A 227,798-nucleotide genomic window follows, 5' to 3' on the forward strand; every position below is an offset into this window, starting at 1 on the left:
CCTCATACGAGGGATACGTTCAGTGTGAACTTAGGTGACACTAAGTTCAATCTCACCCGAGCAGCGAAACGTTCGCCGTTTGTAACCTGTGTGACTCATAAGAAGCCGACCAGCGGGTCGTTATGCCCGATAAGCTGGTTAAGTGGCGTCGAAAGTAGATGGAACCGTCCGTCACGAACGAAACGTGCCGAACGCTGTGAACTTCGTCACGATGTGTAACGAGTCGATCTGTGCCTATGCGGTCACCTGCGCGAAGTCCGTGCCATTCTGCCCGGATCGGACGTCGTCCAGACGATCGTGCGACGACACGAAAAAGGGCGGGTCTTCACGTCGACGACGTGAAGACCCGCCCTTCGGGTCGGGGACGATCAGCTCAGGCGCTCGAGGACCATCGCCATGCCCTGGCCGCCGCCGACGCACATCGACTCGATGCCGAACTGCTTGTCGGACGTCTGCAGGTTGTTGAGCAGCGTCGTGGTGATGCGGGCGCCGGTCATGCCGAACGGGTGGCCCAGCGCGATCGCGCCGCCCGAGACGTTCAGCTTGTCGTGGTCGATGCCCAGCTCGTTGGCCGAACCCAGCACCTGAACCGCGAAGGCCTCGTTGATCTCGAACAGGTCGATGTCGCCGATGCCCATGTTCGCCACGCGAAGGGCCTTCTTGATCGCCTCGATCGGGCCGAGGCCCATGATCTCCGGCGACAGGCCCGTCGCCGCGGTCGACACGATGCGGGCCAGCGGCGTGAGGCCGAGTTCCTTGGCCTTGGTGTCGCTCATGATGACGAGAGCAGCCGCGCCGTCGTTCAGCGGGCAGGCGTTGCCCGCGGTGATGGTGCCGTCGGGGCGGAACACCGGATTCAGCTGCGAGATCTTCTCGTACGTGGTGCCCGCGCGCGGACCGTCGTCGGTCGAGACTGTGCTGCCGTCGGGAAGCGTCACCGGGTCGATCTCGCGGGCGAAGAAGCCGCTGTTGATCGCGGCCTCGGCGCGGTTCTGCGACAGGACGCCCCAGCGGTCCTGATCCTCGCGCGAGATGCCGGTGTACGTCGCGACGTTCTCCGCCGTCTGACCCATCGCGATGTAGACGTCGGGGATCAGGCCGTCCTCGCGGGGATCGTGCCATGCGCCCTGGCCGCCCTCGGCGGTCTTAGCGGTGCGGGCCTGCGCGTCGTCGAAGAGCGGGTTCTTCGAGTTCGGAGCGCCATCCGCGCCACCCGAGACGCCGAAGCTGGAGACGCTCTCGACACCGGCCGAGATGAAGACGTCGCCCTCGCCGGCCTTGATCGCGTGCAGCGCCATGCGCGTCGTCTGCAGCGACGACGAGCAGTAGCGGTTCACGGTGACGCCGGGAACGTGGTCGAGGCCCAGCTGGACGGCGACCGAACGGGCGATGTTGTAGCCGCCCTGGCCGCCGGGCTGGCCGATGCCGAGGTGGATGTCCTCGATCAGTGCGGTGTCGAGCGCGGGCACCTTCGCCAGCGCTGCGGCGATCATCTGCCGCGAGAGTTCGTCGGGTCGTACGTCCTTGAGGGATCCCTTGCCGGCGCGCCCGATCGGCGAACGTGCATGGGCCACAATCACTGCTTCTGCCATGCGCGTCAGGATACGTGAACGTGTTCTCATTCTGAAGACTTAGGTGCATGTAGCGGCCCGGTCCGGTGGAATCGCACGCGAGGTGGGACCATGGACGCATGCGCATCGCCAATCATGTCGTGGACCTGGTCGGAAACACTCCGCTCGTCAAGCTCAACTCGGTCGTCAAGCCGGGATCGGGCCTCGTCGCCGCGAAGATCGAATACCTGAACCCCGGCGGCAGCTCCAAGGACCGCATCGCCACCCGGATGATCGACGCCGCCGAGAAGTCGGGCGAGCTGAAGCCCGGCGGCACCATCGTCGAACCGACGTCCGGCAACACCGGCGTTGGCCTGGCGCTCGTCGCCCAGCAGCGCGGGTACAAGTGCGTCTTCGTGTGCCCCGACAAGGTGGCCGAGGACAAGCGGAACGTGCTGCGCGCGTACGGAGCCGAGGTCGTCGTGTGCCCGACCGCCGTCCCGCCGGAGCACCCGGACAGCTACTACAACGTCTCCGATCGCCTCACGCGTGAGATCCCGGGGGCCTGGAAGCCGAACCAGTACGCCAACCCGGCCGGTCCGCAGAGCCACTACGAGACCACCGGTCCGGAGATCTGGCGCGACACCGACGGCACCGTGACGCACTTCGTCGCGGGCGTCGGGACCGGCGGCACCATCACCGGCACCGGCCGCTACCTCAAGGAGGTGTCCGACGGTGGCGTCAAGGTCGTCGGAGTCGACCCCGAGGGGTCGGTGTACTCCGGCGGATCGGGCCGCCCGTACCTCGTCGAAGGCGTCGGCGAGGACTTCTGGCCCGCCGCGTACGACCCGACCGTCCCCGACGAGATCATCGCCGTCTCCGACTCCGACTCGTTCGAGATGACCCGCCGCCTCGCCCGCGAGGAAGGCCTCCTCGTCGGCGGATCGTGCGGCATGGTGATCGTCGCCGCCCTCGAAGTGGCCGAGCGTGAGGGCCCGGACGCCGTCGTCGTCGCACTGCTGCCCGACGGTGGACGCGGCTACCTGTCCAAGATCTTCAACGACGACTGGATGAGCAGCTACGGCTTCCTCCGCACTCCGCTCAGCGGCGGCGACGTCCCGCAGTCGAACGTCGGCGATGTGCTGCGCGGAAAGTCGGGCGCCCTGCCCGACCTCGTCCACACGCACCCACAGGAGACGCTGCGCGACGCGATCGAGATCCTCCGGGAGTACGGAGTGTCGCAGATGCCCGTCGTCGGAGCCGAGCCGCCCATCATGGCCGGTGAGATCAACGGTGCCGTCACCGAACGGGACCTGCTGTCGGCCGTGTTCGAGGGCCGCGCCAACCTGGCCGACCCGGTGTCGGCGCACATGGGCGAGGCGTTCCCGCTCATCGGCTCCGGCGAGCCCGTGTCGGCCGCCATGAAGGCGCTCGGCGAGTCCGACGCGCTGATGGTCGTCGAAGAGGGCAAGCCCGTCGGCGTCATCACCCGCCACGATCTCCTCGCATTCGCGAGCACCCACCCGATCGCCGCTGTTCAGGAGGACTGAGAACATGACCGACCAGGGATTCTCCACCAAGGCCATCCACGCGGGCTGGGATCCGGACCCGCAGACCGGCGCCGTCAACGTTCCGATCTACGCGTCGTCGACCTTCGCGCAGGACGGTGTCGGCGGCATGCGCGACGGCTTCGAGTACGCGCGCACCGGCAACCCGACACGCCGCGTCCTCGAGGCCAACATGGCGGCCATCGAGGCGGGAACGTACGGCCGCGGGTTCTCGTCCGGCATGGCCGCGACCGACGCGCTGCTGCGCGCATCGCTGCGCCCCGGCGATCACCTCGTGATCCCCAATGACGCGTACGGCGGCACGTTCCGCCTGATCGACAAGGTGTTCAGCCAGTGGGGGATCACCTACTCGGTGGCGCCCGTCGTCGACGCCGATGCCGTCGCCGCGGCGATCACGCCGAACACCAAGCTCGTGTGGATCGAGACGCCGACCAACCCGCTCCTCAACGTAGGCGACATCGCGGCCCTGGCCGACGTCGCGCACGCGGCGGGCACCAAGCTCGTCGTCGACAACACCTTCGCGACGCCGTACCTGCAGCAGCCGCTGACGCTCGGCGCTGACGTCGTCCTGCATTCGACCACCAAGTACCTCGGCGGGCACTCCGACGTGGTCGGCGGAGCGATCGTCACCGACGACGAGCAACTCGACGCCGACATCGCCTTCCTGCAGAACGGCGCGGGCGGCGTCCCCGGCCCGTTCGACGCCTACCTGACCATGCGCGGCATCAAGACGCTCGCCGTGCGCATGGACCGCCACTGCGACAACGCCGAGAAGATCGTCGACTTCTTCCAGGGTCACGACAAGATCGAGAAGGTCCTCTACCCGGGTCTCGCCGATCATCCGGGCCACGACGCCGCGGCCAAGCAGATGTCGCGGTTCGGCGGGATGATCTCCGTCCTGGTCAAGGGCGGGCAGGACGCGGCGCAGGAGTTCTGCGCGCGGACCAAGGTGTTCACCCTCGCCGAATCGCTCGGCGGCATCGAATCGCTGATCGAGCATCCCGGTGCGATGACCCACGCCTCCACCGCGGGGTCGCTTCTGGAGGTTCCGGACAACCTCGTCCGCCTCTCCGTCGGCATCGAAGACGTCGAGGATCTTCTCGCCGACGTCGACCAGGCCCTCGCCTGACAGTTCTGTCTCAACTTCGGCACTCGAACCGGGCTCTGCTCCCGGTCCGAGTGCCGAAGTGGTTTCAGGCCGCGATTTGCCGTTGGTCAATCGCGGTGGTGAGTTCGCGGAAGACGTCGTCGGGCGAGTAGGTGAGGCGTTTCCAGGTGAAGATGAGCGGGAGCCACCGCAGCCCGATGAGCATGTTGGTCGTCTCCTGGTCTCGTTCCCAGCGGTCGTGGCTTCGGTGGAAGGCCCAGCCGTGCAGGGACACGGCGACCTGTTCGGCCGGCCACACGAAGTCCATCCGACGATCGCCGACCCACTCCTGCTGCTTCCAGCCGCTGATGCGGCGCCGCTGCAGGAATCGGACGAACTTCCGTTCCAGCTCCGACTCGGACAGGTCTTCCGCCGAGGTGAGGATCTCGCGTGCCTGCGCCATTCCGTACGCGCCGGAGTTCCGGTTCAGAGCGGCCCGCAATTCGCCGAGTGTCACGACCTTCTTCTGCAGAGCCCGGTCCATCATGGCGATGCCGTCCTTCATCGCTGAAGAGGCGGCGAGAACTGTCAGCGCGAGGCCCGTGGTCGGCACACCGCGCACTCGGGTCAGGTCCTCAGCCGGAAACGATCGTCGGCGCACCGTCGTCTCGACGGCGCAGTACGCGCTGCCGTGGCCTGAGCGGGGCACCGACAGAGTTACCGGGCTCGACACGTCGCGCGTCAGGCCGTGCAACCATGCGGCCGACGTGCGATCGACCACGCCGTGGTGTGCGGCAGTCGCCACTCGCAAGCTTCCGATCGGGGTCATGTGGTGTTCGGCGGAAAGGAACACCGATCTCGCGTGTGGAATCCACAGACCTTCCGACGTCTTGTATCGGATTTGGTCGTCGGTGAGTCCGAGTTCTCGTGCCTGAGCGGTGGTGATGACACCGTCGTGGTCGGCGAGGAACTGTGCGGTACGAACGGCAGTCGATGGTGTGGCCCCCATATTCAGTTAGACGCGCGAAAGACATGAACGGTTCCACCTACGCGGACTTCGGCACTCGAACCGGGACCAGAGCCCGGTTCGAGCGCCGAAGTCGAATCAGAAGGTCGCGAAGTGCTTCACCGTGTCCGTTCGGACGGTACCGAACGCGCCGGACGCGATGGGGCCGGAGAGGAAGGGCGGGAGACCTGCGCCCGCGAGTTCCATGGCGAACTTCCAGACCAGCCGCGCGCCGTGAGCGGCGGGGGACACCTCGGTGTACTCGCCGAACTTCTTCAGACCGGGAATGTTGGCCCGGACGCCGTGGAACGCGTGCCGATACGTCGACGACTCAGCGTCCTCGTCCCAGAGGAAGAAGACCTCGTCCATCCTCACCCAGCCCGGTGAGAGAGCGACGGACCGCGTGGTGCCGACGTGGTGGGGCTCCGGCGACGTGTAGGTGACCGACCGCAGGGCGCGGCACCAGTCGAGGGTGTTCTGGCGGGTGAACTCCGCCCAGGCGGTCTCCGGCGCGACCGGCAGTGTCACGTCGATCACGTATGTCATGGGAGCGGAGTCGAAGAAGGATTCGTCGAAAGGTGCGAGGTCGAAGGCCATTCGCGAAGTCTAGTGCCCCGACCGTCGAGCACTGCACAACTCGGTGGGCAGACAATTCGTTGTGCGTCCACCAGGGTTGATCGGGTGAATGCGGCGCGGTGGGGATCCCTCGAATGGGGCACCTACGCGTACTCGTTCGGGCATCGCCTCGTGGTGATCCGGAAGGAGCGCGGCTACTCGCAGGAGCAGCTCGCCGAACGCAGCGGCCTGCACCGCAATCAGATCTCCAACCTCGAGCGGGGAACCAGCAATCGGGACCCGTTCGTCTCCGATCCGCAGATGTCGACCGTGTACCGGCTCGCCCGCGCACTCGACGTGCCGCCGTCCTATCTGCTGCCCGACCTCGAGTCGCAGGTGCGTGGACGTTCGTCGGAGCAGATGTCGTCCGAGGCGTTGTCGATCATCGAGACCCGGCTGCGCGACGACCTCGAATTCCTCCGCACCGACCGCTGAAACGACTCAGCGGCACCGGTCGCCGAGGCGTCCGATGCCGCTGAGGGCACTCGATCAGGAGTGGTACGGCTCCGCGCTGACCAGTGTGACGGTGATCTTCGCACCGCTGGGCACCGTGTACTCGCGCGACTCGCCGACGGTGGCGTCGAGGATCGCGGCGCCGAGCGGTGAGCTCGGCGAGTAGATCTCGATCTCGCCCGAACCCTCTTCGCGCGTCGCGATGAGGAAGGTCTCCTTGTCCGACTCGTCGCCGTCGTAGTAGACGGTCACAACCGAACCGGGGAGTGCCACACCCGACTGAGTGGGGGCCTCGCCGACCTTCGCGTTGTTCAGCAGGTCCTGCAGCTGGCGGATACGCGCCTCCTGCTGACCCTGCTCCTCGCGGGCCGCATGGTAACCGCCGTTCTCCTTGAGGTCGCCTTCTTCACGACGCTCGTTGATCTCGGCGGCAATGACCGGACGATTCGCGATGAGCGAATCCAGCTCGCCGTTCAGTCGGTCGAACGACTCCTGCGTCAACCACGTAACGCGGGTATCAGTCATTGTGATCTCCTTTGCTGTCCGCGATTGGACTGCGCTAAATGCAGCAACACGACCCCTTGCGAGGCCGTGCGCCAATCATCCTATCATTCGTGTGTTTTATGGCACACGCGACGCGTCGTCTTGTTGACGTGCGAGCCCTTCCCGGTATGACGGTTCGGCGCGCTTCAGGTATCCGACGACGGCGTACGTCACCGGCATGACGACCACCTCGACCAGGGTCTTCCAGACGAATCCGATGACGACGTAGTTGATGAAGTCCGACCAGGTGGAGATTCCGATCGCGGTGGCCGCAATGGAGCAGAAGACGAGTGTGTCGAAGAACTCGCCGACGACCGTCGATCCGATGAGACGCGCCCACAGGCGACGTTCGCCCGCGCGTTCCTTCATCTTGACGAGGACGAGCGAGTTCAGGAGTTCGCCTACGACATATCCGGCCAGGCCCGCGGCGACGATCTGCGGCACCGATCCGAGCACGCCTTCGAAGCCGGCCTGATTGTCGTAGAAGCCGGCGGCGGGCAGCTTGATCGCGATCCAGAAACAGGCCGACGCGAGGAGGATCACCGCGAAGCCCGCCGCGATCGTCCGTCGCATCGCGCGGAAGCCGTACACCTCGCTGATGACGTCGCCGATCACGTAGCTCATCGGGAAGAGGAAGAACGCGCCGTCGGTGACGAGCCCGTTCACGTGCAGGGGACCGAGGTCGAAGTGCAGCCAGTCGTCGAACAGCACGACGGCCTTGGTGGCGGCGATGTTGCTGATCAACATGATCCCGACGAAGAGCGCCGTCAGGAACGGGAAGTACGGACTCGACAGTCTGGCGAAGACCGCCTTGTTCACGGTGCTCACGCGGCCGGCTTCAGGTACGGCGGGACGTCGGCCGTGCAGCCGAAGACCTCGCCGATGACGGCCGGCGACGACGTCATGACCTCCGTGCGGGCCCCGACCTGCGTCTGCGTGCCCGCGGGGATGAGGACTTCGCGTCGTCCCACCTCGGAGCCGTCCTGCGCGCGGGCCCGGACGACGCAGGCGACGGCCTGGCCCGGGTCGCTGCGGTTGACCGTGTACTGGACGGCGACGTTGTCTGAGGAGAGGATCTCGAACGCGGTGGCCTCACCGGAGACGTCCGGATCGGCGAACTGCTTGTATCCCGCATACGCGAGACCGAGCCCGGCGACGACGACGAGCGCAGACAGCACGTAGAACCACCGTTTCCGGTTGGACGCGGTCTGTTCCGTCGGGTATGTCGCACGTGGGCCGCTGCGGGGGATCGCGGGCTTCTCGTCGGATCCGTCGGGCTCCACACCGCCCCCGTCTGAACTGCTCACGTGTCAATACCTACCATGAGTAGGAACAGCGAGCGAAGGTGAGGAAGCGTGAGCGAACACGCGAACGGTCTGCGTCTGATGGCCGTGCACGCCCATCCCGACGACGAGTCGAGCAAGGCGGCCGCGACGCTGGCCAAGTACGTCGCGGCCGGTCACGACGTGATGGTGGTGACGCTCACCGGCGGTGAGCGCGGCGATGTGCTGAACCCGGCGATGGACCGGCCCGGGGTGTTGGAGAACCTGCCCGAGGTGCGCCGGGAGGAGATGGCGGCCGCGGCGAAGGTCCTCGGTGTGCAGCATCACTGGCTCGGTTTCGAGGACTCGGGTCTGCCCGAGGGCGATCCGCTGCCCCCGCTGCCCGAGGGCTGCTTCGCGCTGGTGCCGAACGAGGAGTCGACCGGCAGGCTCGTCGAGGTGATCCGCGAGTTCCGTCCGCACGTGATCATCACGTACGACGAGAACGGCGGCTATCCGCATCCCGACCACATCAAGTGCCACGAGATCTCGGTCGAGGCGTTCGACGCGGCGGGCGATCCCGCCGCGTATCCCGAGGCAGGCGAACCGTGGACGCCGCTGAAGCTGTACTACACGCACGGCTTCATCCGGGCGCGGATCCTGCGGTTCGCCGACGAGTTCGGCAAGAACGGGCAGGACAATCCGTTCGAGGAGTGGCTCAGCAAGTGGAAGACCGATCAGGGCGACATGATGGCCCGCGTCACCACGCAGGTCACCTGCGGCGACTACTTCCCGCAGCGTGACGACGCGCTCCGCGCTCACGCGACCCAGGTCGACCCGAACGGGTTCTTCTTCGCGGTGCCGCTGGAGTGGCAGCAGCGACTCTGGCCGACGGAGGAGTTCGAGCTCGCTCAGACGCGCGTGAAGACGGCCATCCCGGAGACGGATCTCTTCGCCGGAATCGAGCAGGCATGAGCATCACGGCGTGGGCGAGCACCGCTGTGGTGCTGGCGGCCGATCAGGAGCCGCGCGGTCCGGAGTTCGGCAAGGCGTCGCCGTTGGGCCTGCTGATCATCGTCCTCCTGCTCGTCGCGACATTCCTGCTGATCCGGTCGATGAACCGGCAGCTCCGCAAACTGCCGGAGAGCTTCGACACCGAGCATCCCGAGGCCGATCAGCAGTTCGACGAGGGCACCGACACGGTCGTCTCCGACGACGGCGAACCCGCCGAGAGCCCGGTCCCGCCGAAGGACGACTCGTAGCAACGGTCGGTCCCGCGCGTGGCACGGTAGAGGCATGACGAACCGTCTCGGAGAGAGCAGTTCCCCGTACCTGCGGCAGCACGCCCAGAATCCGGTGCACTGGCAGGAGTGGGGTGACGACGCGTTCGCGCAGGCCCGCGAACGGGATGTCCCGGTCCTGCTGAGCATCGGGTACGCGGCCTGTCACTGGTGCCATGTGATGGCGCACGAGACGTTCGAGGACGCCGACCTGGCGGCACAGATGAACGACGGATTCGTCTGCATCAAGGTGGACCGGGAAGAACGTCCCGACATCGACTCGGTGTACATGGCCGCGACGGTCGCGATGACCGGTCAGGGCGGTTGGCCGATGACGTGCTTCCTCATTCCGGACGGCGATCCCTTCTACTGCGGAACGTATTTCCCGCCGCGGCCGCGCAACGGTCAACCGGGATTCGGCGATGTCCTCGACGCGATCAGCCGGACGTGGACCGAGCGCCGCGACGAGGTGGATCTCGCGGGCTCCAAGATCACCGAGCACCTCCGGTCGACGGCGTCGGGCCTGCCCGACGGGCCCCGGCTGGACCGTCAACTGCTCGCCGACGCCGTCACACAGATCGTCGCGGACGAGGACCCGGTGTCGTCGGGTTTCGGCGGAGCCCCGAAGTTCCCGCCGTCGGCGATGATCGAGGGTCTCCTCCGGGCCGCGGAGCACACCGGTGACGACACGGCCTTGGCCGCCGCGTCGCGCACCCTGGAGGCGATGGCGCGCGGCGGCATCTACGACCAGCTCGCGGGCGGGTTCGCCCGGTACGCCGTCGACGCGGCGTGGGTGGTCCCGCACTTCGAGAAGATGCTGTACGACAACGCCCTGCTCCTGCGCGCCTACGCCCACCAGGCCCGACGCGGCGACGCCCTCGTGGCCCGGATCACCGCCGAGACGGTGGCCTTCCTCGACGGCGCGCTGTGGACCGGCTCGGGGTACGCGTCGTCGTTGGACGCGGACACCGAAGGCGTCGAAGGCCTCACCTACGTCTGGACGCCCGCCGAGCTCGCTGAGGTCCTCGGTGACGACGCGGAGTGGGCCGCCGAACTGTTCACGGTCACGGCCGGCGGCACTTTCGAGAACGGTACGTCCACTCTGCAGCTGCCGCGCGACCCCGACGACACCGAGCGGTACGAGTCCGTCCGGGCACGACTGTCGGCGGTGCGCGCCGAGCGTCCCCAGCCGGACCGTGACGACAAGGTCGTCACCGCGTGGAACGCGTTCGCGGTGACGGCGCTCGTCGAGGCCGGTGTTGGACTCGGTCGTCCCGAATGGGTGGCGCGGGCGGCGGAGTGCGCGTCCGGGCTCGTCGACACGCACATCGTCGACGGTGACGTGCGCCGCTCGTCGCTCGACGGCCGGGTCGGTGCGCCGCTCGGCGCACTCGAGGACTCGGCGGCGCTGGTCACCGCGGTTCTGACCCTGTACGCCGCGACGGGGGACGAGCGGTGGCGCGGCGACGGGCTCGCGGTCCTCGACCGTGCGATCGAGGTGTTCGCGGTGCCCGATGAGCCGGGCGCCTGGTTCGACGCTCATCCGACGGGACTGCTCGTACGTCCGCGCGACCCGGTGGACGGCGCGACTCCGGCCGGCGCGTCCTTGACGGCCGAGGCGCTGCTGCTCGCATCGGTGCTCGCCGACGCCGATCGCGCGCCGAGATACGCCGAACTCGCCGACGCGACCCTGTCCAGGGCCGGGATCGTCCTCGCTCGTGCCGCGCGGTCCGCGGGTCACTGGCTGGCTGTGGCGCATTCGTACGTCGCCGGACCGGTGCAGGTCGCCGTCGCCGAGGCCCCGGACAGCGACGGTTCGTTCGCCGCGCGGATCAGGCGCGCCGCTCCCGGCGGCGTGGTCGTCGTCGCGGGAGGCGAAGGGAGCGCGCCGCTCCTGGTCGGACGTCGGCCGGTGGCGACCGGCGGACGCCTGCGCGACGCCGCGTACGTCTGCCGCGGCGAGGTGTGCGGGCTGCCCGTCACCGATCTGGACGAGATCGTCTTCTCGGTCTGATCGGCCCGATTCGCGTCTCCGGCGCCTTCCGAGTGGATCAATCGATCCATTGTCGGCTATGGTGTCGTCGACATCACACCGCAGGACGACGTTCGCGTCGTCTCACACCGATCGGGGAACGCGCCTCATGGGCCTGGACGAGCAGACGATCAACCGCCGGAGCGTCCTGGTCGGCGGCGGTGTCGCCGCGGCCGGACTGATGGCCGCATCCCTCGCCGGACAGGCGGGCGCGGCGCCGCGGCAGGACGCCGACGTGATCGTGGTCGGACACGGCCTGTCGGGCCTCGTCGCGGCCACCGAACTCGCGTCCGCGGGCAAGTCGGTGATCGTCGTCGACCAGGAGTCGCGCGCCAATCTCGGTGGTCAGGCGCACTGGTCGCTCGGCGGACTGTTCTTCGTCGACTCGCCCGAGCAGCGTCAGTGCCAGATCCACGACTCGTACGAACTCGCCCGCGCCGACTGGTTCGGCTCGGCCGGATTCGATCGTGATCCTCACGATCGTCTCGGCGAGGACTACTGGGCGCGGCAGTGGGCGGAGGCCTACCTGCGGTTCGCGGCGGGCGAGAAGCGCAGCTGGCTCGAACGCAAGGGCGTCCGCTGGGTGCCGATCGTCGGGTGGGCCGAGCGCGGCGGAACCTCGGCGAGCAGACACGGCAATTCCGTGCCGCGTTTCCACATGACGCTCGGCACCGGGCCCGGCGTCGTCGAACCGTTCCGCAACGCCGTCCTCGAGGACGAACGCCGCAGGCGGGTGTCGTTCCGGTTCCGTCACCGCGTCGACGAGGTGATGACGGACGGCGGACGGGTCACCGGCGTCCGCGGCAAGAAGCTCGCACCGACCAACTCGCCGCGCGGCGTGAAGTCGAACCGCACGGAGATCGGCGACTTCGAACTCCGGGCGCCCATCACGATCGTGGCGTCGGGCGGCATCGGCGCCAACCACGAGCTGATCCGTGCCAACTGGCCGTCGCGCCTGGGCGCCCCGCCGAAGACGATGGTGACGGGCGTGCCCGCGCACGTCGACGGTCGGATGCTCGCCATCACCGAGGCCGCGGGCGGGCGCATCGTCAACCGCGACCGCATGTGGCACTACACCGAGGGACTCAAGAACCACACGCCGATCTGGCCCGATCACGGCATCCGCGTGCTCGGCGCGCCGTCGTCGATGTGGTTCGACGCCGAGGGCAACCGTTTCGACAGCCCCGCGATCCCCAGCTACGACACGCTCGAGACGCTGGCGATGATCAAGCGCACCGGGTACGACTACTCGTGGTTCGTGCTGAACAAGACGATCATCGGCAAGGAGTTCATCCTGTCCGGGTCGGAGCAGAATCCCGAGCTGACCCGCAAGGATCTCGCGGCCTATCTGGCGAGCCGCGCGATCGACGACGTGCCGAAGGCCGTGCAGAAGTTCGTCGACAAGGGCGCCGACTTCGTCGCGGCCCGCAACGTCGAGGATCTCGCCCGCAAGATGAACCGGCTCGCGGGCAGCGACCTGATCGACGCGGGCAGGCTGCGCGGCCAGATCGTGCAGCGTGACCGCCAGGTGCGCAATCCGTTCACCAAGGACGCCCAGATCATGGGCATCCACAACTCGCGGAACTATCTGGGCGACAACATCGTCCGCACCGTCGACCCGCACCCGATCCTCGATCCGGCGCACGGTCCGCTGATCGCCATCCGGATGAACATCCTGACGCGCAAGACCCTCGGCGGGCTGCAGACCAATCTGTCGGGCCAGGTCATGAACGATTCCGGGACCCCGGTGCCGGGCCTGTACGCGGCGGGCGAGGCGTCGGGCTTCGGCGGCGGCGGAGTCCACGGCTACAACGCGCTCGAGGGCACGTTCCTCGGTGGCTGCCTCTTCTCCGGTCGGACGGCGGGGCGGGCCGCGGCGCGGGCGCTGTAGGTCGTCCGTCCGACTGACAATGACCGGCCGGAGGCGATATCGTTCTGTCCTCTGGTCGTTCTACGAAGGACAGGCATGCAACTCGTCTCGAAGACGAAGCGGGTGATCGAAGCTCACCTGAACAACAGCTCCATTCGCGCGCTCAGCGGTTCGATGATCGCGTTCGAAGGTCAGGTGACGTTCAAGTCGGCCGGTTTCGGTGGCGGTGACGGGCTCGTCGCGGGCATCAAGAAGAAGGCGACGGGCGAGGGTCTGTCGCTGATGGAAGCCAGCGGGACGGGCGTCGTCTACCTGGCGCAGGACGCGGCGAACACCACCGTCATCGACCTCAACGGGGAGACCTTGCAGGTGGAGGCGTCGCAGTTGCTGGCGTTGACGCAGAACCTGCAGACCAATGTGACGTTCGCGGGTGTGCGCGGCGGCGTGTCCGGGCAGGGTCTGTTCACGACGACGGTGACCGGCGTCGGCCAGGTCGCGCTCCTGTCGCAGGGCGGCCCGCTGATCCACCTGGAGGTGTCGCCGCAGTTCCCGCTCGTCGTCGACCCGGACGCGTTCGTCTGCGCCAAGGGCGCGCTCACACAGTCGTTCGTGACGGACGTGTCGTGGCGGAGCGTCGTCGGTCAGGGCAACGGGGAGGCGTTCTCACTGCGGTGGGACGGTTCCGGCGTCGTGTCCATCCAGCCGGCCGAGCGATAGGGGACCGACGTGTTCACCAAGGTCAACAACAAGGTCGTGTCCGTGAACCTCGCGCAGAGCGGGCCGATCGCGGCCCGCCGCGGCGCGATGCTGTTCTACACCGGAGCCGTGTTCTTCCAGCCGCATCAGATCCCCGGGTCCGGCGGCATGGGAGCGATGGGCGGCATGGTCGGAATGGCGGGCCGCATGATGCAGGGCGAGCACGAGCGGACGATGCTCGCTCAGGGCGACGGCGTCGTCCACTACGGTTTCCGCGGTCTCGAAGTGGAGATCGTCGACCTCGCAGGCGGCGGCGAACTGCGGGTCGAGGCGTCTCGTCTCCTCGCCCACACGCAGGGTCTGCAGGCCTCGATCGTGTCGACGTCGTCGCAGTCGGCGGGCGGCGGAGGCGGCCTGCGCGGCGCGCTGCGGTCGGCGGCGGGCGGCATGGCGACCGGTCAGGGCATGTTCACCACGCAGCTGATCGGCGTCGGACAAGCGGTCATCCTCGGCCACGGCGGGTTCATCCAACTGCCTGTCCAGCCGAACCGGCCGATCACCGTCGACCCGCAGTCGTTCGCGGCGTCCGTCGGCCAGGTCCAGACCAGCCTCCGGTCGACAGTCAGCTTCCGGAACATGGGACGCACCGGCGGCGAGGCCTTCCAACTCGACTGCACCGGCTCGGGTGTGGTCTTCGTCCAAGCATCGGAGCAGCGACTGTGACTCAGGTGAACACGGTGTGGAATCCGCACACCCTGCCGTCCGACGACAACGTCCCGGACAACAAGTACTCGTTCTGCATCGAGCTGAACAAGCCGTGGTTCATGTCGAAGGGCGCGATGATCGCGTACTACGGCCAGGCGCAGTTCACGGCGCTCAGCCACGGCCTGCAGGCGGGCCTGCTGAACATGGTGGCCCAACAGTTCTCGGCCCCGCTCTACCTCGGCGACTTCGTCGTCGCCGAGGGTCAGGGCAAGGTGATCATCGGCGACCGCGGGTACGAGATCAACTCGTACGACCTCGAAGACGACGGCAACTTGACGATCCGCGCCGCCAACCTGCTCGCCTTCGAGCCGTCGCTCGCGCTCAAGCAGTCGATCGTGCCCGGCTTCCTCACGCTCATCGGGACCGGCCGGTTCCTGGCGTCGTCGAACGGCGCCGTCATGTTCGTCGAACCGCCCGTTCGCGTGGACCCGGAGGCGCTGGTCGGGTGGGCCGACTGCCCGTCGCCCAGTCACCACTACGACCAGTCGTGGGTCACCGACATGCTCGCGGCCGCGGCGTCCCGCATGGGCATCCGGTCGGGTGAGGAGCAGCAGTTCGACTTCACCGGAGCCGGCACGGTCCTCGTGCAGTCGAGCGAGAAGGTGATCGACGACTCCGCGATCGTCCGTTCCATCACCGGCCAGCTGCCGGGTGTCTCGAGCCCCGGACTGCAGCAGATCAACGCGCACATCCAAGCTCAGATGCAGCAGGGGCAGTAGACCCGCGTTTGCGGGTGTCCGCGGCCGGTGTTACGGTCGGGGCATGTCGACGAACCGCTATTGGCGTTTCTTTATGCAGGCTCCGGGAGAGCCTGCGATGAAGCGTCGATAACGCACGTCGTACATCCCGGAGCCTGAAGCAGTGACCGTCTCGGTCGCTGCTTCTTCTCGTTCCGGGAGTAGACGCGCGGCGCAGGGCGTCACCGGGACGGCAACCCTCACCTGCGGACCGCATCCGAAAGGCACATCGTGACCATCACGACAGGCACCCCGTCCACCTCCGACCGTCGGGTCACCGCGTTCTCACCGATCCCGTCGCCGGAGACGCTGCGCAGCGAACTGCCGCTGACCGCGCGGCGCGCGGAGACTGTCGCCCGCGACCGCGATGAGATCGCGGCGATCCTCGCCGGACGCGACGACCGGCTGATCGTCGTCGTCGGACCGTGCTCGGTGCACGACCCGGTCGCCGCCCTCGACTACGCCCGACGCCTCGCGCCGCTGGCCGTCGAATACGCGGACACCCTGAAGATCGTGATGCGCGTGTACTTCGAGAAGCCGCGCACCACCGTCGGCTGGAAGGGTCTCATCAACGATCCGGGCATGGACTCCTCGTACGACGTGGAACGCGGCCTGCGGACGGCTCGCGCCCTGCTTCTCGACGTCATCGACCTCGGGCTGCCGGTGGGCTGCGAGTTCCTGGAACCGACGAGCCCGCAGTACATCGCCGACACCGTGGCGTGGGGTGCGATCGGCGCCCGAACCACCGAGAGCCAGGTGCACCGGCAGTTGGCGTCGGGCCTGTCGATGCCGATCGGTTTCAAGAACGGGACCGACGGCAACGTGCAGGTCGCGATCGACGGCGTCCAGGCCGCGGCGTCCGAGCACGTGTTCTTCGGGGTCGACGATTTCGGTCGTGGAGCCGTCGTCCAGACCGCGGGCAATGAGGACTGCCACATCATCCTGCGCGGCGGAACTCCCGGGCCGAACTACGACGCCGACTCGGTGATCTCGGCCGTCGCGGCCCTGGAGAAGGCCGGACAGTCGCCGAAGGTGATGGTCGACTGCTCGCACGCCAACTCCGGCAAGGACCACGAGCGTCAGGCCGTCGTCGCCGTCGAGGTGGCAGAGTCCTTCGCGGCACGACGACGCGCCGGGGAATCGGTGCAGCTGTCCGGCGTGATGCTGGAGAGCTTCCTAGTCCCCGGCGCGCAGTCGCTCGGCGGCGACCTCGTCTACGGTCAGTCGGTCACGGACAAGTGCATGGGCTGGGAGGCGTCCGTGGACGTCTTGGCCGCTTTGGCGCGTGCCGCCCGCTGAATCATCAGGTCGAGCACGACGAACGCCAGCAGCGGCCAGCCGAGCAGCGGGACGAACCAGCCGACGGTCACGGCGACGGCGATGAGCCCGATGCTCACCGGCCACGGCACCGCCCGCAGACCGCCCGCAGCGGGTGCGCGTCGGCCCCGGCGCTGCCACCACGCGCGGTAGCCGAGGACGATCACCACGATCAACGCGATCATCACCGCGAACAGCAGGATCTGGTTGGCGACGCCGAACAGGAGTCCCATGTGCAGGGCGATGCCGAGGTTCGCCAGCTGTGCCGCGACCGGCCAGTCGGCGAAACGGTTCACCGAGACGACGGTGTCGGTCGCCGGGTCGACGGCGGCCGTGTCGGGGGAGAACTGCCACGCTCGACGAGTCTCGGCGACCGTGTAGGCGGTGCCGGGATCCGACGGCAGGGTCACCTCGACACCGTCGCCGAGGCCGGCTGAACGGGCGAGCGCAACGGCGGCGTCGACCTGCGCGATGGCGCCCGACGTGTCTCCGACGGGGCCTGCGGCGCCGTGACCGGCGTGTTCGCCGCCAGCGGGCGCCTTCGCGGCGGATCCGGGGAGGGCCGTGTCGGTGGACGGGGCGTTCCAGTTCAGGGCCGCGCGCAGGTTCGTCACATTCTCGCCCGCGTAGGTCGACCAGGTGAGGCCGGTCGCGGACAGGAAGAGCAGGACGACCGAGATCCACACGCCGATCAGTGCGTGCCTGCGCACCGTCCGCCCACGGCCGCGGCGTCCCGGAGCCCTGCGCGAACGGAGGAACCACAATCCGAGGCCCGCCAGGACGATCACCCACAGCCAGGACGCGGCGAACTCGCTGTAGAGCCTGCCCGGTTCGCCGAGGTGCAGGTCGCGGTGCAGCCTGTCGAGCCATTGGCGCATGGGGAGCGCGTTGGCGCTGCCGTAGACGGGCAGATCGCCCCTGGTCTCCAGGGTCACCGGGTCGACGAACACCGCGCGGCGTTCGGAGTCGCCGAGGGTCGGATCGGAGAACATGACCGCCGTCGTGTCACCGGACGAGGCTGGCGGTCGGACCGCGACGACGGGGAGTTCGGGGCGGACCTTGCGTGCCGCGTCGATCTGGTCGGCGAGCGAGTGGGCCTGCCCGGTCGAATCGGTGTGGAGCTCGTGTCGGTACACGAGGCTCTCGACGGAGGGCGCGAGGGCGTAGAGGGCGCCGGTCACGGCGGCGATCAGCAGGAACGGTGCGACGACCACTCCGGCGTAGAAGTGGAGTCGGTGCAGCATGCGGATGGTCGCGGTCCGTGTGGACGGCGGCAGGGACGTGGTGGGTGGTGCGGGTGTGGACACGACTGTGTCGGACATGGACGGCCTTTTCGGTCGGCGGGATCGTCGCAGCGCAGAACCGACACGTATGACGCTCGATGACGCCACAGGGGCGGTGTCGGCTTCGTATACGTGGTGGTTGTGTGTGCGTCGGTATGACGTCTGGAATTCAGGCCGAGACCGGCGGCCCGCGGAGACCGACCGAGCCGAGGATGACGAGCCGGGAACGTCGAACACGATGGTGACGCGGCGCGGGGATCACGGGCTCCCGCGTGATCGTGCGCGAACGCATCGGGACGATGACGCGGCGCACCACACGCACGAGTGCGTCGAGCGCGGCGATCAGTGCGAGCGCGGCGAGGGTGCCGACGCCGTGTGAGACGGCCATCGACGGGCGGAACATGTCGTGCTGGTGGCCCGCGAGGACGGCGAGCAACAGGTGGACGATGCCTTGTCCGGCGAGCAGGGCGGGGAGGCCGGGCAGTCGTGGTGCGGCGGCGATCGCCGCACCGATCGCGGCGGCCGCCGCGGTGACGACCATCAGCGTCGATGTGGTCGGCAAGGTGCCCTGCGCCGCGGCGTGCGCGGCGATCGCAGTCACCGCGGAGGTCGCACCGACGACGCCGCCGCGCATGCGGGACGCGGAGACGGTGGACACAGCCGGTGAGCCTACCCGGTGTTCAGCGCAGGACCACCAGCCAGACCGCGATGTAGTGCAGGGCCGCGGCGATCGCGGTGCACGCGTGGAACACCTCGTGATGACCGAACACACCAGGCCAGGGATCCGGCCAACGCAACGCGAACAACACGGCTCCGAGGCTGTACAGCACGCCGCCGACGGCGAGCAGGACGAGTACGGCGGCTCCCGCCGCGGAGACCAGGGAGGGCGCGACGAACACGATGACCCAGCCGAGAGCGATGTAGAGGATCACGCCGAGCCACCGCGGGGAACCGGGCCAGGCCATCTTCATCGTCACTCCGGCGATTGCGCCCGCCCACACCCCGCCGAGCACCCACCACCGCGTGGCCCCGGACAGGGCCATCATGCAGAACGGCGTGTACGTGCCCGCGATGAACACGAAGATCATCGAGTGGTCGGCGCGTTTCATCGCGATCCGCGCGTGCGGCGACGTCCAGTGCACACGGTGGTACACGGTGCTGACGGTGAAGAGCCCGCAGATCGTGACGACATACACGACGACGGAGAGGACGTCGACCGCGCTGCGGTGCATGGCGGTGCCGACGATCAGGATCACCCCGACCGCTGCGGCGACGACGGCCGAGTACTTGTGGATCACGCCGCGCAGCGTCGGCTTGGCCGCGTGCTCCAGTGTGGGGGTCTCCGTCATGCAATCTACGATACCGTAAGTTTCGCGCCGGTAACTTGTTCGGCGAGTAACATCGCGGCTGTGAAACTGATCCCCGACGCCCTCCGCGGCGGCATGTACCGCGTCTACGAACGACGCCTGGTGCAGCTCATGGATCCGACCCGCGTGCCGCGGCATGTCGCCATCATCTGTGACGGCAACCGACGGTGGGCGCGGGAGGCGGGGTTCGAGGACGTCAGCCACGGCCACCGGGTCGGTGCGCGCCGCATCGCCGACATGCTCGGCTGGTGTCACGAACTCGGCATCGAAGCGGTCACCATCTACCTGCTGTCCACGGAGAACCTGTCGCGCGAGTCCGACGAGCTCGACGCCCTGATGGAGATCGTCCCGGACATCGTCGACGAGATCTCCGACGGAGACTGGCGGGTCCGCATCGTCGGCAACCTCGACAGTCTTCCCGCGCCGGTCGCCACCCGACTGCGCGAGGCGTCGGCCCGCACCGACGGACTGTCGGGGATGAACGTCAACGTCGCCGTCGGATACGGCGGACGACAGGAGATCGTCGACGCCGTCAAGGCGCTGCTCTCGGACGCGGCGGCATCGGGCGCCACGCCGACCGAGATGGTCGACGCGGTGTCCGTGGAGGGCATCGACGCGAACCTGTACACGTCCGGACAACCCGACCCCGACCTCGTGATCCGGACATCCGGCGAACAGCGGCTGAGCGGTTTCCTGCTGTGGCAGAGCGCGTACTCGGAGATCTGGTTCACCGACGCCTACTGGCCGGAGTTCCGGCGCGTCGACTTCCTCCGGGCCCTCCGCGACTACGCGGCGCGCAGCAGGCGGTTCGGCAAGTAGTGGCCGCCACCCCGGCGATCGCCGCGCTGGAGAGGGCGGGCGTCGCCCACACCGTCCGCAGCTATCACCACGATCGACGCAGCACCGACTACGGTGCGGAGGCAGTCGACGCGATGGCCGAACACGGCGTCGAAGCCGAACAGATCTTCAAGACGCTCGTCGTCGACCTCGGTGGGACGCTGGCGGTGGCCGTCGTCCCGGTTCCGGAGAAGCTGTCCCTCAAGGCCGCGGCGAAGGCTCTCGGCGCGTCGAAGGCCGAGATGGCCGACGCCGGGAAGGTCACGCGGGCCACCGGATACGTGCTCGGGGGAGTGTCGCCCGTCGGTCAGAAGACGATGCTGCCGACGGTGATCGACGAGACCGCGCTGATGTGGGACGTCGTCCTGTGCAGTGCGGGCAAGCGGGGACTGGAGATCGAACTGTCACCCGACGACCTCGTCTCGGTGACGAACGCCGTCGTCGCGGACATCCTGGCGTGACGGGCCTTTCGACTCGCAAGCTCGCTCAAGGAACGGGTGGGCAGCGTGCCTCCCCGTTCGTTGAGCGAGCGAAGCGAGTCGAAGCGCCTACAGCTTGCGCAGTCGGACTTTGTTGATCGAGTGGTCGAAGTCTTTGCGCAGCACCAGGGTCGCGCGGGGCCGCGTGGGGAGCACGTTCTCGATGAGGTTGGGGCGGTTGATCGACGTCCAGATGTCGCGGGCCGCGATCTTCGCCTGCTGATCGGTCAGGGACGCGTAGTGGTGGAAGTGCGAGTCCGGATTCTGGAACGCGGTGGTCCGCATCTGGAGGAAGCGGGAGATGTACCAGCGCTCGATGTCGGACGTCTTGGCGTCCACGTAGATCGAGAAGTCGAACAGGTCTGACACCGTCAGCGTCGGGCCGGTCTGGAGTACGTTCAGACCCTCGACGATCAGGATGTCGGGCTGACGCACCTCGATGAACGCGTCGGGCACGATGTCGTAACTCACGTGCGAGTACACGGGGGCGGTGACGAGCGACGCCCCCGACTTCACCTCGGTGACGAAACGCAGGAGGCCGCGGCGGTCGTACGACTCCGGGAAGCCCTTGCGGTGCATGATGCCGCGTCGTTCCAATTCCGCTGTGGGATAGAGGAATCCGTCGGTGGTGACGAGGTCGACCTTCGGGTGCGTGTCCCAGCGCGACAGCAGTTTCGCGAGCACGCGGGCCGTCGTCGACTTGCCGACGGCGACGCTGCCCGCGATGCCGATCACGAACGGCACCTGACGGTTGCGTTGATGCTCGCCGAGGAAGGTCGACGTCGCCGCGAAGAGTCTGCGCCTGGCCTCCACCTGCATGTGGATCAGACGGGAGATCGGCAGATACACCTCGGCGACTTCGGTGAGGTCGACCTGCTCGCCGAGACCGACGAGGTCTTCGAGCTCCGATTCGGTCAGGACCATCGGCATCGACTGCCGCAGTTCACGCCACTGCTTGCGGTCGAGTTCGAGGTACAGGCCGGGATCGCGGTCGCTGGAAAGGCGCGCCATGCCCGGTAACGGTACTCCCATACTCTGGGGGTCATGACCGCAGAGCGCCCGTCGAACGATCCGGTGACCGAGTACCTGTCGATCGGCCTGCTGTTCGACCGGTTGGAGGAGGGATTCGTCGACGCCTACACCGGCGACCCGGCACTGCGGGCCGCCGCGCAGAACGCGCCCCGCCCGGATCCCGCAGCCCTGGCCGCGCGTTGCCGGGCGCTGCTGGAGAGGCTGCCCGACGGGCTGCCCGCCGACCGCGCCGAGTTCGTCGCGTCCCACGTCCGGGCGCTCGAGTGCTCGGCGCGCACGTTCGCCGGCGAGCACGTCGGGTTCGTCGACGAGGTCCGGGCCTACTTCGACGTCGACATCGCCCCCGCCGATCCCGAGGCCTATCGGCTTGCGCACGAGCGGTTGGCGCAGGCGCTCGGCGTGCCCGGTGCGACGGGCGCCGCGCTCCGCGACGAGTATCAGCGGTACCGGCGGGCAGACGAGATCCCCGCCGAACTCACCGAACCGCTGATCACCGCGTTCGCGAGCAGCCTCCGCGACCGGGTGCGCTCGGAGTTCCCCCTGCCGTCGGACGAGGTGATCGACTTCCAGGTGGTCTCGGACAAGCCGTGGTCGGGTTTCAACTACTACCTGGGCGACTACCGCTCCACCGTCGCCGTCAACACCGATCTGCCGCAGCACCTGTCGGGCCTGCCGGGGCTGATCGCGCACGAGGCGTACCCGGGGCACCACACCGAGCACTGCCGCAAGGAGCAGGGGCTCGTCGCCACGGAGCAGCTCGAGCACACGATCTTCCTCGTCAACACTCCGCAGTGTCTGATGGCGGAGGGGCTCGCCGACCACGCATTGGCCGCCGCGATGGGGCCGGAGTGGCACGAGTGGGCCGCCGAGATCTACGCCGACTTCGGGCTCCGGTTCGACGCGGAGAAGGCCCGCGCCGTCGCGCAGGCCACAGCCGGACTCCTGACCGTCCGCCAGGACGCGGCGCTCATGCTCCACGACCGGCACGACGACGCCGACACGGTCGCCGCATTCCTGCAGCGCTGGCTGCTGGTGAACCCGGACCGCTCGCGCCAGATGCTGCGTTTCCTCACGTCGCCGCTGTGGCGCGCGTACATCTCGACCTATGTCGAGGGCTACCGATTGCTCGGCGACTGGCTCGACGACGCACCCGGAGAACAACGGCTGGGCAGGTTCGGCAGGCTCCTCGACGAACCCCTCACCCCGGCAGTTCTCCGCGGCGAACTGTCCCACTAGAATGCACGGCATGAGCCTGTTCACGCAGTCCTTGGCCGAACTCGACCCCGATGTGGCCGCCGCCATGAACGGCGAGCTGTCCCGTCAGCGCGACACCCTCGAGATGATCGCATCGGAGAACTTCGTTCCCCGCGCCGTGCTTCAGGCGCAGGGCAGCGTCCTGACGAACAAGTACGCCGAGGGCTACCCCGGCCGTCGCTACTACGGGGGCTGCGAATACGTCGACGTCGTCGAGGACATCGCCCGCGACCGCGCCAAGAAGCTGTTCGGCGCCGATTTCGCGAACGTCCAGCCGCACGCGGGCGCGCAGGCGAACGCCGCCGTGCTGCAGGCCTTGATGGAGCCCGGTGAGACACTCCTCGGCCTCGACCTCGCGCACGGCGGTCACCTCACCCACGGCATGCGGCTGAACTTCTCGGGCAAGCTGTACGAGAACGCCTTCTACGGAGTCAGCAAGGAAGACTTCCGCATCGACATGGACGAGGTGCGCAAGATCGCCCTCGACACCAAGCCGAAGGTGATCGTCGCGGGCTGGTCGGCCTACCCTCGCACCCTCGATTTCGCGGCGTTCCGCTCGATCGCCGACGAGGTCGGAGCCCACCTGTGGGTCGACATGGCGCACTTCGCCGGCCTCGTCGCCGCCGGACTGCACCCGAATCCCGTCGAGCACGCCGACGTCGTCTCGACCACCGTCCACAAGACTCTCGGCGGCCCCCGCTCGGGCATGATCCTCGCCAAGCAGGAGTGGGCCAAGAAGCTCAACTCGGCGGTCTTCCCCGGTCAGCAGGGCGGACCGCTCATGCACGCCGTCGCAGCGAAGGCTGTCGCGCTCAAGGTGGCAGGCACCGAGGAGTTCGCCGAGCGTCAGCGTCGCACCCTGTCGGGCGCGTCGATCCTCGCCGACCGTCTTCTCGGCGACGACGTTGCGAAGTCGGGCGTCACGGTCCTGACCGGCGGCACCGACGTCCATCTCGTCCTCGTCGACCTGCGGAACTCCGACCTCGACGGCCAGCAGGCCGAGGACCTCCTCCACGAGGTCGGCATCACCGTCAACCGCAACGCCGTGCCGTTCGACCCGCGCCCGCCGATGGTCACCTCGGGTCTGCGCATCGGCACCCCGGCGCTCGCCACGCGCGGCTTCGGGGACACCGAGTTCGCCGAGGTCGCCGACGTCATCGCCACCGCGCTCGCCGCGGGCAAGTCCGCCGACGTCGCGTCGCTGCGCGCCCGCGTCAGCGCCCTGGCCCTCGACTTCCCGCTGTACGAGGGACTCGAGGACTGGGGCCTGATGAGTGGTGTGAAGTAAGGTGACCGGCGTGTCAGTACTGAGCGAAGACGAGTTGATCACCGCGCTGGAGAAGGCTCTCCCCGAGATCGCCGAAGAGCACGCGAGTGCCGCGCTGTCGTGGAACCCGGGCGATTGGGTGCCGTGGGACAAGGGCCGCAACTTCGCGTTCCTCGGCGGCGAGGACTTCAAGCCCGGCGACGAGACTCTGAACGAGACCGCCGCCGCGGGCCTGCTCGCACTGCTGCTGCTGAAGGACAATCTCCCGTCCTTCCACCGCGTGATCTCGATGTTCTTCCCGCCGTTCTCCGACTGGCGTCAGCTCGTCGGCACGTGGACCGCGGAGGACAACCGTCATGCGATCGTGCTGCGCGACTACCTCGTCGTCACGCGTGCGATGGACCCGGTCGACGCCGAGAACCGTCGCCGAATCCACGTCGTCGCGGGCTGGCGTCAGACGCCGGAGGAGATCAGCGACATCGGGCCGCTCGACGTCCTCGCCCTGCTCGCCGTCCACGAGAACCAGTGCGTCCACTACATCGGCAGGCTCATCGAGCACGCCGACGACCCGGACCTGGTGAACATCCTGGAGAAGATCCGGCACGACGACGCCGCGCAGGCCTCGTTCTTCCAGGCCTTCCTCATCGCCGGAGCCGTCGCCGACCAGGAGGCCACCGTCCTCGCCGTCGATCGTGCGCTCGCCTCGATCGAGCACATCGGCGACGACGTCGCGGACTTCGACGCCCAGCGCGAGTTCATCTCCGACTTCGAGGACGTCGCGTCCGACGCCGCCATCGCCCGCACCTTGGCCGACGAGCTCAAGATCGAGAGCCTGCAGAGCCTCTCCGACGAGGCACAGGCCGCGCGCACCCGCATCCTGGAGCGCGCCGCCGGTCACTGAGGCGTCGATCATCTGACATACCCGACGAAGCCCACAGGCTAGGCTCCCTTCGAGAAGGGGGTTCCACCTGTGGGTTTTCTCATTGTTCTCGGCGTCATCGCGGTCGGCCTGTTCCTCTGGCAGGTGATCGATCCGCGTGGCGCCTGGCGGGCGACGGAGTCGTGGAAGTTCCGCAATCCCGATGCCAACGAGCCGAGCGACACGGCTTTTGCGATGGCCCGTGTGGGAGGGGTTGTCGGAATCGTCGGTCTGGCCGTGGCCGGGGCGATGATGTACGGCGCGACGCGATCCGCCGACGATCCGAGCGACGGGCGCCCGGCGCGCCCCGCGTACTCCGTGCCGACGTACTCGCCGCCTACGTATCGGTCTTTCGACCTCGGTCCCGGCACGGTGGTCGGCTACCGGTATCCGAGCGAGCTGACAGTCGAGTTGGTGGTCCTCGACGCCGACTCGCAACCGCGGATCGTCTGCAGCACCGACGTCGACGTGTACGAGCACACCAACGCCGTCGTCGTTCGGGTCGCGCGTTCCCTCGCCGACTTTCGTGGTCGGACCGAGCCGGACCCGGACGATTGCACCGAGAGCTCGCCGACCACCGTGACGCGAGCGCTCGCCCACCCGATCGGAGACCGCCCGATCCTGACCGCGGCACCCGTCGTCGACGCCGCGTCCGTCGGCCTGCGTCCGGGCCCTCGGGTCCGGCCGACACCGCTCGTCGAAGTGCCCGCGCCCGGCGTCGTGCAGCCGCAGCATCCGGTGCGGATCGACCCGTCGTGGAGGCCCGTTCCGCTGCTCGCCGCCGAGTGAGTCAGCCTGCGATGAGGCGTTCGAGGGCCCGTTTGTGATTCTCGAACGCATTCCTGCCCGCCCGGGTGATCTTGTAGGTCGTCGAGCCGCCGCGGCCGCGCGACTTGGTCGCGGTGACGTATTCGGCGTCGATCAGCACCGCCATCTGCTTCGACAGGTCGGAGTCGCTGACGGCGAGGTGATCGCGGAGGAACGTGAAGTCGGTTGTCGTCGCGTTGCTCAGCACGGCCAGGGCCGCGAGGCGTTTCGGCGGGGTGAGGACGGGATCGAGGTCGCCGAGCGGTCCGCTCATGCGAGACGTTCCTTGACTGCCTGAGCCGCGCGGAAGTACGCGCGTTCGTACGCGGCGATACCGATGGTGACCAGTACGAACGTCGCGATGACGGCTGCGATCGGCGGGGCGAACAGTCCGACGGGGACGACGACGGCCACGATCACGACCACGCCTGCCGCATAGCCGTACATCGGGCGGTGAAGCTCCTTCGGCGCCCCGGTCAGTGTCGGCAGGGTGCCGCGGACGCGCGAGTGCCAGGCCATGAAGGCTCCGACGAGCGCGATGAGCACCACGAGCAGCGGGACCGACACCGCGGGGCCGGGGCGGTACACCATGATCGCGGACAGGATCGCGAACCATCCACCCAGGGCGGGCGGGTACCAGACGGGCGTCGGCGGGTAGTCGACGAAGGGCGCGGCCGCGGCGCGTTCGGCTGCTCGGAGTGTATCGCGTGCGGCGTTCGGATCCGGTGTAGTTTCCATATTGGAAACCATAGGGAATGCTTTCCAATCTGGCAAGTGCTGATCTCGGCGGTTACCCAACGTTCACCGACACGCATCCCACGCGTCCCCGGACCGCGGCGCCACGCGGCGTACGTTGAGCCTTGACGGGCCGTGGGGAAGCGGTTCGTTCGGGAGGTTCGATTCGTGAACGATCACGTCACGAGAGGACCGGCCCCGGTCCTCGCCGACGTCGGCTGACGCCGACTGCAGGCACGGACCGACCGGCCGGAGATACTCGGACCGCGCGGGAGCCGCGCGGCGCCAAGGAGCCATGACGTGACCGCACGCACCTACGTCCTCGACACCTCCGTACTGCTCTCCGACCCGTGGGCGGTGACTCGCTTCGCCGAGCATCACGTCGTCCTCCCACTCGTCGTGATCAGCGAACTCGAGGGCAAACGTCACCACAGCGAACTCGGCTGGTTCGCCCGCCAGGCCCTCCGTCTCCTCGACGACATGCGCGTCGAACACGGTCGACTCGACGAGCCCCTCCCGGTCGGCGACGCGGGCGGCACCGTCCAAGTGGAGCTCAATCACACCGACCCGTCGGTCCTGCCCGCCGGTTTCCGCAACGACACCAACGACTCCCGCATCCTCGCGTGCGCATTGAATCTGCGCGCGGAGGGCCGCGATGTCACGCTCGTCTCCAAGGACACCCCGCTGCGCGTGAAGGCTGGCGCCGTCGGTCTCGCCGCCGACGAATACCACGCGCAGGACGTCGTCGTCTCCGGGTGGACGGGCATGGACGAGCTCGACGTCCTCGATTCGGAGATAGACACCCTGTTCGCGGACGGCGTCGTCGACCTCGACGACGCCCGCGACCTGCCATGCCACACCGGAGTCCGGATGGTCGGCGCGTCGAACAGCGCGCTCGGACGGGTCACCGACGCCAAACAGGTCCGGCTCGTACGCGGCGAACGCGAGGCGTTCGGTCTGCGCGGACGCTCCGCCGAACAGCGCGTCGCCCTCGACCTGCTGCTCGACGACTCCGTCGGCATCGTCTCCCTCGGCGGCAAGGCAGGCACCGGCAAGTCGGCCCTCGCCCTCTGCGCGGGCCTCGAAGCGGTGCTGGAACGGCGCACCCAACGCAAGGTCGTCGTGTTCCGCCCCCTGTACGCGGTCGGCGGTCAGAACCTCGGTTACCTGCCCGGAAGCGAGGCCGACAAGATGGGCCCGTGGGCGCAGGCCGTGTTCGACACCCTCGAGGGCCTCGTCTCCACCGAGGTGATCGATGAGGTCCTCTCCCGGGGAATGCTCGAGGTGCTTCCCCTCACGCACATCCGCGGTCGTTCCCTGCACGACTCGTTCGTCATCGTCGACGAGGCGCAGTCGTTGGAACGGAACGTCCTGCTCACGGTGCTCTCTCGGCTCGGCTCGGGCTCGCGTGTGGTGCTCACGCACGACGTCGCTCAGCGTGACAACCTCCGCGTCGGACGTCACGACGGCGTCGCCGCCGTCATCGAGAAGCTCAAGGGCCACCCGCTGTTCGCGCACATCACCCTCACCCGCAGCGAGCGTTCCCCGATCGCCGCTCTCGTCACCGACATGCTCGAGGAGTTCGCGCCCGGCGCACCCTGATCATGTTTAAGGTTCCCCGGATCTGGCGAATCGTGAGCTTCCAGCGCCGAACGCGCAGTTTCCGGGGAACCTTAGGCGAGCCGGCGGTTCGGCCTTGTGTGCAGGCCCGCGGCGACGGCGCTCTGAATGTCGCCGAGGCTGCGGGCCCAGTCGAAGACGATGTCGTCATAGGTGTACCGCAGTGTGTGATAGCCGATCTGGAATGTTCTTCGGTCTCGAGTTCGGTCGTGCTGGAACGACTTCCGGTCGCCGTGGTACTCCCACCCGTCGATCTCGATGATCAGCCAGTCGCCGATCACGATGTCGACCCGGTCGTCGTCGGTGACCTGGACCTGAATCCGCACCGGCATGCGTAGGTCGATCAGACGGAGGCGAGCCATGGTCTCCGGGCCGGACTCGGCCTCCCCGTTGCATCGGCCGAGGGCTCGAGTGATGGCGGTCGGTGCGGCCCGGAACTGGTACTCGAGTTGGTCCCACGTCATCAGTCCGCGGTTCAGGATCGAGTCGCAGGCGACAACGAAGCCCTCGGTATCCAGGCATCGCGCTGCATGCCGTATCGCCGTGGGCAGGTCGTCGATCGATTCCAGAGTCGGTGCGGGGCGCCCGAACTGGCGGCAGAACGGTCCTTTTCTGTGGCGGGTTGCCCATGAGTCGGCGCGAACGTGCACGTCGGGGTGTTTGGGTACCCAGACTCCGTGATGTTCCAATGCGCTGACGCAGCTGAGAACTCCTCCTCGTCGTATCGCCGTGACGAGGTCGTGTGAGACGTTGCCGATCTGGTACCAACCGCGGCGAAGCCGGCGAGCATATTGGAGTCTGATGAGTTCGGCGAGACCTTCCCCGCCGACCATCGAGATCAGCTGGGCTGTGGTGTAGATGCCGTGGCGGATGGGCTCCATGCCGCCACTCTGCGCCCGTTTTTGGGGGATTCGGGCGGTGGCCGGAATCTGTGGATACCCGATGCCCAGTGTCCACAGGTTTGACATTCCCCGGAAACGGGCATCGCGATCTGGTATGGCCCCTTCTCGCCGAAATCGGGGAACGTTAGACGGCGCGGAGGATCGACACCGCAAAATCGGCATCGTCGTGCCAGGGCTTCACGTCCCAGGTCGACAGGCGCAGGTCGAGTCGCAGGCCCGCGTCGGCGACGGCGGCGTCGAACACGTCCAGTGCCAGCTTGTCGATGTGGAAACCGACGATGATGAAGCCGCCCTCTGCGAGATGCGCCTTCAGGCGGCCGAGGACGAGGGACTCGGTGTTCGGGGCGACGAACGCCAGTAAGTTGCCCGCGCAGACGATCGCGTCGAACGTCGTGTCGAGGTCGAGGACGGCGAGGTCGCCGACTCGCCAGTCGGGCCCGGGGTGATCGGCGATCGCCGCGTCGATGAGGATCGGGTCGACGTCCACGCCGATCACGTCGTGCCCGACCTCATGCAGGTGGCCGCCGACGCGGCCGGGTCCGCATCCGGCGTCGAGGATGCGGGAGTTCCGTCCGACCATCGCATCGACGAGGCGGGCCTCGCCGACCAGGTCGACGCCGTCCGCGGCCATCGTGCGGAATCGATCGACGTACCACTGGCTGTGTCCGGGCTCGGTGTCGGTGATCCAGCGGGGTGCGGAGGGAGTGGGCATGACCTCGACGATAGCCGTGAGCGGCGGGTGTTGCGGAAAGGTGACGATGCTCTCCCGGGGTGGCGAATGCTGGGAGGTCGCTGGCACACTTGGGTGATGCTGAAGTTACTGGTGAGGCGAGTGTGGCAATTGGGACTGCTGGCGATGGCGGCTGTCCTCACGATGGCGATCGGGACGGGACAGGCCTCGGCCGCGCCGACGACGACCCCCGGACCTGCGCAGACGTCCGACGTGACGGCGCTGATCGAGAACCTGCTCAAGTCGTTCACCGTCCCCGGGGCTCCGGCGCCGCAGGCCGTCGACGCGACCAAGCAGATGATCGTGGTGACCGCGCCGGTCGCGACGTCGCAGACCGCGACGCTGACGGCCTTCGAGAAGGATGAGGCCGGCGTGTGGAAGCCCGTCATCGGTCCGACGAAGGCATGGCTCGGCGAGAAGGGAATGGGGAAGGCGCAGGACAACGTGTACCGCACGCCGCAGGGCACGTTCGCGCTCGACCAGGCCTTCGGTCGGCAGGCCAACCCAGGGACCAAGATGCCGTACTTCCAGACCGACACGCAGGACTGGTGGGACTCGAACCCGCAGTCGCCGACGTACAACACGCACGTCCGGCAGCAGGCGAGCCCCGGCGGCGACAGCGAGAACCTCTACAACTCGGGTCCCGTGTACGACTACGCCGTGAACATCGCACACAACCCGAACCGCGTCCCCGGCGACGCGTCGGCGATCTTCCTGCACGTCACCGACGAGAAGCCGACGTGGGGCTGTGTCGCGATCGACCGTCAGAAGATGATCGACGTGCTGAAGTGGCTCGATCCGTCGAAGAGCCCGAAGATCACCATCGGCGTCAACGTCGACGCCCCGAAGGACGCACCCGCGACCGAGGCGAGCCCGAACGGCGACCTGATCGGCGGCGTCCTCGGCAATCTGGCCGCGCTCATCCCGGACGCGTTGAAGGGACTGATCCCGGCCAGCTGACGGGCGGGTGAACCCACACGAACCTTTCAGCGAGCCGAGGCCGTACGCGATGCACGCGTGCGGCCTCGGCCATATGGTGGGAAATGTGATCACGAACGTATCTCTGACAAGCATCTGGGTCCGCGACATCGACGAGTCGAAGGCCTTCTACACCGACGTCCTCGGCTTCGACCTCGGCGAGGACATCACGATGGGCGACTTCCGGTGGTGCACTGTGTCGCACCCGACGCAGCCGGAACTCAGCATCCACCTGACGACGCCGAGCGCGCCGCTGCCCGACTACCTGATCGAGGCGATGCGTCGGGCGCAGGACGAGGGTGGTCTGCCCGCGGTCGGCCTGAACGTCGACGACTGCCGGGCCACCGTCGAGGAGCTCAAGGGCAAGGGCGTCGAGTTCCTGCAGGATCCGGAGGACCGTCCGTACGGCGTCGAAGCGATCCTCCGCGACAACTCGGGGAACTGGCTGGTCCTCGTCGAGCCTCGCGAGTACACCGACGCCGACTTCGAGGGCGTCGACCTCGGCTAACGAGCCGCGCGCAGCAGGTGGAACCCGGTCGCGCGAGCGGCCGGGAATCCGTCGATCGGCCCCGTCGTCATCTCGACCTGCGCGGTGGCCTGCTGTCGGACCGGTGTCGACGGGTCGAGCACCTCCAGGTAGACGCGGTGGCATTCGAGGGCGTCGATCGCCGCGTCGGTGAATCCGTCGACGTCCACGGCGTGCGTCACGTCGGGGCCGTTGCAGAACAGCGGACCTGCGGCGTCGTACGCGTCGACGACGGCCTGCGCGAACTCCATGTGGTCGCGCTGATTCGGCATCCCCGGAGCCCATTCGGCTCCGCCGTACAGACTGAGTGTCACATCGGGACAGACGCGTGCGACGGTCTCGGCGACCTTCGCCCGGAGTTCTGCGGTGTTGACGATCTCGCTGTCCTCGAATCCCCAGAACTCGACCTCGGACACGCCGACCGCCGCGGCGGACGCGATCTGCTCGCCTTCGCGCAACGGTCCGGCCTCATCGGGCGCCATGCCCTCGATCCCGGCCTCGCCGCTGGTCGCGAGGGCGTAGACGACCCTCTTCCCCTCCGATGTCCACCGGGCGACGGCTGCAGCCAGCCCGTACTCCGGATCGTCGGGATGCGCGACGAGCACCAGCGCCGTGGACCAGTCTTCGGGGAATGTCTCGACCATGTGGACACGTTACTGGAAACTGTGAGTCCGCTGAATTTTGTTCGGCGTGAATGAAGGGGAACCGTAGTCGGATTTACGGTGTTCGGGTGACTGATGTAGAAGTGCCCGTGCAAAATCATTCGTTGAAGTATGTGGGGGCTGCGGCGTGTGTAGTTCTTGCAATTGCCGCATTCGCGGCCCCGTGGGTTGCCTTCAGTGAAGCTGGAGTTCACGCAGTCTCCGTGTCGCTTTCTGGTCGGCTTCTCGATGTCGATTCGGGATTCGATTCGTTCGAGGCGGGTGAAGCAGGGTGGGCGCTCGGATATGTGGGTGTGGTCGGCAGTCTGCTGATCCGGATCGTCGGGTCGAAGACCGACGATGCACTGACGGGAAATGTCTTCCTTGCCGGTGTTGTTCTGGCGATGATGGTCGTCGCTGTGTGGCTCGGTCGATCGGTGTGGTTGGACTTGGATGTAGTCGATGACGCTGGCCTGTCACCGTCGATGGCGTGGGGCTACTGGATGAGTCTCGGCGCCGCGGTGTCGTTGATCGTCGTGCCTTTCGTTGTAGAACTCGCCGAAGGTGGTGCGAGATTGGCAGTCGGAATTGGCATAGTCGCAGTGCTCGTTGGCGGCGGAGCGCTGATCGGTCGGCCGGATATCGGTGCTGTTCATGCCGGAGCACCGAATGTGCGTGAATCGGAGATCTCGTCATCCGCTGAGAACGACTTCCCCGTCGACGAGGTGCCGCGTGAGATCGAGTCGTCGGTCGAACCACCCTCGGTTGTCGAGGAGCCTGCAGTCGAGGAGATTCCGGATTCCAACGACGACGTCGAGGCCCCAGCTCCAGAGCCGATTCCGATGCCGGGGCCACCGACAGATGTGACAGTGCCCGCAGGCTTCGAGTGGCGGGTGCAGGGTCCGTTCGCATCGTCGTGGACGTGTGATCAGACGTTGAGTCGGTGGCCGATAGCCGCATCTGTATGTTTCACGCACAACGGCTATGCCTACTTTTGGGGTCTGGCTCAGTCGTAGCGACGATCGACGGACTGACAATCAGCCGATCAATCCCCGCTCGCGGGCGGCCGCGATCACCTTGGTGCGACTGTTGACGCCGAGCTTGTCGAAGACGTGGACGAGATGCGATTTGACGGTCGCCTCGGAGATGACGAGTCGCCTGGCGATCTCCCGGTTGGTGCCGCCCGCGGCGAGCTGTTGGACGATCTCGAGTTCGCGGCCGGTCAACGCGGTGTCGGGCGACGTGACGCGCGACAGCAGCCGCGCGGCGACCGCCGGGCCCAGCACGGTCTCGCCCGCCGCTGCGGAGCGGATCGCGCCGACGAGGACGTCGGGCGCCGCGTCTTTCAGCAGGTAGCCGACGGCTCCGGCGTCGACGGCGCGGACGATGTCGACGTCCGACTGGTAGGTCGTCAGGATAAGCACGTTCGGCGGGTCGGCGAGGGCGCGGATCGCCTGCGTCGCGTACACGCCGTCGGCGGTCGGGTCGGCGCCGTGCAGTCGCAGATCCATCAGGACCACGTCGAGTGCGGTGCCGGTCGCGGTGTCGACGGCGTCGGCGGCCGATCCGGCCTCGGCGATCACCTCGACGTCGGCGACGGCGCCGAGCACGGCGCGCAGACCGGCGCGGACGACGGGATGGTCGTCGACGATCATCACGCGGATCATGCGTCGCCCCCGACCGGGACGCGGGCGTGGACGGTGGTGCCGCCGCCGGGAGTGTCGTCGACGATCACCTCTCCGCCGCACCGAGCCACCCGCGATCGCATGGCGCGGAGCCCGAAGCCGGTGCCGGACCCGAGGCCGACGCCGTCGTCGACGATGTCGAGGTGGACCTCGCCGGGCAGCCGCGTCAACGTGACCGTGACCTGCGACGCGCCCGCGTGCTTGCGGACGTTGAGCAGCGCTTCCTGGGCGGTCCGCAGCAGCGCGAGGTGGACGTCGTCGGGCAGGTCGACGGGGTCGCCGTGGTCGGCGAACACCGCCCGGACGCCGTCCGCGGACAGCTCGGCGGCCTGCCGGGCGAGGGCGCCGGGCAGGTCGGAGTCGCGGACGGGGCCGTCGAGCCCGGACAGGAACCGGCGCGACTCGGCGAGCGCGGCCTGAGCGGTCTCCAACGCCGCGTCCGGCTGGTCGGCGCGCAGCAGCATGATGATGCTCGCGAGGTACTGGCCGACGCCGTCGTGGATCTCGCCGCCGAGCCGGTCGCGTTCGGCGAGCACACCCGCCTCGCGTTGTCTGGCCGCGAGCTCGTCCCGGGTGACGACGAGCTCATCGAGCAGCCTGTCCCGTTCCCGGACGGTCAGGGTGATCCGCTCGAACGCCTCGGTGACAGCGACGGCGGTCGCGATGCCGATGATCGGGCCGATCACTCCCCCGACCGTGAAGCCCTGACGCGCCCACACCGCCGCCACCGACACGATGGCGATCACCACCGCGGCACCCGCGGCCGCACTGCGTGGAAGGAACCGGCGGCACAGGATCGCCAACACGAACGCCAGCCAGACGAAGTCCTCCGAGACGCCGACCAACCCGATCCATCCGGCCGTGAGGACCAGGACCCACGCGCTCGCCCGGTCTCGGCGTCCGCGTGAGGACGCCACCGCTCCGACCACATACCAGGCCGCGAACACCAAGGCGGCCACGACCGTCATGGCGGGCCGCGGGTCGCCGAGCGACTTGATCACGCCGACCGTCAGCAGAGTCGCGAACAGGACGTGCCCGCCCCATTCGGCGTAGCGGTCGGTGATTCGGTCGTCGGTCACGGGTCCATTGTCGCCGCCGGCCGCGGCCTGTCGCGCCGAGTGCACCTTTCGATGGATGCGAAGACGACCCGTGCGGTCGATGCGCCGACCCCGACGCCGGCGAGAGGGTGGAGTGGTCGGACTACGAGAAGGAGACACGGTGTACATCGGATGGCGCGAGATACGGGACGCCAAGGGACGGTTCGTGCTGATCACCGGGGTGATCGCACTGCTGTCACTGATGGTGGTGATGTTGTCCTCGCTCGCGGCGGGTCTCGGCGAGGAGTCGACGTCCGCGGTCCGCGCGCTGCCCGGCGGCGTCCGCACCCAGACCGCGGCGGACGGGTCCGCGTCGTCGTTCACCGACAGCAGGGTCGCCCCGGTGCCGGGGGTGACGTCGCTCGGAGTCGCGACCACCCGGATCACCGTAGGGGAGCGGGCCGCGGCCGTCACCGCGTTCGGGTTCTCCGATGTCGAGACGGTGGCCGTCGACCCGGTGACCGCGTCGTCGCTCGGCCTGCGCATCGGGTCGATGGCGCAGGTGGGGGCCGCGACTGTCACCGTCGACGTGGTCGCCGACGTCGGCGAGTACGCGCACACGCCGGTCGTGCGGATGCCGTTGTCGGTGTGGCGGCAGGCCACCGGACGCGACGCCGTGTCGGCGCTCCTCACCGACGCTGACGTGCCCGGAACCGTGCACACCGCGCACGCGGACCTGCCGTCGCTGGTGCCCGGCTACTCGTCCGAGCACATGTCCCTGCTCTTCATCCAGGTGCTGTTGGTCGTGGTGTCGGCCGTCGTCGTCGGCGGGTTCTTCGCGGTGTGGACCGGTCAGCGGGTCCGTCCGCTCGCCGTTGTCCGCGCGATGGGTGCGAGCCGCGGATACCTGCTGCGCGATGGACTAGGCCAGGCCGCGATGGTGCTCGCCGTCGGTGTCGTCGCAGGTCTCCTGGGTGGCGGGTTCGGTGCGTGGGTGGCGTCGGCGGCGGTCCCCATCGCGTTCGATCCGACCACCACCGCGGCACTCGTGGCGGGAATCGTCGTGCTGGGGCTCGCCGGGGCCGGACTGGCCTTGCGCTCGCTCGTCGCCGTCGACCCGCTCATCGCCCTCAACCGTTAGGACCCGCTATGTCTCTCGAACTCAGCGATGTGACCCTCACGTACCCGGACGGCGACGGCGCCAGCCTGACCGCGGTCGACGACGTCTCGTTCACCATCCCCGCCGGCAGTCTCGTCGGCCTGACCGGGCCGTCCGGCTGCGGCAAGTCGAGTGTGCTGTCGGTGGCGGGCACACTCGTCGCGCCCGACCGGGGTCGGGTCGTCGTCGACGGCGTCGACGTGTCCGGGATGACGAACGAGCAGCGCGCCCACGTGCGCCGGACGAAGATCGGGTTCGTCTTTCAGCACGACAATCTGTTGCCGAGCCTCACCGCGCTCGAACAGGTGCTGCTGCCGGTGCACATCGCGGGCCGAAAACCCAAGGCACACCGTCAGCGCGCGCTCGACCTGCTCGCCGACGTCGGACTCGGCGATGCGGTGAACCGCCGACCGCATCAGTTGTCCGGCGGCATGCGCCAGCGGGTGAACATCGCCCGTGCGCTCATCGGCGACCCGGCCGTCCTGCTGGCGGACGAGCCGACGTCGGCCCTCGACTCCCACCGGGCCGCCGAGACGATGGAACTGCTCACCAGGCTCGTCCGGGAACGTGACGTCGCCGCGCTCCTCGTGACCCACGACGTCCGCTCCCTCGCCGACGCCGACCACGTCCTGACGATGCTCGACGGCGCGGTGGAGTAGGCGACGAAGCCCCGGCCGACGGCCGGGGCTTCGCAGTGGATCGTCTCGGGAACGTCAGACGTCGATGCGCGCGAACTCGCGGAGCTTGCTGGTCTGGTGGACGGCCTCGACGGTGCGGACGGTGCCCGACTTGCTGCGCATGACGAGCGAGCGGGTGGTCGCGCCGTTGGGGCGGTAGGTGACGCCGCGGAGCATGTCGCCATTGGTGACGCCGGTGGCGCAGAAGAACGAGTTCTCGCCGCTGACCAGGATGTCGTTGGTGAGCACACGGTCGAGGTCGTGGCCCGCGTCGAGTGCCTTCTGACGCTCGGCCTCGTCCTTCGGCCACAGCTTGCCCTGGATCTCGCCGCCCATGCACTTCATGGCGACGGCGCTGATGATGCCCTCCGGGGTTCCGCCGATTCCCATCAGCATGTCGACGGTGCTGTAGTCGCCCGCGGCGGCGATGGCGCCCGCGACGTCGCCGTCGGAGATCAGACGGATCTTGGCGCCGGCCTCGCGGATCTCGGAGATCAGCTCGGCGTGGCGGGGACGGTCCAGGACGACGACGGTCAGGTCGGCGACGTCGATGCCCTTCGCCGCGGCGACCGAGTTGATGTTCCACTCGACCGACTGGTCGATGTCGATGGCGCCCTTCGCGGCGGGGCCGACGGCGATCTTGTTCATGTAGAAGACGGCCGACGGGTCGAACATGGTGCCGCGCTCGGAGACCGCGATGACCGCGATCGAGTTCGGGCGTCCCTCGGCCATCAGCGTGGTGCCGTCGATCGGGTCGACGGCGACGTCCACCTCAGGGCCTTCGCCGTTGCCGACGACCTCGCCGTTGTACAGCATCGGGGCCTCGTCCTTCTCGCCCTCGCCGATGACGACGGTGCCGCGCATCGAGACGGTCGAGAGGAGTTCACGCATCGCGTCGACGGCCGCGCCGTCTCCGCTGTTCTTGTCGCCGCGTCCCACCCAACGGCCTGCGGCGAGGGCCGCAGCCTCGGTGACTCGCACGAGTTCCATCGCGAGATTACGGTCGGGTGCTTCCTTCGACGACATGTGACTCCACTCCTAGTGCACAACACAGACCGTCCAATTGTTTCATGACCTCGACGGACCCGGGTCGGCCGGGGGCGTTCGAGCCCGTGGATAATGGCTGTCATGGCCGAGAAACCCCGAATCCTGCAGGACGGCAGGGACATGATGTGGTCCCTGATCCCCCTCGCCGTGCTCATCCTGATCGTGGCGGGTGTCGCGGGCAGCTGCAGTTGGGGATTCGGCAAGGATGCGACCGCGCAGAACGTCCCGCACTTCGACGTGTCTGGCGGATTGCACGCCGACGCCGCGACCTTGAAGTTCCCGATCCGCGACCCGAAGGTGCCGGCCGACTGGCAGCCGAACTCCGGTTCCACGCAGAACGTCGAGGCGTCGCTGTCGAGCAACGTCGGCTGGATCACCGGTGACGGTGCGTACGTGCAGCTCACGCAGACGGACGGTGCCGAAGAGGCGCTGATGAACCAGTTGCTCGGTGACGACACGTCGGCCACGGGGACCCGCCAGATCGGCGGGCGCACCTGGGTGACGTACGAGAACCCCGATCACAAGAAGGCCTGGATCGCCGACTTCGGCGACGTCCGCATCGCGGTCAAGACCTCGGGCAAGGACTCGACCATGCAGACGCTGGCCGAGGCGGTCTCGGCCGCTGCGCCGATCGTCTCAACCCTGCCCAAGCCGACAGGATAGTTTCGATCCTGTCGGCATTTTCGGGTGTCGTTCTTGGTAGCCATAGCGTCACGAACTACACCTGAAAGCTGACAGGCGCTCAGTCGTCCGCCTCGTTGAGGGCTTCTTCGATCCGCGCGCGGGCGCCTTCCAGGTGGGCGGTGCAGCGGGTGGCGAGAGCCTCGCCGCGTTCCCAGAGGGCGAGGGATTCGTCCAGGCCGAGTCCGCCGTGCTCCAGCGCCGCGACGACGCGGGACAGCTCATCTCGCGCGTCCTCGTACGACAACTGGTCGACGGGGGTCGGGGCGTCGGTCATGACTCGTCTCCTTCGATGATCGCGTGGACGGACCCGTCGGCCACCCGGATGCGAACGGGCGCACCGGCGGGCAGATCGTCGACGGTCGCCGCGGCGTGCGGGGTGTCGGTGTCGGTGCGTTGGACGACGGCGTAGCCGCGGGCCAACGTCTGTGCAGGTCCCAGCGTGGAGAGCCGGGCGGCGAGCTGTGCGTGCCGATGCTCTTCGACGGTCACCAGGTGGCGGACGCTGCGCCTGAGGTGGACGACGGCGTCGTCGACCTTGTCCTGGCGGCCGTCGATCATGCTGAGCGGTCGGGCGAGGGCCGGTCGCGCTCGGAGTCCGTCGAGGACGCGCTGCTCGCGGTGCACCCAGTTGCGGAGTGCGCGGGCGTTTCGTTCGCGGAGCACCGCGATCGCCCGCAGTTCGGCCGTCACATCGGGGACGACGCGTTTGGCGGCGTCGGTCGGCGTCGCGGCCCGGACGTCGGCGACGAGGTCGAGCAGGGGAGTGTCCGGTTCGTGGCCGATCGCGCTGACCACCGGCGTCCGGCAGTCGGCGACGGCGCGCAGGAGGGTCTCGTCGGAGAACGGCAGGAGGTCTTCGACGCTGCCGCCGCCGCGGGCGATGACGATCACCTGCACGCGCGGGTCGGCGTCGAGTTCGGCGAGTCGGGCGATGATCGCGGGTACGGCGGTCGGTCCCTGGACGGGAGCGTCGCGGATGTCGAACCGGACAGCGGACCACCGATCCTCCGCGACCGTCACCACATCGCGCTGGGCCGCGCTCGCCCGACCGCTGATCAGGCCGATCGTGTGCGGAAGGAACGGCAACGACCGCTTGCGTCGCGCGTCGAACAGGCCCTCGGCGGCGAGCAGGCCCTTGATGCGTTCGATCCGGGCGAGCAGTTCACCGATCCCGACCGGCCGGATGTCGGTGATCCGCAGCGAGAGAGTGCCGCGTCCGGCGTAGAAGTTGGGTCGCCCGCACACCACGACGCGCGCGCCGTCCGACAGCGGGACGGGGCTTCGACGCAGCAGGTCGGGGTCGCAGGTGACCGAGATCGACATGTCCGCGGCCGGATCGCGCAACGTCAGGAACGCGGTGCGGGTGCCCGGCCGGGCGTTGATCTGGGTCAGCTGACCCTCGACCCACACCTGCCCGAGTTTGTGGACCCACTCGCCGATCTTGAAGCTGAGGGTGCGTACCGGCCACGGCTCCTCCGGCGACGTCACTGGTCGGCGTCGGCCTTCTTCTGCTGGCTGGCGATGCGATTGTCGATCATCGTCACGAACGGCGAGCGGTTCTTGTGGGCGCGCTCGTAGTCGGCGAGTCCCTGCAGCGAGTCGGCATCGAGGGTGCGGACCTTGGCCCGCAGCTGGGCCAGCGTGAGCGCGTCGTAGTCGAGGTCGACGACGATCTGCGGCGCCGGACCGCTCGACGCCGGTGCGGCCTCGGTCGTGCCGGGGGTGAGGTCGGCGGGCGGGGCGCTGTACAGGGCGAAGCGTCCGGTGGCCGGTTCGGCGGGTTCGGCGGCGACGACGGGTGCCGGTTCCGGCTCGGGGACGGATTCGACGACGGTCTCGATCGGCTCGTCGTCATCGTCGAAGTGTGCCCAGGCGGGCTGCTCTTCGGGCTTGTCGAAGATCGGGGAGAGGACCTCGTCGCCCTTGATGGCGAGTTCGGCGATGTTCTGCTGCAGACGCATGCCCGCCTGCAGCGCGCTGCTGACCGCGGACATGGGCAGGGTGATGACGCGGGTCGGAAGCTTCCGAGTCTCCTCGACGGTCGTGACCAGCAGTCCTGCCATCACGCGGGCAGGGTACGGAGGACGATTCATGTAAACACCTTCTCACAGCCGTACTCTTGATGTTATGGCTGAATCCAAGCGAGTCCTCCTGGCGTCGCCCCGCGGGTACTGCGCGGGTGTCGACCGCGCTGTCGAGACCGTCGAGCGGGCCCTCGACAAGCACGGCGCTCCCGTCTACGTCCGCAAGGAGATCGTCCACAACCGTCACGTCGTCGACACTCTCACCGACCGCGGCGCCGTGTTCGTCGGCGAGACCGACGAGGTGCCGGAGGGCGCGATCGTGGTGTTCTCGGCGCACGGTGTCTCGCCGGAGGTGCACCGGACGGCGGCGCAGCGCAGCCTGAAGACGATCGACGCGACGTGCCCGCTGGTCACGAAGGTCCATCAGGAGGCCAAACGGTTCGCGCGCGACGACTACGACATCGTCCTGATCGGTCACGAGGGGCACGAGGAGGTGGAGGGCACCGCGGGTGAGGCTCCCGAGCACATTCAGCTCGTCGACGGTCCCGACGCCGTCGACCAGGTGCAGGTCCGCGACCCCGAGCGTGTGGTCTGGTTGTCGCAGACCACGCTGTCGGTGGACGAGACCATGCAGACCGTCCACCGTCTCCGCGAGAAGTTCCCGCTGCTCAACGACCCGCCGTCGGACGACATCTGCTACGCCACCCAGAACCGTCAGGTGGCGGTGAAGGCGATGGCTCCACGGTGCGATCTGGTGATCGTCGTCGGCTCGCAGAACTCGTCGAACTCGGTCCGTCTCGTCGAGGTGGCGCTGCAGAACGGGGCGAAGGCGTCCCACCTCGTCGACTACGCGCGCGAGATCGACCTCGCCTGGCTCGACGGCGTGACCACCGTCGGTCTCACCTCGGGCGCCTCGGTGCCGGAGGTGCTGGTCCGCGGCGTCATCGATCTGTTGGCCGAACACGGCTTCAACGATGTCGAGACCGTCACCACCGCGGAGGAGACGCTGACGTTCGCGCTGCCCCGCGAACTGCGTCCCGCCCGCAACTGACTCTTCACTTCACGCCCTGGGCGTCGATTCCCGCTCGAGAATTGTTCGTGAGCGGGAATCGACGCTCAGGGCGTGAGTCGTTCCGGTGGCGAGGTCACGGCGAGGTCGACGGCCTCGCGGATGAGGGCGTCGAGCTCTCGCGGGTCGCCGTCGAACCACGTCCGGTAGGCATACGCGGCCGCGGCCAGCACGGTGTGCACACGCACACCGGGTTCCAGCGACGGTTCCGAGATGCCCATCCGTTCGGCCGCGGCCTGCACGAGTTCGCGGGCGTCGTCGTCGCGGATGAGGGTGATCCGATCACGCAGGTCGGGGGCCGACGCGAGCGCTGTGCGCCAGAGGTCGAGCTCCACACGCGATGACGCCGAGGTCCGCTCGACGATGGAGTCGGCGAGCGCACGTTGCACCGAGACGGTGACGGGCTGGGATCGAAACGTCGCGACAATGGCCGCACTGCTGGCTTCCAACGGGTAGAGCAGCAGGTCGTCCTTGCTGGTCACGTGCCGGAAGTAGGTGCTCTCGGAGACGCCGGCGGCGTCGGCGATCTGTCGTGTGGTGACGGCCGCGTAACCGGATTCGGCGAACAGTCGCCATGCCGCCGACTGGATCTCGTGTCGCACTCGGGTGCGCTGGCGGGTCCGCAGGGGGCGACTCATGGGGTCAACCGTGCACTCTTGAAGGCCCACCCGCAAGATGATAGAAACTCTCACTATGAGAGAAACTGTCAGAACGGTGTCGGTGGTCGGTGCGGAGCGTCTGCCCGCGGAGGTGGACGTGCTCGTCGTCGGCTCCGGCGCGGCGGGGATGTCGGCGGCCATCACCGCCGCGGCCTCGGGGCTGACGACGGTGATCGTCGAGAAGTCCGAGCGGTGGGGCGGGACCACGGCGAGGTCCGGTGGCGGCGTATGGATTCCGGGCAATGAGGTGGTGAGCGCGAAGGCCCCCGCCGACTCGATCCGGGACGCCCGCACCTATCTGCACGCCTTGATCGGCGACGACGTCCCGCCCGAACTCATCGACGCCTACCTCGACCGGGGACCCGAGACCATCTCGTTCCTGAACCGCAACAGCGGGCTCGATCTCGAATGGGTGCGCGGGTACAGCGACTACTTCCCCGAGCTGCCCGGCGGGCGGGCGTCGGGACGGTCGTGTGAGCCGAAGCCGTTCGACGTCCGCGCCATCGGCGACGACTTCGCCACGATGGAGCCCTTCTACACGCCGACACCGCTCAACGTGGTCGTGAAACAGTCCGACTACCGCTGGCTCAGCACCGGGCTGCGCCGGTGGCGCGGACCGGTCCGCATGCTGGCGGTCGGGGCGCGGACGTTCACCGCGAAGGCGCGTGGTCGAAAGCTCGTCGGCCTGGGAAACGCACTGGTCGCGTCGTTGATGGTCGGGCTGCAACGGCACGGTGTGCCCGTGCACCTCGGGGCGGCCCTCGACGGGTTGATCGCCGAGGGCGGCGTCGTCACCGGGGCCAGGGTGCGCGACGGCGACGGTGTCCGAGACATCGTCGTCACGCGCGGTGTGATCCTCGCGAGCGGCGGTTTCGACCACGATCGTGCGCTGCGCGCCGAGCATCATCGCCCACCCGCCGGGCCCGACTTGTCGCTCGGTGTGGTCACCAACACCGGCGACGGTCTTCGGGCGGCTATGTCGATCGGCGCGGACGCCGCCGTGCTCGACGACGCCTGGTGGGCTCCGTCGATTCCGCTGCCGCGCGGCCCGTGGTTCGCGCTGGCCGAACGGTCCCTGCCGCGCAGCATCATGGTCAACGCGCGAGGGGAGCGGTTCATGAACGAATCGCTTCCGTACGTCGAGGCGACGCACGCCATGTTCGGCGAGGGCTCGGGCGTCGCCGAGAACCTGCCCGCGTGGTTGGTGTTCGATCAGACCTACCGCAACCGTTACCTGTTCGCGGGCAAGCCCGCGCGCAGTCCGCTGCCGAAACGCTGGTTCGCCGAGGGTGCGCTGGTCAAGGCGGACACGATCACCGGTCTGGCAGTCGAGCTCGGTGTCCCCGAGGGGTCGCTCGAGGCGACGATCGATCGGTTCAACGGGTTCGCGCGCGCCGGCGTGGACGACGACTTCCACCGCGGCGAGTCGGCGTACGACCACTACTACGGCGACACCTCGAACAGTCCGAATCCGAGCCTCGGCGAGATCTCCACGGGCCCGTTCTACGCGGCGTCGATGGTTCCCGCGGACCTCGGCACCAAGGGCGGCGTGCGAATCGACGTGAACGCACGCGTGCTGCGGGCCGACGGAACGGTGATCGAGGGCCTGTACGCGGCGGGCAACGTCGCGGCCCCGGTCATGGGTCGCACGTATGCGGGCCCGGGCGCGACTATCGGTCCGGCGATGGTGTTCGGCCACGTCGCCGCGCTGGACGCAGCAGCACGCTCAGTGTGACGGCGGCGCACGCCAGGCCCGCGACCAGCAGGATTCGAGCGAGTCCGTCGTCCGCGGTGGTCGGTTGCGGGGGAGCGGCGACGCGTGTCGACCCGGGTTCGCGGGTTGCGGGGAGTTCGGCCGTGAGCGCGGCGACGGGATCGACGATGCCGCGTCCGACCGCGGCGTCGGACCCGCCGCCGTGCGCGGTCGCGATGATCCGGTCGACCACCTGCGCCGCCGTCAGTCCGGGGAACCGGGACCGGATCAGCGCGGCGGTCCCCGCGACGTAGGGTGCGGCGTAGCTGGTGCCCGCCAGAGCGACGTCGCCGTCCGGTCCGGTGAGCGCGGTGATCGGGCCGGAGGGCGACAGGCCGACGACGTCGGTTCCGGGTGCGGCGACCGACACCCACGGCCCGCGGAGGGTGAACGGCGCGGCCGTCCCGTCCGACGACTGCGTCGCGCCGACCGCCAGGACCAGCGGGGACAGTCGTGCCGGGGTGGCGACGGTCGACACGGGCTCGGTGACGACGTCGGGATTCTGCTCGCGGCACTCGGTGCCGTCGGACAGGTTGCCCGCCGCGACGACGACTACGACGTCGCGTGCGGCGGCGACGCGGAGGGCGTCCCGGACCGCGTCGTCGCCGACCGTGGAGCCGGCGGGCAGACACGCCGTCTCGGACACGTTGATCACATCGGCGCCGAGGTCGACGGCCTTCCGGAGGGCCGAGGCCAACGTGGCGAGCGGGCCGTATCCGGCGCCGACCGCGGCCGTGTCCCGGTCGGACGACTTCGCGCGGAACGCCCCGCTCGACTGCCGGATCGAGATGATCGTCGACTCGGGCGCCACGCCGACGTACGAATCGGCGGGTGACGGGCGGGCCGCGATGATCCCGGCGACGAGTGTCCCGTGCATGTCGCAGTCGGTGAGGCCGTCGCCCGAGGCCACGTAGTCGCCGCCGCCGGTCAGGCCGGGCAGGCGCGGGTGCGGGGTGACACCGGTGTCGATGACGGCGACTCGTACTCCCGCTCCGCGACTGAATCGGTGCGCGCCGGTCAGGTCGAGGAGGTCGCTGCCCGGCGGCATGCCCGTGAACCTGGACGCCGCCGGGCGCGCGCACCGCGCGAACTGTTCGGTGGCGGACGGTGGCTCGGCCGTCGCGGCGCCCGGATGGCACGCGATGAGGGCGATCGTCGCCGCGATCGTCGCCGCTCGCATGTCACAGTTCGCGGACGAGGCGGTACGCGTCGAGCACCCACAGCAGCAGCGGGAGCATCGAGGCGAGGACGAGGTAGTGGCCGATCTCCGCGGCCCTGACGTGCAGCGGCGAGAACTCGTGGTGCGCGGCGACGGTTCCCGCGACGAGCGCCGCCGCACCGACCACGAGCGCGGTGATCATCGCGGTGACGGCCGACGCCGCGTCGTCGGCGACGAGAGCGACCGCGAGCGGAGCGGCGATCGCGCAGGACGCGCCGCCCGCGATCAGCGTGGCCGACTGGATGCGGTCGGCGTGGACGCGGCCGCGCGCGAGGAGTGTCATCGCGACGACGGCGCAGAACACGACCACGACGCGAGTCGGATCGGCCGTCGCGGCGACGACGGTGCAGGTCGCGGTGGTGACTGTCGCTCCGGCGACCATGCCCGTCAGGTACGACGACGCGGCCGCCGAGCGTGCCGCGAGCGAGTCGAGGTCGCCGAGCGCCAGATCGGCGATGGCGCCAAGCGGGTCGTCGCGTTCGGGTCCGAGGGCGTCGACGCCGTCGACGGTCGACCGCTGCGAGCCGACGTCGCCGATCGGTGGCGGCGAGGCGGGGACCGGCGGCAACGGGAGTCGTGCCGCCGCGATCGCGACCCGTGCGGCGACCATCAGGACGCCGACTCCGAGCGCCGCGCCGATCGCCGCGACCGATACGAGCGGCATGCTCCACCGTGCGTCGACGACGCCGACCGCGGCCGCGGTGAGCCCCGTGGTCGCGATCGCGGTGTGGGCGGCGAGCAGTGTCCCGGTGCCGCGGCAGCCGATCACGGCGACGGTCGCCGCGGCGATGCCCGCGAGCGCGAGGCGTGAGCCTCCGCTCGTCCCGAACGTGAACCCGGCCGCGGCGGCGAACACCGAAGCCGCCATCGAGAACGTAGCCGAGGTGCGGGGATCCGATCCGAGACGGTCGCCGACCAGCGCCGCGACGAGCAGGACCGCGGCCGCCACGCCCGCGATCAGGGTCGGAGTCGAATCGCCGCGGATCGCGGCCACCGCACCGGCCGTCGACGACGCGCACGCCGCGACGACCGCGACGCCGTACGCCGTCCACCGCGCCGACATCGCGGTCCACGGCGAGCGCGTATCGGCCGTCAACGCGGCGACACCGGCGACCACGTCGTCGACCGTCGGACGCGGAACCGCGGGCGGATCGTCCGTCAGGATGAGCAGGTCGCCGTCGTGTACATCGTTGTCGCGCAACGACTCCGACGGCGAGAGGACGTCGCCGCCGATCCGGGCGAGAGTCCAGCACGCCGCCGCCGTCCCCGGCGCTTCGCGAGGCGCCTCGTCCACCCGCAGGAGGGCGAGCACATCCGGCATCAGCGACGTGAGCGGCATGCTCGCGGGCACCGCCAGATCGACCTGCGTGCGTCCCCCGACGACCGAAATTCGGACCGATCCCGTTGCAACGGTCATTTTACGTAATCCTCCCCCGAGGTTCTGATACAACCGATCCCATCGCCGCGAGGCGAGGTGACGTCGACATAACCACGCCGACGTGACCGCAGTGGGGGATTCGGGGGAATCATGAGAACTGCGAATATCGGGGACTGGTCCGCGACGATCGGGCATCGACGGCGTCCGCGCGCGTCGCGGCCGGCGGTCGGGCCGGGCGACCTGCAGGTGTCTGGCCCGCCCGAGCTCGCCAGGACCGTGCCGCAGAGCCTGCTGTTGAGGCTTCTGCCTGCGGTGATGGTGGTCGCTGTGGTCGGAATGATCGCCATGATGGCGGTGACGGGAGGGCGGACGGCGTTCGCGAACCCGTTGTTCCTGATGTTCCCGCTGATGATGCTGATGTCGATGGTCGGCATGGTGGCGTCGAGCGGACGCGGCGGACCGGCGCGGGCCGCGGAGGTCAACGAGGACCGCAAGGACTATCTCCGCCACCTTGGTCAGGTCCGGTCGCGTGCGGACGCCGTCGTGGCGGCCCAACGCGCGGAAGCGGAGTGGAACCATCCCGATCCGCGCGCGGTCGCGTCGTTGATCGGATCGGACCGCATGTGGGAACGACGCCCCGTCGACGACGACTTCGTCGACGTTCGCGTCGGGATCGGCGTCCACCGGCTGGAGGGCGATCTGCAGCCGCCGGAGTCGCCGCCGGCCGACGATGTGGAACCGGTGTCGGCGGTCGCGCTGCGACGGTTCGTGCAGGCGCGGTCGGCCGTGCCCGACATGCCGACGGCCGTCGCACTTCGCGGATTTCCGGCCATCGGCGTCTCCGGAGCGCACACGGAGGTCAACTCGCTGATCAGGGCGATGATCTGTCGACTCGTCGTCCAGCACGGGCCGGACCATCTCGGGCTGGCGTTCGTGGTCGACGACCCCGTCGCGCCGGAGTGGGACTGGGCCAAATGGCTGCCTCACGTCGGACATCCGACGCGCACGGACGGGCTCGGGGCGTCGCGGATGATCTACCGCTCACTCACCGACCTGGAGGACGACCTCGCCGACGTGCTCGCCGAGCGGGCCAGATTCTCGCGGACCGAGCCCGACAGCGGAGTCCGCCACTACGTGATCGTGGTCGGCGGCGGTGTCGTGACCGGCGACGAAGAACTGTCGACGGGCGCCGGGCTGGACGGGGTGAGCGTCGTCGAGCTCGGATCGGCGATCGACTCGATCGCGTCCAGGCGTGGACTGTCGCTGGTCGTGGAGGCCGGACGTCTGTGCGCCCGAACGGAGGCCGGTCTGGAGGAGTTCGCGGTCGCCGACACCTGCGACGTGGTGGTGGCAGAGTCGATCGCGCGCCGCCTCGCGCGGTTCCGGCCGGTCACGTTCGGCGCCATCGCCGACCTGGACACGCCGCTCACCGCACGCGATCCGGGACTGCCCGCGCTGCTCGGCGTGGCCGACGCGGGGATGTTCGCGCCCGGATCGGAATGGACCGGCCGTCGCGGCGCCGACCGACTGCGCGTGCCGATCGGCTACACCAGCGCGGGCGAGCCCGTCCACCTCGATCTGAAGGAGAGCGCACACGGCGGGATGGGTCCCCACGGGCTGTGCGTCGGAGCCACCGGCAGTGGGAAGTCGGAGCTGTTGAGGACGCTCGTCCTCGGGTTGATCGCGACGCATTCACCGGACGAACTGAACCTCGTCCTCGTCGACTTCAAGGGCGGCGCGACGTTCCTCGGCCTCGAATCGCGCCACGTCGCGGCCGTCATCACCAATCTCGAGGCCGAACTGGAACTCGTCGACCGGATGGCCGACGCCCTGTCCGGCGAACTGCATCGTCGCCAAGAGGTGCTGCGGGCGGCGGGCAACTTCGCGAACGTCACGGACTACGAGCGGGCCCGAAGCAACGGGGCCGACCTGCCTGCGATGCCCGCGCTGGTCGTCGTGGTCGACGAGTTCTCCGAACTGCTCGCGCAGAAGCCCGACTTCGCCGAGCTGTTCGTCGCGATCGGCAGGCTCGGCCGGTCGTTGCACATCCACCTGCTCCTGGCATCGCAACGGTTGGAGGAGGGCAGGCTCCGCGGCCTCGACAGTCATCTGTCGTATCGAATCGGCCTGAAGACGTTCTCCGCCAGTGAATCTCGCACCGTGCTCGGCGTCCCCGACGCCTATCACCTGCCGAGCGAACCGGGTGCGGCGTACCTCAAATGCGATTCGGCGACCCCGATCCGATTCCGCAGTTCGTACGTCTCCGGACCGTATCGACCGCCGGTGGACGCCGTCGGCGCGACGCCCGAGTTCGGCGGCGCGGTGACCCTCTTGCGGGCCGACACCGTCGTCGACCTGCCCGCGGTGGACGAGACAGACTCGGAGGAGACCACCGGTCCGAGCGTGCTCGACACGCTCGTCGGACGTCTCGCCGGGCACGGCTCTCACCCGCACCGCGTCTGGCTGCCGCCGTTGGCCTCGTCGGTCCTGCTCGACGACGTCCCGCCCGTAGATCCGGCCCCGCTCACGGCGGCGATCGGCGTCGTCGACCGGCCCTACGATCAGCGTCGTGACGCGCTGCGGGTGGACCTGTCGGGCAGCGGCGGGCACGTCGCGATCGTCGGCGGACCGAAGTCGGGGAAGTCGACGGCGCTGCGCACCGTGATCTGCGCGCTCGCCCGGACCCATCCGCCGTCGCGGGTGTCGTTCTACTGCCTGGACTTCGGCGGCGGCGGACTGGCGGGACTCACCGAGCTGCCGCACGTCGGCGGCGTGGCCCCGCGCAACAGACGCGACGCGGTACGGCGGACGATCGCCGAGGTCACGGCGGTGCTCGGTTCCAGGGAGGCGGCGTTCACCGATCTCGGCGTCGGATCGATGGCCGACTACCGTGCGGCCGGGCCGCACGCCGACGACCCGCACGGCGACGTGTTCCTCGTGGTCGACGGGTACGGCGTCCTCCGCAACGACTTCGAGGAACTCGACGAACAGATCGTCGATCTCGTGACGCGCGGATTGTCGTACGGGGTCCACGTCATGGTCACGGCGGGCCGGTGGGCGGAGATCCGGCCTGCCGTGAAGGACCTGATCGGCACCCGGGTCGAACTCAAACTCGGCGACGCCCTCGACTCCGAGATCGATCGCCGCGCCGCGGTCACCGTGCCGGCGGACAGGCCCGGACGCGGTATCACGGCTGACAGTCTGCACATGTTGATCGCGTTGCCGAGCACGGACGGCGTGCGCGGCGGCCGACCCGTTCCGCGGGTGCGGACATTGACCACTCGCCTGACCCCCGACGAGTTCGTCGTCGGCGACCTGGCGTCGTCGCAGGTCGCGCTCGGTCTGGCCGAATCGGATCTGAAGCCGTACGTCGTCGACTTCGCACGGGAACCTCACCTGTTGGTGGTCGGCGACGCCGAATGCGGGAAGACCTCGGCGATGCGCGTGGTGATCGACGGAATCGTCGCCCGGTCGTCGCCCGCCGAGGCGAAGGTCGTGCTCGTCGACTTCCGTCGGTCGTTGCTCGGCGTCGTCGACGACGAGCACCTCGGCGGATACGCCAGTTCCCTGCGGACCGCGGCGCCGATGATGACCGAACTCGCGCAGCATCTCGCGGGCCGACTGCCGGGGGACGACGTCACGGCCGACCAACTGCGCGAACGCAGTTGGTGGTCGGGACCCGACGTCTACCTGGTGATCGACGACTACGACCTGGTCGCCACCTCGTCCGGCAACCCGCTGACACCGTTGCTCGAACTGCTCGGGCACGCCCGCGACATCGGGTTCCGAGTGATCCTCGCCAGACGGTCGGGAGGCATCGGGCGCGCACTGTTCGACCCGTTCATCAACCGGATGCGCGACCTCTCGTGCGATGTCCTGCTGATGGCGGGCGACCCCGACGAGGGCTACATCGTCGGCAGGCACCGGATGCAGCGGTTCGGCGTCGGACGCGGAGAGTACGTCTCGCGGAGTCGTCCGGCCGACACGGTGCAGGTGGTGGCGCCGGAATGAACGGTCTGGTCGTGGTCGGGGCAGTCGACCTCGCCTACGGGGAGCACGATTCTGTCGTCGCCGATCTGCTGGAACGGATCGACAGTCCGACGCGGCCCGCGTGCCCGGTCGGGGCGGGCCGGACCGTGGTGCATCCGACGACGTGGGGCCGACGTCGGGTGGCGGCGGTGGTGCGCGCCACCGGCGCGTCCGACGGTGTGCCCCGCGCGATCGCGATCGCCCGGAGCCACGCGGACGCGACGATCACGAGGTGCGCCGTCGTCGAGACGTGCCTGCTGCCGGACACCGGCGGCCATTGGGCGGTGCACGCCGTGTGCCGGCGAGCGGGGGAGTGGACGATCGAGTCCACCCTCGTCGATCTGCCGTCCGACGCGCCGACGGCGTGGGCGTCGCTGATCGGATCGGCCGACATCGCGGTGATCGACGGCGCGGATGACGGGCGGATCGAGGCGGCGCTCACGTCGTTGCCCAGCCCGGCCGGCGGGACTGTCCGTGCCGATCGGGCCCTCGTGGCACGGTACGGCGGCGTTCGACGATCGCTCCGCGCGGACATCGACGCGGCGCTCGCGCCTCCTCCCGAACCGGCGCCGAGCGGTCGTCGACGCCTGGCGGTGGCCGCGGTCGTCGCGGGAGTGCTGGCGCTCGGCGTCGCATGGGCCGCCGTGCGGGAACACCCGGCCCTGGCGGCCGCGGTCCGCGCCGAGCGCGTCGGGGGCGTCGTCGTCGACATCCCCGGCGACTGGCGACGCAGCGAGCTCGACGACCGCCGCGTCGACGGATCCGGCACACGAGCGGTGTTCGCCGATCCCGACGACGGCAGTCGGATCGTCGTGGTCGTGACGCCGCTGCGGGCCGGGTCGAGCCGGGACTCCGTGGCAGTCAGTCTGCGCAATCGTCTCGCCCAACGCGGCGACGACGTGGTCCGCGAGTTCTCCGCCGACGCGTCGTACGCGGGTCGCAGCGTCATCGCCTACCGCGAGACGCCCGCCTCCGGCTCGTCGATCGCGTGGTACGTCCACGTCGCCGGGGATCGGCAGGTCAGCATCGGCTGCCAACGAGGCACCGGCGACGTTCCCATCGACGACGCCTGCGCAGGCGCGGTCCGCAGCCTCGATCCGGGACCAGAGCCGTCTAGTGGGGGTTGACAATGATGTCTAGTCTGGGATTGACGGACCTGTGACCACGAGGTATGAAGTGATCAGGAAGATCGCGCGTGCCGCGGCCCGCGAGGGACTCGACTGGCGTCTTGACCGAGAAGGCGGGAAGCATTCGATCTACAAACTCGATGGGCTGTCGATTCCGATCGGCCGACACAAGGGTGAGATCGGCGCTCGGTACGCCGAGATGATCTACCGAGAATGCGAAGTCAAGTTGGGGAAGGGGTGGTGGCGATGAAGATCACCGCGCGACTGAGCCTGGACGGCACGTTCTGGCTGGTCTACGTGCCCGAGGTCGGTCAGTACACACAGGGGCGAAGCGTCCCCGACGCCAAAGAGATGGCTCGTGACCTTGCCGCGACCGTGTGCGACATCCCAGTGGGTGAGGTCGACCTCGTGGCGACCGAGTTCGACTTGCCTCCCGAAGTCGTCGTCGACCTGGACCGGGCGGCGGAGTTGCGCGCGACTGCCGATCGTGCGAATTCGGAGTCGGCGATGACGATCCGACGCGCGGCTCGCCGACTCAAGGAGTCCGGATATCCGGTACGGGCCATCGGTGAAGCTCTCGGTATTTCGTTTCAGAGGGCCGGACAGCTCACGAAGACATGACCCGGTCGACGACCGGTCTCGTCGCTATCCTGGCGTCATGACGACTCTGCAATTCGGGCCCGACAACGGTGACCTGACGATCACCACCGGCGTGGCGGGCAAGGCGGCGCGCACGGGACATCGTCTGACGATCGGCTTCACCGAGTGGTCGGCGACCGTCGACGGCGAGCAGCCGACGCGAGTGCGGGTCGTCGTGAACGTGACGTCGCTGCAGGTCCGGTCCGCCGAGGGCGGCCTGACTCCGATGTCGGCTCCCGAGAAGCTCGTCGCCCGTGCGAACGCGCTGAAGTCGTTGAAGGCCGACAAGCATCCGGAGATCGTGTTCGACGGCTCCGATGTCACGGCGGACGGTGACGGCTACCGGATCGCGGGCACACTCACGATCCTCGGCTCGTCGACGCCGCACACGGTGACCGTCGCACCGTCGCAGGGTCGTGTCGTCGGGGAGACCACCGTCCGGCAGACCGATGTGGGCGTGAAGCCGTACTCGTTGATGATGGGCGCACTCAAAGTGGCCGACGACGTGACTGTCCGGCTCAGTCTCGGGCTGGGGGATTAGGGCATAGACCCTTCGACTCGCTCCGCTCGCTCGCGGAGCGGGCGGAGGTGACCCGTTCCCGGTCGTCGAGCCAGTCCTTCGGTCGTCGAGCCAGTCCTCCGGTCGTCGAGCCAGTCCTCCGGTCGTCGAGCGCAGTCGAGACGTTTTGACCTGCGGCTCGTCGCCCGCGTACCCTGGATCCTCGGTGCCTTGAGCATCGAGCACCCGGGTCCCCACTGGTCGCCGGGAGTCTGCTCGCAAGGCCCGCTGACCAGCATCGAAGCAACCCGAGTGAGGACTTACTGTGCCTACTTATAGCCCCAAGGCGGGTGACGTCACGCGCACGTGGCACGTCATCGACGCCACCGACGTGGTGCTCGGCCGTCTCGCCGTGCAGACCGCGAACCTGCTCCGCGGCAAGCACAAGCCGACCTACGCCCCCCACGTCGACGGTGGTGACTACGTCGTCATCATCAACGCAGACAAGGTCGCCGTCAGCGGCAACAAGCTGACCGACAAGAAGCTGTACCACCATTCGGGTCACCCCGGTGGTCTGAAGTCGCGCACCGTCGGCGAGGTCCTCGCGACCCGCCCGGATCGCCTGGTGGAGAAGGCCGTCAAGGGCATGCTCCCCAAGAACAAGCTCGGCGATCAGATCGCTTCCAAGCTGAAGGTCTACGCAGGCCCGAACCACCCGCACGTGGCGCAGAGCCCCGTCCCCTTCGAGATCAAGCAGGTGTCGCAGTGACGAACGAAATCGAGAACGTCGAGGTCGTCGAGGACGAGGTCGTCCTGGAAGACGGTCAGTACACCACTGAGTCGACCGAGGACGCCGCGGCTGAGGCCGCTCCGACCCGTGGCCCCGTGGTCCTGGATCGCCCGATCCAGACCGTCGGCCGCCGCAAGGAAGCCATCGTCCGCGTCCGCCTGGTCGCAGGCACCGGTGAGTTCACGCTCAACGGCCGCACCCTCGAGGACTACTTCCCGAACAAGGTTCACCAGCAGCTCATCAAGGCCCCGCTGGTGACCGTCGAGCGCACCGAGGCGTTCGACATCCACGCCAAGCTGGTCGGTGGCGGCCCGTCGGGCCAGGCTGGCGCTCTGCGTCTGGCCATCGCCCGCGGCCTCATCGAGGTCAGCCCCGAGGATCGCCCGGCCCTGAAGAAGGCAGGCTTCCTCACCCGCGACGCGCGTGCCGTCGAGCGTAAGAAGTACGGCCTCAAGAAGGCTCGTAAGGCTTCGCAGTACAGCAAGCGCTGATCGCTTCTGTGGCACGCCTTTTCGGCACCGACGGCGTCCGAGGCCGGGCCAACGACCAGCTCTCCCCAGAGTTGGCGTTGCGCCTGGCCTCGGCCGCCGTTTCCGTTCTCGGTGCAGATGCGAACTCCCGACGTGACGACGTGGCCCGTGTCCGGCCGCGCGTAGTGGTCGGTCGAGACCCCCGAGCATCCGGCGAGCTGCTGGAGGCCGCACTCTGTGCCGGTCTCGCCGCCGCCGGCGCGGACGCGATCCGGGTCGGCGTGGTGCCGACCCCGGCCGTCGCGTACCTGACTGCGGACTACTCCGCCGATTTCGGCGTCATGATCTCCGCGTCGCACAATCCCATGCCGGACAACGGCATCAAGTTCTTCGCGGCCGGTGGGCACAAGCTCGCCGACGACGTCGAGGACGCGATCGAAGCCGCGATGGATGCTCCCGCGCCGCGCCCGACCGGCGCGGGCGTCGGACGGCTCCACGACGCCCCCGACGCCGAGGAGCGCTACCTGCGCCACCTCGCAGCCTCGGCGACGGCACGACTCGACGGTCTGACGATCGTCGTCGACGGCGCGAACGGCGCGGCGTCGACCGTCGGTCCGCACGCATACGAGGCAGCGGGCGCGAACGTCATCGCGATCCACTCCGCACCCGACGGCCTCAACATCAACGACGGCTGCGGCTCCACACATCTCGACGTCCTGCAGGCCGCCGTCCTCGAGCACGGCGCGGACCTCGGTCTCGCCCACGACGGCGACGCCGACCGCTGCCTCGCGGTCGACTCGACCGGTGCGGTCGTCGACGGCGACATGATCATGGCGATCCTCGCGATCGACATGCACGAGCGCGGCGTCCTCACCGACGACGTCCTCGTCGCCACCGTCATGAGCAACCTCGGCCTGCACATCGCGATGCGCGAAGCCGGCATCGACGTGAAGGTGACCGGGGTCGGCGACCGTTACGTCCTCGAGGAACTGCGCAACGGCGGCTACGCCCTCGGCGGTGAACAGTCGGGCCACATCGTGATCCCGGCGTCCGGCACCACGGGCGACGGCGTCCTCACCGGTCTGCTGCTCGCGGGTCGAGTGGCCGCCACCGGCACGCGCCTCGCCGACCTCGCCGCGGTCGTCACCGTGCTCCCGCAAGAGTTGATCAACGTCCCGGTCAGTGACAAGCATGCCGTCGCCGTCGCCGACTCCGTGCTCTCCGCCGTGGCCGACGCCGAGCGGGAACTGGACGGCTCCGGCCGAATCCTGTTGCGGCCCTCCGGAACCGAACAGCTCGTTCGCGTGATGGTCGAAGCCGGGACCGCCGACGACGCGCGCGGCATCGCCGAACGCGTCGCCGCTGTGGTCGCCGCGGTCTAGGGCGTATTGCGAAACTCTCTGCGCCTGTCTCGACGGCCCGATGAACGCCTGGCCGCGTTGTCGTCGGTCGAGATACCTACCGGTATCCCTCCCTCCTCCGCCTTGCCAGTCGTCCATCGGATCCGCCGATCCGAGGCGGAAGAGTTTCGCAATACGCCCTAGGCGCGATAGCCCCGGATTCGGCGTGTCATGGAACCCGATGCGTGTTCCGTGCGTCTAACGGGTATGAGGGGAAATGATTCGGCAGGGGTGAGAGTCGACGTCGACGGTCTGCATCGGCGAGCGGTGAGGCAGGCCGCGTTGGCCGACGCCGCCGACGAGTGCGTCGCCGAACTGCGGGCTGGAGGTTTCGGCGAGTGGTGGCGGGACGGGCGGTCCACCGACCTGAACGCCACGGTCGCGGCGATCGCCGACCGGCTCGGAGGCGCGGCGTCCGACGTGGGGGAGTTCACCGACGGGCTCCGCAGACGTGTCGGCGAGATCGCCGATGCCGACAGCGTCGCTGAGAGGTTGGTCCGGCGATGATCGACGACTTCATCGCCGTCCTCGAAGCCGGTGCACGGCTCAACCTGATCTCCTTCGACGAAGCGACCGTGCGCGCTCCGCACCACGACGTCACCATGTTCGACGCGGACGCACTCGCGGCCGACGCCACGAGGCTGCGCGCGGTCGCCGCCCGGCTCGACGCGGGACCGGTGCGAGAGGCGGGTCGGACGTTCGGCGACGACTGGCACGGCGTCGGCGGCGACGCGGCACTGACGGTCGCTCGGAGCACCACGAGTCGCGTCGCGGACGCGATCACCGAGTTGAGCGCGTGCGCCGCCGAGCTGGATCGGACGGTGACGGCGGTCGACGACATCCTCGCCCGGTACCGCGGCGCGATGTCCACGGTGTGCGATCCGACGATCGTCGGGCAGGGGGTGTCGTCGGCGGATGACGTCCGAACCGAGCTGATCGCGCGGATGGAATACGCGGACGCGGCGGGGCGGACGGCGTCGGCGGCCCTCGTCGACGTCGCACGGGTGTCGGCGTCGTCGGGCGAACTCGTGCTGGCGGGCGACCGATGAACGACGACAGGATCGAGGCCGCCAGACGTCGAGCCGCCGACGAGTTCGACGCCGCCGAGCACCGATACCAGGAACGACGCCGATCCGCGGCGGCCAGGCGGCCACGGAGGAGAGTGGTCGTCGAACCCGACGCGCCGCTGAAGAGGCTTCGCGTACCCGCCGTCCGGCGGGACCACTAGTGTTGACCCCGTGGCCGGTAAGAAGAAGGCGGCGCCGCCGCCCGACAAGCTGATGACGGAACTCGCGCGACGCGGACCCCACAAGGTGGACCGCGGAGACCTCGGCATCGTGGGTATGAGCGGACAGATCTTCGTGCCCCGCACCGGTCGGAAACTCCCCGCCGTCGCATTCGCACACGACTGGCTCGCAGCGAGCGGTCGCTACCGCGACCTGGCGTTCCACCTCGCGTCGTGGGGCGTGGTCGTCGCCGTCCCCGACGGCCAGACCGGCGTCTTCGCGTCCGACGTCGAACTCGCCACGGACCTGCGCGCAGCGGTCACGGTCCTACAGAGCGTCCAGCTCGGTGACGGCAGCGTGAGCGTCGATCCCGATCGGATCGCCGTCGCCGGACACGGATTCGGTGCGGCGGCCGCGATCCGAGCGGCGTCCGACGCCACGCTCCTCGGCAGGCCGCCGATCCGGCTGCGCAGTCTCGTCACGGTGTTCCCGTCACCCACCACGTCCGACCTGCTGCCCGCCGCTCGGACGGTCACCGCGCCCGCGCTGGTCCTGGCTGCGGGTGGACACCTCGACTCGATGACCGGCAACGCGCTGGCCGTCGCCGAGAACCTCGGTGGAGATGTGGTGTTCCGCACCATCGCCGCCGCCGACAACCGAGGGCTCCTCGAACGACGCAGCCTGAAGTCGTTCATCGGCATCAACGGCGCGGACAAGGCCACGCACCGTCCGGTCCGTGCCCAACTGACGGGATACCTCCTGCACACGCTCGCCGGCGAGGACGCGTACGCGGCCTTCGCCGATCCCGAGACCACCATGGGCAGTGCGGCAGCGACCTCCGTCGACGACGCCGAACCGGCACAACTGGACCACCTCTCCCAACTCCTCGGTGCGAAGCCGCCACGTAAGTAGCCGGTACTCTTAGCGACTATGTGCGGAATCGTTGGATACGTGGGATCGCGTCCCGCCCTGGACATCGTCGTCGACGCCCTGAGGCGCATGGAGTACCGCGGATACGACTCCGCCGGTGTCGCCATCCTCGACGGTGACGGCGGCCTGACGGTCGAGAAGAAGGCCGGTCGCCTCGAGAACCTCGACAAGCAGATCGCCGAGGTCGGGCAGGCCTCGCTCGCCGGGTCGACGGGCATGGGCCACACGCGGTGGGCCACGCACGGACAGCCGACCGACCGGAACGCGCACCCGCACGTGAGCCTCGACGGCAAGCTGGCCGTCGTCCACAACGGCATCATCGAGAACTACGCGCCGCTGCGCGCCGAGCTCGAGAACGACGGTGTCGAGTTCTCCTCCGACACCGACACCGAGACCGCCGTCCACCTCCTCGAACGCGAATACGGCTCGGGTGAGAACAAGGGCGACTTCGTGGCGAGCGCCTACGCGATCCTGCGCCGCCTCGAAGGCGCGTTCACCCTGGTGTTCACGCATGCCGATCACCCCGACACGATCGTCGCCGCGCGTCGGTCGACGCCGCTCGTCGTCGGCGTCGGCGACGGTGAGATGTTCGTCGCGTCCGACGTCACCGCGTTCATCGAGCACACCCGTGAGGCCGTCGAACTCGGTCAGGACGAGGTCGTCGTGATCACCGCGAGCAGCTACGAGGTCACCGACTTCGACGCCAACCCGACCGGTGGCACCCCGTTCCACATCGACTGGGACCTCGCCGCCGCCGAGAAGGGCGGTTACGACTACTTCATGCTCAAGGAGATCGCCGAGCAGCCGTCGGCGATCTCGGACACCCTCCTCGGACACCTTCAGGACGGCCGGATCGTCTTGGACGAGCAGCGCCTCACCGACCAGGACCTGCGGGACGTCGACAAGGTGTTCGTCGTCGCCTGCGGCACCGCCTATCACGCCGGGCTGATCGCCAAGTACGCCATCGAACACTGGACCCGCCTGCCCGTCGAGGTGGAGTTGGCGAGCGAGTTCCGCTACCGCGACCCGGTCCTCGACCGATCGACGCTCGTCGTCGCGATCAGCCAGTCGGGCGAGACCGCCGACACGCTCGAAGCGGTGCGTCACGCCAAGGACCAGAAGGCCCGCGTCCTCGCCATCTGCAACACCAACGGGGCCCAGATCCCGCGCGAGTCCGACGCCGTGCTGTACACGCACGCCGGACCGGAGATCGGAGTCGCGTCGACGAAGTGCTTCCTCGCGCAGATCGCCGCCGCATACATGGTCGGTCTCGCGCTCGCGCAGGCCGTCGGCACCAAGTACCAGGACGAAGTGGTCCGGGAGTTCGAGGCCCTCGAACAGATCCCCGCGGCGGTCGAGACCGTCCTCGAGCAGATGGAACCGGTTCGCGATCTGGCGCGCGGCTTCGCGTCGAGCGACACCGTCCTGTTCCTCGGCCGCCACGTCGGCTACCCGGTGGCCCTCGAAGGCGCCCTCAAACTCAAGGAACTCGCGTACATCCACGCGGAGGGCTTCGCCGCGGGCGAGCTCAAGCACGGTCCGATCGCCCTCATCGAGGACGGTCTGCCGGTGATCATCGTGATGCCGTCGCCCACCGGGCGCGCGCTGCTGCACTCGAAGATGGTCAGCAACATCCGCGAGATCCAGGCGCGCGGTGCGACGACGATCGTCATCGCCGAACCCGACGACGAGGCCGCGGCCGCCGTCGCCGATCACCTGATCCCGATCCCGAAGACCCCGACGCTGCTGCAGCCGCTCGTGTCGACGGTTCCGTTGCAGGTGTTCGCGGCGACCGTCGCACAGGCCCGAGGCTACGACGTCGACAAGCCGCGCAACCTCGCCAAGTCGGTCACCGTCGAATAGGACAGTGTGATGCCCGCCTTCTACACCGCTGACGCGATCCGGGAGGCGGAGCACGCCACCGGTGAGTTGTTCACCGGCGGAACCCTCATGGCTCGCGCCGCGCACGCCGTCGCAGTGGAGGTCCTCGCCGAACTCGGGGACCGGTTCGGCGGCGTGTACGGTCGGACGGTCCTCCTGCTCGTCGGGGCCGGAGACAATGGCGGCGACGCGCTCTACGCGGCCCGCCACCTGCGACGACGCGGCGTACGCGTGGTTGCGATCCCGACCGCGACCAGGATTCACGAGGCCGCCCTCGCCGACTTCCTCGCGGCAGGCGGACGACGCCGCGACACGATCCCGGACGACGTCGACCTCGCCGTCGACGCGATCGTCGGGTTGGGCGGCCGCGGTCCGCTCCGGGAGCCCGCGGCTACGCTGATCGCGGAACTCGCGGCCCGGCGCACCCCGATCGTGGCCGTCGACCTGCCGTCCGGCGTCGACCCCGACACCGGAGTGGTCAACCGCCCGTCGGTCCGCGCCGACGTGTCCGTCACCTTCGGCCTCCGCCGACTCGCGCACCTGCTGGCGGCGCCGGTCTGCGGCCGGGTGGTCGTCGCCGACATCGGAATCCCGGCCCCACCTCGGGTCATCGAGCGCAGTCGAGATGCCGCACAGCGTACGGTTCACAGTCCCACCGATCGCGAGGTGGCCGACCTCTGGCCGGTCCCCGGCCCCTCGGACGACAAGTACACGCAGGGCGTCGTCGGGGTGATCGCCGGGTCGGCGCGGTACCCGGGCGCCGCGGTCCTGTGCACGACGGCGGCGATCGCGGCCACATCGGGTATGACGAGGTATGTGGGCCCCGCCGTGGCACAGGTGCTCGCCCACCGGCCGGAGATCGTCGCCGTGACCGATCTCGACGACGCGGGGCGCGTGCAGGCGTGGGTGATCGGGCCGGGTTTCGGAACCGACGCGAAGAGTACAGAACTGCTCGAACGTGTCCTGGATCACGAGGTCCCCGTGCTCGTGGACGCCGACGCGTTGACCGTCCTCGCCGCCAACGCAGGCCTGCGAACCGCGGTCCACGACCGGGCGGCTCCGACCCTGCTGACCCCGCACGCCGGGGAGTTCGCCCGTATCGCGAACGCCGCGGGCAGTGAGGCCGCGTCGCTCCTGTCGACCGACCGTCCGGAGGCGACACGCCGACTCGCCTCGGACCTGAACGCATCGGTGCTGCTCAAGGGGCATGTCACGCTGGTCGCCGATGCGGACGGCTCGGTCAGCGGGTCGCACGCGCGATCATCGTGGGCGGCGACCGCGGGTTCCGGCGACGTCCTCGCGGGCATCATCGGTGCGCTCCTCGCCGCCGGGCTCGACGCGCGGACCGCGGGAGTCGCCGGCGCGCGCCTGCACGCACGAGCGGCCGTGGTCGCCAGCGGAGGAGCGCCGATCGGGGCGTCCGACCTCGCGGCGGCGGTCCGGCCCGCGCTGATCGAACTCATGCGTTTGCGACAATGGAACGGATGACGACTGCCAACCTGATCGCGACCGTCGACCTCGACGCCGTCGCACACAACGTCGGAGTGCTCCGTGAGCGCTCCGGCGTCGGCGTGATCGCCGTGGTCAAGGCCGACGGCTACGGTCACGGCGCAGTGCCGGTCGCGAGCGCCGCGTTGGCCGCGGGCGCGTCGGCCATCGGCACCGCGGGCATCCGCGAAGCGCGCGACCTGCGCGCGGGCGGCATCGACGGCCATCTGATGGCGTGGCTGCATCGGCCCGACGCCGACTTCACCGGCGCAGTCGCCGACCGGATCGACATCGGCATCAGCTCGCCGCGCCAACTCGACTCGGTCGTCGCGGCGGCCCGAGACCTCGGGACGACCGCGACGGTGACCGTGAAGGTCGACACCGGGCTGGCCCGCAGCGGCGTCGCGTACGAGGAGTGGGACGCGGCGGCGTCCGCCGTCGCCCGTGCCGTCGCCGAAGGATCGATCGAACTGAGCGGCGTCATGTGCCATTTGGTGTTCGGCGACGACCCGGGCAACCCGTTCAACGACGTGCAGGCTGCACGATTGGACGCCGCCGTCGCCGACCTCACCGCGCGCGGCGCGGCGCCCCGGGTGGTCCACATGGCGAACTCGCCCGCCGCCCTGACCAGGCCGGATCTGGCACGCGACCTCGTCCGACCGGGCATCGCGCTGTACGGCTACTCGCCGATCCCGTCGATGGGCGACTTCGGCTTGATCCCCGCGATGACCCTGGAGACGCAGATCGCGCTGATCAAGCGGGTGCCGGCAGGTCAGGGCGTCTCGTACGGCCATACGTGGCACGCGCCGACCGACACGGTCCTCGGCGTGATCCCCGCCGGGTACGCCGACGGTGTGCCGCGCGGACTCTCGGGCGATTTGTCCGTGCACGTCAACGGCAGGCTGTTCCCGAACGTCGGACGGATCTGCATGGACCAGTTCGTCGTCGACCTCGGGTCCGACGGGGGCGGTGTGAGCGAAGGCGACCGTGCGGTCCTGTTCGGCCCGGCGTCGGCCGGATCGGGTGAGCGCGTGCCGACGGCGACCGACTGGGCCGACCGACTCGGCACCATCGACTACGAGATCGTCTCGCGGATCGGCTCGCGACCGGAACGCCGCTACGTCCGCGGGCGTGGACAGACTCAGGAGCACTGACATGGGCAAGCGTCGACTGTTCACACGTAAGCCCGAGGCGGTCAAGCGGACTCCGGCCTGGCGATCGGGTCTCACCCAGATCGGTTCGTTGAGCGCGGACGCCGCGGGCGGGGTGATGCGGCGCCGTCGGACCCGCAAGGAGACCGGTGGAGCCGACCCCAACGCCGGTCTCGACTTCAAGCGGATCTACCGCGACGAGGCGTCGACCGTGACCGCGGACGACGGTGTCGCACTGGCCGTGCGTTCCTTCGTCACGGGTCCCGCCGCCGACGACGCCCAATCGTGGGGCAGAGCCTCGACACCCGAGTTGACGGTGATCTTCGTCCACGGGTTCACCCTGCGGATGGCGTCGTGGCACTTCCAGCGGTACGACCTGGCACAGCGGTGGGCCGACCGCCGCATCAAGATGGTGTTCTACGACCAGCGCGGGCACGGCGCGAGCGACCTGTCGCCCGTCGAGACCTCGACGATGGCGCAGCTGGGCGACGACCTCGCCGCCGTCGTCCGGACGATGGCGACGACCGGACCCGTCGTGCTGGTGGGGCACTCGATGGGCGGCATGTCGATCATGTCGCTCGCGCGCAGGCACCCGAAGCTGTTCGGTCCCGGTGGCCGGATCGCGGGCGTCGGACTGGTGTCGACGGCCGCACGCGGGATCACCGAGGCCGGGCTCGGCGAAGGCCTCAACAATCCGATCGTCGACGCCCTCGGACTGTCGGTCCGGTACATACCGCGCGCCGTCCAGGCCGGACGCGGCATCACTCGACGAGTCGTCGAACCGGTGCTCGTGGCGGCCAGCTTCGGACCCGGCTACCACAGTCCCGCCGCGGCCCGCGCCGTCGAATCGATGATCCAGAACACCCATATCGCGACGATGGTCAACTTCCTCAAGGTCCTCGAGAGCCACGACGAGGCGACCGCGCTCCCGGTGATCGCGCAGGTCCCGACGGTCGTCATGTGCGGTGATCACGACCGCCTCACCCCGCTGCCGAACTCGGTCGGCATGTACTCCGAGCTGGGACATGACTCGCGGCTCATCGTCGCCGAAGGCTGCGGCCACATGCTGCAGATGGAGTACCCCGAACTCGTCACCGACGGCATCGAAGACCTCGTCGACAGGTCCCGTCTCGCGCTCGGCAGGCCCGTGATGCCGTGGCGGACGGCGCACCGCGACGAGATCAGGTCGCGCCGGTGAGCGCACGGACAGGCGGGCGACGGGACCTGCCCGACACCGCCGACACCGAGGCCCTCGGCCGCGAACTCGCCGCCGATCTGCAGGCAGGCGACCTGGTGATCCTCGACGGGCCGCTCGGCGCCGGGAAGACGGCCCTCACCCGCGGCATCGGCGCGGGTCTCGGCGTCAACGGACGCGTCACGTCACCGACCTTCATCATCGCCCGTCAGCATGCGCCCGGCGTCGACGGTCGCCCCGGCATGATCCACGTGGACGCGTACCGCCTCGCCGACGCAAACGGCACCGCGACCCTCGACGACCTCGACGCTCTCGACCTCGACACCGACCTCGCCGACAGTGTTGTCGTGGTCGAATGGGGTGAGGGCGTCGCCGAGCGACTGACCGACGAACATCTGCTGGTGCGACTGCGCCGCGACGACGAATCCGAGACACGGCACGCCGTGTGGGAGTGGGTGAGCACCTCATGAGCCTTGTCCTGGCGATCGACACCGCGACCGAGGCCGTCGTGACCGGAGTGGTGCGCGTCGACGACGGTCATGTCACGACCCTCGCCGAACGGTCGATCGACGACAACCGTCGCCACGCCGAGATCCTGACGACCCTCGTCCGCGAGGTCCTCGACGAGGCCGGCATCGTCGGATCGGACCTGAACCGCGTGGTGGTCGGCGTCGGACCGGGCCCGTTCACCGGCCTGCGTGTCGGCATGGCAACCGCGGCCGCCTACGGTGACGCGCTCGGCCTGCCCGTCCACGGTGTGTGCACGCTCGACGCGATCGCCATCGACGCCGATCTGGACGGGGAGTCGCTCGTCGTCACCGACGCCCGTCGCCGCGAGGTGTACTGGGCCCGCTATCGCGACGGTGAACGCGTCGACGGCCCCGGTGTCGTCGCCCCGGCGTCGTTGCAGGCGGGTGACGCCGTCGTCGTCTCGCCCGCGCGCTTCGCCGACGCCGTCGGCGGCTCCGCGCACCTCGAACGCACCGCCCCCACCGCGTCAGGTCTGGTCACAGCCTGGCTGAACGACCGAAAGGTTGCCGAGCCGCTCGAACCCCTCTACCTGCGTCGGCCGGACGCGGTGGAGCTCAAGGACCAGCGCCGGAAGTCGTTGCTGCCGGTGACGCCGGCGTGATCGTCGACGCGTTGACGCAGGCGGACCTCCCGCGGTGCGCCGAACTGGAGGCGGGGATCTTCGCGGGGGAGTCCCCGTGGCCGTTGAGCGGTTTCGTCGCCGAGCTCCGGGCCCCGCACAACCGGTACTTCGCGGTGCGGACCGCGGCGGGCGAGCCGGTCGCCGGTTACGCGGGGATCAGCGTGCTCGGGCCCGAGGGCGGTCGGGAGTGCGAGATCCACACGATCGCCGTCGACCCGGACTTCCTCGGTCGGCGCTTCGGGTGGGCCCTCCTGGAGGCCATGCTCGCCGTCGCCGACGCGGAACGGGCGCCGGTGTTCCTGGAGGTCCGAACCGACAACCGGCCCGCGATCGACCTGTACGAGCGCAGCGGATTCGTGGTCGTCGGCACGCGACGCAACTACTATCAGCCTTCCGGGGCGGACGCGTACACGATGATGCGTCCCGCCGGTGGCACGTCTGACCAGGAGGAACGCCCGTGATCGTGATGGGCATCGAGAGTTCGTGCGATGAGACGGGCGTCGGCGTCGTCTCCTGGGACGGTGAGAAGGCGACGCTGCTCGCCGATGAGGTCGCGTCGAGCGTCGACGAGCACGCCCGGTACGGCGGCGTGGTTCCGGAGGTGGCGTCGCGCGCACACCTGCAGGCGATGGTCCCGACGATGACCCGCGCCCGCGAGGCCGCGGGCATCGACCGGCCCGACGCGATCGCCGTCACCATCGGCCCGGGTTTGGCCGGTGCGCTGCTTGTCGGCGTCGCCGCGGCGAAGGCGTACGCGCTGGCGTGGGACGTCCCGCTGTTCGCCGTCAATCACCTCGGCGGGCACGTCGCCGTCGACACCCTCGAACACGGGCCGATGCCGGAGTCGGTGGCGCTGCTCGTCTCCGGTGGACACACTCACCTGCTCGGCATCGACTCGCTCGCGCGGCCGCTTCACGAGATGGGCACCACGGTCGACGACGCGGCGGGTGAGGCGTTCGACAAGGTCGCGCGCCTGTTGGACCTCGGCTATCCGGGCGGTCCCGCGCTCGACGCCGCCGCCCGCGACGGCGATCCGACCGCCATCAAGTTCCCGCGTGGACTCACCGGTCCCCGAGACGCCCCCTACGACTTCTCGTTCAGCGGACTCAAGACGGCCGTCGCCAGGTTCGTCGAGGGTGAGGTGCGGGCGGGTCGACCGGTGTCGATCCCCGACGTCGCGGCGTCGTTCCAGGAGGCCGTCGCCGACGTGCTGACGGCGAAGGCGATCCGCGCGTGTCGAGCCCGCGACGTGTCGACCCTCGTCCTCGGCGGCGGAGCCACCGCCAACTCTCGTATCCGGTCGCTCGCCGAGGAGCGGACGACCGCCACGGGCATCGACCTTCGTGTGCCTAAGCCGCGCCTGTGCACCGACAACGGTGTCATGGTCGCGACCCTCGGCGCCCACGTGATCGGCGGCGGCGCACAGCCGTCGCCGTTGACGGTGGCTACCGATCCGGGCATGAGCGTGCAGATCAGCAAGCTGTGACGATCGAGTAGTCCGCTACTCGACTCGCCTCCTTCCGGCGGTCGTAGGTTTCGGTGAGCGGCCGACCATCGACCGCGCACGTCGGAAGGACACCTCATGTCACGGTCATCGATGTCGCTGCGGCGGTTGTTCGTCGTCGCGGCCGCTCTCGTCCTCTCGGTCTGCGGGGTAGCCGCGACCGCACCGCCCGTCCAGGCAGCACCGCTGTTGCCGCGGATCAGCAACATCTGGGGTGCGTACAGATTCCGCATGCCGGTGAACCCGAAGCTCTTCGCGCCGTCGTACTGGTTCGAGGCGTGGATGCCGGGGTCGTGGGACCCGCAGGCCTACGAGTCTCACGGATACGGCGGCCGGGTCCGGGTCGGACTGCAGTTGATCAGCGAATACAGCCCCGACCCCTACTACGATGCGGGTGGTCAGGGCCCGACAGTCGACGTCGCCGGGCAGTCTCCGCTGCGGAAGTGGGTCCTCGCGCGGAACGACGCACGGAGTGTCGCGGTCAAGGTGTACGCCCAGCACGGCATCCGCTACCGGTACGGCGACGGGTGGTCCGACATCTGGTACCCGGGATGCACTCTCAAGGTCTGGGGCAAGCTGGTCGATCACCGAGATCCGTCCCCGGCGGCGTCGGCGAAACTCACCGACTACGCGTGGTGCTACGGCTACTTCTATTGAGCCGTGAGCGAAACTCCCGCCCGGCCTTGATGACTTAGCACTCGGGTGCGTAGAGTGCTAGGTGGCTCTGGTGCATCGTCCACGGCACCCGCGACGACGCGGACGTGTGCACCCTTACAAAGAGCCGCGAACGTTATTCGGTAACACGAACAGAAGGAATGACATCGTGGCGAGCGTGAACATCAAGCCGCTTGAGGACAAGATCCTCGTTCAGGCCGTAGAGGCCGAGACCACCACCGCATCCGGTCTGGTCATCCCGGACTCGGCCAAGGAGAAGCCCTCCGAGGGCAAGGTCATCGCAGTCGGACCGGGCCGCGTCACCGAGGCAGGCAACCGCGTGCCCGTCGACGTCGCCGAGGGCGACGTCGTCATCTACAGCAAGTACGGCGGCACCGAGGTCAAGTACGCCGGTCAGGACTACCTGATCCTCTCGGCGCGCGACATCCTCGCAGTGGTCGGCTGATACGGCCCCACAACGCACCGAACGCCCCGACCGTCACGGTCGGGGCGTTCGTCGTTTCGGTGGAGCCGACGTCGGCCCGCCAAGGCCGCGCGAAGCGACTAGGAGACACGCCCCAGGCGGCGCGGTGAGCGGCGGCGCATCAGATTGCGCTCCGACTCGGTCATCCCGCCCCAGATGCCGTACGGCTCGTCGACGTCGAGGGCGTGTGCGCGGCACTGCGCGAGGACGGGGCATTCGGCGCAGACCTGCTTGGCGCGGCGTTCACGTTGCGTGCGGGCTTGGCCGCGTTCACCCTCGGGGTGGAAGAAGACGGCCGAGTCGAGCCCGCGGCACGAACCCTTCATCTGCCAATCCCAGAAATCGGAATTCGGCCCGGGCAGTCGGTCGAGCGTGGTGATCAATCTTCTCTCCCTGGGGTGTTTTCCCTCGACGCTTTCTGCATCTGTCAGCAACGGTAGGACGTCTATGAAAAGTGAGTCAAACGCCGATTCGCACGGTTTTCGACGGGCCGACTCGCGCTTTCGGTGAACAGTCGGTGGATCACCCATGCCGAGCGCAACTTCGCGACGCGAGCGGCGCAGATCACAATTTGTGACAGCGAGAAGAGTTGTGACCTGCGGGTATGTGGGTCGGAGGTGGAAGGGGTGCCCGTGGTCGGTAGTCTCTGGCAAGCGCATGTGCGGGACCTTCGAGTGAGTGGAAGGTGAATTACACGCGAATACCGGGTTTCGAGAACGGGAATCTATCCATCGAGACGTCACCCGTTGTTACATGAAGTTAATTCTCACGCGGGGCGAATACATTCGCCGTGCGCACAACTCGTGAAGAAAGGCGGATCGATGCGGCAGACGGCACGCGAGTGGACGCTCGAGGCGTTCGGCGTCGACGATCTCGGCGACCAGGCTCCGCCGGGAGTCGACCGGTGGGTGCGGGCCGTGGCGCTCGGCGCTCGGGGACGCGCCGCGGCCGCGCGGACGGTGCTCGCCGACATCGACGGGCATTCGCCGATCCTGACGAGTCTCGCGTCGTGCGCTCGCGCGTCCCTGGTGCGGCAGTCGGGCAGGCATGCGCTCGCTCGCGCGGGGGACGGGCGCGCCTGCCTCGCGGTGTCGGGCGGACCGCGGGACGTGTGGGCGCGGGCCGCATGGCTCGACGCTCTGATCGGGCTCGCCGCCGACAATCTCGGCGTGGGCGCGTTCGCCGCGTCGAACGCGCTGTTGACGCGGGTCGGCGCCGAACTGGACGCGATCGGCCCCGACCGCGATGTGAGTTGGGTCACGATCCCGCGCGTCCGACTGCGACACGCGTGGGTTCGCACCGAACACGCCCTGTACTCGGGCGACACGCCCGCATCGATCGATTGGGGGACACGGGCGACACACCTCGCCGATGACGCCCCTTCGCCGCGTCACCGGATCAAGACCGACCTGATCACGGCTGCGTCCGACGCGGCGGGCGGCCGCGTCGACGCCGCGGTGCGGCGGGCGCACGACGTCGAAAACCGTTGTCGAGAAAGAGGATTGCTTCCGTTGCAGTGGGCGGCCGCGACCATGCTCGCCGGGATCGACGCGTCCGACGTCCGCGCGCAGGTCAGGGCCGACGAGGCGCTGGCGGCGATGTCGTCGCTCGGCATGTCGTTCGCGACGGGCGCATGAACGCCCCGCCCCGGTCGATACAGTGGACCGGTGAATCTCCGACGCAGCGGCGTTTTGTCGCACCCGACGCCTCGGAGGACCTTTCTTTGCCAACCCGTAACACTTCGAGACTCGACGGACGATGAAACTGACAGGTGATGCGTTGGGCCAAGCGGTCCAAGCGGCCGCTCAAGGCGACCGCGATGCGCTGAGCTCAGTCCTCGAGAGTGTGCGGGAACCAGTCCTGCGGTACTGCCGAGGGCGGATGGGTGCCGGCGAACGGCACCTGTTCTCCGCAGACGATGTGGCTCAGGAGGTGCTGATGGCCGTGATGACCGCGTTGCCCCGGTATCAAGACCAGGGCCGCCCGTTCATGGCGTTCGTCTACGGCATCGCCTCGCACAAGGTCGCCGATGCGATGCGTTCGGCGTCTCGCATCAAGGCCGACCCGGTCGACGAGCTCCCGGAGACCGTGGACTTCGCCAACGGTCCCGAACAGTCGGCTCTCGACGCCGATGCGGGCAGGCAGATGCGACTGCTCCTGGAACAACTGCCGGAGAAGCAGCGAGAGATCCTGGTCCTTCGCCTCGTCGTCGGACTGTCGGCCGAGGAGACAGCCGACATGGTCGACTCCAGCCCCGGCGCGGTCCGGGTGGCGCAGCATCGTGCGCTGTCGAAACTCAAGAAACTAGTGAATCAGGGAGGTGGGCGTCGATGAGCAGCTGGCGGGAACGTGACACCGACTCCGGCCCCATCGATGTGAGCGCGGTCAGCCACGACGACGGGTTCATCGACGACCTCGCGGCGGGACGCCCCACCGCGGTCGCCGACGAGACCGAGTACGACCTGGCTGTGATGATCACCGCGTGGCGGATGGACGCGTTGAACGATCCCATCCCCGCGGAGCCGACGCTCGAGCAGATCAACGACGCGATGAAGGTCCGCGAGGGCCGTGGCTCGCTGTCGCGTCGCCTGCGGATCGTGTCCGGTGCGGCCGCGATCCTCGCGGTGCTCGGCGCGGGCCTCATGGTCATGTCCGAAGGCGCCGAGCCGGGCGACCCGCTGTGGGCCGTCAAGCAGGTCGTGTTCTCCGAGCAGGCCGAACAGACGCAGGCGCGCGTCAACGTCGAAGACAGCCTGAGCGCCGCCGAGGACGCCTTCCGCGCGGGCGACGAGCAGAAGGCCCGCGACCTGATCAGCCGCGCCGAGTCCGAGCTCGGTCCGGTCGGCGACGCCGATATGATCGCCAAGCTCCGCCACCGGATCGACGACCTGCGCGTCGATGTGCCGGACCTGCCCGAGGTGACGCTGCCGACGGCGGTGCCGACCAAGCCGAAGCCCGTCGACCCGACCGGCACGGAAGACCCGACCACCGAGCCGTCCGACCCGACGAACCCGGACGACACCACGACGAGCACCCCGTCGAAGTCGCCGTCGAGCTCGTCGAAGTCGTCGTCGAAGGTGCCCTCGTCGCCCGCGGGCATGACGAGCTTCCCCTCGTACACGTTCACGATCCCCATCGGCTGACGCCGGAGGAGACGAGAGAGGCCACCGCAGTCGCGGTGGCCTCTCTCATCGTATGCGCGTCGCGTCAGATGCGCGGTTCGTTGTATCGGAACACGGCGTCGGCGTAACCGCGGCAGTAGTCCCAGGTCACGTAGTCCTCGGGGTGCGGGTCGACGGCCGGTTCGTGCGGCCGGATGGTCCCGTCGGCGAGCAGCTGCCGGAGGTTGGCGCGCAGCATGTCCCAGTCGTGGTAATGATCGTCGTTGCAGTCCTCGCACACGACGACCAGTCCCAGTACGCCGCGCGGCGCAAGCAGACGTTCGTACACGTCGAGATCGGCGAGGTCCTCTTCGACCGCGAGCCGTTCACCGTCGTCCAGCGGGATGCCCGGATCGAGTCCCTCGAGCGCCGCCGCGGGATCGCTCGGGTCGTCCGCGAAGGGGTCCGGCGGAAGTCCGGGAAATTGGTCATGCACACTCCCACCGTAGCCGATCACCGGGCGGAAACTCGTGCGCGTCGGATACTCGGTACGATGGCGTAATGACGCACGTTCTCACTGGTGGCGATGTTCCTGGCAAAGTCGCGATGCTCGGCCTGACTTTCGACGACGTTCTGCTGCTTCCGGCGGCGTCGGACGTGGTTCCGAACGCGGTGGACGTCTCGTCGCAGCTGACCCGCGAGATCTCCCTGCGAGTGCCGCTGGTGTCGTCGGCGATGGACACGGTCACCGAGTCGCGGATGGCGATCGCGATGGCCCGCGCGGGCGGCATGGGCGTGCTGCACCGCAACCTGTCGATCGACGATCAGGCCGCGTCGGTCGAGACGGTGAAGCGCTCCGAGGCCGGCATGGTCACCAACCCCGTGACCTGTCTGCCCACCGACACCCTCGCCGATGTCGACGCCAAGTGCGCCCGCTACCGGATCTCGGGACTGCCTGTCGTCAACGAGAACGGCGACCTCGTCGGCATCATCACGAACCGCGACATGCGATTCGAGGTGGATCAGCAGCGGCGCGTCGCCGACGTCATGACGAAGGCTCCGCTGATCACCGCGGAGGAGGGCGTGTCGGCCGAGGCCGCGCTCGGTCTCCTGCGTCGCCACAAGATCGAGAAGCTCCCGATCGTCGACGGGAACGGTCGTCTGACCGGGCTGATCACGGTGAAGGACTTCGTCAAGACCGAGAAGCACCCGAACGCGACCAAGGACGCCGACGGTCGCCTCCTCGTGGGCGCGGCGGTCGGTGCGGGCGACGAGGCGTGGGAGCGCGCGATGGCGCTCACCGACGCGGGAGTCGACGTCCTCGTCGTCGACTCCGCGCACGGCCACTCGGTCGGCGTCCTCGACATGATCGGCAAGCTCAAGGCGGAGATCGGCGACCGCGTCCAACTGATCGGCGGCAACGTCGCCACCCGTGGCGGAGCGCAGGCCCTCATCGACGCGGGCGCGGACGCCGTCAAGGTCGGTGTCGGCCCCGGCTCCATCTGCACGACCCGCGTCGTCGCGGGCGTCGGCGCACCCCAGATCACGGCGATCCTCGAGGCGACCGCCGCCGCGAAGGCCGCGGGCGTCCCCGTCATCGCCGACGGCGGCCTCCAGTACTCGGGCGACGTCGCCAAGGCTCTCGCCGCGGGCGCGTCCACCGCCATGCTCGGCTCGCTTCTCGCGGGCACCGCCGAGTCGCCGGGCGAACTGATCCTCGTCAACGGCAAGCAGTTCAAGAGCTACCGCGGCATGGGCTCGCTCGGTGCGATGCAGGGCCGAGGCCAGGGCAAGTCGTACTCGAAGGACCGCTACTTCCAGGACGACGTCCTCGCCGAAGACAAGCTCGTCCCCGAAGGCATCGAGGGCCGGGTCCCGTTCCGGGGCCCGCTGAACCAGGTGATCCACCAGCTCACCGGTGGTCTGCGCGCGGCGATGGGCTACACCGGTGCGCACACGATCGCCGAGCTGCAGGAGGCGCAGTTCGTCCAGATCACCGCGGCCGGACTCAAAGAGTCGCATCCGCACGACATCACCCTCACGGCCGAAGCGCCGAACTACTACACCCGCTGACCGCGGTTACCCCGAAGAAAGGGCGCAACGTTGCGTGACCTCGTCGAATTCGGCATGGGCCGGACAGCTCGTCGGACGTACGAACTGGAAGACATCTCGATCGTCCCGTCCCGGCGGACACGGTCGTCCAAGGACGTGTCGACGTCCTGGCAGATCGACGCCTACCGGTTCGGCGCGCCCATCCTGAACCACCCGACCGATGCGCTCGGCTCGCCCGAGGCGGCGATCGAGATGGGTCGTCTCGGTGCGCTCGGCGTCCTCGACGGCGAGGGCCTGTGGGCGCGTCACGAGAACGTCGAAGAGAAGATCGCCGAACTCGTCGACATCGCCGAGAACGACGCCGACCCGGCCGCAGCCGTCCGTCACCTGCAGAAGCTGCACGCGGCGCCGATCGATCTCGACCTGCTGTCGGCCGCGGTGCGCCGCGTCCGCGAGGCGGGCGTGACGACCGCGGTCCGCGTGAGCCCGCAGCATGCCGCCGAGCTCGCGTCCACCGTGATCGGGGCGGGCGCGGAGATCCTCGTCGTCCACGGCACGATCATCTCCGCGGAGCACGTCGTCATGGTGAACCGCGGGGACGAGGTGGTCGCCGAACCGCTCAACCTGAAGACGTTCATCTCCGACCTCGACATCCCGGTGATCGCGGGCGGCGTCCACGATCACCGCACCGCGCTGCACCTCATGCGGACAGGCGCCGCGGGCGTCATCGTCGGCTACGGCTCCACCGAGGGCGCGACGACGACGGGTGAGGTTCTCGGCATCGGCGTTCCGATGGCGACGGCCATCGCCGACGCCGCGGCCGCCCGACGCGACTACCTCGACGAGACCGGCGGACGGTACGTCCACGTGATCGCCGACGGCGACATCCACACCTCGGGCGATCTCGCCAAGGCCATCGCCTGCGGCGCGGACGCCGCCGTTCTCGGCACGCCGCTCGCCGCGGCCTCGTCGGCGCCCGGCAAGGGCTGGTACTGGCCGTCGGCCGCGGCTCACCCGGACACCCCGCGCGGCGCCCTGCTGCAGGTGGCCGAGGAGTCGGACCGCTCGTCGCTCGACGTCGTCCTCAACGGCCCGTCCGACGACCCGGACGGTCTCCTCAACTTCGTCGGCGGCCTCCGCCGTTCGATGGCGAAGGCCGGATACTCCGACCTCAAGGAGTTCCAGAAGGTGGGACTGTCTGTCCGAGGCTGATTCTCACGTTCTTCTGCTCGTTCTACCGTCCTGCTCGTTGAGCCGGATCCGGAGCGATAGCGGAGGAACCGTGTCGAAACGACTTTCGCCGACACCGATCAGTTTCGGCGCTGGGGTTGGTCTACACCTGTGAACGCACACCGACCCCAGGAGAAACCATCATGTCCTTCCAGGCGTACCTCGACGCAGTCGAGACCAAGACCGGACTCACCCCGCGGCAGCTGATCGAGAAGGCCGCGGAGCAGGGATTCGGCCCCGGGACCAAGGCTGGCCCGATCCTCGAATGGTTGAAGAACGACTACGAACTGGGTCGTGGGCACGGGATGGCGCTGGTCCACGTGATCACCAAGGGGCCGTCGATCAGCGCCAAGCATGTGGGGACCACCGGTTCGCACAGCGACGCGTCGGACATGCTGTGGCTCGACGGCGCCGCATCCAACCCGCTCGGGTAAGGCTGCACTTACTATCGGGAATGTCACAATGATCATTAGTATGTTCGCTTATGGAGCAGCAGACTGACTTCGACGTCCTCATCATCGGCTCGGGCTTCGGCGGAAGCGTCAGCGCATTGCGCCTTGTCGAGAAGGGGTACAAGGTCGGCGTCATCGAGGCCGGCCGCCGCTTCGAGGACGACCAGTTCGCGAAGACGAGTTGGCGTCTCAACAAGTTCGTATGGGCGCCGAAGTTCGGTCTGATGGGCATCCAGCGCGTCCACGTCCTCAAGGACGTCATGATCCTCGCCGGGGCCGGCGTCGGCGGCGGTTCGCTGAACTACGCGAACACGCTGTACAAGCCGCCGACGCCGTTCTTCACGGACCCCCAGTGGAACCACATCACCGATTGGGAGGCCGAGCTCACGCCGCACTACGAGCAGGCTCGTCGCATGCTCGGTGTGGTCACCAACCCGACGTTCACGAACTCCGACAAGGTGATGAAGGAGATCGCCGAGGAGATGGGTGCGGCGGACACGTTCACGTCCACTCCGGTCGGCGTGTTCTTCGGCGCGAAGACCGGCGGCGAAGGCGCACCCGGCGAGAAGGTCGCCGACCCGTACTTCGGCGGTGCGGGCCCGGAGCGGACGGCCTGCACCGAGTGCGGCGCGTGCATGACGGGCTGCCGCGTCGGAGCCAAGAACACTCTCCTCAAGAACTATCTCGGTCTCGCCGAGCGGAACGGGGCGACGATCGTCGACTGCACCACCGTCGACCGTCTCGAGCAGCAGTCGGACGGTTCGTGGATCGTGTCGACGCACGGCTCGTCGTCGTGGGGTCCGTTCGGCGCGCGGCGTCGTCAGTTCACGGCCGGTCAGGTGATCGTCGCCGCGGGCACGTTCAACACGCAGAAGATCATGCACAAGGCCAAGGGATCGACGCTGCCGAAGGTCTCGGATGCGATGGGTGTCCTGACGCGCACCAACTCGGAAGCCATCCTCGGTGCGCAGGCCAAGGTCGTCGACGAGGCCAACAACTATTCGGAGGGAGTGGCGATCACGTCGTCGTTCCACCCGACGTCGAACACGCACATCGAGCCCGTGCGTTACGGCAAGGGCAGCAATGCGATGGGTCTGCTGCAGACGGCGCTCACCGACGGCGGCAGCATCGCGAATCGGTTCGGGCAGTTGCTGAAGCAGATCGCGAAGAACCCGCTGCTGCTGGTCCGCCTGTTGATGGTCCGCAAGTGGAGTGAGCGCACCGTCATCGCGCTCGTCATGCAGAACAACAACAACTCGCTGACGACGTTCGTCCGCAAGCGCGGTCCGCTCAAGTACATCACCACCAAGCAGGGCATCGGCGAGCCGAACCCGACGTGGATCCCCGAGGGCAACGAGGCGACCCGCCGCATGGCCGACAAGATGTCCGGCGGCATCGCGGGCGGAACATGGGGCGACATCGCGAACATGCCGATGACCGCCCACTACCTCGGCGGATGTGTGATCTCCGACGATCCGGCGAAGGGCGTCATCGACCCGTACCACCGGGTGTGGAACTACCCGACGCTGCACATCACCGACGGCGCCGCGATCACCGCGAACCTCGGTGTGAATCCGTCGCTGTCGATCTCGGCTCAGGCCGAACGGGCGATCTCGCTGTGGCCCAACAAGGGCGACGCCGACACGCGTCCCGAGCAGGGTGCCGTGTACGAGCGTTTGTCGCCGGTCGCGCCGGTGAGCCCGGTTGTTCCGGCGAGCGCGCCCGGAGCGCTGCGCCTGTCGATCACCCCAGTCACGAAAGACTAGAGTCGGTCGCTATGAGCGACTGGCGGGAAGACCGCGTCCAGCACATCCGTGACCTGATCACCAAGGCCGAACCCGACGTCGTCGAAGAGGCCAAGTGGCGCAAGGCGTCGAACCCCGACGGCGTGCCCACGTTCTCCGCCGACGGACTGGTCTGCACCGTCGAGACCTACAAGGCGAAGGTGAAGGTGACGTTCGCCAAGGGCGCATCGCTGCCCGACCCGACCGGCGTGTTCAACGCCAGCATGGACGCGGGCACCCGCCGCGCCGTCGACTTCGAAGAGTCCGACGTGATCGACGACGACGCCTTCGTCGCGTTGATTCAGGCTGCGGTGTCGCTCAACCGGTCCTGACCCTGACGCGGCCGACCTCCTCGGTGATCGAGCCGACGCCGAGCCGCTAGGCGAGGAGTCGTGTCGAGATCCCACCAACTGCCAGGTCGAGCGCGCGCTGCGGAAGGATCGGGGCACGTCAACGGCCGACGATTCATCGGGAGACTAGTCCAGCCCGCGGGCGGCGAGGGTGTCGGCGAAGCCGTCGGCGGTGTTGAGGGTTGCGAGGATCGCGGGGGCGAAGAGGATCCGGGGGCCGGGGCGCAGGCCTCGGGCACGGCGGGCCTCGTCCACCTGGGTGAACACTTCGGCGATCAGCGGGATGCTGCGGATGGTCAAAGCGAAGGCCATCGCTATGAGGTCGGTGCGGACGCCGAATCGGGCGAGCGGCGACAACGCCCGGTTGAGGGCGGCGAGGATGTCGGCGGTCCGCGTCGTCAGGGTGACGACAGCGGCCAGGCAGACCGATGCGAGCAGGATCGAGCAGACGACGGCCGCGCGCTGCCAGTCACTGAGCATCCACTGGAGAGCGAACAGTAGGGCGACCATCCAGGTCGCGCCGCGGATCTGGGCCCACACCAGGCGGGGCGGCACCCACGCGAGCAGGAACGTGGCGACCGCCGACCCGACCGCCACGGCGGCCCCCACCGGAGTGCGGACCACAAGGGACATCGTGATGACCGCGGCCGCGAGCGCCACGAACTTGACGCCGGCGGGCAGCCGGTGGAGGAGCGACGAGCCGGGAACGTAGACGCCGATCACGACATCGACTTCCGGTAGTACGTGAGGGCCGAGGACGGCTCGTCGTCGGCGATCACTCGTCCGCCGTCGATGACGAGGATGCGGTCGTAGTCGGCGACGAAGTCGAGATCGTGCGAGAGGACCACGAGCTGCTCGTCGAGCCCGGCGAAGACATCACGCAGCATGAGTGAGTTGCGCAGGTCGAGCATGGTGGTCGGCTCGTCGGCCACCAGGATCGATGGGCCCAGTACCATCACCGACGCGAGCGCGAGCAGTTGCTTCTGGCCGCCAGACAACTGATGCGCAGGCTGGTCGGCGTGACCGTCCAGCCCGAAGCCGGAGAGCACCGACAGCGCTCTTGTGTGCCGTTCGGTTCTGTCCTTCACCGTCCGCGACAGGGACAGTTCGATGTCCTCGGCGACAGTCGGCATGATGATCTGCCGGTCCGGGTCGCTGAAGATGAACCCGACGTCGCGCCGCACCTTCCGCTTGTTCTTGCGGACGTCGAGCCCGTTCACGGTCACGGTCCCCGTGTCGGGCATGATCAGGCCGTTGATCATGCGGGCCAACGTCGACTTGCCCGAACCGTTCGCCCCGACGATCCCGATCCTGCGCTCGGTCAGGTCGAGGTCTATTCCGTCGAGGACGCGGCGGTCGCCGAACGAGTGTCCGACGCCGTCGAAGACGATAGTCGTGTCAGACATTCTTCGTGCGGCGCAGGGGAGCGACGAGCCCCGGCCGCCCGCGGTGCACGGGAGCGGCGATCAGCGCGGCGACCGTGGCCTTGATCGCGTCACCGATGAGGTACGGCGTGTTGAGCCCGATGAGATGTGCGAGGTCGAAGTCGGTCCGAAGCATCTGGTACGCGATACCGAAGATGTACACGACGATCGCGCCTGCGAGGAAGTTGGCGACGATTCCGATCACGATGTTGTAGCGCGGCATCATCCAGGCGGTGACCAGGCCGATCAGCAGGGCAGCGGGCAGGAATCCGATGAAGTAGCCGCCCGTCGGGGAATTCAGCGACACGAGGCCGGTGCGTCCGCCGGACAGGATGGGGAGTCCTGCGATGGCGAGGATCATGAATATCGCTACCGCGAGGGTGCCCTTCTTCGGTCCGAGGACGGCTCCTGCGAGCATGACGCCCATCGACTGCAGCGTGATCGGGACACCCGACGCGAGATTGATCTGGCCCGGCAGGCCGAGCACCGCGATGAGCGCGGCGAACACGGCCGCCTGGGCGAGGTCGGGCAGCGTCAGCGCCCACGGGCGGGAGGCGGGCGATGCGCTCTTGGAGAGGTTGGTCACGTGGTCATCGTATTCGGGAGCACAATCACGTTCGGCACCAGCCCTGTACGACGTACAGGAAGTGGCCTATGTCGTGGTCGCATCGGCGAGCGCGGAGTCGGCCGCTGCGCGTTCGGCGGCCGCGTCCGCCGTGGTCGCAGCGACGGCGGCGTCGATCTCGTCGGTCCGCTGCTGGAGCGCGACGAGTCTCGCGACGGCGGATTCGCGGACCCGCCCCTCGGAGCCTTCGTTGCGGAGGACGTCCAACTGTTTCGTGAGGCGATCCTGTTCGGCGATGTTGTGGTCGTATTCGCTCCGAAGGTCGTCGACGACGGCATCGAGTTCGGCTGCCTTGTCGTGATGCCGGAGGACGGCCTGCAGCGCGTCGAAAGTGGCGCGATCGAGGACGCTGCGGGCGAGCCAGTCGGCTAGTGCCTGATGGCGGATGTCCGTGTACGACGTCCACCGTTCGGCGACTCGGTATTCGCCCGCGGTCACGTCGGCACGAGAGTGAGCGGGCACGTCGATGCGGTACCTGCGGTACACGTCGGTCTCCTCGTAGGCCGATATGTACTCGTCAGCGGTCATCGCTGTCGTCTGATCGGTGATCGGGAGTTCGACGATCACCTCGCGGTCGGCGTCGCCCTTGTTGACGATCGCGATCGTGGTCGCCGTCTCGGACCGCACTTCTTGGAGGAGTGCGCCGTCGCCGATGCGGACGCGGGTGGTGACCGACGAGTGCCGGGGCATGCTGCGACAGGTGATCGCCGGGTCCTTCCCGAAGGCGAGTCGTACGCCTGCCCCTCGCGCGGTGAACGGCATCATCGCTTCGCCCGCGTAGCTGTTCTCGTCGTAGACGACGACGGGTCCGGCTTCGAGGACGGCGTCGGTACTGTTGTCGAACGCCGCAACGATGTCGGGTTCGGGGGACGACCCCGGGCGCCAGAAGCGTTCGCGACGCGCCCCGGTCAGACGCGCCGTGACGAGGGGAACCATCGACGCCATGCCTCGTTTCAGGCTGACCGCGCCGCGGACCCGGTACTCGAACTGTTCGCCGACCTCGGCCGCTTCCGCGGACCGGCCGTCGAACACCGCGCCGAGCGATCGGGTCTTCGGCGCCGCGCCGGTGGGAGCCGACATCGCGGCGGGTACGGCCTCGACACCGAACGACTGATAGATCGGTGGGGGACCGGTTTCGTAGTCGACGTCGTCGACCGTCGCGCGCGCGACGCGGCGGTCGCGGTACAGATCGATCTCGAACGACGACGGTCGCCCGGTGGTGAGGGTGAGGTCGATGCCGTCGAGGTCTTCGTCGATCGGGTTGTGGACGATGCCCACGGCGACGAGGTCGATGGCGTCGCCATCGCATATCAGGCGGTACGACACCCGCCACACCGGCGCCTGAACGATGTACGAGACGGCAACGTCGTGCGACGGGCCCGACAGCGCGACGGTGACGGTCCGGGTGTCGCCCGCGGTCGCCGCGCGTGACCGGTCGACGAGATAGGAGATGTCGTCACCGGTCTGGTCGTCGGCGAATCGGACTCCGGTGACCCCGGCGAGATCGACCAGCTCCACGCGACCGGACGTCCACAGCACCAGCTGACGGCGGTCGTTGTCCTCCTGCACTCCGATCACCTCGCCCGACGTGGAACCCGCTCCGGTGAACGCCTCGACCGTGCGACCCCGTGCGACGCGCAGCAGGCCGATCAGTGCGTCGCCCGTCGGCAGCGACAAGTTGCGGCGTTCCAGATCGTCGTCCGGGTCGGACGGAGCCGCGTAGTCGAGCGACTCGACAGTCACCGCACCATCGACGATACCCACCGCGAGCGACTTCAAGACGTCGTTCATCTCCGACGCGCGGAACGTCAGGTCGAACGATCCCTCCGTCGCGCCGCGCCGTTCCAGGTACGCGATGCCGTGCTTGAACAAGACCAGGCGGGTCACCTCGGGGCGAGTAGTCATAGTGCGCAGAGTATCGGCGACCTCCGACAATGTCGTCGAACCCGCCGCACGAAACCCCGGACCGCGAGGTGCGCGGTCCGGGGCTCGGCTGCCGGTCGACGTTCACTTCTGCAGGTAGAACCATCCGTCCAGGTCGAAGTCGGAGGCGACGCTGCCGTTGTCGACGAGGAACTTCTTCGTTCCGGTGATCAGCGCGACCGCGGCGGCCGGGAACGGTTCGGCCGCGAGCGTGTCGGGGTTCGCGGCCGCGCGGATCAGATCGGGCGACGCTTTCGAGTTGGCGATCTCGAAGTCGACGTACGCGTTCCAGTCGGCCTTCACCGCGGTCACAGACTCGCCGTACAGCTTCTGCCAGGCAGAGCCGAACGTCGCGAACTTGGACAGGAACGCGTCGGTCGACACGGTCACGCTCGTGCCGGCCAGGGTCGGATGATTCCGGTACGCAGAGTCGACGAGATGGAAGCCCTTCGCCTCGAACGCCTGCAACTGGACCGAGGGGAACACGCCGGGCAGTGCCGCACCCGCGATGGCTCCGGTCTGCAGTGGGCCCTCCTGATCGGCGGGGAGCAGGTGGACGATCTCCGCATCGATGTTCTCGGCTTTCAGCGCACCCCGAAGGTAACGGTCGATGTACGACCCCTTGGGCGCGCCGATCTTCTTGCCCGCCAAGTCTTTCAGCGTCTTGATCGACGGGTCCTTAGCGACGACGCCCGCGTCCATGTTGAACTCGGTGAAGTTGAGCAGACGTGTCGACAGTCCGCTGCCGCGAGCGACGAGCGCGGGAGTGTCGCCGTAGTTGGCGACGTCGAGGCGCCCGGCGATGAGCGCCTGATTCAGGTCGGGGCCGTTCGGGAACGCGGTGACCTCGATGTCGTCGACGCCGAGCGGCTTGAGCGCCTTGAGCAGGTCGCCGCGTTGATTCGCATAGCCGATGGGGCCGGTCAGTGTGTTCGACGAACCGATCACGCCGATCCGGAGGGTGCCGATCGAATCGCGCTCGGCGTCGGCGTTGCTGCTGCACGCCGCCGCGAGGAGGGTGAGGGACGCGGTGAGGAGGACTGCGACGAGTGCGGGGAGCCGTCGTCGACGGGGAATGGTGGTCATGACTGCTTTCGTGAGGGTGACGGGGACGGTCAGGTGTGGGTGCGGACGCGCTCGGGCGGCGCGCCGTGAGGGAGCTCGGGTCCGACGGCCAGGACGCTGCCGGGAGTGCGGCCCTTGCCCCAGCCGAGTTTCGCGCGGTAGCTGCCGACGAGGTCGTCGACGTCGCGCACCTCCGAATCCGGCAGCGGGCTCGACGACGGGCTGACGTAGAGGGCGTCGGTGGGGCAGTACGCTTCGCACATGAAGCACGTCTGGCAGTCGGACTGGCGGGCGATCACCGGCACGCCCGACTCGGTGGAGTCGAAGACGTTGGTGGGGCACGCGGCGACGCACTTGTCGCACCCGATGCAGGCGTCGGCGATGACGAGTTCGATCATGCGACCACCTGATCCGCGCCTGCCCACGGGTCGCGGGACGCGGTCGGCAGGACCGGCGCCGCGCGGACCGCGACGTCCGACAGTCCGCTCGACAGCAGGTGGGAGTGCTGGGCCGGGTCGATGGACGGGAAGTCGTCGCGTTTGCTCATGCCGCGCGACTCGGTCCGCGCCAACGCCGACGTGTAGATGAGCCTGCCGACGGCGGTGATCGCCGCGGCTTCGCGCGCCCGCAGGCGCCCGCCGACGTCGGACGCCCCGAAGTCGGATGCGGTGAGCTGCGACCACACGTCCTCCAGGCCGCTCAACGCCGCGGTCAGGCGGTCGCCGCTGCGCAGGAAGTTCTTCTCGAACGGCACCAGTTCGTCCTGCGCGGCGCGCACGACGTCGGCAGGCGTCAGCGCGTCGCTGTGGCCGAGGCCGACGCGGCCCGCCCCGGAGAGTCGGTCGGCGTCGGGACGGCCCGCGGAGAGGGCGTCGTCGGCGGCTCCGGTGCCGGCGAAGACGCCGGACGACATGGCCCACGCGGCGTTGTGGCTGCCGCCGCCGGTGAACCCGCCGCAGATGCGTTCGCGGGTGGCGGCGTCGCCCGCCGCGTACAGGCCGTCGACGCCGGTCCAGCAGCGGTCGTCCACCAGATTGATGCCGCCGGTCCCGCGGACGGTGCCCTCGGCGAGCAGGTCGATCTCGAAGCGCTGGGTGAACGGGTCGATGCCGCGGCGGTCGAACTGGAGGAAGAAGTTCGGCTGACCGCGTCGCATCTGCGCGGCGACGACGTCGTCGGCCCGGTCGAGCTGCGCGTACACCTTCTCGTGCAGGAGCGTCTGCGCGATCACCGACCGGCCCTTCGTCGAGCCCGCACCGTCGATCTCGCGTCCGTCCGCGTGGTAGAACGACGCGTACTGGTAGTAGGCGGTCTTGGTGATCGTCGCGCCCTTGGGGACGATGCCGTACGCGTTGCCGAACTCCATGCCCGAGAATTCGGCGCCCACTTCGGCGGCCATCAGCGCGCCGTCGCCGGTGTCGACGTTGGTGCCGAGCGCCCGCGACAGGAAGGCGCAGCCGCCGGTCGCGAGGACCGTCGTCGCAGCGGTGATCCGGTAGTCGCGCCCCTCCTGACGTTGGCGTCCGGCGGCACCGGACACGCGCCCGTCGGCGTCGACGAGCAGTTCCAGGGCCGGGGAGTGGTCGAGGATCGTGACGCCGCGCCGCTGGATCCAGGCGCGCATGCGGCGCATGTACTCGGGGCCCTGCACTCCGGTGCGGACCTCGCGGCCGGCGTCGTCGAGCGGGAACGGGTAGCGGCCCTCGGTGGAGAGCCGCGCCATGTTCGCGTAGGTCTGGTCGAGGACGCGGTCCATCCAGTCGTGGTCGGCGAGGTTGCCGCCGAGCTTCTCGCGGCTGGCCTTCGCGGCGGCGCGGGCTTCGGGGTCGGGCGAGACGTACCAGACGCCGGTGCCCGACGGGGCCGTCGCGCCGGACGTTCCGCAGTAGCCCTTGTCGATGAGGACGACGTCGGCGCCGCGATCGCGGGCCGCGATGGCCGCCCAGGTGGCGGCCGGTCCGCCGCCGACGACGAGGACGTCGGTGGACAGGTTGAGGGTGGTCATTCCGAGCCTTCCGATTCGGGAGTGGGGGAGGTGACGTCGACGCCGAGCGCGGCGAGGAGTCGACGTCGGATCGCGACGAAGTCGGGGGCGGTGACGTCGCGGGGTCGAGGGAGGTCGATGGTGATCTGTTCGGCGATGGAACCGTCGCGGATGACGAGCGCCCGGTCGGCGAGCAGGACGGCCTCTTCGACGTCGTGGGTGACGAGCAGGGTGGTCGGCCGGTGCCGCTGCCACAGGGTCTCGACGAGCTTCTGCGCGTTGATCCTCGTCAGCGCGTCGAGGGCGCCGAACGGTTCGTCGAGCAGGAGCAGGTCGGGTTCGCGGACGAGTGCCCTGGCGAGGGCGACCCGCTGCGACTCGCCACCGGAGAGAGTGCGCGGCCAGGCGTCGGCCTTGTCGGCCAGGCCCACCTCGGTCAATGCCCGCAGCGCGCGGTCCTTCGGGGCGTCGTCGCGGACACCTAGGGCGACGTTCCGCCAGACCGGCAGCCACGGGAGCACGCGGTGTTCCTGGAACGCGACGGCCAGCGACTCCGGTGCGGTGAGGTATCCGCTGTAGTCGTCGTCGAGGCCGCCGAGCGCACGCAGCAGGGTCGACTTCCCCGAGCCGCTGGCGCCGAGCAATGCGGTGAAACCGCCTGGCTCGATGTCGAACGTGACGCCGCGGAGGACTCGTCGCCCGTCGAACTCGCGACCGAAGTCGAGCACGTGGACACCGCGTCCTGCCAAGTCGGCGGGGTGATCGGTGACGGTCATCGGCCCTCGAATCCGTTGCGCCAGCGCAGGGACCGCTTCTCGGCGAGGCGGACGGCGGCATCGGTGATCAGGCCGAGGATCGCGTAGATGACCAGGACGAGGAAGATCTGGTCGACGCGCAGGTACTCCTTCGCGTCGTTCATCAGGAAGCCGAGTCCGACGGTGGTCGCCTGCATCTCGGCCACCACCAGCACCATCCAGCCGATGCCGAGCGCTTGGCGCAGTCCGACGAACGTCTGCGGCAGCGCGCCCGGGAACAGCACGAAGCGGATCGACTCCCAGCGGGTGAGTTTGAGGGTCTCCGCGGCTTCGACGAGTTTGCGGTCGACACTGCGGACGCCCGCGAACACGTTGATGTACATCGGGAAGATCGGTGCGACGGCGATCAGGATGATCTTGAACTCGTCGCCGATTCCGAACCAGATGATGAACACCGGAACCAGGGCCACCGTCGGCATCATGCGCAAGACCTGAACAGGGGCGTTGACCAGGTCTTCGCCGATCTGGAACAGACCGGCGAACAGGCCGAGGACGGCGCCTATGCCGATGCCGATCGCCAGTCCGATCGCCACGCGCTGCGTCGACGCCGCGAAGTGCTGCCAGATCTCGCCGGTCCGCACGAGCGCCCATCCGGCGTCGAGCACTTCGGTGGGCGACGGCGTCGTCGGGCCGAGCCACGACCGCGCGCCGAGCTGCCAGATCAGCAGGATCAGGATCAGGCCCGCGGACCGACGGAGGCGAGTGACCGCCTGCTTGGTCGCGGTGCTCCGAAGTCGGGTGCGAAGGGACTGTCGTGGGGGCGCCGTCGTGGTCTCGGCGAGCGGGGGAGGACCGCCCGACGCGACCTGCGTCCGATCGTGATCGAGTTGAATGACCATGTGCTGCTTCCAATTCCGGGGCTGTGTAGCGAGAGACGTTAAGTCCCTCGCGCCGGCGTCGGGAGCCTTGGAAGCAGCGTGAGTCGAAGTCGGGTAGATCGGTTCAGAAGACCCGAATTGCGTTCACCATGAGCGGATTGGGTGCTACTCGAGGTCGGTGAACTGCGCGAGGAACGCCGCTCGGCGCTTGTCGATCGACCGTTCGCGCAGACTGATCAGCAGGTTCACGGTCTGCAGTGCGATGCAGACACCGAGCAGGACCTTGAACGCGATCGACGCCTCCGTCAGGAATGCGCCGAGGAACAGCGCCAGATTGATGCCGAGGAGGACGCCGCTCGTCGTTGTTCGATTCATGTCAGGCAGCAGATCACGGCAGTACGACCTCTCCGCTCGGCGGAAACGGTTGTGTCGTCCGTTCGTAGTCATGCCGCTGGGCGGGTCGCGGTGTCGCGTGCGGCACTGGGAGACTCGACTGGTGGAGTTCACGGAGTTCGCCGGATACCGCGTCATTCGCCGGCTCGGCGCGGGTGGGATGGGCCAGGTGTTCCTGGTGGAGCATCCGCGGTTGCCGCGCCAGGACGCGCTGAAGCTGCTGGACGCCGGGGTGTCGCGGATTTCGCCGCCCGATTCCGGCGCGAGGCCGACCTGCTCGCGCAGTTGAGCCACCCGAACATCGTCACGCTGTTCGACCGCGGCGAGGTGGACGACCAGCTGTGGATCACGATGGAGTACGTCGACGGCACCGACGCTGGCGCGCTGGTGAGCGACGGTCCGCTCGAGTGCGACCTGGCTCTCGATCTCGTCGGCGGGGCGGGTGCCGCGCTCGACTACGCCTGGCGCAAGCAGGGGATCACCCACCGTGACGTGAAGCCGACGAACATCCTCGTCGGCGTTGACGAGGGTCGGGTCGAGTCGGTGAAGCTCGCCGACTTCGGCATCGCGAAGGCAGTCGGCGAGGCGACGTCGTTGACGTCCACCGGCATGACCGTCGGGACGATGCAGTACGTGTCACCGGAGGCCATCGAGGGGCGGGACCTCGACAATCGCGCCGACGTCTACTCGCTCGGGTGCACCGCGTTTCACCTGCTGACCGGGCGGCCGCCGTTCGACGGTGGTTCGCTCACCGCACTCCTGTCCGCGCACCTCACCCAGGCCCCGCCGTCGGTCGGATCCGTCGCCCCGCATCTGCCCGCCGGGTTGGACGCGGTCTTCGCGATGGCCCTCGCCAAAGACCCTGTGAACAGGTTCGGTTCGTGCGGCGAGTTCGTCAGTGCCCTGCGTGGTGTGGTGGCGGGGCCGCCGTTCGCCCACACGGTGGCCGCGGTGCCGGTTGTGGCAGAACCCAAGCGATTCACCCGCGTCCTGGCGATCACCGCTGCCGTGCTCGCAGTGCTGCTGGTCGCCGGGATAGGAGCCGGGGTGTACCTGCTCCGTGACGACGACAAGGCTGCGCCGGTGGCGGTGAGCACGTCGACGGCGACCGTGGTCCCGACGGTCACGATTACGTCGACCCCGACGGAGACGACCGTCACGCCCGTGGAGACGTACACGCCGGAGGAGACCGTCGATCTGACGACTGCCGCTCCCGAGCCGTATGAGGGGATGCCGTGCAACTACTCCGAGTTCGGGCAGGAGAACGCGTCCGGCACGCTGTACTGCAGTGCGATGGACGGCGCTTGGCGCGACAAGACTCACCAGAGCCGACCCGCGGTCGAACAAGGCTCCGCGTGCTCGGAGCCGGGTGCACGTGCGCGAGTCGCTGGCACTGACGGACTCGCGACGTGCAGCGCTGACTCGTCGGGCGGGTACTCCTGGCAGTTCTGACCTCGAGATTCGCCGCGGGTCAGCGCGTCGGCGCGGCCTCGAGGAACTCCGACCGCACATCGGCGAGTCGGCGCCCGTCGGCGACGGCCCAAAAGTACCAACCGTTGGTGGCGGTGTTCCGGAAGTGTCGACTCGCGCCCGACGGCGACGTGAAGAAATGGCCGTTGATCTCGAGGCCGCCGCGGGTCACGGTGGCCGTCGCGTCGGGGTGGTCGCGGTGCGTGGCGTGTAGGACGTCGCCTTCGGCGAGGAACGTCGCCTCGACCAGATGCTTGACCATCACCCAGTCTTGGGCCTTGGTCTGCGGGTCCGCGACCTCGCCGACGTGACCGTCGGGCACCGGCCAGACGCGGAGGATCGCCGAGATCATCTCGTCGGTGCGCTGGTCGATGAGGTCCTCATTCCACTCGGACTCCTGCGTGAGTTCGATGAGTCGGCCGGTGAGCTTGATCGTGTTGTGTCGCAGGAGGGCATCTCGTTTGGCCGCCCATGCGCCATTCGACACTTTGCTGTTCAGAGACGTCGTCAGCAGGGTGAGATTGCCGAGCCGGTGCACGTGCTCTTGGCGGTCCGCCTCGTCGGCCTCGGCGACCGGCCAGGTGTCGCGCCACTTCTGGGGAAGGATGTGTTCGATCGGGAGTTTGGTGCGTTCGACTTGCGGCTGGCGAGTCTCGGAGCGCAGGTCGTTCTCAATCGCTTCGAGGATCGCCCGCAGTCGGGCGCGCGAGTATCGGCGGTACGCGAGTTCGGTGGTCAGTGCGGCGCGGACTTCGGCGTCGCCGGGCCAGTAGGTACTCGTCACCTTCAGACGGGCGAGGTGGTTGGTGACTCGGTGAACCAATTCGTCCACGGGGGTCGTCTGATGGAGCCGGATGCTGTCGGCGACGACCCTGCCGAGGTCTGAGCTCGACAGGCGCAGCAGTTGTCGCCGCTGCACCCAGCTCTCGAAGGTACCGATCACGCCGTCGATGACGTCGCCCGGCAGCACGCGAATCGGGTCGTGCAGCCAGATCAGGACAGGTTTGAGGAGCTCGGAGGTGTTCGCGGCCATGCGGTACACAGCCATGCACGTCCGATCGAGCGAGCCCTCCACGTCGGCGGCCTTGGTGGTCCATGATTCGTACAGGTCGGCTTGCGTCTTGATGATCGGCAGGAGGTCGACGACGCGCATCGCCGGGTCGTGCTCGACGTATGCCTTGAACCGGGTGAACGTCGACTGCGGGCTCACGTCTTCCCCCAAGCGCGCCGACAGCCACTGGTTGAGGAACAGCGAACTGCGGCTCACCAAGTACCGGCCGACGCTGACTTCCTTCGCCCAGAACCTGGTCTCGAACGGCCAGACGTCGTCGTAGGTCCGCTTAGCGTCGCCGCCCTCGGCTTCGATCCGCTGGAACACGAAGTTCCGGACCAGGTCGGCCGCGGTGAGCGGAGTACCGCGCGCATTGAGCGTCTCGAAGATCTCCTGGGAGTTCTCGGCCGCCGTCAGTTCGATCGTGACCAACTGCAGTTGCGCCTGCAGCACGGTCGCGAGTGCTTCGGCTCGGTCGATGAACGCGTCGGTGTCGGCGTCACCGAGCCATTGCGTCACCTCTGTCGTGAAGTAGCGGTGCGCTTTGACGATCTGCGAGTCCGGATCGGTGGCAGCGGCGTAGTCGACGGGTGGTTCCGCGTCCATCACGTCGTCGAACGCAGTGCGATCGGTGTTCAAGTGGCGCAGCTTGAGCCGGCTCTCCCCGTCGGGGACATAGTCCGCAGAGTTGTGCGTCAGCGACTCGAGGCGCCGTGCGAATCGATCGGTGCCGGGTCGCATGATGACAGCGCCGACCGAGTCCATCATGATCTGCAGAGTCGTCAGGCGTTGCTGGCCGTCGATGACGTTCCACGTGGGCATGGTGTCGATGCGGGCCTCGCTGGCCTGCAGAACGACGGCACCGAGGAAGTGCTGGATCTCCCGCGACGGGTCAGTGATGCGGAGTTCGGCAACGCGTCGCACGTCTTTCCACAGCGGCTCCCACTGTTCGTCCTCCTTCCACACGTACGCGCGCTGGAACAGCGGAATCACGAAGTGCTGAGGCTGATTGAACAATTGCTGAGGCGTGCGCTTGTGGGTCTCCACGATGGACATGCTGCCACGAAGGTCGGACGGACGGTTGGTCCGAGCGCCCTCGCTATCGGGACTGCATCGACAATGGTGGTGGGAGTGGCAGGGATCGAACCTGCCATGCTTTCGCGCCGGATTTACAGTCCGGGTGACGCACCAGCGTCGTCACTCCCTAAACGAGTTGATTGCGGCGACGTTCCGCTCGCTCGGTCGGCCTAGTGGTTCACCTCCAGAACGGAAGTGTGAAGGCCGTCGTGGACTAGGTTAGGAGACCCGCATATTGGTCTCAATGGGTTTTACGGGTGAGTTCCGACCGCGACACCCCGACTGCGGCCTCGCTGGCGGCAGGTTTTCGCCCTGCGACGGCCGGTGCCGGACGACTAGTCCCAGGTAGAGGGGTCATCCCCGCTCGCGCGGGGAGCACACGGGCGCAAATGGCGAGGGTACGCCGGGTGTGGGACCATCCCCGCTCGCGCGGGGAGCACATGTCGATCCGGTCTCAGCTTCTTAGCCACCGGGGACCATCCCCGCTCGCGCGGGGAGCACTCGAAGTCGTCGGTGCAAGCCGTATAGCGGCTGGGGACCATCCCCGCTCGCGCGGGGAGCACGCAATCCCGATGAAGTACTGATGCTTCCCCGGCGGACCATCCCCGCTCGCGCGGGGAGCACCGGCCACCTCATTCGATGTCGATGCGGACGTGGGGACCATCCCCGCTCGCGCGGGGAGCACGTGGTGCTGGATGGCGGTTTGACCGGCCAGCACGGACCATCCCCGCTCGCGCGGGGAGCACCGCAGGCGACGGCAGTCGGACACGGCGCAAGTGGGACCATCCCCGCTCGCGCGGGGAGCACAGCTGATGGGCGGTTGTGAGCCGGTCCGGTTCGGGACCATCCCCGCTCGCGCGGGGAGCACAACGGATTCATCGATACGAGACGGCAAGCGTGGGGACCATCCCCGCTCGCGCGGGGAGCACGCCTTCCACGACGTCGCCGTCGGCGCGAGCTTGGGACCATCCCCGCTCGCGCGGGGAGCACGTAGACGCCGCTAAGGCAGCTCTTCAGCCCGAGGGACCATCCCCGCTCGCGCGGGGAGCACGGGCCGAGTCGGGTCACGAACTCGGCGGACTTGGGACCATCCCCGCTCGCGCGGGGAGCACACGTCGTCGTGCTCAATGAATCGGTCGTCCGCGGGACCATCCCCGCTCGCGCGGGGAGCACCATTCGTGACACGCGTCAAGCGGTCAGTGGATGGGACCATCCCCGCTCGCGCGGGGAGCACGACGTCCTCGAGACGCGGGCCGTGGTCCGCGAGGGACCATCCCCGCTCGCGCGGGGAGCACTACGTCACCGTGCAGACCGAATACGGCACGGAGGGACCATCCCCGCTCGCGCGGGGAGCACCTCCTCGGGACGGGCGGAACGACGCTCGCAGCGGGACCATCCCCGCTCGCGCGGGGAGCACCAGATCGTGGACCTGCAGGATTCGGCGCAGGAGGGACCATCCCCGCTCGCGCGGGGAGCACTCGCCGAGCCAGGCGTCGATCGCGGTGTCGTCGGGACCATCCCCGCTCGCGCGGGGAGCACGTCGTCGACCCGGTGGTGTATCCGCCGGGCCAGGGACCATCCCCGCTCGCGCGGGGAGCACGCCCCGTCCCAGATGTAGAGCAGCCCGTCGGCGGGACCATCCCCGCTCGCGCGGGGAGCACCCCGCCCACGCGGCGAGCGCGCCAGGGCTGTCGGGACCATCCCCGCTCGCGCGGGGAGCACGTCGGCCGTCGCGGACGATGCGCCAGTCGCCGGGGACCATCCCCGCTCGCGCGGGGAGCACTTCGCGTCGCGACCCGACCCGTGGAACCCTGCGGGACCATCCCCGCTCGCGCGGGGAGCACGCAGTGAGAACGGTCGGCGCGGTCGGATACGTGGGACCATCCCCGCTCGCGCGGGGAGCACATGAGGACGGTGTCGACGTCGTCGTGGGCGGTGGGACCATCCCCGCTCGCGCGGGGAGCACACTTCTTGACCTGGGACGTTACTCGGCAGTCTTCTGTTTCAGAATGACTTTGCACAAGCGCAGTAGGCAGGTCCGTCGAACTCGCCGTACTGATCATGCCTGAGCTGTGGCATCAGCTCGACCAACATGCGGAACGCACCGCAACGTCATTGGACCGCCACTACCTCCACCGACGCCAACTCCTCCGCTCGCAACACCGAGTCGATCGACGCGATCGCGCCGCTGGGCGAGAACGCGACGTCCATGACGAGGTAGAGCCGGGTGACAGGGTGCGGAACCACGACGCCGATACGGCCGTCGACGAGGACGGTGATCGCGGTCTTCGCGCGGAACATGAAGGCTTCGGCGATCGCGGGTGCGCCGCTGACGAGTTCGAGGGGCTTGTCGTCGGTGTAGGTGCGGAACACGGCGTCGGGGTCGAGGAGTTCGACGAGGGCGGTGAAGTCGCCGTCGCGCGACGCGGACAGGAATGCGGTGACGGCCTTGGCACGGCGAGAAGTGGCGGTCGGAGGCGGGCCGGAGACGCGTCTGCGGGCACGACTGGCGACCTGTCGGGTGGCCGCGGGCGACTTCCCGAGGATCGACGCGACGTCGTCGAACGGCACGCCGAACACATCGTGGAGGACGAAGGCGATGCGTTCGGCCGGATTGAGCGAGTCGACGACGGCCCCGAGGGCTGAGCCGACGGCGTCCGCGAGTTGCGCCTCGTCGCCGGGGCCGGCGTGGAGGTCGACTGGCTCAACCGCATCGATGGGCGCGGTGTCGCGTCGTGCCCTCAACATGTCGAGGCAGATGCGGGAGACGACGGTCGTGAGCCACGCCGTCGGATTGTCGATCTCGTCGTCCACGCCCGCGGTCCGAAGCCACGCCTCCTGCACGGCTTCCTCTGCGTCCGTTGGTGATCCGAGGATTCGAGTCGCCACTGAGAGCAATCGTGGGCGGGCGATTTCGAAGTCGTTGATCTGCATGTGTCACATCCTTGTCGGTTGATCCGTCATATGTGTGACGGAGCAAAAGCTTCGTGTGTGACACCTCGGCGACACCGTCGACCGCGATGCAAGGAGAACCACCATGAACGCTCGGATGACCAACCCCGTGATGCTGCTGCCCGGCCTGTTCAACGGGATGAACGAGATCGGGAAGGCGATCGCCGCGACCGGCTTGCCACAGGACCTGTGCGAGATGGTCAACATGCGAGCCAGCCAGATCAACGGCTGCTCGACGTGCATGGACGGGCACTGGCGGATCGCCCGCAAGCTCGGCGTCAGCGACGAGAAGCTGTTCGCAGTCGGTGCCTGGCATGACATGCCGTACTTCACCGACGCCGAGCGCATCGCTCTCGAACTGACCGACGAGCTGACCCGCCTCGCCGACAACCCGACGGCTGTCTCCGACGATCTGTGGGATCGTGCAGCCGACGAGTTCGACGAGGCTCAGCTCGCCGCGCTTGTCGTCGCGGTCGCGAACATCAACATGTACAACCGCATCAATCACGCGACCCGTCAGGTCGGGGGCTCCTGGAAGCCGTGAAGATGCTCCACCTCAGGCAGCAGGAGGGGGCGGTCGGTCAGTTCGCAGTGCGTCGTCGTCGGCGAGCGATGTAGACGAAGCGTGCAGTTCCGCTGACGATCTGCACACCGACGACACACGCCAGCAGCCACGTGATCCACGACGGCTGGCTGGTGAGAAGCGCGCCGACGAACAGTACCACGGTCACGGCGAGGTAGGCCAAGGTCTCTTTGAGATCGAACATGTCGGAATCAAATCACGGGACTCCGACAATTGTTGACCACGATTGGAGGCGTCGGGGTGTAGTGGAGGACGACGGGTTCGCGTTCCACGGCGGCACCGAGGAGATTCCCGGTGACCTGGTGCCGGCAGCCGTCGAGACCCCGGCCTCACGTCGCGATCGCGAACATCAAGATGTACAACCGCATCAATCACGCGACCCGTCAGGTCGGGGGTTCGTGGAAGCCGTGAACTTCTCCGGATGCTCCTCGGCGACGCGCATCGCTGTGTGGACCGCCTTCCGGAGCGCGATCGTCGCCTGCCGTTGACGCTCCCTGCCTGCGGTGATTGCTGCGCCGTGGGTCGGGCAGTGTTCTGTCTCGTTCCACTTCGCTTTGCACGCGATGTGCACGTCGAGCCACTCTCGTTCGTGGCGCTGGATATCGTCGAGTTCCTGATCAAAAACGAACATGTGCGGTCGGAGTCCTTGAGCTCGAACGAAGGCGAGGGCCTTGGCCGCCTTGGAGGCATCCTGCGACCATGCTCGGGCCTCGCCGAGATTCACCTCCGCAGTCTCGGGATCGGAACCGAGCTCGTCCAACGCGCTGGCGCTCCACGCTCGGTCCTGTTCCACGGCGAGGCCTGCCGCTCCGGCTAACGCCTCGGGGTCGTTTCCGAAGAGGAACGCTCGCTCGGCGACCGTCACCGGCTCGTCGAGGTTCTCCAGGTGAAGGACGCACAACTGGCCGATGCTGAGGTCTCCAACGAGACGCGTGTCCGATGATCCGCAGTCTCTCGGGGCGTTTCCCGACTGCGGGGAGTCCGAAGGAGTGTTCATGTCGGGGACAATATCGCTGGGATGCGACAAATAGCTGGTGGACGCAACGGTTCGGTCGTCCGCATTGCATCGGCGTCGAGTGGCATAGGGGACGACGGGACGCTCCTAGTCGGCATAGCGCTCGGCGTAAATGGAGTGCGCACGAATAGGCGACACGATAGTGTCCAGTCTGCCTGAATCGTGGGCCCTGAAGTAGGGCCGGTGCAGCGCAGGCTAGTCACACCCGTTACCCATTCAGAAAGGCGACCAGATGCCGTACAGCCCGTCGTCGCCAACCATCGAGTCTTTCCGCGGACGCCACTTCTTTCTGTCGAACTTCTACGACAGCGAGTTCACCGTCCCGACCCTTGGGCTCGTCGCGACATCCGAGCATGCGTTCAACGCGTTGAAGTCGACGGACGCGGATGAGCAGCAGTTCGTGCTCGCCGCTGCGACGCCGGGTGAGGCCAAACGACGTGGACGCACTGTCACGTTGCGCCCGGACTGGGACAGTGGCATGCGCGTCCGCGCGATGCAGGTGGTCTTGCAGTACAAGTTCGGCTCGCGCGACATGCGAGGTCTGCTGCTCTCGACCGGCAACTCACGCCTCGTGGAAGGCAACACATTTCACGACAATTTCTGGGGTGACTGCAGGTGCGGTGGTTCGCGCTGTTCTGCGGCAGGAGTCAACATGCTCGGCGAGCTGCTCATGGCCGAACGGGCGAAAGATGCGCGGCTCAGGTGACTGGAGGCGAGGTGGCTGCCTTGCGGTTACCCGATCGGGAAATGCCGCGCCGCGTCGTGGCTGTCGGCTGAGCATTTCGTCGCGTTGAGCCCGAGCAGGAATGTTGAGTGTACCGCCAGCTCTACGATCGTTGGCAAACCTGACAACGCGTGCGTGGTGTGCTGAACAATCCTTTCGTTCCCGGTTCTGACATTGTTCCACCGGTGGGTCGGGGGGACACGATGACGCAGGATGCCGTTACGGCGGATCGCCGAACTGTGCTGTGGCGAACCCTTGCTGTTTCAGGTCGCGGGCGAGCGTGCGTGGGAGGCCGGTACCGGTGACGTCATCACCCGTCGACGACGTTCGGGGCCCGGTGGGCAAGCGCGGTCGGCGAGGCGGAACTTCACGCCGACTGAACCCTGAACACGCTGCCGCTCCGTGAACTCGAGTTCGTCGAAGCGATGAGCGCTCTAGCTGTAGTGTGCTGCGGTCAACCACCTGCAGCGAGTGCGGTGCCGCTCGAGAGCCGCGAGTGAAGGCCGCTTCGCGTTGTTCGCTGGGAGGGAGATGGATGCTCCATGGAGGTCTGAATACATGGATCCGCGAAGCTCCTCCGACAGAATCACTCGGTAGTCATCGTCGATCGCCAGCTGATGCAGGTCGAACAGTGTGTGGATGTCAGCGCGGAGCAGCAGGCCGTTCTGGACATGGTCGGTCTCGTCTCCGTTGTAAGGGTCGATGTGGGCGCCTTCTAGTGCTCCTTCGGCATCGAAGTCAGGGATGGCACATCTCCCCTCGTATGCGGTGATCAGCGAGCGACGGAACTTCCTCCCACCGCGTCGTACGGTGATCGCACTCAAAGTCTGCTCGCGCGAGTCAACGCCGGGGGTATGCGTGTAGTCCGTGTGCGGATCCTGTGCGGTTTCGTCGTCGGACGTTGGATACTCAAAATCCCAACCTTTGAACGGCGCGTCGTCGTACATGCTTCGGAGCTTTTCGAGATCGTCTTCGTCGGTTATCCGGTGTCCCGTAGCGCGATCGAACAAGGCGGTCGCGAGCATTGCTTTCAATTCGCCAAACCTCGTCGGCGATGATGTAGGTTCCGGGGATAGTCCAGTGAATCGGAACCGGTGGGTGTATCCGCCCTCGTCTCGGTTGAGCCAATTCGCTTTGGCTCGTGATTCTGGAGTCAGTTCCTCAAGTGGCGTCGTGATGCGACCGTATCCCCGAAATCCGGTCTTGTCGTTCGACCCGTTCACCCAAAAGAAGACCTCGTCGCCGGGTTGAATCTCCTTGAAGACGCCGTAGTTTCGGATATCCCAGAGTTCGTCCTCGTAGGTCATGCCTGCGTGGACTTCGAGAGCGGGGTCGATCCGGACGATCCAGCCGGTCATTTGTGCACATGCCTGTTCCAGGTTCGCTCCGGGTGGAGGCATGTCCTGGCGGAAGCCTGTCGGGCCGTGCTCGTTGTTAAGTGGCTCTTCGGATTTCAGAGTGCGTTGATCCGTTCGGCGAGCTGACCTGAGTGCAGTAGGGACCGCAAGATGTAGTGGTCGAGGTTGCGGAAGCCTTGGGCAATTCCGCGCAGGTGTTCGAGGCGACCGTTGATCGCTTCGACGGGACCGTTGGAGACGCCGACGTCGAAGTAGGCGAGGATCTCCGCGCGTCGGTTCCAGAGTGTCCGCCCGAGTTGAGCGAGTTCTTCCAGCCCAGGCGGTAGGCCTTTCTGGATCCGTTTGAGGGCCTTCCACATCAGTTTCTTGCCCTCGCGGCGTTGCGGGTGCTCGTAGGCGGCGATGATCTGCAAGTAGATCTGGTGCGTGACCTCGACCGCGACGTGCTCATCTCGGCTGGTCAACGCCTCGAACAGCCGGACCTTCTGTTTGCCGGTCAGCAGTTCGGTCCGGGTGTGCAGGATCCGGCGCACCATGTAGAGCGGGTCACCGGCCCTGCCTCGGTGCCCGCACGTGTCCTGCTGGACTCGGGTGCGGCAGCGGTCGAGTTTCTCCCCGGCCAGACGTACAACGTGGAACGGGTCCATCACGATCCGCGCCGCCGGGAGTTCTTCGGCAGTGGCGGTCTTGTAGCCGGTGAACCCGTCCATCGCCACGACCTTCACCCGATCCCGAAACCGTTGGTCACGCCCGCCCATCCACGTCTTGAGGACCATCTTCGATCGGCCGGCGATCATATCGAGCAGACGCGCCGGCCCAGTCCCCTCAACGACGGGGGTCAGGTCGATCAGAACCGTCACCCACCCCGAATCGCCTTGCCCGCGAACGTGTTTCCACTTGTGCTCATCCACCCCGAGATGCCGTACACCGGCCAGGTGCCCGCCGTCGTAGACCAGAGCCCGAGCTGACTCGACCGCGACGGTGTTGACCGTGGCCCAGTCGATCCCGAGCTGTGCGGCGACCGCGGCGACGCTCATCTTGTCGATCGCGATGCGTTGCAGGATCCACCGCCCGGTGCGGCGGGTCATCACCGCTCGGGGCGCCGTGATCGTGGTGATGTCGGCACGAAACACCGACCTCGAACAGTCGACAGTGCTGCACACGAACCGCGGGACCGCCACATGCAGCAGCACCGGCCGCCCCGCGGCCGGGACATCAGTGAGGACCCGATCAACATGGTCACGCCGCTGACCAGCAACATCGCAGCCAGGACAGCGCGGATCAGGGTCGAGGATCTGGCAGAAGATGTGAGTCCGGTCGTCGATGTCGACGGCCGCTCCAATGATCGTGACGCCGAGTTCGACGGTTCGGCAGATCATGTCAGCAGCAGGGCACGTAGGCTCGTTCATGGGTCCTGTGGTCGTGAGGAAGATCGTTGAGGAACCTTCATTCTCACACCCAGGACCCGCCTACATGTTGTGGTCGTACGTGCTCGACCCGAACCTCATCTACGCACTCTTAGATCCGAAGAGCCTGTTAAGTGGTCTATTCAGTTGTCGCCGCGTGAGGTCAGCGAGTTCCGTCGATCAGGCGACGAAGTGCGTCGCGCGTTTCGGGATCCGTGGAATAGATGACCGTCCCGACCATTCCGCGAGTGAGGAGAACCTTGTACACGTGCCGAACGAGACGGTCGAAGCGGAGGTCGGAGACCTTCGACGTGTTCCGGAAGTCGGGATCGCGATTGGCGCCGCGGTCGGTGACGAATCGGCCGTCGCGCCACAGGATGTCGGGCCCGAGGATCACGCCGTTCCAGTCGTATTCGAAGCCTTGGGCGGTGTAGACACAGCCGACCTGGCCGAACCCGCCATCCTGAGTCGCCCACAGAGCAGACGGCGGAGCATCGCCGATTCTCCTGTCGCCCTTCACATTCCACGGCCGTGACCAGTCGTCGATCGTCACGTCGGGGATGAGTGCACCGTCCTTGGCGTCCGACCACGGCCAGCAGTAGCCCGCCGTGATGCGCGCCGAGTAGCCGTCGTCCATCTTCTCGACGAGACGCCGTTCGAGATCCCAGGGAGTATCGACGACTTCGACCGCGAACTCGGGCGCGGGTTTCCAGACGGTGGGTTCGCCGTCGGTGAGACCGAGGAGCCGCTGAACCCAGTTGAGGTATTCGGCGCTGCCGCCGCACCGGAATTGCGAGTCGAGTTCGATGTGGACGGTCTCTAGGCCAAGTGACTTCGCGTATGACGTGATCTGTTGCAAAGACCCCATCTCGCCGGGTCTCACGACTTGGTGTTCGTCGAGGAGGAACACTGGAACTCGTGCGGCTGAGATCAATTCGTCGATCTGGGGACGGTCGGTTCGCAGCGCAGCCCTCGTGTATCGGTCGACAGACGTCTCTCGGACGCGGTGTGCCTCATCCATGAGGAGGACGTCGAGATCGTTCGCGTCGGCGTCCATGAATTGGTTGAAGTACTTGAACATCTTCTGCACGCGCGGCGCACGATGGCCCGCCACTTTGCGCAGAGTTTGGGTGAATGATCGCGATCCCGTGGCGTGAAGGACGGTCCGACCCTGGCGCGCTAGTTCGCCGAGCAATTCGAGCGCGATCACACTCTTCCCGCTGCCGGGTCCGCCAGTGACGATGATGACGCGTTTCGAATTCGACTTCTTTGCGATGTCTACTTGGTGCATCACGATGTCGACGGCCAATTGCTGGTTTCCCAAAAGATGGAACTGCGACCTGTTCTTCACCTCATCTGCGGCGACCTTGAGCAATTGGCGCGATGGCGCGGCCGAGGAGTTGAGGAGCAGATCGGCGGATGCCTTTCCGCTCGTGTCCGACAGTCGTGACCGCAGGAAGTCGTGGAACTTTCCGCGGTCTGCGCCGGTGAAGAGACGGCCGGTCGTCGTCACCGGGACACCTTTCAGATCAGCGAGGAGACTGGGGTCGTTCGCGTTGTGCAGGTAGGCGGCACCCGCGAGCGCGTCGGGCTGGTCTTGCAGGACGTGAGCGAAGTCGTTGATGTAGTCGCAGTAACCACGAACCTGGAGGATCGGGTTGAGCTTCGGCCCGCCAGGCATACCAGGTACTTCGACGAGCTCTGCGCTCTCTTCGAACGAGTACGCGGCGGTCCACTGCTTCAATTCGATCACGACGTACGACGGCTGACCGGTCGTCGGATGGACGCCTGCGAGGACGACGTCGGCACGCTTCGACGTGAGTGGCATGTGGTATTCGATCAGCATCTCGACGTTGTCGAGCCCCGCCTCACGTAAGTCTGCGGCCAGCGCTGGAAGGCTCCGTCGCCACGAGTTCTGTTCGGCTTCGCCCGCGCGGTGGCCTGACGTGAACAGCATCTGGCTCAGCAACTGCTCCACCAACGAATCAGGGTCACTCAACTGCGGATCGGCGGCAGTCGTACGAAGCAGCGTCACTCAAAGTCCCCAAGGCAGCACGAAACGATTCGTGCGGGTGGGGACATGTCAGGGGACGCTGGGCGTCAGAAGTCCGTCGGGCCGCAGATGTCAGGTTAGCGGACGCGGTTCGGATGGGTGAGTGCTTGGCTGCGGCGGGTCGTGACTGAAGCATCTTCTTAGATTCGGAGGGTTGGACTCCTCCGAGTCAGGCATCTAAATTGACGAGATGCCCGATCCGAACTGTTGCGGCCTGATGTCGGATATGGGATGATGGCGAAGAGGGTGGGCGCGGGATGTTTCGCCCTGCGTGGCGTTGGTTCGATCTAGAACTACGGTGCCGTACCGGGCATTCGGGTGTGCGATTGCGGCTCCCGTAGGTCTAGCGATGAGCGCCTAACGGCATGAAAGAAGCTGGTTGCAAATTATCAGTAATGCGGCACTGTCGGAATCAAGCGGAAACGCTGGAAGGATCTAATGAGCATATCGTCGAGTTCGGTGAACAAGATGTCTGTCACCTCGAGGTCTATTGAGCGTGCCTATCGCGACTACCGAGAAGGGAAGTATGTTGTAAACCGGAGATATCAGAGGAAACTAGTTTGGACGGTGGACGAGAAGAGGGCGTTGATCGACTCAGTTATACGAAATTTCCCTCTGCCTCAGTTCTTGGTTGCGGAGTCGAGATTGGATTCGTACGAGATAATTGACGGAATGCAGAGACTGAACTCGATCTTTTCATTTCTGGAGAACGAGTTCTCTGTAGATGGCGGATACTTTGATCTGGAGTCGATCGCCTCAACTAAAGAGTTGTTGGACTCCGGAGAGCTTCAGCAAAAGATGCCGCTTCTACCTCGTACGGTGTGTGTTGCAATTGCGAGCTACGAACTCGCGCAGTCTGAGTATCTCACAGACGACTCGGCAAATATCGAAGACGTTTTTCGTCGAATTAACTCAAGCGGCAGAAAATTGTCGCGACATGATCTCCGTCAGGCTGGTACTGCTTCGCCAATCGCGGATACTGTGCGGAAGATATCGTCCGCTGTTCGGGGGATTCAACTTCGTCTGACCAGATCTCTCTTGAGAATATGAAGGCGATCTCCATCTCACTCTCAGATGAGGATAACAACGGCATTCCGGCCGAAAGTATGTTCTGGGTAAAACAAGGGGTGCTAAACCGTGCTGGCGTACGTTCTTCAGACGACGAACAATTGGTTCTAGACATCCTTGCCGATACCTTGGTTAAGCCATTGCCTAGTACTGGCACACCTACTCGTGATGGCCTGTACGAGTTTCGGGACCAGCGATCGCGGGTGGATAAGAATACGGAAGCTCTGATCCGTGGCGTCCTTGAGGATCCTCGTTGGGACTCCTCTGACTACTCTAAGCGGGTTGTGAAAGACTTCCTGGATGTCTTTTCTCGTATTCAGCGGATTGTAGATGCACTTCCTGAAGGGGTTCGATTCGTGCGACATATTGGGCTGTCGGGAAATAATCAGATACCGAGGTATTTTGAAGCATTGTTCATGGCAACGCACGCACTTGTTGTCGAAGAAGATCTGGAATTGACTGATGCACCTTTGGCTGCAGAGCAGCTTAAGGGGATAAACTTGGTTATAAAGATGCCAGGCGGAGGTGGCGAGTGGACGTCGAGGGAGAAGGTCGAAGTCATCAATGGCATACGGAGTCGAATCGAGCATGCATTCAAGGAGACTCGTTCGGATGGCGTAGGTGATTCTGTGCGGGTTCGGTATACGGACATCGAAATTCGAGGAATGTTGTCGAATCGGCTGGTTGAGGATGAATCGTATGACGTGAAACAGGGGCTAATTAGGCTCGATCCGGGTAGTTCTCCTAAAATATCCAAGGAGGCGATAAAGAGGTATGTCAAGACGGCGACTGCAATCTCAAATTCGAACCCTCGCTCCGGTGGATTCATAGTTCTTGGTGTTGCTGACTCCGATAAGGCGGCGAAGACCATATGGGAAACGGTAAATCCGGACTATATGCCGGTTAAGTATCAGACGTTGAACTTGACGGGTATTGATTGGGAGCTTGCGGAACTTAGCCTTGATATTGATGGGTACTGGGCGCAGGTTACCCGGACTATCAACGGCATGAGTGAGGTTTCGCAGGCGTATCGCAAGTCGTTGATCAAGGCTTCTTCTCCGGTTCGATTCGAGGGAGTTACGTTAGTCGTCATTGCTGCACCGCCGATAGCGGAAGCGGAGGCATACGGAGATGATTTTTACGAGCGGTCGGGGGAAACGACTGAAGCGGTGAAGGCTCCGCGTATGAAGTCTTTTCTTGCTGGATTCCCCGGGTAGTTTTCGGAGATTGATGCGGTCTGGTCGGTTTGTCCTTCCTGGTGGTGAGGTAGTCGTCGCTCTTTGTGGAGATGCTTGGGAGAGTGGTGGCGCGATAGGTGTTCTTCATGATCTAGCCAAGGCTTAGGCGGCCGTGCGGATCTGATGTCTTTCTCGGTCGTCAATTTCTCTGTTTACTGGAGGCTGATCAGTTGTTCTGTAGAGTAGATTTAGGCGTAGTTTTCTGCGCCTAGTGGGTAGCTTCGACTGTGATCGGTGTCTAGTAGTTCAGGGCACTGTGCCGGCGGCCGGTGTGGTGTCAGTGAATCCACTCAGCGGTCGCGACCTCGAGAGCGTTCGTGTTCGTCCACAGCCCTCTTGTAGATCAGCCACAGTCTCTCTTGCAGATCAGATCGTGCACAAAACGATTTCAATGCTTCGGCCATCGCGTTGTCGTACGAGTCCCAGCGTGATCTGACCGAGGCGATGGCATACTAGCTTTTTCGAGAGCTTTAGGCGTGGCGGATCGCCCGGTATTGCACACCGGGTCGTTGTGTGCGACTGGGTCAGTTACATTGTGGCTGGCGCGTCGGCCTGGATACAGATCCACGCCCACGCATCGATCGCGAGCCAACGACCCCGGCGCAGTGACTGGTTCTGGCGATTCCCGCAGCCCCCTGGATTCAGGGAGTGGCGGGGATCGTGGACTATGCAGAGTTGAAGGGGGATTCTTTCTGGCGTTTGACCGTAGAGATGGCAACGCGGCCGAAGCTGCTCGTGTGGTAGATCTCTGATCGAGTCGACCGCGAGAGTCCGTATCTCGGCACCGTGGCAGTGCGCGGATACGTCGGATGCCAGAGAACAACCGTGATGTTCGCGGAGGTCGATGACCACGCCTCGACGTCTTGACACCGGAACCGCTGGTGCTCAACGAACGTGGAGAGACTCGCTCCAACGCCCCACGTGGCGTTCATGAGTATCCTGGATCGGCCGGTACACTCCTACCCGTGACGAACTCTCCCGCGGACCATCCGCGTCCTGTCCTGGTCGTCGATTTCGGTGCTCAGTACGCGCAGCTGATCGCTCGGCGTGTGCGCGAGGCCCGGATCTACTCCGAGGTGATCGCGCACGACGCGACGCTCGAGGAGATCACCGCGAAGAATCCGGCGGCGTTGATCCTGTCGGGTGGTCCGGCGTCGGTGTACGCCGACGGCGCGCCGACGATCGACGAGAAGCTGTTCGACCTGGGCATTCCGGTGTTCGGCATCTGCTACGGCTTCCAGAAGATGACGACGGCGCTCGGCGGCGAGGTCGCCAACACAGGTGGGCGCGAGTTCGGACGCACGATGTTCACGCCTAACAGCGAGGGCTCGCTGCACCGCGGCCTTCCCGAGTCGCAACCGGTGTGGATGAGCCACAACGACGCCGTGCAGGTGGCGCCGGAGGGCTTCACCGTCACCGGTTCGACACCGGGTGCACCCGTCGCCGCCTTCGAGTGTGTCGAACGGCAGATGGCGGGCGTCCAGTACCACCCCGAGGTGCTGCACAGCCCGCACGGCCAGGAAGTGCTGACCCGCTTCCTCTACGAGATCGCCGGCCTCAAGCCCACGTGGACCGCGGCCAACATCGCGGAGGCGCTCATCGCCGACGTCAAGGCGCAGGTCGGCGACGACGGCCTCGCGATCTGCGGTTTGTCCGGCGGCGTCGACTCGGCCGTTGCGGCGGCACTCGTGCAGCGGGCGATCGGTGACCGCCTGACCTGTGTGTTCGTCGACCACGGCCTCCTCCGGGCGGGGGAGCGCGAACAGGTGCAGACCGACTTCGTCGCCGCGACCGGCGCACGCCTCGTCACGGTGGAGGCCGAGGAGACGTTCCTCGGTCACCTCGACGGCGTGTCCGACCCGGAGAGCAAGCGCAAGATCATCGGTCGCGAGTTCATCCGGTCGTTCGAAGGCGCCGTCTCCGAGGTCCTCGGCGATCAGGCCGCCGCGGGCAAGAAGGTCGACTTCCTCGTCCAAGGCACCCTGTACCCGGACGTCGTCGAGTCCGGCGGCGGCAGCGGCACCGCCAACATCAAGAGCCACCACAACGTCGGCGGCCTGCCCGAAGACCTCGAGTTCAAGCTCGTCGAACCGCTCCGACTGCTGTTCAAGGACGAGGTCCGCGCCGTCGGCCGCGAACTCGGACTCCCCGAGGAGATCGTCGCCCGACAGCCGTTCCCCGGCCCCGGCCTCGCGATCCGCATCGTCGGTTCGGTCAACAAGGAGCGCCTCGACCTCCTCCGCAAGGCGGACCTCATCGCCCGCGAAGAACTCACCGCCGCAGGCCTCGACGGCACCATCTGGCAGTGCCCGGTGGTGCTCCTCGCCGACGTCCGAAGCGTCGGCGTCCAGGGCGATGGCCGCACCTACGGCCACCCGATCGTCCTGCGCCCGGTCTCCAGTGAAGACGCCATGACCGCAGACTGGACCCGTGTGCCCTACGAGACGCTCGAGATCATCTCCACGCGTATCACCAACGAAGTGGAAGACGTCAACCGCGTCGTCCTCGACGTGACGAGCAAGCCGCCGGGGACCATCGAGTGGGAGTGACCTCCCACTGACGACGACGTCGGCCTCCGCTCACCGTGAGTGGAGGCCGACGTCGTCTCGGAACTCGTCTCAGGAGCCGAACATTCCTTGGGTTGAGTTGGCGAACTGGGTCCGCAGATCGTTCAACGGATTTCGTGGCCCGTAGATGCGGTAGGTCGGCGACTTCGTGCCGTCCGGGCATTCGATCCTGAAATACGACGACTTGGCACCAGTAATGATCTCGTGACCTGTGTCGGTGGGAATGGCTGCCGCGATGTCGCCTGAACCGATCTTGCCGATCAGGTTGCAGTTCACGTGTCCGTTGACGTTCCAGTCGGTCCGAATGTTGTCGGGCCCGTCGAAACTGATTCGGATTTCGGGGCTTCCGGCTGCGGATGCTACTCCGGCGGTCCCGACTGAGATCGCTGCGGCGACGATGCCGGTGATGGGGACGTTGTGGCGCATGACATCTCCTAGATTGCAGTGAAGTTGAGGGCGGTGCTACGAACCGAATACTCCCTCTGTCGAATTGGCGAACTGCGTTCGCAGATCGTTCAACGGGTTGCGCGGACCGTAGACGTATGCGGTTGGGCTCGATGTGCCGTCCGGGCACGCCACCCGGTACGACAGCACATTGTGACCTGGATCGGACCAGCCGCTGTCCAACGTCGGTGGGACGTCGGGATGGACCGCTGGTGTTCCGTCGATCGTGGCGTGCAGGGTGCAGCCTGTACGTCCGTGTGTGTCGACGGTGACCTTTGCCTGTCCGTTGTTGTTGAGCAGAACGTGGACTTCGGGTGCCGCGGCGGCTTCCGCGACACCGGCTGTCAAATACGTTCCGGCGATCACGGCGGCTGCCGCTGCAACGGTGGTGAGGGTGGTACGCATGATGGTGTTCTCCAGTTTCTGGCCGAACTCAGGAGCCGAATGCGCCCTGTGTCCGATCGTTGAACTGCGTCCGGAGGTCGTTGATCGGGTTCCGTGGACCGTAAACGGTGATCTTGGGACTGTGGCTGCCGTCGGGGCAGGTGATCTGAAAGCTCGTCGTCTGAACCAGGTACGTTGCCGGTCCGTCAATTTGGGTGGTCGTGCCCAACTGATCGCCGTTGTAGTGGCGGTCCGTCCACCCGTGCGCGACGCAGAATTCTCGGTCGTGCGTGTCGACGGTGAATTTGACCAGTGAGCTCCCGACAAACGCGTAGTGGACCTCGGGTGCGGCCTCGGCTGCGGCGCGCCCGGCGGTGGCCGACATTCCGGCGAGTGCTGCGACGGCGACCGCGCAGCCGACGGCGACTTTCCTGTTGTTCATGGTTCCTCCGATCGGTGGGCATTTCCGGGATGTGATGTCCAATCCAGCGACATACGCGGATTGGCTGACGAGGTTTGAATCTGTTGTGGATGACGTTGCCGTCACGATCCGTACGCGTCACCGGTGACGTCGTTGAACATGGTGCGGATGTCGTTGATCGGGTTCCGCGGTCCGTAGATGCGCGCGACTCGTGACGTCGTACCGTCCGGGCACGACACCCGGTATGTGCTCGGTCCCTTTGCGAATGTTCTGCCCGCCGGCTTCGGCAGGGGGTCGGTGAACGTCTTGCCGTTGATCACCAAGGTCGACGAGCAACCGCTCCGGCCGTGAGTGTCCCAGGACAAGCCGTAGTAGTCGACCCCCTGAATCCATGTGACGTGCAGTTCAGGCGGCGTTGCAGCGTTCGACGGTGCCGCGGCGACCACGCTGCCCGCGGCGGCGATGCCGCACACCGCGGTGATCAGGGCCGTTCTGCGGATTCTCATTGATCTCCCTCTCGTCGAATGATGTGAGGGATCGATCATCATCCCGTGCGCGACGGCCGGGTAGAGTAGCGGACTACTCGTTCCGAAGGCGAGTGCGATAGATGCTGTCGAGGTCGCGCTTGCCGGTGATCTTGACCAGCGGAATGTCGTCGATCTGCGTGAAGGCCAGTACCGCTTCCGGCCGGGACAGACGCTCGACGTCGTCCTTCGACGGCTCTGGGACCAGCGCCGCGGCATCGCAGAAATCCCACCCGTCGATCGAATCGTGAACCCACCGACGGTCGGACTCGTCGAGTTGATGGTCGTGGGACACGAACCAGTTCGCGATCAGCCGCCGCTGGGCCGGGAGAAGGGTCCAGACCTTCACTCGATCTATTCGGGCGTGCGCCGTCGGCCGGGTGACGCCGACCCATTCGAGTTCGCCGTCTGCGGTGAGGAACTGCCAGAACCGCCAAGTCTTCACATCGACCATGAGTTCATTGTGGCGAACGGGTACGACATTTAGCGTCGGCGGAATCCCGACGCCACGAGACCCAGGCCGACGATGACGCCGACGGCCAGGAGGGCCCAGGGGAGGGTGTGGGTCTGGTCGATGCTCGGCCCGTCTGCGAGGCCCCAGCCCGCGACGAGCAGGGCCAGGACGCCCATGACGGCGAGGCCGGGGCTGCGGCGGAGCGGTGTGTCGGTAGCGGACTGCTCGGTCATCGGATCATCTCCACACTGCCCAGATTCACGTGGGCGTCGACGGTCAGGGTCGGGGTCTTGGCCTCGGGGTTGATCAGGCCGTCCTTGCACGTCACATCGCCCACGGTGGTGTTGCATTCGGTCCGGACGCGGATGTCGGTCGGGAGGAACACGCGGATCTCGCCGATGCCCTGACGGATCGTGACGGTCCGATCCTTGTCGAGTTCGCGCAGGTCACGAAGGTCCAACGTCGACGAGCCGACCGTCAACGAGTAGTTGTCGTGCAGGTCGGACGACGTCGGCGGATTCCAATTCCGTTCGCCGACACCGCCGGTCGGGAAGCCGTCGTCCGTGCCCGACACGGCCGTCACGCCGATCACCACGGCGCACCCCAGCACCGTCAACGGGACCAGGCCCGACGGACTGTGCCCGGCCGGACGACGCTGCAGCGACCCGACGATCAACCCGGTCCCCAACACCGCCAGCACCAGCGACGCGATCCGACCCGGCGTGAACCAGTCGATCCCCGCGAGATTCGCGGCCGACGCCGCGGTGCCGGTCACCACCGCGAGTCCCAGGAAGACGGGAGTCACCGGTGACCGCGGAACCCGAGGCTTCTCGGGTTCAGAAGGTTCGGGCAGTTCCCACGCGAACTTCGCCGCACCCAACGGATCCCAGGTAGGGGGCTCGTCGCCCGCATCCTTTGTCAACAGGACGGTGTCGGTCGGATCGTTCGACTCGCTTCGTTCGCCTACGGCGTCTCGACTGCGCTCGACGGGCGGGGAGGTGCGCTCGACGACCGGGGACGATTGCTCGACGGTCGGGGCGGGCGAGGCGAGGTCGGCGGCGGACGTGCCCGCGGGTGCGACCGGAGTGCGCTCGTACAACAGGTACCAGCCGCCGAGCATCAGGACCGCGCCGAGGACGCCGCTGGTGCCCCACGTGTTCTGCGAGCCGATCACCGACATCACGATCACCGCGACGACGGCGATCGGAATCCACTTCCGGTGCCCGTGCCGTGCTCCCGGCCACCGGAACGAGCCGCTGCGGTACTGGTGCGGATCGTGCTCGTCCTCGGCGGGCAGTGCGATCGCGGCGGCGATGTACAGAAGGACGCCGCTGCCGCCGAAGAGGGTCGCGACGACGAAGGCCACCTTGATCAGTGTCGGGTCGACGCGGTACCGCTCGCCGACTCCGACGCACACACCGGCCACGGTGTTGCCGGAACGACGACGCACGGGCCGCGTGTTCCACATGTCCTGGACAGTCGAAGCGTTCATGTCATTCATCTTGTCGTCGATCGTGGCGCGGCCGAATCCGGCGAAACCCTGAGATGCTCCCTGATGTGCGAACCGTGCCCGACGTGCCACTATCGAATCAATGAGAAGCGAACTGCGCACTGTCACCACCGCGCCTCGACTGCACCGACGCAGCGGCGGCAAGGTGATCGCGGGCGTGTGCGGCGGCATCGCCGACCACCTCGGCGTCTCCGTGTTCCGGGTCCGCGTGATCTTCGTCGTGCTCGCGGCGCTCGCGGGTGCGGGCGTCGTCGCCTACGGTCTGCTCTGGTTCTTCTGCCCGGCAGGCGACGACACCGCCGCCGTCACACCCGCCGAGCGACGCCAGGCGTACGGACTGGCGGTGATCGGCGTGATCGCCCTGGCCGCCAACGGCATGGTCGCGACCAGCGCGCCCGCGCAGTCGATGCTCGCCATCCTGTTCGTCCTCGGCGGAGCCGCGATCGTCTGGCGGGAGGCCGACGTCACCGGCGTCTCCACCCATCAGTCGTCGCGGACAATCACGTGGATGCGCATGGCGACGGGCGCGGCGTTTGTCATCGGCGGACTCGTCGTCATGGTCACCGCCCCGGACACGGCGCTCGCCGGGATGCCGCCGATCGTCATCGCCGTCCTCGCGACCCTCGTCGGGGCGGTCCTGCTGACGGTGCCCGTGTGGATGCGGATGTTGCGGGCGCTCAACGAGGAACGATCGGCGCGGATTCGTAACGACGAACGCGAAGAGATCGCCTCTCACCTGCACGATTCCGTCCTTCAGACGTTGGCGTTGATCCAGAAGCAGGCCGCGCAACCGGAGACGGTCGCCCGGTTGGCGCGCAGTCAGGAACGTGAACTGCGGCAATGGCTCTTCGGCGACAGCGCGCGTCCCCGCGAGTCGCTCGCCGCCGCGATCAGCGCCGTCGCCGCCGAAGTCGAGGACGCGTACGGCGTCGAGATCGAGGCGATCACGGTCGGCGACGTGACGCCGGAGGAGATGCTCGACCCCGCCCGCACCCGTGCCTGGAGCGCACTCGTGTCCGCGGCCCGCGAAGCGATGGTCAACGCGTCCAAGCACTCCGGCGCCGACACCGTCGACGTGTACTGCGAAGTGGCCGACGACCAGGTGGACGTGTTCGTCCGCGACCGCGGCGCGGGCTTCGACGTCGATGCCGTGGACGCCGACAGGCAGGGAGTCAGCCGGTCGATCCGCGGGCGCATGGAACGCGCGGGCGGGACGGCCCGCGTCACGTCTACCGTTGGACGCGGCACCAACGTCGCGCTCACCCTGCCGCGCGCGGCGACCCCCGACCAGACCGATCAGGAGATCGCATGACCTACCGCCTGTTCCTCGTCGACGACCACGGTGTCTTCCGGTCCGGTGTCCGAGCCGAACTCGCAGGTGAAGACGGCATCGAGGTCGTCGGTGATGCGGGAACCGTGGTGCAGGCGATCAGCGAGATCGTCGCCACCAGGCCCGACGTGGTGCTGCTCGACGTCCACATGCCCGGCGGCGGCGGTGTCGCCGTGCTCCGCGGCGTGACCGACGCGATCGGGTCGGAGGCCCCGGTGTTCCTGGCGCTGTCGGTGTCGGACGCCGCGACCGACGTCATCGCGACCATCCGCGCGGGCGCCCGCGGCTACGTCACCAAGACGATCAGCGGAGCGGACCTGGCCGACGCGGTCCGACGGGTCGCCGAAGGGGACGCCGTGTTCAGTCCTCGACTCGCCGGGTTCGTGCTGGACTCGTTCACCGGCCGCTCGGCCGTCCCCGAACCGCACCTGGACCCCGAACTCGACTCGTTGACCAAGCGTGAACTCGAGGTGCTCCGACTCCTCGCCCGCGGGTACACCTACCGGGAGATCGCCGAGGAACTGTTCATCTCGGTGAAGACCGTCGAGACCCACGCGTCGAACGTCCTGCGGAAGACCCAGCAGTCCAACCGCAACGCGCTGACCCGGTGGGCCGTGAACCGGCAGCTCGGCTGATCAGAGCGCGAGGACGATGATGCCCGCGACGATGGCCGTGAGCAGCACGAATATCGCGAAGACTGCCGCCGCGAGCCCCACATTGCTCTCCTGGGGAGGAGGCTGCTGCGGATAGAACTGGTACTGCGGAATCGGTGCGGAATACGGCTGCTGCTGCAGCGACGGGTTCGACGGGTACTGCACGGCGGGGAGCGGCTCGGGCGTCATGCGCGGCGCGTAACGCCCGGGCGGGGGAGTCGGGGCGGCGATCCGTGTCTGGGCGTACGGCGCCTGTTTCTGCAGCGGGACCGGAGACGGATTCGACGACTGCGGGTTGGACGGCGATTGCGCGGCACCGGGGCGGAGTCGCGTATGACTCGGTTTGGTCGTGACGAGCCCGGTCAGCACCTTCTCCGACGTGCCGAGCGACGAGGCCGCGAACTGGACGAGCATGTCGCGGGCCTTCGCCATCGACGGCCGGTTGGCGGGCGACGGTTCGAGCAGCTTGAGCACGATCGGTTCGAGCGCGCCCGCGTGCGTCGGCGGATCGATCTTCGCCGCGGCGGCACGGTGCAGTGTCGCGATGTAGTTGTCGCCGCCGCCGAACGGCGGACGGCCCTCCACCATCGTGTACAGCGTCGCACCCAGGGAGAACACGTCGGACGCCTCGCCCGGCTCGTCGCCGCGGGCCACCTCCGGCGCGAAGTAGGCAGGCGTGCCGGTGACGATGCCGGTCTGCGTGATCGAGACGTCGTCCTTGGCGCGAGAGATGCCGAAGTCGGTGATCTTGACCAGACCGGACGACCGTCCGCTGTTGGCGATCAGGATGTTCGCCGGTTTGATGTCGCGGTGGATGATCCCCGACGCGTGGGCTTCGGCGATCGCGTCGGCGACCTGCGCGATGATCTGCGCCGCTTCGACCGGGGTGAGCCGCTCGTTGTCGCGCAGCACGTCGGCGACGCTGTGCGACGGCACGTACTCCATCACCAGCCAGGGGTCTTCGCCGTCGAGGGCGACGTCGTGCATGGCTACTGCGTTGCGATGCGACAGGCGTGCGGCGATCCGCCCCTCGCGCATGGCGCGCTGTCGGTTGGCCGCGGCCTCGTCGCTCGACATGTGCGCTGTCGACAAGACCTGCTTGACGGCGACGTCGCGGTCGAGCAGCTGGTCGCGCGCGAGCCACACGGCGCCCATGCCGCCCCGTCCGATGCGCTTGACCAGACGGTAGCGGCCGGCGACGAGGTACGAAGGTGCAGGCTCGGCCGATCCGGTCATGGGGTCATCCTAGCCGGGCACTGTGACAATCCCGTCCCGTGAGCCGTTCGGTCAGAGGACGCGGCTGCCCTCGAAATACGCGGCGCCCGCGAACACCGCGGTGTAGTATGTGCGGAGGTCGTAGTAGACGTCAGACTCGGGAGTGAGCCGATCGGGCAACTCCGGCTTCCAGGTCGATGCTGGGCCGAGTGACCATCGCCCGATGCGACGCGGCGATGTCGGCTTCGCGAGCGAAACGGGCGCGGAAGGCGGCGTCGGCGGCGAATTCCGAGGAAAGGAGCTTGAGCGCATCGGAGCGCGGAGGATCGCAGCGTCGGTCGATCGTCGGACCGAGGCGTGTGGCTGGTGTTAGCGTGTCGCCCGGGGTCTTCATGGCCGCCGTGCGCTAAGGGAAGGTGCCCGTTGTGGTGAGGCCATTGCAGCCGGGAGACATGTTCGTCGGATACCTCGTCGAGGACGTGCTTGCGATGGACGGGACGGGAGAGGTAGTCCTCGCCCGCCATCCGAGGTTCGCGCGCCGCGACGTGTTACGGGTCGTCTCCGATCCTGAGCTTCGTGATGCGGTACAGAGCGCTGCGGACACGATGGCCGGGCTCCGACGACCCGGAATCGTTCGCGTTCATGATCGTGGTGTCGACGGGGATCGCGTGTGGGTCGCCACCGAGTATGTGGAAGGCCCGACGCTCGGCGACGTGATCGGTCGTGGGCCGCTGCCCGCGGGCCAGGTGACTCAGGTGGCCGACGAGCTGGCTGCCGTACTCGACGAGCTCGCCGACAATGGCGTCGTGCACGGGCGACTGCGTCCCACTGGGGTCCGCGTCGACGCAGGCGGGCACGCGCGTCTCACCGGTATCGGCACCGTACTGTCCGGGACCGATGTCGGAGAGACGTTCGACGATGTCGGCTTCACCGCGCCGGAACTGCGTGCCGGGCGTCCGGTGGACGCCACGGCCGATCAATACTCGCTCGCGTGCATCGTGTTCGCGATGATCACCGGTTCGCAGCCGTTCAATGGCACGACGCCGGACATGATCGGGCAGGCTCATGTGCACGAGCCGCCGCCCGCTGTGAGCAGTCGTCTGCCCGGGGTGGGCCCGGCCGTCGACCAGGTGCTCTTCCGCGCGCTCGAGAAGAACCCGCGGGACCGGTTCCCGAGCAGTGCGGCCTTCGTCGCGGCTCTCCGACAAGCGGTCGGGGTGGGTGGTGCGCGGGTTGAGGCGGCGCACACCGTCGTCGGCGGTCCTGCGCTGCGACCGGTGCCGTCGCCCGTGCCGGCCGCGCTGCCCGCGGTCGTCGATCCTCCCGCGTTTGTTCCGTCGCGAGGGCTTATCGGCGCGTTGTGGGCGGCAGTGGCGCTGTCGGTGCTCAATCTCATCGGTGTCCTCATCGATGTGCACTTCGTCTTTCCGGCGGCAATCGTCGTCGCGGTGGTGTTCGCCGTGACAGCGGTGGCCGGTGTCGTCATGAAGCGTTCGCGGCCGATGGCGGTGACGGTCGGTGTCGTCTCGGTGATCGTCGGCCTGGTATGGGCGATTCCATCCGTCGGCTTCTACGCTCATCCCGGCTTCTCGTCCCTCTTGCATCGTCTCGGCCTTGGCATCGCCCCGTTTCAACTCATCGCCATGGTGGCAGGGCTCGTCACGTTCGCGGTCGGTGTGACGACGCTGGTGTGCGCTCGACATCGTCCCGCGGTCGGTCTCGGTTCCCCTGTCGTCTCGCCGCAGGTGTATCACGGGGCGCCGACACCGGGCGGTGGCTCCGGTTTCGTGTTGACGACCAAGTACTTCCCGCTGTCGTGGTTCTTTCTGTTCCTCACCCCGACCGTGGAGATCGACGGCACGCCGGTCCGCGCGAGGTGGGGCGACAATCGCTTCGATCTCGCACCAGGGCAGCACCGGGTCCGGATCTGGGTGCCGTACCTGGCGGGTTGGCGCGTCGGACCGGCCGAGACGGTCGTCTCCGTAGGGCCGCAGAGCGCTGTCGCGCTCGAATACCGGGCGCCGGTGTGGGCGTTCAGTGCGGGATCGTTGGGGCCGTCGCCGCAGACGTACAACGGGGCGGGCCTTGCGCTCGGCATGGTGCTGGTGCCGTTCGTCCTGTTCATCGTCGCGATCTTGTCGATGCCGTACATGCTTTGAATTCGAACACTTGACCTAGTTTCGCACATGTGTTCGTATTGATGGCATGAGTGGATTGCTCGGGTTGGTGGAGACCGACCTCGTGCGGACGCTCCGGTTGCCGGAGTATCCGCGCCTGGCGGTGCACGAGGTGGTGGCCCCGGCCATGCTGCGCTCGGTGACGGTGGATCGTGCCCATCCGTACGACTACTCGATCGAGACCATGACCGGCGACGACCGCGACATCCGGGTCAGGGTGAACGCGGCGGCCGTGCTGCGGCGGGAGCTCCGGCGGCGCTCGTGGCGTCGTTCGACGGTGGCGGTCGGCGTCACCGGGGCGGACCCGTACGGCGTGCTCGAGGAACGCTACCGGCTGATGCCCGGAGTGATCTCGGCGCTCGCCGAATCGAACACGCCGTTCGTGCTGTTCACCGGTTCGGATCTGGTGGTGCGCGACCTGTCGTTGCTGCGTGTGGTGCGGCATGCGGTGTCGACCACCGTCGTCATGACGGTGCCGTGCATCGACGACGACCTGAGCAGGCGTGCCGACCCCGACGGTTCGGCGCCGGCGGCACGCCTTGACGCCGTCCGACGTCTCGCCGACGCCGGGCTCGAACCGCATGTGCGGATCGCGCCGCTGCTGCCATGCCTCACCGACTCGTCGTCGCAGTTGGACGCGCTGCTGTCGGAGCTGGCAGAGGCCGGGGCCAGTCGTGTGTCGGTGTCGGTGCTGCAGCTCGACCCCGACGACGGGTACCTCGACTGGCTGGCGACCGAGCATCCGGCGCTGCTTCGCCGATACCGATCGCTGTACGGGCGTGGGTCGTTCGTGCCCGCAGACTACGCCGTCAGGCTCCGCGAACGCATGACACCGTTGGTGCGGGAGTACGGGCTGGCACGGCCGGACGATGCGGCTGCCGACGTGTCGCCGCCCGCGGTCATCGACGCGGTGGAGTCCGAGAGCCTGACCCTGTTCTAGTTTCCGTTCAACCGTCACCGCTGCAGGGAAGCGACCCGTCTCCTCTGGGGGTTGCCTCCCGGGAGCGGTGACGAGGAGACGAAAGTCGAGTCCGCCGGGTGCTTGGATGGTGAGGTGTCGGTACACGAAGGAGTTGCGACCCTCGCCGCAGTGATCACGCTGGCGGGCGTCACCGTGGGTGTGCTCCGGTGGTACGGCGTCCCGCAGCAGTGGGCGGCAGCCTCGGCGGTCGCGCGCGGGCTCGTCCAACTCGTGATCGTGAGTGTCGCGCTGACGGGACTGATCACGCATCCCGCGCTCGTGTTCGTCGCCGTCGCGATCATGTTCGCCATCGCGGTCGCAACCGCGGCGGGTCGCCTCGCATCACCGGGGACGTGGTGGCGCACAGCCGGATTCGTCGCGATCGCGGTGGCGTCCGGCGTGCTCGTCGCGTTGGGGACGGTGTTCGCGACGGGAGCGTTGGAGCCGACGTCGCGCTATCTGCTGGCCGTGTCGGCGATCGTCATCGGCAACACCATGAACATCACCACGCTCACGGGTCGGCGGCTCACCGAGGCGCTGATCGAGCGGTGGGACGAGGTGGAGGCGTGGCTGGCGCTCGGCGCCACGCCCAGGCAGGCGGCGACGCCGATGGCTCGGCAGGCCGTGCACAGCGCGCTGGTCCCGTCGATCGATCAGACCAAGACCACGGGTCTCGTCACGTTGCCGGGAGCGTTCGTCGGCGCGATCTTCGGCGGGCTCTCACCGGTGGAGGCCGGTCGATTCCAGGTGCTCGTGCTGGCGGCGTTGCTCGCGTCAGGGTCGATCGCCGCCGTGATCACCGCACGGGTCAGAGCGTCGTCGCCGACGCGGCCCGAGCCGCTGGATCGGGCCGCGCGGCCACGGCTGCGAATGCGCACACCACGCCGGTGATCAGTATCGCGATCGTCGTCGAGACGATGACCGGCGTGTTCAGCGGAACGAGGGGGATCTCCGACGTCGCGCCGATGGAGACGAAGAGATCGCCGTAGTACACGCTCGGCGAGATCAGTGTGATGATCGGCGCCAGCGCGGCCAGGGCGCACGAGACGGCTGCCGCGGCATTGGCGAGGGGTAGGAGCGGCCGGACCTTCGCCGACGGCATCAAACCGATGAGCGCGGCCAGAATCGCGACGACGGACGCCGCCACCACAACCCAGCCCACACCGACGACGCCGATGTCGTCCAGATACGAATCGGTCATGCCGAGGCCGTTCCACGAGATGGTGACGCCGAGCGGATCGAGCCTGATCCACGGGAGCGCGGTGAGTGCGATCGACGTCGCCGCGGCGATGATCGTCGCGAACGGGTAGAGGCGTGACGGCATGTACCGAATGTAGCCGCCCCGAGGGATCGACCGCCTGGGCCGTTGACGGTTGTCGGAGGGCGGACGTAAGATATCGAACAAGAGTTCGAACATGGGAAGGGGAGATGATGGCGCGATCAGAGGAGGTAGAAGCCCTGCGGAGGCGTCTTGCGGGCATGTCGGGCGACGTCTTCGCGGAGACCTCGGTGCTGCCCGTCCCCGAGGCCATGACCCCGCTGTTTCCGCGCGGTGGACTGTCCCGCGGCACGGTTGTCGCGTCCACCGGAGCGGTCACGGTGCCGATGGCGATCATCGCCGATGTCACCCGTGCCGGGTCGACGGTGGCGCTCGTCGGGCTCCCGCGGCTCAACCTCACGGCGGCCATGGACATGGGAGCCGACCTGAGTCGGGTCGCCGTCGTCACCGAGCCGGGCGTTGACCCGTTGGAGGTGGCGGGTGTGCTGCTCGACGGCATCGACCTGGTGGTCCTCGGGCCCGACCTCGGGCACGGTCGCACACGTGGGCCGGTCCCGCCGTCGCGGGCCCGCGTGTTGGCGGGGCGGGCGCGCAAGCAGTCGTCGACGCTGCTCGTCCTCGGCGATTGGCCGAACGCGTCGGTCCGCATCGACAGCGATGTGACCGAGTATCGGCACGTGCCGGCGCGTCGTAGCGGGTTCGGTCGGATCGGCGGATTCGGGGTGGACGTCCAGGTGACGGCGTCCGGCGCCCGACCGTCGTCGGGTCGCTTCGACCTCGTCGCACCCGACATGGGGGAGGAGTCGGTGCTTCGACTCGTCGCCGCACACGGCTCGGTGCAACGTCCGTCGCGTCCCGCGCTCGCCGTGGCGAACTGATGGAGCAGGAGAACGGCCGCCGGGTGATGGCGGTGTGGTGTCCCGACTGGCCCGCGGTCGCGGCGGCGTCGACGGCGGGAATCACCGTCGCCGAGCCGATCGCCGTCGTGTCCGCGGGGCGGGTGGAGGCGTGTTCGCGCGCGGCACGGACAGTCGGCGTCCGCCGCGGCATGCGTAAACGTCAGGCGCAGTCGTTGTGCCCAGATCTGGCGGTGTTCGACGCCGACGCCGGGCGGGACGGGCGATTGTTCGAGCCCGTCGTCGCCGCGGTGACCGACGTCGTCCCCCTCACGGAGGTGCTGCGGCCGGGGCTGCTGGTGGTGACGGCCGACCGCGCCGCCCGCTATTTCGGCGGGGAGAGCGGGCTCGCCGAGCGGATCGTCGACGCCGTCGGCGCCACCGGGGTGGTGGCGCGCGTCGGTGTGGCCGACGAACTGTTCACGGCCGTGTTGTCGGCGCGGTCGGGGCAGTCGGTGCCGCCGGGGACCGATGCCGCCTACCTGGCGACGCGGCCGATCTCCGACCTGACCGTGGAGACGTCGCTGTCGGATCCGAGCCGAGCCGACCTCGTCGACCTGTTGTGGCGGCTCGGCATGCGGACGCTCGGTGCATTCGCCGAACTGCCCGCGGCCGACGTCGCGTCGCGGTTCTCGGCCGACGCCGTCGTCGCGCACCGGCTGGCGAGCGCGTCGCCCGGCAGGCGACCGAGTCGTGCGCCGATCCCCGCGACGCTCGAGGTGGAGCACACGTGCGATCCTCCGGTCGAGCGGATCGACGCGGCGGCCTTCCTCGGTCGACGCCTCGCGGAGGAGCTGCACCGCCGTCTGTCGGCGGCATCACTCGCCTGCACCCGTCTCACTGTGCATGCGATAACCGAACGCGGACAACGGCATTCGCGCACCTGGTGGTGTGCGCAGCCGCTCGCCCCGGATGCGACAGCCGACCGTGTCCGTTGGCAGCTGGAGGGGTGGCTCACCGGAACCGCGGGCCGCGATGCGGGTGGGACGGGTGCGCCGGACTCGCCGATCGCACGACTGCACCTGGAGCCTGTCGAAGTGGTCGACGCGGGGTCGTTGCAGTACGCGTTCGTCGGGGCCGGACTGCCCGCCGCGGTCGGAGACGGACTCACCGACCGCGCCCGACGCGCGTTGGTCCGGGTCCAGGGACTGTTGGGCGGGGAGTCGGTGCGCGTCCCGATCCGCAGTGGTGGACGCGGGCCTGCCGAACAGGTCGCGTTGGTGGCGCTCGGCGACGAACACGTCGCCCCGCGCGACCCGGACGCGGCCTGGCCGGACCGGCTGGCTCGGCCCTCACCCGCACTGCTGTCGCACACCGACGCCGAGCTGCTCGACGCCGAAGGCGATCAGGTGAGCGTCACCTCGCGCGGCGGGTTCACCTCCGAACCCGCCGAGGTGTGGATCGGCCGTCGCCCCTACACGGTCTGCTGGTGGGCGGGCCCGTGGCCGTTCGGCTCCGGAACCGAACCGCCCGCCGTCTCGGCACGAGCCCAAGTGCTCCTCGAAGACTCCCGAGCGCTCCTCCTCTGCTACCGGGAACGGGCCTGGACGGTGGAGGGGGTGTACGAGTGACGTGCGTGCGGTCAGCTCTTGCCGAGGGCGGCGTCCGACTCGCCGACGAGGAGATACTCCTGATGCATGAGGCGGTTGGTGAGGCGGGGGACGGTGTTGTGACCGAGGTCGACGATGTCGCCGATCAGGGTGTTCACGCGTTTGGGCTTGTCGACGATCGCCCGAAGGACGCGGCTGGCGGCCTTGTCGACGCCCCAGACGCCGTGCTGCGACTGGTAAGCGTCGGTCGGGGCGATCATCTTGGTGCGGGTCAACGGGAGGCGGACTGTGCTGAACGTGACGTGGTCGGACAGCGTCTCCGCGGCCGTCGCATCGCTGAACGCCTCGAGCGCGGCCTTCGATGCACCGTAGGCGCCGAACCGGGGTCCGTGACTCTGCACCGCCACCGACGACACGTTCACGATGTGCCCGGACTGGCGTTCCACCATGTGGGGGAGCAGGGCCAACGTCAGGTAGACGGCGCCGAAGTAGTTCACGGCCATCGTGCGCTGGTAGTCGTGCGAACGGTCGACGGAGTTGAGCGTCGACCGGCGGATGGACCGTCCGGCGTTGTTCACCAACACGTCCACGTATCCGTGCTCGGCGATGATCGACTTCACGACCGTCTGGACGGACGGCTCGTCGGTGATGTCGGCGGGGTACGCGTAGGCGCGACCCGCGGGGAGGCCGTCCTTCGGGGTCTCGGCGTTGAGCTCGTCGACCACGTCGGCGAGGCCGTCGACGCTGCGTGCGACGAGGAAGACTGTGGCCCCACGCGTCACGCACATGCGGGCGGTCGCCTTGCCTATGCCCGACGACGCGCCCGTGATCAGCACGTTCTTGCCGACGAGCGGACCGAGCGGGTCGTCGCGACGGTGACGCGCCGGATCGAGATTGTCGTACCAGTACCGCCACAGGGCGGGCCCGTAGTCGTCGAGGTCGGGCAGGGTGACACCCAATTCGCGGAGTGTGTCGAGAGTTCGGTCGCTGCGGAAGTCGACGGGCAGGGAGACGAGGTCGAACATGAGCGGCGGCACGTCGAGCTGGGCGGCGATCGCGTCGCGTGCCGCGCGCAGCGGCCCCTTCGAGCCCGCGGCCAGCACGGGGCGCATCACCGCGTTGGGGAGCGCGTTGAAACCACGGGGCGCGTCGAACGCGGGGGCGAGGGCGTTGAACATCTCGGTGACGGTCCGACGCTTCGGATCGGACAGGTGGAACACCAGGCCGTTCTCGTCGGGCCGGTGATCGACGAGGGCGACGATCGCGTCGGCGACGAAGTCGACCGGCACCAGGTTGACCCAGCCGAAGTTCGGCATCGGCATCTTGAGGAACGACGGAAGCTGTCCGAGCAGGGACATCTGCCCGAAGAAGTAGTACGGTCCGTCGATCTTGTCCATCGTTCCGGTCGTCGAGTCGCCGACCACCGCGGACGGTCGGTACACGCGCCACCGCAGGTCGGGCGTCTCCCGGACGGCCTTCTCGGCCGCGAACTTGGTGCGGTGGTAGGGGGTGGGGAAGCTCTGTCCGAGGTCGAAGTCGCTCTCGGTGTACTCGCCGTCCCAATCGCCGGAGACGGCGATCGACGACACGTGATGCAGCATTGCGCCGAGCTCGGCGGCCAGGGCGGCCACCCGTGCGGTCCCGTCCCGATTGGCGGCGTCCTGCGACGCGGCGTCGGCGGTCATGTCGTAGATCGCGGCCAAGTGGATCACGTGGTCGGTGCCCTCGAGCAACGACCGGTCGTGGATGTCGAGGCCGTCGGCGGTGAGGTCGCCGAGGACGGTGATCACCCGTTCACCACCGTCGAGGCCCTCGATGACCTGGGCGAATCGAGGCAGGGAGCCGGGTCGGACGAGTGCGGTGACGCGGGCGTCCGCGTCCCGCGCGAGGAGTCGTTGCAGCACCCGGCGGCCGATGAAACCGCTTGCACCCGTCACGAAGTAGCTGGTCACTGACACAGGTTCTCATATGAATACCAAGTATTCCATAGTTCGAACATTTGTTCTATAGTTGGACGAATGGGTTGGAGCAACGGTCCACCGACCTGGTCGGAGATGGAGAAGGTGCTGTCGGGGCGATCCCCGGCGGCGGACGACCTGCGCAGTGAGACGCTTCCGCCCAACGTCGGAGACGGTGGGGACTCGCCGGCGTGGTCTCGCAAACGTGGCGAGTACGTGCCGTCCGACATCGCTTTCGGGGCGTCGGACGTGGCGTACGCGGAGCTTCACGCGCACAGCGCGTACAGCTTTCTCGACGGTGCGTCGATGCCGGAGGCGATGGTGGAGGAGGCACAGCGGCTCGGGCTGACCGCGTTGGCGTTGACCGATCACGACGGCTTCTACGGGGTGGTGCGCTTCGCGGAGGCGGCACGTGAGTTCGACATGCCGACGGTGTTCGGCGCCGAACTGTCACTTCACCACGACGCGCCGCGGGCCGGGGCCGTCGACCCGCCGGGCGATCATCTGCTGGTGCTGGCCCGTGGCGGAGAGGGATACCGCAGGCTGTCCCGGGTGATGGCGGACGCGCACATGACGGGAGGAGAGAAAGGGCTGCTGCGGTACGACGCCGATGCGATCACCGCGGCCGCGGCCGACGGGCATTGGCAGATCCTGACCGGCTGCCGGAAGGGCTCGGTCCGACGTGGTCTGGCCCGCGCGGGACTCGTCGGTGCGCGCGACGCGCTCGGCGACCTCGTCGAACGCTTCGGAGCCGACAACGTGGCAGTCGAACTGACCGCATCCGGCCGCTCGGACGACGACGAACGCAATGCGCTCCTCGCCGGACTGGCCGGTGAGTTCGCGTTGCCGACGGTGGCGACGACGGGCGCGCACTTCGCCGGACCGTCCAGCAGGCGTCTCGCGACGGCCGTCGCCGCGGTTCGTGCGCGAACGGACATGGCGACGATCGACGGCTGGCTGCCCGGAGTCGGCGGAGCCCACCTGCGCAGCGGCGACGAGATGATCCGGCTGATGCCCGCACACCGCGACGCGATCGACAACGCCGTCGGCATGGCGTCCGACTGCGCGTTCTCGCTCGAGCTGATCGCCCCGAATCTGCCGCCGTTCAAGGTCCCGGACGGGCACACCGAAGCCACGTGGCTGCGGCATCTCACCGAGGAAGGGGCGATGCGTCGCTACGGCACGCGCGCCGAGCGTCCCGACGCGTACCGGCAGATCGAGCACGAACTGGCGATCATCGAGGCGTTGACGTTCCCCGGCTACTTCCTCGTCGTCCACGACATCGTGTCGTTCTGCAAATACAGCGACATTCTCTGCCAGGGGCGGGGCAGCTCGGCGAACTCGGCGGTCTGTTACGCGCTCGGCATCACCAACGTCGACCCGGTCGGCAATTCGCTGCTGTTCGAGCGCTTCCTGTCGCCGGCGCGCGACGGCCCGCCCGACATCGACGTCGACATCGAGTCGGATCGCCGGGAGGAGGTGATCCAGTACGTGTATCGCAAGCACGGGCGGGCGAACAGCGCACAGGTCGCGAACGTCATCACCTATCGGGGACGGTCCGCGGTCCGTGACATGGCGCGCGCGCTCGGGTACGCGCCCGGTCAGCAGGACGCGTGGGCGAAGGTTCCCGACTCGGCGCCCGACGACGTCCGGGACCTGGCGTCGCAGATCTCGTCGATGCCGCGTCACCTGGGCATTCACTCGGGCGGCATGGTGATCTGCGACCGTCCGATCGCCGACGTGGTCCCCACCGAATGGGCTCGGATGGAGGGCCGGAGCGTCCTGCAATGGGACAAGGACGACTGCGCGGCCATCGGACTCGTCAAATTCGATCTCCTCGGCCTCGGGATGCTGTCGGCGCTGCGCTACGCGATCGACTTGGTCCGCGACCACAAGGGGATCGACGTCGACCTCGCGACGCTGGACCTCGGCGAGGAGGCCGTCTACGACATGCTGTGCCGGGCCGACTCGATCGGCGTGTTCCAGGTGGAGTCGCGCGCCCAGATGGCGACGCTCCCACGGTTGAAGCCGCGGAACTTCTACGACCTCGTCGTCGAGGTCGCGCTGATCCGGCCGGGGCCGATCCAGGGCGGGTCGGTGCACCCGTACATCCGACGCCGCGACGGCAAGGAGGAGGTGACGTTCGACCACGACTCGATGAAGGAGTCGCTCGGCCGGACCCTCGGCATTCCGCTGTTTCAGGAGCAGATGATGCAGGTGGCGGTCGACGTCGCCGGATTCGACGCGGGTGAGGCCGACCAGCTGCGGCGGGCGATGGGATCCAAACGGTCGCCCGAGAGGATGGAACGACTCAAGAGGCGGTTCTACGACGGGATGCGCGAGACGCACGGCATCGTCGGGGAGACGGCCGACCGCATCTACGAGAAGATGGCGGCGTTCGCCAACTTCGGCTTCCCTGAGAGCCATTCGCAGAGCTTCGCGTCGATCGTCTTCTACTCGTCGTGGTTCAAGCTGCATCACCCGGCGGCGTTCTGCGCGGCGCTGCTGCGGGCGCAGCCGATGGGCTTCTACTCGCCGCAGAGCCTCGTCGCCGACGCACGGCGGCATGGGGTCGACGTTCATCGACCGGATGTGAACCGGTCGCTGTCGCACGCGTCGCTGGAGAATCGGGGCCTCGATGTGCGGATCGGGTTGGCGGCGGTGAAAGGACTGTCGGACGTGCTCGCCCAGCGGATCGTCGACGTCAGGGAGCGGGGAGGGGAGTTCACGTCCGTCGCCGACCTGTCTCGCCGCACGGAGCCGACGCTCGCCCAGTTGGAAGCCCTCGCGACGGCGGGCGCGTTCGAGTGCTTCGGCCTGGACCGGCGCGGTGCGCTGTGGGAGGCCGGAGCCGCCGCCGGAATCCGCGACGATCAACTTCCCGTCGTCTCGCCCCGTGCCACGCCGACCCTGCCCGGCATGGGCGAGGTGGAGCTGACGGCTGTCGACGCCATCTCCACCGGCATCTCGCCGCGCGCCTACCCGACCCAGTACCTGCGGCCACGTCTGGACGCGATGGGCGTGGTCCCCGCGGACCGACTGCTGTCGGTGCCGGACGGGTCACGGGTGCTCGTCGGCGGCGCCGTCACTCACCGGCAACGCCCGGCGACCGCGTCGGGCGTCACCTTCGTGAACCTCGAAGACGAGACGGGCATGGTGAACGTGGTCTGCTCCGTCGGCCTGTGGGCGCGTTACCGGACCCTCGCCCAGACCGCATCCGCCCTGCTCATCCGCGGTCGAGTCCAGAATGCGGAAGGCGCAGTCACCGTCGTCGCCGACCGTCTCGGAAAACTCGACCTCAAAGTCGGCACCCGTTCGCGTGACTGGTGCTGACCGCCGTCGCTCGATCGGTCGAACGGGACCTCGCCGTGTCATGATTCGGTTGACGAACAAACGGACGTGTGAGGTGGCAGATGGTGCAGAGCGGCGCATGGATCATCGCGTCACGAGTGGACACCGCGGTATGGCAGGCCGGTATGGCATCAGATCTACTGCCCGGCGAGTCGGTAACCGCGTTCGCCCACATCTTCAGGTTCAAACCCGTGATGGAGGCGTTGGCGATCACCAATCGCCGCGTCATCGGATTCACGACGGTCCTGCAGCCGGGCAAGAAGGTCAGAATCGAAGTGCGCGGCGAAGACATTCGCAGTGTGGAGTTCGTTCGGAAGCGGGTGACGACGAAGTTGCACATCCACACCGACCGCGGGCCGGTCCTGTTCGGCGACGTCATGGACCAGGAGGAGGACTTCATTCGTGAACACATCGAGCAACTCCGCCGCGATATCGCTCAGCCGCGGCGCAGGCAGGCAGAACCCTTGCGAGTCTCGCTCGAGAAACCGCCCTCGGCGACTGCGCTACCTTCATCGCCGACTCCCCAGGACGGGAACTCGACCGTGCTCAGCGATGAGATCGCCCGTCTCGCTGACATGCATCAGAAGGGTTGGCTCGACGACGACGAGTTCCGGGCAGCGAAGAGAGCCGTGATCTCGCGGATGAGTTGAACCGGACCGCGAACGTCGGGCGCAGCACGTACCCTCGAGTCGAATCCACACACTAGGGAAGTGCAGGTAGCGCATGGAGGTCGTGATCGTCGATCGCCCGGAGTTGGTGATGGCAGACATCGTCGAGAACGCGGTTCGCGGTGGTGCGAAGACCATCGGTCTGGCGACCGGATCGTCACCGCTTGCGACGTACGACGAACTGATCCGGAGGCATCGCGACGAGGGGCTGTCGTTCGCGGGGGTCAACGCAGTCCTGCTCGACGAGTACGTGGGTCTGCCGACGACGCACCCGGAGTCGTACGCGCGGTTCATCCGGGACAAGTTCACCGACCACATCGACATCGGCGACGTCCACTTGCCCGACGGCATGGCCCCGGACAGTCGAGTGGCCGCCGACGCCTACGATGCGCTGATCGCTCGGGTCGGACCGGTGGACGTGCAGATCCTCGGCATCGGCAGCAACGGGCACATCGGTTTCAACGAGCCGTCGTCGTCGCTCGTGTCGCGTACCCGGATCAAGACGCTCACCGAGAAGACCTGCCAGGACAATGCGCGGTTCTTCGACTCGTTCGACGAGGTGCCGATGCACGTCATCACGCAGGGACTCGGGACCATCTGCGACGCGAAGCATCTGATCCTCGTCGCGACGGGTGCGGGCAAGTCGGCGGCGGTGGCCGCGGCCGTGGAGGGGCCGCTGTCGGCGGCATGCCCGGCGTCGGTGCTGCAATTGCACCGCCACGCGACGATGGTCGTCGACGAGGCGGCCGCGGCCGACCTGAAGGACGCCGACTACTACCGCTACGTCTGGGACAACAAGCCCTGACCGAGCGAATACTGCAAAGATCGCGCTTGTCATCGGTCTGCGAGGGCAATATGCCCTCGCAGACCGATGAGAAGAGCCTTTTCAGCGGGCTTTCACCGGCTCAGGTCCCACATACCGTGCGACGGGTCGGATGATCTTCCCTTCGGCGGCTTGCTCGAGGATATTGGCGGTCCAACCGACGACGCGGGCGGTGGCGAACGTCGGGGTGAACATCTCCGGCGGCAGGCCCACCTCGCTCATCAGGACGCCCGCGTAGAACTCGACGTTCGCATACAGACGGCGGCCGGGCTTCAATTCGTTGATCGCGGCCTCGATCTCGGCTTCGACCGTGGTGGCCTGGCGGACGAGCGGGGAGTCGTATCGTTGCACCACAACGCTTTTCAGTAGTTCCGCACGTGGGTCGTTGGTGCGGTAGACGGCGTGGCCGAAGCCCATGATCACCTCGCCCGACTCGATCCGCCGCCGCACCCACTCGCGTGTGTTCGCAGGGTCGCCGATGTCGTCGAGCGCGGCGAGGGCGCGGCCGGGCGCTCCGCCGTGCAACGGGCCGAGGAACGCGCCGAGTGCGCCGAGGACCGACGACGTCATGTCCGAACCGGTGGACGCGACGACACGACCCGCGAACGTCGACGCGTTGAATCCGTGGTCGATGGTCGTGATGAGGTAGGTCCGGAGCACGTCGGAGTCGCCGGCCGAGCCGGTCGCCATCCGCAGGTAGTCGGACACGTGATCGGCGGTCGGGTCGGCGTCGAGCACGTCGAGTCCGCGGGCGAGACGATGCGCCGCCGCGATGATCGTAGGAGTCGCGGCGGCCGCCCGCAGGGCCGCGTCCACCCGCTCGGACTCCGGTAGGTCGAACAGCGGACGGTCGGCGACGCCGAGCGCGGCGAGTGCCACGCGCAGGGCCGCGAGCGGTTCGGTCGACGGGGTGACGACGGACCGCAGCAGGTCGACGGTCCGTCCGTCGATCACGCGCAGCCCGCCGACGCGTCGGCGGAAGTCGTCGGGCGTCTGCGGGAAGTCGCCGAACACCATCAGGTGCCACACGTCCTCGAACGTGCGGGTGCGTGCGAGGTGCGTCGCGTCGTACTGGCGGTAGTGGTAGAAGCCCTCCTCGCCTCGGACGTCGCCTATCTCGGTGTCGGTGACGATGACGTTCTTCAGTCCCCTCGGGACGGTGATCGGTGCATTCATGTTCCGAGTCTCACGCTGTTGATCAATCTCTGCAATGTTGATTGAATCAATGCCGTGCAGGAGTGGATCACGACGTCGGAGGCCGCCGATCGCCTCGGTGTGAAGCGGGGAACCCTCTACTCGTATGTGAGTCGGGGAGTGCTGACGTCGAGGCGGATGCCGGGTCAGGCGGAGTCGTTGTTCGACCGCGCCGAGGTCGACTCGCTTGCCGCGGCGAAGCATGACGGTCGACGCGCGGGCGATCGGCTGCTGCGGTTCCGGGCGGTCTCCACCCGCGTGTCGACGATCAGCGATGACCGACTCCTGTTGCGCGGCAACGACATCGCGGACATCTGCGCGACGATGGACTTCGCGGCCGCGGCCCGATTCGTGCTCGACGTCGACCTGCCCGTCGGGTGTCCGGACGTTGATCTGTCGCCTCTCGCGGCGGTGCCGGTCGAACGCCGGATCCCGCTGGCAGTCGCGCTGATCGCGGCGCACGATCCGCTGCGCGCCGATCGGACCGATGCGGCCGCCCGGGTTCTCGGCGTCCTGCCGATCCTGGCGGCGACCGTACCCGAGATCGACCTGTCGCACCCGTGGACGGATCTGCTCGCCACCACACTCATCGACAACGGCCTGGCCGCGTCGACGACGGCCGCGCGCGTGGCGGCGTCGGCGCGCGCGGGTGTGTTCGACTCGCTGCTCGCCGGCTACGCGGCACTGTCCGGACCGCTGCACGGGGGCGCGCCGGCATCGGCGTATGCGCTGGTCGAGTCGGTGCGTGCGGGTGTCGACATGGATCGGGCGATGTCGGACGCGGTGGTCGACGGTCGGCTTCCGGGCTTCGGCCACGTCATCTACGGCGGCGACGACCCGCGCGCGATCGTCGTCCTCGACAAGATGCGGGACGACGCCCCGGACTCGGAGACGCTGGCCGCGGCCGACGCGATCATCAGCCGCGCGGGCAGGTCGGTGAACGTCGATCTGGCGAGCGCCGTCGTCTCGCTCGAACTCGGCCTCGGACCGAGGGCAGGCGAGGTGCTGTTCCAATACGGTCGGACGGTCGGCATGGCCGCGCACGTGATCGAGGAGTACGGCGAGGCTCCGCTGCGGTGGCGGGGAAGCAACACCGGGCAGGGACGACAGGCATGAGGGTCGTCGCGGTGACGGTGAAGCCGGGCAGTCGGAAGGGGCCGCTCGTCGAGGTGGCCGACGACGGGTCGGTGACGGTCTACGTGCGTGAACCGGCCGTCGAGGGGAGGGCGACACGAGCCGTCGGAGTGGTGCTGGCGAAGCACTTCGGGGTCGCGAAGTCGAGGGTCACGCTGGTCAGCGGCGCCACGTCGCGCGTGAAGCGGTTCCGGATCGAGGACTGAAAACCGCTGGACACGTGGGGCACGCTGGAAGCATGTTCACCTCCGAATCTCGAGTCGGCGGACTCGTCGAACGCGATTTTGTCCTCGGCGACGTACCCGGCATCCTGTGGACTCCGGAACGAGCCACCGGCCCGACGCCCCTGATCCTGCTCGGTCACCCGGGCGGTCTCGACCGGATGCGACCCCGACTGCGTGGGCGGGCGGCGACTGGTTTCGCGTGCGCGACCCTCGAACTCCCGGGCAGTGGCGCCCGGCCGCGCATGCCCGGTGTGGACGAGGCGCGTGCCGACGTCCGGGCGACGGTCGCCTTGGGCGGCGTCGTCGGGCGGGACATCATCGAACGGCTGGTCACTCCGCTGGTCGATGTGGCAGTCCCCGAGTGGCAGGCCGTCGTGGACGCCCTGCTCGACCTGCCCGAGATCGACGGTCCGGTCGGGTTCTCCGGCGGAGTGACGGCGATCGCCGTCCGCCTGGCGGCCATCGATCCGCGGATCGCGGCCGCGGCCCTCTTCGCCGGGAGCTTCCTGCCGACCACGACCTTCGACGATGCCCGTGATCTGCGCATTCCGATCCACGTGATGCTTCAGTGGGACGATGAGGGCAACGACAGGCAGGCCGCTCTCGACCTCTTCGAGGCGATCGCGTCACCGGAGAAGACACTGCACGCCAACATGGGCGGCCACACCGGAATCCCGGCATATGAGGGGGAAGCGGTAAAGAGGTTCTTCGAGCGACATCTGCACCGTCGTTGAGTGGCGCGCTGCGGTTCGTGGACTACACCTAGACGGCGCCGGAGAACCCGTTCTGTCGCCACGCCTCGTACAGTGCGACGCTCGTCGCGTTGGCGAGATTCATCGAGCGACGTCCCGCCAGCATCGGGATGCGGAGTTGTTCGGTGACGTGTGGATCGTTCAGCACCTCCTGCGGCAGGCCCGTCGGTTCGGGGCCGAAGAGGAGGACGTCGCCCGCGCGATAGTCGACGTCGGTGTGGAACTTGCTCGTGTGGGCGGTGAACGCGAACACCCGCTCGGGTTTCAGCACGTCCCACGCCGTCTGCAGATCGGGGTGGACCGTCACGTTCGCCATCTCGTGGTAGTCCAGGCCGGCTCGTTTGACCTGAGCGTCCGTCATCGTGAACCCGAGCGGCTCGATCAAGTGCAGTTCACACCCCGTGTTCGCCGCGATTCGGATCGCGTTGCCCGTATTCGGGGGGATGCAGGGCTGATAGTACATGATCTTCAGGGAGAAACGATTAGGAGCGTCGACCATGACACCAACGATACGGGTACTCGGCAGGGTCCGGCTGTCTCGGACTACGGAGGAATCTACCTCCGTCGAGCGACAGCGTGAGGTCGTCGAACAATGGGCGTCGATGCAAGACGCTCAGATCGTCGGATGGGCGATCGACGACGGTGTGTCGGGGTCGGTCGATCCGTTCCACACCCCGTCGCTCGGGCCGTGGCTAACCGATCCGGAGAAGATCGGGCAGTACGACGCTGTCGTTGCGTGGAAGTTGGATCGGCTAGGTAGATCCGCCGTCCTGTTGAACAAGCTGTTCGGATGGGCGAACGACAACGGGAAGACGCTCGTATCAGTCTCGGAGTCGATCGACCTGTCGACGTGGTCGGGTCGAATGCTGGCATCGGTCATAGCAGGTCTGGCAGAGGGCGAGCTAGAGGCGATCAGGGAACGTCAGGTCTCCTCTCGTGCCAAGCTCCGGGAACTCGGTAGATGGGCAGGCGGGACATTCCCGTACGGGTACGTGCCAGTACGGGTCGAGGATGGAGCGGGGTGGAGGCTCGAAGTCGACCCCGTTGGGCGCTCGGTCATTCAGTCGATTGTCGATGATGTGATCGCGGGTCGGGGAGTGCCGTACGCGATCAAGCGTCTGAACGACGCGGGGACGTTGATTCCGACGGAACACAAGAAGTCGCTTCGTGGAGGTACGCCTGACGCGTCGAAGCGCTGGTTTCAGCAGACCGTTCGACAACTCATCCGGAGTCAAGCTCTTCTCGGGTACTCGATGAAGGCGGGAGCCACCGTGCGGGATGACAACGGAGATCCGGTGATGATCGGGGAGCCGTTGATTTCGCTTGCTGAGTTCGAGCGGGTGCAGAAGATGACCGAGAAGAAGATGACGTACGACCGCCGGGAGGTCCCGTACGCGCTCACCGGGATCGTCGTCTGCCCAGGGTGTCGGCGTCCGTTGCGTCACTCGAAGACGCAGACGAAGAGGACGATGAAGTCAGGTGAACCGAAGGTCTACGAGTTCGTGTACCTCATCCACCCTGACGAATACAAGGACCGGTGTGAGTACGGGCGGTCTACTCCGATCCCGTTGGACTACGCGGAGTTGTTCGTCGAAGAGTTGTTTCTCGACGAGGTCGGAGACCTCTCGGTCGTCGAACGGGTCTGGATGCCCGGAGACTCGCGGGACGAGGAGATCAGAGCTGCTGTAGCTGCTCTCGACGAGCTACAGGCTCTTATCGGAACCATGGCCTCGGAGACAGCGAAACAGCGTCTCAGGTCTCAGATTCAAGCGAAGGACGCCGAGTTGTCGGCACTCGAAGCATCACCTCGGGTCGAAGCGCATTGGAAGTACGAGCCCGTCGGCGGGACGTACCGAGATCAGTGGGAGTCGTCGACCTCCGAAGGTCGACGTTCGCTGTTGCTCCGGTCCGGGATTACGTTCGCGCTCCGGGTCGATACCGGAGGTCAACGCCGGACGAAGTCCGCGCCGGGAGCGACCTACGGCGAGATTCTGGTTCCTGCCGACTTGCGGGAACGTCTCGGGATCTCGCAGCCATAAGTCCAGGCATCCGGCTTCGGTCGCCGGACCGAGTCGACGTGTCACAGATCCGACGTCGTCAACAAACATTGACAACGTCGAACGGTCGTGCGATACTGATCGAATCTGAAGGAATAGCGGAATCACAACCCGCGCCCGTCCTCGGGTCACCCCGAGTGAGAACGAAAGGTCTGCACCGTCCGGCGTGAAGTATCCGCCGTGGCTCGCTGCTGTCCTCGGGAGTTCGGATGCTCAATCAACACACCTAGCTGATTCCGTCGGCTACAGCTCGTCGCGATACGCGACGAGCGTCTGATCGATTCGCGCAAGGACTCCGACGGGGATCTCGACCTCCCCGTCGTGGCACGGACACCCGTCGTTCTCGCAGTCGCTCACGAACACAGACTTCGGGAGTCGTCGGAATACACGTAGTTCGGACGCTAGAAGGCACCGTAATGCCCTCTAGATTCAATGCTGACGGCCTCAATCATCAAAAGGCACCAAGGGTGTACCGCTATTCAATTCCAGCTTAGAAAGGAGGGTGAAACATGACCAACCTCGACCCCGATCAGATCGTGTGGTTACAGATCGATGACCAGATCGGCTATTGGATCACAGTTGAGCAATTTCACTCCGTCGCTCGCTCGCAGAGCGACTACGCGCTAGCCGGATAGTGGCAAGCATCGGGAAGTGACGACAACAACCAACCTCCGGCGCGTGGCACGGAGATAGAGAAACCAGGAGAAGTATTGACTACCACCACCGGAGCTGTTCGGTACAGCGAACAGACTGACCTCGGCTACAGCACCAACCCATTTGCGGACGACTTCGTACCCGTGGCGGAACGTCCGGGATACGTCAGCCCGGAACAGCAGGAACTCAAAGAACTAGAGGCGCAATTCGACGGGATGAGCATGGAGGAAGTTCTTTCCAAGTACCAAGACGGCTCGGATTGGATCGTCCCTGGTTTGATCTCGGCTACCACGACGTTGCTCTATGGAGAGGCGAAGCTCGGCAAGTCGTGGCTTGCCGCATCGCTTGTCGGATCTCTCTTGAACGGAACCGACTTCCTCGGAGTCGTGCCGGAGGAGCGTCCGTATTCGATCGGTGTATTCACCACCGATGATAGAGGGCAGAAGGAGTACGCCGACAGAATCAAGACAGTCTCTCCGGATACTGGCAATAGAGTCGGGTTCTATGCGCTCGGTGCTACGTCGCCGGGGACGTGGGACTCCGTCGAGAAGTTGTGTCGGGGTCGAGGGTTCAATGTCGTCATCATCGACAACATCACGCAGTCGCTCGAATCAGGCGGGTCGATCAACGACGATGCGACAGTGTCAGCGTTCTTTTCCGGGGTGAGGAAGCTGGTACGCGCAGGAATCGCGGTCGTCGTCATCGGCCACTCGTCGGATAAGAAAGGGCAGAACGGGTACAAGCCGACCACACCGCTCGGGAGTTCGGCGGTCTCCGCTGCGGTCCGCTGGAAGTTGTACATGTGGCGGACGCGCCGGTACAACCTCGGGTTGAAAGCAAGCGGCAATCTCGACTACGAGACCGAGTACTCGATACAATCGGAGTCCGGCGCTCGGTTCACTGTGCTTTCGGCCAAGACAGACGTGGAATCAAGAACTCCCGATCGAGCGCCGGAGACGCTGGACAAGAACGCCGACGTCGCCTCTTGGGTTGTGGCGAACTGCCAAGGGTTGAGCCGGAACAAGGCTGCCGAGAAAGTCGCAGAGCACTTCGACGGTACCGGCGGGAAGCCGATCGTATCGGAGTCATCGTTCAAGTCGCAGGTGTCCAAGAATCAGGCATACGGCGCTCTACTCATCCGAGGAGGTGGTGATTCCTGGGAAATCGTGTCACCACCTGCGGCGTAAAAGCGCTGGTCAGGAAACTATTGGGTGGTGATTTTGTCGTCACCACTTGGCACCACCTCGGAGTAAAACCGCAGGTCAGAGGGGGTGGTGAGTGGTGATGGTGACCCCCCATATAAGAGCACTCGTACCTCGCACTCTTACCCCCCACTCTGAAGAACTCTGAAGGTCGACCATCAAGGTCGACCGCATCGGAGTAGGAATTAGAAAAGGACAGGCTCTCGCTTGGTGCTTCGCCTGTCTGGTCATCAAGAGTGGTAACAGAGCTTGCCCTAGAGCAAGCGACGGAGAAGAGGCATCTGCGGAGACAGGCACTACAGCCTGTCGACGGAGACAGAGGAGAAGTAGACCAGCGAGACCACGACGGACTCCAAAGGGAGGCGTGGCCGATACTCCCTACTTAGGAGTGAACGAGGAAGATCCGGTGATCCCGGAAGGTCACCGGATTAGTAGTCCCTCTCCGAAGCCAGCGAGCATTGGCTTGCTCATCTTCCTACTCTCCGAAGAGAACTTCCAAGAGAAACCCTCGTCGCTTCGCTCCTCGGGCAAAGAGAAGGTTTCATCTCCGAGGCGGCTTCAGCCGATCGAGGGTCGTGTGTGGTGACGGTGTCGAGCTGTCATACGCTGTTAGAGGCTTCTTCTGCCACGGTCCAGAGGAATACGGTGACTACGAGTGCTGCGACGACTGCACCTACGGTCCCGAGGATCGACCATCCGGTCCGTTCGATCCAACTTGCGTCCGGGGAACTGTGGTACGACGCCCAACCCGCCCAGAAGATCGCGGCGATCCATCCGACGACGTACAGGACGAGGAGGCTCTTCCCGATGATGACGCGGTACTTGACGATCAGGATGATAAGTCCGATCGAGATCAAGATTCCGCTGATTGTCAGCCACGGAGTCATGGGTCGAGACACTAGACGTCCGGGTCTGTGCTGTGAACGGGAAGTGCGAACCTGGCACGCGATCGACCGGTTCGACGAAGTATTCAGTTGATCGAGGGACAGTCGAAGGATCACGACCTACCTCGACCTCCGCGTCGAGGTAGGTCGCTTCCCCACTGTCTAGGGCGGTTAGTGCTTCGTCGGGTCAGCAAGCCTATACAGCTGACCAGCGCCCGGCGTCGGCGGGAACGGTTCGCCCTGGGTCACGGTGCGCTCCTTCCCGGTGCCTCCGCCCCGGGGACCAACGATCTCGTACTGACCTGATCGGGGAGCGCGCTCACCCGGCTTGTACGTCATCAGCTGAACCTCACAGTCTTGGTGACGGTCTGAACCCTCACCGGGACCGAAGTCCGACGCGTGGTGTTGCCGGTCTTGATCTTGACCGGAACGCGGACGGTTCTTGTCGACCTACTGGTCGACGTCTTGCGAGAGGCCATGATATTTGGCTCCTTGGTAGCGTTCGCCACACGTGATGCACCGAATATCTGGGTGATTGCACCCTCTCGGCCCGAATGGAGTACCGTCGCAACTGCAACTCGCCGTAGGAAGTTTGTTGCAGACGAATCGGTTCCCACCCGGAGAGCACCGCTCCCGTTGGTGGGAGCCTTCGTCGTGTCTCGAACTACTCAAAACACTACACCTAGTGGGTGGCTTTTCAACTGACCACAAGAACTTGTGAATAACATTCATGAAAGTCCCAGGTCAGCCGTTCTTTATCCACAGGGGCCCCGGCGTGTCTGAGGCTGCTCGGCGTGTCGTTCCTGCCCCCTAGCGTCGCCGCATGCGCCCTAACGGCACCTCGCGAGGGTTCAAGAGGTACCCCTGCCGGTCGGGTTCGTCAGTGTGCAACTCAGGCCCGTCTACGTACCTTCTAGTACCTTCCAGTACCTTCCGGTACCTTCCAGTGGGTCTCAGGGGCCTCCCGGTACGCCGTCGTGATCACTCGTGTGCCCCCGCCGCGCACGGAGGGTGTTCTGGCGACCCCAATAGCTGACCTGGGTACAGGGAGTGTGTAGAGGGGGTGGGTATGTAGGGAGTGTGCAGGGGGTGTGGCGTACGGGGTGGGTGGGACCTGGGTGTGGGGAGCGTGTGGGGTGTGTGCCCTGGGTTGCGCAGGGGAGGGGGTGTAGAGGGGGGTGGGGTACCCCTACCTACCGGGTGGGTGTGCTGGGGAGTGCGCGGGTGTCCTGTGCCTCTCCTCCTCTGTATGGGTGTCCTCTCCGGGGTGGTGTACCCCCACGGGGGTTACCCCCTCACGGGGGCGCAGCACCCGGGGCGTAATGCGGATCTAAGGCTCTTCGGCGTTATCCCCGGTGATTTTCGAGACGTTCGACCTGGTCAGCACCGAGAAATTGGCTGCTCATATGAACGGACTACAAGTTTCGAACGACAGTTCGATACCGGGTAGGTCGACAGCTTCGCCCGCCCTGCGGACTAAGGGTCACTGCTACTCGGCAGCGCGTCAGCGTGCACGCTACGCCGCAGATTCTGGGACCAGGGGCGCGCACTTTATCATCCGACTTGACTCATGTCAACACGCCGTGTTACATTTAGTTCTGTAGGGGTCTGGCAGCAGAGCCGATCCACTGCAATTCCCTGCCAGCGATGCTGGCTCTCACGATCTCGATCATCATCCCCCGAAGGCCCGTTGAGCCGTCGGGGGATCAGTGCTGTCCACCTCCGGGCCGTGCTAACTACAACCAGGAGACCCCAACACGAATGACCACTACCACTACTGCGCTGGCTACGGCGCTTCCGACCGACGCAGAACTCGAACGTCTCACCTCGACCCCGAGGACAATCCTCGAAGATCCCACGGTCCGGCGCTCGATCAAACTCGCTGCTACCAAGGTCGTCCGCGAGTATCCGCAGACATCGAAGTCCAGGCACGGAGTCGATGCCGACGACGTCGTCTCCCACGTCTGGGAGAAGCTGTTCGCTATCGAACGACGAGGGCGGCTTTCGAAGGATCTCCGTCCGTACGGTTACCCGAAGTCCGGTGAGCCGCAGAATCTCGCAGGCATCGTTAGCAAAGCAACGCAGGCTTGGGGCCGTGGTCTCATCGCGAGCGAGACCGCGAAACTGTACGCCTCATTCGACTCCGACGCGGTGAACGAGATCAAACGAGCGATCGTCGACTTCGACCTCCTGGGTGAGGAGGAACCGGATTGGTCGCAGATCCCGGCGTACATCGCCGATATCGGTCGCCAACTCCCGTCGATCACCCTCGCGGAACTCGGTCACGTCGAACGCCTGGCACTCGGAGACACGAACCAGTCGTCGAATCAGAGTCGCGCCGTACGCGCCCTGATCACGAAGTACACCGAGGAAGAGCGTCGGAAAGACAAAGCGCTCGGAGCGCTGTCTGACGAGCCGGTTGAGGAGATCGCGGACGAGACCGACGACGAGGGAAATCCTGTCCAGCTGTACGGCCTGACTCTGGCCGACGAGAACTACGCCCGGATCTGGTAACCCGCTGTGCCCTGGTAATCAGGGATACATATTAGCGAGAGGGAACCGGGGACCGGCTTGAACTCCGGTCCTCCTACTTCGGACGTGCGACGCTCGGGTGTATTACCCGACTTCCTGGTCGTACTCCGTCGATCGCTCCGAGGACCTTATCTCGTTGAGCATCAGCCGCTCCCGTTTTCTCCACGGTCGAGCGGCCCGATCTTCCACAAACCCCCGGTCTATTCACCGGGATCAAGGTGACAATTGCTGTCTTGGAATCATGTCACCCGGAGGCGGTAGCTCCCTGGTCTACCGCTTGGAGTAGTCGCACCCTGGTCAGGTGCGACCCTCCCTCGGATTTTTCGCAGCAGAGTTGCGTCCCCAGTTTTCTACCCCGTCGTTCTTTAAGTGCGACGGGGATTTTCAGGTCCCGTATGGGACTCACACCCACTAGAGAGAGGTCAAGGTGAAATCAATTTGCACGAACGGGCACACCGAACGTTGGAAACCGCGTGCGGACGGTACAGGGAGGTACTGCGCTGAATGCTCGAAAACGAACACTCGGAGGTATCGAGAGAGGCTCGCTTACAACGATCGGGTTGTGAAAGCGATCGAGAAGCGGACTGATCTCGCGGACTTTCTCGAAGCGGTGAGCCTTGAAGTCGACCAGTGACCGTGAGTCACTTGAATCAGCCTCCGAAGCCGTCGTGAGATCAACGCTCAACGCGATCGACCAACTCGACGCTGACGAGTACCACCGATTGTTCAGGCTAGGCGATGACCATCGACCGATCGAGGATCGAGTCGAACCCCTCAGATACAGGTTCGGTGTGAACAAATGGCGCAAGGATGAGTGGACTGATCGCGTTCTCTCCGGTGAACGTCCAGAAGTCGTAGCACGAGATCTCTCTTCATGGGATCGGTTCCGACGCCCTAGTCGGTTCGAAGGATGACGCGAGAGCACTATCAGGGTGCACCCGTAAAGGCGGCTGAGAGCGATTCTAAGCGCCCTCATCACTACCCGAGGGGTTTGTATCAACTCGCGAAAATATGTGACGCACGCGCAGGTCAGTCAGGGTGAAATCCCGAGTTTCGACCGACTGCCGCAGCATCAAGTGTTCGCGGTGCGGCAAGAGCCGTTCGCCGACCGAGTTTTCCCCCAAGCAATCGAAATGCAAGCCGTGCAGAGCGGGCCAAGCGAAAAGGACCAGAAGTGAAGTGACACCGAGTAGCACCACCGACGTACCGCGAACGAAAGACGGGTACCGAACAGCTCCGGCACCGACAAACAGTTGGGCCGAGCGGATATACAGCCAGCACGAAAAGCACCTTGCTCACGCTCGGAAATGCAAGGACTCGGCGAAGCCGAGAGTGAACTACGACGCAAACACTCCGGAGTCGGCCCTACGAACTCATATCGACCAGCTTGCCCAGTTCGTTCAGCTAGCGAACGAGGCAGGACGGTACTCCGACAGACACGACATGGACCAGTTGGAGCGTCTCGGGTATCGAATCAAATGAACGAAGGAGAACAGATGAACGAGAATCTGATTCAGCGCATGGAGCGCGAGCGAACAGAACGACTCAGGAAGATCAAGAAACCAGTCGACCTCGAGGTTGCGAAGTGGGCCGACTTCATCAGAGCAAATACCCCCGCTGCTCCGGTCGAGACCTCCGTCTCTACTCAGAGTAATTCGGTTTACCAGTCCCCGGCGCAAGCACTCAGAGACGCTTTCATGGGACCAGATCCTAAGCAGTCGCCGAACGATCGACGGAACGCTCCGCTCAACGGAGATATGAAAAGTCTGATCGCCGGGTACATCGGCTCCCAACCATCGAACGCATCGCACGACCCCAGCGACAACCGCTGGCAGTAAAGGAAGAATTATGACCACTAACATCACCGCTCTCACCGCCCAGCTCGAACAGTTTGGCTACAAGCTCCCGAAGACTGTCAAGCCGTATCTCGACTCCGTCGAGGCTGTCCGCTACGCCTACGATGGTCTGCCGGTCGTACCGACCGAACCGGTCACCGAGGAGACGGCAGAGGCGGTAATGCACGCGTTCGCCGCAGAGACCGCGCTCGCGCTCGGGACCGATGGATTCACCCCGTTGGCTGTCGCTAAGCGTCGGATGGTCGAGTCGTACCAGGCGCTCGCTCTGAACGAGCTTCGCGCAGACTCGACAAAGATCTTCGAGACGCTGTCTACCGTCGTCGACTCAGCCGCTGAAAGGCTTGTCGCAGCAGTGGGCAACCTTCCCGAGACGCTGACTCCGGATGCCCTCGTGCAGGCTGGTCCGGTCGCTGTCGAAGCGCTCGCCACCGCTACGGAGGCTGGACAGGCCCTCGGAGCAATCGACCTCTTCGTGTTCCAGCACGGAAACACGCTCGGCTTCGGAGCGTCACCAGACAAGATTCTCCGACTGTTCACTCCTTCGGGAATCGGTGACTACCGGAAGCTCGAAATCGCTCAGAACACGAGCCACAACGAGACCGAGACCAGGATCGGGTACACGTTCGTCGTCGCTGCCCGAGAGGGCATTCCGATCAACCTCAACGACAGCACGACGTCCGCCGTGCTCGCTGACGAGATCGACGCAGACCGTTTGCGGGTGGCAAGCGCCAATCCGTTCAACGGTCGTGGCTGGAAGATCAATGGCTGAGTACGAGCCAGACGACCTCGGTGCGACAGGTCAACGAATCTGGGACGAGGCAACGGACGAGTTCGAACTGACCGAAGCGCAGAAGGTGATCCTCGAAGGAGCGTGTAGGCAAGCTGATCAGGCGGACATCCTGTACTCGAAGATCGCTGAACTCGGAGGAAGCTACCGAGTGAAGGGATCTATGGGGCAGTGGGTCGAAGCACCAGAACTCAAATCGGCACGAAGTGCTCAGGCTGAAATGCGCGCTGCTCTTGCATCGATCGGTCTGACGAAGCCCGACCAGGACGAGGATCAGTCGACCCCGGATCGATCCGGGGTCATTCGTCAGGTTCAGATCCGAGGCACGTAGATGCCTCCGAAGAAGTACACACCGAAGCGTCGAGACCGTCGCACCCCGACGACGGTCGAGGCGGTAGTCGAACGTCTACCAGAACGATTCATCAAACCGACGCTACTCCGGTCGGACGAGCGACCAGGCACCTACGACACCCCGAAGTCGCTCAGGTCGTTCGTCTGGGATCTCGATCAGTGGCTCGAACGAGAGAATATCAGCGGTATCGAGTCTGCCGATCTTCTCGGAGCACTTGGGATCCCCGTAGCGGACTGGTATCAGGCCGCGAACTCGTAAGCGACCTTCTACTTCGGTTCAGAGGACCATCGGAGCGTGCGGCATGACCGATATGCTCCGACCTCTTCTGGTCGGAGATTTGTCGTTGGTGGCACTAGTTGTCGCTGTCGTAGTCCGTTCCCGGAGTATCGTCGGCTCGACTCTCCTCGGGTGCCTTTTTGGGCTTGTATACTCGCCGAATCTCGGCGAAGAGGAGTACTGCAAGAATGATTTGAATTGCTGTAAGGCAGGTTCCAAATATCAGCAACTTTGTCGATGAGAGTCCGAACGGTGGTGAATCCAATGTGCGGCGAATGACGAGCGTTGTAGTTCCCAGTGCTCCGACGATGTACATTGCTGCTAGTATCCGGTTGAGGGTCCGTCGCTCTACGGCCGTAATTCCCTTATGGGCTATGATCTTTAGTCGTTCCGAGATTGAATAGTCGAGTAGGCTCTTCACCGGAGAATCTGACTTCAGTTCGTGTAGAAGTTGAATATCCTTCTCGATGTTTCGTCGAGCGAGTGGTGACCCCTCTCGGACGATCAGAACCGGAACTGATGCAACGACCGTTGCGCATGCGGCAATGATCGCTACCGTTACGCCGCTATCCATGCCGTTAGCCTATTTGTCGAACGCGGTCTCGTACTTCTTGGCCTGAGACGGTTTCAAGTCGCCGGAGACTCGGAGCAAGAACGGCCCCTCGACGTGGTTGTACTCCTGCCCGAGGATCGGCATCGATCGTTTGTACTCCTGGATCTGGTCGGATCGTCGCTGTGCTGACGCAGTGTCGGCCCACTCTTCGACCATCGCACCGCACGAGACGCCGATCTTCTGACCTTCGGAGCACTTGACCCGAGAGTCCTCGATCACGGTCGCAGCAACGTAGCCGTTCGGTCTCCCGACCAAATTGTTCGGGTCATTGTCCTCGGTGATTACGATGACCTTCGAGATCTGGGGTACTGCGGACCTCAGATCGGCTACCACGCTGTCGATCGTTGTCGACTCGGAGGTCGAGGTCGTTGTCTGGCTCGCTGCTGCGACGGTCGATGTTGGAGCGTCGGAGCTGTCATCGGACCCGCACCCGGCGAGTAGCGCCGCACAGACGACGATCGGAGCAAGTGCAACCTTGTTGTTCATGAGCCGACCATATGGTCAGACTCCGACAGAACCAGCCGTGGAGGTCCTGAAGCGGTCGAACGGATGACACAGTGAACAAACCGACCCCGGAGCATCACCGCTCCGGGGTCGATTCGGTTGGACCGAACGTCTACTCGTCGGTTCAGTCGTCTTCGATCCTGACTAGCGACGGGTGCAGGCCGGGGACGAGTGACCCGTCTTCGAGACGGAACAAGAGACCGTCGTCGACCATTTGCTCGATCAGATCCCCGGTTGAGACCCCGATGATCGAAGCCGCTACGTCGATCGGGACCGATTCGGAGTAGGGGAGAGAGTCGACCTACCGGTCGAAGGTCTCGATGATGATCCTTGCGCCGATCCAGCTTCCATCCGACGGCGCATCGACTTCGGTGGTCGATGCGAGCGTGCACCCTCGGGTGAACTGTTCGGTCCGGCGATACATATCGTGATGCCGCGCTACGAGCCATGAGCGAGCGACTGTGACCGTGGTGTCTGTCCCGGTGACCGAGATCCAACCCTGGTCGATGTACAGAAGAGCGGTCACCGAGCTTCCTTCCGTTCGACGCTGATTGTGTCCGTCGCCAAGCGGTCGACGATCATCCACGGAGTACCTTCCTCAGTCTCGCAAAGGATCTGACAGAACTCGTCGTCTTCGGGCAGGACGACGTCGAGTACGACCAACCCGCCGTAGACCACATCACCCGGTTCGAGGTCCCGTATCCGGAGGATCATCGGATGCTCCGAACGTCGACTGGGTGGAACGGCTCGATCCTCCCGCTGACCTGCTACTTGATTCGCTGTCTCGTACATCGCCTATATCTCCTAGATCGTGTTGTACGATTGGAAGTACACGATGCGGAACACCAGACAAGTCTATGTTCACGTCGATCAGATGATCCCGCGGATCCACTTGACAGCTCGATGGGACACGTGCGATAGTGATCTGTCCGCAGCAATGCGGCGTTGATCATCTCACGATCCGCCGCCACCGTCTGCGAATCTCCCGAGGACTCAGGGTCGAGAAGTTCGCGCATCGATAAAGGGTGCATGCGAGCCGACGAGTTCCTCTTCTCGACTGCGCTCGAAGGCCGGAAAGCGGCCGTCGGGGCTTCGGAGCCCGACCCACGGACATTCACGCAGTGTCCCCGCGCGGGACGCTGCGACCTACCCATGCCTAGGAGGCAACCATGCGTACGAACACCATCATCGACACCGGCACCGCCGACCTCGATCCGGCCCAGACCGTCTGGTTCCAGATCGACGACGCCACCGGCTTCTATGTGACGGTCGAGGAGTTCCTCGCCGTCGCACGGTCGCAGTTGGCAGCCGCCTGACCCGTGGAATCGCCGTCAGTGGAAGAATGGTCTTCCGTGACGGCGATTCGACTGGACGGCAAACTCACCCGAGACGAGATCTTCACCGATCTGAAGGCGCGCGTGGACACTCTCCGCGCCGCGGGCATCACCCCCGGACTGGGAACGGTGCTCGTCGGTGACGATCCCGGCTCGCAGTCGTATGTGAAGGGCAAGCACTCCGACTGCGCCAAGGTCGGCATCTCGTCGATCCGCAAGGACCTTCCGGCCGACATCACGCAGGAGCAGCTCAACGCTGCCATCGACGAGCTGAACGCCGACCCGGCGTGCACCGGCTACATCGTGCAGCTCCCGCTGCCCAAGCACCTCGACGAGAACGCGGCACTCGAGCGCATCGCGCCGGAGAAGGACGCCGACGGCCTGCACCCGATCAACCTCGGGCGGCTCGTCCTCGGCAAGGAGTCGACGCTCCCGTGCACCCCGCGCGGCGTCATTCATCTCCTGCGCCGCTACGACATCCCGCTCGACGGGGCGCACGTGACCGTCGTCGGACGCGGTGTCACCATCGGCCGCCCGATCGGCCTCCTCCTGACGCGTCGCAGCGAGAACGCGACCGTAACCCTGTGCCATACCGGCACCAAGGACCTGGCCGCCGAGACCCGCCGCGCCGACATCGTCGTCGCTGCGGCAGGCGTCGCGCACCTGATCACCGCCGACATGGTCAAGCCCGGCGCGGCCGTCGTCGACGTCGGCGTCAGCCGTACCGACGCCGGACTCCAGGGCGACGTCGCACCCGACGTCTGGGACGTCGCGGGCGCCGTGTCGCCGAACCCGGGGGGTGTCGGACCGTTGACCCGTGCGTTCCTGCTCGCCAACGTCGTCGAACGCGCCGAACAGCAGCTCGCCGCCCAGTCCTGATGACCGAGGAACGCGTCGACGCCATCCGTCGAGCCCGACGGATCCACACCGTGATCGCGAACATCCCGTTCTACGTGGTGCTCGCGATCGTGGTGGTCGCCGCCGTCCTCGTCCTCGTGGACAGGTGGCGGCGCGGCGCGTTCGTCTTCGGCTCGGCGATGCTCGTCGGCGCGACGTTCCGCGCCATCCTCCCCGCCATCCGAGTGGGCCTGCTACAAGTTCGCAGTCGCCCGTTCGACGTCGCGGTCATGACCGCGGTCGGCGTCGCCGTGCTCTGGCTCGCCACCTCCATCAGCTCGCTGGGCACCGCGTGAGAGTCGGATAGTCCCGAACAGGACGCCGCCGACCACCAGCAGCGCGCCCGCGATCTCCATCGGCCGCACCGATTGGCCGAGCACGACCCACGCCGTCGTCATCCCGACCACCGGCACCAGCATCGAGAACGGCGCGACGACACTCGCCGGATGAATCGACATCAGCCACGTCCACGCACCTGACCCGCCGATCGTCGCGACCACCGCGGTGAAGATCACGCCGACCACGGCGGGCAGCCCGTCCAGGGTGCCTGCCGCGCGCATCGACTCGCCGATCTCCGACGGTCCCTCGACGATCAGACTGACCACCAGCATCGGCAGCGGCGGGATCACCGTCATCCACATCATGAGACGGAAGGGCCTCTCGACTCCGCTCGAGGGCCGGGAGGGCGCGCTCGAGGATCGGGAGGGTCCGCTCGAGGCGCCGGGATCCTGAAGGGCTCTGCGGTTGGACACGTTGCCGATCGCCCACCCGAACGCGCCGGCGAGGGTGAGCAGGAAGGGAGCGACGGCGGCGTGCTCGGCGCGCTGCCAGCCGACAACCGCGAGGCCGGCGACGGCGATGAGGATGCCGGTCACCTGAACGCCGGTGAGGCGTTCGCGCAGGAGGATCGCACTCAGGACCACCGTGAACGGCGCCGACGCCTGCAGCACCAGCGATGCGAGCCCCGCGGGCATCCCGATCGCCATGCCCCAGTACACGAATGCGAACTGCAGCACGCCGAAGCCGACGCCGTAGCCGATGAGCCACCGCAGCGGCACGTCCGGGCGGGGGATGAACAGGACCGTCGGAATCGCGATCACCGCGAAGCGCAGGGCCACCAGGAACATCGGGGGGAACGTGTCGAGCGAGAAGTCGATGGCGACGAAGTTGACTCCCCAGGCCACTGCGACGAGCAGTGCGAGGGCGACGTGGCGAGTGGGCATGCGTCCATCGTCGACGGCCGGACGATGCAGGACAACTGAAAAGAATTGAACTGACACTGTAGGTTGGCTGCATGGATGTGCGTCATCTCGAGCTGCTTCGGGAACTGGCCGACCGGGGGAGTGTCACCGCCGTCGCGGCGGCCACACATCGAACGGTCTCGGCGGTGTCCCAGCAGCTGCGAACCGCGCAACGCGAGTTCGGGATGGCGCTCGTCGAACCGGACGGGCGCGGCGTCCGGCTCACCGACGCGGGTCGGCTCCTGGCCGACGGGGCGGTCTCCGTGCAGAGTGCTCTCGCCCAGGTCCAGGCCACGTGGGACGCCTACCGCGACAACCCGGGAGGCGAAGTGTCGATGCTCGCGTTCCCCAGCGCCGCGGCGCTCATCTTTCCGCCCGCACTCCGCGCGGCGGCCGACGCAGGCGTCCGGCTGCGCCTTCACGACCGGGACCCTGCCGAAGCCGACTTCGCCCGACTCTCCTCCGATGTCGACATCGTCATCGGGCACAGCCTCGACGGTCGCGGGCCGGTCGGAACCGACGGGCTGGACGTCGTGCATCTGACCGTCGAACCGCTCGACATCGCGATGCGCGCCGACCATCCGCTGACCGAGCCCGCGCAGCTGCGGGCGCGAGACGTCGCCGAGGCGGAGTGGATCGGCGTCCCAGACGGTTACCCGTTCGACGCCGTCCTGCGGGCCGTCGCGGCCGCGGCCGGACGCGAACTCAGTGTGCCGCAACGACTCCGCGACAACCGCGTGATGGAGGCGATGGTCCGGGCGAGCGACGCCGTGTGCGTGCTCCCACGGTTCACCACGGTCGCCGACGACGGGCTCGTTCTGCGGGAGATCGTCGACGTCCACGCCGAACGGACGCTGTCGGCGGTGATGCGGCCCGATCGCGCTCGACGCCGCGCCGTTCAGACGGTGCTCGACGCCGTCGTCGACGCGCTGGCCGAGTTCGAACGCTGAGGCGTCAGCGGCGCGCGCGGACGAGGGCGATGGTGTCGCGCAGCATCTCGGCGATCGGCTCCTTCTCGGTGAGGAATCCGTCGTGCCCGGCGTCGGAGCGGACCACTCGGAGGCCGCCGACGCAATTGCCGAGTTCGGCCGCGAGTTCTTCCTGCTGATACAGCGGGTACAGGCGATCGGAGTCGATGCCGCCGACGATCGTCGGCACGGTGCACGCGTTCAGTGCCGCCTTCACTCCGCCGCGGCCGCGCCCCACGTCGTGGTTGTTCAGCACCTCCGACAGCGCGACGTAGCTCCCCGGATCGAAGCGCGACTTCAGCTTCTCCGACTGGTACTCGAGGTAGCTGGCGATCGCATAGCGTCCGCCGGTGAGCGGATCCTCGTCGCCCTGCGGGAGATTCTCGAAGCGCTGGTCGAGCTCGCGGTCGCTGCGGTACGACAGGTGCGCGACGCGGCGGGCCACACCCATGCCCGTCATCGGCGCGCGTCCGGTGCCGTAGTAGTCGCCGTCCTGCCAGTCGGCGTCGCCCTTGATCGCGGCGATCTGCGTGGTCTGGGTGCCGATCTGGTCGGCAGATGCGCGGGCGCCGACCGCGAGGACGAGCGCTGCGTCGATCTTGTCGGGATGGGTGACGGCCCATTCGAGAGCGCGGGCACCGCCCATCGAGCCGCCCGCGACGGCGGCGAACCTGGTGATGCCCGACCGCGTGAACGCGGCGTACTCGGCGGCGACGAGGTCGCGCACCGTCAGGAGCGGAAAGCGTGAGCCCCACGCCCGCCCGTCGGGCGCCGTGGAACCGGGACCGGTGGAGCCGTAGCACCCGCCGATCGCATTGGGGGCGACGACGCACCACTCGTCGGTGTCGACGGCGCATCCCGGCCCGATGAGGCCGTCCCACCAGCCGGTCATCGAGAACCGCGCGTCGGCCGGGCCGGTGGCGTGCGAGTTGCCGGTCAGCGCATGGAGCGCCAGAACGATGTTGTCGCCCGCTTCGTTGGGGCGACCCCACTTCTGGAACGTGACCGTGACATCGGCGATCCGGGCCCCCGATTCGAGGTCCAGATCGCCGATGCGCACGGCGACATCCGACCCGTCCGGGCGGAGGGCCCAGTCCGGGTCGAATGCCGTGGCGGCCGGGTCGATGGTCACCGACACCGGGCGCCTCCTACGTTCTCAGAACTCACTTGGCGGCCTTGAAGCCTTCGGTCAGGTCGGCGAGGATGTCGTCGATGCCCTCGATGCCGACGGCCAGACGGACGAGACCGGGGGTGACGCCCGCGGCGAGCTGCTCCTCAGGGGTCAGCTGGCTGTGGGTGGTCGACGCCGGGTGGATCACCAGCGAGCGCACGTCGCCGATGTTGGCGACGTGGCTGTGCAGCGACAGCGCGTTCACGAACGCCTTGCCCGCGTCGACGCCGCCCTCGATCTCGAAGGCGACGATCGCGCCCTGGCCCTTGGGCAGGAGCTCCTGGCCGCGGTCGTAGTACGGCGACGACTTCAGGCCCGCGTACGAGACCGAGGTGACCTGGTCGTTGGCCTCGAGGAACTCGGCGACCTTCTGCGCGTTGGACACGTGGCGCTCCACGCGCAGGCTCAGGGTCTCGATGCCCTGGGCCAGCAGGAACGCGTTGAACGGTGCGATCGCCGAACCGGTGTCACGGAGCAGCTGGATGCGTGCCTTGAGGGCGTATGCGGGGGCCCCGAGGTCGGCGATGACGACGCCGCCGTAGCTGGGGTCCGGGGTGGTGAAGCCGGGGAACAGGTCCTCGCCGTCACGCTGGACACGCCAGTCGAAGTTGCCGCCGTCGATGATGACGCCGCCGATGGCGGTGCCGTGGCCGCCGATGTACTTGGTGGCCGAGTGGACGACGATGTTCGCGCCGTGCTCGATCGGGTTCAGCAGGTACGGCGTGGCGACGGTGTTGTCGACGACGAGCGGGAGGCCGTTGTCGTGAGCGACGCCCGCGACGCCCGCGATGTCGAGGATCTGGTTGTGCGGGTTGGAGATGGTCTCGGCGAACAGCGCGCGTGTGTTCGGGCGGATCGCGGCCTTCCACGACTCCAGGTCGTCGGGGTCGTCGACGAACGAGACCTCGATGCCGAACTTGGGCAGCGTGTAGTGGAAGAGGTTGTACGTGCCGCCGTAGATGCGGGGGCTCGACACGACGTGGCCGCCGGCCTCGACGATGTTCTGGATCGCGTAGGTCGTCGCGGCCTGGCCCGACGACACGAGCAGTGCCGCGACGCCGCCGCCGAGCGCGGCGAGGCGCTGTTCGACGGCGTCCTGCGTCGGATTCATGATGCGGGTGTAGATGTTGCCCGGCTCCGCCAGCGCGAACAGGTTCGCTGCGTGGTCGGTGTCGTCGAAGACGTACGACGTGGTCTGGTAGATCGGCAGAGCTCGTGCCTTGGTGGTGGAATCGACCACCTGACCGGCGTGAACCTGGTTGGTCTCGAAGCTCCAGTTGCTGGCGTCAGACATGGGACGTCATTCACTTTCTGTGGTCGGTCGGGCCGCGGCCCGGTATGTGGGTCCGACCGTCGGACCCGCGCTTGCATCACAGGGACGTGGCGTCCCCCCGTTGCCAGGTCATCACCCGGAGCACCCCACCGCGGAGGAGGGTTGCCGACCAGCGAGCCGGGGCTTGTCGCTGATGCTCATGACCTGCTGCACAGGATATATCACCGGTGCGCGGGGTCGGGTACGGCCGGAACGGCGGGGAGCAAAACTCTTCTCTTGTCGGACCCGGCTGTGTTAGGGCCGCGCGCTGCCGGGTCCGTGTCGTGCGGTCGGGCGGGGCGGTGGCCGCACAATCCGGGTATCGTCGTCCGAACGGACTAACGGAAGTAGGATAGGCGAACCTAACTCATAAGAAGAGGAAAACGTCAAGGAACGAAATCATTTCGAGTTGATGACTTACGGTTTCAACTGGGACAACTCTGTGCCATAAACCCGATCTGGCTGTGCGATCACCAGTCGGGTACCTGAGAATTTCCTGGTGATCAAGCGCTCCCTCCCCCACGTTCTCCTCTCGTTCTCGGCACTGGCCGCGATCCTCCCGCTCGCACCGGGCACGGCCAACGCCGACAGCTGCGGCAACGGCGCGGCTATCGTCGTCGCCGGGACCAACGCGCCGCGCAACGCCCACGGCATCCCCGTCGGCGGCGTCACCGGCGTCGGCTCCCGCTACAAGAGCGACGGCTACCAGGTGCAGTACGTCAACTACCCGACGTCGCTGTGGCCCCTCGGTCCCATCAGCTACGACGACGACGTCGCGCTCGGCAAGGCCGCGACCGAACACGCGATCAGCGCATACCAGCAGCGCTGCCCCGGAAAGCCGATCGTCGTGTCCGGCTACTCGCAGGGCGCCCGCGTGGCGGGCGACGTGCTGTCCGACGTCGCGAACGGCCGCCAGAAGGGCGCGCCCATCACCGCCAAGGGACTGTCCGGCGAGCTCTACTCCGATCCGCGCCGAGTCGGGCGCCCCGACAGCACCGGCGTCGAGAACGCCCTGATCGGCCTCATCCCCGGGCTGACGATGTCCGGGCCGCGCGACGGCGGCTTCGGGACCATCCCCGTCAAGCAGGTCTGCACCGAGGGCGACGGCATCTGCGACGTCCCGGACCCGCTGTACGACCCGATCGGCGCCGCCGACGCGTTCCTCGGCTACTTCCTCAAGCACGGGTACTACCCGGGTCGGATGAACCACGACCCGGCCGACAAGGCCAAGTGGGGCGACATGGACTGTGTCGACCAGGGCGACACCGCCGACTGCGTGACCCCGCTCCCGTCGTCCACGTCGATGCTCGCCCGCGCCGAGCAGGCGATCACCGGTCAGAACGTGATCTTCGGCGACGCGGCCGCGGTGGTGGACGACCGCACTCCGCTCGACCTCGCGCCGGGCGTGACCATCGCGTCGCTGCGGCCGTTCATCGGCGGCGGCCCCGACTCGTCGAGCGGCAACCTGTCGATCGGCGCCGAAGCGGTCATCGCGGGCGCGGTCGGCGTCCAGGTGGAGCGCAACTGGGGGCAGCACAACGACCTCACCGTCGGAGTGGACCTCGGGCTTGGCATGACCGACAACCCGGCGGTGCCGGACGCACTGATCCCCGACACGCGTCTGCTCCACGTCGAGGCGACGGTCCCGATGACCGACACGCGCAAGCAGCTGTACGCGGCCCTGATGGGCCAGGACGCGCCGACGAGCTCGGCCCTAGCCGCGCAGGCCCCGATCACGCCGCCGTCGCTCACCGTCCAGCTGGTGCCGAAGAAGGCCGCGGAGGACGTGCAGCCGGTCCCCGCGGACAAGCAGGTCTCCGAGGCTCGGTAGTCACATCACCCAGTCGCCGAGCAGATAGCCGAGAGCCAGGGCCGCCACTCCGATCGTCAGCGATCGGATGGCGGTCCTGAGCACGTTCGCGTACCCGCGGCGAGCGATGACGACCGATGTCGCCGCGAGAGACACGAGCGACACGGCGATCGTGGCCTCGCTGCGCCAGGGGAGAGGGACCGTCACCATCGCCACCACGGGCAACGCGGCGCCGAACAGGAACGCCAGACCCGCGGTGACCGCCTCGCGCCACGCGTCGCCGGGCGAGGTCAGCTCCCGGATGCCGTACTCGATCTCCAACTGCGCCGACAGCGCGTCGGCGTCCGACAGTTCCGTCGCCACCAGCATGGACGTCTCGGGGCTCACGCCCTTCGCTTCGAACCACGACGCGAGTTCGACGACCTCCTCGTCCGGGGTCAGCTCGAGGAGTCGCTGCTCGCGCTCGACCGTCGCCTGTTGGGCCTCGCGGTGCGACATCGCCTCGCCCAACTGGACGCCGAACACCGCGAACGCCCCCATCAGCGCCGAGATCACCAAGACGGCGAACGACGTCGGGCCGCTCATCTCGGCTCCGGCCAGACCCAGTCCGGTACCGGCCAACGCGATGATCCCGTCGTTGACGTCGGTGAGCCGATCGCGGAGATCGCCCGGATCGGCCTCCGCCCACCAGCGTGTGAGTGCATTGGGCATCAGAGCAGAATAGTCCGGTCGGACCGTCTTCCGTGACGGGATTCACCCCGCGGAACGGGAAGGCGACGGCGCCGCGCCGACGTTGTTCACCTCGTGCAGGAGACTCCGATCGACCTCGAGACCGCTGCCGTCGTCCCCAGGCAGGAGGACCGGCCTCGGCCGAATCTGCTGTGGATCGTGCTGGTCCTCGCGCTCGGCGGCTTCGGCATCGGCACCACCGAGTTCGTGGCGATGGGCCTGCTCCCGAACATCGCGGGTGATCTGGATGTCACGGAGTCGACGGCGAGCTACCTGATCTCCGCCTATGCGCTCGGTGTGGTCGTCGGAGCGCCGGTGATCGCGGTCCTCGCGGCGCGGATGTCCCGGCGGACACTGCTGATCACGCTCATGGTGGCCTTCACCGCGGGCAATGCGTTGAGTCTGGTCGCGCCGTCGTTCGGCACACTGATCGTCGCCCGCTTCGTCGCGGGTCTGCCGCACGGGGCCTACTTCGGCGTCGCCGCGCTGGTCGCGGCCCACGTCGCCGGTCCGGGGCGTCGAGCGCGAGCCGTCGGGCAGGTGATGCTCGGGCTGTCGGTCGCCAACGTCGTCGGCGTCCCGGTCGCGACCTGGCTCGGTCAGCATCTGGGCTGGCGTGCCGCGGTGGCCCTGGTCGTGGTGGTCGGCGCGGTCACCGTCGTCTCCCTGTGGCGAGTGCTGCCCGCACTCGACGACATGGTCACCACCGACCCGCGCACCGAACTCGCGGGCCTCGCCAGCCTCCAGATCTGGTTGACGCTGCTCGTCGGCATGATCGGCTTCGGCGGCTTCTTCGCCTTCTACACGTTCCTCAACTCGGCGTTGACCTCGCTCGGCGGGCTCGCCGAGTCGGCCGTGCCGATCGCGCTCATGCTGTTCGGGCTCGGGATGGTCGCGGGCAACATCGTCGGCGGACGGCTCGCCGACCGCTTCGGCGACATCGCGGTCGGCGTCGGGCTCGCGGGCGCCGCGATCACCTTGCTCGTGTTCGCCGCCGTCGTGACTAGCGGTTGGCCCGCCGTCGGCGTCGCGTTCGCGGTCGGCATGACCGGATCCAGCGCCATCCCCGGCCTCCAGACCCGACTCATGGACGTCTCGAACGACGCGCAGACCATCGCCGCCGCCCTGAATCATTCGGCGCTCAACGTCGCGAACGCGCTCGGCGCCTGGCTCGGCGGCGTCGTCGTCGCCGCCGGACTCGGCTACCGGGCGCCGTCACTGGTCGGAGCAGCGTTCGGCGTCGCGGGCGTGATCGTCCTCGTGGTCGCGGTCGTCACCGCCCGACGGACGATGTCGGACCCCGCCGATAGGCTTGCCGCGTGACTTCCGAATTCTCCATCACGACCGTCAACGTCAACGGCATCCGCGCCAGCGTCAAGCAGCGCAACGAGAACAACCCCGGCATGCTGCCGTGGCTCGCCGACCACGCCCCCGACGTGGTCCTGATGCAGGAGATCCGGGCTACCGAGGCGATCACCCGCAAGGCGCTCGGACCGGTGCTCGACGCGGGCTGGCACCTGACGATGACCGAGTCGAACGTGAAGGGCCGCGCGGGCGTGGGAGTCTTGACTCGCGTGGAGCCGTCGGCCGTCCGCATCGGATTCGGGAGCGACGAGTTCGACCCGTCCGGCCGGTACCTGGAGGCCGACGTCGACCTCGGCGGCTCGACGGTCACCGTCGCCAGCCTGTACCTGCCGTCCGGCGCGGCGCTCACGGACGACCCGAAGGACGTCGAGAAGTACGAGGAGAAGGTTCGCTTCCTCGACGAGTTCGGGCCGTACCTCGACAAGCTCGTCGGCGCCGACGACCAGGTGGTCGTCGCGGGCGACTGGAACATCGCGCACACTGAACGCGACATCAAGAACTGGAAGGGCAACCTGAAGAACTCGGGTTTCCTCCCGCACGAGCGAGCCTGGGTCGGATCACGCATCGACTCCGGCTGGGTCGACGTCGCGCGTGTCCACCACGGCGACGTCGACGGCCCGTACGCGTGGTGGTCGTGGCGCGGCAAGGCCTTCGACAACGACTCCGGGTGGCGCATCGACTATCACCTCGCGACCCCGGCGCTCGCCGCGCGGCTCACCGGCACGCACGTCCATCGTGCCGACGCGTACGACCGCCGCTGGTCCGACCACGCCCCCGTCACGGCCGAGTTCGCCTAGCTCCCGATTCCTCCGCCGATGCCGCCGAGGATGCCCTTGATGATGCTCGAGACCGTGTTCTCGATGATGCTCTCGGTGGATCCGCTGCTCGACAGGTCGGCTCCGACGCTGCCGATCGCCTCGCCGGGGGAGATGACGCGGGTCAGGAAGCACGCGGTGAGGCCGGGCAGCTTGTTGCCGACGCCGACGGTCCCCGTCACCTCGATCCCGCCGCTGGTGACGGTCTGACCGGGGATGCTGAACGTCGGCATCGGGTACGTGAACTTCACGGTCGCGGGGTTGCTGGCGTTGACGAACCAGCCCGTCGTCGACACCTGCCAGCCCGAACCGGCCGCGGTCACCGGGACCTCGACGGTCTTGCGTCCGCCGATGGCGAAATACACAGTGGCCTTCGCCGTCGGCTTGGCGAAGCCCGCGGGCGGGATGTCGGTGACCGACTGGACGTAGGGATTGCCGATGCCGGTGGTGCCGACGTCGATCGTGTAGGTGACGGTGGCGCCCGCGCCTGCGGTCTGTGTCACGGACTTCGCGTACGTGTGGGTCACGCCGAGCCCGGCGTCCTTCGTCGCGCGGCTCGACGCATCGCACGTCGCCGCGTCGGAGACACCGGCGGAATGAGCCGCGGCGCCGGTGAAACCGGCACCGACGAGTACAGCGGCCGACAGCAGTGCGGCGAGACGAGAAGCGGAAGGCGATCGGCGAGTCATGTCCGGAATCTAACGTCGATTTGTCTCATTCTGGCGGTCGACCAGGCGATCGGGCACAGATCGAGCGTCGCCTGTCACGCATCGGGAATCGGCTTGTACGCATCTGAAACAATCATGTGATGACCACCCCTGCACCCGCGCCGCGTCGCCGCGTCCTGTCCGGAATCCAGCCGACGAGCGATTCGTTCCACCTCGGCAACTACCTGGGCGCAGTGAAGCAGTGGGTTGACCTGCAGGACGAGTTCGACGCGTACTACTTCATCCCCGACATGCACGCGATCACCGCGCCGCACGATCCGAAGGAACTCCGCGCGCGGACGCGGCGCAGCGTCGCCCAGCTGCTCGCGGTCGGTGTGGATCCGGAGCGCGCGACGATCTACGTGCAGTCGCACGTGCCGGAGATCAGCCAGCTGTCGTGGGTCCTCACCTGCATCACGGGCTTCGGCGAGGCGAGCCGGATGACACAGTTCAAGGACAAGTCGGCGAAGGCCGGGCAGGACGCCGCCAGCGTCGGACTGTTCACCTACCCGATCCTGATGGCCGCCGACATCCTGGCGTTCCAGGTGGACGAGGTCCCCGTCGGCGAAGACCAGCGTCAGCACCTGGAGCTGACCCGCGACCTCGCACAGCGCTTCAACAAGCGGTTCGGGAAGGCGCTGACGGTGCCGAAGGCGCACATCGTCAAGGAGTTCGCGAAGATCTACGACCTGCAGAATCCGACGGCGAAGATGAGCAAGTCGGCCGAGTCGGATGCCGGACTGATCAACCTGCTCGACGATCCGAAGCGGTCGGCGAAGAAGATCCGATCGGCCGTCACCGACAACGACCGCGTGATCGCCTTCGACCGGGAGAACAAGCCCGGCGTCTCGAACCTCCTGACGATCCAGGCCGCATTGACCGGGCGCGCGATCGACGACATCGTCTCCTCGTACGACGGCAAGGGCTACGGTGACTTGAAGGTGGAGACTGCCGAGATCCTCTCCGACTTCGTCGCGCCGCTGCGTGGACGGGTCGACGAGATCCTGGCCGACCCGGCTCAGCTCGACGCGATCCTCGCTGACGGTTCGGCTCGCGCGCGTGAGATCGCCGCGGGCACCCTCGCCGACGTGTACGACAAGATCGGCTTCGTCCCCCGAGGCTGACCGACCCCGAGGAATGTGTGGACCGGATCAAAGCACTCGCCGCAGACCTTCCAGCCCGGCTGGAGCGACTCAAGGCGAGGTGGCCGTTCCTCGCTCACGTGATGGGCATGGTCGATCACTACACGGCTCGTCGCGGCAACACGTATGCCGCGGCCATCAGCTTCATCGGGATACTGTCGCTCGTACCGGTGCTGATGGTGTCGTTCGCCGTCGCCGCGTTCATCCTCGCCCGTCAGCCGGAGGTGATCGACCAGATAACCGATGCGGTCACGAAGAAGGCTCCCGGTCAGTTGGGCAGGCAGCTGAACGAGGTGATCGACTCGGCGATCGCGTCCCGCCGCACCGTCGGTGTCGTCGGCCTCGTCAGCGCGGCGTTCACCGGCCTCGGCTGGATGGCGCTCGTCCGCAACGCGCTCAGTGAGATGTGGGGCGGACGCCTCAAACGCAGCGCAGTCCTCGGCAAGGTGTACGACCTCGGGATGTTCGTCGGCATGGGCGTCATGTTCGTCGCGACGATCGGTCTGACGGTCGTCACGACCGGCCCGATCGGCACGACGGTCCTCGAGTTCATCGGCATCGACGACACCGCCTGGGGGCGACTCCTGCTGCGTGTGGTGTCGATCGCGGTGTCGCTGGCCGCGACATGGGTCCTGTTCATCGTCGTCCTGTCGCAGATGCCGCTCCAGTCGATTCCGGTCCGGGCGGTGGCGACGTCCGCGTTGGCGATCGCGGTCGCCTTCGAAGTGCTCAAGTCGCTCGGCGCCATCTACCTCACCGCGGTCCTCGGCAGTCCCGCGGGCGCCGCCTTCGGCCCGATCCTCGGTGTCATGGTGTTCGCGTACCTCGCGTCCCGCATCGTCCTGTACGGCGCGGCATGGGCGGCGTCCGACCCGAGGCACGCCGACCTGCTGACAGCCGACGAGATGGAGGGCGACGAAGACGTGGAGAAGGGTCCGGTGTATCTCGCGCCCGTCTACGAGGTGGCCCGCACGCCGTCCACTCGGCAACTCGTCACCGCTGCGGGGATCGGCGCGGCTGTCGCCGCCGCAGCGTCGCGGATTCGCCGGAAGTCGTAGCTTCCCCCAGTGCATGACGGTGTCCCCGTCTGACCTTGGTCAGGCGGGGTACGGCACCCCATCCGGGCCTTCCGGAACGCGGAACCGCCAACGACGAAGGCTCGCCCCGCGCACTGCGCGGGGCGAGCCTTCGTGTCGGTAGTCGGGGTGGCTACTTCTTGCCGTCGTCCTTCTTCTCGCCGCCGCCGAGGCCGCCGATCAGGCCGGGGATGATGTCGACGAGCGAACCGGTGCTCGAGAGCTGGCCTTCCTTGGAGCCGAGGCCCGCGGAGTCGAGGCTGCCGAGGACGGCCTCGCCTGCGTTGGGGGCCCGGACGGTGGTGCAGGCCGTGAGCTGGCCCATCTCGACGTAGCCGAGCGGGGGCGCCGGGGTGGCCTGGAAGGTCGCACCGCCGCTGGTGACCTGCTTGCCCGCGATGTAGCTGGCAGGCGGTGCGTAGCTGAACTCGGCGGTGAACGACTGTCCGGAGAACACGGCCCAACCGGTGTGGCTGATCTTCCAGCTGATGCCGTCCTTGAGGACCGAGTTCGGCGGGATCACGGTCTCGTTGATGAGCTTTCCGAAGGCTCCGCCGCCGCCGATGATGCCGCCGACCATGGTGAACGCCTTGACCTTGACGGTCGGCTTCACATCCCGAAGTTCCTTCGGCGGGATGTCCCAGACGCCCTGGACGTAGGGGTTGCCGATGCTGTTGGTCGTCAGTGAGAGCGAGTAGACGAGGGGCTGGCCCTGTCCGACCTCTTTCGGAATCGACTTCGTGAAGGCGTAGTCGACGATGAGCGTCTTCTTGACGGTGGTCTCGTTATTACAGGTCGCGGCGCCGGCGTCGCCGACGACTCCGGGAAGGGCCGGCACGGCGGTGAGGCCTGCGCCGACGACGGCGGCAGCGGCGGCGATCGTCGCCAGGCGGCGGCGCATGGGGGCATGGGTCATCGGGAGTGCTCCGTTTCGCGGATGACGTGGACTCTGGGAGGGAGTGGTGACGGCCGCACGGCCATGTCACGTGTGTGAAACATAGCACTCTGGATCGATTGATCGGTTTGCTGGCGCGTTCCTCGGCACGATTCGATCCATCATTTCCGACATATCGACGTCCGCCCAGCCCGCAGGGCACGGATTTGACGCGGTCAGTCGTGCGCGCGGCGGCGACGGAGTACAACCGCACCCGCGACACCGCAGATCACGAGCACGCAGGCTCCGCCGAGCAGCCACGGAGTCAGGTGCGACGACTCGTCCGCCGACGCCTGATGCGGGGCGTCGTGAGCCGTCGAACCGGCGTCGTCGTGTCGTTCCACGGTCGTGAGCGAACCGACAGTCGTACCGGCGGGTGCGGCGAAACCGTAGTCGAGCATGCGCCGAGCCTGATCGACGTACATGTTGCCCGCCACCGACAGGCCCGCCATCTGCACGATCAGGAGCCGACGGCCGTCTCGTTCGACGGCGCCCACGAACGTCTTGCACGCGTCGTCGGTGAAACCGGTCTTACCGCCGAGCATGCCGGGGTACCCGTCGCGCAGCAGCGAGTTCGACGTCGCCATCGTGTAACCGGGATGCGCTTTGTCGCCCGGGACGTCCTTGAGGGCCGGATATCCGGGGAAGTGCGCTTCCTTGAGCGAGATCATGTGCCGGAAGTCGGCGTTCTGCATGGCCTCGCGGAAGATGAGGGCGAGGTCGAACGGCGAGGTCGACATGCCGGGGGCGTCCAGCCCGGACGGGCTCGCGGCCCGGGTGTCGGTGGCCCCGATCGACGTCGCGACGGCGTTCATCTTCGTCAGCGCCTGCTCACGGCCGCCGAGCTGGCGGGCCAGCGCGTTGGCGCAGTCGTTCCCCGACACCATCAGCAGGCCGGTCAACAGTTCGCGGACCGTGTACGTGCCGTCGGGCCCGATCCCGCACGCGTCGCCCTCGATGCCGTAGTCGTCGGTGGTGCCGGTGACCACGGTGTCGAGATCGAGTTCCTTGAGAGAGGTGAGGGCCAGGAGCGTCTTGATGGTCGACGCGGGACGGTAGCGTCCGTGCGGGTCCTTCGCGGCGATCACGTCTCCGGTGTCGAGGTCGGCGATGAGCCACCCCGAACTCGTCAGATCCGTCGGCGTGGCCCCGGCCTTCGGGTCGGAGACGACGCCGCACGCCGCCAGTCTCGCCCCGCCGGCCGCCGGAGTCGGGACGGGTAGAGGAGTGGGCGTCGGGTGCCCGGGCTGCACCACTTCCGATTCGTCGATCGGCTTCGGCGTGTGTACCCGGAACGGGCAGGCGTCGGTGTCTGTGCCGTACCCGATGGCGGGCTCGGCGTGCGACGCGGCGACCGGTGAGATGAGGACGGTGGCCGCGGCGACGGCCAGGGCCGCGCCGACGCGAGAGATACGCGAGATCATGACCGCTTGAGCGTACGCGGCGTCACACCGAAACGCCTCGCCCGCGGTCGGGAAAGCGACGGTTCGGACGACACCTGTGGCCGCGGATACGAGAGAGCCCCGACCGGGACCGGTCGGGGCTCTCTCGCGGCTGCAGAGAAGGGTCTAACGGGAGAACATCAGGGCGCGCTTGACTTCCTGGATGGCCTGCGTCACCTGGATGCCGCGGGGGCATGCGTCGGTGCAGTTGAAGGTGGTGCGGCAGCGCCACACACCGTCGACGTCGTTCAGGATGTCCAGACGCTCGGCGGCGGCCTCGTCGCGGCTGTCGAAGATGAAGCGGTGAGCGTTCACGATCGCGGCCGGGCCGAAGTACGAGCCCTCGTTCCAGAACACCGGGCAGCTCGTGGTGCAGCACGCACACAGGATGCACTTGGTGGTGTCGTCGAAGCGGGCACGGTCGGCCTGGCTCTGCAGACGTTCCGCGGTCGGCTCGTTGCCGGAGGTGATCAGGAACGGCTTCACGGCGCGGTACGCGTCGAAGAACGGCTCCATGTTGACGACGAGGTCCTTCTCCACGGGAAGGCCCTTGATCGGCTCGATGGAGATGGTGATCTCCTTCGACGAGTCCTTGGGCAGCAGATCCTTCATGAGGAGCTTGCAGGCCAGACGGTTGACGCCGTTGATGCGCATCGCGTCGCTGCCGCACACGCCGTGCGCGCACGAGCGCCGGAACGTCAGCGAACCGTCCAGGTAGCCCTTCACGTAGAGGAGCAGGTTGAGCAGGCGGTCGGTCGGCAGGGCCGGGACGCGGAAGCTCTCGAAGCCCTGGGCGTCCGGGTCCTCCGGGTTGAACCGGTAGATCTTCAGCGTGACCATGGTCGCCTCGGCGGGGACCGGGGGCAGAGCGGGCTCGCTGGTCGCCGGATTCTCCAAAGTGGCAGTCATCAGTACTTACGCTCCATCGGCTCGTAGCGGGTCTGGACGACGGGCTTGTAGTCGAGCTCGATGTCGGCGAGCAGACCCTTGCCCTTCTTGTAGGCCATCGTGTGGACCAGGTAGTTCTCGTCGTCGCGCTTCGGGTAGTCCTCGCGGGCGTGTCCGCCGCGCGACTCCTTGCGGTTGAGTGCACCGGCGACGGTCACCTCGGCCATCTCGAGCAGGAACCCGAGCTCGACGGCCTCGAGGAGGTCGGTGTTGAAGCGACGTCCCTTGTCATGGACGCGGATGTGCTCGTACCGCTCCTTGAGCTCGCGGACGCCGTTCAGGGCGGTCGTCAGCGTCTCCTCGGTGCGGAACACCGATGCGTTGTTGTCCATGAGCTGCTGGAGCTCGGTGCGGATGTCGGCGACGCGCTCGTTGCCGTGCTCGGAGAGCAGGCCCTCGAGCCACTCGTCGACCATCTGGGTCGGGTTCTCCTCGAGTTCGGTGAACTCGGCGGAGTTGGCGTACTCGGCGGCCGCGATGCCCGCACGACGGCCGAAGACGTTGATGTCGAGCAGCGAGTTGGTGCCGAGACGGTTCGCGCCGTGGACCGAGACGCACGCGCACTCGCCCGCGGCGAAGAGGCCGTGGACGATCTGCTCGTTGTTGCTGAGCACCTGGCCGCGGACGTTGGTCGGGATGCCGCCCATGACGTAGTGGCACGTCGGGTACACGGGGACCAGCTCGGTGACCGGGTCGACACCGAGGTAGGTGCGCGAGAACTCGGTGATGTCCGGGAGCTTCTCGTTCAGAACGTCCTCGCCGAGGTGGCGGACGTCGATGTACACGTAGTCCTTGTTCGGACCTGCGCCGCGGCCTTCGAGCACCTCGAGAACCATCGAGCGGGCGACGATGTCGCGGGGTGCGAGGTCCTTGATGGTGGGGGCGTAGCGCTCCATGAAGCGCTCGCCGTCGGCGTTGCGGAGGATTCCGCCCTCGCCTCGGACGGCCTCCGAGATCAGGATGCCCAGGCCGGCGAGGCCTGTCGGATGGAACTGGTGGAACTCCATGTCCTCCAGCGGCAGGCCCTTGCGGAAGACGATGCCCATGCCGTCACCGGTGAGAGTGTGGGCGTTCGACGTCGTCTTGTACATGCGGCCCGAGCCGCCGGTGGCGAAGACGATCGACTTCGCGTGGAAGACGTGGATCTCGCCGGTCGACAGCTCGTAGGCGACGACGCCGTTGGCGATGGGCTCGCCGTTCTCGTCCGTCGTCATGTTGATGTCGAGCGCGTAGAACTCGTTGAAGAACTCCACGTCGTGCTTGACGCAGTTCTGGTACAGCGTCTGAAGGATCATGTGGCCGGTGCGGTCGGCTGCGTAGCAGGCGCGGCGGACCGGGGCCTTGCCGTGGTCACGGGTGTGACCGCCGAAGCGACGCTGGTCGATCTTGCCTTCGGGCGTGCGGTTGAACGGCAGGCCCATCTTCTCCAGGTCGAGCACGGCGTCGATGGCTTCCTTCGCCATGATCTCGGCCGCGTCCTGGTCGACGATGTAGTCGCCGCCCTTGACCGTGTCGAAGGTGTGCCACTCCCAGTTGTCCTCTTCGACGTTGGCGAGGGCGGCGCACATGCCGCCCTGCGCGGCGCCGGTGTGGCTGCGAGTCGGGTAGAGCTTCGTCAGCACCGCGGTGCGGGCGCGGGGCGCGGCTTCGATGGCCGCGCGCATGCCTGCGCCACCTGCACCGATGATGACGACGTCATAGCGATGTTCCTGCATGTGTAGTCAAATCTCCTTAGCCGGCGTTGCCGAAGGTGAGGATCGCGTAGGTGCCGAGCACCAGCACGAGGAGCATCGACAGGCCGAGCAGAGCGTTCAGCCAGAAGCGGGTGCTGTCCTTGCGCGAGTAGTCGGCGATGACGGTGCGGACTCCGTTCGCGCCGTGCAGCTGGGCCAGCCACAGCATCGACAGATCCCAGATCTGCCAGAAGGGCTCCTTCCAGCGGTCGGCGACGAAGCTCGCGTCGATGCGGTGCACGCCGCTGTCGACCATCAGCATGATGAACATGTGGCCGAACGTGAGGACGATGAGGGCCAGGCCCGAGAAGCGCATGAACATCCACGCGTACTTCTCGAAGTTGCCGCCCTTGCGGGCCCGCGGGCTGCGCGGGTTGTCGAGGCTGGCGGGCCGGTCGTAGTCGGTGCCGAGTGTCTTGACTTCGCTCATGGTGTCTTCTCCCCGGTCCTAGAGTGCGTGATCGATCAGGATCGCCAGCATGCGCGCGGCAGCGGCGATGAAGACGATCGCGAAGATGGTGAGGATGGCCCACAGCATCTGGCGCTGGTACTTCGGCCCCTTCGACCAGAAGTCGACGAGGATGATCCGGAGGCCGTTCAACGCGTGGTAGAGCACGCAGAACACGAGGCCGATCTCCATGAGGCCGATGATCGGAGTCTTGTACGTCTCGATGATCTCGGTGTACGCGTTGGCGTCGACGCGGATGACGGCGGTGTCCAGGACGTGGACGAACAGGAAGAAGAAGATGGACACGCCGGTGATGCGGTGCAACACCCACGACCACATTCCTGGGTCACCTCGGTAGAGAGATCGTTTGCGCACCGGTGCGGGTGCGACCTCGGTGGGGGTGCTCATCGCGGAATCTACGCCTCCAGAGTCGTCGATATTTTCTCAGGACCTTCCGGCGGCGCGGGACGTCGCGGCGGGACCCATCGCACCTGACTTTAAACCTAAGCTGAGTCCTATCGTGAATTGCCCGAACAATGTGATCAGCCTCCCGTAATAACATTAGGTATGCCTTACCTGTTATTACTCTGAGTTCAGGAAGTGACAATTGTGACTCGGATCGACTTCGACACTCTCCGAAGCGCCGCCGCGGCGGCGATGACCAGGGCATATGCACCCTACTCCGGGTTTCCGGTCGGCGCGGCCGCTATCACTGTCGACGGGCAGATCATCACCTCTGCCAATGTGGAGAATGTCTCATACGGGCTCGGAGTCTGCGCCGAAGTGGCATTGGTCTCAGTGGGCGTTTCCACGGGTGTTCTCGGTGCGGCCGGAACCGGGCTCGCCGCGGTCGCCGTCGTCGACGCGAACGGCTCGCCGTTGACCCCGTGCGGACGGTGCAGGCAGGTGCTCCTGGAGTTCGGCCCGTCCTCGATGCTGGTTGACTCCGAGGCGGGACCGCGCACGCTCGGCGACCTGTTGCCCGACGCGTTCGGGCCCTCGCACCTCGACGCGGTGCGGGACCGCTGATGGACCCGATCGCGGTGATCGCGACCAAACGCGACGGGGGAGAGCTCTCGACGACGCAGATCCGCGAGATCGTCGCCGCCTACACGGCGGGCGACGTCGCACCCGAACAGATGTCGTCGCTGCTGATGGCGATCGTGCTCAACGGGATGGGGCGGCGCGAGATCGCCGACTGGACCGCGGCGATGATCGACACCGGGGTCCGGTTGGATCTCGACGGTCTGACGACCGTCGACAAGCACTCCACCGGCGGCGTCGGCGACAAGATCACGCTGCCGCTCACCCCGCTCGTCGCGTCATACGGGCTCGCCGTTCCGCAACTGTCGGGTCGCGGACTGGGCCACACCGGTGGCACCCTCGACAAACTCGAGTCGATCCCCGGGTGGCGAGCCGATCTGACCATCGACGAGATGACGGCCCAGCTCCGCGACGTCGGCGCGGTGATCTGCGCGGCGACGTCCGACCTCGCCCCGGCCGACCGCAAGCTCTACGCGCTGCGCGACGTGACAGGCACCGTCCCCGCCGTCCCGCTGCTCGCCAGCAGCATCATGAGCAAGAAGATCGCCGAGGGCACGGCGGCGCTGGTGCTCGACGTCAAAGTGGGGTCGGGCGCCTTCCTGCCCGCCGTGGACGACGCCCGCGTCCTCGCCGCGACGATGGTCGAACTCGGCACGGACGCAGGCGTCGACACGCGCGCGCTGCTCACCGACATGTCGACGCCGCTCGGTCGCAGCGCGGGGAACGCGGTCGAGGTGGCCGAAGCCGTCGAGGTCCTCTCCGGCGGCGGGCCGTCGGACGTCGTCGAACTGACTCTCGCCTTGGCCCGCGAGATGCTCGACGCGGGCGGTCTCGGCGACGTGGACCCCGTCGAGAACGTGCGCAACGGCCGGGCGATGGACGTGTGGCGGACGATGATCGCGGCTCAGGGCGGTGACCCGGACGCCGCGCTCCCGACTCCGCGGCACGTCCATGAGGTGCGTGCGGAGAGAGACGGCGTGCTCGTATCGTTGGACGCGCTCGCCGTCGGTCACGCCGCGTGGCGCCTCGGTGCGGGTCGCTCACGTCCGGGGGAGTCGGTGTCGTCCGCCGCGGGTGTTCGGTGGCACGCGGGCCTCGGTGAGCGAGTACGGGCGGGACAGACGTTGTTCACGCTGCACGCCGACGACGCGTCCAGGTTCGACGCCGCACTCGACTCCCTCGCGGAGGCCGCGGTGATCGGGGACGTCGAGCCCACTCGCCGCCCGCTTGTCCTGGACCGCATCCTGGCTGCGGGGCTCTGACGCTAGGGGGCGAATCGGTGTCACGAGGCGACACCAATCCGCCCCTCAACCGCTGACTACGCTCCGGCGAGCGCCGACAGGGCAACGCGGATACGGTCGAGGCATGATCACCGAGGAACAGTGCCGCCGGGTCCCGAAAGTTCTCCTGCACGATCACCTCGACGGGGGACTCCGGCCCTCGACGGTGCTCGATCTGGCCCGAGAGACCGGCTACGACGCCCTGCCCGCCGACGACGCCGACACCCTCGCGACCTGGTTCGCGACGGCGGCGAACAGCGGATCGCTCGAGACGTACCTGGAGACGTTCGCGCACACCGTCGGCGTCATGCAGACGACGTCGGCGCTGCGTCGAGTGGCGCGCGAGTGCGTCGAAGACCTCGCGGCGGATGGCGTCGTGTACGCCGAGGTCCGGTTCGCCCCCGAACTGCACACCGAGCGCGGTCTGACCCTCGACGAGGTGATGGACGCCGTGCTCGCGGGCTTCGCGGAAGGCTCGCGAGACCGACCGATCGTCGTCCGCTGCCTCGTCACCGCGATGCGACACGCTGCCAGGTCACGGGAGATCGCCGACCTCGTCGTCACGTACCGGGACCGCGGCGTCGTCGGCTTCGACATCGCGGGCGCCGAAGCGGGCTTCCCGCCGAGCCGTCACCTCGCCGCGTTCGACTACCTGCGCGGTGAGTGCGCGCATTTCACCATTCACGCCGGCGAGGCGTTCGGACTGCCGTCGATCCATGAGGCGATCGCCTTCTGCGGGGCCGAAAGGCTCGGTCACGGGGTGCGAGTGATGGACGACGTGACGCTCACCGAGGCGGGAGCCGACCTCGGTCTCGTCGCGGCCTACGTCCGCGACAAGCGGATCCCGCTGGAACTGTGCCCGAGCAGCAACGTGCAGACCGGGGCCGTCTCGTCGCTCGCCGAGCATCCGTTCGACATCCTCGCCAGGCTCCGCTTCCGCGTGACCGTCAACACCGACAACCGGCTGATGAGCGACACCACGATGAGCCGCGAGTTCATGCTGCTGCACAGGCAGTTCGGGTACGGCTGGGCCGACTTCCAGCGCTTCACGGTCAACGCGATGAAGTCGGCGTTCCTGCCGTTCGACGAGCGCATCGCGCTCATCGACGACGTGATCAAGCCCGGCTACGCGGGCCTGATCTAGCCCCTCGACTGCGCTCGGGGAGCCGGGTCGGCCGCGGGAGCCCGGGTTTAGCCGCGCTTGGTGAGGCGGTCCTGGAAGTCGTTCACCAGGGCACGCCAGACCTCGGCCTCGTTGTCGAACGGGCCGGACGGCGCGAGACGCTTCGGGTCGGGGTTGATCGCGTAGTCGACGAACCAGCCGAGCGGCGTCGTCGACGCCAGTTCTTCGCCGACGGTGTCGATCCCCGCGTAGTCGGCGGCGTCGGTCAGCAGTTCGACGGCGAGGTCGAGCTGGCGCGAGTCGATCCGTCGCGGCCCGTCGAGGATGTCCTCGTCGATGCCCTCGAGGGAGTACACGTTCTCCGGCAGCACCTGGTATTCGATCTCCGCGGTCTCGGCGGCGCTGCGGACGTCGGCGAACGTCGACAGCTTCGCGAGGTCGTGATCTTTGTTGTCCGCGAGGAAACGCGTCAGTGCCCGCTCAGACCCGAAGCCGAAGATCTTGCCCTTCGCGCCGAGGAACAGCGGGTCGTCGCCGAGGTAGCAGCGCAGCGTCAGGTACTCACCGTCGTCGGTGAAGATCCGGATCGGATCGATGCCGACGTTGGCCCAGAAGTCGTCCTCGTCGACGAGGTCGTCCTCCTCATCGTCGTCTTCGTCGGCGTCGTCCTCGGCCGCCTCGTCGTCGATGGCGTCGTCGTCCTCGGGCTCGTCCTCGTCCTCGGCGGACGCGGCGGCAGCCAACTCCTCTTCGGCCTCCTCGACGGCGTCGGCGTCGACCTTCGGCCGCGACACGACGGCGTCCAGGGCGTCGATGACGTCGTCCCAACCCTTGGCGATGATGCGACCGATGCGAACCCACAGGTCGACGCCTTCGCGTCCGGCGAAGTTGTCGGTGCCGACGGTCACCGCGCCCAGGATGGGGTTGCCGGTGAAGAACTTCGTGATCGGCGACAGTTCACACACCTCGCCGATGATGCGGACGATCTCGAGCGCGTCCTCGAGTTCGGCGACGACCTCGGCGCGCGGATCCTCGGCGGCCAGCTCCGGCACGCCGATGAGGTCGTACGAGTGACGGTCGTCGGGGACCAGTTCGTCGGCCTGGAGCTGCTTGATCGTCTCCCAGGCGGGATGGTCCGCGAGGTCGTTGTCGTCGTCACCGCGCACGAAGGCGGCGAGCTCGGCGACGGTGTCGAGCGCGTAGAGGTCCTCGTCCAGACCGAGGAACGCCTCCCACTCGTCGTCGCCCTCGCGCCAGCGCGGGGCCCACAGGGTGAACAGGTTGCCTTCGGTGAGTCCGAGTTCGATGGGGACGATGTCTCCGGCCATGATCACAGAGCGTAGTCATGTTCTGTCGATCCCGCTGCACGCACCCTGGTCAGTGGCCCGAAACGGACTCTCCCACGGGTGACGACGACGTGGCCGATCAGTGGTCCATCGTCATGCCAGGCTCCATTGTGGGGCTTGTGACCTGCGGAGTCATCGCAGGTGCGGTCATCTCGGGCGACATCGTCGGAGCCGACGACATGGGCGGCGCCATCGTGGAGGACGACGGCGCCGTCATCGTGGACGACATCGGCGGTGCCATCTCGCTCGTCGGGTTCTCGTCGGACGAGGAGTCGTTCCCGCAGGCGGTGAGCAGGGCGAGGGCGACGGCTCCGGCGAGAACTGCTCCGGCGACGGTGCGGCGAGAGATCGAGCTGGTGGTCGACATGTCGGGCCTTTCGGTGTGTGGACGCGCCGATCGCGCCCCTCATCCACGGATTCGCCGCAGTCGCGGCGAAGGATTGGTTCCGATTCACGACCAATCCCCGGGCGGATCCGCGACGAATCGAGAGTGTGAGAACTGTGGAAGTTCAGGCCGATGAACTGCTCGAGGCGGTGGCGACAGGCGACCGCGACGCGTACGCGACCCTCTTCGACGCGCTCGCGCCGCGCAATCTCGCGTTGGCGCGGAGAGTGGTCGCCAGCGCGTCGTTGGCCGAAGAGGTGGTGCAGGACGCGTGGCTGCAGGTGTGGCGCGATGCGGCGTCGTTCGACAGAAGCCGCGGATCGGCGACAGCGTGGGTCACGACTCTCGTCCATCGGCGCGCCGTGGACACCGTGCGGCACGACGCTGCCGCGAACCGCAGAGACGTCGCGTACGAAGCCGCACGCCCGTCCGGACACGACACGGTCAGCGAGACCGCGGTCGACCGCGACGAGACGCGCCGCGTCCGTCGCTGTCTCGACGGACTCACCGGACGGCAGCGCGAAGCGATCGACCTCGCCTATTTCGGTGGTCGGACGTACGCCGAGGTCGCGACAGTCCTCGCCGTGAACCCGGCGACTGTCAAGACTCGTATCCGCGACGGCCTGCAACGACTCCGGACCTGCATGGGAGGCCTGTGATGACCACCGACGAACATCCGCTCGACGCGTTGAGCGCCCTGGCCGTCGACGCCGTCGACGACGTGGAACGCCGACGGCTGCTCCGTCACCTCGACGACTGCCGGAGCTGCCGCGCCGAGCTCGACGGACTGCGCGAAGCAGCGTCGATGCTGTCGACGGACGTCGAGCCGGTGCCCGAGCGCCTACGGGCGGCGGTGCTGGCCGCGACACACGCGTCGACGTCCACGCGGGATCGGCGCGCCGCACGGCTGATGGTCGCCGCGGCGGTCGGTCTCGTTGTCGTCGCAGGAGGAGTGGGGGCCGCGGTGTGGTCGTCGAATCGTGGCGCGGACTCGCCCGCGATCGTGCACGACGACACGATCGCCCAGGTCGTCGCGGCCCCCGACATGGAGAAGTCGACCGGGCAGGTCGGAGGCGGCACCGTCGCCGCGATGTACGCGCCGTCGATGCGCGCGACCGTCGTGACCGTCGCCGATCTGCCCGCGACCGAGCCCGCGATGGGCTATCAGGTGTGGATCACGGTGGGCGGCCGACGCAAGAGCGCGGGCGTCGTCCCCAGTGGCGCCGGAGACACGTCGGTGGTGATGGCCGACATGGACCGGCCCGGCGACATCGGGCTGTCGGTGGAACCGATGGCGGGATCTCGTCAGCCGTCGTCGCCGATGGTCGTGACGATCCCGATGCGATGACGACCGATCCCTGCGGGGCGCGGTGACGAATCACTGATGACGAGCGTCCGACTGCGGCGCGGTCAGTGAGGAGAGTGCCGTGTTGACGGTGATTCTGGTCGGGTTGGCGGGGGGACTGGTGACGGGAGTGTCGCCGTGTGTGCTGCCGATGCTGCCGATCGTATTCGTGACGGGCGGATCCGGGCCCACGATGTCAGACGATGCCGCCGAACCCCCGAATCGATGGCGGACGCCCGCGATCATCGCCGGGATCGTCACCAGTTTCAGCGTCATCTCGCTGCTCGGGACGCTGATCCTCAGCGCACTCGGGCTGCCGGATTCGGTGCTGCGGTGGACGGGCATCGTCCTGCTGCTCCTGATCGGCGTCGGGTTGATCGTGCCGCAGGTGTCGCACCTGTTGGAGCGGCCGTTCGCGCGGATGCCCGCGTTCACCTCGGCGGGCCGCGGTGGACGATTCGCGCCGTATCTGCTGGGCATCGGGCTCGGCACGCTGTACGTGCCGTGTGCCGGCCCCGTCCTGGCCGCGATCTCCGTGGCGGGCGCCACCGGTCAGATCGGCTGGCGCACAGTGGTGTTGACGGTGTCGTTCGCGATCGGCGCGGCGCTTCCGCTCGCGGTGTTCGCCGCTGCCGGGGCCTCGCTGTCGAGGAGGCTCGCGGCGTACCGCAGCCGTCAGCGGACATTCCGAATCGTCGGCGGAATGGTGCTCATCGGCTTGGCCGCGGCGCTGGTGGTGGACGCGCCCGCACGCCTGCAGGCGGCCCTCCCGAGTTACACGGCGGCGGCCGATCGCGCGCTCTCCGACTCCGATGCGGTGAACGATGCGCTCGGCCGCTCGAACTCCGGCGACGCGGCGTGCCGCGGGGAGGCCGACGGTCTCGCCGACTGCGGCGCGGCTCCCGGATTCGACGGCGGCGGACGATGGTTCAACACCGCGGACGGACGGCCGCTGTCCGCCGCAGACCTGCGCGGGAAGGTCGTTCTCGTCGATTTCTGGACCTACTCGTGCATCAACTGTCTGCGCGACGGCCCGCACGTCAGGCAGTGGTACGACGCGTATCGGAGCGCCGGATTGGTCGTGGTCGGCGTGCACACCCCGGAGTTCGCGTTCGAGAAGGACTCCGGCAATGTGGCGTCGGCCATCGAGTCCGAGCACATCGACTACCCGGTCGTCCAGGACAACGACTTCGCGATCTGGCAGGCCTACGGAAACCGCTACTGGCCGGCCAAGTACGTGATCGACGCGACGGGTCGGATCCGTGCCGCGAACTTCGGGGAGGGGCGCTACCGCGAGGTCGAGAACGGCATCAGGGACCTGCTGCGTGCGGCGTCGCCCGGGGTGGTGCTGCCCGCACCCGTCGACACGACCGACACCACCGGATCGAGCGGTGCGGTGTCGCCGGAGATGCACCTGTCGTCGACCCGCTCGAGCGGGGTCTATGCGGGATCGCCGGAGCTCATCGACGGGTCGCACGACTTCGTGTTCGCCGCGCGGCAGCCCGACGACACCTACGGACTGTCGGGTCGTTTCGACGTCTCGGACGAATCGGTCACGGCCCGGGCCGATGCCCGGATCCGGCTGGCCGCCACCGCGGACGATGTGAACGCAGTGCTCGGCGGTACCGGCCGGGTCGTGGTGCACCAGAGTGGGCGAGGAGATCGAGTGATCGACGTCGGCGGTGTCCCGCGCCTCTATCGCCTGACGGACGGCGGTCAGCGAAGCCGACTCCTCACCTTCGACGTCTCGCCAGGGGTCTCCTGGTTCACGTTCACATTCGGTTGACGCGACACGCCGCGCGCGGTGGAACCGGATTCCGGTTCCGTGCGTCTGACTGAGTATGAAGGCAGTCACAGTTGATCAGACATCAGTACGCACGGCGGCCGACGCGCAGGACCGTGCGGCCGACCGGGTCGGTGAGCAGGCGAGCGCCGAAGGCCTGGACACGAGCTCGCTCACGCCGGTGTTCGGGTTGATCGGCGCGGGATTCCTCGCCGCCCTCGCCGACGTCCGGCAGCAGCGTTCGACGACGCTCGCCGCGGCGGAGCAGGCACACCGGACGGCGTCGACGACGACGAAGGCGGCGTGCTGCGCGTACACGTGCTGCGATGCGACGTCGGCGGCGGGGATGACGGCATGAGCGCCGACGTCTTGATCGCCCCGCTCAAGGTGCTCATCGCAACCCTCGGCACCGGCGACCTGCCCGCGGGGGCCACCGCCGGACTCACCGGCGCGTCGACCAGGCTCGGCTCCGCGGCCGACGAATCGATGACGACGGTCGCCGCGTCCACGGCCGGATGGCGGGGGAAGGGCGGGGACGCCGCGGTCGCCGCGGCGACGTCGCTGGCCGACGCGGACACGGCGCTCGGGTCGTCGGGGACGGAGGTCGCGCAGGTCATCGCCACGGCGGCCTCGCACGTCAAGACGGCGAACACCGAGTTGAACAGGTTGGTGGAGTCGTTCGTGTCGGCGGTCGCCGCGGCCGGATCCGTCACGACGCCTGCCGGACTCGCCGTCCTGATCCCCGTCGCACTCGACCACATCGGTCGGGGAGTGGCAGTCGTGGCCCGGGCGCAGTCGGAGTTGGAGAGCGACACCGCCGCGCTCGAACGCCATCGGGCGTCGTCGGACACGACCGGCAGGACCACCACGACGGGCACGGCAGGCGGAACCGGAACGCAGGTGATCCTGCCCGACGGCACCGTGGTGCAGGCGCCGAACGAACGCGCGGCGACAGCGGTGCGTGCGGCGCTCAGCGTCCGCGGCACGCCGTACGTATGGGGCGGCACCACCACGGACGGCTTCGACTGCAGCGGATTCACCCAATGGGCGTACCGGCAGGCCGGCCTGGAACTGCCGCGGCTGGCACAGGATCAGGACCTCGCGGGCGATGCCGTCGCGCAGTCCGACCTCATGCCGGGCGATCTCGCGGTCTGGTCCGGCCACGTCGCGATGTACATCGGCAACGACCAGTTCGTCGAGACCGGCGGCGACCCGGTCGGCATCACACCGCTGCGGACGACCAACGCCGATCAGACGTTCGAAGGCTTCTACCGGCCGAGATGAGCGTCGACATGTCTTAAGATCTGCCCATGACTTCGGCCTCAGACGACGGCGTGCAGGTGCGCGTCGTCGACCATCCGCTGACCCGTGCGTGGCTGTCGATCCTCCGGGATCAGGCCACCGACAACACCGCGTTCCGCAGTGCACTCGCTCGCCTGTCGCAGATGCTCGTCTACGAGGCGTTCGCGGACGTTCCCGTCGACGACGTGGACGTGCAGACGCCGGTCGCGGTGGCCCCCGGCGTGAAGGTGACGACTCCGCCGCTGTTCGTCCCGGTGCTCCGCGCGGGGCTCGGCATGCTCGAGTCGGCGCTGTCCGTGCTGCCGGACTCCCGGATCGGGTTCGTCGGAGTGGGACGCGATGAGGAGACGGCGCGACCCGTCGAATACCTCGCATCGCTGCCCGCGGACCTGACGGGTCAGCCCGTGTACGTCCTCGATCCGATGCTCGCGACCGGCGGTTCGCTCATCCACACGCTCGACCTGCTCGCCGAACGCGGAGCGACCGACTTGACGGCCGTCTGCGTCGTCGGTGCGCCGGAAGGAGTGGCCGCCCTGCGCGCGTCGACACACCGACTGCGGCTCGTGATCGGCGCGGTCGACGAGCACCTGAATGAGGACGCGTTCATCGTGCCGGGCCTCGGCGACGCGGGCGACCGCCAGTTCGGGCCCCGCTGATCCGGTGCAGTCCGCCCGCCGCCGTGAGGTGGTTCTCGCGCTCGTGCTCGCCGCGGTGGCCGGCGCGCTCGACGCGGTCGGGTTCCTGCATTTGGGCGGGTACTTCATCTCGTTCATGAGCGGCAACACGACCCGAATGTCCGCCGAGGTGGTCGGCCTGCAATGGTCGGACGCCGGTCGGGCGTTCGGGCTCATCGGCCTGTTCTTCGCAGGCGCGGTCGTCGGTGCGGTCGTCTCGCGGATGGGTGACGGCCGCGTCACCGTCCTCGCGACGGCGACCGGCATCGTCGCGCTGTCGGCGACCGCGGCGCTGGTGGCGTCGGATGCGGCGGTCCCGCCGGTCCTGGGCGTCGCCGTGGCCATGGGCGTCATGAACGCGACGTTCCTGCGGGACGGTGAGGTGTCGATAGGTCTCACGTACATGACCGGGACGCTCGTGAAGGCCGCGCAGCAATTGGGCGCCGCCTTGCTCGGTGGCCCGAGATGGCAGTGGGTCCGATACCTCGGGATGTGGGCCGCACTGGCCGCGGGCTCGCTGCTCGGGGCGTGGGCGTACGTGGCCTGGTCGGTCGCCGCGCTGTGGCCCGTGTGCGCGGTGATGGCCGCCGCCACGGCGGCGGCATGGCGCGTCCGCCGGTCCGCGCAGCGTTGACTCCGCGGTCAGTCCACCCAGGCGCTGATCATCGACTCCTGCTGCGGTCCGCGGTCGGGAAGGTAGATCGTCAACTGCGACGGCGACACCACGTACTGGGTGCTGCCGTTGACCGCGGTGAACGTGTCGCCCGCGCGGCTCGGGTAGTCGATCGTGATGCCGCCCGCCCCGGACCAGCCCTTGTAGTACAGGCGCGACGTGTCGGACCCGACCTGGCACACCACGATGTGCGAGCGCGAGGTGTAGCCGACGAACACCGCGTCGTCGTCGGCGTTGCAGCGGGCCCCGGAGATGCCGATGAACCCCTGCCGGTCGGCGCCCGACACCGTCGGTGTGGATGCGGGCCGCGACGGCTGCGTGGAGGACGGGGACACCACCGACGTGACGGTGACCGGAGGCTGCGGGGTGCCGGAGTCGGGCGGCACCGGCTGTTGGATGGACGATTCGGGAGGCGTCGCCTGGTCCTTCGACGAATGGCCGCCCGCGAAGTAGAACGCGGCGATGACGCCGCCGATGAGCACCAGCAGGCCCGCGATGACGGCGAGCATCACCGCGGGCGACGTCCACTGCGAGCGCGGCGGACCCGGCGTGCCCGGCGGCATCGTCGGATAGCTGGGTTGGTTCGGGTACGTCATCGGTTCGGCTCCTCTGCCCGTGCCGCGTCGAGCACGTCGTCGATCGCCCGCTGCAGCTGGGTCTCCATGCGCGCCCGGACGCTTTCCACGGTATCGGGCCCCGCCGGGCGGGTCATCTGGCCGTAGAACTTCATCTTCGGCTCGGTTCCGCTCGGACGGGCGATCACCCGCAGCGTTCGGCCGTCCCCATCGGTTCCGGACAGTTCGATCGCATCGGTCCGGAGTCGGTCGCCGCGAGTCAGGTAGTCGTTCACCGTGATGGCGAAGCCCGCGATCGTCGTCGGCGGACGGTGTCGCAGGGCGCGGGTGAGGGCGTCGCCGTCGGCGGGACTGTCGAAGCGGACCGATCGCCCCGCCGTCATGTGAACGCCGTACCGGGCCATCAGCGCGTCGAGCGCGGCGCCGAGCCCGCCGCGTCCGCGCCACGACTGCGCGATCCGGGCGGCCGCGATCGCGGCGCTCACCCCGTCCTTGTCGCGGACCGCGGCCGGGTCGACGCAGTGCCCGAGCGCCTCCTCGTAGGCGTAGACGAGCGGTTCGCCCGCCCGGACCAGCCACTTGAACCCGGTGAGCGTGCGGCGGGCGTCGAACCCGCGGGCGCGGGCGATCGAGTCCATCAGCGTCCCCGACACGATGGAACTGGCGACCACGGCGTCGGGCGCGGCGGCGTCGAGGATCGCGTCGCCGAGCAGCGCACCGGTCTCGTCGCCGGTCAGCATGCGCCACGCGTCGCCGACCCGGACGCCGACGGCGCAGCGGTCGGCGTCGGGATCCAGGGCGATCGCCAGGTCGGCGTCGACGCGTCGCGCGTGGTCGAGCAGCAGGTCGGTGGCCCCGGGCTCCTCCGGGTTCGGGAACGCCACCGTCGGGAAGTCGGGGTCGGGTGCGAACTGCTCGGCGACGGGATGCACGTCCGGGAATCCGGCGCGCGCGAGCGCGTCGACGGCGAGCCGACCGCCGACGCCGTGCATCGCGGTGAGCGCGATCCGCACCGAGGGCGCCGCGACCGGCGGGAATCGATCGGCCAGACGTGCCAGGTAGTCCGCTCGGACGCCGCGTGCGCGTTCGTCGGGCGCACACGGCGTGCGGCGCACCGTCGACGGGTCGACCGCGGCGATGGCCGCCTCGATCTCCCGGTCGGCAGGCTCGACGAGCTGCGCGCCGCCGTCCAGATACACCTTGTAGCCGTTGTCGGCGGCCGGGTTGTGCGACGCGGTGATCATGACGCCCGCAGCGGCGTCGAGAGCGCGGCACGCGAACGCGACCAGGGGAGTCGGTCCCGGATCGGGCAGCGCGACGACGTCGAACCCGGCGGCGGCGAACACGTCACGGGTGGCGGCCGCGAAGCGGTCCGACCCGTGGCGGGCGTCTCGTCCGACGACGACGGTCCGTCCGGCGTGGCCGCGCGCGGTGAGCCAGGCGGCGAGGCCAGCCGTCGCGCGGGTGACGTTCTCGACGTTCATCCCGTCGGGCCCGTCCCGGACGGGCCCGCGGAGTCCGGCGGTGCCGAACGACAGCATCAGGCGATCTCGGAGATCACGTCGCGGAGCAGGCCGCCCATGCGGGTCGCCGACTCCCGGCCGACGGCCAGCACCTCGGCGTGGTCGAGGGCGTCACCGGTGATACCGGCCGCCAGATTCGTCACCAGCGACAGGCCGAGGACGTCGAGGCCTGCGGCCCTGGCGGCGATCGTCTCGTGAACGGTCGACATCCCGACCAGGTCGGCGCCCAAAGTCGCGAGCATCCGGATCTCGGCAGGCGTCTCGTACTGGGGGCCGGGGAGTCCCGCGTACACGCCGTCGGCGAGGTCGGGGTCCACGCGTCGCGCGGCGTCGCGCAATGACGGTCGGTACGCGTCGACCATGTTCACGAACTGCGCGCCACACAGCGGTGAGCGGCCGGTGAGGTTGATCTGGTCGGCGATGAGGACGGGCTGCCCGACGCGCAGACCGGGCGCGATGCCGCCCGCGGCGTTGGTGAGGACGACGGTGTGCGCTCCCGCCGCCGCGGCGGTCCGGATCGGGTGGACCACGTGGGCCAGGTCGTGACCCTCGTAGGCGTGGACGCGGCCGAGGAACACGAGGACTCGAGCGTCGCCGACCCGGACCGACCGCACGGTGCCCGCATGGCCCTGCGCCGACGGCGCCGCGAACCCGGGGAGCACGGTGGTCGCGACCTCGGCGGCGGCCGTCCCGATCGCGGCGGCGGCCGGAGCCCAACCCGAGCCGAGGACGACGGCCACATCGTGTCGGGGCGAGCCGGTCTCGGCTGCGATGGCGGCCGCCGCGGCGATCGCGGCGGCATCGGGGTCGAGGGTCGGATCCATGATCCAACCCTAAGATATGGTTTTCAGCTATGCCGTACTTGAACGTGACCGACGACGCAGCCGAGCTCTACCTGGGCGCCGAGGGCGTCGAACTGGACGAGGCGAACCCCGAGAATCGGTTCGGCGTCGACTGGATGTCCGCAGTGACCGCGCTCATCGACGAGGCGATCGCCGCGAGCAAGCCGCTGATCATCTCGGCTACCGGCAAGTTCTTCACGAACGGCCTCGACACCGACTACGTCTTCGCCAATGCGGGCGAGCTGCCCGCGTACCTGGACACCGTGCACGCGCTGTACGCGAAGGTGCTGACCGTGCCCGCGCCCGTGATCGTGGCGATCAACGGCCACGCGTTCGGTGCGGGCGCGATGCTCGCGCTGTGCGCCGATCACCGGATCATGCGCAACGACCGCGGCTTCTGGTCGCTGCCCGAGGCTGCGCTCAACATGCCGTTCACGCGTGGCATGGCGTCGCTGGTGCGCACTCGCGTTCCGGACGCCTCCGCGACCGAGGCGATGCTGACGAGCCGCCGATACGGCGGCGACGACGCGGTAGCCGCGGGCATCGTCGACGAGGCCGTCGCCGCCGACGCCCTGCTCGAACGCGCCCGCGAGGTCGCTCGCACCCGTTCGGCGCTGGTCGGCGACAACCAGGGCGTCATCAAGCGCGGCCTGCGTCTTCCGCTGCTCGAGGATCTCGCGACCCCGACCCCGGGGACTCTCCTGTAATGCTTCCCGTCATCGAGCAGTGGCTCGCCGCCAACGCCGATCGGGTGATCGCCTGGCGCCGCGAGATCCATGCGTCGCCGGAGTTGTCGATGGCCGAGACGAAGACGACCGCGACCGTGGTCCGCATCCTCTCGGACGCCGGACTGCACCCGACGGTGCTTCCCAAGGGCACGGGCGTGGTCTGTGATCTCGGGCCGTCCGACGCCCCGCGGATCGGGCTGCGCGCCGACCTGGACGGGCTGCCCGTCCCCGAGCAGACCGGGCTGCCGTTCGCGTCGCGCAACGAGGGCGTCTCCCATTCGTGCGGTCACGACGCGCACGCCGCGATCCTGCTCGGCGTCGGACTGCTGCTCGATGAGATCGACAAGGCGGGCGACCTGAAGGTCGGCGTGCGGCTGCTGTTCCAGGCGGCGGAGGAGGTGATGCCGGGCGGCGCGCTGGACGCGATCGACGCGGGTGTCACCGACGGCCTCAGCCGGATCTTCGCCCTGCACTGCGACCCGCACCTGCAGGTCGGAACCGTCGGCCTGCGGACCGGACCGCTCACGTCGGCGGCCGATCGCGTCGAGGTCCACCTGCACGGGCCGGGCGGTCACAGTTCCCGCCCGCACCTGACGAGCGACCTGGTCTACGCGATGGGCGCCATCATCACCGGTCTGCCCGGCATCCTGTCACGGCGCGTCGACCCGCGGTCGGGCACCGTCATGGCGTGGGGTTCGGTGCATTCGGGGAACGCGCCGAACGCGATCCCGCAGGAGGGCCGCATGCGCGGCACCGTCCGCACCGGCGATCACGAGACGTGGCAGTTGTTGGAGCCGCTGGTGCGGAGCGTGATCGGCGAGATCGCCGCGCCGCTCGGAGTGGCATGCGACATCACCTACTTCCGCGGGGTGCCGCCCGTCGTCAACGACGCGGACAGCGTGCAGATCCTGCGGCACGCGGTGGACGCCATCGGACCGGACGCCGACGTCGACACCCCGCAGTCGCCCGGCGGCGAGGACTTCGCGTGGTACCTGGAGAAGGTTCCCGGCGCGATGGCCCGCCTCGGCGTGTGGAGCGGCTCCGGACCGATGTGCGATCTGCATCAGCCGAACTTCGACATCGACGAGCGAGCCCTCTCCGTCGGTATCGCGACCCTCGCCGGAGCCGTCCTCGGGTCCTGAACGTCCGCCCGTCAGTCGTCGTCGAGCGGCGCCGCGGGGCCGGGACCCACGTTGCGGGCCTCGTGGAGGCGGAGCCGTTGGACGTAGTCGGCCGGCGCGCCCGCGACTTCGGCCGCGTCGGCCATCACCCCGAGGTAGCGGGCCGAGGGCAGACCGCCTTCGTATCCGTCGATGACGTACAACCAGGCCAGCACGGCGCCGTCCGCGGTGTCCACGCGTGCGCGGATCTTGCGGTGGACCCCGAGTTCGGTGCCCTCCCACTGGTCGAGGTTGCGTTCGTCCTCGTCGGGGACGTCGTAGAGGACGACGAAGACGCGGGCGTCGACGTCGTCGCGGTCCTCAGTGACGGTCGCCAGCGAGCCCTCCCAGCCGATGTCGTCGCCTGCGAATGTGAGCCGCCAACCGCACAGCCACCCGGTGGAGTGCATGGGGGAGTGCGGCGCGCGCTGCAACATCTGCGCAGGATCCATGTTCGAGGCGTACGCGGCGTAGATGGGCACGCGGTCAGCCTATTCGGTTCCGCGATGCGGCGGAACCGTGACCCGGCTAAGTTTGAGTGGTCAATCCGTCTCACATGTCCAGGAGTGTGCAACTGTGTCCAGAATCGTCATCATCGGATCGGGTCCGGCGGGGTACGAGGCGGCCCTCGCGGGCGCGGCGTACGGCGCCGACATCACGATGATCGATTCGGACGGCCCCGGCGGCGCGTGCGTCCTGTGGGACTGCGTCCCGTCGAAGACGTTCATCGCGTCCACCGGCATCCGCACGGACGTCCGACGCGCGCGCGACCTCGGCGTCCACGTGCAGGTCGACGCGTCCCAGATCGACCTTCCCCGCATTCACCAGCGTGTGAAGGACCTCGCGTTCGCCCAGTCCGCCGACATTCGCGCCCGCCTCACGAGCGAGGGCGTGAAGATCGTGTCCGGCCGGGCGCGGCTCGCCGCCACGCGGTCCGGCGTCGGAGCACACACCGTCGTCGCCACCCTGCCGGACGGTGCGGAGCAGGAGTTCGAGGCCGACGTCGTCCTGATCGCGACCGGAGCGTCGCCGCGTGTGCTCGCCTCCGCGGTCCCGGACGGGGTCCGGATCCTGAACTGGCGTCAGCTGTACGACCTCACCGAGCTGCCCGAGCATCTGATCATCGTCGGATCGGGCGTGACCGGCGCGGAGTTCGCCCACGCCTACACCGAACTCGGCGTCAAGGTGACGCTCGTGTCCAGCCGCGATCGTGTCCTGCCGCACGAGGACGAGGACGCGGCACTGGTGCTTGAAGACGCGTTCTCCGAGCGCGGCGTCACCCTCATCAAGCATGCGCGCGCCGACGAGGTGACCTCCGATGAGACGACGGCGACCGTCCACCTCGCCGACGGCACGAAGGTCGTCGGCTCGCACGTCCTGATGACGGTCGGATCGGTCCCCAACACCGAGGGCCTCGGCCTCGACGACGCGGGAGTGGCCGTCGACCGGGGTGGGTACATCACGGTGGACCGCGTGTCGCGGACCTCGGTCCCCGGCGTCTACGCCGCGGGCGACTGCACCGGCCTGCTTCCGCTCGCGTCCGTCGCGGCCATGCAGGGGCGAATCGCGATGTACCACTCGCTCGGCGAAGGCGTCAGCCCGCTGCGGCTGAAGACGGTGGCCTCGGCGATCTTCACCCGCCCCGAGATCGCCAACGTCGGCGTCTCGCAGAAGGCGATCGACGCGGGCGAGTACCCGGCGCGCACCGTGATGCTCCCGCTCAAGACCAACCCGCGCGCCAAGATGAGCGGCCTGCGCCGCGGTTTCATCAAGATCTTCTGCCGACCGGCGACCGGCGTCGTCATCGGCGGAGTCGTCGTCGCGCCGAACGCGTCGGAACTGATCCTGCCGATCGCGCTCGCCGTCGAGAACAAGCTGCAGGTGTCCGAGGTCGCGAACACGTTCTCCGTCTATCCGTCGCTGTCGGGATCGGTCGCCGAGGCCGCTCGTCAACTCGTCCGGCACGACGACCTGGACTGACGATGCGTGCCCGACGCTCCCGCCCTGCTCGTCGAGTGGAGTGTCGTTCTGTCCGAACCGAAGGGTTGAGACGCCGGACAGTACGACGGGCGGAGTGAGCGCACGACGGTGTCCCCGCCTGACCTTGTCAGGCGGGGTACCGCACCACGTCCGTCCCCGGCGGGACGGGCGGACCCGGTGGCGGGGCCGGAATCCGGCAGGACAGCCACTTTTCGACGGCCGATCCGGACTCGGTGACCCGATCGCCGTACGTGGGGAGGATCTTCTCCGGCTGCAACGCGTGGTTGACCTTCCACGGCTCGTTCGAGCCGGTGGGCCGCCATCCGACCCGGCCTGTGAAGGGCCCGGTCTGCAGGATGGTGGTCTCCCATCCACCGGGTGTGGTCGAGACCGACCTGTTGTGGCCGCCGCACGCCCCGCCGAGGTGGTCCACATCGGTCGGACCGCCGTCTTGCCAGTCCGGCATGTGATGGGCCTGGGTCCGCGACCACGGGACAGTGCATCCGGGCGCGGTGCAGCCGCGGTCACGACCGAACAGTGCGAGCCGTTGGGCCCTGGAGGCGAGGCGCTTGCCGCGGCCGAGATAGAGAATCTGTGCTGAGGCGTTGGCGAACACTTCCAACCACGGCGTCGCATCGCCGGCGATCTCGACGAGATCCTTGACCGGTAGACGCGTGCCGGTGGCGGTGGTCGCGACACCGGTACGAGCTTCGAGGTCGTCCAGCGATGCGGTCACCACGAGTTGTGACGACAGTGAGGTGCCTTCGCCGAGGCCGCCGTTGGCGATGAGGAACGTCCACATCGCCTCCAGCGCATCGTGATTGCGCTGCGACTGCGAACGAGTGTCCCGTTCGGCGGCCGCAGAGAGGGCGTCGGGGTCGACATTGGCCGATGATCCGGACGGGGACTGCTCGTCGTCGGGATTGTTCATCCCCGGTGCCGCCCACAATACGAGCAGTGCCTCAAGCTTGGCGCGGGCCGCCGGGGTCAGCTTCGCGCTGATCGCCGACATGAGTCGCCGATCCTGCGGGGCGAGGGTGACTCCGCGGGTGCGGGCTCGGTCGGTGTCGTCGGTCAACTCCCCGTCGGGATCGAGGTGAGCGAGAATCCGCTTGCCAGCGGTCCGGGTCTGTTCGGGAGTCAGCGTCCGCGCCACCCCGGCCAACTCTGCTTCGGCGCGGGCCTTCACCTCGGCGGGAACCGCCGCCGGGATCGCGTCCATAACGTCGACGATCTCCGCAACATGGTCGAGGGACAGGTCACCGTCGGAGACGGCGTCCGCGGTGGCCGGGAGTGTCGGGTCGAGTGGTTCGCCGGAGAAGGCGACCAGCGAGCTCAGGCTCAATGCGGCGTCGGTGCGCTGTTTGCGGGCCCGCGCCGACAGCCGGAGTTGACCTTCGAGGTACTTGCCGGGCATCTGTGACCCGGCAAGACGGTACGCACCGCGCTGGGAGATCTCGGCGAACAGCCGGGCATCCACACCGACACCGCGACGGTTGGACCGCTCATTGACGTCGGAGGCGGCGAGCAGTTCCCGGTCGGACAGCCCGGCCAGGGACGCCGCGGCGAGTTTCTGCGTGACCTGATCGCGCAGTTGAGCGAGTTCGAGAGGATTGTCGGGGAGCTCGATGTCCGACATGTTGTCCACCTCCTTCGCCGACTGTCTGGTTCTATCGTTGCTACCATTCTAGTTCACTATGTTTCATATCACAATGACCTAGACTATGTGTTCGATAATGTTGGGCTCCCGGTGGTCGCTCGCGTGCCTCGCCTGAAGAAGGCTGAGGCACGCCTCGGGTCTGATGTCCAGATGGTGATTCACGGTGACGACGTAGGTCCCTGCCGAATCCTCGGTCGCCCCGACCGGTACTTCGACGGCCGATTAGACCCCATCGACCTATTCCAATATTCTTTAGAATATGAGTTCTTGGGGTGAGCTGCTGGGCCGCGAGCATCGCGCATCGGTGATCGTGATGGCCGGCGGCGTGGCGCTGTACGCGACCAACGTCTATCTGACGACGAGTCTGCTGCCGAACGCGGTGTCGGACATCGGCGGCGAGGAGCTCTACTCGTGGACGATGACGGTGTTCCTCGTCGCATCGGTGATCTCGTCGATGCTCGTCAGTCGCTCGTTGGCGAGATTCGGGGCACGGGCGTCGTACTCGGCGGGATTCCTCGGATTCGCCGCGGGAACCGTCGTGGCCGCGGCGTCGCCCACGATGGTCGTGATGCTCGTGGGACGAGGACTGCAGGGCCTGGCGGCCGGACTGCTCGCCGGTCTCGGCTTCGCCGTGGTCAGAACGGTACTGCCCGCGCACCTGTGGCAGCGGGCGATCGCGCTGATGTCGGCGATGTGGGGTGTCGGCAACGTGATCGGTCCCGTCGTCGGCGGATTCTTCGCCCAGCTCGGCCTGTGGCGCGGCGCGTTCGTACTGTTGGCGGCCATCTCGCTCGCTCTCGTCGCGCTGACCTTTCGCGCATTGCCGTCGCGTGGCGGTGAGGACTCCGCCGCAGATCCGGTCCCGTGGATCTCGTTGGCGCTTCTGACGTCGACGGCCGCCGCGGTCAGCGTCGCGTCGATCGTCGACGGCGTCGCGATGGTCGTCCTGCTCGGCGTCGCCGCACTGACGGCCGCGGCGTTCATCGTCTACGAGCGGTCCGCTCCCGACAGCGTGCTGCCCGCGATGACGTACAGCGGGCGGTCGCCGCTGAGGTGGATCTACCTGTCGATCATCGTGCTGGCGGTGGTCTCGACGGTCGAGACGTTCATCCCGCTGTTCGGCCAGCGGATCGGCGGCCTGTCGCCGCTCGCCGCGGGCTTCCTCGGGGCCGCGATCTCCTGGGGATGGACCATCGCGTCGATCTGGTCGAGCGGTGTCGACACCGACAGGATGCGCCGCGTGGTGCGGGTCGCGGGGCCGATCGTCCTCGGCGGCGGCCTCGGCGTCTACGCCCTCCTGCAACTCGCCGACCCGTCCGGCCCGGTGATCGCGGGCTGGTACATCGCGCTCCTCGTCGCGGGTTGCGGCATCGGCATGGCGATGGCGCACTGGTTCACCGCGGGCATGCGCGTCAGCACCGACGACGCCGAGGCGACCCAGGCGTCGGCCGGACTCAACACGAGTCAGCTGATCGCCAACGCGTTCGGTTCGGCGCTCGCCGGGGTGCTCGTGTCCCTCGGCGGAGACGACATCGTGTCGTCGGCGCGCATCCTCGGATTCGGGTTCGCGGCGATCGCGCTGCTGGCGGTCGTCGTCGCCTTCCGCGAGTTCGCGGCCGCCCGCGCGTGGCGTTCGGAGAAGGTCGACGCATGACCGACGACGACGTCTATCGGCAGCTGGCCCGCATCGGGAAGGCGCTGTCGAACCCGCTCCGCCTCCGCCTGCTCGACCGGCTCGAACTGGGGGAGCACACGGTCGACGAACTCGCCGAGGCGACCGGGACACCGGTCAAGAACACGTCCGCGCAACTGCAGCAGCTTCGAGCGGCCCAGCTCGTGCACGCCCGCCGAGACGGGACACGTGTGCACTATCGCGTCGCCGGACCCGCGACGTCCCAGTTCCTCGGCGCTTTCGCCGACTACGCGAAGACGTCGCTGGCCGATCTGCGCGATCACCTCGCGTCGATGCACGAGCATCCTGCCGCACTCGAGCTCGTCGACGTCGACGAACTCGACGACCTGATGGAGTCCGGCGACATCGTGCTGATCGACGTCCGGTCCGCGGACGACTACGCGCGTGGGCACGTGCCGGGAGCCGTGTCGATCCCCGTCGCGGACCTCGATGAGCGCATCGGCGAGCTGCCGGCCGACGGTGACGTGATCGCCTACTGTTCGGGGCCGTACTGCGTGGCGTCGGCCGACGCCGTGACCGTCCTGATCGCGGCGGGCCGCACCGCGCGTCGAGTGGACGGGGGGATCACCTCGTGGGTGAGGTCCGGCCGCCCACTCGACACACCCTGAGTCAGGCCGCGAGGAATGCGTCGATCTGGTTGATCGACAGCGACGCGCCCTCGACGACGCCCATCTCCAGGACCTTGTCCAGGTCGGCCGCCGACGCGTAGGTCGACGTGTACACCGCGCGTGTGCCGGTGTCGATCGCCGTGAACTCGAACAGGTTCGTCGACACGGGCATGCCGTCGACGGGATTCAGATCGGCGTCGGCGAAGCCGTCGTCGAAGGCGAGCGACGACGTCGGGTCGATCGCGGTGAACTTCCACCAGCCGCCGAACTTCTCGCCCTCGGGGGACGTCATGAAGTAGCGGGCCTGGCCGCCGGGAGCGAACTCGAAGTCGACGAACGTCGCCGGGTAGGTCGGCGGGCCCCAGATCTGCTCGAGCTGACGCGGGTCGGCGTAGATCTGCCAGACGCGGTCGACCGGAGCTGCGAACTCGGCGGTGATCGTCAGCGTGAGGTTGTCGAGGTCGGGGGTGGCTGAGATGACGGGCATGATGGCTCCTCTGGAGAACGGGGTGGTCAGGGGTCGGTTGCGAGAAGATCGTCGATCCGGGAGATCCGGCCGCGCCAGATCTGTTCGATGTCGGCGAGCATGGACGCCACCGACCGCACAGCTTTCACATCGCCCGACGCCAATTGCTGGCGACCGTCGCGCCGCTTGGTCAGCAGCCCGGCCTTCTCGAGCACGGCGACGTGTTTCTGCACCGCGGCGAAGCTCATGTCGTACTTCTCCGCCAGGGCGCTGACCGAGTGCTCGCCGGCGAGGACTCGGCGGAGGATGTCCCGTCGTGTCCGGTCGGAGAGGGCGTGGAACAGTGCGTCGGCCCTGTCCTCGTCGTCCTCGGTCATGACTCAAATGTACAACCATTTGGTTGTATGTCAAGGCCCTCGACTCCGCTCGAGGGTCGGAAAGGACCGCTCGGGGGTGCCTTGAGAGGGGGTGCGAGGGTGAGGTCAGGCGAGGTCGAAGCTGTGTTCCACGGCCTTGTTCCAGCCCGCGTACAGGCGAGCGCGGTCATCGTCGGACATGGACGGCTCCCATCGGGCGCCCTCGGCCCAGTTCGCGCGGATGTCGTCGGTCGACTCCCAGTACCCGACCGCGAGACCCGCGGCGTAGGCGGCGCCGAGGGCGGTCGTCTCGTTGACGACGGGTCGGACCACGGGGACGGCGAGGATGTCGGACTGGAACTGCATCAGGAGTTCGTTCAGGACCATGCCGCCGTCGACCTTGAGGGTGTGCAGGTGGACGCCGGAGTCGGCCTCCATCGCCTCGATCACCTCGCGGGTCTGGAACGCGACGGCCTCCAGGACGGCTCGTGCGATGTGATCGCGGTTGGCGAACCGGGTGAGCCCGACGATGACACCGCGCGCATCGGCCCGCCACCGCGGTGCGAACAGTCCGGAGAACGCGGGGACGAAGTACACGCCGCCGTTGTCGTCGGCCCGGCGCGCGAGTTCCTCGACCTCGGCCGCGTTCGAGATGAGGCCGAGGTTGTCGCGGAGCCACTGGACCAGTGAGCCGGTGACGGCGATCGAGCCTTCGAGCGCGTAGCGGGCGGGTTCGCCGTCCAGGCGGTAGCAGACGGTCGTCAGCAGACCGTGGTCCGAGTAGACGGGTTCGGTACCGGTGTTGAGCAGCAGGAAGTTGCCGGTGCCGTAGGTGTTCTTCGCCTCGCCCGGTTCCAGGCAGGCCTGGCCGAACATGGCGGCCTGCTGATCGCCGAGGATGCCCGCGAGCGGAACACCGGGCAGCGCGCCCTCCTGCCGCAGGGGGGCGATCACCTCGGAGCTGCTTCGGATCTCCGGGAGCATCGACGTCGGGACGCCGATCTCCGCGCAGATCTCGTCGTCCCACTGCAGGGTGGAGAGGTTCATCAGGAGCGTTCGGGACGCGTTGGTGACGTCGGTGACGTGGAGTCCGCCGTTGGGGCCGCCGGTCATGTTCCAGGCCAGCCACGAGTCGATCGTGCCGAATGCGAGCTCACCCCGGTCCGCCCGGTCGCGGGCCCCGTCGACGTTGTCGAGGATCCACCGCACCTTCGGACCGGCGAAGTAGGCCGCCAACGGCAGCCCGGTGCGGCTCCGGTAGCGGTCGACGCCGCCGTCCTGCGCCAGCTCCTGGCAGATCGCATCGGTGCGCGTGTCCTGCCAGACGATGGCGTTGTAGACGGGCTCACCGGTCGCGCGGTCCCACACGACGGTCGTCTCCCGCTGGTTGGTGATGCCGCAGGCGACGATGTCGCCGGGCAGGAGCTCCACGGCCGCCAGCGTCGACGCCGCGACGCGCCTGGTGTTGCGCCAGATCTCCATCGGGTCGTGCTCCACCCAGCCCGCGCGCGGGAAGATCTGCTGGTGTTCGAGCTGCTCACTCGCCACGACATTGCCCGCGCGGTCGAAGACCATCGCGCGTGTGGAAGTGGTGCCCTGATCGATCGAGACGACGTACTGCCCGCGTGAACTCACGCCGTCAGTGTGCCATGTCACATACAGTTACTCTCCGGTAGGCTCTCGCTCATGGACAGCGAGTTCAACCCGGACCGGCCCGCCGATCTCAGCCCCGCGTATCGAGCCGAAGCCTGGCGACGACTCGGCGAGGAGCAGTTCGACATCGTCGTCATCGGCGGCGGAGTCGTCGGCGTCGGCGCGGCCCTCGACGCGGCCACCCGAGGGCTGCGCGTCGCACTCGTCGAAGCCCGCGACATCGCATCCGGCACGTCGAGCCGATCGTCGAAGATGTTCCACGGCGGCCTGCGATACCTGGAGCAGTTCGAGTTCGGGCTCGTCCGCGAAGCACTTCGCGAACGCGAGCTCTCGCTGCGTCTGCTCGCCCCGCACCTGGTGAAGCCGCTGCCGTTCCTCGCGCCGCTGACCAGGCGATTCTGGGAGCGTCCGTACATGGCGGCAGGGCTGTTCCTCTACGACCGGATGGGCGGAGCGAAGTCGGTCCCCGGTCAGCGTCACGTCTCACGCGCCGGTGCGCTGCGCGTGGCCCCCGGGCTCAAGCGCAGCGCCCTCATCGGCGGCATCCGCTACTACGACACCGTCGTCGACGACGCCCGGCACAGCCTGACCCTCGCCCGCACCGCGTCGAACTACGGCGCCGTGATCCGCACCTCGACCCAGGCGATCGGCTTCCTCACCGAGGCCGACCGGGTGATGGGCGTGAAGGTCCGCGACAGCGAGACCGGTGACACCACGGCGATCCGGGCACACTGCGTCATCAACGCGGCCGGAGTGTGGACCGACGAGGTGCAGGCCTTGTCCAAGCAGCGAGGACACTTCACGGTCCGCGCGTCGAAGGGCGTGCACATCGTCGTCCCGCGCGACCGCATCGTCAGTGAGACCGCGATCATCCTGCGCACGGCCAGCTCGGTGCTGTTCGTCATCCCGTGGGAGACGCACTGGATCATCGGCACCACCGACACCGACTGGAATCTCGACCTCGCGCACCCCGCGGCCACCCGCAAAGACATCGACTACATCCTCGACCGCGTCAACACCGAACTCGTCACCAAGCTGACCCACGACGACATCGAGGGCGTCTACGCCGGACTGCGCCCGCTGCTCGCGGGCGAGGACGAGGGCACGTCGACGCTGTCGCGCGAGCACGCTGTCGCCGTCGTCGCCCCCGGGCTGGTCTCCATCGCGGGCGGCAAGTACACCACCTACCGGGTGATGGGCGCCGACGCCGTCGACGCGTGCACCGACTACCTGCCGTCGCGCGTCGCGTCGTCGATCACCGAACGCGTCCCGCTGATGGGCGCCGACGGCTACTTCGCGCTGATCAACCAGTGCGAGTCGCTCGGTCAACGGTTCGAGCTGCATCCGTACCGCATCAGGCGACTGCTCAACCGGTACGGTTCGATGCTCGACGACGTCCTCCACGACGCCGACGTCGACCCGTCGCTGCTCCGGCCGCTGGAGGCCGCACCGCAGTACCTGCGGGCCGAGGTCGTCTACGCGGTGGCGGCCGAGGGCGCCCTGCATCTGGAGGACGTCCTCGCTCGTCGGACGCGGATCGCGATCGAGTACAGCCATCGAGGCGTCGACTGCGCCAGGGAGGTGGCCGACCTCATCGCCCCGATCCTCGGCTGGGACGAGGCGACCACCACCTGGGAGGTCGAGAACTACATCGCGCGCGTCGAGGCCGAGATCGCGTCGCAGCGCCAGCCCGACGATGCGTCCGCCGACGCCCTCCGGGCCGCCGCACCCGAGGCCCGGCGCGAGATCCTCGAGCCGGTCCCGGTCCCGGACTGACACGGCTCACAACGTTGGTGACGTTGTCCGGAGGAGGACCGGACAACGTCACCAACGTTCCGCGCTCAGGAGACGATTCGCTCGGGCTCGGGCCCGATGGCGAACCGTCGACCGCTGATCCGGTCGACAGTGATCTCGACGTACTGGGTTTTCAGGGTCGGGATCCACGGCTGCAGCGGCGCCTGATCGGCGCGCAGGATCTCGTCGGTTCCGACGAGCACACGGGCACGACCCTTGGCGATCACGCTCCAGCCGACACGGCTGGTGAACGCGTCGGTCTCGAACACCACGCGCTCGTTCACCGCGAGTGACGACAGCTTCGTGCCCTCCGCGGTCCGCAGGAGGATCGTGCGGGCCGAGGCGTCGACGTGCACGTTCACCGGGAAGATGTCGGGGTCGTCGTGCACCGACACCCCGAGACGACCGAACACGCAGCCGTCCAGGAGCCTCCATGCGTCGTCTGTCGTCATCACTGCCACGTCGTCGGTGCTCATGACTTCATTGTCGGACCGGACGGTCCGTCCGACGAGGGACCTTGGTCGCCTCCGCGCCGGGTCGATCGGCGGAGCGTCGTCGACTCGCGCATGAACCGAATACATGATTTCCGGCCGGAATCGGCGTGCGCGTGTGCGGGCCGTCCTACGGTCGAGCCCGTGAAGCCGATATCTGTCGCAGCCGTCCTCGTGGTGTGCCTGATGGTCGCCGGATGCTCGACGGGCACCCGGGACGGAACGGCGGTGAAGGCGGGCGAGACGTCGACAGCGGGACCGCGTCCGGTGCCGACGGTCGTCGTCCTCGACGCATCCGACTCGATGAACACCGCAGACGCACCCGGTCCACGGATCGACGCCGCCCGGAGTGCTGTGCAGACCCTCGCCGGGTCGCTGCCCTCGGGAACGCGATTCGGCGTCGTCGCCTTCGGGTCGCAGATGGATGCGAGGTCGACCAAGCGGGCCCGCGGATGCACCGATGTCACCACGCCCGTACCGCTGGCACCGTTGGACGGGGCCGCGCTGACCACGGCCCTGAACGGTCTGCACGCGCGGGGCTTCACGCCGATCGCGAACGCCCTGCGTTCGGCGGCCGATCAGATCCCGCGAGGCTCGGCGGCATCGATCGTCCTCGTGTCGGATGGACGGTCCACCTGTGCGCCCGACCCCTGCGACACCGCCCGCGACATCCACACCGACCGACCTGACCTGCTGATCAGCGCCGTCGGATTCCGCACGGACCATCCGTCGCTGCAGTGCATCGCCGACGCGGGCGGCGGGGCGTTCGTCACCGCGGACAACGCGGCACAGCTCAACGCACGACTGTCCGCGGTGCAGAATTCGCGCGACGCGGCGACCAGGCTGTCGACCACGTCGCGCGACGGCATCGAGATCGGTGCGACGCTGGCCGACGTCCGCAGCGGTCACGCCGACTTCCCGAGCCAAGGTCGTCGAGACGGCGACCGCACCGTGTACGTCTGGAAGGACTGCGAGTACGTCTTCGACGCCGCGGGAAAGCTCATCGAGATCGCTCCCGGCAGCCCGCCTGGCAGCGCGGGCGTCACCATCGACGGTGTCGCCGCGGGAACTCCGGGCTCGCGCGCGGTGGAACTGTACGGCGAACCCCGGTCCGACGAGGGCGGTGTGGCCGTGTTCGTCGCCGACGAGAAGGCCGGAACGGGCTACCGCATCGGCTACGGCGGCGGATCGGGAAAGGTGGCGGACGGGACCGTGACCACCGTCGTCCTGTGCGGATGCCTGCCGGGCGCCACCGCCGGAACCGACGAGTCGACCGGCGACACGGAAGTCGTGAAACTCATCGCGGTGAACAAGCGGGGAGAAGCGATCAACGGGTTCCGGCGTCACCCGTACCTCGTGGGTTCGTTCATCGGCAACGGCTGGTGCGAGGTCGGTGCAGGCGCGCTCACCAAAGGTGTGTACCGATGCGGGACCTCGAACGCAGACAGTTGGGCCGCATGTTGGGTTGCGGACAAGACGATAGTCCTCTGCTCCAAGGACCCGAACGATCCCGTGCTCAGCCCGTTTTCGGTCTCGCAGGACATGATCGCGACACCCGCACCCACTCAGAACCCGGGGCCGTGGAAGGTCACGCTCGCCAGCGGTGCCGAATGCACGGTGCGGAGCGGCGGATCCTGGCCGGTGCCGCCCGAGGGCTACAGCTGGACGCACTCCTGCACGAAGGGATCGGTGAACTCCTTCCTCGTCAGACGCGACGACGATGGTCTGATGTTCGACAAGTCGGGCGGCACCTGGAAGGCGTTGGAGACCGACGGGACGTCGATGCCGACGCTGACTCCGGTGAAGAAGGTCGTCTACACCGCCGCCGAGCAGTGAGTCGAGCCGGTCAGGGCTGACAGGTGGGGCAGGTGTACGTGGCGCGGCTGTCGAGATCGGATCGGACGATGGCGGTGCCGCACCGGCGGCAGGGGCGACGGTCGCGGCCGTACACCCACAGTTCCTTGCCCTTGACCATGACTCCGGTGGTGCACCGGACGGGGCGTGCGCGATTGGCCCACAGCAGAGTCCGGCACGTGTCGACCACGGCGGGGAGGTCGACGTCGCCGGTCCGCGTCGTCGGCGAGATCCGCCGGAGAAAGCACACCTCGCTCCGGTAGATGTTGCCGACGCCTGCCAACAGCCGCTGGTCCAGGAGTGCCACGCCGATCGGGACGTCCGGGTGCGCGGCGAGATTCGACACCGCCGCGGCGGGGTCCCAGTCGTCGCCGAGCAGATCCGGACCGAGGTGGGCGACGGCGGTCGACGGGTCGTCGAGCACTTCGAGTGTCCCGAGGTCGAAGCCGACGGCTTCGGTGTCGCCCGCGTGCAGCACCACCCGTGCCGCGTGTCCGGGACGTCGCCATGCGGTCCCCGTGCGATAGACGTCCCACGTCCCCTCCATCTTGAGATGGGAGTGGATCGACACGGGCGTCCCCGAAGGTCGTTCGACGTCGATGAACAGGTGTTTTCCGACCGATCGCACGGCCGTCACACGTCCGCCGGACAGGTCGGTGAGCGCCCATCGCGGTACCCGGAAATCGGTGCGGGTGAGTGTCGCACCAGTCAGCACCGTGCCGAGTCGGCGCGCTAGAGCGAAAACGGTGTCGCCTTCGGGCACTGTCATCCCATCCTTGGGTCGTAGTTCATCCGCAGTCCGCGCGGCGTCGACGCGAATCCCGCGTCGGCCAGTCCCACCCCGAAGGTCGTCGCCATGACGGGCTGCTGGTCCACCTGGTCGATGTGGATACGCGGCACCCGGCCCGCGCGGACCGCCTCCGCCACCGCGACGGCCGCCGAGTGCAACGCTTCGGCGTCGTCGGTGAACGTCAACACCGTCTTGCCGCCGCGTTCGACGAACGCCGTCAAGGCTCCGGACACGAGCACGACAACCGCGCCGGCCTTGCGGCCGGGCCGGTGGCCGTCGGGAGTCGACGGCCAGTCGAGCGCCGCGCCGTACGGGTTCGCCGGGTCGGTCGCGGCGAGCAGAACCGCCTCCGACTGCCGGTCACGAGGCACCCGGATCGCGTCGCGGAGACGGTCGACCGTCGAGCCCGCCGCGAACTGCGCCCCGCCGAGACCGTCGACGTAGTACCCGCGGCGTACCTGACCGCCGTCCTCGAACACGGTGAGAGCCTTGTAGACGCGCGAGAACCCGCCGTCGACGTCGCTGATCGTCACCGACCCCTTGGTGACGACGCCGTACCTGTCGAGCAGGATCTCGCAGGTGGCGGCGGCCTCGGCGGTCGGGTCGACGACGGGGCGTCGCAGGGCCGACCACCGCCCGCCGAGCAGTGGCGACGTGCGGGTTCCGGCGTCGACGCCGGCGAGGTACCGCGACGACAGCCGTGCCGACCGCAGACGCGGCACCCGCCCGCGCGTGCGATGGGCGGGGGCCGACGACGACCGGGACGGGCTCAGCGCGGCCCGGATCACGGTGAACGAGTCGTTGGTGACGCGTCCGGACCACACGAGTTCCCACAGCGCGGCGGTGACCGTCGGCTCGTCCGCGCCCGTCGCCTCCAGGAGCGCGGCGGCACGCAGGGCTCCGCCGTCGAGCGCGTCGAGGAGCGCGTCGTGGAGGGCCGTGGTCTCGAGATCGTCGGGCGCGCGCAGCGTGAGCGGCGCGGCGTCGGCGAGATGCAACGCCACCCATCCGTCGCTGCCGCCGATCGCTCCGTGCCCCGACCAGCAGACCTCACCCGACGAGAGGAGTTCGTCGAGCATCGCCGGCGTGTAGTCCGACACCCTGGCCGGGAGGACGAGCGTCTCCCATGCGGACGCCGGAATCGGGTGACCGGCGAGCTGTTCGATCACCTCGGCGACACCGGCCGTCCCGTGCAGCCGGGACGGCCCGGACAGATGCTGCCATTCCAGCAGGAAACGGGCGTAGACCTGCGGCGACACCGGTTCGACGTCGGCTCGGCCCGCGGCGAGTGAACCGCGCCGAAGCTGGCCGAGGACGTCGGCGTGACACCACTGCGACCGGTGCGGTCCGTCGGACTGGAGGAATTCGCCCTCGATGACGAGTCGGCGCGACGCCAGCGCCTCGAGGGCCGTGTCGACGACGGCGGGCGCCATGCCGAGCGCGTCGACGACGGCGTCCGCGGTGAACGGACCGTGGGTGCGCGCGAAGCGGTGGACCAGATCGCCGATCGGGTCGGGGACGCCCACGAGGTGATCGGCGGGCACGCCGAGCGGCAGCGGGACGCCGAGGCCGTCGCGTAGTCGGGCGGCGTCGTCGACGATCGCGACCAGATCGCGGCCGCGGTGCCGGATCTCGATGGCCCGACCCGAGTCGAGGAGCGACCGCACGGCCGACGCCGGGTCGACATCGTCCGTGCAGCGTCGGGCGATCTGGTCGGCGGTGAGCGGGCCGAGCCAACGGAGGAGGTCGCCGACGTCCTCGGTGTCCCGGGCTCGGCGCTCGGGGGCGGTTCGCTGCAGCCGTGCGACGACGTCGGCGATCACTCCGGGATCGAGCAGCTCTCGCAGGTCGACGCGGCCGAGCAGTTGGGCGAGCAGCGCCGTGTCCAGCGACAACGCGGTGGCCCGACGTTCGGCGAGCGGTGCGTCGTCGTCGTACATGAAGGCACCGACGTAGCCGAGAAGCATCGACGCCGCGAACGGCGACGGCGATGCGGTCTCGACTTCGGCCACCCTGACCTTGCGCGATGCGATGCGCGACAGCAGGTCGATCAGCGCGGGCAGGTCGTAGACGTCGGACAGGCATTCGCGGACGGTCTCGAGGATGATCGGGAAGTCGGGGAACTGCGATGCGACCGACAGCAGTTGCGCGCTGCGTTGCCGCTGCTGCCACAGGGGCGCCCGCCTGCCCGGATCGCGACGCGGCAGGAGCAGCGCCCTCGCCGCGCATTCGCGGAATCGGGACGCGAACATCGACGACTCCGCGAGAGCCCTCGTGACCAGGTCTTCGACGGCGTCCGGGTCGACGGTGAACACCTCGGCGCCGGGTGGGGCGTCGTCGGTGTCGGGGAGTCGGACGATGATCCCGTCGTCGGTCGCGGTGGTCGCGCCGTCGAGTCCGAGACGCGTGGACAGTTGGGATGCGATCGCCGACGCCCACGGGGCGTGGACCCGCAGACCGTACGGGGAGTGCAGGACGAGTCGCCAATCGCCGAGTTCGTCGCGGAACCGTTCGACGATCAGCGTCCGGTCGGTCGGGAGGGCTCCGGTCGCCTCGCGTTGCTCGGCGAGCAGCGCCGACAGATTGGCCCGGGCGCGTTCGGACAGCCCGAGGCGCTCGGCCTGCGCGGCGAGCCGTTCGTCGGACGCCTGGCCGACGAATCTGCCGATCGCCTCGCCGAGTTCGGCCGGCCTGCCCTGGGCGTCGCCGATCCAGAACGGGAGACGTCCGGGCTGTCCGAAGGCGGGGGAGACGAGCACGCGGTCGTGGGTGATCTCCTCGATCCGCCAACTCGACGCGCCGAGCGCGAAGACGTCGCCGACCCGCGACTCGTAGACCATCTCCTCGTCGAGTTCGCCGACTCGGCGGAGCTGTCCCCTCGACTGTGCCCCTCGACTGCGCTCGGGAACCGCTCGGGGATCAGAGGACGCGGCTCCGGGATCCGGGGATGACGAGCCGGCCAGGAACACCCCGAACAGACCGCGGTCGGGGATGGTCCCGCCCGACGTGACGGCCAGTCGGAGGGTGCCGCGCCGCGCGGTCAGGACGCCCGTCGAGCGGTCGTAGTCGACGCGCGGGCGCAGTTCGGCGAACTCGTCGGACGGGTAGCGGCCGGAGATCAGGTCGAGGACCGCGTCGTACACGTCGCGCGTGAGGCTCTTGTACGGCATCGCGCGGCGGACGGTGTCGAACCAGTCGTCGACGTCCACGTCGTGCGCGGCGGCCGCGGCGATCGTCTGTTGCGCCAGGATGTCGAGGGGATTGGCGGGCACCGACAGCGATTCGATCTTCCCCTGGACCATCCGGTCGACGGTGACGGTGCAGTGGATCAGGTCGGTCCGGTGCTTCGGGTAGAGCACGCCATTGCTGATCTCGCCGACCTGATGCCCGGCGCGGCCGATCCGCTGCAGCCCGGAGGCGACCGACGGCGGGGCCTCCACCTGGATCACCAGGTCGACCGCACCCATGTCGATGCCGAGTTCGAGTGAGCTCGTGGCGACCACGCACCGGAGTCGGCCCGATTTCAGGTCGTCCTCGATCGATGCGCGTTGGTCCTTGCTGACCGATCCGTGGTGCGCACGTGCCAGGACGTGCGCGGCGCCGCCCGCGGTCCCCGACGTCGACACCATCGACGGCATGCCGCCGGGGACCTGTGGGTTCATCATGTCGAGGTCGACCGCGTCGCCCGCGCGGGCGGCCGCGATCTCGTTGAGCCTGGCGGTCAGGCGTTCGGCCAACCGGCGGGAGTTGGCGAAGACGATCGTCGACCGGTTGGCCTCGATCTCGTCGACGATCGACTCCTCGATGAACGGCCACAGCGATCCGGCGGTCGGGGAGAAGGCGTCGTCGAGTCCGTCGAGGTCGGCCGACGGCGGAGCCGGGATGTTCGTCATGTCGTCGACGGGGACGTCCACGCGCAGGTCGAACGTCTTCGCCGCTCGGGGTTTGACGACCGTGCACGACGCCGAACCCGACAGGAACTCGGCGACCCGTTCCTCCGGCCGGACCGTGGCCGACAGGCCGATCCGCTGGGCCCGTTCGTCGAGGAGGTCGTCCAATCGTTCCAGCGACAGGGCGAGGTGGGTGCCGCGTTTGGTGGACGCGACGGCGTGCACCTCGTCGACGATCACCGTGTGGACCGAGGTCAGGGTCTCGCGGGCCGACGACGTCAACATCAGGTACAGCGACTCCGGTGTGGTGATCAGGATGTCCGGAGGCGTCTTCGCGAGCGCACGGCGATCGGCCGCGGACGTGTCGCCCGACCGCACGCCGACCGTCACGCGCGGCGGTTCGAGACCCATCCGAGCGGCGGTGTGCGCGATGCCGGTGAGCGGTGCGGCGAGGTTCCGCTCGACGTCGACGCCGAGCGCCTTCAACGGCGAGATGTAGAGGACGCTGACGCCCGTGCGGGTGCCCGTGTGCTGCGTCAGAGTGTCGATCGCCCACAGGAACGCGGCGAGGGTCTTACCCGATCCGGTGGGGGCGACGACCAGCGTGTCGTCGCCCTTCGAGATGGAGTCCCACGCGCCGAGCTGCACGGGGGTGGGCGCGGCGAAGGCTCCGGTGAACCATTCGCGGGTCGCCGGCTGCATGCGTCGAAGTACCGCTGCGGGTGTGGGCACGCCTCCATTGAATCCCATGCCCCCGACACATCCGTTCGTGACGGCGGGGTACGCTGCGCAGATCCCGGTGCGGGAATTCGGTGAGAGTCCGAAGCGGTCGCGCCACTGTGAGCCGATTCCCGACGGGAGCGGCGAGCCAGACATCGTCCCGGGTGTGCATATTCACTGACCGGACGCACGATCCGGAGACAGGACATGGACCCTCATGACCGCATCATCAGCAGCCGCGGCGCCGCGCGCACTCGCGCTGCCCGACGTCTCGGCGGCGTCGACCGCACTCTTCCTCACCGCCACGGTTCTCCTCGCGGCCCTCGCGTACTACTTCCTCGGCTACGACCAGGGCGCGGTGTCGCTCTTCGGGGACGACACGCACATCCACGAGTTCGTCCACGACGGGCGACACTTCCTCGGCTTCCCCTGCCACTGATCGCATCGAGCAGGGAGAACAAGAGAACATGGAACGCAAATTCGTCGGCGCAGGCCTGCTCAGCGGCCTGATCGCCGGAATCGTCAGCTTCGTCTTCGCGCGGGTCTTCATCGAACCGCTGGTGGCGAAGGCGATCGACTACGAGGACGTCCGGTCGGACGCGGAGGCCGAACTGGCAGGCTCCGGTCACGAGCACGGTGCCGAGATCTTCAGCCGCTCGATTCAAGAGAACGTGGGCGCCGGCGTCGGCGTCGTCGTGTTCGCATTGGCGATCGGTGCGCTGTTCGCCGTCGTCTTCACGGTGGCCTGGGCCTTCGTTGGGCGGCGGTGGCCCGAGTCGGACCCGAGAACCCTCGCCGCGACGCTCGCTGGAGTGTCCTTCGTCGCGGTCGTCGGTGTGCCTTTCTTCGTCTACCCGCCGAATCCGCCCGCCGTCGGCGAGGAGGACACGATCGGTGCACGGTCGGGGGCCTACCTCACGTTGACGCTGGTGTCGTTTGCGCTCGCGATCGGCGCCGTGATCCTGGCGTTCTGGTTGCGGCCGCGGATCGGTGGACTGTTCGGCGGCGTCGCCGCCGCCGTCGGCTATCTGGCGGCCGTGACTGTCACGGCCGCGCTGCTTCCGGAGTTCAAGGAGATCCCGGGGCCGGTGACGGACGGCGACAGGATCGTCGCACCCGGCTTCCCCGGCCAGGTGGTGGCCGATTTCCGCGTGTACGCGATCGCCAATCAGGTGCTGTTGTGGACGGTCTTCACCGTCGGGTTCGTCGCCCTCATCGGGGTGATGATGCGTCGTACCGCCACGGCGTCGCGACGGCTCGAGTCCGTCGGGGCCTGATGGTGCTGATCGTCGTCGCGGGCCGGACCGCTCCCAATCGAGCGGTCCGGTTCGGCGGCGAGGTCGCATGTCTCGACGAGCGGGGACGGCGCGATGTCGCGGCGCTCGTCGTACCCGACCACGGTTCGACACGGATGGGTCCGGCACGGATCGGCCCGGAGACGTCGGTGCGCGAGACCGCCGCACTCCTCGGGATCGAAGGACTCGTCGACCCGGCGCTGGAATCCCTCGACGTCGGGCGCTGGCGGGGCCTGACACCCGAGGAGGTGCCGCAGGCCGAACTCGCCGAGTGGTTCGCCGACCCCGCCTCGTGTCCGCATGGCGGGGAGTCGGTCGTGGAGTTCGTCGACCGGATCGTCGCCTCTGCACCGGAGGCCGACGGCGTCGTCGTCGTGGCGTCGCCCGTGGCGCAGGCGCTGATCGCGGGCACCGCGAGCGGGTTCTTCGCGGTGGACGTCGTTCCGGCGAGCGTGGTCACCACAGCGTCAGCGCGTCTTGGTGGGCCGATATGTCCAGGCGTCGCTGCCAGTCGCGATTGAGCCACAGTTCGACGATCTCGGCCCTGGTGCCCGCCTGTCCCGCCCAGCGGTGCAGGAGATTCGAGTAGCGCGCGTAGGTGCGAACCGAGAACTGTGACGCGCCCGCGCCCACCAGCCAGCCGTATCGCACGAGGCTGGCCGCGGAGAACGTGTCGAGCAGCTGCGGACGGTCGGGTGCGCTCCCGTGGACAGCCCACCCGTACAGCGACATCAGCGAGTGTCCGACGCCCGGCGCGTCCGGCCATCCGGACCAGTTCCGGAATGCCCCCGTGTCGACGAGGGTCGGCATGGCCTCACAGGCGTCGAGCGCCTTCGCGATCGCGTCGAACGGGTGCGCGGTGTCGTGCGGGTCGCGGACATCGGGGAATCTGCGGAGACCCCCACGCCCGGAGTGCGACCGCAGCCACGCCGCGCACAGATACAGCCGGTTGAGCCCGGGAGCGGGTCCGAGATCGAGGCGAGTGCTCGACGCCTCGAGATCGCCGCGTCGGATGTGGCCGATGCCCGACTCGATCTGCCGACCGTCCGCGTCGGTCGCGTAGACCCGTGCCGGGATGCGCCGCGCCGCGAGCCGATGATTCCATCGATCCAGATCGACTTCGGCGTAGTCGTCCAGGACCGTTTCCGCATACGGCTGGTGATGCGCCCACAGGACGCAGTCCTTCGGCACCACCAGCGCTTCGTCTCCCCGATTCATGAGCGCAGCATCGCACGTACGTACGACAATTCCGGGTTCTCGTGCGTTGTCGGGTGATTGAACGACATGTCAGAAACTGTCGGAGGCTCAAGATCTCCTTCGGGCCTGAGGCCCAGCGGGGAGGGGCGCCTGGTGAGCGCGCCCCTCAGTTCCCGAGGACGTTGGCTAGTTCGTCTTGACGACGGACAGGACGATAGTCGAGTCGGAGTCGATCGTTTCTCCGGCACCGGGTTCCACCGCGGTGACGCGCCAGTTGGTGAGCAGCACGGGCACGGACGCCGCGGGGTCAACCGATGAGGTTCGGACGTTGGTGAATCCGAGGTCGCTGAGCTTGTCGATGGCGATCTGCGCATTCTTGCCTTCGAGGTCGCCAGGGATCTGCAGCTTCTTCGTCGGCGCTGACGTCGGTGTCGACACCGTCGCGACTGTGGCTGATGTGGTGGCTGGCTCGGTCACTGTGGTCACCGACGGTGATGCAGCTGTGGTGGTGTCGTCTGTCTTCTTGTCGCCGCCTCCAGCGATTGCTGCAACGACGACGACGGCCGCGACGCCACCGCCGATGTACCACCATTTTTTGCTCTTCTTCGGCGGTTCGGGCTTGTACGGTTCGGGCTGGTGGGAGGGCGGGAGTGTCACGTGGTGTCCTTTGGGTAGTCGGGGTGTGCGGTTCTGAAGGTAACTGTCGGGTACGACGATTCTGACAAATCGGGGTGCCCATCACCTGTTTGAGGGACGTTCACCTAGATGGTTGATCCTGGCGACAACCTGGTTCTTGTCGTGTTTCCTCTGGTCAAGCGCTGGGCGGAGTGCTGTGAGACCGCCTTCGTGGTGGTCGCGCGGTTGCGGAGCCTGTGCCGAGCGGAGTCGAGGTGCGTTAGCGAAGCGGCCTCTGAAACCTCCGTCGCCTTTGTCGGAACCGATTGCGCACTCAACAGGTCGTCTTGTCGGACTACCTGCCCGGGTGACGGTGGTTTCGACAAGGACCTCCGCTAACGCTCCGGCCCAGCTCAACCGCCATGCTTAGCGTTTCCGGTCATTGAGTAGCAGCCCGGTGGATCATTGGCGGCGTCGTACTCGGATCACGGAGCGAACGACGCCGCGATCGTGTCGATGAGCGCGCGGTAGCGCCCGTCGGCGTCGCCGAGGGGTTTGCCGCTGCTGATGACGGCGACGGCGAGGTCGCGCGCGGGATCGGCCCACATGGCGATCTGGGTGAGCCCGGTGTGGCCGAACGCGTGCGGTGCACGACGGCCGAACGGCCCGAAGTAGTTGGATCCCAACATGAATCCGGTGCCCCAACGCAGTGGACTGCCGGAGGTGGCGACGTCGGGGCGCAGTACTCGGCGTTGGCGACGGGCACGGCGCAGCGTCTCGGGGCGGACGACGCCCTCGCCGCCCCGCAGCAGCATCTCGGCGAAGCGCGAGAGTTCGCGGGCCGTCGACACGCCGCTCGACGACGGGACGGCGCTCGTCAGGAACTCGGCGGTGTTGGACGCGGCGATCGTGTCGGCGAGGCTCCGACCCGTCGACAGCCCGAATGCGAGGTCGATCGGCGCCGCGACGGGCGGCCCGGTCACGTGGCTGTGCGCCACATCGATCAACTGGTCGGGGTTGACGCCGAAGTTGGTCCACGTGAGGCCGAGCGGCCCGGTGATCTCGTCGGCCACGTACTCGCGGATCGGCCGGCCGGACGCGGTCTCGACGATCTCGCGCACCAGCGGTCCCCAGGTGAGCGCGTGGTACACGTGCATCAGTCCCGGCGGGTGCACGGCCCACAGCCTGGACAGGGCGGCGCGGACGTGTTCGCGGTCGTCGGCGCGGGCCGGGTCGTCGAGCCCGGCGACGGCGAACGGCACACCGGCCCGGTGGGTCAGCACGTGATCGACCGTCGTCGACGACTTGCCTCGCGTGCCGTAGCCGGGGATGAGGTCGGCGATGCGGTCGTCGAGACGGAGCCTCCCGTGATCGATGAGCCGCCAGACGGCGACCGCTGCGATCACCTTGGACGCCGAGTACAGGCAGAACGGCGTGTCGCCGGTGACTCCGTCGACCGGCGTGCGCCCGTATCCGATCGCTCGGTCGACGACGATCCGTCCGCGATGCCGAGCACACACCTGCACGGCGGGCTGAGTGCCGCCCGAGTACCAGTGACGGGCCGCGTCCCAGACTCGTGTCGCCGCGGCCCGGTCGACGGGCTCCTCGTCGTCGCCGATCCACGTGCGGGCGGCGAGCGCGTCGGCGTCGAGTGAATCGGGCAGGTGAATCCGGCCGCGGGGTGTGGACGTCCGGCCCCGGGCGCTAGGGTCATTGTCGAAGTAGAACACGTTTCAATTCCTTGGAGGTTCCATGTTCGAGTGGTCTGACGAAGACCGGATGGTGCAGGACGCCGTCCGCGGGTTCATCGACAAAGAGGTTCGGCCTCACGTCGAGGAACTCGAGAGCGGGACGCTCCCGCCGTACGACATCATCCGCAAGCTCCTGTCGACTTTCGGCATGGATTCGATGAACGCCGAGAATCTGGAGAAAGAACTCGCGGCGCAGGAGGCGGGCGAGGTCGCCAAGGGCGGCGGAGGGTCCACGTCGCTCGCGAACTCGATGTTCCTCATCCTCAACATGGAGATGGCAGGCGTCTCGCTCGGCACCATCGCCTCGATGGGCGTCTCCCTCGGGCTCACGGTGTCGACCATCCGCAGCCGCGGCACGCTCGCGCAGAAGAAGCGCTGGCTGCCCGACCTGGTCACCATGAAGAAGGTCGGCGCGTGGGCGATCACCGAGCCCGACAGCGGCTCCGACGCCCTCGGCGGAATGAAGACCACCGTGCGGCGCGACGGCGACGACTACATCCTCAAGGGCAACAAGACCTTCATCACCAACGGTCCGTACGCCGACACGATCGTCGTCTTCGCCAAGCTGGACGAGGGCGACGGCACGCCGATGCGCGAACGCAAGGTCTTGACGTTCGTGCTCGACGCCGGAATGGAGGGTCTGACGCTCGGCAAGCCGTTCAAGAAGATGGGCATGATGAGTTCGCCGACGGGCGAGCTGTTCTTCGACGACGTGCGCGTCTCGCGCGACCGTTTGCTGGGAGAGACCGAGGACACCGGCGACCGCACCGGCGGGGCCAACGCCAAGGCCGGGTTCACCGCGGAGCGCATCGGCATCGCCGCGCTGTCGCTCGGCATCATCAACGAGGCGCAGCGGCTGTCCCTGGACTACGCGAAGACGCGCACCCTGTGGGGCCAGGAGATCTCCAAGTTCCAGCTGATCCAGTTGAAGCTCGCCGAGATGGAGATCGCACGGCTGAACGTTCAGAACATGCTCTTCGTGGCGATCGAGGCGGCGCAGGCGGGCAAGCCCCCGACGCTCGCTCAGGCGTCCGCGATGAAGCTGTACTCGTCGCGGGCGGCGACGGAAGTCGCCATGGAAGCCGTTCAGCTGTTCGGAGGAAACGGATACATGGCGGAGTACCGGGTCGAGCAGCTCGCCCGGGACGCGAAGTCCCTGATGATCTATGCCGGATCGAACGAGATCCAGGTGACGCACGTTGCGAAGGGTTTGCTGCAAGGTTGAGCGAGCGCGGGTAAATTCGTGCCAGTTTCGTTCTCGGAGGGACGGATTTCACGTTGGTGACCGTACGGTGATGTGAATCTCTCGTTCGATCGATCAACACAGGAGCAGGTGCACGTGAAGACGTCCCCGAACGCCCTCGTCCGCCGTGCGGCGACTGCGGTGGTCACCACCGCGGTCGCCGCATCGCTCGTCGGGGCGCCGCCCGCCGCTCATGCGGATGTCGTCGGCCCCGTGTCCGGACAGTCCGATGCCGCATCGTTCCAGCGGTCGGTCGACGGGCCGACCCTGGTGCGCGGCGAGGTCGAGCGAGGCGATGTCGTCACCATCACGAACAAGCTGACTCGATTCGGTGCGTGGCTCATCTACTGGGTCAAGGACACCCACCCGACCTGTCTGGAGGCGGTGCCGAACACCTCCACGTGGACGGTGAACGGCAAGACCTACACGAACAGGCTCGACGGTCCGGGCACCAAGGTTCCCGGTGAGTTCAGCTCCGGTCCGGGATGGGCGATGATCGATCCGCCCGCGGCGAATTCGTGGCAGGCCGACCCGCTCATCTGGACTCAGGACTACCTCGTGGGCAGCAGCTGCGAACTCGGACCGCTCAACTCGGGTGGCCTCGAATGGGACTCCACCTGGGTCGGCGAATCCGGCAGCACGCGGCCCTATGTCGGACCGATGCTGACCGTGATCGCGGGGCGGCCCTCGATCACGATCAACCCGACCGACGCGATGGCCGCCAACGACGTGCAGATCACGGTGAAGCACCCCGAGGGCCGACCCGGATCATCGGTCGACCTGACCATCGACGGGGCGATCGTGGACGGCTGCGCGAATCTCACTCTCGACGCGAACAGGCGAGTCACGTGCACGTGGGTGCCCAAGCGCAAGGGGGACTACACGGTCCGGGCGGTCGTCGGCGGCTCGAACCCGACGACGATCGTGCAGAAGGTGCACGTCAGCGAGAGCCCCGGCGGCAGCGTCAGCGGCCTGCCCGGTCTGGACACCGGAAGCGCGTACACGGGCAGCCTCGGCGGGCTGTCGGGAAGCTGACCTTCCACGATCTCCGTGCGGCGCCACGCGTGGCCGCCACAATCTGACGCCCGGGTCGGCGACGCCCGGTGCGCGCGGGACCGACGTGTCGCCGAACTCCCTCCCTCCCTCCCTCCCCGAAAGACGAAGAGCAACGAATCATGAACGTCCACGTAACCAGCACAGTCACCCGTAGGCTCGCCGCCGTCACCGCAACGGCCGGGATCCTGGCCGCTGCGGGCATTGCCGGAGCCGGTGCCGCGTCGGCCGAGGAGGTGGGGCCGGGCAAGGGGTCGACCAACGCGGCCACCATCAGCCGGACCGTGTCGGGCGACGACCTCGTCGGCGGCTCGATCCCGACGGGGTCGCGGATCACGATCACGAACACGGTGACCCGAACCCTCGGATGGCTCATCTACAGCGTTCGAGACAATCACCCGTCATGCCTCCAGCCCGTTGATCAGACATCGGTCTGGAAGGTGTCCGGCGGCACCTACACGAACAATCCCGACGGTGCGGGCACCAAGAAGCCGAGCGAGGTGACGACCGGGGACGGATGGGTGCAGATCAAGGCGTCGGGCGCGTCCTCGTGGCAGGCCACCCCGCTCGTGTGGAGCCAGGACTACATCGTCGCCTGTGACCCCGGTGACCTGAACACAGGTGGAGTCGAGACCACGTCGACCAATCTGATCGGCGGTACCAAGGCCAACGACATCGGCCCGGCGATCACCGTGACGAAGAAGTCCGGCGGAGGCATCGACCCCGGCGACATCGGCGACACCGGCAGCCTCAGCACCGGCAGCCTCGGCGGTCTGTTCGGTTCGTCCTGAAGCCGATCGACGACAAGCATTCTGGAGAACTCGAACATGACACACACGACAATTCACCGGTTCGGCGTCGCTGCGGGCGCCTGTGCGATCGCGGCGGCGGGCGCACTCGTCTCGGCGGGCGACGCATCCGCGGCCTCGCAGCTGACCTACTGGGAGCACGGCAACTCGAAGTTCGAGATGACCGTCAGCGACACCACCCCGCAGGTCGGCGACACCATCACCATCGGAATCAACTTCCAGCGCAAGGCGAGCGACGAGTACATCTACGAGATCAAGACCCTCGTGCCGAGCTGCCTGCGCTACATCGAGGGGAGTGCGGGATGGGGCGGTTCCCCCTCGCCCGCGGACAAGGTTGAGAATCAGACCCGGCAGCCCGTGGGGCAGCAGTCGTTCCTGAAGATCTACGCGCCGAGCAAGGTCGCCTGGGTCGTCCAGTGGAACTGGACGAGCGGATGGGGCTCCAAGAAGTCGGTGTCGTCGCAGTACTACGTCACACAGGACTGTGCGACGGGTGTGCCCGGCCAGACGTCCATGCACTACGGCGGCTCCCTCGGCGACGGCACGTACCAGGACAAGGGACCGACGATCACCGTCGCGAAGCCGCCGGTCGTCGATCCGACGACCACGCCGGGCGGCGGGAACCCCGGCGGCGGCAACCCCGACGACGGCGGAACAGGAAGCCTCGACACCGGAAGCCTCGGCGGCCTCTTCGGCTGACGAACGACCACAAGGAAGTCAGATGAACAGCACAGCACGAAAGATCATCGCCGTAGCCGGCGCCGGGGCCGGTCTCATCAGCGGACTGTCCGCGGTGCCCGGCAGTGCGTCCGCCGAGGTCGGCGCCGTCGACTGGTGGAGCGGTGACAGCTACTACTACCGCACGGTCAGCGACGCGAATCCGAAGATCGGCGACGTCATCACGGTCACGACGCAGTTCCAGCGGCGCTGGTCGTTCGAGGACATCTACAACTACAAGGACATCCAAGACGGCTGCCTGACCTACGTTCCGGGCAGCGCGAAGTGGCAGAACTCGACGAGTTCGCCCGCCAAGAACGTCACCGTCGACGACGCCGTTGCGGGATCCCTCGGCAGCGTCCGCTTCGACTCGTCCGGCACGACGGCGTGGCGGGTGCCGGGACTCGGTTCGGGGCTCGGCGAGAAGCGGACGATCTCCGTCGCCTACACCGTCGGAGCCGACTGCCCGACGGGCGTCAACCTCGCCACCGGGACCGTGCACTACGGAGGTTCGCTCGGCGACGGAATCTGGCAAGGCAAGGGCCCGGCGATCAAGGTCCAGACCCCGCCGCAGAAGGTTGCGACCACCACGTCGGTCTCCGTGACCCCCGCGCCGAAGGTGGGCGATCCGTCGACGGTGACAGCCAAGATCTCGAGTGATTCGACGGTCACCGACGGGACGGTGGAGTTCTTCAACCACAGCACGTCGATCGGTACCGCAGACGTGGTCAACGGCAAGGCATCGGTCTCGTGGACGCCTGCCAACGAAGGCGCGTACTCCCTGAAGGCCGTCTACTCGGGTACCGCGACGCTCGCGGGTTCGTCGTCGTCGATCGGTGGCACCGTGACGCCGAAGGATCCCGATCCGGAGCCCGGAGCCCCGATCATCACCCTGTCGAACGCGCCGAAGCTCGATCAGGCGACGACCATCACGATCGAGTCGGACGCAGCGGTCGGCTCGGCCGTCGCGCTGACCGCCAACGGCACGAACCTGTGCTCGAACCTCAAGCTCGGCTCCGACCACAAGGTGACCTGCTCGTGGACGCCGAACGCGTCGGGCGCTGTCGCGCTCAAGGCCGTGATCGGCAGCCAGTCGACGACGAAGAACGTCACGGTGGCACCGAAGGTCACGCCGACCGATCCGACCACGACCGATCCGACGACCACCGATCCGACGACGACCAACCCGGGAAGCGGCGGTAACGGAAGTCTCGACACGGGCAGCCTCGGCGGCCTCTTCAAGTAGCAGTACGCACCCCCACGTTTCAAGGATTGAGAAGTCATGAAGTTCACCCGATCGGCCCGGACGGCGCTCATCGCAGCGGCAGCGGCACTCGTCGCGACCACTGCTCCGGTGGCCGTCGTCTCGGCCGAGCCGGCGCCCACCGGTTCGTACATCGTCGACACCAACCCGCTGACGGACCATCGTGACGTGATCACGGTCCACTCGGCGGCGATGGACAAGGACATCCCGCTGGACGTCCTGCGGCCGACCGATCGTACGAAGCCGGCCCCCGTCCTGTACCTGCTCAACGGTGCGGGCGGCGGCGAGGACTCGGCGAGCTGGGCCAACCGCACCTACTACACGTCGTTCTTCGAGAACAAGCACGTGAACGTGGTGACGCCGCTCAAGGGTGCGTTCTCGTACTACACCGACTGGCAGAAGGCGGACCCGAAGCTCGGTGTCCAGAAGTGGCAGACGTTCCTCACCGAGGAACTCCCGCCGCTGCTCGACAAGGAGCTGAAGACCACCGGGAACAACGCCATCGCGGGCATCTCGATGGCGGGCACGTCGGTTCTCAATCTCGCGATCGCGAAGCCGGGGCTGTACAAGATGGCCGCGTCGTACAGCGGGTGCGCGCGGACCAGCGATCCGCTCGGCCAGCGCTACATCCGCATCGTCGTGGAGGACCGCGGCGGCGCCGACACCCGCAACATGTGGGGCCCGTACAACGGCCAGGGCTGGAAGGACAACGATCCGTTCCTGCAGGCCGCCAAGCTCCGCGGCACCAAGATCTACCTGTCGTCCAACTCGGGTCTGCCCGGTCAGGACGAATCGCTGGAGCCGGGCAGCAGCGCGGGCGACGGGGTGGTCCTCGCCGACCGCGTGGCGGTCGGCGGCGGCATCGAAGCCGTCACCAACGTGTGCACCCAGCAGATGGCACAGCGCCTCAAGGAGCTGAACATCCCGGCGACGGTCAAGATCCGTCCCGCGGGCACCCACTCGTGGGGCTACTGGGAGCGCGAACTGCACTACTCGTGGCCGCAGATCGCCGACGCGATCAAGTGAGCTGACACCGACAGAGGCGGTGCACCCGGATGGGGTGCACCGCCTCTGTCGTCGGCGTGGGAGGACGGTCAGACCACGGCGGTGGCGGGGGCCTTGCGGTAGTCGAGGAACTCGTCGACGATCTCACCGTTGCGGAGTTGCTTGACGTCCGACGCGACGGCCATCGTCATCGTCCACGGGCTGACCGTGCCCTGCTTGGGCAGGCGGTCGAGGGCGCGCTTGACGTATCCCGCACCGAAGTCGAGCAGCGGACGCTTCTCGAGGCCCTCCGGTTCGACGGCCCGGACCGAGGTGTAGCCGTTCGCGTCCTGGTACGACAGGACGCGGCAGAAGTACTCGCACAGCAGGCCGACCTTCAGGGTCCACGACGAGTTGGTGTAGCCGATCGCCATCGCGAAGTTCGGCAGTCCCGAGAGCATCATTCCGCGGTATGCCGTGGTGTCCGCGAAGTTCACGGGCTCACCGTCGACGGTGATCTCCATGCCGCCGAACAACTGCAGGTTGAGGCCGGTGGCGGTGACGATGATGTCGGCCGACAGCTCGCGCCCGTCCTCCAGCAGGATGCCGGTCTCGGTGAACGTGGCGATGCGGCCGGTCTCGATGGACGCGGATCCCTTCTTGATCGCCTTGAAGAGGTCTCCGTTGGGGACCACGCACAGACGCTGATCCCACGGGTTGTACGGCGGGTTGAAGTGGGTGTCGACGTCGAAGTCGCGGGGGAGGAACGCCTTGTTGATGCCGCGGATGATCGCGCGTGCCGGGCGGGGGTACTTCTGGCAGAAGTTGTAGAGCGCCTTCTGCTGCAGGATGTTCTTCTTCCGGCTGAGGGCGTAGCCGCGTCGTTCGCCGAGGACCTTCTTCATGGCGTCGGAGATCACGTCCTCGCGGGGCACGGGGATCACATACGTCGGGGTGCGCTGCAGCATCGTGACGTGGGCGGCGTCGTCCGCCATCGACGGGACCAGGGTGACGCCGGTGGCTCCGGAGCCGATCACCACGACCCTCTTGCCGCGGTAGTCGAGGTCCTCGGGCCAGTGCTGCGGGTGAACGATCCGCCCGGTGAACCGTTCGCGGCCCGGGAACTCGGGTGTGAAACCCTCGTCGTAGTTGTAGTAGCCGGTGCCCGCGAACACCCAGCGCGCCTGGACGGTGAAAGCGTCGTCGTCGCCGTCGGAGTCGGTCCGTCGGACGGTGACGTTCCACAGCTGATCGGGCTCGGACCAGTCCATGCCGACGGCGCGGCGGTTGTAGACGATCTTCTCGTCGAGGCGGTCCTCGCTAATCGCTTCGTGCAGGTAGTCGACGATGCGCGGGGCGTCGGCGATGGCCTGCGGGTCGAGCCACGGCTTGAACTCGTACCCGAAGGTGTTGAGGTCGGAGTCGGACCGGATGCCGGGGTACTTGAACAGGTCCCAGGTTCCGCCGGGCCGGGGTCGTGACTCGAGGATCGCGAAGCTCTTCGAAGGGTGTTCGGTGCGCAGGTAGTGACCCGCGCCGATACCGGAGATGCCTGCTCCGAGGATGAGGACGTCGAGCGGGGCGTCGGTCAGGATGGCGTCGCTGGGCATGTGCTGATCCGTTTCGGTTGAATCCAATGATCGTTGTTACCAATGATTGTTGTCAGAGTCGGATATTTCAAGTGTTGAAGTGATTCAGGATCTGCGACTTCGAGGTGCATAATCGACCACATGAGACCGTCGCCCGAGGTAGCGGACCTGATTCGAACCGGCGTTCAAATAGTCCTCGACGCGCCGGCCGAATGGCTGAAGCAGGTCGACTCCGCGGTCCTGGGCGGCGCGGGGATGGACGTGATCACCAGCGATCCGACGTTGCTCGAGGTCGCGCTGCGCATCAACGAGGGCAATCTCCGGCACTGGGCCACCGCGAACGCCGCCGACCCCGGCGCGCGAGTACCGGTCAACGTCGGAGCCGAGGCCGAGACCTACATCCGCGATCTGGCGCGGCGAGGGCTGGACGCCGGGTCGCTCGACTCCTTCCGCACCGCGCAGAACGTCGCGTGGCATCTGTGGATGGAGATCTGCTTCGCGCTCACCGACGACCCGGTGGTGCTGCGGGAACTGCTGCAGGTCACGTCGGCGTCGATCGCGACATTCGTCGACGACACCGTCAAACGCCTCGCCGAACTGATCGACGCCGCGCGGGCCGAACTCGCGGGCGACACGCACGCGCAACGCCGTGTCGCGGTCGCACTGGTGCTGGAGGGCGCGCCGATCAGTCGAGAGCGAGCGGAGAGTCAGCTGAGGTACCGGCTGGACGGTCCGCACACCGCCGTGATCCTCAGCGGCGACACCGGTATCGCCCATGACGAGCTGGAAGTGGCGTGTGAGGCCCTCATGGAGGCGAGCGAGGTCACCAGGCGCCTGACAGTCGTCGCCGGGGCCGCCGAACTGTGGGTGTGGCTGCCGACCGCAACGGTGGCGACCGACGCCGCGCTCGAGCGTCACCCGGGTATCCGGATGGCGGTCGGCTCGTCCGGCGTCGACCTCGACGGATTCCGCCGCAGCCACTTCGAGGCGCTGTCGGTGCGCGGCGTGATCGCCCGCGTGGGTTCGTCGAGGCGGATCGCGCACTTCGACGACCTGCGCCTGGTCACGCTGCTCGGCGAGGATCCGTCGGCCGCGGACGAGTTCGTCGAGACGACGCTCGGCGACCTGAGGAACGCAGACGACCACGTCCTGACATGTGTCAGGACGTGGTTCGCGTCTGGGTGCAATGCGGCGGAGACGGCGGTCAAGCTGTACACGCACCGCAACACGGTGGTCCGTCGGCTGGCTCGCGCGGACGCGCTCCTGCCGGTCCCGCTAAGCGTTAACGCCCTCCATGTCGCTGTCGCTCTGGACCTCCTGGAATGGCGTACGTGACTTGGCGAGGGCCTTCGCGGCGTCGAACTCGGCGTCGATCTGCGGATTCGGCTTGTAGGTCACGAGGCTGACGACGATCGCGGCGACGAAGCTGGCGGCCACGCCGGGGACGATCTCGTACATGTCGGCGCTGAGCCAGCTCTGTCCCCAGGCGTACGCGACCACCGCGCCCGTGACGATGCCCGCGAGCGCACCCCAGGTCGTGAGCTTGCGCCAGTACAGGGACAGGACGATGGCGGGGCCGAACGCCGAACCGAAGCCGGCCCAGGCGAAGGCGACGAGATCGAGGATGCTGTTCGACGGCGAGATCGCGAGCAGGGCGGCGATGACGGCGATGGCGAGGACTCCGAGGCGGCCGAGGCGGACGTAGGTGATGTCGCTGAGGTCCTTGCCGCGTCCGGTCTTCTCCGCGACCAGCTTGTACAGGTCCTCGATGAGTGCCGACGAGCAGACTACGAGCTGCGACGAGATGGTCGACATGATCGCGGCGAGCACCGCGGCCAGGACGAGCCCGGCGATGAACGGGTGGAACAGGATGCTCGACAACGACAGGAAGACGGTCTCAGAGTCCGCGGGGGCGTCGGCCTTGTGCTTGGCGAAGTAGGCGATGCCGACGAGGGCGGTGCCGACGGCGCCGAGTGCGCACGCGAACATCCACGCGATGCCGATGCGGCGTGCAGTGCCGGCTTCGCCCGGAGTGCGCAGTGCCATGAAGCGGACGATGATGTGCGGCTGCCCGAAGTAGCCGAGGCCCCATGCGGCGGCCGAGACGATGCCGACGAACGACGTGCCCGCGAAGAAGCTCAGATCGTCGGGGTTCACCGAGCGGACCCCGTCGATCGTCTCGCCGATGCCGCCGAGGTTGATGATGCCGATGATCGGAACGGCGAGGAGGGCGACGACGACGAGGATGCCCTGGGCGACGTCGGTCAGCGATGCGCCGAGGAACCCGCCGAACAGCGTGTACAGCATCGTCACGCAGGCGACGATCAGCATGCCGAGCTTGTAGTCGACGCCGAACGCGCTGTCGAAGAACTTGCCCGACGCGACCATGCCGCTCGACACGTAGAACGTGAAGAACACCAGGATGATCACGCCGCAGGTGATGCGGAGGACGCGGGTGTTGTCGCGCAGACGGGTCTCGAAGAAGCTCGGGATGGTGATCGAGTCGCCCGCGACCTCGGTGTACGCCCGCAGTCGTGGCGCGGTGAGACGCCAGTTGGCCCACGCGCCGATCAGCAGGCCGATCATGATCCACGACTGGGACAGGCCCGACACGTACATCGCGCCGGGAAGGCCCATGAGCAGCCAGCCGGACATGTCCGACGCGCCGGCGGACAGGGCCGCGATCCACGGCTTGAGGCCGCGGTCGGCGAGCATGTAGCCGTCGAGGTCGTTCTTCGTCTTCCGGTACGCGTAGTAGCCGATGCCGAGCATGGCCGCGAAGTACAGGATGATGGCGGCGTATTGGAACGTGGTTCCGCCGGTCTCCAGGGATGACGCTAGGGACATCGAGTCTGCCTCTCAGGGGTCGGTGCGAGCGTACGAGCCGGGTCACTCAACTGGAGCGTATGTGATCCACAGCATCTGCTCAGGAATTCTGCATGGTCGCCGAGGGGGAGCAAATGTGGAAATGCACGAACTGATGCTCCTCTCTTTGTTCATGCAGACGAAGCTAACGCACGACGCGGTCAGCGGGTCAGGTCGGCGGCGAGATCGTTGAAGGCTCGGTTCGGGTTGCCGAAACGGTGGAGCGTCATCGAGACGGCCTGTTCGACGAGCCAGTAGCGCAACTCGACGCGGCCGGATGCGGTGACGGCGTCGTCGAGCAGGGCGACGTCCGGGCGCTGGGCGATCGCGGCGCGGATGCGGTCGTCGACGGAGCCGACGGTGCGGACGCGGGGTTCGTCGATGCGGGCGACGGATACCGCGAACGCCTCGTCGTCCGCCTTGGTGACGGGGAACGCGGTGGCTGTGAGGGCCTCGACGACCGCGGGGGAGACGTCGGGCGAGACGCTGATCCGCACGCGGGCCGACACGCGATCGGCGGCTGCGACGACGCGGGCCACGTGGTGGGCGTCGGCGTCGGCTCCGATGCGGAGAACGCTCCGCGTCGGACGGTAGCGGAACACGTTCGCCTCGGCGGTCAGGCCCGTCTCGTCGCGACCGGTGGTGAACTCGGCGGCCGCGACGCGTGCGTCGTCGGCGATCGCCGCGTCGAGCCATTCCCGACCGGCGACGGCGGTCGTGTCGGACCACGTGCCGAGCAGCATCAGGTAGTTCGGTCCGCCGGCCTTGGACCCGAGGCCGACCGACGACCGCTTCCATCCGCCGAACGACTGTCGTCGGACGATGGCGCCGGTGATGCCGCGGTTGACGTACACGTTGCCCGCCTCGACGCGGTCGAGCCATGTCCGGACCTCGCGCGTCTCCAGCGAGTGGAGGCCCGCGGTGAGGCCGAAGTCGGTGGCGTTCTGCAGGGCGATCGCCTCATCGAGGTCCTCGGCCCGCATCAGCCCGAGGACCGGTCCGAAGCATTCGGTGAGGTGGAAGAACGAGCCGGGCTTCACGCCGTCCTTGATGCCGGGCGACCACAGCCTGCCGGTGTCGTCGAGCTGTCGTGGCTTCAGCAGCCACGTCTCGCCGGGCTCGAGAGTCGTGAGCGCGCGGAGCAGTTTGTCGCTGGGCTGTTCGGTGAGCGGACCGACGGTGGCCGACAGGTTGGTCGGCCAGTCGACGACCATCGACCGGGTGGCGTCGACGAGCTGCCTGCGGAACCGTTCCGAGGAGTAGACGCTGCCGACGAGGATGCCGAGCGAGGCTGCCGAGCACTTCTGTCCGGCGTGGCCGAACGCGCTGTGGGCGAGGTCGGCGATGGCGAGGTCGCGGTCGGCGGACGGCGTGACGATCAGGGCGTTCTTACCGGACGTCTCGGCGTTGATCTGCAGGTCGGGACGCCACGACTGGAAGAGCGCCGCGGTGTCGGACGCACCGGTCAGGATCACCCGGTCCACGTCGGGGTGGCTGATCAGCTTCTTGCCCGCGGGTCCCTCGTCGGGGAACACGCCGACGCACACGTCGCGCGGCACGCCGGCCTCCCACAGGGCTTCGAGGACGGCCATCGAGCACCGCGGTGTCGGGGCGGCGGGCTTGTGGATGACGGCGGCGCCGACGGCGAGTGCGGCGAACGTGCCGCCCGCCGGGATGGCGATCGGGAAGTTCCACGGCGGCGTCACGACCACCACGCGGTCGGGGGTGAACGCCGCGTTCGTGACCGAGTCGAGTTCGAGGGCCTGGTGGGCGTAGTACCGAGCGAAGTCGATGGCCTCGGAGATCTCCGGGTCCGACTGTGCGACCGACTTCCCGGCCTCGGCCGCCGCGATCGACACGAGGTGTCCGCGCTTGCGGGCGAGGATGTCGGCGGTCGCGTAGAGCAGCGCCGCGCGTTCGGCCGCGGGCCGGGCCGCCCATCGGGCGGCGGCGGCGCGCGCGGTGGCGACGAGTTCGTCGACGTCGGCCTCGGCGAGCGACGCGGGGACGGGCTGGGCGTCGAGCCAGCCGGGCTGCGCGCTTCGGTTGATCGCGTCGCGGGCCCAGGCCTGGTTCACCGGGAGCGACGGGTCGGTGTCGGGTTCGTTCGTGAACGGCGGCAGGGCGTCGTCGAACGTCCGGGGTTCGGCTGCGGCCTCGAGGGCGCGGTCCTGCCGGTGGTTGGGGAGCGGGGCGGTGTGTCCCTGCGCCTCGAGTCGGCGGGCGAGCGCGTCGACGGCGGTGGTGAAACGATCCGCTTCGCGACGGTAGATCGCGCTGCCGGGCGTCAAGTCGAAGATGCCGGACATGAAGTTCTCCGACGCGGCGTTCTCTTCGAGTCGGCGGACGAGGTACGAGATCGCGACGTCGAACTCGGCGGGCTTGACCGTCGGCACGTACAGCAGGAGTCGGCCCACGTCGGCGCTGACGACCTCGGCCTGCTCGGTCGCCATGCCTTGCAGCATCTCGAACTCGACGCGGTCGGCGACGCCGCGCGCGTCCGACAGCAGGTGGGCGAAGGCGATGTCGAAGAGATTGTGTCCGGCGACGCCGACGCGGAGCCCGCGCATGTTCTCGGGCGTCAGCAGCCAGTGCAGGACGAGCTTGTAGTTGGCATCGGTGGCGGCCTTCGACTCGCACGTCACCTGCGGCCAACCCGCGGTCTCGGCATGGACGGTCTCCATCGCCAGGTTCGCGCCCTTGACCAGGCGGACCTTGATGCCCGCACCGCCCGCGGCGACTCGTTCGGTGGCGAACGCCGCCAGTCGCTGCATCGCGCCGAGCGCGTCGGGCAGGTAGGCCTGCAGGACGATGCCGCCCTCGTAGTCCTTCAGCTCGGGCATGGACAGGAGCCGGGCGAACACCTCGATCGTCAGGTCGAGGTCGCGGTACTCCTCCATGTCGAGGTTGATGAACTTGGAGCCAGCCGGAGCCGCCGCGGCCTCCAGATACATCGGCGTCAGACGCTCCAGGATGTAGTCGACGGTCTCGTCGAACGCCCACATCGAGATCTGCGACGCGATCGACGACACCTTGATCGACACGTAGTCGACGTCGTCGCGACGCAACAGCGAACGCGCGTCCTCGAGATGATTGTCGGCCTCGGCGTCCCCGAGGACGGCCTCGCCGAGCGGGTTCACGTTGAGACGGTGTCCGGTGGCGCGCAACGTCTTCACGGCCTTCGCGAACGGCCTCTCGCGGGCGTCGACGACCATGTGTCCGACCATCGAGCGCATCCGCGCACGGGCCGCGGGGATCACGATGTTCGGGAAGGTTCGGGCGAGCGCGGCGCCCGAACGGATCTGCAGCTTGTCGAGCGCGCCGAGCGACGCCGGAGCGTTCTCGACGATCTCGGCCAGCGCCTCGCCTGCCGCACGGGTGTCCTCGGTGCCGATCACGCGGTCGACGAAGCCGACGGTGAAGTCGAGGCCCTTCGGGTCGGACAGGACGGCGGCCAGGCGCTGTGCGGAGGCGTGCGGCTTGGTCGCGGTGGCCTGGGCGGCGCGCAGCCAGGCGTCGACCTGATGACGTGACCGTTCGGCGAGATCGGACAGTTCAGCGGTCGCGGTGGCGGGCTTCGATTCGTGCGCTGTGGTCATGGAAGTATTACAGGCCTCCGACTGCGTGCGTTCCTCGTGCGAATTCACAAGACTGCCGACAAATTCTTGTCGGATCGTCCTATTCTTCAGGTATGGCTGGCGAACTGTCCGTGGGCGAACTGATCGACGCGTTGGACACCGCGGTCGCATGGTCGGCGATAGCCGATCGGTCGGCGACCGTCGAGAGCGTCGCCATCGTCGACAGCGACGATCTCGAGTCGGACGTTCGGGCCGACGCGGTGCTCCTGGTGGGCGTCGACGCGGCCGCGGCCCGTTCGTGGCTCTCGCGTTCGGCGGCCCTTCCCGTGGTGGTGCTGACCAAGGCGTTCGCCGCCGACGACGTCGACGGACTCGGCGTCAGCGTGGTCGGCGTGCACCGTCGAGCACGCTGGGACCGGGTGCTCGCCCTGGTCGACGGCGCCCTCGACCGCATCGGCGACGAACAGTCCGACATCGACCTCGCGGCCCTCGTCGCACTGGTGGCGCAGGGGACCGGCGGCCTCGTGTCGATCGAGGACGCGACGAGCGCGCAGGTGCTCGCGTACTCGTCGTCCAACGGGGAGGCCGACGACCTGCGCGTGCAGACGATCCTCGGGCGGGAGGGGCCACCGACGTACCTCGCCCTGCTGCGCAGGTGGGGAGTGTTCGACGCGATCCGCCGCGGCGGCGAGGTCGTCGACGTGCCCGCGCATCCGGAGGAGTCGATGCGCCGACGGCTCGTGATCGGTGTTCACGGCGGGGGCGGCCGTCATCTCGGGTCGATCTGGGTGCAGGAGGGCGCGCGAGAGCTCTCGGACGAATCGGCCGAGGTGCTGACGGGCGCGGCCGCCGTCGCGTCACGAATCCTGACGCGCGAACTCGAATCGCCGTCGGCCGAGGCCCAACTGTTGCAGCGACTGTTCGGCGAGCACGGGGGGATCGACGCGTCGTCGGCGGGCGCCTACCTGAGGTGGCCGGTCGACGAGCAGTCGGTCGTCGTGGGTCTCGGCGGCCTCGACGACGAGGGGACCGCCGCCCTCGCGGGACCGTTGCGCCTGCATGCGAGCGCGTTCGCCGCGTCGGCGCTGACCAGCGTGATCGGCGACCGAGCCTATATCCTGCTTCCCGCGTCGTCGGTCGAGCCGATCGCGCGGTGGGCCGGGACACTCGTCGGCCGGTTCGATGATCGGCTCCGGGCAGGCGTGGTGTTCCCGGTGGACGGCCTCGCCGCCGTCGCCTCGGCGCGCGTCGAGGTGGATCGGGTGGTCGCCGCGACGCTCGCGTCGCCCGACGGGGCCCGAGTGACGACGCTGGCGCAGGCCCGGACGGCGGTCCTGCTCGGCGAGATCTTGGACGTACTACGAGGCCGCGACAACCTGGTCGACCCGCGGATCGCCGACCTCGTCGCCTACGACGCCGACCACTCGTCCGCGCTGGTCGAGAGCGTCCGCGCGTTCCTCGACGCGCACGGCAACGTCCGCGACGCCGCGGCGGCTGTCGGTGTCCACGCGAACACTCTGCGCTATCGCATCGACCGTGCTCAGCAGGTGTCCGGCCTCCGTTTCGACCATCCCGCCGACCGTCTCCTGACGAGCATTCAACTGGCTTTGCTCTGAGTCCTCGACTCCGCTCGGGGATCCCGCGGGTCTCAGGGTGACGGGCGGTAGGGGACGGCGTCGGTAATCGTCTCGTCGACGGCGATGCCGTGCCCGAGCATCGGGAACGCGCGTTGCGGGCACGCCGGTCGATCGCACACCTTGCAGCCTGCGCCGATCGGCACGACAGTCCGCGCTTCGGCGAGATCGACTCCGGTGGCGTAGACGAGTTCGTCGGCGTGGGTGAGGTCGCAGCCGAGACCGACGGCGAAGTCGCCGCCGATGCTCAGATGTCCGTCGGGCGACGCGTCGGTGGTGCGCGCGAGCCAGAAGTACTTGCGCCCGTCCGGCATCTCCGAGACCTGCGTCAGGATCCGTCCGGGCGTGGTGAACGCGTCGTGGACCACCCACAGTGGGCAGCTGCCGCCGACGCGCGAGAAGTGGAACGCCGTCGCGGACTGCCGTTTGGAGATGTTTCCGGCCCGGTCGACGCGGACGAAGATGAACGGGACGCCGCGGTCGGTTGGACGCTGCAACGTCGACAGTCGGTGACAGACTGTCTCGAAGCCGACCTCGAAGCGCCGTGCGAGGAGGGCGACGTCGTAGCGGAACTCGCGGGCGGCCGCCGCGAACTCCGTGTACGGGAGGACCAGCGCGCCGGCGAAATAGTTCGCCAGGCCCACGCGCAGGACCGGTCGGGAGGCGTCCGCGAGGCCGGGGGCCTGCGCGACGAGCCTGTCGATGTCGGCCCGATGCGCCGTCAGCGCCAGCTGCGTCGCCAATTGAAACGCGCGTTGACCTGCGCTCAGGTGTCGGGCGATCGTCAGGGTCGCCGATTCGGGGTCGAACCGTCGTTTCGCCGTCGAGGCCGACGCGATCACGGTTCGGATGCCGAACCTGTCGTCGAGGAGTCGGGCCAGTTGCAGGTCGAGACCGCCGACGGTCAGTCCGGCGTCGGCGAACATCTGCTCGGCGGCGAGGTCGAGGTCGGCGACGTAGTTGCGGCGGTCGTAGAAGTAGTCGCGGACCTGCTCGAACGGCGTGACGGGCGACTCCGTGCTGATCGTCGTGTCGTGCGAATGATGGTTCTCCAACTCCGCGGTCACGGCCGACAGCCTGCGGTGCAGGCCGACGAGCGTCCGTCCGATCGACGGCATCCGGGAGACGAGTTCGGTGATCTCGGCTCGGTCGACCTCGTCCCCGTGCGACAGGAGCGCGTCGGTGAGATCCGCGGTCAGGCGTGCGTCGCCGGAATCGGCGAAGTAGTCGGCGGGCAGGTCGAACGTGGACGTCAACGACAGCAGGACGGCCACGGTGATCGGCCGGTGGTCGTTCTCGAGTTGATTGACGTACGTCGTCGACAGGTCGAGTCGACGAGCCAACGCCGCCTGGCTGATGCCCAGATCGGCGCGCAGCCGTCGGAGTCGAGCTCCCACGAAAGTCTTCGCCATGAGCTGAACACTACCGTGCCTACGCATCCGCAACATTCGCAGAACTGTCGGAAAATCTACGCACAAATACGCATTTGCCAGGCCTTTCGGAGTTCGATCGCGGATGCGTACGGTGCGAACCATGATTGATCACGAAGTCCGTACCCGCCGCAGCGCCGAAGAGTTCCCGATCGAGGAGCATCTCGCGTACAAGATCGCTCAGGTCGCCGCAGATCCCGTCGCGGTGCCCGCCGACACCGCCGAGATGATCGTCAACCGCATCATCGACAACGCCGCGGTGAGCGCCGCGTCGGTGGCTCGTCGTCCCGTCACCAGTGCCCGTCGCCAAGCGCTGACCCGTCCGCTCGACGGCGGCTCGACGGTGTTCGGCGTCGACGGCGCGTTCGCACCCGAATGGGCCGCCTGGGCCAATGGAGTCGCTGTCCGCGAACTCGACTTCCACGACACCTTCCTGGCCGCCGAGTACTCGCACCCCGGCGACAACATCCCGCCCCTGGTGGCCGTCGCACAGCGGACCGGGGCATCCGGAGCCGACCTGATCCGCGGTCTCGCCACCGCCTACGAGATCCAGATCGACCTGGTCCGCGGCATGTGCCTGCACGAGCACAAGATCGACCACGTCGCACACCTCGGACCGTCGGCGGCCGCAGGCATCGGCACCATGCTCGGACTCGACGTCGACACCATCTACCAGGCCGTGGGGCAGGCTCTGCACCTGACCACGGCGACCCGCCAGTCCCGCAAGGGCGCCATCTCCAGCTGGAAGGCGTACGCACCCGCCCATGCGGGCAAGATCGCCGTCGAGGCGGTCGACCGCGCGATGCGCGGCGAAGGCGCACCCGCCCCGATCTGGGAGGGCGAGGACGGCGTCATCGCGTGGCTGCTGGGCGGCCCGGACGCCTCGTACACGATCCCGCTGCCCGCCGCGGGCGAGGGCAAGCGCGCGATCCTGGACAGCTACACCAAGGAGCATTCGGCCGAGTACCAGAGTCAGGCGCCGATCGACCTGGCCCGACGGATGCGCGACCGCATCGGCGACCTGGACCAGATCGCGTCGATCGTCCTGCACACCAGCCATCACACGCACTACGTGATCGGCACGGGCTCGAACGATCCGCAGAAGTTCGATCCGACCGCCAGCCGCGAGACGCTCGACCACTCGGTGATGTACATCTTCGCCGTCGCACTGCAGGACGGCGAGTGGGATCACGAGCGCTCGTACGCTCCCGAGCGCGCTGCTCGCCCCGACACGGTGGAACTGTGGCACAAGATCTCGACGGTCGAGGACCCGGAGTGGACGCGTCGCTACCATTCGGCCGACCCGAACGAGAAGGCGTTCGGAGCGCGCGCCGTCGTGACCCTGAAGAGCGGCGAGGTGATCGAAGACGAACTGGCGGTCGCCGACGCGCACCCGCTCGGCGCACGTCCTTTCGCCCGCGAGCAGTACCTCGCGAAGTTCGCACGGATGGCAGACGGCGTCGTCGACCCGACCGAGCAGGCGCGATTCGTCGCAGCCGCGACCGGTCTGGAGACCGCACAGCCGGGGGACCTCGCGGGCCTCAACGTCCGCGTGCTCGACTCCGTGCTCGACTCGGCCGCCGCTACCGGCGAGGGCATCCTCTGATGAGCGACGCGACGGGCCTGTTCACGTCGAGGGCCACCGACGCCGAGAAGCGCGCGAGTCTTCGCGCGGGACTCGACTCGGGCGAACTGCAGCGATGGCCGGGTGCGTTCAGCCCGCTGGTAGCCAAGATCGTCGCCGACGCCGGTTTCGACGGGGTGTACGTCTCGGGCGCCGCGCTCTCCGCGGATCTCGGACTGCCCGACATCGGACTGACGACGCTCAGTGAGGTCGCGGCGCGGGGTGGCGCGATCGCGCGAGCCACCGAACTGCCGACCCTCATCGACGCGGACACCGGCTTCGGCGAGCCGATGAGCGCGGCGCGGACTGTCTCCGTGCTCGAAGACGCCGGCCTGGCCGGTTGTCACCTCGAAGACCAGGTGAATCCCAAGCGTTGTGGGCATCTCGACGGCAAGGACGTGGTCCCGGCCGAGGAGATGATCCGCAGGATCGCCGCGGCGGTCGGCGCCCGTCGCGATCGGAACTTCATCGTGTGCGCTCGGACAGACGCCCGCGGAGTGGAAGGGCTCGATGCCGCCGTCGAACGGGCGAAGGCGTACGTCGACGCCGGCGCGGACCTCATCTTCACCGAGGCGCTCGCCGATGCGGGCGAGTTCGCCCAGTTCCGGGCCGCCGTCGACGCGCCGCTGCTGGCGAACATGACCGAGTTCGGCAAGTCGCGACTGCTGACCACCGATCAACTGCGCAATCTCGGCTACAACGCGGTGATCTACCCGGTCACGACGCTCCGACTCGCGATGGGCGCCGTGGAGGCCGGGCTCGCCGCGATCGCCGAGGACGGCACCCAGGCCACGTTGCTCGACAAGATGCAGCACAGGTCCCGCCTCTACGAGCACCTCCGCTACGCGGACTACAACGCCTTCGACACGAACCTCTTCACCTACTCGACCGCAGGGGAGCGACCATGAGCACGACCGCCGGAGCCGAGAGCACAGCGACGATCTCCACAGGGACGATCTACAAGGGACTGGCGGGTGTCGTCGTCGACACCACGGCGGTGTCGAAGGTGGTGCCCGAGACCAACTCGCTGACCTACCGCGGCTACGCCGTGCAGGACTTGGCGGCGAACTGCTCGTTCGAGCAAGTCGCCTACCTGCTGTGGTACGGCGAGCTCCCCAACGATCTCCAGCTGGCGCAGTTCGTGCAGCGGGAGCGAGCGGCCCGACGTCTCGACCGGTCCGCCCAGGCGGTTCTCGCCCGCACGCCGGACACCTGCCATCCGATGGACGTCGTCCGGACGATGATCAGTTACCTCGGAACCGAGGACCCGGATGAGGACGCTACCGGTCCGGAGGCGCTGATGGCGAAGGCCCAGCGCATGTATGCGATCCTCCCGACGATCGTCGCCGCCGACATGCGACGTCGCCGCGGTCTGGATCCGATCGCACCCCACCATGGCCTCGGGTACGCCGAGAACTTCCTCACCATGTGCTTCGGCGAGGTCCCCGACCCGGTGATCGTGCGTGCATTCGAGAAGTCGATGGTGCTGTACGCCGAGCACAGCTTCAACGCGTCGACGTTCGCCGCTCGCGTCGTCATGTCGACAGGTTCGGACATGTACAGCGCCGTCACCGCCGCCATCGGCGCCCTCAAGGGGTCGCTGCACGGCGGCGCCAACGAGGCCGTCATGTACGACATGATCGACATCGACCGTCCCGAACGCGCCGCCGACTGGCTCAACGCCAAGCTCGATGCCAAGGAGAAGGTGATGGGCTTCGGGCACCGCGTGTACAAGAACGGCGACTCGCGCGTCCCGACGATGTACGACGCGCTGGTCGACGTCGCCGATCATCTCGACGATCACAAGTGGCTCGGCATCTACCGGGAACTCGAACAGGTGATGGTCGGGCGTACCGGCATCCGCCCGAACCTCGACTTCCCGACCGGCCCGGCCTACCACCTGATGGGCTTCGACATCGGTGCGTTCACGCCGATCTTCGTGATGAGTCGCATCACGGGGTGGACCGCTCACATCATGGAGCAGGCCGCGTCCAACGCCCTGATCAGGCCGCTGTCCGCCTACTCGGGACCGCAACAGCGCCCGCTTCCCGCCTGAGAGCGGCGTCCAGCCCACCTGCTCGAGAGAGGCAGCGAAGAGTTTCATGTTCGACAAGATCCTGGTGGCGAACCGCGGCGAGATCGCGGTCCGCGCCTTCCGAGCGGCGTACGAACTCGGTGCGAGCACCGTGGCCGTCTACCCCGCCGAGGACAGGCACTGCATCCACCGTGGCAAAGCCGACGAGGCGTATCAGATCGGCGAGCCCGGCCATCCGGTGCAGGCGTATCTGAACGTCGAGGAGATCGTGCGGGTGGCGCGCGAATGCGGTGCCGACGCGGTGTACCCCGGCTACGGGTTCATCTCCGAGAACCCGGACCTCGCGGCGGCATGTGCACGGGAGGGCATCACGTTCGTCGGTCCCAGCGCCGATGTCCTGCACCTCACCGGCGACAAGCAGCAGGCGGTGACCGCGGCCCGTGCGGCGGGACTGCCGGTCCTGGCCGGATCCGCACCGTCGTCGAATGTCGACGACCTGCTCGCCGCCGCCGTCGACATGACCTTCCCGGTGTTCGTGAAAGCCGTCGCCGGCGGCGGTGGCCGTGGCATGCGTCGAGTCGGCGAGATCGGGGAGTTGGCCGACGCCGTCGGCGCGGCGTCGCGTGAGGCCGCCGCCGCGTTCGGCAATCCGACGGTGTTCCTCGAACAGGCGGTGGTGAATCCCCGCCACATCGAGGTGCAGATCCTCGCCGACTCGTACGGCGACGTCGTCCACCTCTACGAACGCGACTGCAGCCTGCAGCGACGACACCAGAAGGTCGTCGAGATCGCGCCTGCGCCGAACCTCGACCCGGCGCTGCGGGAACGGATCTGCGCGGACGCCGTCGCGTTCGCGCGCCAGATCGGCTACTCGTGTGCGGGTACCGTCGAGTTCCTCGTCGACGAACGCGGACAGCACTTCTTCATCGAGATGAATCCGCGCATCCAAGTGGAGCACACGGTCACCGAGGAGATCACCGACGTCGACCTCGTCGCCGCGCAGTTGCGGGTGGCGGCGGGAGCGTCGCTCGCCGACCTCGGTCTGCGCCAGGACACGATCGCGATCCGCGGCGCCGCATTGCAGTGTCGCATCACCACCGAGGACCCGGCGGCGGGCTTCCGCCCGGCGACCGGGAAGGTCACCGCGTACCGTGCGCCGGGTGGCGCGGGCGTCCGGCTCGACGGCGCCGCGGCCCTCGGCAGCGAGGTGACCGGACACTTCGACTCGATGCTGGTGAAGCTGACCTGTCGCGGCGCCGACTTCGACACCGCTGTCCGACGAGAACGCCGTGCGCTCGCCGAGTTCCGGATCCGCGGCGTCACCACGAACATCAGCTTCCTGCAGGCGGTGCTCGACGACCCCGACTTCCGTGCGGGCCGGATCACGACGTCGTTCATCGAGGACCGGCCCGAACTGCTCACCGCGCGCATCGACGACGACAAGGGCACCAAGCTGCTGTCGTATCTGGCGGATGTGACAGTGCACAAGCCGTACGGCGAGTTGCCGACGCCGGTCCACCCGCACACCAAGCTGCCCGCGCTCGACCGGTCGGTCCTCGCGGCACCGCCCGCCGGTTCCAAACAGCGACTCGACGAGCTGGGCCCCGCCGGATTCGCACGCGCGCTCCGCGAGCAGAAGGCTCTGGCGGTCACCGACACCACGTTCCGCGACGCTCACCAGTCGCTGCTGGCGACACGCGTCCGGACCAGCGGACTGTCTGTCGCAGGCCCGTATGTCGCGGCGACGACACCGGAGCTGCTGTCGGTGGAGTGCTGGGGAGGCGCCACCTACGACGTGGCCCTGCGGTTCCTGAAGGAGGACCCGTGGGATCGGCTGGCGCGCCTGCGGGAGGCGATCCCGAACATCTGCCTGCAGATGCTGCTGCGCGGCAAGAACACCGTCGGCTACACCCCGTACCCCACGGATGTGACAACGGCGTTCGTGCGTGAGGCCGCCGACACCGGCATCGACGTCTTCCGCATCTTCGACGCCCTGAACAGCGTCGACGCGATGCGCCCGGCGATCGGCGCGGTCCTGGAGACCGGCACCACGGTGGCCGAGGTGGCGATGAGCTACACCGGCGACCTCGCGAACCCCGCGGAGGACGTCTACACGCTCGACTACTACCTGAGGTTGGCGGAGCAGATCGTCGACGCCGGCGCGCACGTGCTCGCGATCAAGGACATGGCAGGCCTGCTCCGTCCGGCCGCGGCTCGCACCCTGGTGTCGGCGCTGCGATCGAACTTCGATCTGCCGGTCCACCTGCACACCCACGACACGCCCGGCGGCCAGTTGGCGACGTATCTCGCGGCGTGGGAAGCCGGTGCGGATGCTGTCGACGGTGCGAGTGCCGCATTGGCGGGGACGACGAGTCAGCCGTCCCTGTCGGCGATCGTGGCGGCGGCCGCGCACACCGAGTACGACACCGGTCTCGACCTGAGCGCGGTGTGCTCGATGGAGCCGTATTGGGAGGCGGTCCGCCGCGAGTACGCGCCGTTCGAGTCGGGCATTCCCGCGCCGACCGGCAGGGTGTACACGCACGAGATCCCCGGCGGACAGCTGTCGAACCTGCGACAGCAGGCGACGTCCATCGGTGTCGGCAATCGCTTCGAGGCGGTCGAGAACGCATATGCTGCGGCCAACGAACTGCTGTTGCGTCCGGTGAAGGTGACACCGTCGTCGAAGGTGGTCGGCGACCTGGCCGTCGCATTCGTCGCGCAGGGCGTGACCGCCGAGCAGTTCGCGGCGAATCCGGCGGCGTACGACATCCCCGACTCGGTGATCGGCTTCCTCAACGGGGAACTGGGCGAGCCGGCCGCTGGTTGGCCCGAGCCGCTGCGATCACTCGTCCTCGCCGGGCGGGAACGCCGCAGTGTCGTGACCGAACTGACCGCGGACGATCTCGATGCGTTGACCACGGGCGGAACCGTCCGCAGGCAGGCGCTGAACCGCTTGCTGTTCCCCGGTCCGACGGCCGACTACCTCGACCATCTGGCGACGTTCGGCGACACGTCCAAGCTTCCGGCGCACCAGTTCTTCTTCGGACTGCAGCCCGGTCTGGAGCATCGGGTGAAGCTGCGTTCGGGCGTCGACCTGCTGATCTCACTGGAGGCGATCAGTGAGCCCGACGACACCGGCGTCCGTACCGTCCTGCTGACGGTCAACGGTCACCTGCGGTCGGTGTTCGTCCGGGACCGCGGTGTGGACGCTGTCGTCGCGGCCGCCGAGCAGGCGGACAAGAGCAACCCGAACCACATCGGAGCACCGTTCGCCGGTGTCGTGTCGGTGACGGTCAGCGTCGGTGACACCGTCGCCGCGGGCGCCGTCGTCGCGACGATCGAGGCGATGAAGATGGAGGCGTCGATCACGAGTCCGACGGCGGGAACGGTTCGGCGAGTCGTGTTCACCACCGCGACTGAGGTGTCGCCGGGCGACCTCCTGCTGGAACTCGGCTGAGCTCCGTCTGCCCGCGGTCCGGCTCACCAACGGACTGTCAAGACCCGAGTTTGTTGGAGACCGATCAGTTGTTCTGTGAGGTGAGTTCGCGGGCCCGATTCTGGGTCCAGTAGTCGGCTTCGGCCGCGGCGGGTGGTTGGTAGTCCAAGGCCGAGTGCAGGCGGGTGGTGTTGTACCAGTGGACCCATTCGGCGGTGGCGATCTCGACGGCGTTGGTGCTTGTCCACGGTCCTTTCTTGTAGATCAGCTCGTGCTTGTACAACGAGTTCAGGGCTTCGGCCATCGCGTTGTCGTAGGAGTCCCCGCGCGAGCCGACTGAGGCGATGGCGCCGGCTTCATCGAGGGCCTGGGTGTAGCGGATGGCTCGGTATTGCACCCCGCGGTCGGAGTGATGGATCAGCGCGGTTAGGTCTTGACCGGACCGCCGGCGCAGCCACAATCCCATCGCCAGGGCGTCGATCGCGAGGTCAGCGAACATGCGGGTCGAGGTCTGCCACCCGACGATCATCCGGGAGAACACGTCCAACACGAACGCTACGTACACCCATCCGACCTCGGTCCGCACGTACGTGATGTCGGCAACCCACAGCTGATTCGGCGCGTCAGCGTGAAATGTGCGGTCGACCAGATCGGCCGGACGCGCCGTTTCCGGTGCCGGGCGGGTGGTCCGTGGGAACTTGCCCCGCACGACGCCCCGGATCCCCAGGTCAGCGCATAGTCGTTCGATAGTGCACTTGGCTACGGTGATCCCCTCCATGCGCAGTGCGGCGCGGATCTTGCGTTGTCCGTAGATTCCGCCGGTGGCCTCATAGACCCGCATGATCTGGGTCTTGAGGTACTCGTCTCGCACTGCTCTGGCCGACGGTGGCCGGGTGCGGGCGGCGTAATAAGTCGATGGCGCGATCGCGCAGCCAGCCTCGGTCAGAGCGGTGCAGATCGCCTCGACGGGCCATCGATGTCGGTGCTGATCGATGAAGGCGACGATCAGCGGTGTGGCCGGTCGAGCTCGGCCGCGAAGAAAGCCGACGCCGTCTTCAAGATCTCGTTCGCCCGACGCAGCTCTCGAACTTCGTTCTCCAACAAGCGGATCCGCTCAATATCGGAAATCGTTTCAATCCCAGGCGATTCGGCTTGGCCGTCTTCGACGCGACGGACCCAGTTCCGCAGGGTTTCGGGGTTGATGTCGAGTTGCTTAGCGATCCGGGCCAGAGCTCCGGGCGCGGTCTCGGGATCCTTCCGAGCATCGATGGCCATGCGTGTGGCACGGTCCCGCAACTCGGGTGAGTACTTCGATGGGCGAGGCATGAAACAAGTGTCCCTTCCGGTCAAACCTGTCTCCATCAAACCCGGGACGATTCAGGTCGCGACGGAGAACTGCTTATGCGAGGCCATCTCACAGCCCTGATCCCACGTCAACGAACCGCGCAGGTGCTCCGGCAGGGTGCCGATCAGCGGGACGAGCACGTCACGGACCTCCTCGGCAGTGTGTCCGCCGGGCAGATACCCGAGCATCACATACCGGGTCGTGCGTTCCACGAGCGTGACGATCGCGGACTCGGACCGGGTCCCGACGATCAGATCGCCCTCCCAATGCCCGGGCACCGCCCGATCTTCGACCTCGGCTGGTCGGTCCGAGATCATGATCATGCCGTCCACGAACCGTGACGAGCGCTGATCCGGATGCGTGTGCGGTTTCCGTCGGGTGCGTCCGGTGCGCAGCGCGTCCGCGACCTCACGTCGCAGCCCGCCGCGTGCTTGGACGTAGATGGCCTGGTAGATCGTCTCCGTGCTCACCCGCATGCCCTCGTCATCGGGGAACTCCTTGATTAGAGAGTTGCGGATCTGTTCCGGCGACCACTGCAATTGCAGCTTCCCCGCAACATAGTCGCGCAGCCGCCCCCGCCGCGCGAGCTTCGACGACTTCGGGCGCGCCCGGCTGCCAGCCCACGCACGATGCGCCGCATGCGGCCGATAGACACCGTCCACGGAGCGTGCGTCGATCTCGCGTTTGATCGTCGAAGCCGGCCTGCCCAACTCCCGCCCGATGGCCCGCAACGACATCCCCTGCCTGCGCAGGTCAGCGATCGTCTCCCGCTCCACGATTGTCAGGAAACGCGGATGGAGCACCGCTTCAAGGATCGTCAGCGGCGATGACGATGCAGGAGCAACGAATGTGGTCACACCCGACTTGTAGTCGACCCGGCGCCCGTCTGGATAGGTTCGCGCGTCATGTGACTTGCGCACGCCACGATCCCAGTCCCGCGCGGTCCTCTCGTTCACGCACACCCGGCGGGCCGCTTCCCGTCGCGCAAGACCTTGCGACCTCAGCCGGTCATACTCAGCCCGCCCAGGATGAGACGGGCGACCAGCCGTGGGCCGACGTCCCGACTTCCGAACCCACCCCGCTGCCGTATGTCGGTTCACACCCACCATCCGTGCCGCGAGCGTCGTGCTGCCGACATCATCGAAAACCTCGAAGAACCTAGACTTCAACACCCCTGAAACCATGATCCCCGCAACTCCCTGAAACTCAGGGTGTTGCGGGGATCACTAGAACCCGCCAATCCTCGCGGGCCGCAGTCGTCGTGTGGGCGCCGGTCAGCGCACGGCCACCGCGGCCTGAACCATGTTGGTCAGTGCTTCGGTCACCTCGGCTGTCGTGCGGGTCTTGAGTCCGCAGTCCGGGTTCACCCACAGACGGTCGGCCGGGACCGCGTCCAATGCCTCCCTCAGGGACGCGGTGATCTCGTCGACGCCCGGCACGCGCGGTGAGTGGATGTCGTAGACGCCCGGTCCCACCTGCGTCGCGAAGCCGATCGCGTTGAGGTCGGCGAGCACCTCCATGTGCGAGCGGGCGGCCTCGATGGAGGTGACGTCGGCGTCCAACCCCCCGATCGCGCCGATGACCTCGCCGAACTCCGAGTAGCACAGGTGCGTGTGGATCTGCGTCGCGTCGGCCACGCCGGCCGTCGACAGTCGGAACGACGTGACGGCCCAGTCGAGGTACGCCTCCCGGTCCGCGGCGCGCAGCGGCAGCAGTTCACGGAGGGCCGGTTCGTCGACCTGGATGATCGCCGCACCCGAGCGTTCGAGGTCGACGGTCTCGTCGCGGATGGCGAGCGCCACCTGGTTCGCCGAATCGGCGAGCGGCTGATCGTCGCGGACGAACGACCACGCCAGAATCGTGACTGGGCCGGTCAGCATGCCCTTCACCGGCTTCGCGGTGAGCGACTGCGCGTACGAGATCCAGTCGACGGTCATCGCGGCGGGGCGCACCACGTCGCCGTACAGAATCGGCGGACGGACACAGCGTGAGCCGTACGACTGCACCCAGCCGTTCGCGGTGGCGAAGAAGCCGTCGAGCTGCTCGGCGAAGTACTGGACCATGTCGTTGCGCTCGGGCTCGCCGTGCACGAGCACATCGAGTCCGATCCGCTCCTGCAGTGCGATGACATCGGCGATCTCGGCGCGCATGCGCTCGACGTAGCCGGCCTCGTCGATCGCACCGGTACGCAACGCCTGACGCGCCTTGCGGATGTCGGTGGTCTGCGGATACGAGCCGATCGTGGTGGTCGCGAGAGTCGGCAGGCCGAGCGCGGCGTCCTGGATCACGCGGCGATCGGCGGCGGCCGTACGGGTCGAGTCGGCGGTCGTCAGAGCAGCGAGGCGGGCGCGGACGGAGTCGACGTGCAGACGCGGATCATCGGATCGGGATGCCAGCGCGGCACGTGCGGCGTCGAACTCGGCCGCCTGGTAGGCCCGGCCGTGCGCGTAGGCCCGACCCAATGCGGTGACCTCGCCGACCTTCTCCTCGGCGAACGCCAGCCAGCCGTGCAGCGCCGGGTCGAGACCGTCCTCGCCGCGCAGCGTGTAGGGGACGTGCAGCGTGGAACACGACGTGGACACCGCGAGCGTCCCGACGACTCCGCGGATCGACTCGAGGCGGCCCAGAGCCGCATCGAGGTCGGTACGCCACACATTGCGGCCGTCGACCACACCCGCGACGACGTGCTTGTCGCCGAGACCCGCGGCCAGCACGGTCTCGACCGACCCGCTCACCAGATCGACGCCGACACCTTCGACGTCGGTCCGCGCCAATGCGGCCAGGGCGTCGCCCGCATCGCCGAAGTACGTCTGCACGAGGATCGACGGCCGATCCGTCGCCGCGGCCAGTGCACCGTAGACGCGCTCGGCAAGCTCCGCGAGGCCCTCGTCGGCGTCCGTCACCAGGATCGGCTCGTCGATCTGCACCCACGACGCGCCCGCCGCGGCCAACCGCCCGAGCAGGTCGATGTACAGCGGGATCAGCTCGTCGACGCGCGACAGCGGGGCGTCGTCGTCCGCAGTAGCAGGCTTCGACAGCCCGAGGAACGTGATCGGGCCGATCACCGCCGGCCGGGCGGGGACACCCTGCGCCCGGGCTTCGGCGAGCTCGGACAGCACCTTGGTCGGATCGAGTGCGAACGTGATGTCCGCGCCTATCTCCGGCACCAGATAGTGGTAGTTCGTGTCGAACCACTTCGTCATCTCCAGCGGCGCCACGCCGTCTGCACCGCGCGCGGCCGCGAAGTACGCGTCGAGCGGGTCGTCGATCGATGCGACACGGGTCGGAAGCGCTCCGAGGAGTACCGCGGTGTCGAGGATCTGGTCGTAGTACGAGAACGTGTTGACCGGGATCGAGTCGAGTCCGGCGGTCAAGAGTTGGCGCCATCCGTCGCGGCGGAGGACGGCGGCGACCGATTCGAGGGCGGCACGGTCGGATCGACCGGCCCAGTAGGCTTCGACGGCTCGTTTGAGTTCACGGTTCGCGCCGATCCGGGCCGTGCCCGGCACGGTTGCGGTGAACGGTGACGTGGTCGGACGTGTCGTGTCGATGGACATGACTGGTTCTTCTCCTGCATGAGTGCGTACAGCTGTCGCCCTGCGGGAGATGCCACGAATCGACGAGTCCCGTCACGACATGACGGTTCCGCCGATAGGTGTCATCGCCCAGTCCACGAGGCGGACAACCATCGGGTGCGGCGCACCCGATACAACAGGCAGGTCTTCGGGCTCGTCGGCGGGCGCGTGAGCGCACCTACTGGCCGTCGCTTCCCAGACCCGGATGTACACGGGTCCAGTGCGTGTGACGGCGGTCGTTCCGACATACCGCTGCGGGACAGCTCCGGTTTCTCACCGGATTCCCTCTTCGCGCGGTCGTCGCCGACCGCGCGTCGACGTCGCACCGTCTGAGACGGAACGACGAACCGATTGCAGTTGAGAGCCTAGGCCGTCGTCGACAGCTCGCTCAACCGCAGCCGACACGTGCGCAAAACTATTGCCAAGACGACTCCGAGCCTGGTGACCGGTATGTGGTCACCAGGCTCGGAGCAAGTGTTGGAACTACTTCGTGATCGCGCCGATGAGCTTCGGGCGGAGGTCGGAGGCGGCGATCACCTCGTCGACCGATCCGACGCGGACGGCCCGGTGGATGTCGTGGACG

General features: G+C 67.6%; 215 protein-coding genes, 1 tRNA gene, 2 pseudogenes, 1 CRISPR repeat array and 3 riboswitches (1 of these 222 running past the window's edge). Of the genes and pseudogenes, 123 read left to right on the plus strand and 95 right to left on the minus strand.

Features of this window, described 5'->3' with window-relative positions; translation table 11 throughout:
* Positions 1–368: 368 nt before the first annotated feature.
* Positions 369–1,592 (minus strand): acetyl-CoA C-acetyltransferase, encoded by a 1,224-nt coding sequence (locus GYB83_RS11245; RefSeq protein WP_161895608.1) that lies wholly within the window; start codon positions 1,590–1,592, stop codon positions 369–371.
* A 98-nt stretch (positions 1,593–1,690) separates the two neighbouring features.
* On the opposite strand from GYB83_RS11245, the gene GYB83_RS11250 reads away from it, so the two are divergent.
* A complete protein-coding gene (locus tag GYB83_RS11250) occupies positions 1,691–3,100 on the plus strand; it encodes a cystathionine beta-synthase (RefSeq protein ID WP_161895609.1) in 1,410 nt (469 codons plus the stop codon).
* 4 nt (positions 3,101–3,104) lie between these two features.
* Positions 3,105–4,247 (plus strand): cystathionine gamma-synthase, encoded by a 1,143-nt coding sequence (locus tag GYB83_RS11255; protein WP_161895610.1) that lies wholly within the window; start codon positions 3,105–3,107, stop codon positions 4,245–4,247.
* Positions 4,248–4,311: 64 nt separating this feature from the next.
* On the opposite strand, the gene GYB83_RS11260 is transcribed toward GYB83_RS11255, so the two are convergent.
* Entirely contained in the window at positions 4,312–5,010 is a 699-nt protein-coding gene (locus GYB83_RS11260) for an endonuclease domain-containing protein (protein ID WP_228461428.1), read from the minus strand.
* Between the two features lie 300 nt (positions 5,011–5,310).
* Positions 5,311–5,808: an SRPBCC family protein gene (locus GYB83_RS11265; protein WP_161895612.1), complete on the minus strand. Its 498-nt coding sequence runs from the start codon at positions 5,806–5,808 to the stop codon at positions 5,311–5,313.
* An 84-nt stretch (positions 5,809–5,892) separates the two neighbouring features.
* Between GYB83_RS11265 and GYB83_RS11270 the strand changes: the two genes are divergently transcribed.
* Positions 5,893–6,261 carry a helix-turn-helix domain-containing protein gene (locus tag GYB83_RS11270; protein WP_161895613.1) on the plus strand — a complete coding sequence of 123 codons (369 nt, stop codon included), beginning with the start codon at positions 5,893–5,895 and terminating at the stop codon, positions 6,259–6,261.
* Positions 6,262–6,315: 54 nt separating this feature from the next.
* Here the strand turns inward: GYB83_RS11270 and greA are convergent, their stop codons facing one another.
* The 3 genes from greA to GYB83_RS11285 form a co-directional block, all read right to left on the minus strand.
* On the minus strand, positions 6,316–6,804 hold the full coding sequence (gene greA, locus GYB83_RS11275; RefSeq protein ID WP_161895614.1) for a transcription elongation factor GreA: 489 nt from the start codon (positions 6,802–6,804) through the stop codon (positions 6,316–6,318).
* Between the two features lie 96 nt (positions 6,805–6,900).
* On the minus strand, positions 6,901–7,650 hold the full coding sequence (locus GYB83_RS11280; protein WP_161895615.1) for a queuosine precursor transporter: 750 nt from the start codon (positions 7,648–7,650) through the stop codon (positions 6,901–6,903).
* Complete coding sequence (locus GYB83_RS11285; RefSeq protein ID WP_161895616.1) at positions 7,647–8,129, minus strand: DUF4307 domain-containing protein; 483 nt, start codon at positions 8,127–8,129, stop codon at positions 7,647–7,649. The genes GYB83_RS11280 and GYB83_RS11285 overlap by 4 nt, the downstream gene beginning before the upstream one ends.
* Before the next feature lie 78 nt (positions 8,130–8,207).
* Between GYB83_RS11285 and mca the strand changes: the two genes are divergently transcribed.
* The 8 genes from mca (at position 8,208) to GYB83_RS11325 (ending at position 16,763) form a co-directional block, all read left to right on the plus strand.
* Positions 8,208–9,059 (plus strand): mycothiol conjugate amidase Mca, encoded by an 852-nt coding sequence (mca, locus tag GYB83_RS11290; RefSeq protein WP_161897475.1) that lies wholly within the window; start codon positions 8,208–8,210, stop codon positions 9,057–9,059.
* On the plus strand, positions 9,056–9,346 hold the full coding sequence (locus GYB83_RS11295) for a hypothetical protein (protein WP_161895617.1): 291 nt from the start codon (positions 9,056–9,058) through the stop codon (positions 9,344–9,346). Before mca ends, GYB83_RS11295 begins: the two co-directional genes overlap by 4 nt.
* A 34-nt stretch (positions 9,347–9,380) precedes the next feature.
* Positions 9,381–11,378 carry a thioredoxin domain-containing protein gene (locus GYB83_RS11300; RefSeq protein WP_161895618.1) on the plus strand — a complete coding sequence of 666 codons (1,998 nt, stop codon included), beginning with the start codon at positions 9,381–9,383 and terminating at the stop codon, positions 11,376–11,378.
* 127 nt (positions 11,379–11,505) lie between these two features.
* The gene (locus tag GYB83_RS11305; protein WP_161895619.1) at positions 11,506–13,287 is read left to right on the plus strand and encodes an FAD-binding dehydrogenase; all 1,782 of its coding nucleotides are present in this window, start codon (positions 11,506–11,508) and stop codon (positions 13,285–13,287) included.
* 75 nt (positions 13,288–13,362) lie between these two features.
* Positions 13,363–13,983, plus strand: a complete 621-nt coding sequence (locus tag GYB83_RS11310) for an AIM24 family protein (protein ID WP_161895620.1) — start codon at positions 13,363–13,365, stop codon at positions 13,981–13,983.
* A 9-nt stretch (positions 13,984–13,992) separates the two neighbouring features.
* Complete coding sequence (locus GYB83_RS11315) at positions 13,993–14,685, plus strand: AIM24 family protein (RefSeq protein ID WP_161895621.1); 693 nt, start codon at positions 13,993–13,995, stop codon at positions 14,683–14,685.
* The gene (locus tag GYB83_RS11320) at positions 14,682–15,446 is read left to right on the plus strand and encodes an AIM24 family protein (RefSeq protein ID WP_161895622.1); all 765 of its coding nucleotides are present in this window, start codon (positions 14,682–14,684) and stop codon (positions 15,444–15,446) included. The genes GYB83_RS11315 and GYB83_RS11320 overlap by 4 nt, the downstream gene beginning before the upstream one ends.
* Positions 15,447–15,695: 249 nt before the next feature.
* Positions 15,696–16,763: a 3-deoxy-7-phosphoheptulonate synthase gene (locus tag GYB83_RS11325; protein ID WP_161895623.1), complete on the plus strand. Its 1,068-nt coding sequence runs from the start codon at positions 15,696–15,698 to the stop codon at positions 16,761–16,763.
* Here the strand turns inward: GYB83_RS11325 and GYB83_RS11330 are convergent.
* From GYB83_RS11330 to trhA, 3 genes are all read right to left on the minus strand, one after another.
* On the minus strand, positions 16,685–18,103 hold the full coding sequence (locus GYB83_RS11330; RefSeq protein ID WP_161895624.1) for a PepSY-associated TM helix domain-containing protein: 1,419 nt from the start codon (positions 18,101–18,103) through the stop codon (positions 16,685–16,687). The two genes, GYB83_RS11325 and GYB83_RS11330, sit on opposite strands and share 79 nt — an antisense overlap.
* A gap of 130 nt (positions 18,104–18,233) precedes the next feature.
* Positions 18,234–18,722, minus strand: a complete 489-nt coding sequence (locus GYB83_RS11335) for a hypothetical protein (protein WP_228461430.1) — start codon at positions 18,720–18,722, stop codon at positions 18,234–18,236.
* 22 nt (positions 18,723–18,744) lie between these two features.
* Positions 18,745–19,413, minus strand: coding sequence for a PAQR family membrane homeostasis protein TrhA (gene trhA, locus GYB83_RS11340; RefSeq protein ID WP_161895625.1), 669 nt, complete (start codon positions 19,411–19,413; stop codon positions 18,745–18,747).
* 60 nt (positions 19,414–19,473) lie between these two features.
* Between trhA and GYB83_RS11345 the strand changes: the two genes are divergently transcribed.
* Together GYB83_RS11345 and ybaK are read left to right on the plus strand one after the other, a co-directional pair.
* The gene (locus GYB83_RS11345; protein ID WP_161895626.1) at positions 19,474–20,250 is read left to right on the plus strand and encodes an isoprenyl transferase; all 777 of its coding nucleotides are present in this window, start codon (positions 19,474–19,476) and stop codon (positions 20,248–20,250) included.
* A complete protein-coding gene (ybaK, locus tag GYB83_RS11350) occupies positions 20,250–20,729 on the plus strand; it encodes a Cys-tRNA(Pro) deacylase (protein WP_161895627.1) in 480 nt (159 codons plus the stop codon). Before GYB83_RS11345 ends, ybaK begins: the two co-directional genes overlap by 1 nt.
* An 87-nt stretch (positions 20,730–20,816) precedes the next feature.
* Here ybaK and coaA read toward each other — a convergent pair whose 3' ends face one another.
* Positions 20,817–21,758 (minus strand): type I pantothenate kinase, encoded by a 942-nt coding sequence (gene coaA, locus GYB83_RS11355; protein ID WP_161895628.1) that lies wholly within the window; start codon positions 21,756–21,758, stop codon positions 20,817–20,819.
* Positions 21,759–21,791: 33 nt separating this feature from the next.
* Here coaA and GYB83_RS11360 point away from each other — a divergent pair, with 33 nt between their 5' ends.
* From GYB83_RS11360 to GYB83_RS23400, 4 genes are all read left to right on the plus strand, one after another.
* Positions 21,792–23,015, plus strand: coding sequence for a DUF885 domain-containing protein (locus GYB83_RS11360; RefSeq protein ID WP_161895629.1), 1,224 nt, complete (start codon positions 21,792–21,794; stop codon positions 23,013–23,015).
* Positions 23,016–23,025: 10 nt separating this feature from the next.
* Entirely contained in the window at positions 23,026–24,321 is a 1,296-nt protein-coding gene (gene glyA / locus GYB83_RS11365) for a serine hydroxymethyltransferase (RefSeq protein ID WP_161895630.1), read from the plus strand.
* Between the two features lie 10 nt (positions 24,322–24,331).
* Positions 24,332–25,201 (plus strand): acyl-ACP desaturase, encoded by an 870-nt coding sequence (locus GYB83_RS11370; RefSeq protein WP_161895631.1) that lies wholly within the window; start codon positions 24,332–24,334, stop codon positions 25,199–25,201.
* A gap of 69 nt (positions 25,202–25,270) precedes the next feature.
* Positions 25,271–26,008 carry a DUF6199 family natural product biosynthesis protein gene (locus GYB83_RS23400; protein WP_186349771.1) on the plus strand — a complete coding sequence of 246 codons (738 nt, stop codon included), beginning with the start codon at positions 25,271–25,273 and terminating at the stop codon, positions 26,006–26,008.
* A 1-nt stretch (position 26,009) separates the two neighbouring features.
* On the opposite strand, the gene GYB83_RS11380 is transcribed toward GYB83_RS23400, so the two are convergent.
* Together GYB83_RS11380 and GYB83_RS11385 are read right to left on the minus strand one after the other, a co-directional pair.
* On the minus strand, positions 26,010–26,300 hold the full coding sequence (locus GYB83_RS11380) for a transcriptional regulator (protein WP_161895632.1): 291 nt from the start codon (positions 26,298–26,300) through the stop codon (positions 26,010–26,012).
* A complete protein-coding gene (locus GYB83_RS11385) occupies positions 26,297–26,764 on the minus strand; it encodes a hypothetical protein (protein ID WP_161895633.1) in 468 nt (155 codons plus the stop codon). The genes GYB83_RS11380 and GYB83_RS11385 overlap by 4 nt, the downstream gene beginning before the upstream one ends.
* Positions 26,765–27,061: 297 nt before the next feature.
* On the opposite strand from GYB83_RS11385, the gene phoH2 reads away from it, so the two are divergent.
* Entirely contained in the window at positions 27,062–28,363 is a 1,302-nt protein-coding gene (gene phoH2 / locus GYB83_RS11390) for an RNA 5'-3' helicase PhoH2 (protein ID WP_161895634.1), read from the plus strand.
* A gap of 71 nt (positions 28,364–28,434) precedes the next feature.
* Here phoH2 and GYB83_RS11395 read toward each other — a convergent pair whose 3' ends face one another.
* Complete coding sequence (locus GYB83_RS11395) at positions 28,435–29,262, minus strand: PDDEXK family nuclease (protein ID WP_161895635.1); 828 nt, start codon at positions 29,260–29,262, stop codon at positions 28,435–28,437.
* A 145-nt stretch (positions 29,263–29,407) separates the two neighbouring features.
* Positions 29,408–29,995, minus strand: a complete 588-nt coding sequence (locus GYB83_RS11400; RefSeq protein ID WP_161895636.1) for a class I SAM-dependent methyltransferase — start codon at positions 29,993–29,995, stop codon at positions 29,408–29,410.
* Between the two features lie 96 nt (positions 29,996–30,091).
* On the opposite strand from GYB83_RS11400, the gene GYB83_RS11405 reads away from it, so the two are divergent.
* Together GYB83_RS11405 and GYB83_RS11410 are read left to right on the plus strand one after the other, a co-directional pair.
* Positions 30,092–30,973: a L,D-transpeptidase family protein gene (locus GYB83_RS11405; protein ID WP_186349772.1), complete on the plus strand. Its 882-nt coding sequence runs from the start codon at positions 30,092–30,094 to the stop codon at positions 30,971–30,973.
* 85 nt (positions 30,974–31,058) lie between these two features.
* Complete coding sequence (locus tag GYB83_RS11410) at positions 31,059–31,499, plus strand: VOC family protein (RefSeq protein ID WP_161895637.1); 441 nt, start codon at positions 31,059–31,061, stop codon at positions 31,497–31,499.
* Here the strand turns inward: GYB83_RS11410 and GYB83_RS11415 are convergent.
* The gene (locus tag GYB83_RS11415) at positions 31,496–32,161 is read right to left on the minus strand and encodes a PIG-L deacetylase family protein (RefSeq protein ID WP_161895638.1); all 666 of its coding nucleotides are present in this window, start codon (positions 32,159–32,161) and stop codon (positions 31,496–31,498) included. The genes GYB83_RS11410 and GYB83_RS11415 overlap by 4 nt on opposite strands.
* 86 nt (positions 32,162–32,247) lie before the next feature.
* On the opposite strand from GYB83_RS11415, the gene GYB83_RS11420 reads away from it, so the two are divergent.
* On the plus strand, positions 32,248–33,174 hold the full coding sequence (locus tag GYB83_RS11420) for a hypothetical protein (protein ID WP_161895639.1): 927 nt from the start codon (positions 32,248–32,250) through the stop codon (positions 33,172–33,174).
* 21 nt (positions 33,175–33,195) lie between these two features.
* Here the strand turns inward: GYB83_RS11420 and GYB83_RS11425 are convergent, their stop codons facing one another.
* Complete coding sequence (locus tag GYB83_RS11425) at positions 33,196–33,825, minus strand: response regulator transcription factor (RefSeq protein ID WP_161895640.1); 630 nt, start codon at positions 33,823–33,825, stop codon at positions 33,196–33,198.
* The gene (locus GYB83_RS11430; RefSeq protein WP_161895641.1) at positions 33,822–34,922 is read right to left on the minus strand and encodes a sensor histidine kinase; all 1,101 of its coding nucleotides are present in this window, start codon (positions 34,920–34,922) and stop codon (positions 33,822–33,824) included. Before GYB83_RS11430 ends, GYB83_RS11425 begins: the two co-directional genes overlap by 4 nt.
* A 139-nt stretch (positions 34,923–35,061) precedes the next feature.
* On the opposite strand from GYB83_RS11430, the gene GYB83_RS11435 reads away from it, so the two are divergent.
* Together GYB83_RS11435 and GYB83_RS11440 are read left to right on the plus strand one after the other, a co-directional pair.
* A complete protein-coding gene (locus GYB83_RS11435) occupies positions 35,062–36,021 on the plus strand; it encodes an FtsX-like permease family protein (RefSeq protein ID WP_161895642.1) in 960 nt (319 codons plus the stop codon).
* A gap of 8 nt (positions 36,022–36,029) precedes the next feature.
* Positions 36,030–36,698 (plus strand): ABC transporter ATP-binding protein, encoded by a 669-nt coding sequence (locus GYB83_RS11440; RefSeq protein WP_161895643.1) that lies wholly within the window; start codon positions 36,030–36,032, stop codon positions 36,696–36,698.
* Positions 36,699–36,752: 54 nt separating this feature from the next.
* On the opposite strand, the gene glpX is transcribed toward GYB83_RS11440, so the two are convergent.
* A complete protein-coding gene (gene glpX / locus GYB83_RS11445) occupies positions 36,753–37,742 on the minus strand; it encodes a class II fructose-bisphosphatase (protein WP_161895644.1) in 990 nt (329 codons plus the stop codon).
* 102 nt (positions 37,743–37,844) lie between these two features.
* Here glpX and GYB83_RS11450 point away from each other — a divergent pair, with 102 nt between their 5' ends.
* Positions 37,845–38,426: a DUF4245 domain-containing protein gene (locus tag GYB83_RS11450; protein ID WP_186349773.1), complete on the plus strand. Its 582-nt coding sequence runs from the start codon at positions 37,845–37,847 to the stop codon at positions 38,424–38,426.
* A 79-nt stretch (positions 38,427–38,505) separates the two neighbouring features.
* On the opposite strand, the gene GYB83_RS11455 is transcribed toward GYB83_RS11450, so the two are convergent.
* From GYB83_RS11455 to GYB83_RS11465, 3 genes are read right to left on the minus strand one after another with little or no spacing between them, the layout of a single operon-like run.
* The gene (locus tag GYB83_RS11455; RefSeq protein WP_161895646.1) at positions 38,506–38,721 is read right to left on the minus strand and encodes an exodeoxyribonuclease VII small subunit; all 216 of its coding nucleotides are present in this window, start codon (positions 38,719–38,721) and stop codon (positions 38,506–38,508) included.
* Entirely contained in the window at positions 38,718–39,935 is a 1,218-nt protein-coding gene (gene xseA, locus GYB83_RS11460; RefSeq protein WP_161895647.1) for an exodeoxyribonuclease VII large subunit, read from the minus strand. Before xseA ends, GYB83_RS11455 begins: the two co-directional genes overlap by 4 nt.
* Positions 39,932–40,540: a lipid droplet-associated protein gene (locus GYB83_RS11465; RefSeq protein ID WP_161895648.1), complete on the minus strand. Its 609-nt coding sequence runs from the start codon at positions 40,538–40,540 to the stop codon at positions 39,932–39,934. Before GYB83_RS11465 ends, xseA begins: the two co-directional genes overlap by 4 nt.
* A gap of 34 nt (positions 40,541–40,574) precedes the next feature.
* On the opposite strand from GYB83_RS11465, the gene GYB83_RS11470 reads away from it, so the two are divergent.
* Positions 40,575–41,522, plus strand: coding sequence for a 4-hydroxy-3-methylbut-2-enyl diphosphate reductase (locus GYB83_RS11470; protein ID WP_161895649.1), 948 nt, complete (start codon positions 40,575–40,577; stop codon positions 41,520–41,522).
* 65 nt (positions 41,523–41,587) lie between these two features.
* Here the strand turns inward: GYB83_RS11470 and GYB83_RS11475 are convergent, their stop codons facing one another.
* A complete protein-coding gene (locus tag GYB83_RS11475; RefSeq protein ID WP_161895650.1) occupies positions 41,588–42,178 on the minus strand; it encodes a TetR/AcrR family transcriptional regulator in 591 nt (196 codons plus the stop codon).
* A 55-nt stretch (positions 42,179–42,233) separates the two neighbouring features.
* Here GYB83_RS11475 and kstD point away from each other — a divergent pair, with 55 nt between their 5' ends.
* Positions 42,234–43,934 (plus strand): 3-oxosteroid 1-dehydrogenase, encoded by a 1,701-nt coding sequence (gene kstD, locus GYB83_RS11480; protein ID WP_161895651.1) that lies wholly within the window; start codon positions 42,234–42,236, stop codon positions 43,932–43,934.
* Here kstD and mycP read toward each other — a convergent pair.
* Positions 43,870–45,132 carry a type VII secretion-associated serine protease mycosin gene (gene mycP, locus GYB83_RS11485; RefSeq protein ID WP_161895652.1) on the minus strand — a complete coding sequence of 421 codons (1,263 nt, stop codon included), beginning with the start codon at positions 45,130–45,132 and terminating at the stop codon, positions 43,870–43,872. The two genes, kstD and mycP, sit on opposite strands and share 65 nt — an antisense overlap.
* Before the next feature lies 1 nt (position 45,133).
* On the minus strand, positions 45,134–46,588 hold the full coding sequence (gene eccD, locus GYB83_RS11490; protein ID WP_161895653.1) for a type VII secretion integral membrane protein EccD: 1,455 nt from the start codon (positions 46,586–46,588) through the stop codon (positions 45,134–45,136).
* Between the two features lie 111 nt (positions 46,589–46,699).
* Here eccD and eccCa point away from each other — a divergent pair, with 111 nt between their 5' ends.
* The 21 genes from eccCa to groES all read left to right on the plus strand — a co-directional run bounded on the left by eccCa (position 46,700) and on the right by groES (position 67,151).
* The gene (gene eccCa, locus GYB83_RS11495) at positions 46,700–50,560 is read left to right on the plus strand and encodes a type VII secretion protein EccCa (protein ID WP_161895654.1); all 3,861 of its coding nucleotides are present in this window, start codon (positions 46,700–46,702) and stop codon (positions 50,558–50,560) included.
* Positions 50,557–51,705, plus strand: coding sequence for a type VII secretion-associated protein (locus GYB83_RS11500; RefSeq protein ID WP_161895655.1), 1,149 nt, complete (start codon positions 50,557–50,559; stop codon positions 51,703–51,705). Before eccCa ends, GYB83_RS11500 begins: the two co-directional genes overlap by 4 nt.
* A gap of 246 nt (positions 51,706–51,951) precedes the next feature.
* Entirely contained in the window at positions 51,952–52,326 is a 375-nt protein-coding gene (locus GYB83_RS11505; protein WP_161895656.1) for a type II toxin-antitoxin system HicB family antitoxin, read from the plus strand.
* A 37-nt stretch (positions 52,327–52,363) separates the two neighbouring features.
* Positions 52,364–52,885, plus strand: coding sequence for a YceI family protein (locus tag GYB83_RS11510; protein ID WP_161895657.1), 522 nt, complete (start codon positions 52,364–52,366; stop codon positions 52,883–52,885).
* Between the two features lie 283 nt (positions 52,886–53,168).
* Positions 53,169–53,612, plus strand: coding sequence for a 50S ribosomal protein L13 (rplM, locus tag GYB83_RS11515; RefSeq protein ID WP_161895658.1), 444 nt, complete (start codon positions 53,169–53,171; stop codon positions 53,610–53,612).
* A complete protein-coding gene (gene rpsI, locus GYB83_RS11520) occupies positions 53,609–54,124 on the plus strand; it encodes a 30S ribosomal protein S9 (RefSeq protein ID WP_161895659.1) in 516 nt (171 codons plus the stop codon). Before rplM ends, rpsI begins: the two co-directional genes overlap by 4 nt.
* An 8-nt stretch (positions 54,125–54,132) precedes the next feature.
* Positions 54,133–55,485 (plus strand): phosphoglucosamine mutase, encoded by a 1,353-nt coding sequence (gene glmM, locus GYB83_RS11525; protein ID WP_161895660.1) that lies wholly within the window; start codon positions 54,133–54,135, stop codon positions 55,483–55,485.
* Between the two features lie 249 nt (positions 55,486–55,734).
* Positions 55,735–56,010, plus strand: a complete 276-nt coding sequence (locus GYB83_RS11530) for a hypothetical protein (protein ID WP_161895661.1) — start codon at positions 55,735–55,737, stop codon at positions 56,008–56,010.
* Positions 56,007–56,552, plus strand: coding sequence for a hypothetical protein (locus GYB83_RS11535; RefSeq protein WP_161895662.1), 546 nt, complete (start codon positions 56,007–56,009; stop codon positions 56,550–56,552). The genes GYB83_RS11530 and GYB83_RS11535 overlap by 4 nt, the downstream gene beginning before the upstream one ends.
* Positions 56,549–56,731, plus strand: coding sequence for a hypothetical protein (locus GYB83_RS11540; RefSeq protein WP_161895663.1), 183 nt, complete (start codon positions 56,549–56,551; stop codon positions 56,729–56,731). Before GYB83_RS11535 ends, GYB83_RS11540 begins: the two co-directional genes overlap by 4 nt.
* A gap of 10 nt (positions 56,732–56,741) precedes the next feature.
* A complete protein-coding gene (locus GYB83_RS11545) occupies positions 56,742–57,641 on the plus strand; it encodes a poly(ethylene terephthalate) hydrolase family protein (RefSeq protein ID WP_161895664.1) in 900 nt (299 codons plus the stop codon).
* Positions 57,642–57,659: 18 nt separating this feature from the next.
* Entirely contained in the window at positions 57,660–59,522 is a 1,863-nt protein-coding gene (gene glmS, locus GYB83_RS11550) for a glutamine--fructose-6-phosphate transaminase (isomerizing) (protein WP_161895665.1), read from the plus strand.
* 9 nt (positions 59,523–59,531) lie between these two features.
* Positions 59,532–61,028, plus strand: coding sequence for an NAD(P)H-hydrate dehydratase (locus GYB83_RS11555; RefSeq protein ID WP_161895666.1), 1,497 nt, complete (start codon positions 59,532–59,534; stop codon positions 61,026–61,028).
* The gene (gene alr, locus GYB83_RS11560) at positions 61,025–62,182 is read left to right on the plus strand and encodes an alanine racemase (RefSeq protein ID WP_161895667.1); all 1,158 of its coding nucleotides are present in this window, start codon (positions 61,025–61,027) and stop codon (positions 62,180–62,182) included. Before GYB83_RS11555 ends, alr begins: the two co-directional genes overlap by 4 nt.
* 1 nt (position 62,183) lies before the next feature.
* Positions 62,184–63,377 carry an alpha/beta fold hydrolase gene (locus tag GYB83_RS11565; protein ID WP_161895668.1) on the plus strand — a complete coding sequence of 398 codons (1,194 nt, stop codon included), beginning with the start codon at positions 62,184–62,186 and terminating at the stop codon, positions 63,375–63,377.
* Positions 63,374–63,844 carry a tRNA (adenosine(37)-N6)-threonylcarbamoyltransferase complex ATPase subunit type 1 TsaE gene (gene tsaE, locus GYB83_RS11570; protein ID WP_161895669.1) on the plus strand — a complete coding sequence of 157 codons (471 nt, stop codon included), beginning with the start codon at positions 63,374–63,376 and terminating at the stop codon, positions 63,842–63,844. Before GYB83_RS11565 ends, tsaE begins: the two co-directional genes overlap by 4 nt.
* Positions 63,841–64,506 (plus strand): tRNA (adenosine(37)-N6)-threonylcarbamoyltransferase complex dimerization subunit type 1 TsaB, encoded by a 666-nt coding sequence (gene tsaB, locus GYB83_RS11575; RefSeq protein WP_161895670.1) that lies wholly within the window; start codon positions 63,841–63,843, stop codon positions 64,504–64,506. Before tsaE ends, tsaB begins: the two co-directional genes overlap by 4 nt.
* On the plus strand, positions 64,503–64,988 hold the full coding sequence (rimI, locus tag GYB83_RS11580) for a ribosomal protein S18-alanine N-acetyltransferase (RefSeq protein ID WP_161895671.1): 486 nt from the start codon (positions 64,503–64,505) through the stop codon (positions 64,986–64,988). Before tsaB ends, rimI begins: the two co-directional genes overlap by 4 nt.
* On the plus strand, positions 64,985–66,013 hold the full coding sequence (gene tsaD / locus GYB83_RS11585; RefSeq protein ID WP_161895672.1) for a tRNA (adenosine(37)-N6)-threonylcarbamoyltransferase complex transferase subunit TsaD: 1,029 nt from the start codon (positions 64,985–64,987) through the stop codon (positions 66,011–66,013). Before rimI ends, tsaD begins: the two co-directional genes overlap by 4 nt.
* A gap of 96 nt (positions 66,014–66,109) precedes the next feature.
* Positions 66,110–66,688: a hypothetical protein gene (locus GYB83_RS11590; protein ID WP_161895673.1), complete on the plus strand. Its 579-nt coding sequence runs from the start codon at positions 66,110–66,112 to the stop codon at positions 66,686–66,688.
* 166 nt (positions 66,689–66,854) lie between these two features.
* Positions 66,855–67,151, plus strand: coding sequence for a co-chaperone GroES (gene groES, locus GYB83_RS11595; protein WP_161895674.1), 297 nt, complete (start codon positions 66,855–66,857; stop codon positions 67,149–67,151).
* Between the two features lie 98 nt (positions 67,152–67,249).
* Here groES and GYB83_RS11600 read toward each other — a convergent pair whose 3' ends face one another.
* Positions 67,250–67,495, minus strand: a complete 246-nt coding sequence (locus GYB83_RS11600) for a WhiB family transcriptional regulator (protein ID WP_308469729.1) — start codon at positions 67,493–67,495, stop codon at positions 67,250–67,252.
* 495 nt (positions 67,496–67,990) lie between these two features.
* Here GYB83_RS11600 and GYB83_RS11605 point away from each other — a divergent pair, with 495 nt between their 5' ends.
* The 3 genes from GYB83_RS11605 (at position 67,991) to GYB83_RS11615 (ending at position 70,312) form a co-directional block, all read left to right on the plus strand.
* Positions 67,991–68,806: a hypothetical protein gene (locus tag GYB83_RS11605; RefSeq protein WP_161895675.1), complete on the plus strand. Its 816-nt coding sequence runs from the start codon at positions 67,991–67,993 to the stop codon at positions 68,804–68,806.
* A 121-nt stretch (positions 68,807–68,927) separates the two neighbouring features.
* A complete protein-coding gene (locus GYB83_RS11610; RefSeq protein WP_161895676.1) occupies positions 68,928–69,503 on the plus strand; it encodes a sigma-70 family RNA polymerase sigma factor in 576 nt (191 codons plus the stop codon).
* A complete protein-coding gene (locus GYB83_RS11615) occupies positions 69,500–70,312 on the plus strand; it encodes an anti-sigma-D factor RsdA (RefSeq protein ID WP_161895677.1) in 813 nt (270 codons plus the stop codon). Before GYB83_RS11610 ends, GYB83_RS11615 begins: the two co-directional genes overlap by 4 nt.
* A gap of 64 nt (positions 70,313–70,376) precedes the next feature.
* Here GYB83_RS11615 and GYB83_RS11620 read toward each other — a convergent pair whose 3' ends face one another.
* On the minus strand, positions 70,377–70,766 hold the full coding sequence (locus GYB83_RS11620; protein ID WP_161895678.1) for a DUF5319 domain-containing protein: 390 nt from the start codon (positions 70,764–70,766) through the stop codon (positions 70,377–70,379).
* A 65-nt stretch (positions 70,767–70,831) separates the two neighbouring features.
* Between GYB83_RS11620 and guaB the strand changes: the two genes are divergently transcribed.
* The 5 genes from guaB (at position 70,832) to GYB83_RS11645 (ending at position 76,120) form a co-directional block, all read left to right on the plus strand.
* A complete protein-coding gene (guaB, locus tag GYB83_RS11625; RefSeq protein WP_161895679.1) occupies positions 70,832–72,343 on the plus strand; it encodes an IMP dehydrogenase in 1,512 nt (503 codons plus the stop codon).
* A 30-nt stretch (positions 72,344–72,373) separates the two neighbouring features.
* Positions 72,374–73,534: a GuaB3 family IMP dehydrogenase-related protein gene (locus GYB83_RS11630; protein ID WP_161895680.1), complete on the plus strand. Its 1,161-nt coding sequence runs from the start codon at positions 72,374–72,376 to the stop codon at positions 73,532–73,534.
* Between the two features lie 161 nt (positions 73,535–73,695).
* The gene (locus GYB83_RS11635) at positions 73,696–73,986 is read left to right on the plus strand and encodes a DUF4287 domain-containing protein (protein WP_161895681.1); all 291 of its coding nucleotides are present in this window, start codon (positions 73,696–73,698) and stop codon (positions 73,984–73,986) included.
* Positions 73,987–74,036: 50 nt separating this feature from the next.
* Positions 74,037–75,770 (plus strand): GMC family oxidoreductase, encoded by a 1,734-nt coding sequence (locus GYB83_RS11640; protein ID WP_161895682.1) that lies wholly within the window; start codon positions 74,037–74,039, stop codon positions 75,768–75,770.
* An 11-nt stretch (positions 75,771–75,781) separates the two neighbouring features.
* Entirely contained in the window at positions 75,782–76,120 is a 339-nt protein-coding gene (locus GYB83_RS11645; protein ID WP_161895683.1) for a DUF1801 domain-containing protein, read from the plus strand.
* Positions 76,121–76,264: 144 nt separating this feature from the next.
* Here the strand turns inward: GYB83_RS11645 and GYB83_RS11650 are convergent, their stop codons facing one another.
* From GYB83_RS11650 to GYB83_RS11695, 10 genes are all read right to left on the minus strand, one after another.
* Positions 76,265–76,861, minus strand: coding sequence for an energy-coupling factor transporter transmembrane component T family protein (locus tag GYB83_RS11650; protein WP_161895684.1), 597 nt, complete (start codon positions 76,859–76,861; stop codon positions 76,265–76,267).
* The gene (locus GYB83_RS11655) at positions 76,858–77,544 is read right to left on the minus strand and encodes an energy-coupling factor ABC transporter ATP-binding protein (RefSeq protein WP_161895685.1); all 687 of its coding nucleotides are present in this window, start codon (positions 77,542–77,544) and stop codon (positions 76,858–76,860) included. Before GYB83_RS11655 ends, GYB83_RS11650 begins: the two co-directional genes overlap by 4 nt.
* Positions 77,537–78,148, minus strand: coding sequence for a biotin transporter BioY (locus GYB83_RS11660; RefSeq protein WP_161895686.1), 612 nt, complete (start codon positions 78,146–78,148; stop codon positions 77,537–77,539). Before GYB83_RS11660 ends, GYB83_RS11655 begins: the two co-directional genes overlap by 8 nt.
* 66 nt (positions 78,149–78,214) lie before the next feature.
* Positions 78,215–80,092 carry a DUF4139 domain-containing protein gene (locus tag GYB83_RS11665; RefSeq protein ID WP_161895687.1) on the minus strand — a complete coding sequence of 626 codons (1,878 nt, stop codon included), beginning with the start codon at positions 80,090–80,092 and terminating at the stop codon, positions 78,215–78,217.
* A 102-nt stretch (positions 80,093–80,194) separates the two neighbouring features.
* Positions 80,195–81,196, minus strand: a complete 1,002-nt coding sequence (locus tag GYB83_RS11670) for an ABC transporter substrate-binding protein (RefSeq protein WP_161895688.1) — start codon at positions 81,194–81,196, stop codon at positions 80,195–80,197.
* A 29-nt stretch (positions 81,197–81,225) separates the two neighbouring features.
* Complete coding sequence (locus tag GYB83_RS11675; RefSeq protein ID WP_161895689.1) at positions 81,226–81,573, minus strand: 4Fe-4S dicluster domain-containing protein; 348 nt, start codon at positions 81,571–81,573, stop codon at positions 81,226–81,228.
* A complete protein-coding gene (locus GYB83_RS11680; RefSeq protein ID WP_161895690.1) occupies positions 81,570–83,180 on the minus strand; it encodes an FAD-dependent oxidoreductase in 1,611 nt (536 codons plus the stop codon). Before GYB83_RS11680 ends, GYB83_RS11675 begins: the two co-directional genes overlap by 4 nt.
* A complete protein-coding gene (locus GYB83_RS11685; protein WP_161895691.1) occupies positions 83,177–83,935 on the minus strand; it encodes an ABC transporter ATP-binding protein in 759 nt (252 codons plus the stop codon). The genes GYB83_RS11680 and GYB83_RS11685 overlap by 4 nt, the downstream gene beginning before the upstream one ends.
* Positions 83,932–84,813: an ABC transporter permease gene (locus GYB83_RS11690; RefSeq protein WP_161895692.1), complete on the minus strand. Its 882-nt coding sequence runs from the start codon at positions 84,811–84,813 to the stop codon at positions 83,932–83,934. Before GYB83_RS11690 ends, GYB83_RS11685 begins: the two co-directional genes overlap by 4 nt.
* A 144-nt stretch (positions 84,814–84,957) precedes the next feature.
* A complete protein-coding gene (locus GYB83_RS11695; RefSeq protein ID WP_161895693.1) occupies positions 84,958–85,167 on the minus strand; it encodes a hypothetical protein in 210 nt (69 codons plus the stop codon).
* Between the two features lie 121 nt (positions 85,168–85,288).
* Between GYB83_RS11695 and GYB83_RS23605 the strand changes: the two genes are divergently transcribed.
* Both GYB83_RS23605 and GYB83_RS11700 read left to right on the plus strand, forming a co-directional pair.
* Positions 85,289–85,474: a hypothetical protein gene (locus tag GYB83_RS23605; RefSeq protein WP_228461799.1), complete on the plus strand. Its 186-nt coding sequence runs from the start codon at positions 85,289–85,291 to the stop codon at positions 85,472–85,474.
* Positions 85,471–86,637 carry a serine/threonine-protein kinase gene (locus GYB83_RS11700; protein WP_267130326.1) on the plus strand — a complete coding sequence of 389 codons (1,167 nt, stop codon included), beginning with the start codon at positions 85,471–85,473 and terminating at the stop codon, positions 86,635–86,637. Before GYB83_RS23605 ends, GYB83_RS11700 begins: the two co-directional genes overlap by 4 nt.
* A gap of 19 nt (positions 86,638–86,656) precedes the next feature.
* Here GYB83_RS11700 and GYB83_RS11705 read toward each other — a convergent pair whose 3' ends face one another.
* The 3 genes from GYB83_RS11705 to GYB83_RS11715 form a co-directional block, all read right to left on the minus strand.
* Positions 86,657–88,762 carry a GmrSD restriction endonuclease domain-containing protein gene (locus GYB83_RS11705; RefSeq protein WP_161895694.1) on the minus strand — a complete coding sequence of 702 codons (2,106 nt, stop codon included), beginning with the start codon at positions 88,760–88,762 and terminating at the stop codon, positions 86,657–86,659.
* Positions 88,763–88,829: 67 nt separating this feature from the next.
* Positions 88,830–88,911, minus strand: a tRNA-Tyr gene (locus tag GYB83_RS11710).
* Between the two features lie 222 nt (positions 88,912–89,133).
* A CRISPR array of direct repeats spans positions 89,134–90,749; the repeat unit is 29 nt; unit sequence GGGACCATCCCCGCTCGCGCGGGGAGCAC.
* Between the two features lie 146 nt (positions 90,750–90,895).
* Positions 90,896–91,717 (minus strand): sigma-70 family RNA polymerase sigma factor, encoded by an 822-nt coding sequence (locus GYB83_RS11715; RefSeq protein ID WP_161895695.1) that lies wholly within the window; start codon positions 91,715–91,717, stop codon positions 90,896–90,898.
* Positions 91,718–91,820: 103 nt separating this feature from the next.
* Here GYB83_RS11715 and GYB83_RS11720 point away from each other — a divergent pair, with 103 nt between their 5' ends.
* A complete protein-coding gene (locus GYB83_RS11720) occupies positions 91,821–92,279 on the plus strand; it encodes a carboxymuconolactone decarboxylase family protein (RefSeq protein WP_161895696.1) in 459 nt (152 codons plus the stop codon).
* Between the two features lie 37 nt (positions 92,280–92,316).
* Here GYB83_RS11720 and GYB83_RS11725 read toward each other — a convergent pair whose 3' ends face one another.
* Together GYB83_RS11725 and GYB83_RS11730 are read right to left on the minus strand one after the other, a co-directional pair.
* A complete protein-coding gene (locus GYB83_RS11725; protein ID WP_161895697.1) occupies positions 92,317–92,502 on the minus strand; it encodes a hypothetical protein in 186 nt (61 codons plus the stop codon).
* Positions 92,503–92,685: 183 nt separating this feature from the next.
* Entirely contained in the window at positions 92,686–93,183 is a 498-nt protein-coding gene (locus GYB83_RS11730) for a hypothetical protein (RefSeq protein WP_161895698.1), read from the minus strand.
* Between the two features lie 382 nt (positions 93,184–93,565).
* On the opposite strand from GYB83_RS11730, the gene GYB83_RS11735 reads away from it, so the two are divergent.
* Positions 93,566–94,039, plus strand: coding sequence for an NADAR family protein (locus GYB83_RS11735; protein ID WP_161895699.1), 474 nt, complete (start codon positions 93,566–93,568; stop codon positions 94,037–94,039).
* 452 nt (positions 94,040–94,491) lie between these two features.
* Here GYB83_RS11735 and GYB83_RS11740 read toward each other — a convergent pair whose 3' ends face one another.
* The 3 genes from GYB83_RS11740 to GYB83_RS11750 form a co-directional block, all read right to left on the minus strand.
* Positions 94,492–95,415 carry an HNH endonuclease gene (locus GYB83_RS11740; RefSeq protein WP_228461432.1) on the minus strand — a complete coding sequence of 308 codons (924 nt, stop codon included), beginning with the start codon at positions 95,413–95,415 and terminating at the stop codon, positions 94,492–94,494.
* A 95-nt stretch (positions 95,416–95,510) separates the two neighbouring features.
* Positions 95,511–96,824 (minus strand): ISL3 family transposase, encoded by a 1,314-nt coding sequence (locus GYB83_RS11745; RefSeq protein WP_161893848.1) that lies wholly within the window; start codon positions 96,822–96,824, stop codon positions 95,511–95,513.
* Between the two features lie 160 nt (positions 96,825–96,984).
* Positions 96,985–98,856 (minus strand): DUF2075 domain-containing protein, encoded by a 1,872-nt coding sequence (locus GYB83_RS11750; RefSeq protein ID WP_161895701.1) that lies wholly within the window; start codon positions 98,854–98,856, stop codon positions 96,985–96,987.
* Between the two features lie 486 nt (positions 98,857–99,342).
* Between GYB83_RS11750 and GYB83_RS24115 the strand changes: the two genes are divergently transcribed.
* The 3 genes from GYB83_RS24115 to guaA all read left to right on the plus strand — a co-directional run bounded on the left by GYB83_RS24115 (position 99,343) and on the right by guaA (position 103,729).
* On the plus strand, positions 99,343–99,924 hold the full coding sequence (locus GYB83_RS24115) for a GmrSD restriction endonuclease domain-containing protein (RefSeq protein ID WP_371865334.1): 582 nt from the start codon (positions 99,343–99,345) through the stop codon (positions 99,922–99,924).
* Positions 99,921–101,159 carry a hypothetical protein gene (locus GYB83_RS11760; protein WP_161895703.1) on the plus strand — a complete coding sequence of 413 codons (1,239 nt, stop codon included), beginning with the start codon at positions 99,921–99,923 and terminating at the stop codon, positions 101,157–101,159. The genes GYB83_RS24115 and GYB83_RS11760 overlap by 4 nt, the downstream gene beginning before the upstream one ends.
* Before the next feature lie 986 nt (positions 101,160–102,145).
* Positions 102,146–103,729 carry a glutamine-hydrolyzing GMP synthase gene (gene guaA, locus GYB83_RS11765; RefSeq protein WP_161895704.1) on the plus strand — a complete coding sequence of 528 codons (1,584 nt, stop codon included), beginning with the start codon at positions 102,146–102,148 and terminating at the stop codon, positions 103,727–103,729.
* Between the two features lie 69 nt (positions 103,730–103,798).
* On the opposite strand, the gene GYB83_RS11770 is transcribed toward guaA, so the two are convergent.
* The 7 genes from GYB83_RS11770 to GYB83_RS11800 all read right to left on the minus strand — a co-directional run bounded on the left by GYB83_RS11770 (position 103,799) and on the right by GYB83_RS11800 (position 107,466).
* Entirely contained in the window at positions 103,799–104,173 is a 375-nt protein-coding gene (locus GYB83_RS11770) for a hypothetical protein (protein WP_161895705.1), read from the minus strand.
* A 36-nt stretch (positions 104,174–104,209) separates the two neighbouring features.
* On the minus strand, positions 104,210–104,596 hold the full coding sequence (locus GYB83_RS11775; RefSeq protein ID WP_161895706.1) for a hypothetical protein: 387 nt from the start codon (positions 104,594–104,596) through the stop codon (positions 104,210–104,212).
* Positions 104,597–104,624: 28 nt separating this feature from the next.
* Positions 104,625–105,017 carry a hypothetical protein gene (locus GYB83_RS11780; protein ID WP_161895707.1) on the minus strand — a complete coding sequence of 131 codons (393 nt, stop codon included), beginning with the start codon at positions 105,015–105,017 and terminating at the stop codon, positions 104,625–104,627.
* A gap of 101 nt (positions 105,018–105,118) precedes the next feature.
* Complete coding sequence (locus tag GYB83_RS11785; protein WP_161895708.1) at positions 105,119–105,502, minus strand: hypothetical protein; 384 nt, start codon at positions 105,500–105,502, stop codon at positions 105,119–105,121.
* Positions 105,503–105,575: 73 nt separating this feature from the next.
* Positions 105,576–105,974, minus strand: a complete 399-nt coding sequence (locus GYB83_RS11790) for a hypothetical protein (protein WP_161895709.1) — start codon at positions 105,972–105,974, stop codon at positions 105,576–105,578.
* A 29-nt stretch (positions 105,975–106,003) separates the two neighbouring features.
* Positions 106,004–106,207: a hypothetical protein gene (locus tag GYB83_RS11795; protein ID WP_161895710.1), complete on the minus strand. Its 204-nt coding sequence runs from the start codon at positions 106,205–106,207 to the stop codon at positions 106,004–106,006.
* Positions 106,204–107,466, minus strand: a complete 1,263-nt coding sequence (locus tag GYB83_RS11800) for a PspC domain-containing protein (RefSeq protein WP_161895711.1) — start codon at positions 107,464–107,466, stop codon at positions 106,204–106,206. The genes GYB83_RS11795 and GYB83_RS11800 overlap by 4 nt, the downstream gene beginning before the upstream one ends.
* Before the next feature lie 100 nt (positions 107,467–107,566).
* On the opposite strand from GYB83_RS11800, the gene GYB83_RS11805 reads away from it, so the two are divergent.
* Both GYB83_RS11805 and GYB83_RS11810 read left to right on the plus strand, forming a co-directional pair.
* Positions 107,567–108,796: an ATP-binding protein gene (locus tag GYB83_RS11805; protein WP_161895712.1), complete on the plus strand. Its 1,230-nt coding sequence runs from the start codon at positions 107,567–107,569 to the stop codon at positions 108,794–108,796.
* Entirely contained in the window at positions 108,793–109,449 is a 657-nt protein-coding gene (locus tag GYB83_RS11810) for a LuxR C-terminal-related transcriptional regulator (RefSeq protein ID WP_161895713.1), read from the plus strand. Before GYB83_RS11805 ends, GYB83_RS11810 begins: the two co-directional genes overlap by 4 nt.
* Here GYB83_RS11810 and GYB83_RS11815 read toward each other — a convergent pair whose 3' ends face one another.
* Positions 109,450–110,703 (minus strand): serine/threonine-protein kinase, encoded by a 1,254-nt coding sequence (locus tag GYB83_RS11815; protein ID WP_161895714.1) that lies wholly within the window; start codon positions 110,701–110,703, stop codon positions 109,450–109,452.
* Between the two features lie 467 nt (positions 110,704–111,170).
* On the opposite strand from GYB83_RS11815, the gene GYB83_RS11820 reads away from it, so the two are divergent.
* From GYB83_RS11820 to GYB83_RS11830, 3 genes are all read left to right on the plus strand, one after another.
* Positions 111,171–112,841, plus strand: coding sequence for a serine/threonine-protein kinase (locus GYB83_RS11820; RefSeq protein ID WP_228461733.1), 1,671 nt, complete (start codon positions 111,171–111,173; stop codon positions 112,839–112,841).
* 46 nt (positions 112,842–112,887) lie between these two features.
* Positions 112,888–113,799, plus strand: coding sequence for a radical SAM family protein (locus tag GYB83_RS11825; RefSeq protein WP_161895716.1), 912 nt, complete (start codon positions 112,888–112,890; stop codon positions 113,797–113,799).
* A gap of 114 nt (positions 113,800–113,913) precedes the next feature.
* On the plus strand, positions 113,914–114,711 hold the full coding sequence (locus GYB83_RS11830; RefSeq protein WP_161895717.1) for an ABC transporter permease: 798 nt from the start codon (positions 113,914–113,916) through the stop codon (positions 114,709–114,711).
* On the opposite strand, the gene GYB83_RS11835 is transcribed toward GYB83_RS11830, so the two are convergent.
* Positions 114,629–115,144 (minus strand): hypothetical protein, encoded by a 516-nt coding sequence (locus GYB83_RS11835; protein WP_161895718.1) that lies wholly within the window; start codon positions 115,142–115,144, stop codon positions 114,629–114,631. The two genes, GYB83_RS11830 and GYB83_RS11835, sit on opposite strands and share 83 nt — an antisense overlap.
* A 155-nt stretch (positions 115,145–115,299) precedes the next feature.
* Between GYB83_RS11835 and imuA' the strand changes: the two genes are divergently transcribed.
* Together imuA' and GYB83_RS11845 are read left to right on the plus strand one after the other, a co-directional pair.
* Positions 115,300–115,977, plus strand: coding sequence for a DnaE2-dependent mutagenesis accessory factor ImuA' (gene imuA' / locus GYB83_RS11840; protein ID WP_228461434.1), 678 nt, complete (start codon positions 115,300–115,302; stop codon positions 115,975–115,977).
* Complete coding sequence (locus GYB83_RS11845) at positions 115,977–117,566, plus strand: DNA polymerase Y family protein (protein WP_186349774.1); 1,590 nt, start codon at positions 115,977–115,979, stop codon at positions 117,564–117,566. The genes imuA' and GYB83_RS11845 overlap by 1 nt, the downstream gene beginning before the upstream one ends.
* Before the next feature lie 11 nt (positions 117,567–117,577).
* Here the strand turns inward: GYB83_RS11845 and GYB83_RS11850 are convergent, their stop codons facing one another.
* Entirely contained in the window at positions 117,578–119,497 is a 1,920-nt protein-coding gene (locus GYB83_RS11850) for an SDR family oxidoreductase (RefSeq protein WP_161895720.1), read from the minus strand.
* Between the two features lie 66 nt (positions 119,498–119,563).
* On the opposite strand from GYB83_RS11850, the gene GYB83_RS11855 reads away from it, so the two are divergent.
* The 3 genes from GYB83_RS11855 to nagB all read left to right on the plus strand — a co-directional run bounded on the left by GYB83_RS11855 (position 119,564) and on the right by nagB (position 124,327).
* Positions 119,564–122,836 (plus strand): error-prone DNA polymerase, encoded by a 3,273-nt coding sequence (locus GYB83_RS11855; RefSeq protein ID WP_161895721.1) that lies wholly within the window; start codon positions 119,564–119,566, stop codon positions 122,834–122,836.
* An 80-nt stretch (positions 122,837–122,916) separates the two neighbouring features.
* Positions 122,917–123,504, plus strand: a complete 588-nt coding sequence (locus tag GYB83_RS11860; RefSeq protein ID WP_161895722.1) for a hypothetical protein — start codon at positions 122,917–122,919, stop codon at positions 123,502–123,504.
* Between the two features lie 73 nt (positions 123,505–123,577).
* Positions 123,578–124,327: a glucosamine-6-phosphate deaminase gene (nagB, locus tag GYB83_RS11865; RefSeq protein WP_161895723.1), complete on the plus strand. Its 750-nt coding sequence runs from the start codon at positions 123,578–123,580 to the stop codon at positions 124,325–124,327.
* Between the two features lie 81 nt (positions 124,328–124,408).
* On the opposite strand, the gene GYB83_RS11870 is transcribed toward nagB, so the two are convergent.
* Positions 124,409–125,521, minus strand: coding sequence for a citrate/2-methylcitrate synthase (locus GYB83_RS11870; protein ID WP_161895724.1), 1,113 nt, complete (start codon positions 125,519–125,521; stop codon positions 124,409–124,411).
* 54 nt (positions 125,522–125,575) lie between these two features.
* Between GYB83_RS11870 and GYB83_RS11875 the strand changes: the two genes are divergently transcribed.
* Genes GYB83_RS11875 through GYB83_RS11885 form a run of 3 tightly spaced genes read left to right on the plus strand, consistent with a single transcriptional unit; the run spans position 125,576 to position 127,631 of the window.
* On the plus strand, positions 125,576–126,655 hold the full coding sequence (locus GYB83_RS11875; RefSeq protein ID WP_161895725.1) for a citrate/2-methylcitrate synthase: 1,080 nt from the start codon (positions 125,576–125,578) through the stop codon (positions 126,653–126,655).
* Entirely contained in the window at positions 126,652–126,879 is a 228-nt protein-coding gene (locus tag GYB83_RS11880) for a DUF167 domain-containing protein (RefSeq protein WP_161895726.1), read from the plus strand. Before GYB83_RS11875 ends, GYB83_RS11880 begins: the two co-directional genes overlap by 4 nt.
* Positions 126,880–126,911: 32 nt before the next feature.
* Positions 126,912–127,631: a dienelactone hydrolase family protein gene (locus tag GYB83_RS11885; RefSeq protein WP_161895727.1), complete on the plus strand. Its 720-nt coding sequence runs from the start codon at positions 126,912–126,914 to the stop codon at positions 127,629–127,631.
* Positions 127,632–127,659: 28 nt separating this feature from the next.
* Here the strand turns inward: GYB83_RS11885 and GYB83_RS11890 are convergent, their stop codons facing one another.
* On the minus strand, positions 127,660–128,148 hold the full coding sequence (locus GYB83_RS11890) for a tRNA (cytidine(34)-2'-O)-methyltransferase (protein ID WP_161895728.1): 489 nt from the start codon (positions 128,146–128,148) through the stop codon (positions 127,660–127,662).
* Between GYB83_RS11890 and GYB83_RS11895 the strand changes: the two genes are divergently transcribed.
* The 3 genes from GYB83_RS11895 to GYB83_RS11900 all read left to right on the plus strand — a co-directional run bounded on the left by GYB83_RS11895 (position 128,147) and on the right by GYB83_RS11900 (position 131,547).
* Positions 128,147–129,688, plus strand: a complete 1,542-nt coding sequence (locus tag GYB83_RS11895) for a recombinase family protein (protein ID WP_161895729.1) — start codon at positions 128,147–128,149, stop codon at positions 129,686–129,688. The genes GYB83_RS11890 and GYB83_RS11895 overlap by 2 nt on opposite strands.
* 527 nt (positions 129,689–130,215) lie before the next feature.
* A complete protein-coding gene (locus tag GYB83_RS23895; RefSeq protein ID WP_267130327.1) occupies positions 130,216–130,341 on the plus strand; it encodes a hypothetical protein in 126 nt (41 codons plus the stop codon).
* A 75-nt stretch (positions 130,342–130,416) separates the two neighbouring features.
* Positions 130,417–131,547: an AAA family ATPase gene (locus GYB83_RS11900; protein WP_161895730.1), complete on the plus strand. Its 1,131-nt coding sequence runs from the start codon at positions 130,417–130,419 to the stop codon at positions 131,545–131,547.
* Between the two features lie 614 nt (positions 131,548–132,161).
* Here the strand turns inward: GYB83_RS11900 and GYB83_RS11905 are convergent.
* Complete coding sequence (locus GYB83_RS11905; RefSeq protein WP_161895731.1) at positions 132,162–132,449, minus strand: hypothetical protein; 288 nt, start codon at positions 132,447–132,449, stop codon at positions 132,162–132,164.
* Between the two features lie 1,644 nt (positions 132,450–134,093).
* On the opposite strand from GYB83_RS11905, the gene GYB83_RS11915 reads away from it, so the two are divergent.
* The 4 genes from GYB83_RS11915 to GYB83_RS11930 all read left to right on the plus strand — a co-directional run bounded on the left by GYB83_RS11915 (position 134,094) and on the right by GYB83_RS11930 (position 137,952).
* Positions 134,094–134,960: a hypothetical protein gene (locus GYB83_RS11915; RefSeq protein WP_161895733.1), complete on the plus strand. Its 867-nt coding sequence runs from the start codon at positions 134,094–134,096 to the stop codon at positions 134,958–134,960.
* A gap of 1,514 nt (positions 134,961–136,474) precedes the next feature.
* Positions 136,475–136,816 carry a hypothetical protein gene (locus GYB83_RS11920; RefSeq protein WP_161895734.1) on the plus strand — a complete coding sequence of 114 codons (342 nt, stop codon included), beginning with the start codon at positions 136,475–136,477 and terminating at the stop codon, positions 136,814–136,816.
* Between the two features lie 10 nt (positions 136,817–136,826).
* Positions 136,827–137,603 (plus strand): hypothetical protein, encoded by a 777-nt coding sequence (locus GYB83_RS11925; RefSeq protein WP_161895735.1) that lies wholly within the window; start codon positions 136,827–136,829, stop codon positions 137,601–137,603.
* Positions 137,596–137,952 carry a P27 family phage terminase small subunit gene (locus tag GYB83_RS11930; protein WP_161895736.1) on the plus strand — a complete coding sequence of 119 codons (357 nt, stop codon included), beginning with the start codon at positions 137,596–137,598 and terminating at the stop codon, positions 137,950–137,952. The genes GYB83_RS11925 and GYB83_RS11930 overlap by 8 nt, the downstream gene beginning before the upstream one ends.
* A gap of 373 nt (positions 137,953–138,325) precedes the next feature.
* On the opposite strand, the gene GYB83_RS11935 is transcribed toward GYB83_RS11930, so the two are convergent.
* The 3 genes from GYB83_RS11935 to GYB83_RS11945 form a co-directional block, all read right to left on the minus strand.
* On the minus strand, positions 138,326–138,823 hold the full coding sequence (locus GYB83_RS11935; protein WP_161895737.1) for a hypothetical protein: 498 nt from the start codon (positions 138,821–138,823) through the stop codon (positions 138,326–138,328).
* A gap of 9 nt (positions 138,824–138,832) precedes the next feature.
* Positions 138,833–139,348, minus strand: a complete 516-nt coding sequence (locus GYB83_RS11940; RefSeq protein WP_161895738.1) for a hypothetical protein — start codon at positions 139,346–139,348, stop codon at positions 138,833–138,835.
* Between the two features lie 319 nt (positions 139,349–139,667).
* Complete coding sequence (locus GYB83_RS11945; RefSeq protein ID WP_161895739.1) at positions 139,668–139,952, minus strand: hypothetical protein; 285 nt, start codon at positions 139,950–139,952, stop codon at positions 139,668–139,670.
* 583 nt (positions 139,953–140,535) lie between these two features.
* Between GYB83_RS11945 and GYB83_RS23405 the strand changes: the two genes are divergently transcribed.
* From GYB83_RS23405 to GYB83_RS11955, 3 genes are read left to right on the plus strand one after another with little or no spacing between them, the layout of a single operon-like run.
* A complete protein-coding gene (locus GYB83_RS23405; protein ID WP_186349775.1) occupies positions 140,536–140,682 on the plus strand; it encodes a hypothetical protein in 147 nt (48 codons plus the stop codon).
* 36 nt (positions 140,683–140,718) lie between these two features.
* Complete coding sequence (locus GYB83_RS11950; RefSeq protein WP_161895740.1) at positions 140,719–141,579, plus strand: bifunctional methylenetetrahydrofolate dehydrogenase/methenyltetrahydrofolate cyclohydrolase; 861 nt, start codon at positions 140,719–140,721, stop codon at positions 141,577–141,579.
* Entirely contained in the window at positions 141,579–141,893 is a 315-nt protein-coding gene (locus GYB83_RS11955; protein WP_161895741.1) for a DUF3017 domain-containing protein, read from the plus strand. The genes GYB83_RS11950 and GYB83_RS11955 overlap by 1 nt, the downstream gene beginning before the upstream one ends.
* On the opposite strand, the gene GYB83_RS11960 is transcribed toward GYB83_RS11955, so the two are convergent.
* The gene (locus tag GYB83_RS11960; RefSeq protein WP_161895742.1) at positions 141,792–142,820 is read right to left on the minus strand and encodes an EamA family transporter; all 1,029 of its coding nucleotides are present in this window, start codon (positions 142,818–142,820) and stop codon (positions 141,792–141,794) included. The genes GYB83_RS11955 and GYB83_RS11960 overlap by 102 nt on opposite strands.
* Before the next feature lie 71 nt (positions 142,821–142,891).
* Here GYB83_RS11960 and GYB83_RS11965 point away from each other — a divergent pair, with 71 nt between their 5' ends.
* Positions 142,892–143,788 carry a LysR family transcriptional regulator gene (locus tag GYB83_RS11965; RefSeq protein WP_161895743.1) on the plus strand — a complete coding sequence of 299 codons (897 nt, stop codon included), beginning with the start codon at positions 142,892–142,894 and terminating at the stop codon, positions 143,786–143,788.
* Between the two features lie 4 nt (positions 143,789–143,792).
* On the opposite strand, the gene metX is transcribed toward GYB83_RS11965, so the two are convergent.
* Both metX and GYB83_RS11975 read right to left on the minus strand, forming a co-directional pair.
* Entirely contained in the window at positions 143,793–144,944 is a 1,152-nt protein-coding gene (metX, locus tag GYB83_RS11970; protein ID WP_161895744.1) for a homoserine O-acetyltransferase MetX, read from the minus strand.
* Positions 144,945–144,969: 25 nt separating this feature from the next.
* The gene (locus tag GYB83_RS11975; RefSeq protein WP_161895745.1) at positions 144,970–146,271 is read right to left on the minus strand and encodes a bifunctional o-acetylhomoserine/o-acetylserine sulfhydrylase; all 1,302 of its coding nucleotides are present in this window, start codon (positions 146,269–146,271) and stop codon (positions 144,970–144,972) included.
* Between the two features lie 62 nt (positions 146,272–146,333).
* Positions 146,334–146,455: riboswitch (SAM riboswitch) on the minus strand.
* A 333-nt stretch (positions 146,456–146,788) separates the two neighbouring features.
* Between GYB83_RS11975 and GYB83_RS11980 the strand changes: the two genes are divergently transcribed.
* Complete coding sequence (locus GYB83_RS11980) at positions 146,789–148,120, plus strand: PE-PPE domain-containing protein (protein ID WP_228461436.1); 1,332 nt, start codon at positions 146,789–146,791, stop codon at positions 148,118–148,120.
* On the opposite strand, the gene GYB83_RS11985 is transcribed toward GYB83_RS11980, so the two are convergent.
* Positions 148,121–148,810: a VIT1/CCC1 transporter family protein gene (locus tag GYB83_RS11985; protein ID WP_161895746.1), complete on the minus strand. Its 690-nt coding sequence runs from the start codon at positions 148,808–148,810 to the stop codon at positions 148,121–148,123.
* Positions 148,811–148,903: 93 nt separating this feature from the next.
* Between GYB83_RS11985 and GYB83_RS11990 the strand changes: the two genes are divergently transcribed.
* The gene (locus tag GYB83_RS11990) at positions 148,904–150,151 is read left to right on the plus strand and encodes an MFS transporter (protein WP_371865054.1); all 1,248 of its coding nucleotides are present in this window, start codon (positions 148,904–148,906) and stop codon (positions 150,149–150,151) included.
* Positions 150,148–150,990: an exodeoxyribonuclease III gene (locus GYB83_RS11995; protein ID WP_161895747.1), complete on the plus strand. Its 843-nt coding sequence runs from the start codon at positions 150,148–150,150 to the stop codon at positions 150,988–150,990. The genes GYB83_RS11990 and GYB83_RS11995 overlap by 4 nt, the downstream gene beginning before the upstream one ends.
* Here the strand turns inward: GYB83_RS11995 and GYB83_RS12000 are convergent.
* Positions 150,987–151,697, minus strand: a complete 711-nt coding sequence (locus GYB83_RS12000; RefSeq protein WP_161895748.1) for a hypothetical protein — start codon at positions 151,695–151,697, stop codon at positions 150,987–150,989. The two genes, GYB83_RS11995 and GYB83_RS12000, sit on opposite strands and share 4 nt — an antisense overlap.
* 119 nt (positions 151,698–151,816) lie before the next feature.
* Here GYB83_RS12000 and trpS point away from each other — a divergent pair, with 119 nt between their 5' ends.
* Both trpS and GYB83_RS12010 read left to right on the plus strand, forming a co-directional pair.
* Positions 151,817–152,839: a tryptophan--tRNA ligase gene (gene trpS / locus GYB83_RS12005; RefSeq protein ID WP_161895749.1), complete on the plus strand. Its 1,023-nt coding sequence runs from the start codon at positions 151,817–151,819 to the stop codon at positions 152,837–152,839.
* Positions 152,840–152,856: 17 nt separating this feature from the next.
* Positions 152,857–153,915 (plus strand): YhjD/YihY/BrkB family envelope integrity protein, encoded by a 1,059-nt coding sequence (locus tag GYB83_RS12010; protein WP_161895750.1) that lies wholly within the window; start codon positions 152,857–152,859, stop codon positions 153,913–153,915.
* A 151-nt stretch (positions 153,916–154,066) separates the two neighbouring features.
* Here GYB83_RS12010 and GYB83_RS12015 read toward each other — a convergent pair whose 3' ends face one another.
* The 6 genes from GYB83_RS12015 to sdhC all read right to left on the minus strand — a co-directional run bounded on the left by GYB83_RS12015 (position 154,067) and on the right by sdhC (position 159,846).
* A complete protein-coding gene (locus GYB83_RS12015; protein ID WP_161895751.1) occupies positions 154,067–154,849 on the minus strand; it encodes a hypothetical protein in 783 nt (260 codons plus the stop codon).
* 194 nt (positions 154,850–155,043) lie between these two features.
* Positions 155,044–156,291, minus strand: coding sequence for a serine hydrolase (locus GYB83_RS12020; RefSeq protein ID WP_161895752.1), 1,248 nt, complete (start codon positions 156,289–156,291; stop codon positions 155,044–155,046).
* A gap of 144 nt (positions 156,292–156,435) precedes the next feature.
* Positions 156,436–157,218: a succinate dehydrogenase iron-sulfur subunit gene (locus GYB83_RS12025; RefSeq protein ID WP_161895753.1), complete on the minus strand. Its 783-nt coding sequence runs from the start codon at positions 157,216–157,218 to the stop codon at positions 156,436–156,438.
* Entirely contained in the window at positions 157,218–158,972 is a 1,755-nt protein-coding gene (sdhA, locus tag GYB83_RS12030) for a succinate dehydrogenase flavoprotein subunit (protein WP_161895754.1), read from the minus strand. Before sdhA ends, GYB83_RS12025 begins: the two co-directional genes overlap by 1 nt.
* Before the next feature lie 16 nt (positions 158,973–158,988).
* Positions 158,989–159,420, minus strand: coding sequence for a succinate dehydrogenase hydrophobic membrane anchor subunit (locus tag GYB83_RS12035; RefSeq protein ID WP_161895755.1), 432 nt, complete (start codon positions 159,418–159,420; stop codon positions 158,989–158,991).
* Between the two features lie 18 nt (positions 159,421–159,438).
* Positions 159,439–159,846, minus strand: a complete 408-nt coding sequence (sdhC, locus tag GYB83_RS12040) for a succinate dehydrogenase, cytochrome b556 subunit (RefSeq protein ID WP_161895756.1) — start codon at positions 159,844–159,846, stop codon at positions 159,439–159,441.
* Positions 159,847–160,044: 198 nt separating this feature from the next.
* Here sdhC and GYB83_RS12045 point away from each other — a divergent pair, with 198 nt between their 5' ends.
* The 3 genes from GYB83_RS12045 to GYB83_RS12055 all read left to right on the plus strand — a co-directional run bounded on the left by GYB83_RS12045 (position 160,045) and on the right by GYB83_RS12055 (position 162,906).
* Positions 160,045–160,467 (plus strand): cytidine deaminase, encoded by a 423-nt coding sequence (locus GYB83_RS12045; RefSeq protein WP_161897482.1) that lies wholly within the window; start codon positions 160,045–160,047, stop codon positions 160,465–160,467.
* Positions 160,467–161,744, plus strand: coding sequence for a thymidine phosphorylase (locus GYB83_RS12050; protein ID WP_161895757.1), 1,278 nt, complete (start codon positions 160,467–160,469; stop codon positions 161,742–161,744). Before GYB83_RS12045 ends, GYB83_RS12050 begins: the two co-directional genes overlap by 1 nt.
* 103 nt (positions 161,745–161,847) lie before the next feature.
* Positions 161,848–162,906 carry an adenosine deaminase gene (locus tag GYB83_RS12055; RefSeq protein ID WP_161895758.1) on the plus strand — a complete coding sequence of 353 codons (1,059 nt, stop codon included), beginning with the start codon at positions 161,848–161,850 and terminating at the stop codon, positions 162,904–162,906.
* Positions 162,907–162,953: 47 nt separating this feature from the next.
* Here GYB83_RS12055 and GYB83_RS12060 read toward each other — a convergent pair whose 3' ends face one another.
* Both GYB83_RS12060 and GYB83_RS12065 read right to left on the minus strand, forming a co-directional pair.
* Entirely contained in the window at positions 162,954–164,213 is a 1,260-nt protein-coding gene (locus GYB83_RS12060; RefSeq protein ID WP_161895759.1) for a SatS C-terminal domain-containing protein, read from the minus strand.
* 97 nt (positions 164,214–164,310) lie between these two features.
* Entirely contained in the window at positions 164,311–164,598 is a 288-nt protein-coding gene (locus GYB83_RS12065) for a hypothetical protein (RefSeq protein ID WP_161895760.1), read from the minus strand.
* A gap of 125 nt (positions 164,599–164,723) precedes the next feature.
* Between GYB83_RS12065 and GYB83_RS12070 the strand changes: the two genes are divergently transcribed.
* The 7 genes from GYB83_RS12070 (at position 164,724) to GYB83_RS12100 (ending at position 170,354) form a co-directional block, all read left to right on the plus strand.
* Positions 164,724–165,275, plus strand: coding sequence for a sigma-70 family RNA polymerase sigma factor (locus GYB83_RS12070; RefSeq protein WP_228461438.1), 552 nt, complete (start codon positions 164,724–164,726; stop codon positions 165,273–165,275).
* A complete protein-coding gene (locus tag GYB83_RS12075; protein ID WP_161895761.1) occupies positions 165,275–165,964 on the plus strand; it encodes an anti-sigma factor in 690 nt (229 codons plus the stop codon). The genes GYB83_RS12070 and GYB83_RS12075 overlap by 1 nt, the downstream gene beginning before the upstream one ends.
* Before the next feature lie 79 nt (positions 165,965–166,043).
* Positions 166,044–167,747: a cytochrome c biogenesis protein DipZ gene (locus tag GYB83_RS12080; protein ID WP_161895762.1), complete on the plus strand. Its 1,704-nt coding sequence runs from the start codon at positions 166,044–166,046 to the stop codon at positions 167,745–167,747.
* 55 nt (positions 167,748–167,802) lie between these two features.
* Positions 167,803–168,102, plus strand: coding sequence for a type VII secretion target (locus GYB83_RS12085; protein WP_161895763.1), 300 nt, complete (start codon positions 167,803–167,805; stop codon positions 168,100–168,102).
* Positions 168,099–169,028, plus strand: a complete 930-nt coding sequence (locus GYB83_RS12090) for a C40 family peptidase (protein WP_161895764.1) — start codon at positions 168,099–168,101, stop codon at positions 169,026–169,028. The genes GYB83_RS12085 and GYB83_RS12090 overlap by 4 nt, the downstream gene beginning before the upstream one ends.
* Before the next feature lie 50 nt (positions 169,029–169,078).
* Positions 169,079–169,702, plus strand: coding sequence for a uracil phosphoribosyltransferase (upp, locus tag GYB83_RS12095; protein WP_161897484.1), 624 nt, complete (start codon positions 169,079–169,081; stop codon positions 169,700–169,702).
* Positions 169,703–169,730: 28 nt separating this feature from the next.
* Entirely contained in the window at positions 169,731–170,354 is a 624-nt protein-coding gene (locus tag GYB83_RS12100; RefSeq protein WP_186349839.1) for a YoaK family protein, read from the plus strand.
* A gap of 8 nt (positions 170,355–170,362) precedes the next feature.
* On the opposite strand, the gene GYB83_RS12105 is transcribed toward GYB83_RS12100, so the two are convergent.
* From GYB83_RS12105 to GYB83_RS12115, 3 genes are read right to left on the minus strand one after another with little or no spacing between them, the layout of a single operon-like run.
* Positions 170,363–170,989: a flagellar basal body-associated FliL family protein gene (locus GYB83_RS12105; RefSeq protein WP_161895766.1), complete on the minus strand. Its 627-nt coding sequence runs from the start codon at positions 170,987–170,989 to the stop codon at positions 170,363–170,365.
* Positions 170,986–172,509 (minus strand): phospho-sugar mutase, encoded by a 1,524-nt coding sequence (locus GYB83_RS12110; RefSeq protein ID WP_161895767.1) that lies wholly within the window; start codon positions 172,507–172,509, stop codon positions 170,986–170,988. Before GYB83_RS12110 ends, GYB83_RS12105 begins: the two co-directional genes overlap by 4 nt.
* The gene (locus tag GYB83_RS12115) at positions 172,509–173,315 is read right to left on the minus strand and encodes a purine-nucleoside phosphorylase (RefSeq protein WP_161895768.1); all 807 of its coding nucleotides are present in this window, start codon (positions 173,313–173,315) and stop codon (positions 172,509–172,511) included. Before GYB83_RS12115 ends, GYB83_RS12110 begins: the two co-directional genes overlap by 1 nt.
* Positions 173,316–173,344: 29 nt before the next feature.
* On the opposite strand from GYB83_RS12115, the gene GYB83_RS12120 reads away from it, so the two are divergent.
* A complete protein-coding gene (locus tag GYB83_RS12120) occupies positions 173,345–174,040 on the plus strand; it encodes an enoyl-CoA hydratase/isomerase family protein (protein ID WP_161895769.1) in 696 nt (231 codons plus the stop codon).
* Positions 174,040–175,203: an amidohydrolase gene (locus GYB83_RS12125; RefSeq protein WP_161895770.1), complete on the plus strand. Its 1,164-nt coding sequence runs from the start codon at positions 174,040–174,042 to the stop codon at positions 175,201–175,203. Before GYB83_RS12120 ends, GYB83_RS12125 begins: the two co-directional genes overlap by 1 nt.
* 11 nt (positions 175,204–175,214) lie before the next feature.
* Here GYB83_RS12125 and GYB83_RS12130 read toward each other — a convergent pair whose 3' ends face one another.
* Positions 175,215–175,703, minus strand: a complete 489-nt coding sequence (locus GYB83_RS12130) for a gamma-glutamylcyclotransferase family protein (protein WP_161895771.1) — start codon at positions 175,701–175,703, stop codon at positions 175,215–175,217.
* Between the two features lie 94 nt (positions 175,704–175,797).
* Here GYB83_RS12130 and GYB83_RS12135 point away from each other — a divergent pair, with 94 nt between their 5' ends.
* Positions 175,798–177,201 carry an NAD(P)H-quinone dehydrogenase gene (locus tag GYB83_RS12135; RefSeq protein WP_161895772.1) on the plus strand — a complete coding sequence of 468 codons (1,404 nt, stop codon included), beginning with the start codon at positions 175,798–175,800 and terminating at the stop codon, positions 177,199–177,201.
* A gap of 127 nt (positions 177,202–177,328) precedes the next feature.
* Here GYB83_RS12135 and GYB83_RS12140 read toward each other — a convergent pair whose 3' ends face one another.
* Entirely contained in the window at positions 177,329–178,840 is a 1,512-nt protein-coding gene (locus GYB83_RS12140) for an HNH endonuclease signature motif containing protein (RefSeq protein ID WP_161895773.1), read from the minus strand.
* Between the two features lie 280 nt (positions 178,841–179,120).
* On the opposite strand from GYB83_RS12140, the gene GYB83_RS12145 reads away from it, so the two are divergent.
* Both GYB83_RS12145 and GYB83_RS12150 read left to right on the plus strand, forming a co-directional pair.
* Positions 179,121–180,515 carry an MFS transporter gene (locus tag GYB83_RS12145; RefSeq protein WP_161895774.1) on the plus strand — a complete coding sequence of 465 codons (1,395 nt, stop codon included), beginning with the start codon at positions 179,121–179,123 and terminating at the stop codon, positions 180,513–180,515.
* On the plus strand, positions 180,512–181,162 hold the full coding sequence (locus GYB83_RS12150; RefSeq protein WP_161895775.1) for an ArsR/SmtB family transcription factor: 651 nt from the start codon (positions 180,512–180,514) through the stop codon (positions 181,160–181,162). The genes GYB83_RS12145 and GYB83_RS12150 overlap by 4 nt, the downstream gene beginning before the upstream one ends.
* Position 181,163: 1 nt before the next feature.
* Here GYB83_RS12150 and GYB83_RS12155 read toward each other — a convergent pair whose 3' ends face one another.
* From GYB83_RS12155 to glpK, 3 genes are all read right to left on the minus strand, one after another.
* The gene (locus tag GYB83_RS12155; protein WP_161895776.1) at positions 181,164–181,649 is read right to left on the minus strand and encodes an SRPBCC family protein; all 486 of its coding nucleotides are present in this window, start codon (positions 181,647–181,649) and stop codon (positions 181,164–181,166) included.
* Between the two features lie 26 nt (positions 181,650–181,675).
* On the minus strand, positions 181,676–182,005 hold the full coding sequence (locus GYB83_RS12160; protein WP_161895777.1) for an ArsR/SmtB family transcription factor: 330 nt from the start codon (positions 182,003–182,005) through the stop codon (positions 181,676–181,678).
* A 105-nt stretch (positions 182,006–182,110) separates the two neighbouring features.
* A complete protein-coding gene (gene glpK, locus GYB83_RS12165) occupies positions 182,111–183,619 on the minus strand; it encodes a glycerol kinase GlpK (RefSeq protein ID WP_161895778.1) in 1,509 nt (502 codons plus the stop codon).
* Between the two features lie 51 nt (positions 183,620–183,670).
* Between glpK and GYB83_RS12170 the strand changes: the two genes are divergently transcribed.
* Entirely contained in the window at positions 183,671–185,413 is a 1,743-nt protein-coding gene (locus tag GYB83_RS12170) for a glycerol-3-phosphate dehydrogenase/oxidase (RefSeq protein ID WP_161895779.1), read from the plus strand.
* A gap of 65 nt (positions 185,414–185,478) precedes the next feature.
* Here the strand turns inward: GYB83_RS12170 and GYB83_RS12175 are convergent, their stop codons facing one another.
* Entirely contained in the window at positions 185,479–185,907 is a 429-nt protein-coding gene (locus tag GYB83_RS12175; protein WP_161895780.1) for a pyridoxamine 5'-phosphate oxidase family protein, read from the minus strand.
* A 159-nt stretch (positions 185,908–186,066) separates the two neighbouring features.
* Between GYB83_RS12175 and GYB83_RS12180 the strand changes: the two genes are divergently transcribed.
* The gene (locus GYB83_RS12180) at positions 186,067–187,758 is read left to right on the plus strand and encodes a vWA domain-containing protein (RefSeq protein ID WP_161895781.1); all 1,692 of its coding nucleotides are present in this window, start codon (positions 186,067–186,069) and stop codon (positions 187,756–187,758) included.
* Between the two features lie 10 nt (positions 187,759–187,768).
* Here GYB83_RS12180 and GYB83_RS12185 read toward each other — a convergent pair whose 3' ends face one another.
* The gene (locus GYB83_RS12185) at positions 187,769–188,539 is read right to left on the minus strand and encodes a DNA-formamidopyrimidine glycosylase family protein (protein ID WP_161897485.1); all 771 of its coding nucleotides are present in this window, start codon (positions 188,537–188,539) and stop codon (positions 187,769–187,771) included.
* A 2-nt stretch (positions 188,540–188,541) separates the two neighbouring features.
* The gene (locus GYB83_RS12190; protein ID WP_186349840.1) at positions 188,542–193,158 is read right to left on the minus strand and encodes an ATP-dependent helicase; all 4,617 of its coding nucleotides are present in this window, start codon (positions 193,156–193,158) and stop codon (positions 188,542–188,544) included.
* 78 nt (positions 193,159–193,236) lie between these two features.
* A riboswitch (cobalamin riboswitch) is annotated at positions 193,237–193,354 on the plus strand.
* Positions 193,355–193,393: 39 nt separating this feature from the next.
* Here GYB83_RS12190 and GYB83_RS12195 point away from each other — a divergent pair.
* From GYB83_RS12195 to GYB83_RS12205, 3 genes are read left to right on the plus strand one after another with little or no spacing between them, the layout of a single operon-like run.
* Positions 193,394–193,615 (plus strand): CbtB domain-containing protein, encoded by a 222-nt coding sequence (locus tag GYB83_RS12195; protein ID WP_161895783.1) that lies wholly within the window; start codon positions 193,394–193,396, stop codon positions 193,613–193,615.
* A 28-nt stretch (positions 193,616–193,643) separates the two neighbouring features.
* Entirely contained in the window at positions 193,644–194,453 is an 810-nt protein-coding gene (locus GYB83_RS12200) for a CbtA family protein (protein WP_161895784.1), read from the plus strand.
* On the plus strand, positions 194,453–194,992 hold the full coding sequence (locus GYB83_RS12205; RefSeq protein ID WP_308469555.1) for a histidine phosphatase family protein: 540 nt from the start codon (positions 194,453–194,455) through the stop codon (positions 194,990–194,992). Before GYB83_RS12200 ends, GYB83_RS12205 begins: the two co-directional genes overlap by 1 nt.
* Here the strand turns inward: GYB83_RS12205 and GYB83_RS12210 are convergent.
* The 3 genes from GYB83_RS12210 to GYB83_RS12220 form a co-directional block, all read right to left on the minus strand.
* Complete coding sequence (locus GYB83_RS12210) at positions 194,928–195,689, minus strand: 8-oxoguanine DNA glycosylase OGG fold protein (protein WP_161895785.1); 762 nt, start codon at positions 195,687–195,689, stop codon at positions 194,928–194,930. The genes GYB83_RS12205 and GYB83_RS12210 overlap by 65 nt on opposite strands.
* 165 nt (positions 195,690–195,854) lie before the next feature.
* Positions 195,855–196,325, minus strand: coding sequence for a PASTA domain-containing protein (locus GYB83_RS12215; protein WP_161895786.1), 471 nt, complete (start codon positions 196,323–196,325; stop codon positions 195,855–195,857).
* A gap of 443 nt (positions 196,326–196,768) precedes the next feature.
* Positions 196,769–198,013 carry a serine hydrolase domain-containing protein gene (locus GYB83_RS12220; RefSeq protein ID WP_161895787.1) on the minus strand — a complete coding sequence of 415 codons (1,245 nt, stop codon included), beginning with the start codon at positions 198,011–198,013 and terminating at the stop codon, positions 196,769–196,771.
* 22 nt (positions 198,014–198,035) lie between these two features.
* On the opposite strand from GYB83_RS12220, the gene GYB83_RS12225 reads away from it, so the two are divergent.
* From GYB83_RS12225 to GYB83_RS12250, 6 genes are all read left to right on the plus strand, one after another.
* Positions 198,036–199,259 (plus strand): acyl-CoA dehydrogenase family protein, encoded by a 1,224-nt coding sequence (locus GYB83_RS12225; protein WP_161895788.1) that lies wholly within the window; start codon positions 198,036–198,038, stop codon positions 199,257–199,259.
* A 114-nt stretch (positions 199,260–199,373) separates the two neighbouring features.
* Entirely contained in the window at positions 199,374–200,312 is a 939-nt protein-coding gene (locus GYB83_RS12230; protein WP_228461440.1) for a hypothetical protein, read from the plus strand.
* A 140-nt stretch (positions 200,313–200,452) separates the two neighbouring features.
* A complete protein-coding gene (locus tag GYB83_RS12235) occupies positions 200,453–201,121 on the plus strand; it encodes a hypothetical protein (RefSeq protein WP_228461443.1) in 669 nt (222 codons plus the stop codon).
* A gap of 36 nt (positions 201,122–201,157) precedes the next feature.
* Positions 201,158–201,838: a hypothetical protein gene (locus tag GYB83_RS12240; RefSeq protein WP_161895790.1), complete on the plus strand. Its 681-nt coding sequence runs from the start codon at positions 201,158–201,160 to the stop codon at positions 201,836–201,838.
* A gap of 22 nt (positions 201,839–201,860) precedes the next feature.
* Positions 201,861–203,102 carry an Ig-like domain-containing protein gene (locus tag GYB83_RS12245; protein WP_161895791.1) on the plus strand — a complete coding sequence of 414 codons (1,242 nt, stop codon included), beginning with the start codon at positions 201,861–201,863 and terminating at the stop codon, positions 203,100–203,102.
* 36 nt (positions 203,103–203,138) lie between these two features.
* On the plus strand, positions 203,139–204,146 hold the full coding sequence (locus tag GYB83_RS12250) for an alpha/beta hydrolase (RefSeq protein ID WP_161895792.1): 1,008 nt from the start codon (positions 203,139–203,141) through the stop codon (positions 204,144–204,146).
* A gap of 68 nt (positions 204,147–204,214) precedes the next feature.
* On the opposite strand, the gene GYB83_RS12255 is transcribed toward GYB83_RS12250, so the two are convergent.
* A complete protein-coding gene (locus GYB83_RS12255) occupies positions 204,215–205,714 on the minus strand; it encodes a flavin-containing monooxygenase (protein ID WP_161895793.1) in 1,500 nt (499 codons plus the stop codon).
* A gap of 120 nt (positions 205,715–205,834) precedes the next feature.
* On the opposite strand from GYB83_RS12255, the gene GYB83_RS12260 reads away from it, so the two are divergent.
* Positions 205,835–207,028, plus strand: coding sequence for a PucR family transcriptional regulator (locus GYB83_RS12260; RefSeq protein ID WP_161895794.1), 1,194 nt, complete (start codon positions 205,835–205,837; stop codon positions 207,026–207,028).
* On the opposite strand, the gene putP is transcribed toward GYB83_RS12260, so the two are convergent.
* Both putP and GYB83_RS12270 read right to left on the minus strand, forming a co-directional pair.
* A complete protein-coding gene (putP, locus tag GYB83_RS12265; RefSeq protein ID WP_161895795.1) occupies positions 206,969–208,540 on the minus strand; it encodes a sodium/proline symporter PutP in 1,572 nt (523 codons plus the stop codon). The genes GYB83_RS12260 and putP overlap by 60 nt on opposite strands.
* A gap of 179 nt (positions 208,541–208,719) precedes the next feature.
* The gene (locus GYB83_RS12270; RefSeq protein ID WP_161895796.1) at positions 208,720–212,157 is read right to left on the minus strand and encodes a bifunctional proline dehydrogenase/L-glutamate gamma-semialdehyde dehydrogenase; all 3,438 of its coding nucleotides are present in this window, start codon (positions 212,155–212,157) and stop codon (positions 208,720–208,722) included.
* Between the two features lie 92 nt (positions 212,158–212,249).
* Between GYB83_RS12270 and GYB83_RS12275 the strand changes: the two genes are divergently transcribed.
* Positions 212,250–213,752 (plus strand): PucR family transcriptional regulator, encoded by a 1,503-nt coding sequence (locus tag GYB83_RS12275; RefSeq protein ID WP_161895797.1) that lies wholly within the window; start codon positions 212,250–212,252, stop codon positions 213,750–213,752.
* 32 nt (positions 213,753–213,784) lie between these two features.
* Here GYB83_RS12275 and GYB83_RS12280 read toward each other — a convergent pair whose 3' ends face one another.
* Positions 213,785–215,182: a short-chain fatty acyl-CoA regulator family protein gene (locus GYB83_RS12280; RefSeq protein ID WP_161895798.1), complete on the minus strand. Its 1,398-nt coding sequence runs from the start codon at positions 215,180–215,182 to the stop codon at positions 213,785–213,787.
* 121 nt (positions 215,183–215,303) lie between these two features.
* Between GYB83_RS12280 and prpD the strand changes: the two genes are divergently transcribed.
* The 4 genes from prpD to GYB83_RS12300 are packed head-to-tail and all read left to right on the plus strand — an operon-like array spanning position 215,304 to position 222,316.
* Complete coding sequence (gene prpD / locus GYB83_RS12285; protein ID WP_161895799.1) at positions 215,304–216,806, plus strand: 2-methylcitrate dehydratase PrpD; 1,503 nt, start codon at positions 215,304–215,306, stop codon at positions 216,804–216,806.
* Positions 216,806–217,732, plus strand: coding sequence for a methylisocitrate lyase (gene prpB / locus GYB83_RS12290; protein ID WP_161895800.1), 927 nt, complete (start codon positions 216,806–216,808; stop codon positions 217,730–217,732). Before prpD ends, prpB begins: the two co-directional genes overlap by 1 nt.
* A complete protein-coding gene (locus GYB83_RS12295) occupies positions 217,729–218,880 on the plus strand; it encodes a bifunctional 2-methylcitrate synthase/citrate synthase (RefSeq protein ID WP_161895801.1) in 1,152 nt (383 codons plus the stop codon). The genes prpB and GYB83_RS12295 overlap by 4 nt, the downstream gene beginning before the upstream one ends.
* 46 nt (positions 218,881–218,926) lie before the next feature.
* Positions 218,927–222,316, plus strand: coding sequence for a pyruvate carboxylase (locus tag GYB83_RS12300; RefSeq protein ID WP_161895802.1), 3,390 nt, complete (start codon positions 218,927–218,929; stop codon positions 222,314–222,316).
* A 64-nt stretch (positions 222,317–222,380) separates the two neighbouring features.
* Here the strand turns inward: GYB83_RS12300 and GYB83_RS12305 are convergent.
* The 4 genes and pseudogenes from GYB83_RS12305 to GYB83_RS12320 form a co-directional block, all read right to left on the minus strand.
* Positions 222,381–223,621, minus strand: a pseudogene (locus tag GYB83_RS12305) (IS3 family transposase).
* Positions 223,622–223,681: 60 nt separating this feature from the next.
* Positions 223,682–224,824: pseudogene (locus GYB83_RS12310) on the minus strand (IS30 family transposase); the annotation flags it as partial.
* A 90-nt stretch (positions 224,825–224,914) separates the two neighbouring features.
* Entirely contained in the window at positions 224,915–227,197 is a 2,283-nt protein-coding gene (metE, locus tag GYB83_RS12315) for a 5-methyltetrahydropteroyltriglutamate--homocysteine S-methyltransferase (protein WP_161895803.1), read from the minus strand.
* Between the two features lie 140 nt (positions 227,198–227,337).
* Positions 227,338–227,551: riboswitch (cobalamin riboswitch) on the minus strand.
* Between the two features lie 147 nt (positions 227,552–227,698).
* A protein-coding gene (locus GYB83_RS12320) for an ATP-binding protein (protein WP_161895804.1) crosses the window boundary here: on the minus strand, positions 227,699–227,798 show its final stretch. The gene runs 5,354 nt beyond the window's last position; 100 of the gene's 5,454 nt are visible here — the last part of the coding sequence; its start codon lies off the right edge, out of view — the gene reads right to left on this strand; the stop codon is at positions 227,699–227,701.

This window comes from Gordonia spumicola, from assembly GCF_009932475.1.
GTDB classification, from domain to species: Bacteria; Actinomycetota; Actinomycetes; order Mycobacteriales; family Mycobacteriaceae; genus Gordonia; species Gordonia spumicola.

Bases quoted from the DNA above. Each gene is read 5' to 3' on its own strand.
- GYB83_RS11930 (WP_161895736.1), top strand. From the start codon at position 137,596: ATGGCTGAGTACGAGCCAGACGACCTCGGTGCGACAGGTCAACGAATC.
- glpX (WP_161895644.1), bottom strand. From the start codon at position 37,742: ATGTCGTCGAAGGAAGCACCCGACCGTAATCTCGCGATGGAACTCGTG.
- GYB83_RS11385 (WP_161895633.1), bottom strand. From the start codon at position 26,764: ATGGAAACTACACCGGATCCGAACGCCGCACGCGATACACTCCGAGCA.
- imuA' (WP_228461434.1), top strand. From the start codon at position 115,300: ATGTCGGGCGACGTCTTCGCGGAGACCTCGGTGCTGCCCGTCCCCGAG.
- GYB83_RS12065 (WP_161895760.1), bottom strand. From the start codon at position 164,598: ATGTCGACCACCAGCTCGATCTCTCGCCGCACCGTCGCCGGAGCAGTT.
- GYB83_RS11965 (WP_161895743.1), top strand. From the start codon at position 142,892: ATGGATGTGCGTCATCTCGAGCTGCTTCGGGAACTGGCCGACCGGGGG.
- GYB83_RS12280 (WP_161895798.1), bottom strand. From the start codon at position 215,182: ATGGCGAAGACTTTCGTGGGAGCTCGACTCCGACGGCTGCGCGCCGAT.
- GYB83_RS11880 (WP_161895726.1), top strand. From the start codon at position 126,652: ATGAGGGTCGTCGCGGTGACGGTGAAGCCGGGCAGTCGGAAGGGGCCG.
- GYB83_RS11380 (WP_161895632.1), bottom strand. From the start codon at position 26,300: ATGAGCGGACCGCTCGGCGACCTCGATCCCGTCCTCACCCCGCCGAAA.
- GYB83_RS11425 (WP_161895640.1), bottom strand. From the start codon at position 33,825: ATGATCCGCGTGATGATCGTCGACGACCATCCCGTCGTCCGCGCCGGT.
- eccD (WP_161895653.1), bottom strand. From the start codon at position 46,588: ATGACCGTTGCAACGGGATCGGTCCGAATTTCGGTCGTCGGGGGACGC.
- GYB83_RS11740 (WP_228461432.1), bottom strand. From the start codon at position 95,415: ATGACCGGCTGGATCGTCCGGATCGACCCCGCTCTCGAAGTCCACGCA.
- GYB83_RS12175 (WP_161895780.1), bottom strand. From the start codon at position 185,907: ATGAGCACCGACGACGTGGCAGTGATGACGACAGACGACGCATGGAGG.
- GYB83_RS11915 (WP_161895733.1), top strand. From the start codon at position 134,094: ATGCTGGCTCTCACGATCTCGATCATCATCCCCCGAAGGCCCGTTGAG.
- prpD (WP_161895799.1), top strand. From the start codon at position 215,304: ATGATTGATCACGAAGTCCGTACCCGCCGCAGCGCCGAAGAGTTCCCG.
- GYB83_RS11805 (WP_161895712.1), top strand. From the start codon at position 107,567: ATGAGAAGCGAACTGCGCACTGTCACCACCGCGCCTCGACTGCACCGA.
- GYB83_RS12240 (WP_161895790.1), top strand. From the start codon at position 201,158: ATGACACACACGACAATTCACCGGTTCGGCGTCGCTGCGGGCGCCTGT.
- GYB83_RS11245 (WP_161895608.1), bottom strand. From the start codon at position 1,592: ATGGCAGAAGCAGTGATTGTGGCCCATGCACGTTCGCCGATCGGGCGC.
- GYB83_RS11470 (WP_161895649.1), top strand. From the start codon at position 40,575: ATGGCTGAATCCAAGCGAGTCCTCCTGGCGTCGCCCCGCGGGTACTGC.
- GYB83_RS11820 (WP_228461733.1), top strand. From the start codon at position 111,171: ATGGACGGGACGGGAGAGGTAGTCCTCGCCCGCCATCCGAGGTTCGCG.
- GYB83_RS11295 (WP_161895617.1), top strand. From the start codon at position 9,056: ATGAGCATCACGGCGTGGGCGAGCACCGCTGTGGTGCTGGCGGCCGAT.
- GYB83_RS11645 (WP_161895683.1), top strand. From the start codon at position 75,782: ATGAGCGACTGGCGGGAAGACCGCGTCCAGCACATCCGTGACCTGATC.
- GYB83_RS11265 (WP_161895612.1), bottom strand. From the start codon at position 5,808: ATGGCCTTCGACCTCGCACCTTTCGACGAATCCTTCTTCGACTCCGCT.
- eccCa (WP_161895654.1), top strand. From the start codon at position 46,700: ATGAGAACTGCGAATATCGGGGACTGGTCCGCGACGATCGGGCATCGA.
- GYB83_RS11695 (WP_161895693.1), bottom strand. From the start codon at position 85,167: ATGAATCGAACAACGACGAGCGGCGTCCTCCTCGGCATCAATCTGGCG.
- GYB83_RS12015 (WP_161895751.1), bottom strand. From the start codon at position 154,849: ATGACCCATGCCCCCATGCGCCGCCGCCTGGCGACGATCGCCGCCGCT.
- GYB83_RS12145 (WP_161895774.1), top strand. From the start codon at position 179,121: ATGAGTTCTTGGGGTGAGCTGCTGGGCCGCGAGCATCGCGCATCGGTG.
- GYB83_RS12075 (WP_161895761.1), top strand. From the start codon at position 165,275: ATGACCACCGACGAACATCCGCTCGACGCGTTGAGCGCCCTGGCCGTC.
- GYB83_RS12250 (WP_161895792.1), top strand. From the start codon at position 203,139: ATGAAGTTCACCCGATCGGCCCGGACGGCGCTCATCGCAGCGGCAGCG.
- GYB83_RS12115 (WP_161895768.1), bottom strand. From the start codon at position 173,315: ATGGATCCGACCCTCGACCCCGATGCCGCCGCGATCGCCGCGGCGGCC.
- trhA (WP_161895625.1), bottom strand. From the start codon at position 19,413: ATGACGGAGACCCCCACACTGGAGCACGCGGCCAAGCCGACGCTGCGC.
- greA (WP_161895614.1), bottom strand. From the start codon at position 6,804: ATGACTGATACCCGCGTTACGTGGTTGACGCAGGAGTCGTTCGACCGA.
- GYB83_RS11780 (WP_161895707.1), bottom strand. From the start codon at position 105,017: ATGAACAACAGGAAAGTCGCCGTCGGCTGCGCGGTCGCCGTCGCAGCA.
- GYB83_RS11810 (WP_161895713.1), top strand. From the start codon at position 108,793: ATGACCTACCGCCTGTTCCTCGTCGACGACCACGGTGTCTTCCGGTCC.
- GYB83_RS12125 (WP_161895770.1), top strand. From the start codon at position 174,040: ATGCTTCCCGTCATCGAGCAGTGGCTCGCCGCCAACGCCGATCGGGTG.
- GYB83_RS11770 (WP_161895705.1), bottom strand. From the start codon at position 104,173: ATGCGCCACAACGTCCCCATCACCGGCATCGTCGCCGCAGCGATCTCA.
- GYB83_RS11665 (WP_161895687.1), bottom strand. From the start codon at position 80,092: ATGACTACTCGCCCCGAGGTGACCCGCCTGGTCTTGTTCAAGCACGGC.
- GYB83_RS12200 (WP_161895784.1), top strand. From the start codon at position 193,644: ATGGAACGCAAATTCGTCGGCGCAGGCCTGCTCAGCGGCCTGATCGCC.
- GYB83_RS11300 (WP_161895618.1), top strand. From the start codon at position 9,381: ATGACGAACCGTCTCGGAGAGAGCAGTTCCCCGTACCTGCGGCAGCAC.
- GYB83_RS11680 (WP_161895690.1), bottom strand. From the start codon at position 83,180: ATGACCACCCTCAACCTGTCCACCGACGTCCTCGTCGTCGGCGGCGGA.
- GYB83_RS11635 (WP_161895681.1), top strand. From the start codon at position 73,696: ATGTCCTTCCAGGCGTACCTCGACGCAGTCGAGACCAAGACCGGACTC.
- GYB83_RS11475 (WP_161895650.1), bottom strand. From the start codon at position 42,178: ATGAGTCGCCCCCTGCGGACCCGCCAGCGCACCCGAGTGCGACACGAG.
- GYB83_RS11540 (WP_161895663.1), top strand. From the start codon at position 56,549: ATGAACGACGACAGGATCGAGGCCGCCAGACGTCGAGCCGCCGACGAG.
- GYB83_RS11985 (WP_161895746.1), bottom strand. From the start codon at position 148,810: ATGCCCAATGCACTCACACGCTGGTGGGCGGAGGCCGATCCGGGCGAT.
- trpS (WP_161895749.1), top strand. From the start codon at position 151,817: ATGACCACCCCTGCACCCGCGCCGCGTCGCCGCGTCCTGTCCGGAATC.
- kstD (WP_161895651.1), top strand. From the start codon at position 42,234: ATGAGAGAAACTGTCAGAACGGTGTCGGTGGTCGGTGCGGAGCGTCTG.
- GYB83_RS12120 (WP_161895769.1), top strand. From the start codon at position 173,345: ATGCCGTACTTGAACGTGACCGACGACGCAGCCGAGCTCTACCTGGGC.
- GYB83_RS12255 (WP_161895793.1), bottom strand. From the start codon at position 205,714: ATGCCCAGCGACGCCATCCTGACCGACGCCCCGCTCGACGTCCTCATC.
- GYB83_RS11505 (WP_161895656.1), top strand. From the start codon at position 51,952: ATGAAGATCACCGCGCGACTGAGCCTGGACGGCACGTTCTGGCTGGTC.
- GYB83_RS11330 (WP_161895624.1), bottom strand. From the start codon at position 18,103: ATGTCCGACACAGTCGTGTCCACACCCGCACCACCCACCACGTCCCTG.
- GYB83_RS11795 (WP_161895710.1), bottom strand. From the start codon at position 106,207: ATGACCGAGCAGTCCGCTACCGACACACCGCTCCGCCGCAGCCCCGGC.
- GYB83_RS11815 (WP_161895714.1), bottom strand. From the start codon at position 110,703: ATGACCGGATCGGCCGAGCCTGCACCTTCGTACCTCGTCGCCGGCCGC.
- tsaB (WP_161895670.1), top strand. From the start codon at position 63,841: ATGAGCCTTGTCCTGGCGATCGACACCGCGACCGAGGCCGTCGTGACC.
- GYB83_RS11955 (WP_161895741.1), top strand. From the start codon at position 141,579: ATGACCGAGGAACGCGTCGACGCCATCCGTCGAGCCCGACGGATCCAC.
- GYB83_RS11440 (WP_161895643.1), top strand. From the start codon at position 36,030: ATGTCTCTCGAACTCAGCGATGTGACCCTCACGTACCCGGACGGCGAC.
- GYB83_RS11465 (WP_161895648.1), bottom strand. From the start codon at position 40,540: ATGAATCGTCCTCCGTACCCTGCCCGCGTGATGGCAGGACTGCTGGTC.
- GYB83_RS11510 (WP_161895657.1), top strand. From the start codon at position 52,364: ATGACGACTCTGCAATTCGGGCCCGACAACGGTGACCTGACGATCACC.
- GYB83_RS11760 (WP_161895703.1), top strand. From the start codon at position 99,921: ATGAAGGCGATCTCCATCTCACTCTCAGATGAGGATAACAACGGCATT.
- GYB83_RS11405 (WP_186349772.1), top strand. From the start codon at position 30,092: ATGCTGAAGTTACTGGTGAGGCGAGTGTGGCAATTGGGACTGCTGGCG.
- glmS (WP_161895665.1), top strand. From the start codon at position 57,660: ATGTGCGGAATCGTTGGATACGTGGGATCGCGTCCCGCCCTGGACATC.
- GYB83_RS11835 (WP_161895718.1), bottom strand. From the start codon at position 115,144: ATGCCGTCACGCCTCTACCCGTTCGCGACGATCATCGCCGCGGCGACG.
- GYB83_RS12295 (WP_161895801.1), top strand. From the start codon at position 217,729: ATGAGCACGACCGCCGGAGCCGAGAGCACAGCGACGATCTCCACAGGG.
- GYB83_RS12000 (WP_161895748.1), bottom strand. From the start codon at position 151,697: ATGACTCGCCGATCGCCTTCCGCTTCTCGTCTCGCCGCACTGCTGTCG.
- GYB83_RS12170 (WP_161895779.1), top strand. From the start codon at position 183,671: ATGGACAGCGAGTTCAACCCGGACCGGCCCGCCGATCTCAGCCCCGCG.
- GYB83_RS12035 (WP_161895755.1), bottom strand. From the start codon at position 159,420: ATGAGCGAAGTCAAGACACTCGGCACCGACTACGACCGGCCCGCCAGC.
- GYB83_RS12150 (WP_161895775.1), top strand. From the start codon at position 180,512: ATGACCGACGACGACGTCTATCGGCAGCTGGCCCGCATCGGGAAGGCG.
- GYB83_RS24115 (WP_371865334.1), top strand. From the start codon at position 99,343: ATGTCTGTCACCTCGAGGTCTATTGAGCGTGCCTATCGCGACTACCGA.
- mca (WP_161897475.1), top strand. From the start codon at position 8,208: ATGGCCGTGCACGCCCATCCCGACGACGAGTCGAGCAAGGCGGCCGCG.
- GYB83_RS11735 (WP_161895699.1), top strand. From the start codon at position 93,566: ATGCCGTACAGCCCGTCGTCGCCAACCATCGAGTCTTTCCGCGGACGC.
- GYB83_RS11845 (WP_186349774.1), top strand. From the start codon at position 115,977: ATGGAGCAGGAGAACGGCCGCCGGGTGATGGCGGTGTGGTGTCCCGAC.
- GYB83_RS23405 (WP_186349775.1), top strand. From the start codon at position 140,536: ATGCGTACGAACACCATCATCGACACCGGCACCGCCGACCTCGATCCG.
- GYB83_RS12205 (WP_308469555.1), top strand. From the start codon at position 194,453: ATGGTGCTGATCGTCGTCGCGGGCCGGACCGCTCCCAATCGAGCGGTC.
- GYB83_RS12195 (WP_161895783.1), top strand. From the start codon at position 193,394: ATGACCGCATCATCAGCAGCCGCGGCGCCGCGCGCACTCGCGCTGCCC.
- GYB83_RS11415 (WP_161895638.1), bottom strand. From the start codon at position 32,161: ATGGTCGAGACATTCCCCGAAGACTGGTCCACGGCGCTGGTGCTCGTC.
- GYB83_RS11785 (WP_161895708.1), bottom strand. From the start codon at position 105,502: ATGAGAATCCGCAGAACGGCCCTGATCACCGCGGTGTGCGGCATCGCC.
- GYB83_RS11250 (WP_161895609.1), top strand. From the start codon at position 1,691: ATGCGCATCGCCAATCATGTCGTGGACCTGGTCGGAAACACTCCGCTC.
- alr (WP_161895667.1), top strand. From the start codon at position 61,025: ATGACGACTGCCAACCTGATCGCGACCGTCGACCTCGACGCCGTCGCA.
- GYB83_RS11775 (WP_161895706.1), bottom strand. From the start codon at position 104,596: ATGCGTACCACCCTCACCACCGTTGCAGCGGCAGCCGCCGTGATCGCC.
- GYB83_RS11800 (WP_161895711.1), bottom strand. From the start codon at position 107,466: ATGAACGCTTCGACTGTCCAGGACATGTGGAACACGCGGCCCGTGCGT.
- GYB83_RS11640 (WP_161895682.1), top strand. From the start codon at position 74,037: ATGGAGCAGCAGACTGACTTCGACGTCCTCATCATCGGCTCGGGCTTC.
- metE (WP_161895803.1), bottom strand. From the start codon at position 227,197: ATGTCCATCGACACGACACGTCCGACCACGTCACCGTTCACCGCAACC.
- GYB83_RS11455 (WP_161895646.1), bottom strand. From the start codon at position 38,721: ATGACCGACGCCCCGACCCCCGTCGACCAGTTGTCGTACGAGGACGCG.
- GYB83_RS11255 (WP_161895610.1), top strand. From the start codon at position 3,105: ATGACCGACCAGGGATTCTCCACCAAGGCCATCCACGCGGGCTGGGAT.
- GYB83_RS11395 (WP_161895635.1), bottom strand. From the start codon at position 29,262: ATGGAGCCCATCCGCCACGGCATCTACACCACAGCCCAGCTGATCTCG.
- GYB83_RS11450 (WP_186349773.1), top strand. From the start codon at position 37,845: ATGGCCGAGAAACCCCGAATCCTGCAGGACGGCAGGGACATGATGTGG.
- GYB83_RS11870 (WP_161895724.1), bottom strand. From the start codon at position 125,521: ATGAATGCACCGATCACCGTCCCGAGGGGACTGAAGAACGTCATCGTC.
- GYB83_RS11825 (WP_161895716.1), top strand. From the start codon at position 112,888: ATGAGTGGATTGCTCGGGTTGGTGGAGACCGACCTCGTGCGGACGCTC.
- GYB83_RS11790 (WP_161895709.1), bottom strand. From the start codon at position 105,974: ATGGTCGATGTGAAGACTTGGCGGTTCTGGCAGTTCCTCACCGCAGAC.
- GYB83_RS12210 (WP_161895785.1), bottom strand. From the start codon at position 195,689: ATGAATCGGGGAGACGAAGCGCTGGTGGTGCCGAAGGACTGCGTCCTG.
- GYB83_RS11745 (WP_161893848.1), bottom strand. From the start codon at position 96,824: ATGAACGAGCCTACGTGCCCTGCTGCTGACATGATCTGCCGAACCGTC.
- GYB83_RS11610 (WP_161895676.1), top strand. From the start codon at position 68,928: ATGAAACTGACAGGTGATGCGTTGGGCCAAGCGGTCCAAGCGGCCGCT.
- GYB83_RS23895 (WP_267130327.1), top strand. From the start codon at position 130,216: ATGACCAACCTCGACCCCGATCAGATCGTGTGGTTACAGATCGATGAC.
- nagB (WP_161895723.1), top strand. From the start codon at position 123,578: ATGGAGGTCGTGATCGTCGATCGCCCGGAGTTGGTGATGGCAGACATC.
- GYB83_RS11555 (WP_161895666.1), top strand. From the start codon at position 59,532: ATGCCCGCCTTCTACACCGCTGACGCGATCCGGGAGGCGGAGCACGCC.
- GYB83_RS11920 (WP_161895734.1), top strand. From the start codon at position 136,475: ATGAACGAGAATCTGATTCAGCGCATGGAGCGCGAGCGAACAGAACGA.
- GYB83_RS12085 (WP_161895763.1), top strand. From the start codon at position 167,803: ATGAAGGCAGTCACAGTTGATCAGACATCAGTACGCACGGCGGCCGAC.
- coaA (WP_161895628.1), bottom strand. From the start codon at position 21,758: ATGGCGCGCCTTTCCAGCGACCGCGATCCCGGCCTGTACCTCGAACTC.
- GYB83_RS12155 (WP_161895776.1), bottom strand. From the start codon at position 181,649: ATGCCCGTCATCTCAGCCACCCCCGACCTCGACAACCTCACGCTGACG.
- GYB83_RS11885 (WP_161895727.1), top strand. From the start codon at position 126,912: ATGTTCACCTCCGAATCTCGAGTCGGCGGACTCGTCGAACGCGATTTT.
- GYB83_RS11905 (WP_161895731.1), bottom strand. From the start codon at position 132,449: ATGACTCCGTGGCTGACAATCAGCGGAATCTTGATCTCGATCGGACTT.
- GYB83_RS12020 (WP_161895752.1), bottom strand. From the start codon at position 156,291: ATGATCTCGCGTATCTCTCGCGTCGGCGCGGCCCTGGCCGTCGCCGCG.
- GYB83_RS12055 (WP_161895758.1), top strand. From the start codon at position 161,848: ATGATCACCGAGGAACAGTGCCGCCGGGTCCCGAAAGTTCTCCTGCAC.
- GYB83_RS11935 (WP_161895737.1), bottom strand. From the start codon at position 138,823: ATGGATAGCGGCGTAACGGTAGCGATCATTGCCGCATGCGCAACGGTC.
- GYB83_RS11715 (WP_161895695.1), bottom strand. From the start codon at position 91,717: ATGCAGATCAACGACTTCGAAATCGCCCGCCCACGATTGCTCTCAGTG.
- sdhA (WP_161895754.1), bottom strand. From the start codon at position 158,972: ATGCAGGAACATCGCTATGACGTCGTCATCATCGGTGCAGGTGGCGCA.
- GYB83_RS11400 (WP_161895636.1), bottom strand. From the start codon at position 29,995: ATGCCCACTCCCTCCGCACCCCGCTGGATCACCGACACCGAGCCCGGA.
- GYB83_RS12050 (WP_161895757.1), top strand. From the start codon at position 160,467: ATGGACCCGATCGCGGTGATCGCGACCAAACGCGACGGGGGAGAGCTC.
- GYB83_RS12225 (WP_161895788.1), top strand. From the start codon at position 198,036: ATGTTCGAGTGGTCTGACGAAGACCGGATGGTGCAGGACGCCGTCCGC.
- GYB83_RS12160 (WP_161895777.1), bottom strand. From the start codon at position 182,005: ATGACCGAGGACGACGAGGACAGGGCCGACGCACTGTTCCACGCCCTC.
- GYB83_RS11615 (WP_161895677.1), top strand. From the start codon at position 69,500: ATGAGCAGCTGGCGGGAACGTGACACCGACTCCGGCCCCATCGATGTG.
- GYB83_RS11890 (WP_161895728.1), bottom strand. From the start codon at position 128,148: ATGGTCGACGCTCCTAATCGTTTCTCCCTGAAGATCATGTACTATCAG.
- GYB83_RS11535 (WP_161895662.1), top strand. From the start codon at position 56,007: ATGATCGACGACTTCATCGCCGTCCTCGAAGCCGGTGCACGGCTCAAC.
- GYB83_RS11675 (WP_161895689.1), bottom strand. From the start codon at position 81,573: ATGATCGAACTCGTCATCGCCGACGCCTGCATCGGGTGCGACAAGTGC.
- GYB83_RS12275 (WP_161895797.1), top strand. From the start codon at position 212,250: ATGGCTGGCGAACTGTCCGTGGGCGAACTGATCGACGCGTTGGACACC.
- guaB (WP_161895679.1), top strand. From the start codon at position 70,832: ATGACGCACGTTCTCACTGGTGGCGATGTTCCTGGCAAAGTCGCGATG.
- GYB83_RS12235 (WP_228461443.1), top strand. From the start codon at position 200,453: ATGAACGTCCACGTAACCAGCACAGTCACCCGTAGGCTCGCCGCCGTC.
- GYB83_RS12140 (WP_161895773.1), bottom strand. From the start codon at position 178,840: ATGTCGGACATCGAGCTCCCCGACAATCCTCTCGAACTCGCTCAACTG.
- GYB83_RS11500 (WP_161895655.1), top strand. From the start codon at position 50,557: ATGAACGGTCTGGTCGTGGTCGGGGCAGTCGACCTCGCCTACGGGGAG.
- GYB83_RS11690 (WP_161895692.1), bottom strand. From the start codon at position 84,813: ATGGTCATTCAACTCGATCACGATCGGACGCAGGTCGCGTCGGGCGGT.
- GYB83_RS11895 (WP_161895729.1), top strand. From the start codon at position 128,147: ATGACACCAACGATACGGGTACTCGGCAGGGTCCGGCTGTCTCGGACT.
- putP (WP_161895795.1), bottom strand. From the start codon at position 208,540: ATGTCCCTAGCGTCATCCCTGGAGACCGGCGGAACCACGTTCCAATAC.
- GYB83_RS11600 (WP_308469729.1), bottom strand. From the start codon at position 67,495: ATGAAGGGTTCGTGCCGCGGGCTCGACTCGGCCGTCTTCTTCCACCCC.
- GYB83_RS12270 (WP_161895796.1), bottom strand. From the start codon at position 212,157: ATGACCACAGCGCACGAATCGAAGCCCGCCACCGCGACCGCTGAACTG.
- GYB83_RS11860 (WP_161895722.1), top strand. From the start codon at position 122,917: ATGGTGCAGAGCGGCGCATGGATCATCGCGTCACGAGTGGACACCGCG.
- GYB83_RS12105 (WP_161895766.1), bottom strand. From the start codon at position 170,989: ATGACGTACCCGAACCAACCCAGCTATCCGACGATGCCGCCGGGCACG.
- GYB83_RS11940 (WP_161895738.1), bottom strand. From the start codon at position 139,348: ATGAACAACAAGGTTGCACTTGCTCCGATCGTCGTCTGTGCGGCGCTA.
- GYB83_RS11655 (WP_161895685.1), bottom strand. From the start codon at position 77,544: ATGTCTGACACGACTATCGTCTTCGACGGCGTCGGACACTCGTTCGGC.
- GYB83_RS11720 (WP_161895696.1), top strand. From the start codon at position 91,821: ATGAACGCTCGGATGACCAACCCCGTGATGCTGCTGCCCGGCCTGTTC.
- GYB83_RS11605 (WP_161895675.1), top strand. From the start codon at position 67,991: ATGCGGCAGACGGCACGCGAGTGGACGCTCGAGGCGTTCGGCGTCGAC.
- glyA (WP_161895630.1), top strand. From the start codon at position 23,026: ATGAGCCTGTTCACGCAGTCCTTGGCCGAACTCGACCCCGATGTGGCC.
- GYB83_RS12025 (WP_161895753.1), bottom strand. From the start codon at position 157,218: ATGACTGCCACTTTGGAGAATCCGGCGACCAGCGAGCCCGCTCTGCCC.
- GYB83_RS11310 (WP_161895620.1), top strand. From the start codon at position 13,363: ATGCAACTCGTCTCGAAGACGAAGCGGGTGATCGAAGCTCACCTGAAC.
- GYB83_RS11360 (WP_161895629.1), top strand. From the start codon at position 21,792: ATGACCGCAGAGCGCCCGTCGAACGATCCGGTGACCGAGTACCTGTCG.
- GYB83_RS11855 (WP_161895721.1), top strand. From the start codon at position 119,564: ATGGGTTGGAGCAACGGTCCACCGACCTGGTCGGAGATGGAGAAGGTG.
- GYB83_RS11925 (WP_161895735.1), top strand. From the start codon at position 136,827: ATGACCACTAACATCACCGCTCTCACCGCCCAGCTCGAACAGTTTGGC.
- GYB83_RS11305 (WP_161895619.1), top strand. From the start codon at position 11,506: ATGGGCCTGGACGAGCAGACGATCAACCGCCGGAGCGTCCTGGTCGGC.
- GYB83_RS12260 (WP_161895794.1), top strand. From the start codon at position 205,835: ATGAGACCGTCGCCCGAGGTAGCGGACCTGATTCGAACCGGCGTTCAA.
- GYB83_RS12190 (WP_186349840.1), bottom strand. From the start codon at position 193,158: ATGCAGCCGGCGACCCGCGAATGGTTCACCGGAGCCTTCGCCGCGCCC.
- GYB83_RS11670 (WP_161895688.1), bottom strand. From the start codon at position 81,196: ATGACCACCATTCCCCGTCGACGACGGCTCCCCGCACTCGTCGCAGTC.
- GYB83_RS12090 (WP_161895764.1), top strand. From the start codon at position 168,099: ATGAGCGCCGACGTCTTGATCGCCCCGCTCAAGGTGCTCATCGCAACC.
- GYB83_RS11725 (WP_161895697.1), bottom strand. From the start codon at position 92,502: ATGTTCGATCTCAAAGAGACCTTGGCCTACCTCGCCGTGACCGTGGTA.
- GYB83_RS11975 (WP_161895745.1), bottom strand. From the start codon at position 146,271: ATGTCTGACGCCAGCAACTGGAGCTTCGAGACCAACCAGGTTCACGCC.
- GYB83_RS12300 (WP_161895802.1), top strand. From the start codon at position 218,927: ATGTTCGACAAGATCCTGGTGGCGAACCGCGGCGAGATCGCGGTCCGC.
- GYB83_RS11685 (WP_161895691.1), bottom strand. From the start codon at position 83,935: ATGACCGTCACCGATCACCCCGCCGACTTGGCAGGACGCGGTGTCCAC.
- GYB83_RS11565 (WP_161895668.1), top strand. From the start codon at position 62,184: ATGGGCAAGCGTCGACTGTTCACACGTAAGCCCGAGGCGGTCAAGCGG.
- GYB83_RS11705 (WP_161895694.1), bottom strand. From the start codon at position 88,762: ATGTCCATCGTGGAGACCCACAAGCGCACGCCTCAGCAATTGTTCAAT.
- prpB (WP_161895800.1), top strand. From the start codon at position 216,806: ATGAGCGACGCGACGGGCCTGTTCACGTCGAGGGCCACCGACGCCGAG.
- GYB83_RS12060 (WP_161895759.1), bottom strand. From the start codon at position 164,213: ATGGCCGGAGACATCGTCCCCATCGAACTCGGACTCACCGAAGGCAAC.
- GYB83_RS11590 (WP_161895673.1), top strand. From the start codon at position 66,110: ATGTCACGGTCATCGATGTCGCTGCGGCGGTTGTTCGTCGTCGCGGCC.
- GYB83_RS12245 (WP_161895791.1), top strand. From the start codon at position 201,861: ATGAACAGCACAGCACGAAAGATCATCGCCGTAGCCGGCGCCGGGGCC.
- sdhC (WP_161895756.1), bottom strand. From the start codon at position 159,846: ATGAGCACCCCCACCGAGGTCGCACCCGCACCGGTGCGCAAACGATCT.
- mycP (WP_161895652.1), bottom strand. From the start codon at position 45,132: ATGCGAGCGGCGACGATCGCGGCGACGATCGCCCTCATCGCGTGCCAT.
- GYB83_RS12110 (WP_161895767.1), bottom strand. From the start codon at position 172,509: ATGCTGTCGTTCGGCACCGCCGGACTCCGCGGGCCCGTCCGGGACGGG.
- GYB83_RS11960 (WP_161895742.1), bottom strand. From the start codon at position 142,820: ATGCCCACTCGCCACGTCGCCCTCGCACTGCTCGTCGCAGTGGCCTGG.